The organism is Streptomyces sirii, from assembly GCF_045690365.1.
Taxonomy (GTDB): Bacteria; Actinomycetota; Actinomycetes; order Streptomycetales; family Streptomycetaceae; genus Streptomyces; species Streptomyces sirii.
Genome location: NZ_CP147982.1, coordinates 1,253,773 through 1,482,064, shown reverse-complemented (window position 1 = coordinate 1,482,064; position 228,292 = coordinate 1,253,773). Strand labels below are relative to the sequence as shown.

At 72.0% G+C, this 228,292-nt stretch carries 194 protein-coding genes, 3 rRNA genes, 2 pseudogenes and 2 riboswitches (1 of these 201 cut by a window edge); of the genes and pseudogenes, 119 read left to right on the top strand and 80 right to left on the bottom strand.

Features of this window, described 5'->3' with window-relative positions; genetic code table 11:
* Window positions 1-665 carry the 5' end (the start) of a phenylacetate--CoA ligase PaaK gene (paaK, locus tag WAB15_RS06880; protein WP_407285668.1) on the bottom strand. The gene continues 667 nt to the left of window position 1, outside the view, so only the first 665 of its 1,332 coding nucleotides appear in the window; its start codon is at window positions 663-665; its stop codon lies beyond the left edge, outside the window.
* Between the two features lie 300 nt (window positions 666-965).
* Between paaK and WAB15_RS06875 the strand changes: the two genes are divergently transcribed.
* Window positions 966-1,625, top strand: coding sequence for a chorismate mutase (locus WAB15_RS06875; RefSeq protein WP_407285667.1), 660 nt, complete (start codon window positions 966-968; stop codon window positions 1,623-1,625).
* A gap of 80 nt (window positions 1,626-1,705) precedes the next feature.
* Here the strand turns inward: WAB15_RS06875 and WAB15_RS06870 are convergent, their stop codons facing one another.
* A complete protein-coding gene (locus WAB15_RS06870; protein WP_399149029.1) occupies window positions 1,706-3,343 on the bottom strand; it encodes an acyl-CoA synthetase in 1,638 nt (545 codons plus the stop codon).
* Between the two features lie 186 nt (window positions 3,344-3,529).
* Between WAB15_RS06870 and WAB15_RS06865 the strand changes: the two genes are divergently transcribed.
* The 7 genes from WAB15_RS06865 (at window position 3,530) to WAB15_RS06835 (ending at window position 8,982) form a co-directional block, all read left to right on the top strand.
* Window positions 3,530-4,330, top strand: coding sequence for a crotonase/enoyl-CoA hydratase family protein (locus tag WAB15_RS06865; RefSeq protein WP_399149028.1), 801 nt, complete (start codon window positions 3,530-3,532; stop codon window positions 4,328-4,330).
* Between the two features lie 32 nt (window positions 4,331-4,362).
* Entirely contained in the window at window positions 4,363-5,319 is a 957-nt protein-coding gene (locus WAB15_RS06860) for a Zn-ribbon domain-containing OB-fold protein (RefSeq protein ID WP_399149027.1), read from the top strand.
* Complete coding sequence (locus tag WAB15_RS06855; RefSeq protein ID WP_407285666.1) at window positions 5,319-6,383, top strand: thiolase domain-containing protein; 1,065 nt, start codon at window positions 5,319-5,321, stop codon at window positions 6,381-6,383. The genes WAB15_RS06860 and WAB15_RS06855 overlap by 1 nt, the downstream gene beginning before the upstream one ends.
* The gene (locus WAB15_RS06850) at window positions 6,380-7,561 is read left to right on the top strand and encodes a thiolase domain-containing protein (RefSeq protein WP_407285665.1); all 1,182 of its coding nucleotides are present in this window, start codon (window positions 6,380-6,382) and stop codon (window positions 7,559-7,561) included. Before WAB15_RS06855 ends, WAB15_RS06850 begins: the two co-directional genes overlap by 4 nt.
* A 118-nt stretch (window positions 7,562-7,679) precedes the next feature.
* On the top strand, window positions 7,680-7,919 hold the full coding sequence (locus WAB15_RS06845; RefSeq protein ID WP_399149024.1) for a DUF397 domain-containing protein: 240 nt from the start codon (window positions 7,680-7,682) through the stop codon (window positions 7,917-7,919).
* Window positions 7,920-8,001: 82 nt separating this feature from the next.
* Window positions 8,002-8,397: an ACT domain-containing protein gene (locus WAB15_RS06840; protein ID WP_407285664.1), complete on the top strand. Its 396-nt coding sequence runs from the start codon at window positions 8,002-8,004 to the stop codon at window positions 8,395-8,397.
* A gap of 87 nt (window positions 8,398-8,484) precedes the next feature.
* Complete coding sequence (locus tag WAB15_RS06835; protein WP_393499621.1) at window positions 8,485-8,982, top strand: hypothetical protein; 498 nt, start codon at window positions 8,485-8,487, stop codon at window positions 8,980-8,982.
* A 97-nt stretch (window positions 8,983-9,079) separates the two neighbouring features.
* On the opposite strand, the gene WAB15_RS06830 is transcribed toward WAB15_RS06835, so the two are convergent.
* Both WAB15_RS06830 and WAB15_RS06825 read right to left on the bottom strand, forming a co-directional pair.
* Window positions 9,080-11,083, bottom strand: coding sequence for an N-acetylmuramoyl-L-alanine amidase (locus WAB15_RS06830; RefSeq protein WP_407285663.1), 2,004 nt, complete (start codon window positions 11,081-11,083; stop codon window positions 9,080-9,082).
* Between the two features lie 292 nt (window positions 11,084-11,375).
* On the bottom strand, window positions 11,376-12,509 hold the full coding sequence (locus tag WAB15_RS06825) for an aminoglycoside phosphotransferase family protein (RefSeq protein WP_399149021.1): 1,134 nt from the start codon (window positions 12,507-12,509) through the stop codon (window positions 11,376-11,378).
* Between the two features lie 285 nt (window positions 12,510-12,794).
* Here WAB15_RS06825 and WAB15_RS06820 point away from each other — a divergent pair, with 285 nt between their 5' ends.
* Window positions 12,795-14,330, top strand: coding sequence for a hypothetical protein (locus tag WAB15_RS06820; protein ID WP_407285662.1), 1,536 nt, complete (start codon window positions 12,795-12,797; stop codon window positions 14,328-14,330).
* Between the two features lie 202 nt (window positions 14,331-14,532).
* On the opposite strand, the gene WAB15_RS06815 is transcribed toward WAB15_RS06820, so the two are convergent.
* Entirely contained in the window at window positions 14,533-15,996 is a 1,464-nt protein-coding gene (locus tag WAB15_RS06815; RefSeq protein WP_407285661.1) for a PP2C family protein-serine/threonine phosphatase, read from the bottom strand.
* 322 nt (window positions 15,997-16,318) lie between these two features.
* Between WAB15_RS06815 and WAB15_RS06810 the strand changes: the two genes are divergently transcribed.
* The 5 genes from WAB15_RS06810 to WAB15_RS06790 all read left to right on the top strand — a co-directional run bounded on the left by WAB15_RS06810 (window position 16,319) and on the right by WAB15_RS06790 (window position 24,713).
* Window positions 16,319-17,734, top strand: coding sequence for a HEAT repeat domain-containing protein (locus WAB15_RS06810; protein ID WP_407285660.1), 1,416 nt, complete (start codon window positions 16,319-16,321; stop codon window positions 17,732-17,734).
* An 80-nt stretch (window positions 17,735-17,814) separates the two neighbouring features.
* Complete coding sequence (locus tag WAB15_RS06805) at window positions 17,815-18,942, top strand: glycosyltransferase family 4 protein (protein ID WP_407285659.1); 1,128 nt, start codon at window positions 17,815-17,817, stop codon at window positions 18,940-18,942.
* A complete protein-coding gene (locus tag WAB15_RS06800; RefSeq protein WP_407285658.1) occupies window positions 18,939-20,171 on the top strand; it encodes a glycosyltransferase in 1,233 nt (410 codons plus the stop codon). The genes WAB15_RS06805 and WAB15_RS06800 overlap by 4 nt, the downstream gene beginning before the upstream one ends.
* Window positions 20,172-20,173: 2 nt before the next feature.
* Window positions 20,174-21,085, top strand: coding sequence for an SGNH/GDSL hydrolase family protein (locus tag WAB15_RS06795; RefSeq protein ID WP_407285657.1), 912 nt, complete (start codon window positions 20,174-20,176; stop codon window positions 21,083-21,085).
* Between the two features lie 22 nt (window positions 21,086-21,107).
* Window positions 21,108-24,713, top strand: coding sequence for a hydantoinase B/oxoprolinase family protein (locus WAB15_RS06790; RefSeq protein ID WP_407285656.1), 3,606 nt, complete (start codon window positions 21,108-21,110; stop codon window positions 24,711-24,713).
* A gap of 70 nt (window positions 24,714-24,783) precedes the next feature.
* On the opposite strand, the gene WAB15_RS06785 is transcribed toward WAB15_RS06790, so the two are convergent.
* From WAB15_RS06785 to WAB15_RS06775, 3 genes are read right to left on the bottom strand one after another with little or no spacing between them, the layout of a single operon-like run.
* On the bottom strand, window positions 24,784-25,677 hold the full coding sequence (locus WAB15_RS06785) for a biotin-dependent carboxyltransferase family protein (protein ID WP_407285655.1): 894 nt from the start codon (window positions 25,675-25,677) through the stop codon (window positions 24,784-24,786).
* Window positions 25,674-26,306 (bottom strand): 5-oxoprolinase subunit PxpB, encoded by a 633-nt coding sequence (gene pxpB / locus WAB15_RS06780; RefSeq protein WP_407285654.1) that lies wholly within the window; start codon window positions 26,304-26,306, stop codon window positions 25,674-25,676. The genes WAB15_RS06785 and pxpB overlap by 4 nt, the downstream gene beginning before the upstream one ends.
* On the bottom strand, window positions 26,303-27,076 hold the full coding sequence (locus WAB15_RS06775; protein WP_407285653.1) for a LamB/YcsF family protein: 774 nt from the start codon (window positions 27,074-27,076) through the stop codon (window positions 26,303-26,305). The genes pxpB and WAB15_RS06775 overlap by 4 nt, the downstream gene beginning before the upstream one ends.
* Before the next feature lie 271 nt (window positions 27,077-27,347).
* Here WAB15_RS06775 and WAB15_RS06770 point away from each other — a divergent pair, with 271 nt between their 5' ends.
* From WAB15_RS06770 to WAB15_RS06740, 7 genes are all read left to right on the top strand, one after another.
* Window positions 27,348-28,091: a GntR family transcriptional regulator gene (locus tag WAB15_RS06770; protein ID WP_407285652.1), complete on the top strand. Its 744-nt coding sequence runs from the start codon at window positions 27,348-27,350 to the stop codon at window positions 28,089-28,091.
* A 124-nt stretch (window positions 28,092-28,215) separates the two neighbouring features.
* Window positions 28,216-28,926: a DUF969 domain-containing protein gene (locus WAB15_RS06765; protein ID WP_399149010.1), complete on the top strand. Its 711-nt coding sequence runs from the start codon at window positions 28,216-28,218 to the stop codon at window positions 28,924-28,926.
* Window positions 28,923-29,891, top strand: coding sequence for a DUF979 domain-containing protein (locus WAB15_RS06760; RefSeq protein WP_407285651.1), 969 nt, complete (start codon window positions 28,923-28,925; stop codon window positions 29,889-29,891). Before WAB15_RS06765 ends, WAB15_RS06760 begins: the two co-directional genes overlap by 4 nt.
* A gap of 65 nt (window positions 29,892-29,956) precedes the next feature.
* Entirely contained in the window at window positions 29,957-30,601 is a 645-nt protein-coding gene (gene pcp, locus WAB15_RS06755) for a pyroglutamyl-peptidase I (protein WP_407285650.1), read from the top strand.
* 156 nt (window positions 30,602-30,757) lie between these two features.
* Window positions 30,758-32,296, top strand: a complete 1,539-nt coding sequence (locus WAB15_RS06750; RefSeq protein ID WP_399149007.1) for a hypothetical protein — start codon at window positions 30,758-30,760, stop codon at window positions 32,294-32,296.
* A gap of 304 nt (window positions 32,297-32,600) precedes the next feature.
* Window positions 32,601-33,464 carry a hypothetical protein gene (locus WAB15_RS06745; RefSeq protein ID WP_399149142.1) on the top strand — a complete coding sequence of 288 codons (864 nt, stop codon included), beginning with the start codon at window positions 32,601-32,603 and terminating at the stop codon, window positions 33,462-33,464.
* A 52-nt stretch (window positions 33,465-33,516) separates the two neighbouring features.
* Complete coding sequence (locus WAB15_RS06740; RefSeq protein WP_407285649.1) at window positions 33,517-38,202, top strand: hypothetical protein; 4,686 nt, start codon at window positions 33,517-33,519, stop codon at window positions 38,200-38,202.
* A 31-nt stretch (window positions 38,203-38,233) separates the two neighbouring features.
* On the opposite strand, the gene WAB15_RS06735 is transcribed toward WAB15_RS06740, so the two are convergent.
* The gene (locus tag WAB15_RS06735) at window positions 38,234-39,319 is read right to left on the bottom strand and encodes an S-(hydroxymethyl)mycothiol dehydrogenase (RefSeq protein WP_399149005.1); all 1,086 of its coding nucleotides are present in this window, start codon (window positions 39,317-39,319) and stop codon (window positions 38,234-38,236) included.
* Between the two features lie 307 nt (window positions 39,320-39,626).
* The gene (locus WAB15_RS06730; protein WP_399149004.1) at window positions 39,627-40,433 is read right to left on the bottom strand and encodes an IclR family transcriptional regulator; all 807 of its coding nucleotides are present in this window, start codon (window positions 40,431-40,433) and stop codon (window positions 39,627-39,629) included.
* A gap of 161 nt (window positions 40,434-40,594) precedes the next feature.
* On the opposite strand from WAB15_RS06730, the gene WAB15_RS06725 reads away from it, so the two are divergent.
* Window positions 40,595-40,924, top strand: a complete 330-nt coding sequence (locus tag WAB15_RS06725) for a bifunctional 3-phenylpropionate/cinnamic acid dioxygenase ferredoxin subunit (protein WP_399149003.1) — start codon at window positions 40,595-40,597, stop codon at window positions 40,922-40,924.
* 61 nt (window positions 40,925-40,985) lie between these two features.
* On the opposite strand, the gene WAB15_RS06720 is transcribed toward WAB15_RS06725, so the two are convergent.
* Window positions 40,986-41,474 (bottom strand): hypothetical protein, encoded by a 489-nt coding sequence (locus tag WAB15_RS06720; RefSeq protein ID WP_399149141.1) that lies wholly within the window; start codon window positions 41,472-41,474, stop codon window positions 40,986-40,988.
* 268 nt (window positions 41,475-41,742) lie between these two features.
* On the opposite strand from WAB15_RS06720, the gene WAB15_RS06715 reads away from it, so the two are divergent.
* The 3 genes from WAB15_RS06715 to WAB15_RS06705 are packed head-to-tail and all read left to right on the top strand — an operon-like array spanning window position 41,743 to window position 45,414.
* Window positions 41,743-44,544: a nitrate- and nitrite sensing domain-containing protein gene (locus WAB15_RS06715; protein ID WP_407285648.1), complete on the top strand. Its 2,802-nt coding sequence runs from the start codon at window positions 41,743-41,745 to the stop codon at window positions 44,542-44,544.
* On the top strand, window positions 44,541-44,981 hold the full coding sequence (locus WAB15_RS06710) for a roadblock/LC7 domain-containing protein (protein ID WP_399149001.1): 441 nt from the start codon (window positions 44,541-44,543) through the stop codon (window positions 44,979-44,981). The genes WAB15_RS06715 and WAB15_RS06710 overlap by 4 nt, the downstream gene beginning before the upstream one ends.
* A 19-nt stretch (window positions 44,982-45,000) precedes the next feature.
* Window positions 45,001-45,414 (top strand): DUF742 domain-containing protein, encoded by a 414-nt coding sequence (locus WAB15_RS06705; protein WP_399149000.1) that lies wholly within the window; start codon window positions 45,001-45,003, stop codon window positions 45,412-45,414.
* 42 nt (window positions 45,415-45,456) lie between these two features.
* Here WAB15_RS06705 and WAB15_RS06700 read toward each other — a convergent pair whose 3' ends face one another.
* A complete protein-coding gene (locus tag WAB15_RS06700; RefSeq protein WP_407289179.1) occupies window positions 45,457-46,461 on the bottom strand; it encodes an MASE1 domain-containing protein in 1,005 nt (334 codons plus the stop codon).
* A 66-nt stretch (window positions 46,462-46,527) separates the two neighbouring features.
* Complete coding sequence (locus WAB15_RS06695) at window positions 46,528-47,352, bottom strand: PP2C family protein-serine/threonine phosphatase (protein WP_399148999.1); 825 nt, start codon at window positions 47,350-47,352, stop codon at window positions 46,528-46,530.
* A 140-nt stretch (window positions 47,353-47,492) separates the two neighbouring features.
* Between WAB15_RS06695 and WAB15_RS06690 the strand changes: the two genes are divergently transcribed.
* From WAB15_RS06690 to WAB15_RS06680, 3 genes are all read left to right on the top strand, one after another.
* A complete protein-coding gene (locus WAB15_RS06690; RefSeq protein WP_407285647.1) occupies window positions 47,493-48,362 on the top strand; it encodes an alpha/beta fold hydrolase in 870 nt (289 codons plus the stop codon).
* Between the two features lie 61 nt (window positions 48,363-48,423).
* Window positions 48,424-49,041 carry a TetR/AcrR family transcriptional regulator gene (locus tag WAB15_RS06685; RefSeq protein WP_407285646.1) on the top strand — a complete coding sequence of 206 codons (618 nt, stop codon included), beginning with the start codon at window positions 48,424-48,426 and terminating at the stop codon, window positions 49,039-49,041.
* Between the two features lie 146 nt (window positions 49,042-49,187).
* Window positions 49,188-49,799: a GTP-binding protein gene (locus tag WAB15_RS06680; RefSeq protein WP_407285645.1), complete on the top strand. Its 612-nt coding sequence runs from the start codon at window positions 49,188-49,190 to the stop codon at window positions 49,797-49,799.
* Window positions 49,800-49,918: 119 nt separating this feature from the next.
* Here the strand turns inward: WAB15_RS06680 and glpK are convergent, their stop codons facing one another.
* The 3 genes from glpK to WAB15_RS06665 all read right to left on the bottom strand — a co-directional run bounded on the left by glpK (window position 49,919) and on the right by WAB15_RS06665 (window position 54,141).
* The gene (gene glpK, locus WAB15_RS06675; RefSeq protein WP_407285644.1) at window positions 49,919-51,454 is read right to left on the bottom strand and encodes a glycerol kinase GlpK; all 1,536 of its coding nucleotides are present in this window, start codon (window positions 51,452-51,454) and stop codon (window positions 49,919-49,921) included.
* 52 nt (window positions 51,455-51,506) lie between these two features.
* On the bottom strand, window positions 51,507-52,274 hold the full coding sequence (locus WAB15_RS06670; RefSeq protein ID WP_399148994.1) for an MIP/aquaporin family protein: 768 nt from the start codon (window positions 52,272-52,274) through the stop codon (window positions 51,507-51,509).
* A 118-nt stretch (window positions 52,275-52,392) separates the two neighbouring features.
* Window positions 52,393-54,141 carry a GGDEF domain-containing protein gene (locus WAB15_RS06665; protein ID WP_407285643.1) on the bottom strand — a complete coding sequence of 583 codons (1,749 nt, stop codon included), beginning with the start codon at window positions 54,139-54,141 and terminating at the stop codon, window positions 52,393-52,395.
* 249 nt (window positions 54,142-54,390) lie between these two features.
* Here WAB15_RS06665 and WAB15_RS06660 point away from each other — a divergent pair, with 249 nt between their 5' ends.
* Window positions 54,391-55,308, top strand: coding sequence for an NUDIX hydrolase (locus tag WAB15_RS06660; protein WP_399148992.1), 918 nt, complete (start codon window positions 54,391-54,393; stop codon window positions 55,306-55,308).
* Between the two features lie 28 nt (window positions 55,309-55,336).
* Here WAB15_RS06660 and WAB15_RS06655 read toward each other — a convergent pair whose 3' ends face one another.
* Window positions 55,337-56,140 carry a M15 family metallopeptidase gene (locus WAB15_RS06655; protein ID WP_407285642.1) on the bottom strand — a complete coding sequence of 268 codons (804 nt, stop codon included), beginning with the start codon at window positions 56,138-56,140 and terminating at the stop codon, window positions 55,337-55,339.
* 60 nt (window positions 56,141-56,200) lie between these two features.
* Window positions 56,201-58,597, bottom strand: a complete 2,397-nt coding sequence (locus WAB15_RS06650; RefSeq protein WP_407285641.1) for a TIM-barrel domain-containing protein — start codon at window positions 58,595-58,597, stop codon at window positions 56,201-56,203.
* A 330-nt stretch (window positions 58,598-58,927) separates the two neighbouring features.
* Here WAB15_RS06650 and WAB15_RS06645 point away from each other — a divergent pair, with 330 nt between their 5' ends.
* Window positions 58,928-60,961, top strand: a complete 2,034-nt coding sequence (locus WAB15_RS06645; protein WP_407285640.1) for an acetoacetate--CoA ligase — start codon at window positions 58,928-58,930, stop codon at window positions 60,959-60,961.
* 154 nt (window positions 60,962-61,115) lie between these two features.
* Window positions 61,116-62,051 carry a hypothetical protein gene (locus WAB15_RS06640; protein WP_407285639.1) on the top strand — a complete coding sequence of 312 codons (936 nt, stop codon included), beginning with the start codon at window positions 61,116-61,118 and terminating at the stop codon, window positions 62,049-62,051.
* Between the two features lie 87 nt (window positions 62,052-62,138).
* Here WAB15_RS06640 and ptsP read toward each other — a convergent pair whose 3' ends face one another.
* Together ptsP and WAB15_RS06630 are read right to left on the bottom strand one after the other, a co-directional pair.
* Complete coding sequence (ptsP, locus tag WAB15_RS06635; RefSeq protein ID WP_399148987.1) at window positions 62,139-63,809, bottom strand: phosphoenolpyruvate--protein phosphotransferase; 1,671 nt, start codon at window positions 63,807-63,809, stop codon at window positions 62,139-62,141.
* A 75-nt stretch (window positions 63,810-63,884) separates the two neighbouring features.
* On the bottom strand, window positions 63,885-64,334 hold the full coding sequence (locus WAB15_RS06630; RefSeq protein ID WP_399148986.1) for a PTS glucose transporter subunit IIA: 450 nt from the start codon (window positions 64,332-64,334) through the stop codon (window positions 63,885-63,887).
* Between the two features lie 611 nt (window positions 64,335-64,945).
* Here WAB15_RS06630 and WAB15_RS06625 point away from each other — a divergent pair.
* The 13 genes from WAB15_RS06625 (at window position 64,946) to WAB15_RS06565 (ending at window position 80,354) form a co-directional block, all read left to right on the top strand.
* Window positions 64,946-66,474, top strand: a 16S ribosomal RNA gene (locus WAB15_RS06625).
* Between the two features lie 302 nt (window positions 66,475-66,776).
* Window positions 66,777-69,897, top strand: a 23S ribosomal RNA gene (locus WAB15_RS06620).
* A 76-nt stretch (window positions 69,898-69,973) separates the two neighbouring features.
* Window positions 69,974-70,090: ribosomal RNA gene (gene rrf / locus WAB15_RS06615) — 5S ribosomal RNA — on the top strand.
* Together the 16S, 23S and 5S rRNA genes form the textbook arrangement of a ribosomal RNA operon.
* Before the next feature lie 145 nt (window positions 70,091-70,235).
* On the top strand, window positions 70,236-70,844 hold the full coding sequence (locus WAB15_RS06610; RefSeq protein WP_399150720.1) for a CDP-alcohol phosphatidyltransferase family protein: 609 nt from the start codon (window positions 70,236-70,238) through the stop codon (window positions 70,842-70,844).
* A gap of 121 nt (window positions 70,845-70,965) precedes the next feature.
* A complete protein-coding gene (locus WAB15_RS06605; RefSeq protein ID WP_399150719.1) occupies window positions 70,966-73,461 on the top strand; it encodes a sugar phosphate nucleotidyltransferase in 2,496 nt (831 codons plus the stop codon).
* A gap of 84 nt (window positions 73,462-73,545) precedes the next feature.
* Window positions 73,546-74,469 carry a DUF881 domain-containing protein gene (locus WAB15_RS06600; RefSeq protein ID WP_399150718.1) on the top strand — a complete coding sequence of 308 codons (924 nt, stop codon included), beginning with the start codon at window positions 73,546-73,548 and terminating at the stop codon, window positions 74,467-74,469.
* Window positions 74,466-74,798, top strand: a complete 333-nt coding sequence (locus WAB15_RS06595) for a small basic family protein (protein ID WP_003984969.1) — start codon at window positions 74,466-74,468, stop codon at window positions 74,796-74,798. Before WAB15_RS06600 ends, WAB15_RS06595 begins: the two co-directional genes overlap by 4 nt.
* 5 nt (window positions 74,799-74,803) lie before the next feature.
* On the top strand, window positions 74,804-75,763 hold the full coding sequence (locus WAB15_RS06590; protein WP_407285638.1) for a DUF881 domain-containing protein: 960 nt from the start codon (window positions 74,804-74,806) through the stop codon (window positions 75,761-75,763).
* Between the two features lie 118 nt (window positions 75,764-75,881).
* Entirely contained in the window at window positions 75,882-76,727 is an 846-nt protein-coding gene (locus WAB15_RS06585) for an FHA domain-containing protein (protein ID WP_399150716.1), read from the top strand.
* Window positions 76,728-76,744: 17 nt separating this feature from the next.
* Window positions 76,745-77,494 carry a MerR family transcriptional regulator gene (locus WAB15_RS06580; RefSeq protein WP_399150715.1) on the top strand — a complete coding sequence of 250 codons (750 nt, stop codon included), beginning with the start codon at window positions 76,745-76,747 and terminating at the stop codon, window positions 77,492-77,494.
* Window positions 77,495-77,547: 53 nt separating this feature from the next.
* Window positions 77,548-78,021, top strand: a complete 474-nt coding sequence (locus WAB15_RS06575; RefSeq protein WP_006606439.1) for a bifunctional nuclease family protein — start codon at window positions 77,548-77,550, stop codon at window positions 78,019-78,021.
* A gap of 188 nt (window positions 78,022-78,209) precedes the next feature.
* Window positions 78,210-78,815 carry a MerR family transcriptional regulator gene (locus tag WAB15_RS06570; RefSeq protein ID WP_399150714.1) on the top strand — a complete coding sequence of 202 codons (606 nt, stop codon included), beginning with the start codon at window positions 78,210-78,212 and terminating at the stop codon, window positions 78,813-78,815.
* A gap of 66 nt (window positions 78,816-78,881) precedes the next feature.
* Window positions 78,882-80,354, top strand: coding sequence for a DNA polymerase IV (locus WAB15_RS06565; protein ID WP_407285637.1), 1,473 nt, complete (start codon window positions 78,882-78,884; stop codon window positions 80,352-80,354).
* Here WAB15_RS06565 and WAB15_RS06560 read toward each other — a convergent pair.
* Complete coding sequence (locus WAB15_RS06560) at window positions 80,243-80,647, bottom strand: PRC-barrel domain-containing protein (RefSeq protein WP_393494951.1); 405 nt, start codon at window positions 80,645-80,647, stop codon at window positions 80,243-80,245. The genes WAB15_RS06565 and WAB15_RS06560 overlap by 112 nt on opposite strands.
* Window positions 80,648-80,761: 114 nt before the next feature.
* Window positions 80,762-80,859: riboswitch (glycine riboswitch) on the top strand.
* Window positions 80,860-81,048: 189 nt separating this feature from the next.
* On the opposite strand from WAB15_RS06560, the gene gcvP reads away from it, so the two are divergent.
* Entirely contained in the window at window positions 81,049-83,934 is a 2,886-nt protein-coding gene (gene gcvP, locus WAB15_RS06555; RefSeq protein WP_407285636.1) for an aminomethyl-transferring glycine dehydrogenase, read from the top strand.
* 82 nt (window positions 83,935-84,016) lie between these two features.
* Here gcvP and WAB15_RS06550 read toward each other — a convergent pair whose 3' ends face one another.
* A complete protein-coding gene (locus WAB15_RS06550) occupies window positions 84,017-84,211 on the bottom strand; it encodes a DUF5999 family protein (RefSeq protein WP_393494957.1) in 195 nt (64 codons plus the stop codon).
* A gap of 332 nt (window positions 84,212-84,543) precedes the next feature.
* Window positions 84,544-85,131 carry a hypothetical protein gene (locus WAB15_RS06545; RefSeq protein ID WP_407285635.1) on the bottom strand — a complete coding sequence of 196 codons (588 nt, stop codon included), beginning with the start codon at window positions 85,129-85,131 and terminating at the stop codon, window positions 84,544-84,546.
* Window positions 85,132-85,761: 630 nt separating this feature from the next.
* On the opposite strand from WAB15_RS06545, the gene WAB15_RS06540 reads away from it, so the two are divergent.
* A complete protein-coding gene (locus WAB15_RS06540) occupies window positions 85,762-87,315 on the top strand; it encodes a glutamate-cysteine ligase family protein (protein ID WP_399150710.1) in 1,554 nt (517 codons plus the stop codon).
* A gap of 35 nt (window positions 87,316-87,350) precedes the next feature.
* On the opposite strand, the gene WAB15_RS06535 is transcribed toward WAB15_RS06540, so the two are convergent.
* A complete protein-coding gene (locus WAB15_RS06535; RefSeq protein ID WP_407285634.1) occupies window positions 87,351-89,138 on the bottom strand; it encodes a substrate-binding and VWA domain-containing protein in 1,788 nt (595 codons plus the stop codon).
* A gap of 193 nt (window positions 89,139-89,331) precedes the next feature.
* On the opposite strand from WAB15_RS06535, the gene WAB15_RS06530 reads away from it, so the two are divergent.
* Window positions 89,332-90,153, top strand: a complete 822-nt coding sequence (locus WAB15_RS06530) for a CPBP family intramembrane glutamic endopeptidase (RefSeq protein WP_399150708.1) — start codon at window positions 89,332-89,334, stop codon at window positions 90,151-90,153.
* 94 nt (window positions 90,154-90,247) lie between these two features.
* Here the strand turns inward: WAB15_RS06530 and WAB15_RS06525 are convergent, their stop codons facing one another.
* Window positions 90,248-91,072 (bottom strand): PhzF family phenazine biosynthesis protein, encoded by an 825-nt coding sequence (locus WAB15_RS06525; RefSeq protein WP_399150707.1) that lies wholly within the window; start codon window positions 91,070-91,072, stop codon window positions 90,248-90,250.
* 186 nt (window positions 91,073-91,258) lie between these two features.
* Here WAB15_RS06525 and WAB15_RS06520 point away from each other — a divergent pair, with 186 nt between their 5' ends.
* On the top strand, window positions 91,259-91,885 hold the full coding sequence (locus WAB15_RS06520; protein WP_399150706.1) for a PadR family transcriptional regulator: 627 nt from the start codon (window positions 91,259-91,261) through the stop codon (window positions 91,883-91,885).
* Window positions 91,886-91,954: 69 nt separating this feature from the next.
* Here the strand turns inward: WAB15_RS06520 and WAB15_RS06515 are convergent, their stop codons facing one another.
* Window positions 91,955-92,383, bottom strand: a complete 429-nt coding sequence (locus tag WAB15_RS06515; RefSeq protein ID WP_399150705.1) for an SRPBCC family protein — start codon at window positions 92,381-92,383, stop codon at window positions 91,955-91,957.
* Between the two features lie 330 nt (window positions 92,384-92,713).
* On the opposite strand from WAB15_RS06515, the gene WAB15_RS06510 reads away from it, so the two are divergent.
* The 3 genes from WAB15_RS06510 (at window position 92,714) to WAB15_RS06500 (ending at window position 95,616) form a co-directional block, all read left to right on the top strand.
* Window positions 92,714-93,244 carry a Clp protease N-terminal domain-containing protein gene (locus WAB15_RS06510; protein ID WP_399150704.1) on the top strand — a complete coding sequence of 177 codons (531 nt, stop codon included), beginning with the start codon at window positions 92,714-92,716 and terminating at the stop codon, window positions 93,242-93,244.
* 49 nt (window positions 93,245-93,293) lie between these two features.
* A complete protein-coding gene (locus tag WAB15_RS06505) occupies window positions 93,294-94,457 on the top strand; it encodes an EamA family transporter (RefSeq protein ID WP_399150703.1) in 1,164 nt (387 codons plus the stop codon).
* A gap of 178 nt (window positions 94,458-94,635) precedes the next feature.
* Window positions 94,636-95,616: a DMT family transporter gene (locus tag WAB15_RS06500; protein WP_399150702.1), complete on the top strand. Its 981-nt coding sequence runs from the start codon at window positions 94,636-94,638 to the stop codon at window positions 95,614-95,616.
* Between the two features lie 72 nt (window positions 95,617-95,688).
* Here the strand turns inward: WAB15_RS06500 and WAB15_RS06495 are convergent, their stop codons facing one another.
* The gene (locus WAB15_RS06495) at window positions 95,689-96,351 is read right to left on the bottom strand and encodes an FMN-binding negative transcriptional regulator (RefSeq protein WP_407285633.1); all 663 of its coding nucleotides are present in this window, start codon (window positions 96,349-96,351) and stop codon (window positions 95,689-95,691) included.
* 9 nt (window positions 96,352-96,360) lie between these two features.
* Window positions 96,361-97,026: a pyridoxamine 5'-phosphate oxidase family protein gene (locus WAB15_RS06490; protein ID WP_407285632.1), complete on the bottom strand. Its 666-nt coding sequence runs from the start codon at window positions 97,024-97,026 to the stop codon at window positions 96,361-96,363.
* Window positions 97,027-97,061: 35 nt separating this feature from the next.
* Between WAB15_RS06490 and WAB15_RS06485 the strand changes: the two genes are divergently transcribed.
* Window positions 97,062-98,393, top strand: a complete 1,332-nt coding sequence (locus tag WAB15_RS06485) for an aminotransferase class I/II-fold pyridoxal phosphate-dependent enzyme (protein ID WP_399150699.1) — start codon at window positions 97,062-97,064, stop codon at window positions 98,391-98,393.
* Between the two features lie 131 nt (window positions 98,394-98,524).
* On the opposite strand, the gene WAB15_RS06480 is transcribed toward WAB15_RS06485, so the two are convergent.
* On the bottom strand, window positions 98,525-99,607 hold the full coding sequence (locus tag WAB15_RS06480) for a DMT family transporter (protein WP_407285631.1): 1,083 nt from the start codon (window positions 99,605-99,607) through the stop codon (window positions 98,525-98,527).
* Between the two features lie 74 nt (window positions 99,608-99,681).
* On the opposite strand from WAB15_RS06480, the gene WAB15_RS06475 reads away from it, so the two are divergent.
* Window positions 99,682-100,590, top strand: a complete 909-nt coding sequence (locus tag WAB15_RS06475; protein ID WP_399150697.1) for a LysR family transcriptional regulator — start codon at window positions 99,682-99,684, stop codon at window positions 100,588-100,590.
* 99 nt (window positions 100,591-100,689) lie between these two features.
* On the opposite strand, the gene WAB15_RS06470 is transcribed toward WAB15_RS06475, so the two are convergent.
* The 3 genes from WAB15_RS06470 to WAB15_RS06460 all read right to left on the bottom strand — a co-directional run bounded on the left by WAB15_RS06470 (window position 100,690) and on the right by WAB15_RS06460 (window position 104,208).
* Window positions 100,690-102,093, bottom strand: a complete 1,404-nt coding sequence (locus WAB15_RS06470; protein ID WP_399150696.1) for a carboxyl transferase domain-containing protein — start codon at window positions 102,091-102,093, stop codon at window positions 100,690-100,692.
* Between the two features lie 22 nt (window positions 102,094-102,115).
* Complete coding sequence (locus tag WAB15_RS06465) at window positions 102,116-103,576, bottom strand: acyl-CoA synthetase (RefSeq protein ID WP_407285630.1); 1,461 nt, start codon at window positions 103,574-103,576, stop codon at window positions 102,116-102,118.
* Window positions 103,577-103,743: 167 nt separating this feature from the next.
* Window positions 103,744-104,208 (bottom strand): pyridoxamine 5'-phosphate oxidase family protein, encoded by a 465-nt coding sequence (locus tag WAB15_RS06460; protein ID WP_407285629.1) that lies wholly within the window; start codon window positions 104,206-104,208, stop codon window positions 103,744-103,746.
* 208 nt (window positions 104,209-104,416) lie between these two features.
* Between WAB15_RS06460 and WAB15_RS06455 the strand changes: the two genes are divergently transcribed.
* From WAB15_RS06455 to WAB15_RS06440, 4 genes are all read left to right on the top strand, one after another.
* Window positions 104,417-105,064 carry a cysteine hydrolase gene (locus WAB15_RS06455; protein WP_407285628.1) on the top strand — a complete coding sequence of 216 codons (648 nt, stop codon included), beginning with the start codon at window positions 104,417-104,419 and terminating at the stop codon, window positions 105,062-105,064.
* Between the two features lie 14 nt (window positions 105,065-105,078).
* On the top strand, window positions 105,079-105,780 hold the full coding sequence (locus WAB15_RS06450; RefSeq protein WP_407285627.1) for a hypothetical protein: 702 nt from the start codon (window positions 105,079-105,081) through the stop codon (window positions 105,778-105,780).
* Window positions 105,781-106,172: 392 nt separating this feature from the next.
* Window positions 106,173-106,673 (top strand): RICIN domain-containing protein, encoded by a 501-nt coding sequence (locus WAB15_RS06445; RefSeq protein ID WP_399150692.1) that lies wholly within the window; start codon window positions 106,173-106,175, stop codon window positions 106,671-106,673.
* A gap of 226 nt (window positions 106,674-106,899) precedes the next feature.
* Window positions 106,900-107,640, top strand: coding sequence for a class I SAM-dependent DNA methyltransferase (locus tag WAB15_RS06440; protein ID WP_407285626.1), 741 nt, complete (start codon window positions 106,900-106,902; stop codon window positions 107,638-107,640).
* Between the two features lie 54 nt (window positions 107,641-107,694).
* On the opposite strand, the gene WAB15_RS06435 is transcribed toward WAB15_RS06440, so the two are convergent.
* From WAB15_RS06435 to WAB15_RS06410, 6 genes are all read right to left on the bottom strand, one after another.
* Window positions 107,695-108,234, bottom strand: coding sequence for a Rieske (2Fe-2S) protein (locus tag WAB15_RS06435; protein ID WP_399150690.1), 540 nt, complete (start codon window positions 108,232-108,234; stop codon window positions 107,695-107,697).
* Between the two features lie 113 nt (window positions 108,235-108,347).
* Window positions 108,348-110,519: a prolyl oligopeptidase family serine peptidase gene (locus WAB15_RS06430; protein ID WP_407289178.1), complete on the bottom strand. Its 2,172-nt coding sequence runs from the start codon at window positions 110,517-110,519 to the stop codon at window positions 108,348-108,350.
* A 480-nt stretch (window positions 110,520-110,999) separates the two neighbouring features.
* Window positions 111,000-112,220 (bottom strand): acyltransferase family protein, encoded by a 1,221-nt coding sequence (locus WAB15_RS06425; RefSeq protein WP_399150689.1) that lies wholly within the window; start codon window positions 112,218-112,220, stop codon window positions 111,000-111,002.
* Between the two features lie 780 nt (window positions 112,221-113,000).
* Complete coding sequence (locus WAB15_RS06420; RefSeq protein WP_407285625.1) at window positions 113,001-114,290, bottom strand: sensor histidine kinase; 1,290 nt, start codon at window positions 114,288-114,290, stop codon at window positions 113,001-113,003.
* Complete coding sequence (locus WAB15_RS06415; RefSeq protein WP_407285624.1) at window positions 114,287-115,000, bottom strand: hypothetical protein; 714 nt, start codon at window positions 114,998-115,000, stop codon at window positions 114,287-114,289. Before WAB15_RS06415 ends, WAB15_RS06420 begins: the two co-directional genes overlap by 4 nt.
* 227 nt (window positions 115,001-115,227) lie before the next feature.
* Complete coding sequence (locus tag WAB15_RS06410) at window positions 115,228-115,794, bottom strand: TetR/AcrR family transcriptional regulator (protein ID WP_399150686.1); 567 nt, start codon at window positions 115,792-115,794, stop codon at window positions 115,228-115,230.
* 159 nt (window positions 115,795-115,953) lie between these two features.
* Between WAB15_RS06410 and WAB15_RS06405 the strand changes: the two genes are divergently transcribed.
* The 3 genes from WAB15_RS06405 (at window position 115,954) to WAB15_RS06395 (ending at window position 121,140) form a co-directional block, all read left to right on the top strand.
* Window positions 115,954-116,745: an SDR family NAD(P)-dependent oxidoreductase gene (locus WAB15_RS06405; protein WP_407285623.1), complete on the top strand. Its 792-nt coding sequence runs from the start codon at window positions 115,954-115,956 to the stop codon at window positions 116,743-116,745.
* 389 nt (window positions 116,746-117,134) lie between these two features.
* A complete protein-coding gene (locus tag WAB15_RS06400; RefSeq protein WP_407285622.1) occupies window positions 117,135-118,649 on the top strand; it encodes a flavin-containing monooxygenase in 1,515 nt (504 codons plus the stop codon).
* Window positions 118,650-118,890: 241 nt separating this feature from the next.
* Window positions 118,891-121,140: a serine/threonine-protein kinase gene (locus tag WAB15_RS06395; protein WP_407285621.1), complete on the top strand. Its 2,250-nt coding sequence runs from the start codon at window positions 118,891-118,893 to the stop codon at window positions 121,138-121,140.
* Between the two features lie 34 nt (window positions 121,141-121,174).
* Here WAB15_RS06395 and WAB15_RS06390 read toward each other — a convergent pair whose 3' ends face one another.
* Complete coding sequence (locus WAB15_RS06390; protein WP_407285620.1) at window positions 121,175-121,357, bottom strand: hypothetical protein; 183 nt, start codon at window positions 121,355-121,357, stop codon at window positions 121,175-121,177.
* A 256-nt stretch (window positions 121,358-121,613) separates the two neighbouring features.
* Here WAB15_RS06390 and WAB15_RS06385 point away from each other — a divergent pair, with 256 nt between their 5' ends.
* The 3 genes from WAB15_RS06385 (at window position 121,614) to WAB15_RS06375 (ending at window position 124,156) form a co-directional block, all read left to right on the top strand.
* Window positions 121,614-122,975, top strand: coding sequence for a (2,3-dihydroxybenzoyl)adenylate synthase (locus WAB15_RS06385; RefSeq protein ID WP_407285619.1), 1,362 nt, complete (start codon window positions 121,614-121,616; stop codon window positions 122,973-122,975).
* 21 nt (window positions 122,976-122,996) lie between these two features.
* Window positions 122,997-123,218 (top strand): hypothetical protein, encoded by a 222-nt coding sequence (locus WAB15_RS06380; protein WP_407285618.1) that lies wholly within the window; start codon window positions 122,997-122,999, stop codon window positions 123,216-123,218.
* Window positions 123,219-123,457: 239 nt separating this feature from the next.
* Complete coding sequence (locus WAB15_RS06375) at window positions 123,458-124,156, top strand: 2-phosphosulfolactate phosphatase (protein ID WP_407285617.1); 699 nt, start codon at window positions 123,458-123,460, stop codon at window positions 124,154-124,156.
* An 89-nt stretch (window positions 124,157-124,245) separates the two neighbouring features.
* Here WAB15_RS06375 and WAB15_RS06370 read toward each other — a convergent pair whose 3' ends face one another.
* Window positions 124,246-125,295, bottom strand: coding sequence for a questin oxidase family protein (locus tag WAB15_RS06370; protein WP_407285616.1), 1,050 nt, complete (start codon window positions 125,293-125,295; stop codon window positions 124,246-124,248).
* A gap of 260 nt (window positions 125,296-125,555) precedes the next feature.
* On the opposite strand from WAB15_RS06370, the gene WAB15_RS06365 reads away from it, so the two are divergent.
* From WAB15_RS06365 to WAB15_RS06335, 7 genes are all read left to right on the top strand, one after another.
* The gene (locus tag WAB15_RS06365) at window positions 125,556-126,380 is read left to right on the top strand and encodes a HipA family kinase (protein ID WP_399151085.1); all 825 of its coding nucleotides are present in this window, start codon (window positions 125,556-125,558) and stop codon (window positions 126,378-126,380) included.
* Window positions 126,377-126,772: a DUF3037 domain-containing protein gene (locus WAB15_RS06360; RefSeq protein ID WP_399151084.1), complete on the top strand. Its 396-nt coding sequence runs from the start codon at window positions 126,377-126,379 to the stop codon at window positions 126,770-126,772. The genes WAB15_RS06365 and WAB15_RS06360 overlap by 4 nt, the downstream gene beginning before the upstream one ends.
* Before the next feature lie 289 nt (window positions 126,773-127,061).
* A complete protein-coding gene (gene fabG / locus WAB15_RS06355; RefSeq protein WP_399151083.1) occupies window positions 127,062-127,823 on the top strand; it encodes a 3-oxoacyl-ACP reductase FabG in 762 nt (253 codons plus the stop codon).
* Between the two features lie 32 nt (window positions 127,824-127,855).
* Window positions 127,856-128,626 (top strand): SDR family oxidoreductase, encoded by a 771-nt coding sequence (locus WAB15_RS06350; RefSeq protein ID WP_399151082.1) that lies wholly within the window; start codon window positions 127,856-127,858, stop codon window positions 128,624-128,626.
* A gap of 121 nt (window positions 128,627-128,747) precedes the next feature.
* Window positions 128,748-129,713, top strand: a complete 966-nt coding sequence (locus tag WAB15_RS06345; RefSeq protein WP_407285615.1) for an aldo/keto reductase — start codon at window positions 128,748-128,750, stop codon at window positions 129,711-129,713.
* A gap of 124 nt (window positions 129,714-129,837) precedes the next feature.
* Window positions 129,838-130,506, top strand: a complete 669-nt coding sequence (locus WAB15_RS06340) for a uracil-DNA glycosylase (RefSeq protein WP_399151086.1) — start codon at window positions 129,838-129,840, stop codon at window positions 130,504-130,506.
* Between the two features lie 152 nt (window positions 130,507-130,658).
* On the top strand, window positions 130,659-131,198 hold the full coding sequence (locus WAB15_RS06335) for a hypothetical protein (protein ID WP_407285614.1): 540 nt from the start codon (window positions 130,659-130,661) through the stop codon (window positions 131,196-131,198).
* A 226-nt stretch (window positions 131,199-131,424) separates the two neighbouring features.
* Here the strand turns inward: WAB15_RS06335 and WAB15_RS06330 are convergent, their stop codons facing one another.
* Window positions 131,425-132,069 (bottom strand): TetR/AcrR family transcriptional regulator, encoded by a 645-nt coding sequence (locus tag WAB15_RS06330; RefSeq protein ID WP_399151079.1) that lies wholly within the window; start codon window positions 132,067-132,069, stop codon window positions 131,425-131,427.
* A 99-nt stretch (window positions 132,070-132,168) separates the two neighbouring features.
* Here WAB15_RS06330 and WAB15_RS06325 point away from each other — a divergent pair, with 99 nt between their 5' ends.
* Window positions 132,169-133,491, top strand: coding sequence for an FAD-dependent monooxygenase (locus tag WAB15_RS06325; RefSeq protein ID WP_407285613.1), 1,323 nt, complete (start codon window positions 132,169-132,171; stop codon window positions 133,489-133,491).
* Window positions 133,488-134,396, top strand: a complete 909-nt coding sequence (locus tag WAB15_RS06320; protein ID WP_399151077.1) for a Gfo/Idh/MocA family protein — start codon at window positions 133,488-133,490, stop codon at window positions 134,394-134,396. The genes WAB15_RS06325 and WAB15_RS06320 overlap by 4 nt, the downstream gene beginning before the upstream one ends.
* On the opposite strand, the gene lnt is transcribed toward WAB15_RS06320, so the two are convergent.
* The 4 genes from lnt to WAB15_RS06300 form a co-directional block, all read right to left on the bottom strand.
* Entirely contained in the window at window positions 134,365-135,948 is a 1,584-nt protein-coding gene (gene lnt / locus WAB15_RS06315; RefSeq protein ID WP_407285612.1) for an apolipoprotein N-acyltransferase, read from the bottom strand. The genes WAB15_RS06320 and lnt overlap by 32 nt on opposite strands.
* A gap of 123 nt (window positions 135,949-136,071) precedes the next feature.
* Window positions 136,072-136,554, bottom strand: coding sequence for a nuclear transport factor 2 family protein (locus WAB15_RS06310; RefSeq protein ID WP_399151075.1), 483 nt, complete (start codon window positions 136,552-136,554; stop codon window positions 136,072-136,074).
* Between the two features lie 62 nt (window positions 136,555-136,616).
* Complete coding sequence (locus WAB15_RS06305; protein WP_407285611.1) at window positions 136,617-138,569, bottom strand: ABC transporter ATP-binding protein; 1,953 nt, start codon at window positions 138,567-138,569, stop codon at window positions 136,617-136,619.
* A 177-nt stretch (window positions 138,570-138,746) separates the two neighbouring features.
* Complete coding sequence (locus WAB15_RS06300; protein WP_407285610.1) at window positions 138,747-140,321, bottom strand: GAF domain-containing protein; 1,575 nt, start codon at window positions 140,319-140,321, stop codon at window positions 138,747-138,749.
* Between the two features lie 462 nt (window positions 140,322-140,783).
* Here WAB15_RS06300 and WAB15_RS06295 point away from each other — a divergent pair, with 462 nt between their 5' ends.
* Window positions 140,784-141,215, top strand: coding sequence for an STAS domain-containing protein (locus WAB15_RS06295; protein WP_399151072.1), 432 nt, complete (start codon window positions 140,784-140,786; stop codon window positions 141,213-141,215).
* 13 nt (window positions 141,216-141,228) lie between these two features.
* Here the strand turns inward: WAB15_RS06295 and WAB15_RS06290 are convergent, their stop codons facing one another.
* Together WAB15_RS06290 and WAB15_RS06285 are read right to left on the bottom strand one after the other, a co-directional pair.
* On the bottom strand, window positions 141,229-141,717 hold the full coding sequence (locus WAB15_RS06290) for a glutathione peroxidase (RefSeq protein ID WP_399151071.1): 489 nt from the start codon (window positions 141,715-141,717) through the stop codon (window positions 141,229-141,231).
* 499 nt (window positions 141,718-142,216) lie between these two features.
* A complete protein-coding gene (locus WAB15_RS06285; protein ID WP_407285609.1) occupies window positions 142,217-143,851 on the bottom strand; it encodes an FAD-dependent oxidoreductase in 1,635 nt (544 codons plus the stop codon).
* Between the two features lie 249 nt (window positions 143,852-144,100).
* Between WAB15_RS06285 and WAB15_RS06280 the strand changes: the two genes are divergently transcribed.
* Genes WAB15_RS06280 through WAB15_RS06250 form a run of 7 tightly spaced genes read left to right on the top strand, consistent with a single transcriptional unit; the run spans window position 144,101 to window position 149,373 of the window.
* Window positions 144,101-145,219 (top strand): SchA/CurD-like domain-containing protein, encoded by a 1,119-nt coding sequence (locus tag WAB15_RS06280; RefSeq protein WP_407285608.1) that lies wholly within the window; start codon window positions 144,101-144,103, stop codon window positions 145,217-145,219.
* A gap of 58 nt (window positions 145,220-145,277) precedes the next feature.
* The gene (locus WAB15_RS06275; protein ID WP_407285607.1) at window positions 145,278-145,712 is read left to right on the top strand and encodes a cupin domain-containing protein; all 435 of its coding nucleotides are present in this window, start codon (window positions 145,278-145,280) and stop codon (window positions 145,710-145,712) included.
* Window positions 145,709-146,977: a beta-ketoacyl-[acyl-carrier-protein] synthase family protein gene (locus WAB15_RS06270; RefSeq protein ID WP_399151067.1), complete on the top strand. Its 1,269-nt coding sequence runs from the start codon at window positions 145,709-145,711 to the stop codon at window positions 146,975-146,977. The genes WAB15_RS06275 and WAB15_RS06270 overlap by 4 nt, the downstream gene beginning before the upstream one ends.
* Window positions 146,974-148,224, top strand: coding sequence for a ketosynthase chain-length factor (locus WAB15_RS06265; protein ID WP_399151066.1), 1,251 nt, complete (start codon window positions 146,974-146,976; stop codon window positions 148,222-148,224). Before WAB15_RS06270 ends, WAB15_RS06265 begins: the two co-directional genes overlap by 4 nt.
* A gap of 15 nt (window positions 148,225-148,239) precedes the next feature.
* Complete coding sequence (locus WAB15_RS06260; protein ID WP_399151065.1) at window positions 148,240-148,509, top strand: acyl carrier protein; 270 nt, start codon at window positions 148,240-148,242, stop codon at window positions 148,507-148,509.
* Between the two features lies 1 nt (window position 148,510).
* The gene (locus tag WAB15_RS06255) at window positions 148,511-148,984 is read left to right on the top strand and encodes an SRPBCC family protein (protein ID WP_399151064.1); all 474 of its coding nucleotides are present in this window, start codon (window positions 148,511-148,513) and stop codon (window positions 148,982-148,984) included.
* Window positions 148,985-149,040: 56 nt separating this feature from the next.
* Window positions 149,041-149,373 (top strand): TcmI family type II polyketide cyclase, encoded by a 333-nt coding sequence (locus WAB15_RS06250; RefSeq protein WP_399151063.1) that lies wholly within the window; start codon window positions 149,041-149,043, stop codon window positions 149,371-149,373.
* 130 nt (window positions 149,374-149,503) lie between these two features.
* Here WAB15_RS06250 and WAB15_RS06245 read toward each other — a convergent pair whose 3' ends face one another.
* The 3 genes and pseudogenes from WAB15_RS06245 to WAB15_RS06235 all read right to left on the bottom strand — a co-directional run.
* A complete protein-coding gene (locus WAB15_RS06245) occupies window positions 149,504-150,532 on the bottom strand; it encodes a methyltransferase (protein ID WP_399151062.1) in 1,029 nt (342 codons plus the stop codon).
* Between the two features lie 25 nt (window positions 150,533-150,557).
* Window positions 150,558-151,616 carry a nitrous oxide reductase family maturation protein NosD gene (locus WAB15_RS06240; protein WP_399151061.1) on the bottom strand — a complete coding sequence of 353 codons (1,059 nt, stop codon included), beginning with the start codon at window positions 151,614-151,616 and terminating at the stop codon, window positions 150,558-150,560.
* A 1,422-nt stretch (window positions 151,617-153,038) separates the two neighbouring features.
* Window positions 153,039-153,683 (bottom strand): annotated as a pseudogene (locus WAB15_RS06235) (CDP-alcohol phosphatidyltransferase family protein); the annotation flags it as partial.
* A 169-nt stretch (window positions 153,684-153,852) separates the two neighbouring features.
* Here WAB15_RS06235 and WAB15_RS06230 point away from each other — a divergent pair.
* From WAB15_RS06230 to WAB15_RS06210, 5 genes are all read left to right on the top strand, one after another.
* On the top strand, window positions 153,853-154,842 hold the full coding sequence (locus tag WAB15_RS06230) for a dehydrogenase (RefSeq protein ID WP_393493087.1): 990 nt from the start codon (window positions 153,853-153,855) through the stop codon (window positions 154,840-154,842).
* 88 nt (window positions 154,843-154,930) lie between these two features.
* Window positions 154,931-155,329 carry a 6-pyruvoyl trahydropterin synthase family protein gene (locus WAB15_RS06225; protein WP_399150677.1) on the top strand — a complete coding sequence of 133 codons (399 nt, stop codon included), beginning with the start codon at window positions 154,931-154,933 and terminating at the stop codon, window positions 155,327-155,329.
* The gene (locus WAB15_RS06220; protein ID WP_407285606.1) at window positions 155,326-156,447 is read left to right on the top strand and encodes a glycosyltransferase family 4 protein; all 1,122 of its coding nucleotides are present in this window, start codon (window positions 155,326-155,328) and stop codon (window positions 156,445-156,447) included. The genes WAB15_RS06225 and WAB15_RS06220 overlap by 4 nt, the downstream gene beginning before the upstream one ends.
* Complete coding sequence (locus tag WAB15_RS06215; RefSeq protein ID WP_407285605.1) at window positions 156,444-157,313, top strand: SAM-dependent methyltransferase; 870 nt, start codon at window positions 156,444-156,446, stop codon at window positions 157,311-157,313. Before WAB15_RS06220 ends, WAB15_RS06215 begins: the two co-directional genes overlap by 4 nt.
* Window positions 157,313-158,305, top strand: a complete 993-nt coding sequence (locus tag WAB15_RS06210; protein WP_407285604.1) for a lysylphosphatidylglycerol synthase transmembrane domain-containing protein — start codon at window positions 157,313-157,315, stop codon at window positions 158,303-158,305. The genes WAB15_RS06215 and WAB15_RS06210 overlap by 1 nt, the downstream gene beginning before the upstream one ends.
* A 102-nt stretch (window positions 158,306-158,407) precedes the next feature.
* Here the strand turns inward: WAB15_RS06210 and WAB15_RS06205 are convergent.
* Both WAB15_RS06205 and WAB15_RS06200 read right to left on the bottom strand, forming a co-directional pair.
* A pseudogene (locus tag WAB15_RS06205) lies at window positions 158,408-159,070 on the bottom strand (RibD family protein); the annotation flags it as partial.
* Window position 159,071: 1 nt separating this feature from the next.
* Window positions 159,072-159,827 carry a creatininase family protein gene (locus tag WAB15_RS06200; protein WP_399150673.1) on the bottom strand — a complete coding sequence of 252 codons (756 nt, stop codon included), beginning with the start codon at window positions 159,825-159,827 and terminating at the stop codon, window positions 159,072-159,074.
* 112 nt (window positions 159,828-159,939) lie between these two features.
* Between WAB15_RS06200 and ribA the strand changes: the two genes are divergently transcribed.
* Window positions 159,940-160,635: a GTP cyclohydrolase II gene (gene ribA / locus WAB15_RS06195; protein WP_399150672.1), complete on the top strand. Its 696-nt coding sequence runs from the start codon at window positions 159,940-159,942 to the stop codon at window positions 160,633-160,635.
* Window positions 160,636-160,721: 86 nt separating this feature from the next.
* Here the strand turns inward: ribA and WAB15_RS06190 are convergent, their stop codons facing one another.
* Entirely contained in the window at window positions 160,722-161,474 is a 753-nt protein-coding gene (locus tag WAB15_RS06190; protein WP_399150671.1) for a CbtA family protein, read from the bottom strand.
* Window positions 161,475-161,489: 15 nt separating this feature from the next.
* Window positions 161,490-161,708, bottom strand: a complete 219-nt coding sequence (locus WAB15_RS06185; RefSeq protein ID WP_407285603.1) for a CbtB-domain containing protein — start codon at window positions 161,706-161,708, stop codon at window positions 161,490-161,492.
* A 64-nt stretch (window positions 161,709-161,772) separates the two neighbouring features.
* Window positions 161,773-161,858: riboswitch (cobalamin riboswitch) on the bottom strand.
* 160 nt (window positions 161,859-162,018) lie between these two features.
* On the opposite strand from WAB15_RS06185, the gene WAB15_RS06180 reads away from it, so the two are divergent.
* The 5 genes from WAB15_RS06180 to WAB15_RS06160 all read left to right on the top strand — a co-directional run bounded on the left by WAB15_RS06180 (window position 162,019) and on the right by WAB15_RS06160 (window position 168,878).
* Complete coding sequence (locus WAB15_RS06180; RefSeq protein WP_407285602.1) at window positions 162,019-162,591, top strand: histidine phosphatase family protein; 573 nt, start codon at window positions 162,019-162,021, stop codon at window positions 162,589-162,591.
* Between the two features lie 137 nt (window positions 162,592-162,728).
* The gene (locus WAB15_RS06175; protein WP_399150669.1) at window positions 162,729-163,169 is read left to right on the top strand and encodes an SPW repeat protein; all 441 of its coding nucleotides are present in this window, start codon (window positions 162,729-162,731) and stop codon (window positions 163,167-163,169) included.
* A 552-nt stretch (window positions 163,170-163,721) separates the two neighbouring features.
* Entirely contained in the window at window positions 163,722-164,783 is a 1,062-nt protein-coding gene (locus WAB15_RS06170; protein WP_399150668.1) for a methyltransferase, read from the top strand.
* 142 nt (window positions 164,784-164,925) lie between these two features.
* Window positions 164,926-166,752, top strand: a complete 1,827-nt coding sequence (locus WAB15_RS06165; protein WP_407285601.1) for an alkyl/aryl-sulfatase — start codon at window positions 164,926-164,928, stop codon at window positions 166,750-166,752.
* 95 nt (window positions 166,753-166,847) lie between these two features.
* Window positions 166,848-168,878: an ATP-binding protein gene (locus WAB15_RS06160; protein ID WP_407285600.1), complete on the top strand. Its 2,031-nt coding sequence runs from the start codon at window positions 166,848-166,850 to the stop codon at window positions 168,876-168,878.
* Window positions 168,879-168,891: 13 nt separating this feature from the next.
* On the opposite strand, the gene WAB15_RS06155 is transcribed toward WAB15_RS06160, so the two are convergent.
* The 5 genes from WAB15_RS06155 to WAB15_RS06135 are packed head-to-tail and all read right to left on the bottom strand — an operon-like array spanning window position 168,892 to window position 172,725.
* Complete coding sequence (locus tag WAB15_RS06155) at window positions 168,892-169,929, bottom strand: serine hydrolase domain-containing protein (protein WP_407285599.1); 1,038 nt, start codon at window positions 169,927-169,929, stop codon at window positions 168,892-168,894.
* On the bottom strand, window positions 169,929-170,846 hold the full coding sequence (locus tag WAB15_RS06150; protein WP_399150665.1) for a DUF6895 family protein: 918 nt from the start codon (window positions 170,844-170,846) through the stop codon (window positions 169,929-169,931). The genes WAB15_RS06155 and WAB15_RS06150 overlap by 1 nt, the downstream gene beginning before the upstream one ends.
* Window positions 170,846-171,829, bottom strand: a complete 984-nt coding sequence (locus tag WAB15_RS06145) for a DUF6895 family protein (RefSeq protein WP_399150664.1) — start codon at window positions 171,827-171,829, stop codon at window positions 170,846-170,848. Before WAB15_RS06145 ends, WAB15_RS06150 begins: the two co-directional genes overlap by 1 nt.
* A complete protein-coding gene (locus tag WAB15_RS06140) occupies window positions 171,826-172,527 on the bottom strand; it encodes a hypothetical protein (protein WP_399150663.1) in 702 nt (233 codons plus the stop codon). The genes WAB15_RS06145 and WAB15_RS06140 overlap by 4 nt, the downstream gene beginning before the upstream one ends.
* A 12-nt stretch (window positions 172,528-172,539) precedes the next feature.
* Entirely contained in the window at window positions 172,540-172,725 is a 186-nt protein-coding gene (locus tag WAB15_RS06135) for a hypothetical protein (RefSeq protein WP_399150662.1), read from the bottom strand.
* Between the two features lie 397 nt (window positions 172,726-173,122).
* Here WAB15_RS06135 and WAB15_RS06130 point away from each other — a divergent pair, with 397 nt between their 5' ends.
* Together WAB15_RS06130 and WAB15_RS06125 are read left to right on the top strand one after the other, a co-directional pair.
* Window positions 173,123-173,866 (top strand): dienelactone hydrolase family protein, encoded by a 744-nt coding sequence (locus tag WAB15_RS06130; RefSeq protein WP_407285598.1) that lies wholly within the window; start codon window positions 173,123-173,125, stop codon window positions 173,864-173,866.
* Between the two features lie 133 nt (window positions 173,867-173,999).
* The gene (locus WAB15_RS06125; RefSeq protein ID WP_407285597.1) at window positions 174,000-174,407 is read left to right on the top strand and encodes a molybdopterin-binding protein; all 408 of its coding nucleotides are present in this window, start codon (window positions 174,000-174,002) and stop codon (window positions 174,405-174,407) included.
* A gap of 40 nt (window positions 174,408-174,447) precedes the next feature.
* Here WAB15_RS06125 and WAB15_RS06120 read toward each other — a convergent pair whose 3' ends face one another.
* Window positions 174,448-175,578 carry a PucR family transcriptional regulator gene (locus tag WAB15_RS06120; protein WP_407285596.1) on the bottom strand — a complete coding sequence of 377 codons (1,131 nt, stop codon included), beginning with the start codon at window positions 175,576-175,578 and terminating at the stop codon, window positions 174,448-174,450.
* 233 nt (window positions 175,579-175,811) lie between these two features.
* Between WAB15_RS06120 and WAB15_RS06115 the strand changes: the two genes are divergently transcribed.
* Entirely contained in the window at window positions 175,812-176,342 is a 531-nt protein-coding gene (locus WAB15_RS06115) for a molybdopterin-dependent oxidoreductase (protein ID WP_407285595.1), read from the top strand.
* 57 nt (window positions 176,343-176,399) lie between these two features.
* Here WAB15_RS06115 and WAB15_RS06110 read toward each other — a convergent pair whose 3' ends face one another.
* On the bottom strand, window positions 176,400-176,819 hold the full coding sequence (locus WAB15_RS06110; RefSeq protein ID WP_407285594.1) for a molybdopterin-binding protein: 420 nt from the start codon (window positions 176,817-176,819) through the stop codon (window positions 176,400-176,402).
* Window positions 176,820-177,175: 356 nt separating this feature from the next.
* On the opposite strand from WAB15_RS06110, the gene WAB15_RS06105 reads away from it, so the two are divergent.
* The 3 genes from WAB15_RS06105 to WAB15_RS06095 all read left to right on the top strand — a co-directional run bounded on the left by WAB15_RS06105 (window position 177,176) and on the right by WAB15_RS06095 (window position 180,629).
* Window positions 177,176-177,571: a molybdopterin-binding protein gene (locus tag WAB15_RS06105; RefSeq protein WP_393493021.1), complete on the top strand. Its 396-nt coding sequence runs from the start codon at window positions 177,176-177,178 to the stop codon at window positions 177,569-177,571.
* 159 nt (window positions 177,572-177,730) lie between these two features.
* Window positions 177,731-178,531 carry a molybdate ABC transporter substrate-binding protein gene (gene modA, locus WAB15_RS06100; RefSeq protein WP_407285593.1) on the top strand — a complete coding sequence of 267 codons (801 nt, stop codon included), beginning with the start codon at window positions 177,731-177,733 and terminating at the stop codon, window positions 178,529-178,531.
* Window positions 178,532-178,655: 124 nt separating this feature from the next.
* Window positions 178,656-180,629 (top strand): ABC transporter permease, encoded by a 1,974-nt coding sequence (locus WAB15_RS06095; RefSeq protein ID WP_407285592.1) that lies wholly within the window; start codon window positions 178,656-178,658, stop codon window positions 180,627-180,629.
* 3 nt (window positions 180,630-180,632) lie between these two features.
* Here WAB15_RS06095 and WAB15_RS06090 read toward each other — a convergent pair whose 3' ends face one another.
* A complete protein-coding gene (locus WAB15_RS06090; RefSeq protein WP_399150654.1) occupies window positions 180,633-181,082 on the bottom strand; it encodes a nitroreductase family deazaflavin-dependent oxidoreductase in 450 nt (149 codons plus the stop codon).
* A gap of 227 nt (window positions 181,083-181,309) precedes the next feature.
* Between WAB15_RS06090 and WAB15_RS06085 the strand changes: the two genes are divergently transcribed.
* Entirely contained in the window at window positions 181,310-181,528 is a 219-nt protein-coding gene (locus tag WAB15_RS06085) for a hypothetical protein (protein ID WP_407285591.1), read from the top strand.
* Between the two features lie 25 nt (window positions 181,529-181,553).
* On the opposite strand, the gene WAB15_RS06080 is transcribed toward WAB15_RS06085, so the two are convergent.
* From WAB15_RS06080 to WAB15_RS06050, 7 genes are all read right to left on the bottom strand, one after another.
* Window positions 181,554-183,008: a SulP family inorganic anion transporter gene (locus WAB15_RS06080; RefSeq protein ID WP_407285590.1), complete on the bottom strand. Its 1,455-nt coding sequence runs from the start codon at window positions 183,006-183,008 to the stop codon at window positions 181,554-181,556.
* A 17-nt stretch (window positions 183,009-183,025) separates the two neighbouring features.
* Complete coding sequence (locus tag WAB15_RS06075; protein ID WP_399150651.1) at window positions 183,026-183,628, bottom strand: carbonic anhydrase; 603 nt, start codon at window positions 183,626-183,628, stop codon at window positions 183,026-183,028.
* Window positions 183,629-183,720: 92 nt separating this feature from the next.
* Complete coding sequence (locus WAB15_RS06070) at window positions 183,721-184,137, bottom strand: hypothetical protein (protein ID WP_399150650.1); 417 nt, start codon at window positions 184,135-184,137, stop codon at window positions 183,721-183,723.
* A gap of 169 nt (window positions 184,138-184,306) precedes the next feature.
* Window positions 184,307-185,611 carry an MFS transporter gene (locus tag WAB15_RS06065; RefSeq protein ID WP_407285589.1) on the bottom strand — a complete coding sequence of 435 codons (1,305 nt, stop codon included), beginning with the start codon at window positions 185,609-185,611 and terminating at the stop codon, window positions 184,307-184,309.
* Between the two features lie 42 nt (window positions 185,612-185,653).
* On the bottom strand, window positions 185,654-186,166 hold the full coding sequence (locus WAB15_RS06060; protein WP_407285588.1) for a hypothetical protein: 513 nt from the start codon (window positions 186,164-186,166) through the stop codon (window positions 185,654-185,656).
* Between the two features lie 41 nt (window positions 186,167-186,207).
* Window positions 186,208-187,446 (bottom strand): hypothetical protein, encoded by a 1,239-nt coding sequence (locus WAB15_RS06055; protein ID WP_407285587.1) that lies wholly within the window; start codon window positions 187,444-187,446, stop codon window positions 186,208-186,210.
* Between the two features lie 124 nt (window positions 187,447-187,570).
* Complete coding sequence (locus tag WAB15_RS06050; protein ID WP_018091721.1) at window positions 187,571-187,726, bottom strand: hypothetical protein; 156 nt, start codon at window positions 187,724-187,726, stop codon at window positions 187,571-187,573.
* A 417-nt stretch (window positions 187,727-188,143) separates the two neighbouring features.
* On the opposite strand from WAB15_RS06050, the gene WAB15_RS06045 reads away from it, so the two are divergent.
* Entirely contained in the window at window positions 188,144-189,868 is a 1,725-nt protein-coding gene (locus WAB15_RS06045; protein ID WP_407285586.1) for a hydrogenase maturation protein, read from the top strand.
* Window positions 189,869-189,954: 86 nt separating this feature from the next.
* On the opposite strand, the gene WAB15_RS06040 is transcribed toward WAB15_RS06045, so the two are convergent.
* The gene (locus tag WAB15_RS06040; protein ID WP_399150645.1) at window positions 189,955-190,494 is read right to left on the bottom strand and encodes a winged helix-turn-helix domain-containing protein; all 540 of its coding nucleotides are present in this window, start codon (window positions 190,492-190,494) and stop codon (window positions 189,955-189,957) included.
* A 4-nt stretch (window positions 190,495-190,498) separates the two neighbouring features.
* Between WAB15_RS06040 and WAB15_RS06035 the strand changes: the two genes are divergently transcribed.
* The 4 genes from WAB15_RS06035 (at window position 190,499) to WAB15_RS06020 (ending at window position 195,135) form a co-directional block, all read left to right on the top strand.
* Entirely contained in the window at window positions 190,499-190,765 is a 267-nt protein-coding gene (locus tag WAB15_RS06035; protein ID WP_407285585.1) for a hypothetical protein, read from the top strand.
* Between the two features lie 763 nt (window positions 190,766-191,528).
* On the top strand, window positions 191,529-192,485 hold the full coding sequence (locus WAB15_RS06030; RefSeq protein ID WP_399150644.1) for a hypothetical protein: 957 nt from the start codon (window positions 191,529-191,531) through the stop codon (window positions 192,483-192,485).
* A gap of 254 nt (window positions 192,486-192,739) precedes the next feature.
* Window positions 192,740-194,191: an amino acid permease gene (locus WAB15_RS06025; protein ID WP_399150643.1), complete on the top strand. Its 1,452-nt coding sequence runs from the start codon at window positions 192,740-192,742 to the stop codon at window positions 194,189-194,191.
* A 53-nt stretch (window positions 194,192-194,244) separates the two neighbouring features.
* Window positions 194,245-195,135 carry a GNAT family N-acetyltransferase gene (locus WAB15_RS06020; RefSeq protein WP_407285584.1) on the top strand — a complete coding sequence of 297 codons (891 nt, stop codon included), beginning with the start codon at window positions 194,245-194,247 and terminating at the stop codon, window positions 195,133-195,135.
* A gap of 45 nt (window positions 195,136-195,180) precedes the next feature.
* Here WAB15_RS06020 and WAB15_RS06015 read toward each other — a convergent pair whose 3' ends face one another.
* From WAB15_RS06015 to WAB15_RS06005, 3 genes are all read right to left on the bottom strand, one after another.
* Complete coding sequence (locus WAB15_RS06015) at window positions 195,181-195,687, bottom strand: DinB family protein (protein ID WP_407285583.1); 507 nt, start codon at window positions 195,685-195,687, stop codon at window positions 195,181-195,183.
* A gap of 261 nt (window positions 195,688-195,948) precedes the next feature.
* Entirely contained in the window at window positions 195,949-196,140 is a 192-nt protein-coding gene (locus tag WAB15_RS06010) for a hypothetical protein (protein WP_399150640.1), read from the bottom strand.
* A gap of 83 nt (window positions 196,141-196,223) precedes the next feature.
* On the bottom strand, window positions 196,224-198,659 hold the full coding sequence (locus WAB15_RS06005) for a SpoIIE family protein phosphatase (protein ID WP_407285582.1): 2,436 nt from the start codon (window positions 198,657-198,659) through the stop codon (window positions 196,224-196,226).
* A gap of 149 nt (window positions 198,660-198,808) precedes the next feature.
* Between WAB15_RS06005 and WAB15_RS06000 the strand changes: the two genes are divergently transcribed.
* Window positions 198,809-199,588, top strand: a complete 780-nt coding sequence (locus WAB15_RS06000; RefSeq protein WP_407285581.1) for a VOC family protein — start codon at window positions 198,809-198,811, stop codon at window positions 199,586-199,588.
* A gap of 10 nt (window positions 199,589-199,598) precedes the next feature.
* Here the strand turns inward: WAB15_RS06000 and WAB15_RS05995 are convergent, their stop codons facing one another.
* Window positions 199,599-202,406 carry an ABC transporter substrate-binding protein gene (locus WAB15_RS05995; protein WP_407285580.1) on the bottom strand — a complete coding sequence of 936 codons (2,808 nt, stop codon included), beginning with the start codon at window positions 202,404-202,406 and terminating at the stop codon, window positions 199,599-199,601.
* A gap of 172 nt (window positions 202,407-202,578) precedes the next feature.
* The gene (locus WAB15_RS05990) at window positions 202,579-204,057 is read right to left on the bottom strand and encodes a S1 family peptidase (RefSeq protein ID WP_407285579.1); all 1,479 of its coding nucleotides are present in this window, start codon (window positions 204,055-204,057) and stop codon (window positions 202,579-202,581) included.
* 374 nt (window positions 204,058-204,431) lie between these two features.
* On the opposite strand from WAB15_RS05990, the gene tdh reads away from it, so the two are divergent.
* The 4 genes from tdh to WAB15_RS05970 all read left to right on the top strand — a co-directional run bounded on the left by tdh (window position 204,432) and on the right by WAB15_RS05970 (window position 209,138).
* The gene (gene tdh / locus WAB15_RS05985) at window positions 204,432-205,460 is read left to right on the top strand and encodes an L-threonine 3-dehydrogenase (RefSeq protein WP_399150635.1); all 1,029 of its coding nucleotides are present in this window, start codon (window positions 204,432-204,434) and stop codon (window positions 205,458-205,460) included.
* A gap of 62 nt (window positions 205,461-205,522) precedes the next feature.
* Complete coding sequence (locus WAB15_RS05980; protein ID WP_399150634.1) at window positions 205,523-206,740, top strand: glycine C-acetyltransferase; 1,218 nt, start codon at window positions 205,523-205,525, stop codon at window positions 206,738-206,740.
* A gap of 33 nt (window positions 206,741-206,773) precedes the next feature.
* On the top strand, window positions 206,774-207,682 hold the full coding sequence (locus WAB15_RS05975) for a LysR family transcriptional regulator (protein ID WP_399150633.1): 909 nt from the start codon (window positions 206,774-206,776) through the stop codon (window positions 207,680-207,682).
* Window positions 207,683-207,773: 91 nt separating this feature from the next.
* Window positions 207,774-209,138, top strand: coding sequence for a chloride channel protein (locus WAB15_RS05970; RefSeq protein ID WP_407285578.1), 1,365 nt, complete (start codon window positions 207,774-207,776; stop codon window positions 209,136-209,138).
* Window positions 209,139-209,150: 12 nt separating this feature from the next.
* On the opposite strand, the gene WAB15_RS05965 is transcribed toward WAB15_RS05970, so the two are convergent.
* Window positions 209,151-210,182, bottom strand: coding sequence for a PHP domain-containing protein (locus WAB15_RS05965; protein ID WP_399150631.1), 1,032 nt, complete (start codon window positions 210,180-210,182; stop codon window positions 209,151-209,153).
* A gap of 773 nt (window positions 210,183-210,955) precedes the next feature.
* Between WAB15_RS05965 and WAB15_RS05960 the strand changes: the two genes are divergently transcribed.
* From WAB15_RS05960 to WAB15_RS05940, 5 genes are all read left to right on the top strand, one after another.
* Window positions 210,956-211,171 (top strand): type A2 lantipeptide, encoded by a 216-nt coding sequence (locus WAB15_RS05960; protein WP_399150630.1) that lies wholly within the window; start codon window positions 210,956-210,958, stop codon window positions 211,169-211,171.
* A gap of 174 nt (window positions 211,172-211,345) precedes the next feature.
* Window positions 211,346-212,152 (top strand): HlyD family efflux transporter periplasmic adaptor subunit, encoded by an 807-nt coding sequence (locus WAB15_RS05955; protein WP_399147379.1) that lies wholly within the window; start codon window positions 211,346-211,348, stop codon window positions 212,150-212,152.
* On the top strand, window positions 212,149-214,440 hold the full coding sequence (locus WAB15_RS05950; RefSeq protein ID WP_399147380.1) for an NHLP family bacteriocin export ABC transporter peptidase/permease/ATPase subunit: 2,292 nt from the start codon (window positions 212,149-212,151) through the stop codon (window positions 214,438-214,440). The genes WAB15_RS05955 and WAB15_RS05950 overlap by 4 nt, the downstream gene beginning before the upstream one ends.
* A 10-nt stretch (window positions 214,441-214,450) precedes the next feature.
* The gene (locus tag WAB15_RS05945; RefSeq protein ID WP_407289177.1) at window positions 214,451-217,333 is read left to right on the top strand and encodes an NHLP bacteriocin export ABC transporter permease/ATPase subunit; all 2,883 of its coding nucleotides are present in this window, start codon (window positions 214,451-214,453) and stop codon (window positions 217,331-217,333) included.
* 109 nt (window positions 217,334-217,442) lie between these two features.
* Window positions 217,443-217,901 carry a cyclic nucleotide-binding domain-containing protein gene (locus WAB15_RS05940; RefSeq protein ID WP_399147381.1) on the top strand — a complete coding sequence of 153 codons (459 nt, stop codon included), beginning with the start codon at window positions 217,443-217,445 and terminating at the stop codon, window positions 217,899-217,901.
* Between the two features lie 91 nt (window positions 217,902-217,992).
* On the opposite strand, the gene WAB15_RS05935 is transcribed toward WAB15_RS05940, so the two are convergent.
* Window positions 217,993-220,380, bottom strand: coding sequence for an ATP-binding cassette domain-containing protein (locus tag WAB15_RS05935; RefSeq protein ID WP_407285577.1), 2,388 nt, complete (start codon window positions 220,378-220,380; stop codon window positions 217,993-217,995).
* A 226-nt stretch (window positions 220,381-220,606) separates the two neighbouring features.
* On the opposite strand from WAB15_RS05935, the gene WAB15_RS05930 reads away from it, so the two are divergent.
* Complete coding sequence (locus WAB15_RS05930; RefSeq protein WP_407285576.1) at window positions 220,607-221,035, top strand: helix-turn-helix transcriptional regulator; 429 nt, start codon at window positions 220,607-220,609, stop codon at window positions 221,033-221,035.
* Window positions 221,036-221,045: 10 nt separating this feature from the next.
* Window positions 221,046-221,462, top strand: coding sequence for a VOC family protein (locus WAB15_RS05925; RefSeq protein ID WP_407285575.1), 417 nt, complete (start codon window positions 221,046-221,048; stop codon window positions 221,460-221,462).
* Window positions 221,463-221,513: 51 nt separating this feature from the next.
* On the opposite strand, the gene WAB15_RS05920 is transcribed toward WAB15_RS05925, so the two are convergent.
* Window positions 221,514-222,179 carry a class I SAM-dependent methyltransferase gene (locus WAB15_RS05920; RefSeq protein WP_407285574.1) on the bottom strand — a complete coding sequence of 222 codons (666 nt, stop codon included), beginning with the start codon at window positions 222,177-222,179 and terminating at the stop codon, window positions 221,514-221,516.
* A 273-nt stretch (window positions 222,180-222,452) separates the two neighbouring features.
* Between WAB15_RS05920 and WAB15_RS05915 the strand changes: the two genes are divergently transcribed.
* Genes WAB15_RS05915 through WAB15_RS05905 form a run of 3 tightly spaced genes read left to right on the top strand, consistent with a single transcriptional unit; the run spans window position 222,453 to window position 225,378 of the window.
* Complete coding sequence (locus WAB15_RS05915; protein WP_407285573.1) at window positions 222,453-223,517, top strand: ABC transporter substrate-binding protein; 1,065 nt, start codon at window positions 222,453-222,455, stop codon at window positions 223,515-223,517.
* Between the two features lie 8 nt (window positions 223,518-223,525).
* Window positions 223,526-224,593 (top strand): FecCD family ABC transporter permease, encoded by a 1,068-nt coding sequence (locus WAB15_RS05910; RefSeq protein WP_407289176.1) that lies wholly within the window; start codon window positions 223,526-223,528, stop codon window positions 224,591-224,593.
* Entirely contained in the window at window positions 224,590-225,378 is a 789-nt protein-coding gene (locus tag WAB15_RS05905) for an ABC transporter ATP-binding protein (RefSeq protein WP_399147387.1), read from the top strand. The genes WAB15_RS05910 and WAB15_RS05905 overlap by 4 nt, the downstream gene beginning before the upstream one ends.
* Window positions 225,379-225,430: 52 nt before the next feature.
* Here the strand turns inward: WAB15_RS05905 and WAB15_RS05900 are convergent, their stop codons facing one another.
* Together WAB15_RS05900 and WAB15_RS05895 are read right to left on the bottom strand one after the other, a co-directional pair.
* Window positions 225,431-226,384 carry an L-tyrosine/L-tryptophan isonitrile synthase family protein gene (locus WAB15_RS05900; RefSeq protein WP_407285572.1) on the bottom strand — a complete coding sequence of 318 codons (954 nt, stop codon included), beginning with the start codon at window positions 226,382-226,384 and terminating at the stop codon, window positions 225,431-225,433.
* Complete coding sequence (locus tag WAB15_RS05895; RefSeq protein WP_407285571.1) at window positions 226,378-227,643, bottom strand: cytochrome P450; 1,266 nt, start codon at window positions 227,641-227,643, stop codon at window positions 226,378-226,380. Before WAB15_RS05895 ends, WAB15_RS05900 begins: the two co-directional genes overlap by 7 nt.
* A 279-nt stretch (window positions 227,644-227,922) precedes the next feature.
* Here WAB15_RS05895 and WAB15_RS05890 point away from each other — a divergent pair, with 279 nt between their 5' ends.
* Window positions 227,923-228,204, top strand: a complete 282-nt coding sequence (locus tag WAB15_RS05890) for a hypothetical protein (RefSeq protein ID WP_407285570.1) — start codon at window positions 227,923-227,925, stop codon at window positions 228,202-228,204.
* Window positions 228,205-228,292: the final 88 nt, after the last annotated feature.

The window sequence follows — 228,292 nt, the reverse complement described above, 5'->3', positions numbered from 1 at the left end:
CCGAAGACGCCCACCTTGAGGGAGGTCGCCCGGGGATCGACGCCCTGCCGCTCGAACTCGTCGAGCAGGGTGAGCATGTACGACGGCGTCACCATGATGATCTCGGGGCGGAAGTCCTGGATGATCTGCACCTGCCGGCTGGTCATCCCGCCGGACGCCGGGACGACCGTGCAGCCGAGCCGCTCCGCGCCGTAGTGGGCGCCCAGACCGCCGGTGAACAGGCCGTATCCGTAGGCGATATGGACGGTGTGACCGGGTCGGCCGCCGGCCGCGTACAGCGAGCGGGCGACGACGTCCGCCCAGTGCGACAGATCGCGCTCGGTGTAGCCGACGACCGTCGGACGGCCGGTGGTGCCGCTGGAGGCGTGGATGCGGCGCACCCGCTCCTTGGGGACGGCGAACATTCCGAAGGGGTACTGGGAGCGCAGATCGTCCTTGACGGTGAACGGGAAGCGGACGAGATCGCCGAGCGAGCGGCAGTCCTTGGGGTGCACCCCGACCCGGTCGAAGGACTCGCGATAGAAGGGGACATGGTCGTAGGCGTGCTGCAACGAGGCGCGCAGCCGGGTCAGCTGGAGTTCCCGCAAGGCCTCCGGGGAGAGCCGCTCCGCATCGTCGAACGTCTCACCGCCCGTCGCCCCGCCGCCCGTGGCTGCTTCCGGCATGTCCGGCATGGAGTGTCACCGCCTCGTCTCCCTACCGATCATTCGGTAGCTGAATGCGGTCCAAGTAATCAGCGCGCGGCGAGCACGTCAAGGGTCCTGGCGCAGGCGGTTCACGGGTGTCCCGCAGAGGAGCGACGTCCGCCAGGCGCGCAGGTGGGCGAGGTCCGGCCGGTGTGCCCGGGGGCGGGATGGACGGGACGCGGGTGGAGCGGCGGGAGGGTGCCGGCAGGCCGTAGGCTCGCGCCGTACGACCTCCCATGAACGACCCTCGGGAGGCCCGAAGTTCGAGAGAGGCCGACCGTGCAGCTGACCACCTCGATGCGCCGTGCGCTGGTCGCCGGCGCCGCCGCGACCGCCCTGCTCACCGGAGCCGGCGGGGCCTTCGCGGCCCCGGCCGCCCCGCCGGTCACCGCCCCGGCCGCCCCGTCCGTCGCCCCTTCGGTTGCCGCGCACTCCCCGTACGGACGGCTCCGGCCGCTCGCCGCGCTGTCCGCGGAGCGGTTGGCCAGCGGTGACCTGGTGGCCGCGGCGAAGTGGGGCACCGGCGCGCCGATCGACGACCCGGTCCGTGAGCGGCAGGTGCTGGACGCGGTGGCGGCGCAGGCCCGGCAGCTGGGCGCCGACCCCGCGGCGACGATGCGGATCTTCCGCGACCAGATCGAGGCCAGCAAGGTCGTACAGCGCGGACTGCACCGGCTGTGGGACGCCGACCCGTCCCAGGCGCCGGACGAGCGCCCCGACCTGGGCGAGATCCGCAAGGAGATCAACCGCGTCAACGGCGAGCTGGTGCGGGCCGTCGCCGCCTCCCCGGACGCCCGCTCCGCGCCGTCCTGCCGCCCGCTGCTGGCCGTGAACGCCGCGCATGTACGCCATGAGCGGCGGCTGGACGCGCTGCACACGGTGGCGCTGGCCCGCGCCCTCCGGTCGGTCTGCACCGCGTACGCGGCGCCGGCCGGCTGAGTGCTGCCACCTGAGCAACCCTCGTCAGGCGAACGCCGGCACGGACCCACGGCGTCCCGGGACGTCGAGGCCGACCCGCCTCACGCCTCCCGTTCTCCCGCCGCCACCGCCTTGGCCCAGCGGTAGTCCGCCTTGCCGCTGGGCGACCGCTGGATCCGGTCGGTGAAGACCACGGCGCGCGGAATCTTGTAGCCGGCCAGCCGGCTCCGGCAGTGCGCCTGGATGCCCTCCAGGTCCAGCGTGCCGGCTCCTTCGCGCAGTTGGACCACGGCCGCCACGCGGTTGCCCCACCGCTCGTCCGGTACGCCCGCCACCAGCGCGTCGTACACCTGAGGATGCGCCTTGAGCGCCTGCTCGACCTCCTCCGGATAGACCTTCTCGCCACCGGAGTTGATGCACTGCGACCCCCGACCGAGGACCGTGACGATGCCCTGCTCGTCCACGGTGGCCATGTCGCCCAGCAGCACCCACCGGTCGCCGTGCGCCTCGAAGAAGGTCTCGGCGGTCTTCGCCGGGTCGTTGTAGTAGCCCAGCGGTACGTGTCCGCGCAGCGCGAGCCGGCCCGTCCCGCCCGCCGACACCGGCGCGCGGGTCTCCGGATCCACCACCGCCGTACGGGAGTTGACGCGCAGCCGGAAGCCGCGCTCGGCGCCCGCGTCGTCGGTGGCCGTACCGTTGAACCCGGATTCCGAGGAGCCGAAGTTGTTCAGCAGCAGGGCGTTGGGCACCAGTGCGCCGAACTGGGCGCGCACGGTCTCGGAGAGGATCGCGCCGGAGCTGCTGACGCTGAAGAGCGAGGAGCAGTCCACGCCCTTCAGCGGGCCGCCGAGTGCGTCGACGAGCGGGCGCAGCATCGCATCGCCGACCAGCGAGACACTGGTGACCCGCTCCCGCTCGATGGTCCGCAGCACCTCTTCGGGCACGTACTTGCGGTGGATGACGACCTTCTGGCCGAAGTGGAAGGCGATGAACGCGGTGAGGGTGGAGGTGCCGTGCATCAGCGGGGGCGTGGGGAAGAACACGAGACCGGCTCCTCCGTCGCCGCCGGCCGCGACCCGCTCGGCCAGCTCCTGCGGCCGCTTCACCGGCTCACCGGTCGGCGCCCCGCCGCCCATTCCGGAGAAGAAGATGTCCTCGTGGCGCCACATCACGCCCTTGGGCAGTCCGGTGGTGCCCCCGGTGTAGATGACGATCTGGTCGTCGGCGGAGCGCGGTCCGAAGCCGCGGGCGGGTGAACCGGCGGCCTCGGCGTCCGCGAGTGCGACCGGCGCGATCGGGGGCTCGGGCGCGCCGGGGGGCGGGCTGCCGACCCGTACGAGATGCCGCAGCGCCGGGGCGTGCGGGAGGGCGGCGGCGACCCGGCCGGTGAACTCCGCTTCGAAGATCAGCGCCACCAGGTCCGCGTCCCGGTAGAGATAGGCCAACTCCTCTTCCACGTAGCGGTAGTTGACGTTCACCGGGACGGCGCGGATCTTCAGGCAGGCGTAGGCGGCCTGGAGGTACTCGATGCCGTTGTAGAGGTGGAGCCCCACGTGGTGGCCGGGGCCGATGCCGTGGTCGGCGAGGTGGTGGGCCAGCCGGTTGGCGGCGCGGTCCAGCTCCGCGTACGTCAGTCGGCGTTCGGCGCCGGTCCCCGGGTGGTCGACGTACACCAGCGCCTCGCGGTCGGGGACCGTGTCGACGATCGATTCGAAGAGGTCGGCAAGGTTGTACTCCATGTCTCCTCCAGACCGGGCGGGCGTCGGCCGGCCCGGTCTGCCGACCGGACCCAGTCGGTCATTAGAGCGCCGCCGGAGGGAGCAGGGAAGGGCCGCGACCAACAAATCTGACTACCTGTCAGAAAACTCTTGAACTCGCCGTGCGGCTACTGCAACCTGTTCTACGTCTTGAGACGGGAGGACGGCATGGGTGGTACGGAACATCTGACCGTGGAGCGCGTCGGCGCGACACTGGTGCTCACCCTCAACCGGCCGGAGGCGAAGAACGCGCTCTCGCTGCCGATGCTGGTGGGCCTGTACGACGGCTGGGTCGCCGCCGACGAGGACGACGAGATCCGCTCCATCGTCCTCACCGGCGCCGGCGGCACCTTCTGCGCCGGAATGGACCTCAAGGCGCTCGCCGGCGGCGGGATGGCCGGTGAGCAGTACCGCGACCGGCTGCGCGCCGACCCCGACCTGCACTGGAAGGCGATGCTGCGCCACCACCGCCCCCGCAAACCGGTGATCGCCGCCGTCGAGGGCCATTGCGTCGCCGGCGGTACGGAGATCCTCCAGGGCACCGACATCCGCGTCGCCGGCGAGAGCGCCACCTTCGGCCTCTTCGAGGTCGCCCGCGGACTGTTCCCCATCGGCGGCTCCACCGTCCGCCTCCCCCGCCAGATCCCCCGCACCCACGCCCTGGAGATGCTGCTCACCGGCCGGCCCTATCCGGCGCCCGAGGCGGCCCGCATCGGTCTGATCGGCCATGTCGTGCCCGACGGCGGTGCACGGGAGGCGGCCCTGGAGATCGCCGAGCGGATCAACGCCTGCGGCCCCCTCGCCGTCGAGGCCGTCAAGGCGTCCGTCTACGAGACCGCCGAGCTGACCGAGGCCGAGGGGCTCCGGGCCGAACTCACCCGGGGCTGGCCCGTCTTCGACACCGCCGACGCCAAGGAGGGCTCCCGTGCCTTCGCGGAGAAGCGTCCCCCCGTCTACCGGCGCGCCTGAGCCAACGAGCCCGAGCAGCCCAAGGAGCCTGCATGTCAGAGGTCCTCACCGCACCCCTCGTCGTGGAATTCCCCTTCACCCGCTCGCTCGGCCCGGTCCAGAGCGCCTTCCTCACCGGGTTGCGCGAGCGCACCGTCCTCGGCGTCCGCGCCGGCGACGGCCGGGTCGTCGTCCCGCCCACCGAGTACGATCCGGCCACCGCCGAGGAGATCCACCAGCTGGTCGAGGTCGGCGCGAGGGGCACCGTCACCACCTGGGCCTGGAACCCGGCCCCGCGCCGCGGCCAGCCGCTTCCCACCCCCTTCGCCTGGGTCCTGGTCCGGCTCGACGGCGCCGACACCGCGCTGCTGCACGCCCTGGACGCCCCCGGACCCGACGCCGTCCGCACCGGCATGCGGGTGCGGATCCGCTGGGCCGCCGAACGCACCGGCGCCATCACCGACATCGCCTGCTTCGAGCCGTCCGACGACCCGGAGGACGGTTCGCGGCCGGCCCCGCACAGCGGGGAGTTCACCGACCCGGTCACCGGGATCACCGCCCCCGCCCGGCTCGACTACACCTACTCGCCCGGCCGCGCCCAGTCCCGCTACCTCCAGGCGCTCGCCGGCCACCGGATCATCGGCGAGCGCTGCCCGACCTGCCGCAAGGTCTACGTCCCGCCCCGCGGCGCCTGCCCCACCTGCGGCGTCGCCACCGACACCCAGATCGAGGTCGGCCCCAAGGGCACCGTCACCACCTTCTGCATCGTCAACATCAAGGCTCGTCATACGGCGAATCTCGACATCGAAGTGCCCTACGTCTACGCGCACATCGCCCTGGACGGGGCCGATCTGGCCCTGCACGCCCGCATCGGGGGCATCCCCTACGACCAGGTCCGCATGGGGCTGCGGGTGGAACCCGTATGGACCGAGGGCGGGCGCTTCCCCGACCACTACCGCCCCACCGGCGAACCCGACGCCGACTACGACAGCTACAAGGAGCTGATCTGATGCGCGATCCGATACGCGAGGTCGCCATCGTCGCCTTCGGACAGAGCCGCCACGTCCGCGACAGCGCCGAGACCTCCGAGGTCGAGATGCTGATGCCGGTGCTCCACGACGTGCTGGCGCGGACCGGCCTGAAAGCCGGCGACATCGACTTCACCTGCTCCGGCTCCTCCGACTACCTCGCGGGCCGCGCCTTCTCCTTCACGATGGCCCTGGACGGCGTCGGCGCCTGGCCGCCGATCGCCGAATCCCATGTCGAGATGGACGGCGCCTGGGCGCTGTACGAGGCCTGGGTGAAGATCCTCACCGGTGAGGCGGAGACCGCGCTGGTCTACGCGTACGGCAAGTCCTCGCCCGGCGACGTCCGCGAGGTCCTCACCCGCCAGCTCGACCCGTACTACGTCGCCCCGCTGTGGCCCGACTCCGTCGCGCTCGCCGCCCTCCAGGCCCAGGCGCTGATCGACGCCGAGCTGACCGACGAGCGGGAGCTGGCCTCGATCGCGGTCCGCAGCCGCGCGGCCGCCGCGTCCCACCCGTCCGCCCAGCTGCGCGGCGCCGTGCCCGTCGGCGAGCCGCTCGTCGGCCCGCTGCGCACCGGCGACTGCCCGCCCATCGGCGACGGTGCGGCCGCCGTCGTCCTCGCCGCCGGCGACACCGCCCGCCGGCTGACCGACCGCCCCGCCTGGATCCGCGGGCTCGACCACCGCATCGAGGCCCACAGCCTGGGTGTCCGCGACCTCACCGACTCGCCCTCCACCCGGCTCGCCGCCGAACACGCCGGAGCCTTCGAACGGCCCGTCGACACCGCGGAGTTGCACGCCCCCTTCACCTCCCAGGAGGTCGTGCTGCGCCGCGCCCTGAAACTCGACGCGCCCGGCAGCACGGTGCGGATCAACCCGTCCGGCGGCGCGCTCGCCGCCAACCCCGTCATGGCCACCGGCCTGATCCGGCTCGGCGAGGCCGCCGCCCGCATCCAGCGCGGCGAGTCCGACCGCGCCCTCGCCCACGCCACGTCGGGGCCGTGCCTGCAGCAGAACCTGGTCGCCGTCCTGGAGGGGGAACGATGAGCAAAGCCGCCACATCCAAGGAGCCGGTGGCCGTCGTCGGCATCGGCCAGACCAAACACGTAGCCGCCCGCCGGGACGTCTCCATCGCCGGACTCGTCCGCGAGGCCGCCCGCCGGGCCCTGGAGGACGCCGGGTTGGGCTGGCCGGACGTCGACGCCGTGGTGATCGGCAAGGCCCCCGACTTCTTCGAGGGCGTCATGATGCCCGAGCTGTACCTCGCCGACGCGCTGGGCGCCGTCGGCAAACCGATGCTGCGGGTGCACACAGCGGGCTCGGTCGGCGGTTCCACCGCGCTGGTCGCCGCCAACCTGGTCGCCGCCCGGGTCCACCGCACCGTCCTCACCCTCGCCTTCGAGAAGCAGTCCGAATCCAACGCCATGTGGGGCCTGTCCCTGCCGATCCCCTTCCAGCAGCCCCTGCTGGCCGGCGCCGGCGGCTTCTTCGCCCCGCACGTCCGCGCGTACATGCGCCGCACCGGCGCCCCCGACACCGTCGGCTCCCTCGTCGCCTACAAGGATCGCCGCAACGCCCTGAAGAACCCCTACGCGCACCTCCACGAGCACGACCTCACCCTGGAGAAGGTCCAGGCCGCACCGATGCTCTGGGACCCGATCCGCTACTCGGAGACCTGTCCGTCCTCCGACGGGGCCTGCGCGATGATCCTCACCGACCGCGCCGGCGCCGCGCGCTCGCCCCACCCGCCCGCCTGGGTGCACGGCGGGGCGATGCGCAGCGAACCCACCCTCTTCGCCGGCAAGGACTTCGTCTCGCCGCAGGCCGGTAAGGACTGCGCGGCGGACGTCTATCGGCAGGCCGGGATCACCGACCCCCGCCGCGAGATCGACGCGGTCGAGATGTACGTCCCGTTCTCCTGGTACGAACCCATGTGGCTGGAGAACCTGGGCTTCGCCGAGGAGGGCGAGGGCTGGAAGCTCACCGAGTCCGGCGTCACCGAACTCGACGGCGACCTCCCGGTCAACCCCTCCGGCGGTGTGCTGTCCACCAACCCCATCGGCGCCTCCGGCATGATCCGCTTCGCCGAGGCCGCCCTTCAGGTCCGCGGCCGGGCCGGCGCGCATCAAGTCGACGGCGCTCGCCGGGCGTTGGGACACGCCTACGGCGGCGGGGCCCAGTTCTTCGCGATGTGGCTGGTCGGCGCGGAATCCCCGGCCGACTGAGGGACCGGGGCCCGCCTCCCCGGGCCCGCGCGCCGGCGCCGGGGCACGTCCCCTGTCCGTCCCCGGGCGCAGTGGTTAGGCTGCCCACGGACGACGCATCGCGAGGAAGCGAGGACACGTGGCCAACAGCACCATCGAGCAGCGGCTCACGGGCGGCCCCCGGCCCGCACTCGACCTGTCGCAGGCCGAGTGGCAGTCCAGCACCCAGGGCGTGGGCGACGTCCAGGTCGCCTTCGTGGAGGGCTATGTCGCGATGCGCAACCGCCGCAGCCCGGAGATCCCGGCGGTGATCTTCTCCCCGGCCGAGTGGCGCGCTTTCGTCCTGGACGCCCGCGACGGCGAGTTCGATCTCACCTAGGCCGGGTGCCCAGACGGCCCTGTTCCGACCGCAGTTCGCCGGTGCGGCCGGCGCCCGCCGGGCCGTTCGTAGGATGGGCGGTATGACGGGCGAACGTGATCTTGGATTGCTGCTGAGCGGGATGCGTCCCGAGCTGAACGAGGGCCGCTATGTCTTCACCAGCGTGCCCGGACCGGTCCCCGAGGGGGTGACGCCCCAGGTCACCGTCGCCGAACCCGAAGGGCTCACCCTCGTCCTCCGCCAGGAGGAAGCCGATCGCGCCGGCCTGCCGTACGACTATGTCGCCGGCTGGATCACCCTGCGGGTGCACTCCGCACTGGACGCCGTCGGACTGACCGCCGCCGTCGCCACCGCACTCGCCCGGGCCGGCCTCAGCTGCAACGTCGTCGCCGGCTTCCACCACGATCACCTCTTCGTGCCCCACGACGCGGCCCCCGAGGCGCTGCGCCTCCTCGGCGAGCTGTCCGCGGGGGGCTGACCGGCGGCACGGCGGGCCGCGGCGGCGCCCGCGCGCTTACCTCGACGTCAGCGCGGCGTGTCGGGCCGAGCCACGTACGATGGCGGCATGTCCTTCCTCCGCCGCCGTAGCGCCTCGCCCGCCGGTCCAGACTTCGACGTACTCGCCATGGATCCCGGGGACTGGCCGGGCAATCTCGGGGCCGGGCTGCTGCCCGCGCCCGACGGGAGCTGCCAGGGCGTCTTCCTGCGCTACGACCTGTTCGGTGGCCGCGGCCCCGCGATGATCATCGGCAATCTGCCGGAGGGCTCCCCGGCCCGCGAGCTGGAGGGCGACGAGGTGCCCTTCGAGGTGGCGCAGCTGCTCGCGGCGCTCGGCAACGACGAGCCGGTGACGGTCGTCGAGAGCGAGGACACCCCGGTGATGCACGACGACAACCTGCTGATCGTCAAGCGCATCAAGTGCTCCGAGAGCCGGATCTCGTGCGCCCAGTTCGACCGCAGCGACGGTGTCCTGGTCACCATCGCCAGCTGGGACCGCCCGATCACCGACGACCTCTACGCGCTGCTCAAGCCGCTGCCGGCGGAGCTCTTCCAACAGGGCTGACCCCGCAGCGCACACGGGAGCGGACACGCCTCGCGCCCGGTGGACGGCCTGACCTGCGCCGTCCACCGGGCGCGAGGCGCTCAAGCGGCGCCTGTATCTAGGAGCCCGAGCGCTGTACGTCGACGTCGGCCGCTCGCACATAGCCGACCCGGTGGCCGAGCTGGATCTCGTAGTAGACGTCCTTGCCGCGGACGATGCGGTGCTTGGTGGTGTCGAAGGTCGGGGCGTAGAAGTAGTCGCCCGCCATCCGGTCGCCGACGGCGTACTTCTGACCCGCGGTGATCTTGTACGGCAGCGCTGAGACGGCCTGGTACGGCACGCCGGCCGGGTACGCAGCCTTCTCCGGGTACGCGCGGCCGTAGACCGGGATCTCCGGCCGGCCGGCCTTCGGCGTGGCGATCAGGCCCTGGGTGTTCACCGCCGTCGGCGCGTCCTGCGGATTGCGGAACCACGCGAGCTGCCCGAGGTACCAGACCGCCGTCCAGTCGCCGGCCCGGCTCGCCACCGCGAACCGCTGTCCCGTCGTGACGCGGGCACCGGTGTCGTTGACGCCGTCCGTGGAGTCGCTGCCGTCCGGGTGCAGCCCGCCGTCCTTGACCAGCGGGGCGTTCTCGTCGGGCGCGATATGCAGCCGGACCGCGGTGGAGCCGTGCGGGGCGCAGAGGTCACCGGGCTTGGCGCAGCCGGTGTAGCGCGGAGAGTTCCTGGCGTAGTCGGGGCGGATGGTGACCAGCCCGCCGTTCGGGCCCGCGTTGGCGTGGAAGGGCCTGCCCAGCAGGGTGAAGTAGTGCGCCCAGTCCCAGTACGGGCCGGGGTCGGTGTGCATACCGGGGATCGTGGACGTGGTCGTGCCGGGCACGTTGTCGTGGCCCAGGATGTGCTGCCGGTCGAGCGGTACGTCGTACTTGCGGCTCAGATACTTCACCAGGTGGGCCGAGGCGCGGTACATCGCCTCCGTGTACCAGGCGTCCGGCGCGGCGAGGAAGCCCTCGTGCTCGACACCGATGGAGTGCGAGTTGATGTACCAGTTGCCCGCGTGCCAGGCGACGTCCTTGGTCGGCACATGCTGGGCGATCAGACCGTCCGAGGAGCGGATCGTGTAGTGCCAGGACACATACTTCGGGTCCTTGATCAGCTTCAGGGTGACATCCCACGACCCCTCGGTGTCGTGGATGACGATGGCGTTGACCTTCTGGTCCTTGGGGCGGTTCGCCAGGTCGTGGTTGCCGTAGTCCTTGTCGCCGAACTCCTCGTACGGCGCCGGGACCGACATGCAGGCGACGCTCCACGGGCACTCCAGCCCGCCGTCGCCGCCCGCCGCGGAGGCCTTGACGGCCGGCCTGCCGAGACGTTTCTGCTGGGCGGCGTCGGGGACCAGCCCCGGCGCGGCGGCCAGGGTGACCCGCTGTCCCGCGTCGTTCGTACGCGCCTGGCCCCGGCGCATGACCTGGTACACCTCGTCCGCGAAGGCCTTGCCGCCGCGCGCGTTGTCCTGGCCGCCGTAGCCCGCCACCGCCGCGTACCACCGGGCCGGATCACCGCCCGCCGGCAGCCCCAGCCGGCGCTGCTCGGCGGCGAGCAGCGCCGCACCGCCCAGGACGTTCGCCGCGGGGTCCGTACGCAGCTTCTCGGGGGACAGGCCGGTCAGCTTCGCCGCGGTAGCCAACGTCCGCAACCGTGCGGGGAGTTTCGCGGGCAGCAGGGCCCGTTGCATCGTGCTCTTCGGCACCCGCTTACGGGCGCGCGAGCCGTCACCGCGTGCGTCCTCGTCGCCCTCGCTGAACTCCGGCAGCCGGGACAGGGCCGTACGGGCGTCGGTCAGATGCATCGGGCCGTAGCCACCGGAGACGCTGGGCGCGCCGCGGTGGCCGTCCCAGCGGGACTCCAGATACGAGACGCCGAGCAGCACACCGCGGGGTACGTGGAAGCGGGCGGCGGCATCGGTGAAGGCCCGCTGCAGCCGGTCGGCCGGGGGCTGTCCGGCGCTCGCGGACGGCGCTCCCGAGAGCGGCAGCAGCAGGACCGCCGCCGCGACGGCGGTGGATCTGCGCAGGGCGGGGCGGTGGATTCTCCTTGCGTCTTCCGGGGCGGATCCTCGCAAAACGACCTCCTCGAGCCGGCCCGAGCCGGACGGTGTGACGGTTGGCGCGCAAACGGCCGTGCGGGGTGGGACCCGGGGGTAGATCCCCCGTCGGGCCTATAGCTATACGTCTGCCGACGGGCCGTCAATCACCGCGACGGGTCGGGATTTCGCATGTCAGGGCATCTCCCCAGGAGCCTTCCCGGACCGGCGCGGGGCCTGCGAGGCGTCAGTGGAACGGACCAATGAACGGGCACATGGGTGAGCGGCGCGCCCCGTACCCGGGCGCGCCGCTCACAGTCCCCCTCGGCGGTCAGCGGGTGCCGACCGCCGCCCGTACCGCACGGCGAGCCATCTGGCAGTCGTCGTGCAACCGGCGCAGGAGCAGCCGCTGCTCCTCGCCCGCCGCGGGCGTGCCGGGCTGTCCCGGGCCCGGTGTCCCCGTCGGTGCGGGCTCGCGCATGGTCCGCTGGACCGCGGTCTCATAGCGGCGGATCTCGCGGGTGAGAATCAGCATCAGATTCACCAGGAAGGCGTCCCGCGAGGCCGGGCCCGCGTTCTGGGCGAGCTGGCTGATCTGCCGGCGGGCCACCGGGGCGTCGCCGAGGACCGACCACAGCGTCGCCAGGTCGTAGCCCGGCAGGTACCAGCCCGCGTTGTCCCAGTCCAGCAGCACCGGACCGGTGGGCGAGAGCAGTACGTTGTTCAGCAGTGCGTCGCCGTGGCAGAACTGGCCCTGGACGTGCGACAGGCCGTGCATCAGCTTCTGCAGATCGCCCAGGTCGCGGTCGGTGAGCAGCCCCAGGTCGTGATAGCGGCCGATGCGGCCCGCGTAGTCCAGCGGGGCGTCGAACAGCCCGGCCGGCGGACGCCAGAGGTTGATCCGGCAGATCGCGCCGAGCGCGGCCCGCACGTCCGCGCGGGGGGGTGCCTCGGACGGGTGGCGGGTCATGGCGGCGACCCGGCCGGGCATCCGCTCGACGATCAGCGTGCAGTTGTCGGGGTCGGCCGCCACCAGCCGCGGCACCCGTACCGGCGGACGATGCCGGACGAATGCGCGGTATGCGCTTATTTCCTGCCGGAACCTTTCCGCCCATGCGGGGGAGTGGTCCAGTAAACACTTCGCGACCGCGGTCATGCGGCCTGTCGTGCCGACCAGGAGGACGGATTTGCCGCTCCGGCGCAGCACCTGGACCGGGTTGAACTCCGGACAGATGCGATGCACGGAGGCGACCGCGGCGCGCAACTGGGCGCCCTGGGGCCCGGACAAGTCAAGTCTCCCGCTGAGCGGTTGGGTGCCCGTCCCCTGCGCCCGCCGGGTCCGGCCACCGGAGAGACCGGGGACCGCCCCCGCGGATGAGGAGGGGGCGAGATACGGCCCGCTGCCCGCGGGGTGCGGACGGTACGGCCGGGCGGGGGCGGTCACGGCGGACGATGCTGCATACATGGGTGAAGAAAATCCCTTCGTGCGCCGACGAGTTGCGTGCGCTCCCCGGCCCGGTGGAGGGAACCCGTGAACGGGCCCCGTGCAGGAGGCCGATCCAGGGTCCCTGTGAAGGGCGCGCACCCTGGGGAATGCGGTCCCGCCACCAGGCCGGGGGCGGCACACCTACAGAACACGGGGCTGCGGGTGGCAGACCATCTGGCGCACCCTGGCGAACCCTGGCGAATGGTCACAGCGCACGTCACCGGCCGTTACTGTCAACTCAGTCGAGGAACCTGGGGGCTTGACGTGGACAGGCAGCCGAACACCCGTCTCGCGGACCTTTTCGGCCTGGCCGGCTGGTCCAAAGGAGAGCTGGCGAGACTAGTCAACCGGCAGGCGGCGGCCATGGGCCATCCGCAGCTGGCGACGGACACCTCGCGGGTTCGGCGCTGGATCGACATGGGGGAGACCCCACGGGATCCGGTGCCCAAGGTCCTGGCTTCCCTGTTCACCGAGCGCCTCGGCCGTGTCGTAACCATCGAGGACCTCGGGTTCGCAAGAACCGGTCGCTCGGGGAAGCGGCAGGCCATGGACGGTCTGCCGTGGGCTCCCGAACGGACCGCTGCGGTCCTCACGGAATTCACGGGAATGGACCTCATGCTCAACCGACGCGGCTTGGTGGGGGCGGGCGCGGCGCTCGCCGCGGGCTCCGCACTCACCGGCGCCATGCGCGACTGGCTGCACACCGATCCGGCCCCCGCCGGCGCCCCCCGCCACGACGACCCGTTCGCTTCCGACTCCCTCCACGACTTCGACCAGATCGGCTTCGACCGCTATGAGGCGGCCCCCGTGGGGTCGCAGGAGATCGACGCGCTGGAGCGCTCGGTCGAAGTCTTCCGCGCCTGGGACGCGGCCCGTGGCGGCGGGCTGCAACGCAAGGCCGTGGTCGGCCAGCTCAACGAGGTGGGCGGCATGCTCGCCTACCGCCACCCCGACCATCTGCAGCGCAGGTTGTGGGGGGTGGCCGCCAATCTGGCGGTGCTGGCCGGCTGGATGTCCCATGACGTCGGCCTGGAGCCCACCGCCCAGAAGTACTTCATCATCGCCGCCCATGCGGCACGCGAGGGCGGCGACCGCCCGCGCGCCGGGGAGGCGCTCTCCCGCGCCGCCCGCCAGATGGTCCATCTGGGCCGTCCCGACGACGCGCTGGATCTGATGAAGCTGGCCAAGTCCGGCTCCGGCGAGGAGACCCTGCCGCGCACCCGCGCCATGCTGCACACCATCGAGGCCTGGGCGCAGGCGTCCAAGGGCCATGGCCAGGCGATGCGGCGCACGCTGGGCGAGGCGGAGGAGCTCTTCGTCTCGGACAAGGGCGATGTGCCCCCGCCGTGCTGGATGCAGATGTTCGACGAGGCGGATCTGCACGGCATGCAGGCGCTGGCCTTCCGCACCCTCGCCGATCACGACCCCTCGGCCGCCAAGATCGCTCAGCATCACGCCAAACAGGCGCTGGAGCTGCGCGAGGGCGGCCGCCAGCGCTCGCAGATCTTCGACTACATCTCGATGGCGTCGGCCTGCTTCATCGGCGACGACCCCGAACAGGCAGACCGCTACGCCAGGTTGGCGCTGGTGTCCATCGGCGAGAACTCCTCGCACCGCACCTGGGACCGGCTCCGCGAAATGTTCCGGCTGACCGGGCAGTACACGAACTACGCCAAGATCCAGGATCTGCGCGAGGAGATCCAGCAGGTCCTGCCGAAGGCGAAGCCCAAGGCCAAGGGGTCGGGCCTGGGACCGGGGATCGGCTCCGGGGTCGGACCGGGACAGAACTTCTCGGTCTGAACCCGCTGGATTCCGGACCTGGTTGCACTGCGAGATGACCGAAACGGCAGAGGTGACGGAGCGTCACGCGCACCCGCGCGTGACGACGCGTCACACCCGGCAGGCATGCCGTTTCACCCGATAACCGCCCAACCCCCGTCCTACGCCTCAGGGCGGCCGGCTTCGGTTCCGTCGGTCCGCCCCTCAGCTGCCGCGATGTGTGTCAGCCGCCGACCCTGGCGATCAGCACACATGCGTCGTCCTCGCGCTCGGTGCTGCCGAACTCCTCGACGACGACGCGGACGCTGTCCTGCGCACTACGGGCTGCGGCGAACCGCGGTGCCAGGGCGAGGAGCCGCTCGGCACCCTCATGGGCGGCCTCCGCGCCATGCGTACGGCGTGGCGCGAGACCGTCGGTGTGCAGCACGAGCAGGTCTCCGGGCTCCAGTTGCTCGGTGTGCTGGGTGTACGCCGCGCCCGATGTCGCCCCGAGCAGTACGCCCTCCGGTGGGTCCAGCGCGCGCCCCGTGCCGCCGCGGAAGAGCAGCGGTGCGGGGTGGCCCGCCTGGGCCCACTCCAGCGTGCGCGTTTCGGGGTCGAACCGGCCGCACACCGCGCTGCCGAGCGCCGGCTGGGAGGCGGTGTCCAGTAGTTGGTTCAAAAAGCCCATCAGCGGCCCCGGCCGCTGTCCGGCGACCGCCATACCGCGCAGCGCGCCCAGCACCATCGCCATGCCCGAGGTGGCGGTGACGCCATGGCCGGTGAGGTCGCCGACGCTCAACAGTGTGGTGCCGTCCGGGAGTTGCAGGGCGTCGTACCAGTCGCCGCCGATCAGGGCGCTGGTGCCGGACGGCAGATAGCGCCCGGCGAGATCGAGGGCGACCGGGCCGCCCTGCGGGAACCGCAGGGAGCCGCGCCACGGCGGTAGCACGGCCTCCTGCAGTTCGACCGCAAGCCGGTGCTCGGTCTGCGCGATATGCCGCTCGCGGTGCAGCGAGTCACGGGTCTCGCGTACCGCCTGCTGGCTGCGGCGCAGCTCGCTGACGTCCCGCAGCACGGCCCACATGCAGGCGGTGCTGCCATCGGCGTCGAGCACCGGCTCGCCCACCATGTGCACCGTGCGCAGACTCGCGTCCGGCCGCACGATGCGGAACTCGCCGTCGATCGGCCGGCCGTCCACCAGGCAGTCGGTGACCATCGTGGCCAGCCCCTCCTGGTCCTCGGCGTGCACCAGGGACGGCAGCTCGTCCAGGGTCAGCGGGTCTTCGGAGGGGGACCGGCCGAACATCGCGAACAGTTCGTCGGACCAGCTGACCTCGTCGGTGAGCAGATTCCACTCGGCGCTGCCCACGCGGCGCAGCAGCGCGCCGCGCTCATGGGGCGCGGGCTCCGGCGGGGGCGCCGGCAGCTCGTCCTCGACCGCCCCCTCGTCGTCACTCTCGGTGGGCAGGCCCTCTCTCAGCTGGTCGAGATGGCCGCCGAGGTCGTCGAGGTGGTGCACGGCGAGGTCGCACAGCGCCCGCTGCCAGCGCAGCTGCGGGTCGGTGACGAGGTCGGTGTCCGCCGTGGACTCCCGTACGGCGTCGAGGCCGCCGCGCAGGCGGCGCGCCTGCGTGATGAGTGCCTCGACCGTGTCGCGCTCGGGGGGCCGGTCGGCTGGATGGTCCGCGAAGAGAGGGGACGGCATGACGTTCTCCGTGATCAGGCGGCGCCGGGCTAAAGGGCCGGTAACGACTGTTGCACAGGCAGCGACCGTCCGTAAGGGATTTGGCACTACCCGATACGGTGGTGCATCTGGCATATGCCGGCGGCCTCCCTGGGGCAACCTCGGGGCGAATCTGCGGAATGACAGCTTCCAGGCTAGGCTTCGGCCGCCGTACCGCAGGTGTTCTCGCCGATTCCACGGGGTTGACGAGCGATGCCGTGCATACGGTCCGCGGTCACCGGCAAGAATGCCGGTCAGCGGAAATCCCGTTGCCAGCCTGTCCCCCGCACCGGATGCTGACCTCATGTTCGATCCAGACATAGCGCCCAGTGGCACCCTGCTCGGCCTCCTGCAGCGAGGCCGCGGCGACGGGACCCTGCATGCCCTCGCGGCGCCGCGGGCCGAGGCGCTCGCAGCGCTCAACGACAGCGTGCTGCGCGACCCCCGCCGCGACTGGCAGGTCGAGAACCGCTCTCTGTACTACGCGCGCCTCTACATGCAGCTCGACGGCGGGCTGGAAGAGATCGAACGCCACCTCTTCCACCCCGACGACCTCGTCGACACGGACGAGGAGCGCACCGGCCTCGCCCTCGCCGTCCTCGGTCACCTCGCCGCGTACGGCAGGGACGCCGCCCGGCTGCTGCTGCGCAGCTATGCCGCGGCCGGCAGCAACTGGCGCTGGGCCCTGGACGAGCTCGCGCTGCGTGACGACGACGCCGGGCTGATGACCCTCGCCCCCGCCGTGCTCGCGCGCTTCCCCGAGACCGAGCAGGGTGCGGCCGAGCTGGCCGCGGCCGTCCGCGACGCCTTCGAGCCCCGGCCGTGGCGCCTGTGGGCCGAGGACCCCCGCTACGGCGCCCGCCTGGCGGTCGCCGGGGAGCAGGGCTCCTTCGACCGCTGGCAGCGGCAGCTGCGGCCCCGCGGGCCGCGCCCCGGCTGGAGCGTCACCGAGGTCCTGGCGTGGGCCCAGCAGGGCCTGGATCTGGAGCCCGCGGAGCACCGCCACCTCGCCGCCGCCCGCTGCCTGTCCGCGGTCGTCGGACCCGAGGACCGCCCCGAGCTGCTGCGCGCCGCGCGCAGCGGACCGGACGCGGCGCGCGCCGCCGTGCTCCACCACCTCGCCGAACGCGGCGATCCCGACGTCCTGGACCTGATCGAGGACGCGGCCACCTGCCCCTTCTCCAGCGAGCAGCTGATCTCGGCCGCGCTGACCTCCTTCGAACGGATGCGCAGTGTTGCCGCCGTCGAGCGAGCCCGCCTCTGGGCGCCGCGCGCCGACCGGCTGGGCGCGTCGGCCGCCGCGATGCTCGCCCGCCGCGGTGCGCAGCGCGACGCCGAGCTGGTGCTGGCCGCGCTGCGCCGGACCGTCCGGGAGGAGGGCCCGGACGCCGGCGGCCTGTGGGAGCTGGTCGACGGCACCGGCCGCCTCGGCGTCGTCTGCGCCGCCCCCGTCCTGCGGCACGTCTACCGCGAGACCTCCTCCTCCCACCTCCGCGGCCGGGCCGCCGCCGCGCTCGCCGCCACCGACCCGGGCTTCGCGGCCGGCTTCGCCGTCGAGTGCCTGTGGGACTGCGAGGAGACCACCCGGGAACTGGCCGCCCGGCATGCCGCCACGGGCGACGACCGGGTCGTCGAGCAACTCCGCCGCCTAGCCGCCGACCCGGCGGAGGAGGCCGAGGTCCAGACGGCGGTGCGCAGTAGGTTCGCGCCCGACGCGTAGCGAAGAACGCTCATAGGACGTTCTCCGGCTGGAAAGATCCACGTGGTCCCCTCCACGCACGGTGCGCCGACAACAGCGTTATGCGTGTCGTCCTCGTCACCGAATCCTTCCCGCCCGATGTCAACGGCGTCGCACACTGCGCCCTGGAAACCGCCCGGCACCTCGTACGGCGGGGGCACGAGCCGCTGGTCATCGCGCCGCTCGGTGGCGGCGCGACCGGCGCCCCGACGTACGAGAGCCCCTGCCCCGTCGTCCGGGTGCCCTCGATGCCGCTGCCCGGGTACCCGCAGGTGCGGATCGCGCTCCCCGGGCGCCGGCTGTCGGCCGCCCTCGGCGGGCACCGGCCCGATCTGGTGCACCTCGCCAGCCCCTTCGTCCTCGGTGCCCGCGCGATGGCGGCCGCCGCCCGCCGGCGGGTGCCCGCGATCGCCGTCTACCAGACCGACCTGGGGCGCTATGCCCGCACCTACCTCGGCGGCGGGGCGGCCACCGCTTGGCGGCGCATTCGGGCCGTGCACGCGGCCGCCGACCGCACCCTGGCGCCCTCCCGCGCGGCGCTGCTGGACCTGACCGAGCACGGCGTGCCGCGGGTCCACCTGTGGCCGCGGGGCGTCGACTCCCAGCGGTTCCACCCGGGGCGACGCGACGCGGTGCTGCGCAGCTCGCTGGCCGCGGGGCGGGAGTTGCTGGTGGGGTATGTGGGACGGCTCGCGCCGGAGAAGGACGTCCGGCTGCTGGCCGAGACCTCGCGGCTGCCGGGTGTCCGCACCGTCGTCATCGGCGAGGGCCCCAGTGCGGCCGGGCTGCGCGCCGCACTGCCGGAGGTCCGCTTCCTGGGTCGCCGCACCGGTGACGAACTGGCGCGCCTCTACGCCTCTTTGGACGTGTTCGTACACACCGGCCCGTATGAGACCTTCTGCCAGACCGTGCAGGAGGCGATGGCCTCCGGTGTCCCGGTGGTCGCACCGCGGGCGGGCGGTCCGGTCGACCTGGTCGACCACGGCCGTACGGGGCTGCTGGTGACGCCGGGTGACGGCGGCGCGTTCCGGGACGCGGTGCGCTTCCTCGGGGGCAGCGCCGAACTGCGCGTACGCTACGGCGCCGCGGCCCGCCGGGCCGTCGCCGACCGCACCTGGGAGGCGGTGGGCGATCAGCTCCTGAGCCACTACGAGGCCGTGCTCGCCGGCCGGACGGCGGTGGCGGCATGAACCGGCGGCGCGCGACGGGCACCGGGCTGCGGATCGTACGGATCGCCAACTTCGTCACCCCGGCCTCCGGCGGGCTGCGCACCGCACTGCGCGCGCTCGGCGAGGGCTACCGGGCCGCCGGGCACGAGCCGGTGCTCATCGTGCCCGGACCGTCGGAAGGGGACGGCCGGGCGGGCGGGGTGCGCGACGAACTCACCGGCCAGGGGCGGGTGATCACCCTGCCGGGGCCGGTGCTGCCCGGAAGCGGTGGCTATCGCCTGCTGACCGACCGCCACCGGCTGCAGCGCCTGCTGGCCGCGCTGGCCCCCGACCGCCTGGAGGTCTCCGACCGTACGACGCTGCGCTGGACGGGCGAGTGGGCGCGTCGGGCCCGGGTGCCCGCGGTGATGGTCTCGCACGAGAGCGTGGACGGGGTGCTGCGCACCTGGGGCGTGCCGCGGCCGCTCGCGCGGGCCGCCGCGGACCGGCTCAACCGCCGTACGGCGCACGCCTACAGCCGGGTGGTGTGCACCACGGACTGGGCGGCGGCGGAGTTCACCCGGGCCGGGGCGCGCAACGTGGTCCGCGCACCGCTCGGCGTCGATCTCGACGCCTGGCATCCGGACTGCCGCAGCGCGGAGCTTCGGCGCCGCTGCGCGGGCCGGGCCGAGTTCCTGCTGCTGATGTGCTCGCGGCTGTCGCAGGAGAAGCGGCCGGGGCGGGCTCTGGACGCGCTGGCGGAGCTGCGCCGGCGCGGGGTCGACGCGGGGCTGGTGGTGGTCGGCGACGGGCCGCTGCGGTCGCGGCTGGAGGCCCGGGCGCGGGCCGAGCGGCTGCCTGCGGCGTTCCTCGGCCATCTCGCCGACCGGTCCCGGCTCGCCGCGCTCCAGGCGAGCGCCGACCTCACCCTGGCGCCCGGGCCCGCCGAAACGTTCGGGCTGGCCGCCTTGGAGGCGCTCGCCTGTGGGACCCCGGTGGTCGCCAGTGCGGCGTCGGCGCTGGCCGGTCTCGTCGACGGCGGCGGTGACACGGCGCTCGACGACGGGCCCTCCTTCGCCGACGCGGTCCAGCGAGTACTGGCCCGGCCCGCGCCCGCCCGGCGCGCCGCCGCCCGCCGCCGGGCCGAGGGCTACGGCTGGCAGCCCGCCGTCGACGCCTTCCTGGCGGCGCACGACGCGCCGGCGGTGCTCGGCCGGCCGGTCGTCGCACCGGTAACGCCGTACCCGGCGGGCCCGCGGGGCGGGTGGTGATCATGGGACCGGAGGGGATAGCGGGCGCGCCGGTGGCACCGGCCGCCGGCCCGGGCCGGTTCGTCGCGCTCGGCGACTCGCTGACGGAGGGGCTGGGCGACCCGCTGCCGGGCGGCGGCTGGCGCGGCTGGGCCGCGCTGCTGGCCGCGGCGCTGGGCGAACGGCCGGGGAGCGTGCAGCTGGTGAACCTGGCCTTCAGCGGGGCGCTGGCGGCGGACGTGGCCGAGCGGCAGCTGCCCGCCGCGCAGGAGCTCAAGCCGCGGTTCGTGTCGCTGGTCGTCGGCGCGAACGACACCCTGCGGGCCGCCTTCACCATCGAGCGGGTGGCGGCCGCGCTGGACCGGACGCACGGCGTCCTGAGCGCGGGCGGGGCGGTGGTCCTGACGGCGTGTCTGCCCGATCCCGGCCGGATGCTGGGCCTGCCCGGGCCGCTGGCCCGTCCGCTGGCGCGGCGGATGCGCGCCGTCAACACCGTCGTCCATGCGGTGTCCACCCGCCACGGGGGAGTGCATCTGCACCTGGCCGACCACCCCTGGGTCGCCGAGCGCGCCTCCTGGAGCGTCGACCGGCTGCACCCCAGCGAGCGCGGTCACCGGCTGTTGGCCCGAGGGTTCCATACGGCGCTCGCCGATGCCGGTGTGCCCGTCGGACCGCCGCCCCCGCTCACCCTCGACGGCCGGCCGCCGACCCGTACCGCCTCCGCCCTGTGGATGGCGACCAAGGGGACGCGCTGGGTCGCCGACCGGTGCACGGATCTGCTGCCCGGCCTGCTCGCGCTGGCGGCCCAGGAGTGCCGGCACGCCCTGGCCGGATCCGGGCGGCTGCTGGACGCCGCGGCCGACCACGCCACCCGCAGCGCCCTCGCCGCGCTGGGGCCTGTGTCGGAACGCCGCCGAAAGACGCCGGTGCGGTGAAGGGCGCTGCGACAATGGCGGGATGACCGGACGCTGGGAGTTCTGGATCGACCGCGGTGGCACGTTCACGGACGTCGTCGGCAGGCGGCCGGACGGGCGGCTGGTCACCGGCAAGCTCCTCTCCCACCACCCCGAGCGCTATCGGGACGCCGCGGTGGCCGGCATCCGGATGATGCTGGGGCTCGGCCCGGACGAACCGGTGCCCGCCGAGCGGGTCGGCGTCGTCAAGATGGGCACCACCGTCGCCACCAACGCCCTCCTGGAGCGCACGGGCGAGCCGACGGTGCTGCTGACCACGGAGGGCTTCCGGGACGCGCTGCGGATCGCCTACCAGAACCGGCCGCGGATCTTCGACCGGCGGATCGTGCTGCCCGAGGCGCTCTACGACCGGGTGATCGAGGTGCCGGAGCGGATCGGCGCCCACGGCGAGCTGGTCCGGCCGCTGGACACCGACCGGGTCCGCGAGGCGCTGCTGCGGGCCCGTGCCGACGGGCTGCGCAGCGCCGCCGTCGTCCTGCTGCACGGCTACCGGCACGCCGACCACGAGAAGGTCGTCGCCGAGCTGGCCCGAGCGGCCGGCTTCGCCCAGGTCAGCTGCTCGCACGAGGTCAGCCCGCTGATGAAGCTGGTGCCGCGCGGCGACACCACCGTCGTCGACGCCTACCTCTCGCCGATCCTGGGCCGCTACGTCGACGAGGTCGCCGCCCAACTCCCCGGCATCCGGCTGATGTTCATGCAGTCCAACGGCGGGCTGCGGCAGGCGGAGCACTTCCGCGGCAAGGACGCGGTGCTGTCCGGACCCGCGGGCGGCGTGGTCGGCATGGTCCGTGCGGCCGCCGAGGCCGGCGACGGGCACGACCGGGTGATCGGCTTCGACATGGGAGGCACCTCCACCGACGTCTCGCACTACGCCGGCGAGTTCGAGCGGGTCTTCGGCAACGAGGTCGCCGGCGTACGGATGCGCGCCCCCATGATGAACATCCACACGGTCGCGGCCGGCGGCGGCTCCGTACTGCACTTCGACGGGCGCCGCTACCGCGTCGGCCCCGACTCGGCCGGCGCGGATCCGGGGCCGGCCTGCTACCGGCGCGGCGGGCCGCTCGCCGTCACCGACGCCAATGTGATGCTCGGCCGCATCCAGCCCGCCCACTTCCCCGCGGTGTTCGGACCGGACGGTGACCAGCCGCTGGACGCCGAGGTGGTCCGCACCCGCTTCGCGGAGCTGGCCGCGCGGATCGCCGCCGAGACCGGGGACGACCGCGGCCCCGAGGAGGTCGCGGCCGGCTTCCTGGACATCGCGGTGCTCAACATGGCCAACGCCGTCAAGAAGATCTCCGTCCAGCGCGGCCACGACATCACCCGCTACGCCCTGACCAGCTTCGGCGGCGCCGGCGGCCAGCACGCCTGTGCGGTCGCCGACGCGCTGGGTATCGCCACGGTCCTCGTCCCGCCGCTGGCCGGGGTGCTCTCCGCGTACGGCATCGGGGTCGCCGACGCCACCGCGATGCGCGAGCAGGCCGTCGAGGCGGAGTTCACCGACCCCGCGGCCCTCGACCGGGTCCGGGAGGTGTGCGAGGCGCTCGCCGGGCAGACCCGGCGCGAACTCCTCGACGACGGGGTGCCGGACGAGTCGATCACCACCCGTGCCCGGGTGCTCGTCCGCTACGCCGGAACCGACTCCACCATCGGCGTACCGCTCGCCGACGCCGACACCATGGCCGCGGAGTTCGTCCGCGCGCACCGCGAGCGCTACGCCTTCACCATGGACAAGCCGCTGGTGGCCGAGGCGGTCTCGGTCGAGGCGCTGGGGGAGGCCGGCGGCGCGCGCGGCTACGAGGCCGGGCCCGGCGGCCGGGAGGGGGAGCTGGCGCCCGCCGCGACGGTCCGGATGTACGCGGGCGGGCGCTGGCGGGACACCGGTCTCTACCGGCGCACCGACCTGCGCCCCGGTGACACCCTCACCGGCCCGGCGATCATCGCCGAGGAGGACGCGACCACGGTCGTCGACCCCGACTGGCAGGCGGCGATGGGCGACCGCGGACACCTGATGCTGACCCGGACCCGGCCGCGCACCGACCGGGTCGCGGTCGGCACCGAAGCCGACCCGGTGATGCTGGAGGTCTTCAACAGCCTCTTCATGGCCATCGCCGAGCAGATGGGGGTCCGCCTGGAGAACACCGCGCACTCCGTCAACATCAAGGAGCGCCTCGACTTCTCCTGTGCGCTGTTCGACGCCGAGGGCAATCTGATCGCCAACGCCCCGCACATTCCGGTGCACCTGGGCTCGATGGGGGAGTCCATCAAGGAGGTGCTCAAGCGGCGCGGCGGCGAGATGCGGCCGGGCGATGTGTACGCGATCAACGATCCGTACCACGGGGGCACCCACCTCCCGGACGTCACGGTCGTCACCCCCGTCTTCGCCCCGCACGGCGGTGAACTGCTGTTCCTCGTCGCCTCCCGCGGCCACCACGCCGAGATCGGCGGTATCACCCCGGGCTCGATGCCCGCCTTCAGCAGCACCATCCAGGAGGAGGGCATCCTCTTCGACAACTGGCTGCTGGTGCGCGACGGCCGGCTGCGCGAGCGCGAGACCCGCGAGCTGCTCGCCTCCGGGCCGTACCCCTCCCGCGCACCGGACGCCAACCTCGCCGACCTGCGCGCCCAGATCGCCGCCAACGAGAAGGGCATCCACGAACTCCACCGGATGACCGAGCAGTTCGGCCTGGACGTCGTACGCGCCTACATGGGCCACGTCCAGGACAACGCCGAGGAGTCCGTACGCCGGATCATCACGCGACTGGCGGACGGCAGCTGCCGCTACGAGACCGACGGCGGCGCGCGGATCCACGTCGCGCTGCGTGTCGACCGCGCCGCCCGCAGCGCCGTGCTCGACTTCGCCGGCACCTCACCCCAGCAGCCCGGCAACGCCAACGCGCCCACCTCGGTGGTGATGGCGGCCGTGCTCTACGTCTTCCGCACCCTGGTCGCCGAGGACATCCCGCTCAACAGCGGCTGCCTCAAGCCCGTCGAGGTCCGCATCCCGGAGGGCTCGATGCTCGCCCCCGTCTTCCCGGCGGCCACCGTCGCGGGGAACGTGGAGACCTCGCAGGCCGTCACCGGCGCGCTCTACGCGGCCCTCGGCGTCCAGGCGGAGGGCTCGGGCACGATGAACAACCTCACGTTCGGCAACGACCGGGTGCAGTACTACGAGACCGTCGCCAGCGGCTCGGGCGCCGGTGACGGCTTCGACGGCGCGGACGCGGTGCAGACCCATATGACCAACTCCCGGCTGACCGACCCCGAGGTGCTGGAGTGGCGCTACCCCGTCCGCGTCGACGGCTTCGCCATCCGCGCCGGCAGCGGCGGGGCGGGGCGCTGGCACGGCGGCTGCGGTGTCGAGCGCCGGCTGCGCTTCCTGGAGCCGATGACCATCGCCCTGCTCACCAACCACCGCAGGATCCCGCCGTACGGCATGGCGGGCGGCGCCCCGGGCGCGCTGGGCGTGAACCTCATCGAACGGGCGGACGGTTCGCACGAGGAGCTGAAGGGCTGCGACGCGGCGGAGGTCGGCACGGACGACGTACTGGTGATCCGCACGCCCGGGGGCGGTGGGTACGGGGAGGCGTAGCCGCCGCCCCCGGGCGCGGACCCGGTCGGTGCGCGACCGGGGTCGGGTTCGGCGCTACTCCTGGGAGGTGTCAGCCGGGGTGCGACGCCGGGGCCGGCCGCCGGCCGAGGGGCAGGAACCGCACCGGGGTGCCCGGCACCGCCTGCGCCGCGGCGGACAGGAAGCGTGCGGGCACGACGCCGACGACCGGGTAGCCGCCCGTGGTGGGGTGGTCGTGGAGGAAGAGGACCGGGAGGCCGTTCGGAGGGACCTGGAGGGCGCCCAACGGCATGCCCTCACTGGGGAGTTCGCCGGGACGGGCGCGTTCCAGGGGCGGGCCCTCGGTGCGCAGGCCGATGCGGTTGCTGGCCGGGGAGACCCGGAAGCGGCCGGTGGCGAGGGTGTGCAGGCCGGCCCGGGTGAACCAGGCGTCGCGGGGGCCGGGCAGGAACGGCAGGAGGAGTTCGGGCGCCGGGCCGGGGTGCGGGACGGCGTCGGCCGCCGCGGGCGGGCCGTGCGGGGCGCCGAGGGGGAGGACCGCGCCGTCGGTGAGTGGGTCGGGTCCCAGGCCGGAGAGCAGGTCGGTGGCGCGGCTGCCCAGGATCTCCTCGGTCTCGATGCCGCCGGCGAAGGCCAGATGGGACCGCAGTCCGTGGGTGGCGGCCCCGGCGTCCAGGACGGCGCCGGCCGGGACGCGGAACGGCGCGCCCCAGGGGGCGGGGCGGCCGTCGACGGTCACCGGGCAGGGGGCTCCGGTGACGGCGACGGTGGTGGCCGTGCGGACCCGTACGGCGCAGCCGGTGAGCGTGGTCTCCAGGGCGGCGGCCGATGCGGGGTTGCCGACCAGGCGGTTGGCGAGGCGGTGCGCGGGTTCGTCCAGGGCGCCGGCGCGCGGCACCCCGAGGTGGGCGTGGCCGGGCCGGCCGAGGTCCTGGACGGTGGTGAGCGCACCGGCTCGGACGACCGAGAAGGCGCGGTCGGTCATCGGGCGGTCTCCACGCTCTCCAGGGGGACGAAGCGGACCCGGGTGCCCGGGGTGAGCAGTGCGGCGGGCTCGCGCTGCGGGTCCCACAGCACGGTGTCGGTGGTGCCGATCAGCTGCCAGCCGCCGGGGGAGGAGCGCGGATAGACGCCGGTGTACGGGCCGGCGAGCGCTACCGAGCCGACCGGGACCTTCGTGCGCGGGGTGTCCCGGCGCGGTACGTGCAGCGGCTCGGGCAGACCGGTCAGATAGCCGAAGCCCGGGGCGAAGCCGCAGAAGGCGACGTGGAATTCGGTGCCGGAGTGCAGGCGGACGACCTCGTCGGGGGTGGTGCCCCACAGGGCGGCGACATCGGCGAGGTCGGGGCCGTCGTAGCGGACCGGGATGTCGACGGTGGGCCGGTCGGCGGCGGCGCGCGGCGGGATGACCCAGGTGGCCAGCTCGGCGAGGAAGCCACGGGGGTCGGCGAGGCCGTCGAGGAAGACCGTACGGGCGGCCGGCACGATCTCGGCGATCCGCGGCAGGGTGCCGTCGGCGGCCCGGCGCAGCAGCTCGGCGTGCAGCGCCTCGACCTCCTCCGCGCCGTCCAGCTCGATCAGCAGCCCGTGTTCGCCGACCGGCAGCGGCCTCATGTGAAGCTCCGGACGCGGACGCCGGCCGCGGTCAGCTCGGACCGTACGCGCCGGGCGAGGCCGGCGGCGCCCGGGGTGTCGCCGTGCAGGCACAGCGAGCGGGCGGCGACCGCGACGCGGCGGCCGTCGCGGGAGGTGACGGCGTGGTCGCGGGCCATGCCGACGGCGCGCTTGACGACCTCGTCCGGGTCGTGGATCACCGCACCCGGCTCGCGGCGGGGGACGAGGGTGCCCTCGGCGGTGTAGGCGCGGTCGGCGAACGCCTCGCCGACGACGGGGAGCTGGGCGAGCCGGGCGGCCTCGTGCAGCCGGGAGCCGGGCAGGCCGAGGACCGGCAGTCCGCCGCCGGCGGTGCGGACGCCCTCGACGACCGCGCCGGCCTGCTCCGCGTCGTGCACACAGCGGTTGTAGAGCGCGCCGTGCGGTTTGACGTAGGAGACGCGGGTGCCGGCGGCGCGGGCGAAGACCTCCAGCGCGCCGATCTGGTAGGCGATCTCGTCGGCCAGTTCGTCCGGCGGGACGTCCATCGCGCGGCGGCCGAAGCCGGCCAGGTCGCGGTAGGAGACCTGGGCGCCGATCACCACGCCGCGCGCGGCGGCCAGGTCGCACACCCGGCGCATCGTCGAGGGGTCCCCGGCGTGGAAGCCGCAGGCGACGTTGGCGCTGGTGACGACGGAGAGCAGGGCCTCGTCGTCGGTGAGCTGCCAGCGGCCGAAGCCCTCGCCGAGGTCGGCGTTGAGGTCGATGACACAGTCCACCGCGTCGCTCATGTGTGTCCGTTCCAAGGGTGCTGTCGGGCCGGCGGGCGGACGGGAGCGGTCCGGCCGGCCCGTATCCGTAGCGGCTCTCCCCCGAGGGCCGTCGAGCCGACCGGCGTGGGGAACAACGTAGAGGATCGTTGAACGATCCGACAAGAGGTGTGCGGCACCTGGTCCCGGCTCCGTTGTTTTGTCCCCTGGTCTGGGATTGACTGCCGCTCGACAGGACACCCGAGACCCGCTGCGGCCGCCGGGTGCGGATACGAGAGCGGGGAGCGGCGGCATGGCCGGCCAAGAGGCGAAGAACGATCAGGGGCGGCTCGCCGAGGTGGCGGGCCTGGAACGGGACCGTGCCCTGCTGGGACGCGCCAGCACGGCCGAGCGGGTCGCCGACATCCTGCGCGACCGGATCACCGAGGGCTACTTCCCGCCCGGTGCCCGGCTCTCCGAGGAGAGCATCGGCGGTGCGCTGGGCGTCTCGCGCAACACGCTCCGGGAGGCGTTCCGGCTGCTGACCCGCGAGCGGCTGCTGGTGCACGAGCTCAACCGCGGAGTCTTCGTGCGGGTGGTGACGGTCGAGGACCTGGACGACATCTACCGGGTGCGCACGCTCGTGGAGTGCGCGGCGGTACGGGGTCTGGGTCAGGGGCCCTACGACGCCCGCGTCAAGGACGCCGTCGCGGCGATCGAGGCCGCCGTACGGGCCGGCGAGGTCGCCTCCGGCGAGCGGGAGTGGCAGGACCTCTCGACCGCCAATATCCGCTTCCATCAGGGCATCGTGGCCCTGGCGGGCAGTCCGCGCACGGACGATCTGATGCGGGGAGTGCTGGCCGAACTCCGGCTGGTCTTCCACGTCATGGCCGATCCCCGGCGCTTCCACGCGCCCTATCTCACCCGCAACCGGCAGATCGTCGAGGCGCTCCAGGCCGGCGACGCCACCGAGGCCGAGCGGCTGCTGCACTCCTATCTGGAGGACTCACGCGTGCAGTTGTCGGGCGCCTACGCCCGGCACATCGCGGAGGAGTGAACGAAGTTTCGAGATTGCCGGCGCACACCCCTTGTCGGATCGTTGAACAATCGCCTAACGTCCGCTGCAATCTCGTAACCCCTCTTCACGGACCCGCGTGGTCCCGTACGCGGAAGGCGGATCCATGATCGTGCTCCTCGGGGTGCTCGTGGTCGTCGTCGGCTTCGCCACGAAACGCAATCCCCTGCTGGTCGTGGGCGTGGCCGGCATCGGCACCGGCCTGCTGGGCGGTCTGTCGCCCGCCAAGGTGCTCGCCGCCTTCGGCGAGGGCTTCGCCGGCAGCCGGGCGGTGACGATCTTCGCGATCACCCTCCCGGTCATCGGACTCCTGGAGCGCTACGGCCTCCAGGAGCAGGCCCGCAACCTCATCGCCCGGTTCGCCAAGCTCACCACCGGCCGCTTCCTCGCGCTCTACCTGGGCCTGCGGCAGATCGGCGCCGCGGTCGGGCTGACCAACGTCTTCGGGCACGCCCAGACCGTCCGCCCGCTCGCCGTGCCGATGGCCGAGGGCGCCGCCGAGCGCACATACGGCCGGCTCCCCGACCGGACCCGCGAGAAGGTCCGCTCGTTCTCCGCCAGCGCGGACAACGTCGGCCTGTTCTTCGGTGAGGACGTCTTCCTCGCCGTCGGCTCGATCCTGCTGATCACCGGATTCGTCAACACCACCTACGGCACCCACCTCGAACCGCTGCACCTCGCGCTGTGGGCCATCCCCACCGCCGTGTGCGCCTTCGTGGTCCACGGCTGGCGACTGCTGCGCCTGGACCGCCAGTTGGAGCGCGAACTGCTCACCGCCAACGTCCAGCCCAGCGCCGCAGTGGAGGCAGCCCAGTGATCAAGGCAGAGTGGTTCTACTGGCTGGTCGGCCTCAGCTTCCTGGTGATGGCCGCTCAGATGGTCACCGACCGCAGCAACCCCAAGCGCTACGGGACCGGCGCCTTCTGGGGCCTGATCGGCGCCGGCTTCGTCTACAGCAGCTGGGTCGTCACCAAGCAGGCGCCGGCCGAGCCGCTGGGCGTCGCCGTACTCGCCATGGCCGTGCTGGCCGGCTTCGGCTGCACCGGCCGTGGCACCCCGCGCACCACCACCCCCGAGCAGCGATCCGCCAGCGCGGCCAAGCTCGGCAACCGGCTGTTCGTCCCCGCGCTCACCATCCCGGTCGTCGCCATGGCCTGCGCCATCGGCGTCAAGCACCTCTCCTTCGGGGGCCGGCCGGTCCTTCAGGAGGGCAGCGAGACCATCCTGGGCCTCGGGATCGGAGCCGTCGTCGCCCTCGTCGTCGGCATGGTCATGCTGCGCGAGAAGCGGATATCGGTGCCTGTGCAGTCCGGCCGCTCCATGCTGGAGGCGATGGGCTGGGCCATGCTGCTGCCCCAGATGCTGGCCACGCTGGGCGCCATCTTCCAGGTCTCCGGCGTCGGCGACCAGGTGGGCAAGCTCGCCACCTCCGTACTGCCCAAGGACTCGCTCTACATCGCGGTGGTCGTCTACTGCGTGGGCATGTTCGCCTTCACCATCATCATGGGCAACGCCTTCGCCGCCTTCCCCGTGATGACCGCGGCCGTGGGCTGGCCGGTCCTGATCGGGCACTTCGACGGCAACCCCGCCGCCGTCCTGGCCATCGGCATGCTCGCCGGATTCTGCGGCACGCTCGTGACCCCCATGGCCGCCAACTTCAACATCGTCCCGGCAGCCCTGCTGGAGTTGAAGGACCAGTACGGGCCCATCAAGGCGCAGCTGCCCACAGCGGGCGTGCTGCTCGGCTGCAACATCGTGATCATGGCGCTGTTCGCCTTCTGAGCCGCCCGCCCGCCCCGGCCGCCCGCCCGCCCCGTCCACCTCCCAGCTCTGCCGAGGATGTCCGTATGACCCGGGTACTGCTCACCGGCTTCCAGCCCTTCGACGGTGAGGCCACCAACCCCTCCTGGCAGGCGGTCCGCGCCGCCGTGGCCGAACCGCCCGCCGGGATCGAGGCGTCCGCCGTCGAGCTGCCGTGCGTCTACGGGGCGTCGGTGGCCGTACTGCGCGCCGCCATAGAGGAGGCCCGACCCGAGGTCGTGGTCTGCGTCGGCCAGGCGGGCGGCCGCCCCGACATCACCGTCGAACGCGTCGCCATCAACGTCGACGACGCCCGGATACCCGACACCTCCGGAGCCGAACCGGTCGACGAGGCGATCGTGCCCGGCGGCCCGGCCGCGTACTTCTCCACCCTGCCGATCAAGGCGTGTGTGGCGGCCGTCCGCGCCGCCGGGCTGCCCGCCTCGGTCTCCAACACGGCCGGCACCTTCGTCTGCAACCACGTCTTCTACGGCCTCGCCCACCTCATCGCCACCGAACTCCCCGATCTGCGCGGCGGGTTCGTGCACGTCCCCTACGCGCCCGAGCAGGTCACCGACCGCGCCCAGCCGTCGCTGCCGGTCCCCGCGGTCGCCCGGGCCCTGCGGGAGATCGCCGCCACCGCGGCGCGCACCCGCACCGACATCCGCGTGGCGGGCGGGGCCACCCACTGACGCGGGGCGGCCCTGGCGTCCGGCCGCGACGGGCCGCACCGTAGACTGGCGCTTCGGCCCGCGAGCGGTCCGTCAACGGACCCACCGGCCCTTCCACCCATGAGCGGATCCGCGCCGTTTCGTCCGTTGTCAGTGCGAGCGCCTACTCTGTGCGACGTGACTTTTCCCGCCCCGGGGCCCGCTGCGCCCCAGCTCAACGGGGTCAACCGCCCCGCGCCGGGCCCGGCCGCCGACGAAGGCCTGGCCCGCCGGCTGCGCGCCCTCGCGTGCACCGCGCCGCTGCACGACCTCGACGTGCGCAAGGCCAACCTCGCGGGCGAGTACGGCTGCTACGCCATGGCGGAGGTGGCGCTGGCCGTCATCGACCTCGTCACCCTCAACATGGACTTCGACACCGGCGCCGACCACGAGGAGATAGTGGCGAAGGTGCTCCCCCGGGTGGCCGCCCAGACCCCCGGCCGGCCCGCGGGCGAGCACGAGCGGGTGGCCCGCTGGGTGCTGGAGAACCTGATCAACGTCGGCAGCGTGGACCGCGGCTTCCGCGCCGTCTACGGCACGTTCACCACCGAGGGCGCGTACATCCGGCGCGACTACGACTTCAAGCTCATCGAGGAGGTCCCCGGCGCCGGCGGCAACGTCTACCTCCGGGCCACCGACGAGGCGGTCAACGTCCTGGTCGGCGCGCTCGACACCGATGTCACCAGCGCCCAGATCGCCGCCGAGGTCAAGCTGGAGGTGCTGATCAACCGCGGCCGGCTGGCCGACGCCCAGCTCGCCGCCGAGCAGGCCCGCTACCGCACCGTCCAGTACGCCGAGACCCTGCGCCGGACGCTGGACGCCACCCGGCGCAACGTCCGCGCCGTCGACTGGCTTGAGACCGTGCCCGACATGATCAGCGAAGCCCTCGACCACGTCGCGGATCGCTACCGCCACGAGAACGCCATCCTGACCAACATCCGCAAGGCCCGCGACGAGACGGAGGCCGACAACCCGAAGACGGGCGAGCACAAGCGCCGCGCCGCCGAGCTCGTCGACATCGTCAAGGACTGCATCCGCCGGCACACCCAGCTCCAGTCCCGGCTGCTGGAGGCCGGCCCGCTCTTCCGCGCCGAGCAGGACCGGCAGGCCTTCGCCGCCCCCGCCGCCCGCTCCGGACTCGACCTGTACGGCCAGCTCGTCGCGCCCCTGCTGCCGCTCCCCGCCGAGCAGGCCATCCGCGTCACCGACGCCTACTTCGCGCACGGCACGGGCCTGCGCACGCCCTCGGCGGTGCGCGTCGGGGACCTCGTCGAGGTCCTGCTGACCCCGCCCCTGGAGCGCGAGCACCTCGGCGCCGAGATGCCCGAGCCCGACCTGGTGGCCACGCCCGACGACAGCCGCTTCAGCGAGGCCCAGCTCGACGCCGCGATGGCGCTGCTGGACCTGCCGGCCGACGCCCCCCGCCGGCTCTCCGGCCTGCTGGCCGAGGCCCGCCGCAGCGATCCCGAACTCCCCTACCTCGTCGCCCTGCTGGCGGTCCACGCCGCCAGCCCGCCGGTCGGCACGGCCTACCGCCAGGGCGAACCGCAGCTGCTCTTCGCGGTCGACGACGGCACGGAGCTGACCGACCCCGAGTTCGGCGGCGCCGACCTCATCGTCGGTAAGGCGCTCCTCGACGCCGCCGGCATGGCCGCCGACCGCTCGGAGGTGGCCTGATGCCCCGTGGCCAGAGCCTGCCGCCGATACCCACCAGGCCGCGCGCCGCCGTCCGCCGCCGGACCGCGCTGTACGGCCCTCCGCCCGCACCCCGGCCCGAGCCCTGCCGCCGGCAGCAGATGTCTGTGCCCGTCCCCCGCAAGGAGCCTGTCCCGTGACCCAGTACGACGCCGACGAGGTGGCGCAGCCGGACCCGGCGGCCGGTACCGGCGAGCCGGACCGGGGCGCGCCCGCCACCGACGCCGAACGGGCCGCGGCCGGGCCGTCCCCCAGGCTCTCGGCTCCCGCCCCGCTCGCGACTCTGATGGGGCGGGGGGACCTCCCCGAGCAGGGCAGGCCTCAGCCCCTCGTCCCGGCCGACGCCGCCGACGCCGCGCGGCTGGTCTCCTTCGGCCTCCAGCCCAAGCTGCTGCCGGCCCGCGACGCCGAGTACGGCGAGCTGCTGCGCCGCTATCGGGACGACCCCGCCTTCGCCCGGCTCGCCGACGCCGTCGCCACCGGCCTGGGCCTGGTCGTCCTGGAGGTCTCCACACGCGCCGGTATGGCCGTCACGGCCGCCGAGGACTCCGTCTTCGCGGTGCGGATGGGCGACTACGCCCGCCGGGCCTCCGCCGACTCCGCCGACCGCTTCCTGCACGGCCTGGCCCACCTCGCGGTCGCCGCGCTGGCCTTCCCGCGCCCCGAAGACCTCGCCGACGACGGCTATATCGGGCGGATCACCGTCAACGGCGTCGACGCCTTCGTCCGGCAGGCCTGCCGCCGCCTGGAGGAGCGCGCCGAGCAGGAGGGCGAGAACACCGACCCGGCCACCGACGCCCCCGGCCTGGAGTCCGCCTGGCGGATCTACGCCCGGCGCAGCGCGACCGGCGCCACCAAGGACGCCCGGCGACTGGCCGGCTCGACCACCGGCATCATCGCCAAGGCCGTCACGTTCCTCGTCGACTCCGGCTTCCTTCAGCGCACCGGCGACGACGCCGGCGGCGCCTACCGCACCACCGCCCGCTACCAACTCCAGGTCCGCGACATGGCCGGCAGCGCCGCCATGGCCGAGCTGCTCGACCTGGGCATCGTCCCCGTCGCCGACGGCAGCGCCTCGCTGCTGCCGGGCGAGGACACCGACGACCTCGACCTGGTCTCCGACGCCGGACTTCCCTTCCACTCCGCCTGACGAGCCCGCCCACCGACCGCCGCGTTTTCGCCCCACACCACGAGAGTCCGCCATGTACGAGCTGTCCCGGGTCCGCCTCTACTCCATCGGGCCTGCCGGTGCGCGCTATGCCGACACCGTGCTGGACCTGCGCGGAGTCGGCGCGCCGGTGCCCCGACCGGCCCCGGCGCAGGCGGACTTCTTCGAGGACGAGCCGGTCGGCCCGCCGCGCCGCCCGGCCCCCGCGGGCGTGCTCTTCCTGGAGAACGGCGGCGGCAAGTCCGTCCTGCTCAAGCTGATCTTCTCGGTGATGCTGCCCGGTCACCGCAACACCCTCGGCGGCGCCAGCTCCGGCGTACTGCGCAAGTTCCTGCTCGCCGACGACTGCGGCCATGTCGCCCTGGAGTGGCAGCACGTCCTGACGGGCGAGAGCGTCGTCGTCGGTAAGGTCAGCGAGTGGCGCGGCCGGCAGGTCTCCAACGACCCCCGGAAGTTCGCGGAGGCCTGGTACAGCTTCCGGCCCGGGCCCGGCATGAGCCTGGACTCGCTGCCCGTCGCCGAGGCCACCCTCGTCCGTCCCCGCCAGGAGGGCGGCGAGGGCACCTCCGGCGCCCAGGGCCGGCGCCGCACGATGAAGGGCTTCCGCGACGTTCTGACGGAGGCCGGGAAGAACTACCCCAATCTGGACGTCGTCTGGGAGGAGATCCACGAGCGCTGGAACGAGCACCTCGGCGAGCTGGGCCTGGACCCGGAGCTCTTCCGCTACCAGCGGGAGATGAACGCCGACGAGGGCGAGGCGGCCGGCCTGTTCGCGGTCAAGAACGACTCGGACTTCACCGACCTGCTGCTGCGCGCCGTCACGGACACCCGGGACACCGACGGTCTCGCCGACCTGGTCCACGGCTTCGCCCACAAGCTCGGCCGGCGCGCCGAGCTGACCGCCGAGCGGGACTTCACCGCCGGCTCGCTCGATCTGCTCTCGCGCATCGCCGACGCCGCCGAGCAGCGCGAACGCGCCCGCGAGGTGCATGCCGGCGCCGAGCGGCGCACCCGGGGCCTGGCCCAGCGGCTGCACGGCCGCGCCACCGAGGAGCGCGGCCGCGCCGCCGAGCTGGCCGAACAGGTCGCGGCCGCGGCCCACCGCGTCACCGACGCCGAGCACACCCGCGAGCGCCGCTCCCTGGTCTCCGCCGAACTCGCCTACCGACACGCCTCGTTGGCGCTGGCCGCCGCGGAGAAGGGCGCCGCCGCCCAGCGCCGCGAGCTGAACGACGCCCGGACGCTGCACAGCGCCTGGCAGGCCGCCGAGATCGCGCTGCGCCACCGCGCCGCGGCCGACCGCTCCGCCCGGGTCGCCGCCGCCATCCGCGAGGCCGAGCGGGACGCCGCCCCGGCGCTCGCCGCCCGCGCCACCGCCGCCGCCGACCTCGTACGGGCCCTGCACACGGCGGCCGAGGCGGGCGAGCGGGTCGCCAACGAGGAGGAGGAGCGCTCCGCCGCCCTCCAGGAGGCCGGTGAATCGGCGCACCGCGACGCGACCACCGCCGCCACCCACGCCCAGCGCGCCCGCAGCGAGGCCGATCACCTCAAGCAGCGGCTGGCCGAGGTCGCCGAGGAGACCGCCGAGGCCGTCCGGGCCGGCTGGCTGGACGACAGCGCCCCGGACGCCGACCCGGCCCGCGCCGCGCTCGCCGCCTCGGACGCCGAGAAGACCGCCGTCGAGGCCTGGGACCAGGCCCGGGAGGCGGCGCGGCAGGCCACCGACCGCGCCCGCGAGGCGACCGCCCGGCACTCCGCGGCGGAGCTGGCCGCGGCCCGCGCCGAGGACGCCGCGCAGGCCGCCGGGCGCGCCTACGACGCCGAGCGCCGCGCGGCCGAGTCGATCGGCGCCGAGCAGCGGCTCGCCGAGCTCCTCGGGCTGCCGCAGTCCGAGGCGAAGGCCGTCGGCGTGCCCGGTCCCCGTACGGCCGCCCCCGCTGCGGACCCGGGCGCCGCGCGCCGCGCTGCCACCGCCGGACCGCTGACGGCCGAGGAGCTGGACCGCAACGCCGACGCGCTGCGGGAGCTGCTGGAGGAGGGCGTCACCGCCGCCGAGCGGCAGCTGTTCGACCTGCGCACGGCCGCCGCCGACGACGCGCGGATCCTCGGCGCGCTGGGCGACGGCGGCCTGCTGCCGCCGGGACCCGACGTGCTGGCGGCCGTGGAGTATCTCGGTGAGCAGGGCGTCCCGGCGCTGCCGGGCTGGCGCTATCTCGCGCAGTCCGTCGACCCCGCCGACCACGCCCGGGTGCTGGCCGCCCGGCCCGAACTCGTCGACGGCGTGATCATCACCGACCCGGACACCCACGCCCGGGCCCGCGAGGTGCTGGCCCAGGCCGCGCTGCTGCCGCGCTCCGCCGTCGCCGTCGGCACCGCCGCCGCGCTGCTCGCGCCCACCCCCGCCCCCGACGAGCGGGACACCGGCGTGTTCCTCGTCCCGCCGAACCCGGCGATGCACGACGAGTCCGCCGCCGATGAGGAGCGCCGGGCGCTGCGGGCCCGCGCGACGGAGCGCGACGAGGAGATCCGGGCGCTGGCCGCCCGGCTCGCCGGGGACCGGGCGCTGGCCGCCCGGCTCGGCTCGTGGCGTGCGGGCTGCCCCGCCGACCGGCTCACGGAGCTGGCCGCCGCCGCGGACGAGACCCGTACCGCCGCCGACGAAGCAGCCGCCGGGCTCGCCGAGGCCCGTACGGCCCGCGCCGAGGCCGAGGAGATCGCGGCCGAGGCCACCGGGGTGCGCGACGAGCGGCAGGAGACCGCGCAGCGCGCCCGCCGCGCCGCCGACCTGCTCGCCGGGCTCGCCCACCGGCTGCGCGAGCGCTCCTCCTGGCAGTCCCGGATGCGTGAACTCGCCGATGAGGCGGCCGAGTTCGAGGCCCGTGCCGAGGAGTGCGTGGACCGCGCCCGGGCGGCCGACGAGGACCGCCGGGCCGCCCAGCGCGCCGCCGACGACGCACGCCGTACGGCCCGCGCGCTGCGCGCCGAGCGCGCCGAGATCGCCGGTGTGCCGGAGGACCTGGGCGAGGCCCCCGAAGGGGCGAGCACCTCGCTGCCGGCGCTGCGCGAGGCCTACCGCGCCGCTTCCCAGCTCTACGAGAAGGTCGGCGTCGGCGCCGATCTGCGTGCCGAGCAGGCCCGCGCCGAGGGCGAGGAGTCGGGCGCGCTGGCCGAGCTGAACCGCCTCACCAACAAGGTCCGCACCCGCGCCGAGGCCCTCCTGGAGAGCCCGGACGCCGCCGACGGCCCGTCCCGGCAGGCCGCGGCGGCCCGCGCCGAATCGTTGGTGCAGATGCTGGAGTCCCGCGCCTCGGCCGCCAGCGAGCAGCTCGGCCGGCTGCGCGGCGAGGCCGAGCGGCTGGCCCCGACGGACAAGGAGGCGCACACCGAGCTGCCCGAGCAGCTGGTGCCCGCGGACGCCGACCGCGCCAAGGAGCTGCTGCGCACCGCGTCCGGTGAACTGGCCACCGCCACCGAGGCGTTGGCGGCCGCGCGGGAGCGGCACGAGGAGCTGTTGCGCGGCCACCGCGCGGCCGAGGACGCGGCCGGCGGCTTCGACGAGACCGCGGCCATGCTGCGCGATCTGCTGCGCGACCACCAGGAGGCGGAGGAGGCGGCCGGTGAGCGGCCCGAGCCGTACGCCGGCTCCCTCGCCGAGGCCCGGCAGGCCGCCGCCGAGTCCCGCCGCTCGCTGCGCGGTTGCGCCGCCGACCTCTCCGCCGCCGAGTCCGCGGTCCGCGAGGCCTCCGACGTCCTGGTACGGCACGCCAACTCCACCCGCTACGAGCAGGTCCGCACCCCCGCCCGGCAGCAGATCCGCGAACTGCCCGCCGCGGCTCTGCCGGACCACGCCGCCAAGTGGGCGGAGGCCTTCGCACCCCGCCTGCGGGTGCTCACCGACGAGCTGGCGCAGCTGGAGCGCAACCGCGACTCCATCGTCGACCGGCTCCGCGGCCTGGTGGAGTCCTCGCTGACGACGCTGCGTTCGGCCCAGCGGCTGTCCCGGCTGCCCGAGGGGCTGGGGGAGTGGTCCGGCCAGGAGTTCCTGCGGATCCGCTTCGAGGACCCCGACCAGGCCACGCTCACCGAGCGGCTGGGCGAGGTCATCGACGAGGCCACCCGCTCGGCGGTGAAGAAGAACAGTGATCTGCGGCGGGACGGGATGTCCCTGCTGCTGCGCGGGGTCGGCGCGGCGCTGCAGCCGCGCGGCGTCGCCGTGGAGATCCTCAAGCCGGACGCGGTGCTGCGCGCCGAGCGGGTGCCGGTCGGGCAGATGGGCGACGTCTTCTCAGGCGGTCAGCTGCTGACCGCCGCCATCGCCCTGTACTGCACGATGGCGGCGCTGCGCAGCAACGACCGGGGCCGCGACAAGCAGCGGCACGCCGGCACGCTGTTCCTCGACAACCCCATCGGCCGGGCCAACGCGACGTACCTGCTGGAGCTGCAGCGCGCCGTCGCCGACGCGCTGGGCGTCCAGCTCCTGTACACCACCGGCCTGTTCGACACCACCGCGCTCGCCGAGTTCCCGCTGGTCATCCGGCTGCGCAATGACGCGGACCTGCGCGCGGGCCTGAAGTACATCAGTGTCGAGGAGCATCTGCGGCCCGGCCTGCCGCAGCCGGACCCGTCCGGCGAGGTGGTGCACGGCCAGATCACGGCCACCCGGATGTACCGCCGCCCGGAGGATGCCGCGCCCCGGGAGGCGGACGAAGCGGCCCGGTGACCCATGGGCGCGGGGAGCGGACCGCGGGCGGTCACAGCACCACGACCGACCGCAGCACCTCCCCGCGCTGCATCTTGGCGAAGGCCGCCTCCAGGCCGTCGAGTGCGATGGTCTCGCTGACGAAGCGCTCCAGATCGAGCTTGCCGCTCAGGAACAGGTCGATCAGGACGGGGAAGTCGCGGCTGGGCAGGCAGTCGCCGTACCAGGAGGACTTCAGCGCGCCACCGCGCGAGAAGAGGTCGATCAGCGGTAGCTCGATCCGTGCGTCCGGTGCGGGCACCCCGACCTGGACCAGCGTGCCGGCCAGATCGCGCATATAGAACGCCTGCCGGTAGGTCTCCGGACGGCCCACCGCGTCGATCACCACATCGGCGCCGTGCCCGGCGGTGAGCGCGCGGACGGCCTCGACGGGGTCCGTACCACGGGAGTTGACGGTGTCGGTGGCGCCGAACCGCTCGGCCGCGTCCAGCTTGCCGTCGTCGATGTCGATCGCGATGACCCGGCGCGCCCCGGCCCGGGAGGCGCCCGCGACGGCGGCGTTGCCGACGCCGCCGCAGCCGATGACGGCGACGGTGTCACCGCTGCCGACCGCCCCGGTGTGCACGGCGGCGCCGTACCCGGCCATCACCCCGCAGCCGATCAGGCCCGCGGCCTCCGGGCGCGCCGACGGATCGACCTTCACCGCCTGCCCGGCCGCGACCAGCGTCTTCTCGGCGAAGGCGCCGATGCCCAGAGCCGGTGTCAGCTCCGTGCCGTCCGGCAGGGTCATCGGCCGGACGGCGTTGCGGGAGTCGAAGCAGTACCAGGGGCGGGCGCGCCGGCAGGAGCGGCACTGCCCGCAGGGCGCCCGCCAGGCGAGCACCACATAGTCGCCCGGCGCCGGCTCCGCCACACCGGGGCCGACCGCCTCGACGACGCCCGCCGCCTCGTGGCCGAGCAGATAGGGGAAGTCGTCGCCGATCGCGCCGTCGCGATGGTGCAGATCGGTGTGGCACACCCCGCAGGCCTGTACGGACACGAGCACCTCGCCCGGACCGGGATCGGGCACGAGGATCGGCAGCACCTCGACGGGCGCGCCCTTCTTGAGGGCGACGACGGCGCGGGCTTCGTGCGGCATGTCTCACTCCTAATACAGCGCCTGCGGTGACGGCAGGGGCGGGTGACACAGGTGAGGTGGCACGGATGCCTGTGAGGGGTGGGAGTGGTGCGCTGCGCTGGGAACGGGGGCGGCGGTGGAGGGGCGCTCCACCACCGTCTCCGGTGTTGCCTATATCGCGCTAGGTTGCGCCATAGGAGACATGCTGGAAGTCCGTCAGGGATCCGTCAAGGGGCGATTTTCTGCTAGGCGGCGCCTGCCGTGGAGGGCGCGCCCCGGGGGAGGCGCCCCGGGCTCCCGGAGCGCCCCGGACGCCGTCGCGCGGTCCTCAACCCGCGTACCCCATACGGCGGGAGAGCTCGGCCGCGGCCTTCGCGGCGCGCTCCGCGAGCTCGGGGAGCAGCTGACGCTCCATCCGGTACGCCGGTCCCGAGACGCCGATGGCCCCGATCACCGCACCGTCGTGCGCCCGCACCGGCGCCGCCACCGCGTTCAGCCCGATCTCCAACTCCTCGCTGGTGCAGGCGAATCCGTCCGCCAGCGCGGCGGTCAGCTGCTCGCGCACACCGGCGGCCGTGGTCAGGGTGTGCTCGGTGAACCGCGCCAGCTTCCGGGTCACCAGGCTCTCCCGTCGCTGCGCCGGCAGATGGGCCAGCAGCACCTTGCCGCTGGCGGTGGCGTGCAGCGGGGTGCGCCGGCCGAGCCAGTTGTACGCGGTGACCGCGGCGGCGCCCCTGGCCTGCATGATGTTGACCGCCGCATCGCCGTCCAGCACCGCGATGTTGGCGGTCTCCCCGGTGTCGTCGGCGAGCGCCCGGCACACCGGCTGGCCCTCCTGTGAGATGTCCAGCCGGATCGCCGCGGCGCCGGCCAGCCGCAGCACCCCGGCCCCCAGGTAGTACTTCCCGCGCTCCTTCTCCTGCGCCACCAGCCCGCGGTTCTCCAGCACCCCGAGGATCCGGAACGCGGTCGACTTGTGGACGCCCAGCTCCTCGGCGATCTCGGTCACCCCGGCCTCGCTCAGCTTGGCCAGGATCTCCAGCACGCTCACCGCGCGGTCCACGGACTGGACGGATCCGGCCCCGCCGCGCCGCTCCTCGGACCGGTCGTCCGCCGTATCGCTCGTGTTCGCCATGGGTCTTTGCGTCACCACCCCGTCGCCCCCGACGGGCACGTCTGAGGGCATCTGCCGGAAAGCCCTTGACGGCCCGCTCCCCGACTTGGATTCTGTTGCGCATCGCGCTCTGCGATGCGTTATTCAGAACACATGATACCGACCAGCGCGAGGGGGGCCAGATGATTCCCGTCTGCCGCATCGAGGACCTGCCCGAGGGCGAGTCCGTACGGATCGAGATCGACGACGCCACACCGGCCATCGCGGTCTTCCACACCGAGGGCGGGTTCTACGCCGTCGACGACACCTGCAGCCACCAGGACGCCTCGCTCTCCGAAGGCTGGGTGGAGGGCTGCTTCGTCGAATGCCCGCTGCATGCGGCCCTGTTCGACCTGCGCACCGGCGCCCCGACCTGCCTGCCGGCCCGGCGCGCGGTACGCACCCACGAGGTCGGCGTCCTGGACGGGATGATCCATGTACGGCCCGCCGTGCGGGAAGAGGCCGTGGCCTAGGAGCCGGGGCCGGGCAGGTCTCAGTGCCTTCGGGGCGGTGCCGGGCCGCCGCCCCGATCGTTCACGCGGCCGCGCGATCCACCCCTGACCGGCCCTCCCGCGAGGCGCGCCGCTCCTGCCGGCGCGCCCGGCGCCGCTCGCGTCGCAACTCCCGGGCCGTACTGCTCGGCTGGGACTGCACGCCGTTGCGCTGCACCCAGACCTGGCGGGTCACCCAGACGTCGAGCACGCCCCACGTGGCGACCACGGTACTGGCGACGGTACTCAGCACCGCCGGGAAGGCGAACCAGGAACCCGCCAGGGTGCACAGGAACGCCACCATGGCTTGAATCAGCGTGATCGCCACGATGATGACGGCGCGCACCGCGGCCGTGCGCACCGGATCCGCCATCCTGGGCCGCGCCGCCGGCTCCTCCTGCCACAACGGCCGCCTGCCGGTGTCCATGAACGCGTCACACTCCCCGCACTCTCCCCGTGTGTCCGGCTCCTCGGTGGCTGCCCGGGTTTCGCCGGGTACATTCCCTGGGAGTCGCACACCGTCCACGTCCATGGTCACGCACCGAAGCGAGGATGGGTTACTCGGGGTAGGGAAAAACCGGCCAAGTGTCCCGACCTGCGGCCGAATACGGGTGAGACGTCCAGCCCCAGGAATACGGGCGCCTTGTCCGGGAATCAGCGGACAACGTAGGACGATCCTGCCGCGGGGGCCTCCGTGACCTCACAAGAGGCCTTCGGGTCCGTCCCCCGACAGTAGTAGGCTCGCGCCGTTTGTTGACGGAACACCGCCCCCGTGCGCCGGGGTTGACGTAGGGGAGGCCATGCGCTTTCGCGGGAAGTCGGTCCGCCGGAAGATCGTGGCGTTGCTGCTCGTGCCGCTGGTGTCCCTGACGTCCATGTGGGCGTTCATGACCTATGTCACCGGACGTGAGGCCAACCAGCTGCTGGACGTCGGTAACGTCGTACAGAACCTGGGCTATCCGGTCGAGGACGTCGTCCAGGCCCTCCAGCGCGAGCGCCGGCAGAGCCTGCTCTACCTGGCCGACCGGCGCGACGCCGACGCGGAGGGCGAACTCCACGCGCAGACCCGGGCCACCGACGAGGCGATCACCCGGCTGCGCGCCGACGCCGACGCCCGCGACGTACGCGAGGACCTGACCGGCGACGCCGGCGACCGGATGGACGGCGTCCTCAAGGGCCTGTCCGGCCTCGGCTCGCTGCGCACCCAGGTCGAGGACAACACCGTCACCCGCGACGAGGCCATGGAGAGCTACAACTCCCTGGTCGACCCCGGCTATGACTTCCTCGCCGCGCTCCACGCCCTGGAGAACGTGGAGATGGACAAGCAGGGCCGGGCGCTGGTCAACATCACCCGGGCCCGGGAGGCCGTCTCCCGCGAGGACGCCCTGATGTCCGCGGTGCTCGCCTCCGGCAGCATGAGCAAGCGCGATCTGCGCTCGCTGTCCGACCGGGTGGCCGAGCGCCGGGTCCTGTACGACACCAACCTCCCCGCCCTGCCGTCCACGGACCGCGGCCTCTACGAGGACTACTGGCGCTCCGCCAAGGCCGGCGAACTGACCTCCTACGAGGACCGGGTGATCGCCGCGGGCGCCCGGACCGGACCGCAGGTGGTCAACGCCGAGCGCTGGCACACCGCCGCGGAGAAGGTGCTCGACGACCTCGAACGGATGGGCAAGGACGCCGGCGACCGCTACCAGCAGCGGGTCGCCCCGGTCGCCTCGCACATCCTGCTCAAGGCCGCCGTCGCCGGCGTGCTCGGCTTCATCGCGCTGCTGGTCTCGATCATCGTCTCCTTCCGCATCGGCCGCCGCCACGTCCGGGACCTGACCCGGCTGCGCAAGACCGCCCACGAGGTCTCCGGCGTACGGCTGCCGAGCGTGATGCGCCGGCTCGCGGCCGGGGAGCAGGTCGACGTGGAGACCGAGGCGCCCCGGCTCGAATTCGGTCCGGACGAGACCGGCCAGGTCGGCCAGGCGCTCAACACCCTCCAGCGGGCCGCCATCGAGGCCGCCGTCAAGCAGGCGGACATGCGCCGCGGCGTCTCCGAGGTGTTCGTCAACCTCGCCCGCCGCAGCCAGGTCCTGCTGCACCGCCAGCTGACGCTGCTGGACGCCATGGAGCGGCGCACCGAGGACACCGACGAACTCGCCGACCTCTTCCGGGTCGACCACCTCACCACCCGTATGCGGCGGCACGCCGAGGGCCTGGTCATCCTCTCCGGCGCGGCCCCGTCGCGGCAGTGGCGCAAACCGATCCAGCTGATGGACGTGGTGCGCGCGGCGGTCGCCGAGGTCGAGGACTACGAGCGGATCGAGGTCCGCCGGCTGCCGCGGCTCGCGGTGGACGGCCCGGCGGTCTCGGACCTCACACACCTGATAGCCGAACTCCTGGAGAACGCCACCGTCTTCTCGCCGCCGCACACCGCCGTACAGGTGCTGGGCGAGCGGGTGGCCAACGGCTACACCCTGGAGATCCACGACCGCGGTCTGGGCATGGCCCCGGACCTGCTGCTCGAAGCCAACCTCCGGCTCGCCGAGACCCCCGAGTTCGAGCTGTCCGACACCGACCGCCTCGGCCTCTTCGTGGTCAGCCGGCTCGCCCTGCGCCAGCAGGTACGGGTCTCGCTGCAGCCCTCGCCGTACGGCGGCACCACCGCAGTGGTCTTCATCCCGGGCGAGATCCTCACCGAGACCTCCGACGGTGCCAGGGAGGTCGAGGGGCCGGTCGCCGACGTGCTGTCCGGCCCGCCGGGCAACGAACTGGAGCACGCCGCGGGGAAGTTGGCCGCGCTCTCGCACACGCCGCTGCCGCTTCCGGAGCGGCGGGCCCCGGGCATCCTCGACGGCCCGGTCGAACTGGAGGCGCCGCTGGGCCTGGACGGGCTGCGGCCGCACGAGGACGAGGAGGACCTCTTCCGGGGCCGGGAGCGGGACCGCGACGCCGGCCGCCGCGCAGCGGGCCCCGGGCCGCGCAGCATCGCGCCGGTGCCGCCGGTCCCCGACGGCGAGCAGCACCAGCAGACCCGTGACCAGGCGCCCGGCGGCGGACCGGCACCGCTGCCGCGCCGCCCCCGGCCTCCGGTGCTGGTCTCGGACCACGGCAGGACGGTCGACGGCCGCGACGGTGCGGACGAGCCGTCCGAACGCGAGCCGTCCGAACGCGAGCCGTCCGAACGCGAGCCGGTCGGCGAGCGCCCCTCCGGCGAGGACGTCGGCGACCCGGGCCCGCCCCCGAACCCGCCCACGCCGATCACGCCCACGGGGCTGCCCCGCCGCGTCCGGCAGGCCAGCCTCGCACCGCAGCTCAAGGCCGAGGCGGCCGGTCCGGCCGCGGCGGAGCCGCCCGCCGCACCGCCCGAGGACGACCGCGACGCCGCGGAGGTGCGGGCACGGATGGCCTCGCTCCAGCGGGGCTGGCAGCGCGCCCGCCGGGAGAGCGGCGAGGAACCGCGCCCCGGCTCGGCACCGGACCGGGACGCGCCGGCCGGGAACCCGCCGGCCGCGGACACCACAGACCCGGATGCCCCCGACCAGGCCGCACACCGCGGCGAGGACACGGGCACCGCAGCACCAGGAACCACATCGGGAGGGGACGGTCCATGACCGCACCGAAGGCAGCAGCTACCAACGCATCGTTCTCGGCGAAGGGGTCCGGAGAGCTGAACTGGCTCCTGGACGAGCTGGTGGATCGGGTCGGCTCCATCCGCAAGGCCCTGGTGCTCTCCAGCGACGGGCTGGCCACCGGCGCCTCGAAGGACCTGACCCGCGAGGACGGCGAGCATCTGGCCGCGGTCGCCTCCGGCTTCCACAGCCTGGCCAAGGGCGTCGGCCGGCACTTCGACGTCGGGCAGGTCCGCCAGACCATGGTCGAGCTGGACGACGCGTTCCTGTTCGTCGGCGCGGCCGGCGACGGCAGCTGCCTGGCCGTGCTCGCCGACGCGGACTCCGATGTCGGACTGATCGCCTACGAGATGACCCTGCTGGTCAAGCGCGTGGGCGCGCATCTGGGCACCGCGCCCAGGTCCGGCCTCTCCACCTGAGCACGACGACGGGGACGCCATGAGCGACAGGGACGGCCGGGCGGCGCGGGACCGGGAGGCGGCCCGCTGGTTCGACGACGAAGCGGGGCCCGTCGTCCGGCCGTACGCCATGACGCGCGGGCGCACCCGCACCGACGCCGAGGGGCGCCTCGACCTGATCGCGCAGGTGATCGCCGAGAGCCGGGCGGAGCGCACGATCGACGATCAGACGCTGTCGCCGGAGCAGGTCGAGATCGTCGAGCTGTGCCGGCAGGCGCCGCTGTCGGTCGCCGAGCTGGCGGCCGAGCTCGATCTGCCGGTCGGCGTCGTACGGGTCCTGATCGGCGATCTGCTGGACGCGGAACTGGTCCGGGTCAGCCGCCCGGTGCCGCCCGCCGAGCTGCCCGACGAGAAGGTGCTGCGCGAGGTGATCGACGGCCTGCGGGCCCTGTGAACGGCCCCTGGGGGCGCCTGTCCGGTCTCCGCGGGTCTCGGCCTAGCCGTCGTCGTCGCCGGACTTCCTCCGGCGCGGCGGCGGCCACTGGTCCGCGGACGGCTGGGAGTCCAGCTGGGTGACCGCCTCCGAGAGCTGGACGACGACCTGAAGGATCTGCCGCTGGGTGTTGCGCCGCTCGGTGATCACCGCGGCGAGCAGCAGCGCGGTGAGCGCGGTGATCCCGTTGAACGCCTGCAGAGTGACCATGTTGGTGAACAGGTCGTGCAGGGCGAACGGTCCCGAGCCCTGGGCGGCCGCCACGATCGCGACCGTCGAGACCAGCAGCGCACAGGGCGCCGCCCCGGCCCGCTCGAACCGGAACGCGGCCCACATCAGGCACGGCGAGACCAGGAAGAGCAGATTCATCGAGCTGCTCACGGCGAGCACGGTGACGGTGAACGTACAGCCGACCAGCAGTACCGCCTCCGCCCACCGCAAGAGGGGGACGCGGCTGGTGAGCGGCCACCGGGCGGTGCTCAGGAGCAGCAGCACCGGCGTGATCACCAGCACCCCCATCGCATCGCCGGTCCACCACACGGCCCAGGTGGGCCAGAAGCCCGACGCCGGCAGCGCGCCGGAGAGCACCAGGACGCCGCTGCCGGCCGTCGAGCTGACCAGCATCCCGGTCAGCGCGCCGAGCACCACCAGCGCCAGGGCGTCGCGCAGCCGGTCCAGCTCCTTATGGAACCCCACCCGGCCGAGCAACCGGTAGGACAGCACCGGGCCGACCGTGTTGCCCGCGACGATCGCGAGGACCACCAGCAGTGACGGCCCCAGCGAGACATTGACCAGGAACGCGCCGAGGGCGATCCCCGGCCACATCCGCACACCGAACAGCAGCAGTGCCGTCAGGGCGATGCCGGTGGGCGGCCACAGCGGGGTGACCTGGCCGCGGACGATCTCCTGCAGCAGGCCGAGCTGGGCGCTGCCGTAGTAGATTCCGGCGGTCGCCAGGATCTGCACGAGGGTGACCCGTTGCCGCCACACGGCGGTACGGAGCCGCACGGCGGTGCCGTCGTGCCCTCCACGCCGCTCGTCGTGCACCACACCGGCCTCCGCTCGTCGCCGCGCCTAGGCGTAGGGGCCGCCGTTGTGGCGGAGCACGAGGACGGCGGCGTCGTCGGTGTGCCCGGTCAGATCGGCCACCGCGATCACCTCGCCCGCCAGGTCCTCGGCGTCCTCGGCGTACCCCTTGCCCACCAGGTCCACCACCCGCGCCAGTCCCTTCTCGATCGGGTAGGACGGCCCCTCCACCACCCCGTCGGTGAGCAGCACGAACGCCCCCACCTCGGTCAGCCGGCGGTGGGTGACCGGATACCGCTGGTCGGGGAAGACCCCCAGCGGCAGCCCGCCCGGATCCATCAGCACCTCCGCGCCGGAGGCGGTGCCCCACACCGCCGGGACATGGCCGGCGCGGGCACCGGCCAGTTCGCCGCTGTCCGGCGCGAAGCGCAGGAAGGTGCAGGTCGCCAGGAGGTCGGAGCTCATCGACAGCAGCAGGTTGTTGGCCCGGTCCAGGACGTCGCCGGGGTCGGTGGTGGCGCCCGCGACGGCGCGCAGGCCGGTGCGCACCTGCCCCATGAAGGCGGCGGCCTCCACGTCATGGCCCTGGACGTCGCCGACGGCGAAGCCGAGCGAGCCGTCCGGCAGCAGGAACGCGTCGTACCAGTCGCCGCCGATGTCCAGGCCTGTCTGCGCCGGTACGTAGCGGGCCGCGGTCTGCAGTCCGGGCAGGCCCGGCAGCTCCGGCGGGAGCATGTGCCGCTGCAGTTCCACGGCCAGGGCCACCCGTGCCTGCTGCAGCTTGATCCGCTCCATGACCCGGCCGGTGAGCTGGCCGAGGAGCCGCAGCAGCTCCTCGGACGGCGGGCCGGAGGTCGGGCGGTGACCGTTCATTCAGCACCCCGCTCCGCATCGCCGATCCCGTAGGGACGAATCGCCGCTGAAGTCTCACATTACGCCCGGCTTGTTGAGCGCTGCTCAACAACGGGAGTAGGGTCTATTGAGCAACTGTCAACAGGAGGAGTACCGCCGCCATGCCCACGGACGCCACCCCGGCCCCCGTCGAGCGCCTGGAGATCCAGGTCGGTCCGCACACCTACGACGCACTGGCCTCGGGCCCCGCCGACGGGGAGCCGGTCCTGCTGCTGCACGGCTGGCCGGAGTTCGCCGACTCCTGGAGCGCGGTGCTCCCCGCCCTGGGCGCGGCCGGCTACCGCGCCCTCGCCGTCGACCAGCGCGGCTACTCCCCGCGCGCCCGCCCCGCCCGGATCGCCGACTACGCCGTGCCCGAACTCGTCGCCGACGCCCTCGCCTTCGCCGACTCCCAGGGCGCCGGCCGCTTCCACCTCGTCTCCCACGACTGGGGCGGCATGGTCGCCTGGGCGCTGGCCGGCGCCCACCCCGAGCGGCTGAAGTCCCTGACCGTGCTGGCCACCCCGCACCCGGACGCGCTCAACCGCGCCGCCGCCGAGGACCCCACCCAGCACCACCGCCTCGACTACGTCCGCTTCTTCCGCCGCGACGACGGCGCCGCGGAGGCCGCCCTGCTCGCCGACGACGCCGCCCGGCTGCGCGCCGCGTACGGCGGAAAGGTCCCCGACGCGCTCGTCGAGGGCAACATCCGGCGGCTGTCCGCACCGGGCGCGCTGACCGCCACCCTGAACTGGTACCGCGCCCCCGAGTCCGTCATCTCGGTGCCCGCGGGCCGGATCACGGTCCCCACCCTCTTCCTGTGGGGCAGCGAGGACATGGCGCTGGGCCGCGGCGCGGCCGAGTCGACGGGGGAGTGGGTGGACGGCCCGTACCGCTTCGAGGCGCTGGAGGGCGCCAGCCACTGGCTGCCCGAAGAGGTTCCCGACCTCGTCACCCCCACCATCCTCGACCACCTCGGGCAGTACGCCTGACGCCGCGGCGGGGGCCGGGGACAGCGCGAACGCGCCCGGCCCGCCGCCGTAAACTGCGGGCATGCCCGGCAAGCGAACCACCCGACTCACCCCCGACCAGCGCCGCGCGCAGCTGGTCGGCATCGGGCTGGAGATGCTCGCCGACCGCTCCCTGGACGAGCTGTCCACCGACGAAGTCGCCCGGCGGGCCGGTATCTCGCGCGGACTGCTCTTCCACTACTTCGACTCCAAGCGCGACTTCTACCGCGCCGTGGTCCGCGCCGAGTGCGACCGCTTCACCGCCGCGACCGAACCGGACGGCTCACTGGAGCCGGTCGCCTGGATGCGGGCGTTCATCGCGGGCTTCGTGGCCTACGTCCTGGAGCACCGGCAGACGTACCTCGCGCTGGTACGGGGCGCCGCCGGCAGCCACCCCGCGATCGAGGACATCATCGGTGAGACCCGCGAGACGATCGCCCGCCGGCTGCGCGACGGACAGCGGCGGCTCGGCATGCCGGACGCCCCGCGCCTGGAGCTGGCCTCCCGCGCCTGGATGGCGTTCGCCGAGGAGGCGGTCACGACCTGGCCGGAGTCGGACGACGCCGCGCGCGAGGAGCTGTGCGCCTTCATCGAGGCCAGCTTCGTGAGCCTGCTGGGACTGCTCGACCGGCCCGAGGCGCTCGGGGCCCGGCGGCCCTGACCTGCTGTGGCCCAAGCGTGACGCATCTCAAGTGGGCGCCGCGCGGCGTACGTTGTACCGTTCCCTTGCAGCCGCTGCCCTGTGCGCCGACGCGCGGGACGAGGTGAGCTCCGCCCGCACTCCCGGCAATTCAGGAGAAGAATCCCATGGCCTTCGGGCGTTCCGACCGCTCTCAACGGACCGCCCCCGCCGATCCCGTGACGCTCAAGATCCTTGTCGCGGGCGGCTTCGGGGTCGGCAAGACCACCCTGGTCGGTGCCGTCAGCGAGATCAAACCGCTGCGCACGGAGGAGCGGTTGACCGAGGCGGGCCGGCCGGTGGACGACCTCGACGGGGTGGCGGACAAGACCACCACCACCGTCGCGATGGACTTCGGACGGATCACCCTCAACGAGGAGCTGGTCCTCTACCTCTTCGGCACTCCGGGCCAGAACCGCTTCTGGTTCCTGTGGGACGAGCTGGCGCTCGGCGCGCTCGGCGCGGTGGTGCTCGCCGACACCCGCCGGCTCGCGGACAGCTTCTCCGCCATCGACTACTTCGAGCGGCGCGGTCTGCCGTTCACGGTCGCCGTCAACTGCTTCGACGGCGCCGACCGCTATCCGCCGGAGGCCGTACGCGAAGCCCTGGACCTCAACCCCGAGGTGCCGGTGATGCTGTGCGACGCCCGCCGCCGGGAGTCCGCCCGGGACGTGCTGGTCTCCGTCGTCCAGCACGCGCTGCACACGGACGCCCGGCGGCGGGAGCCCGCGCTGCCCTGACCGGGCGCCGAAGTGCGGCCCGCACCCCGCCGTCCGAGGCACGGGCCGCACGCCTGCAGGGGGTGTCCGCGAAGTCCCGCCTGGCCCGCGACGCCCGGCCGGGACTTCGCGGACGCCCCCTACGCCGCCGGGCCGCCCTCGGGCAGCCAGCCGAAGCTCCGCTCCACGGCCTTGCGCCAGCGGGCGAACTCGTCCTCGCGGGTCCGGTCGTCCATCCGTGGCTCCCACTGCCGGTCGCGCTTCCAGTGGCTGCGCAACTCGTCGAGGTCCTGCCAGACGCCGGTCGCCAGCCCGGCCGCGTACGCCGCGCCCAGACAGGTCGTCTCCGAGATCACCGGGCGGATCACGGGCACGCCGAGCACATCCGCCTGATGCTGCATCAGCAGGTTGTTGGCGGTCATCCCGCCGTCGACCTTGAGCCGGGTGATCCGTACGCCGGAGTCCTGGAACATGGCGTCCACGACCTCGCGGGTCTGCCAGCTGGTCGCCTCCAGTACGGCGCGGGCCAGATGTGCCTTGGTGACGAACCCGGTCAGGCCGGTGATCACGCCCCGGGCGTCGGAGCGCCAGTACGGCGCGAACAGGCCGGAGAACGCCGGCACCACATACGCCCCGCCGTTGTCCGGGACGCTCGCCGCCAGCGGCTCGATCTCCTCGGCCGACGCGATGATCCCCAGCTGGTCGCGGAACCACTGCACCAGCGCGCCCGTAATGGCGATGGAGCCCTCCAGGCAGTAGACGGGCGCCTCGCCGCCGAGCTGGTAGCCCATGGTCGTCAGCAGCCCGTTCTTGGACGGAACGGGGCGGTTGCCGGTGTTGAGCAGCAGGAACGAGCCGGTGCCGTAGGTGTTCTTGGCCTCGCCCACGCCGTAGCAGGTCTGGCCGAACACCGCGGCCTGCTGGTCGCCCAGCGCGGACGCCACCGGCACCCCGTGCAGCTGTCCCACCGCCGTGCCGTACACCTCGGCCGAGGACCGGATCTCCGGCAGTATCGCGGCCGGCACGTTCATCGCCGAAAGGATCTCCGGGTCCCACTGCAGGGTGCCGAGGTTCATCAGCATCGTGCGGCCCGCGTTGGTCACGTCGGTGACGTGCACCCCTCCGTCGGTGCCGCCGGTCAGATTCCAGATCAGCCAGGAGTCGATGGTGCCGAACGCGATCTCGCCGCGCTCGGCGCGGGCCCGCAGCCCCGGCACCTCGTCCAGCAGCCAGGCGGCCTTCGGCCCGGAGAAGTAGCTGGCCAGCGGCAGACCGGTGGCGTCCCGGAAGCGGTCCTGGCCGTCCTGGCCGCCGAGCTGCGCGCACAGCTGGGCGGTGCGGGTGTCCTGCCAGACGATCGCATGGTGCACCGGTCTGCCGGTGGCCCGGTCCCAAAGGACCGTGGTCTCCCGCTGGTTGGTGATGCCCAGTGCGCTGAGCTGGTCGGCGCGCAGCCCCGCCTTGGCGAGCGCGCCCGCCACCACGGCCTGCACCTTCGCCCAGATCTCGGTCGCGTCGTGCTCCACCCAGCCGGGCTTGGGGAAGATCTGCCGGTGCTCGCGCTGGTCGACGGCGACGATCGCCCCGCCGTGGTCGAAGATGATGCACCGGCTCGACGTGGTGCCCTGATCGATCGCGGCGACATACTTCTCGGTCTTCCCGGTTCGCTGGGTCATACCGTCACGCCTCCTGAGGTCCTGGCTCGAAGTGGGTGCGGGGCCTACCGGGTCAGAACACGCAGTTGTGGACCAGACCGGCCAGCACCGCGCCGATCAGCGGTCCGGCCACCGGGATCCAGGCGTAACTCCAGTCCGAGGAGCCCTTGTTGGGGATCGGCAGCAGCGCGTGCACCACGCGCGGGGCGAGGTCGCGGGCCGGGTTGATGGCATAGCCGGTGGGCCCGCCGAGCGACAGTCCGATGCCGACCACCAGCAGCGCGACCAGCAGCACATTGATCCCCGAGCCGTAGACCCCGGCCTGCGCGCCGGGCACCTGGCCGATGCCGATGCCCTTGTTCTGGCCGAAGAACAGCAGGGGCAGCACCAGGCCGACGGTGGCGATGATCTCGGTGACGAGGTTGGCGGCCGGTTTGCGGATCTCCGGAGCGGTGGAGAAGATCCCCAACGTCGGCTGGGCCTTGTCCCGCTCCGCGTTGGCGGCGAACTGCGCGTAGTACAGCGCCCAGGCCAGTACGGCGCCGATCCCCGCGCCGAGCATCTGCGCCAGGACGTACAGCGGCACCTTGGACCACTCCGTGCCGCCCGCGACCGCCGAGCCGACCGTCACCGCGGGGTTGAGGTGCCCGCCGGACAGCGGCGCCGCGGTGTAGGCACCGGCGAGTACGCCCATGCCCCAGCCGAACGCGATCACGACCCAGCCGGCGGCCCTGGCCTTGGAGTGGTGCAGGGTGACGGCGGCGCACACGCCGGCGCCGAAGAGAATCAGCATCGCGGTGCCGATCACTTCACCGACGAAGATGTCCCCGTTGGAATACATGGCGGCTCCTTGGCTCTCGCCCCGGGGACGGCCCCCGGTCCTCCGTAGGGTGCGTCCGGAAGTGTTCACCCGAGGTGATGGGCCGTCAAGGTCGCACACAACAAAGGATGTTGAGGAGTCAACCGACCGCTCGGCCGACCTGTCCGGGGGGCAGTGCACCGCTCTGGCCGGGCGGGGCGGGGAATCCGGGCCCGGCCGGACCGGGCACCCGGAGCGGCGATCCGCGCCGGATCTCGGTACGCTGCGAGCCCGGCCGGCCCAGCACCCAGCTCGCCCCCGGCAGCGCCTTCGCCGCCTTCTTCAGCGGCGCCAGGGCGGCCGCGGCCGCATGGTGCCCGCCGACGCCGCCGGGCGGGCACACCGCGGTCGCCAGCGACAGCGTGACCGGCCGCCCGCCCGCCGACCAGGCCACGTCCAGCAGCGCCGCGGCGAACGGCTCCAGGCCGTCCGGCTCGGTCAGCACCAGGAAGTCGTCGCCGCCGATGTGGCCGACCCGGCAGGCCGGTTCGCCCGCCGCGACCCCTGCCAGCGTCCGCCCCACCGAACGGATCAGCTCATCGCCGGCCGCGAACCCGGCGCCGTCGTTGACCTGCTTGAAACCGTCCACATCCAGCCAGCTCAGCGCGAACGCCCGGCCCTCGGCGATCCGCCGGTCCACCTCGCCGTTGACCTCGTCCGAACCGGGCAGCCGGGTCAGCGGGTTGAGCCGGGCCGCCTCCTCCACCCGGCTCTCGGCCAGCGCCCGCACGATGTCGGCGAGGTGCACCACCCCCATGCACCGGCCGCGCTCGTCCACCACCGCCACGTCGTCGCCCGTACGGTCGCGGTCGCCCTCGGCGATCACATCGAGCACCTGCCAGGCGGTGGCGTCCGCCCCGACCGTCCGCGGTCGGTCCGCGAGCCGCAGCGCCGGCCGGTCGGCGTACAGCGCATGGCCGTAGCGCCCGGACAGCGACAGCAGGAACCGGTCCCGGTCGATCGCCCGGACCGGCACCCCGTCGGTGTCCACCAGCAGCACCCCCGACACCTCGGGAAAACCGGTGAGATGGCTGCGCACCGCGCCCGCCGACGCGGACATCGGCAGCAGCGCGGCGGGCTGCAGGAACTGTGCGACCGGCGGCCCGGACGGCGGGCGGTAGGGCACCGCCGGCCCGTTCACCGCCCGCACGGCCGGCGGCGGCAGATAGATCTCGGTGGCCGGCCGTCGCGCGGGCGGCGCGAACAGGTGGCCCTGCGCCAGCTGCACCCCGGCCTCCCGCACCGCCGCGTACTGCCGCTCGCTCTCCACCCCCTCGATGGCCAGCAGCCCGCCGATCCGCTCGCACAGCTGCCGCATCGCGGCCACCGCGGCCTGCCGCCCCCGATCGGTGTCCAGCCGCGCGCACAGCGACGCGTCGAGCTTGACGAGGTCCGGCGCGAGCTCGCCGAGCAGCCGCAGCGACAGGTCGCCGTCCCCGACCCCGTCCGCGCAGATCCGGTAGCCCTCGTCGCGCAGCACCGCCACCGACTCCAGCAGTGCGGCGCGCGGGACATGGGTGAACGGGCCGACGAGATCGAGGGTGATCTCCCACGGCCGCCGGCCGATGTCGTGCACGGCCTTGCCCAGTGCCGCCAGTCGGGGCAGCTCGGCGACGGTCGTGGCGAAGACGTTGACGTGCAGCGGCAGCAGCGTCTCGTGGTGTGCCGCCGTCCGTACGGCGAGCGCCGCGAGTTCGGCGTCCAGGTCGGGACAGCGCCGAGCGGTGGCCAGAACGTCGACCTCGCCGGGCTCGGGGCGGGCGAGTATCTCCAGCGCCGCGACCGAACCGGTCGAGAGGTTCACGACGGGCTGGAAGGCGAATCGAAGCTGGTCCGTCCAGGCAGGCACGGAGGCAGCATGCCCCGCCCCCACCCTCAACAGGGTGTGATTAACGCACTGTTCACGCACCCTTCCGGAGCGTGCGGGCGGCTGCCCCTCGATGCACACAGGACGTTCGAGGGGTGGTGCGGGACCGCCCGCGCACCTGATGGTCCGTCAGTTCCCGCTGTCGCCTGGACGTCGGGCGCACCCCGCTGCTAAGTTGTTCTCGTTCCGAGAAAGACTCAGAGTGAGAATGAATCGCGAGGGGGCGCGGCCGTGGACACGGACCCGCAGGGCGGCAAGAGCGGTGGCGCCGACGACGGCGAGCGCGCCTTCCTCGCGGCCTACGACCCGCGAGACTTCCCGGCCATCGCCGTGACCGTCGACATCGTCACGCTGACCCTGCGCGCCGGGGTCCTGCACATCCTGCTCGTCGAGCGCGGCGGCCCGCCCTTCCAGGGCGCCTGGGCGCTGCCGGGCGGCTTCGTCCGCGCCGGGCGGGAGTCGCTCGACGAGGCCGCGGCTCGCGAACTGGCCGAGGAGACCGGGCTGGACGCCGGCCAGCTGGAGCGCGTCCACCTCGAACAGCTCGGCTCGTACGGCGACCCCGGCCGGGACCCGCGGATGCCCGTGGTCACCGTCGCCTACCTCGCCTTCGCGCCCGACCTCCCCGAGGCACGCGGCGGCGGCGACGCCAGGGCCGCGGCCTGGGTCCCGGTCGGCGCACTGGCGCTCGACGAACCGGACGCGGCCCGGCCGCGTCCCCCACAGCAGGGTCCGGGGCGCGGGATCGACGGGGGTGATTCCGCGCCCCGGACCCCGGCCGACCGGGCACCCGGCCAAGGCGTCGCCGAGGCCTCGCTCCCGCTCGCCTTCGACCACGCCCGCATCGTCGCGGACGGCCTCGACCGGGCCCGCGCCAAGATCGAGTACACCCCGCTGGCCACGGCCTTCCTCGGCGCGGAGTTCACCATCGTCGAACTCCGCGGCGTCTACGAATCCATCTGGGGCAGCCCGCTGCACGCCGGGAACTTCCATCGCAAGGTGCTCTCCGTCCCCGGCTTCGTCGAACCCACCGGGGCGACCGCGGCCCGCGGCGGAGCCCGCGGCGGACCGCGCGCCCGCCTCTACCGGGCGGGCGACGCCCGGCTGCTGCACCCGGCGCTGCTGCGCCCCGAGGAGGGCACACGGTGACCGCCACCGGCGGCGGTCACCGGCAAGGTCACTGGACGGGGAAGTCGAAGTAGGTGTCCGGGAAGGGTTCCGGCTTGAAGGTGTAGTGCCACCACTCCTCCGGCAGATTCACGAACCCGGCCCGCTCCAGCCCCTTCTTGAGCAGCAGGCGATGGGCCAACCGGCGCCCGTGGACGCGCGGGTCGAGGGTGTGTGCGAGGGTGTCGAAGCAGTCGAAGCCGGTTCCCATGTCGAGCGAGTTGTCCGGGAAGCGCCCGGCCTGCGGCCCGTAACAGGGCGCCAGCGGCTCACCCGGCACATACGGGCGGGTGGGCACGGCCGGCAACCGCACCAGCGTCACATCGAGCGTACTTCCCCTGCTGTGGCCCGACTTGGCCGCGATGTAGCCGTCGTCGAACAGCCTGGTCTTGTCCACCCGCGGATAGAACTCCGCCTTCATCCGCTGGTCGTCCAGGTCCTTGGCCCACCGGACGAAATGGTCCACCGCGCGCTGTGGCCGGTAGCAGTCGTACACCTTCAGCGAGAGCCCCCGCTTGAGGAAGGAGAGCTGCGCGCGGTGCAGCGCCCGCGCGGCGTCCCGGGTCAGCAGGCACGTCGGCCTGCGGTAGCCGTCCACCGGTACGCCCATGAAGTTGTGCGGGGTGACGTAGCGCATCTCCTGGATGATCGTGGGGTCCACCTCGCGTAGCGCGACGAACCCCTTCGGCGGCGCGGATGGGGGCGCCGTCTTGTGGGCGGCCCCCGCCGCCGTACCCGACGGCAGGGTGGCGACGGTCATCAGGGCGGCGGCGGCAACGGCCAGGCCGCGCAGCGCGGTTGCGAGTCTCGGCATGGCCCCTCGTCTACCAGGCGCGGCATGTGCGGGGGAAGAGCACCGCAGGGCGGGGCTCCGCTACGCGTCCACCAGCCCCCGCACCCGCACCGGATATCCCACCGCGCCGCCGTCCCGCCGCTCCACGACCACCCGGTCGCCCTCCCACCGCGAGGTGAAGCGCTCCACCGTCGGACGTTGCCAGCCGTCCCCGCCGTCCGGCACCACCAGACCACTGCCGCCGCGCCCGGCCTTCGGTGCCCACACCTCCAGCTCCGTCCCGCCGTCCTCGCCCGTCACCGGCAGCACCGCACCGGCCCGCGCCAGCACCGGAATCCGCGACAGCGGCGCGTCCACCCACACCTGCCCGGGGCCGTCGTGGGCCCGCCCGGTCGCGGTGTCGTACCACCGCCCGCGCGGCAGCTGCACCGGCCGCCGGGTCACGCCCGCCGCCAGCGCCGGCGCCACCAGCAGCGCGTCCCCCAGCAGGAAGGCGTCCTCGCAGTCCCGCAGCGACCGGTCCCGCGGCGCGCTCCACCACACCGGGCGGACGTACGGCGCTCCCGTCAGCCGCGCCAGCTGGCCCAGCGTCTCGAAGTACGGCAGCAGCCGCTGCCGCTCGCGCAGCGCCGTACGGGCGTGCTCCAGTACCTCCGGCCCGTACTCCCACGGCTCCCGTCGGCCCGCCCAGACCGCCGAGTGCGTACGGAACAGCGGCAGATACGCGCCCAGTTGGAACCAGCGCACATACAGCTCCCGGGAGGGCGTGTCGGAGTACCCGCCGACATCGGGACCGCTGTACGGCACCCCGCACAGCCCCAGCCCCAGCACCAGCGACAACGAGGACCGCAGCCCCGGCCAGCCGGTCGCCACATCCCCCGACCAGGTCCCCCCGTAGCGCTGCATCCCCGCCCAGCCCGAACGGGAGAACAGGAACGGCCGCTCGGCCGGGCGCAGTTCGCACAGCCCCTCGAAGCCGGCCTGCGCCATCGCCAGGGCGTAGACGTTGTGCGCCTCGCGGTGGTCGCCGCCCCGCCCCTCCAGCGCGTGCCGGGCCGAGCGCGGCAGCGTCTGCTCCCCGAAGGCGGCGAAGGAGACCGGCTCGTTCATGTCGTGCCAGAAGCCCGCGAAGCCCTGTGTCAGCCGCTCCGCGTACTGCGCACCCCACCACTTGCGCACCCGTACGTCGGTGAAGTCCGGGTACACCGACTCGCCGGGCCACACCACCCCGCGCACCTCCCGCCCCCGCGCGTCCCGTACGAAGGCATCGCACGCCGCGCCGCCCTCGTACACCGCGTCCCCCGGCTCCGCCTTCACCGCCGGATCCACGATCGACACCAGGCGCACCCCCTGCGCCCGCAACTCCCGGGCCAGACCCGGCAGATCCGGATAGCGCGCGCGATCGACGGTGAACACCCGGTGCCGGTCGAAATGGTCGATGTCCAAATGGACGGCGGACAACGGCAGTTCGCGCTCCTGATAGCCGGCCACCACCCGGCGCACCTCGTCCTGTCCGCCGAACCCCCAACGGGCGTGCTGGTAGCCCAGCGCCCACTGCGGCGGCAGCGCGGGCGCCCCGGTCAGCGCCGTCCAGACCTGCAGCACCCTGGCGGGGGTGCCGGCCAGCACCCAGTAGCGCAGCGGCCCGCCGTCCATCCGCAACTCGCAGCTGCCCGGGCGGTCGTGGCCCGAGCCCGCACCCTCCGCACCTTCCCGGAGCAGCACCCGGCCGTCCCAGGAGTTGTCGTGGAAGACCAGATGCGTCCCCGCGTCCGCCACCACCAGCTGCACCGGCATCGTCACCGACAGCGGATCGTCGCCCGGCTCGAACGCACCGCCCGGATCGGTGTTCCACAGCCGGTACACGCCGTCCCGCAGCCGCGGCCCGTGCGCCCGGCCGCCCAGCCCGAAGAACCGGGCATCGGCCGCCACCTCCGAGCGCTGTATCCACCGCGACGCACCGCCCGCCTCCGGCCGTCCGCCCGCCCCGGATGCGCCCGCCGCGTCCGTACGGTCCCACCAGCGCGGCGGCAGCTCCCGCCGCAGCACCGCGCCGCCCGGTGTACGCACCTCCACCGCGCCGTGCCGGGACACCGCGACCAGCACCCGCTCGGAGACCACCCGCCAGCCGCCCTCCGTATCGGGCTCCAGCACCGCCCGGGCGTCCACCTGGGGACACGCCCCGGCCAGCGCGTAGGACGGCTCCGGCTCCGCGCCGTCCCAGCCGCAGAAGACGGCACCGCCCGACGCCACCCGCACCCGCAGCGACGACCGCGCGAAGTGGATCACCCCGCCGCCCGGTAGCGCCTCCGCACCCCGCGCCGCCCCCGGCACCCGCGCCCGCTCCCCGCCGCCGCGCGGCAGCGCCCTCGCATCCGCCCTCCACGCCCGCCACGCCGAGCGCACGGACCGCAGCCCCTGCGCCGGCCCGACCGCCCTGACCACCCGTACCGACCGCACCAGATCACGCCCGTCCATGCCGGTCAGCCTGCCATTGACGTTCGGGCATCCGGGCAGCGTTCAACTGCCGTTCACCTGCACGAGGTCACGCTCGGCCACCTTAAGGCCCGAGGGCCGCCGCCCGGTGGCCGGATCCCGACGGCCCCTTCCCGGACCGGCCCGCCTTACATGGCGGCACCACACCCGCCACACCCCGAATATGGGGAGCCCACCCTGGTGCACAAGTCGATCACATGGCATCGTCCAGGCAAGCCGTGTCACGCGCACCCGTCGAGCCGGGGGACCCCCGCCGCGGTGCGCGCCCGACGCATACGACGCACACCACGCGTACCGACCGGGAGCCGCATCATGACCACCGCACCGCAGTCCGACCACCGGCCGGAGCCCCTCTGGCAGCCCGGCCCGGACCGTATCGCCGGCGCACAGGTCACCCGCTTCCACACCTGGGCCGCCGAGCGGCATGGCGCGCCCGCCGCCACCCCCGGCGACCCCGCCGCGAGCTACGCCGCCCTGCACCGGTGGTCCGTCGACGAACTGCCCGCCTTCTGGCAGGCCACCGCCGAATGGTTCGACGTCCGCTTCGCCACCCCCTACGACACCGTCCTCGCCGACCGCGCGATGCCCGGCGCCCGCTGGTTCCCCGGCGCCACCCTGAACTACGCCGAGCACGCCCTGCGCGCCGGCGAGGACCCGGCCCGCGCCGACGACCCCGCGCTGCTGTACGTCGACGAGACCCACGAGCCCACCCCCGTCACCTGGGCGGAGCTGCGCGCCCAGGTCGGATCGCTGGCCGACGCACTGCGCCAACTCGGCGTCCGCCCCGGAGACCGGGTCAGCGCCTATGTCCCCAACATCCCGCAGGCCGTCGTCGCCCTCCTGGCCACCGCCGCCGTCGGCGCCGTCTGGACCTCCTGCGCCCCCGACTTCGGCGCCCGCAGCGTCCTGGACCGCTTCCAGCAGATCGAACCGGTCGTCCTGTTCACCGTCGACGGCTACCGCTACGGCGGCAAGGAGCACGACCGCCGCGACACCGTCGGCGAACTCCGCGCCGAACTGCCCACCCTGCGCGCCGTCGTCCACATCCCGCTGCTCGGCACCCCCGCTCCCGAAGGCGCCGTGAACTGGTCGGACCTGACCTCGCAGGACACCGAACCGGTCTTCGAGCAGGTTCCGTTCGACCATCCGCTGTGGGTCCTGTACTCCTCCGGCACCACCGGACTGCCCAAGGCCATCGTCCAGTCCCAGGGCGGCATCCTGCTCGAACACCTCAAGCAGGCCGGGCTGCACTGCGACCTCGGCCCCGGCGACCGGTTCTTCTGGTACACCTCCACCGGCTGGATGATGTGGAACTTCCTCGTCGCCGGCCTGCTGGTGGGCTCCACCATCGTGCTCTACGACGGCAGCCCCGGCCACCCCGACATCACCGCCCAGTGGCGGGTCGCCGAAACCACCCGCGCCACCCTCTTCGGCACCTCCGCCGCCTACGTCATGGCCTGCCGCAAGGCCGGCATCCATCCCGCCCGCGACCTCGACCTCTCCGCCATCACCTGCGTGGCCACCACCGGCTCCCCGCTCCCGCCGGACGGCTTCCGCTGGCTGCACGACTCCTTCGCGGAGAGCGGCGCCGACCTGTGGACGGCCTCGGTCAGCGGCGGCACCGACGTCTGCAGCTGCTTCGCCGGCGCCGTGCCCACCCTCCCCGTCCACATCGGTGAACTCCAGGCCCCCTGCCTCGGCACCGACCTGCAGGCCTGGGACCCCCAGGGCAAGCCGGTCATCGACGAGGTCGGCGAACTCGTCGTCACCAACCCCATGCCGTCCATGCCCACCCGCTTCTGGAACGACCCCGACGGCGCCCGCTACCACGACAGCTACTTCGACATGTACCCCGGCGTGTGGCGGCACGGCGACTGGATCACGGTCACCTCCCGCGGCAGCGTCGTCATCCACGGCCGCTCCGACTCCACCCTCAACCGCCAGGGCGTCCGGATGGGCTCCGCCGACATCTACGAGGCCGTCGAACGGCTCCCCGAGATCCGCGAATCCCTCGTCATCGGCCTGGAACTCCCCGACGGCGGTTACTGGATGCCGCTCTTCGTCCACCTCGCCCCCGGCGCCACCCTCGACGACGACCTGCGCGACCGCATCAAGCGCACCCTGCGCGAACAGCTCTCGCCGCGGCACGTCCCCGACGACATCATCGAGGCACCCGGCGTCCCGCACACCCTCACCGGCAAGCGCATCGAGGTCCCCGTCAAACGCCTCCTCCAGGGCACCCCCCTCGACAAGGCCGTCAACCCCGGCTCCGTCGACAACATCGAACTGCTGAGCTTCTACGAGCGGGTGGCCCGCGACCGCGCGGCCGAAGGCCCCACGACGTAGGCAGCGGAACCGGCCGGCGCCGGACCGACAAGGCTCCCGCGGCCCGTCGGTCCGGCGCCGGCCGCGATTGTCAGACCCCCCGATTACTGTGAGTGACAAGTGACGTTCGGTCAGCGTCCCACTCGCAAGGGGCGCATCTCACCCAGGGGGAGTCATGACATCCGCATTCCGGCACACCAGCCGTTCCGCCGCCCACCGCACACTGCGCCGCGAAGTCCCCAGCACCGCCGCCGTCCTCGTCGACGAGCAGGACTTCACCGCCATGCGCCGCTACCGCACCTTCCCCTTCGACGACCACGGCAGCTACCTCCAGCAGATGGAGACCCTGCTGCGCACCCTCGCCGCCCAGGGCGTGCTCACGACCCTCAGCCTCTTCGACCCCGCCGCCTTCGAGCAGTACTGCACGGAGCAGGACCTCGACCCGGACCGCCCCGACAGCCGCACCCGCTACACCGCCGAAGCCGCCCGCACCGGCGCACGGGTGACGTACGAAGGCGAGCCGCTGAGGCAGCTGCTGCCGTTACTGGTCGAGGAAGCCGACCGCCAGTCGGCCTGGAACCACGCCGCCGCCCTCCTCGCCCGCGCCGGCAGCTGCGACGACTGCGGCGCCGACCTCGCCCACGCCGCCTTCGCCCGCGCCACCCAAGCCCTCCAGCAGCTGCTGACGTCCCTCGGCGGCGGCACCCACCACCTCGTCTGCTCCATCGCGGCGGGTGAACCGTCCCTCCTCGCGGTCCTGCACGTCACCGACGGCGCCGGCGACCGGCTCCGCCTCGCCGAATCCGAGACCCTCGTCTTCTGCACGGTCCTCGCCGCCGGCCTCGCCCTGCGCACCCCCGGCGGCATCGTCTCCCGCACGACCGCCGACCTCACGGACCCCGCCCATCACGGCGCCACCACCGGACCCCTCCGCGACACGGTCCGCGGCTGGTCCCTGCGCGATTCCTGGCTCCGCCCCCTCACCGGCGCCGAGGTCTTCACCGCCTACTGCACCGACGCCGACAGCGGAGAACCCATCCCGCCCGAGCCCGGCGTCGACTACGCCCCCGGCCTGCCCCTCGAACCCCCGCCCGACGCCCACGACCACTGAGCCGCCCGTACGGCCGCAGACACCAAACGGCCGCCCCGCCACAAGGGCGGGACGGCCGTCGGAACTCCTGCGACGTCTGTTACGACATCACTCGCCGGAGAGCACCGCCTGCGCGGCGGCCCGGGCGTCATCGGCGGTGTCCGCGGCCCGCGCCGCGGCCGCCGCACGCTCACACTGCGCCAGCGTGTGCTTGGCCAGCGTCGCCCGCACATAGGGAATCGACGCCGAACCCATCGACAGGCTGGTGACACCGAGCCCGGTCAGCACACACGCCAGCAGCGGATCGGAGGCCGCCTCACCACAGACACCGCAGCTCTTGCCCTCGGCCTTCGCGGCCTCGGCCGAAGCCGCCACGAGGTCCAGCAGCGCCGGCTGCCAGGGATCCTGCAACCGCGCGACCGCACCCACCTGGCGGTCGGCGGCGAAGGTGTACTGCGCCAGGTCGTTGGTCCCCAGCGAAAGGAACTCCACCTCTTGCAGAATCGAGCGGGCCCGCAGCGCAGCGGACGGAATCTCCACCATCGCGCCGAACTTCGCCCGCAGCCCGGCCTCCCGGCACGCGTCCGCGAACGCCTTGGCGTCGATCCGGTCCGCCACCATCGGGGCCATGACCTCGAGGTAGACCGGCAGCCCCTCGGCCGCCTTCGCCAGCGCCGTCAGCTGAGTACGCAGCACCTCGGGGTGGTCGAGCAGCGTGCGCAGACCCCGCACACCCAGCGCCGGGTTCGGTTCGTCCGCCGGCGTCAGGAAGTCCAGAGGCTTGTCGGCACCGGCGTCCAGCACGCGCACGACCACGCGGCCCTCCGGGAACGCCTCCAGCACCTTCCGGTACGCCTCGACCTGCTTCTCCTCGGACGGCGCCTGCTTGCTGTCGTCCAGGAACAGGAACTCGGTACGGAAGAGCCCGACACCCTCGGCCCCGGCCTCCACGGCAGCGGCCACATCACCGGGACCGCCGACGTTCGCCAGCAGCGGCACCTTGTGCCCGTCGGAGGTGGCACCGGGACCGGACGAGGCGGCCAGCGCCGCCTTCCGCTCCGCGGCGGCCCGCTCCAGCTCCGCCCGCTTCTCGGCGCTCGGCTCCACGAAGATCTCTCCGGTGCTGCCGTCGACGGCGATCACCGTGCCCTCGACCAGCTCACCCGCGCCCGGCAGCGCCACGACGGCCGGCACACCCAGCGCCCGCGCCAGAATCGCGCTGTGACTGGTCGGCCCGCCCTCCTCGGTGACGAACCCGAGCACCAGCGTCGGGTCGAGCAGCGCGGTGTCGGCCGGCGCCAGATCCCGCGCGATCAGCACATACGGCTCATCGCTGTCCGGCACACCCGGCATCGGCACACCCAGCAGCCGGGCGACGATACGGTTCCGCACATCGTCGAGGTCGGCGACCCGCCCCGCCAGGTACTCACCGGCACCGGCGAGCAGCGCCCGGTAGGCCGCGAACGCGTCGTACACACCGCGCTCGGCGGTGCTGCCGACGGCGATCCGCCGCTCGACGTCCGCCATCAGCTCGGGGTCCTGCGCCATCAGCGCCTGGGCCTCCAGAACGGCCTGCGCCTCGCCGCCCGCCAGGTTTCCACGCGCTATCAGGTCGGCGGCGACAGCCTCCACGGCCTGACGGGCACGCCCCTGTTCGCGCTCCGCCTCATCCGCCGGAATCTGCTTGGCCGGTGGTTCGAGAACCGCCGTGCCCATGTGCCGCACCTCGCCTATGGCCACACCGTGGCTCACGCCGACGCCTCGCAGCGTTGTCTCCATTGCACCCGTCTCCGGTTGATGCGACGGCCCGGCCGCCGCGGTGGATGTCGTCTCTGCCGTGGGGACGGCGCCCGGCTACTGCCAGGAGAAGAGCTCGTCGCCCGCCTTGATGTCGCCGTCCTCGCGCACCTGGCCGAGGGAGTCGGCGGTGGCCTCGAGCGCGACGACCGGGCAGACCGGCGACTTACCGGCCTCTTCGACCGCGGCGGGGTTCCAGCGCACGATCTCCTGGCCGCGGGTGACGGTGTCGCCCTTGTTCACGAGCAGCTCGAAGCCCTCGCCATTGAGCTGAACGGTGTCGATACCGAGGTGGGTGAGCACGCCGTGCCCCTCACCGTCGACGACGACGAACGCATGCGGGTGCAGCGAGACGAGCACGCCGTCCACGGGCGAGACGGCGGCAGATGGTTCACGAACGGGGTCGATGGCGGTACCGGGACCCACCATCGCGCCGGAGAACACCGGGTCGGGCACAGCCGCGAGTCCGATGGCGCGTCCTGCGAGCGGGGACGTCACGGTGGTCATGGGAAGCCTCCCAGGGGTGGAGATTCATCAGGTCGCCGTCACTACCTGTCCTGGACGGCGCACCGTTCAGAAGCGTAAGTCATAAGAACTGACGGTTCCGCATGACAGGCTCCGGTTGCACCCCGCGCGTCCCGCTGAATCGATTTGCCTCGCCCACAGCAGAGCTGTACTGTCTGAGACCTGCCCCGGACAACAGGACGCAATCACTGCGTCCGGTTGAGGTGGGCGGCACTCCCAGCGTCTTGATCGCGACTCAAGAATTGCGCTTCTGCATGTCTGCAGAAAAGCAGCGGTTCGAAAGCCGGAAAAGGCCTGATAGAGTGTGAAACACCGAAGGGAAGCGCCCGGAGGAAACCCGAGAGGGAATCCAAAGGAAGCGTCCGTTCCTTGAGAACTCAACAGCGTGCCAAAAGTCAACGCCAGATATGTTGATACCCCGTCGACCGGAAACATCCGGGAGATGAGGTTCCTTTGAAAGTCCTACCAGCACAATGTGCGGGTAGGCAACACACAGCGAGGACGCTGTGAACGAGCAGGCTCATTCCGCCTGCTTGTTCCGCTCAACGCGAGTGTCACCCGCCGTTTTTCATTAAACGCAGTCGGGTAAAGCATTCACGGAGAGTTTGATCCTGGCTCAGGACGAACGCTGGCGGCGTGCTTAACACATGCAAGTCGAACGATGAACCTCCTTCGGGAGGGGATTAGTGGCGAACGGGTGAGTAACACGTGGGCAATCTGCCCTTCACTCTGGGACAAGCCCTGGAAACGGGGTCTAATACCGGATATGACGCGCGACCGCATGGTCTGTGCGTGGAAAGCTCCGGCGGTGAAGGATGAGCCCGCGGCCTATCAGCTTGTTGGTGGGGTAATGGCCTACCAAGGCGACGACGGGTAGCCGGCCTGAGAGGGCGACCGGCCACACTGGGACTGAGACACGGCCCAGACTCCTACGGGAGGCAGCAGTGGGGAATATTGCACAATGGGCGAAAGCCTGATGCAGCGACGCCGCGTGAGGGATGACGGCCTTCGGGTTGTAAACCTCTTTCAGCAGGGAAGAAGCGAGAGTGACGGTACCTGCAGAAGAAGCGCCGGCTAACTACGTGCCAGCAGCCGCGGTAATACGTAGGGCGCAAGCGTTGTCCGGAATTATTGGGCGTAAAGAGCTCGTAGGCGGCTTGTCACGTCGGATGTGAAAGCCCGGGGCTTAACCCCGGGTCTGCATTCGATACGGGCAGGCTAGAGTTCGGTAGGGGAGATCGGAATTCCTGGTGTAGCGGTGAAATGCGCAGATATCAGGAGGAACACCGGTGGCGAAGGCGGATCTCTGGGCCGATACTGACGCTGAGGAGCGAAAGCGTGGGGAGCGAACAGGATTAGATACCCTGGTAGTCCACGCCGTAAACGTTGGGAACTAGGTGTGGGCGACATTCCACGTCGTCCGTGCCGCAGCTAACGCATTAAGTTCCCCGCCTGGGGAGTACGGCCGCAAGGCTAAAACTCAAAGGAATTGACGGGGGCCCGCACAAGCAGCGGAGCATGTGGCTTAATTCGACGCAACGCGAAGAACCTTACCAAGGCTTGACATACGCCGGAAAACCCTGGAGACAGGGTCCCCCTTGTGGTCGGTGTACAGGTGGTGCATGGCTGTCGTCAGCTCGTGTCGTGAGATGTTGGGTTAAGTCCCGCAACGAGCGCAACCCTTGTTCTGTGTTGCCAGCATGCCCTTCGGGGTGATGGGGACTCACAGGAGACTGCCGGGGTCAACTCGGAGGAAGGTGGGGACGACGTCAAGTCATCATGCCCCTTATGTCTTGGGCTGCACACGTGCTACAATGGCCGGTACAATGAGCTGCGATACCGCGAGGTGGAGCGAATCTCAAAAAGCCGGTCTCAGTTCGGATTGGGGTCTGCAACTCGACCCCATGAAGTCGGAGTTGCTAGTAATCGCAGATCAGCATTGCTGCGGTGAATACGTTCCCGGGCCTTGTACACACCGCCCGTCACGTCACGAAAGTCGGTAACACCCGAAGCCGGTGGCCCAACCCCTTGTGGGAGGGAATCGTCGAAGGTGGGACTGGCGATTGGGACGAAGTCGTAACAAGGTAGCCGTACCGGAAGGTGCGGCTGGATCACCTCCTTTCTAAGGAGCATCTAGGCAGCCGCAAGGTTGTCCAGAGCCACTACGTCGGCGAATGTTCGACGGTGGTTAGCTCATGGGTGGAACGTTGACTATTCGGCACGGTTTCTGAGGATTCATTAGTACTGCTTCGGCGTGGAACGTGGGTCTTGGGGGATCGTGTCGGGCACGTTGTTGGGTATCTGAGGGTACGGACTGTGAGTCTGGACCTTCGCGATGCCGGCCCCAGTGAACTCAGCCTTCGGGTTGGGGTGGTGGGTGGCTGGTCGTTGCTTGAGAACTGCACAGTGGACGCGAGCATCTGTGGCCAAGTTTTTAAGGGCGCACGGTGGATGCCTTGGCACCAGGAACCGATGAAGGACGTGGGAGGCCGCGATAGGCCCCGGGGAGCTGTCAACCGAGCTTTGATCCGGGGGTGTCCGAATGGGGAAACCCGGCAGTCGTCATGGGCTGTCACCCATACCTGAACACATAGGGTATGTGGAGGGAACGCGGGGAAGTGAAACATCTCAGTACCCGCAGGAAGAGAAAACAACCGTGATTCCGGGAGTAGTGGCGAGCGAAACCGGATGAGGCTAAACCGTATTGGTGTGATACCCGGCAGGGGTTGCCAGTGCGGGGTCGTGGGAGTTCTCTTTCATCGTCTGCCGGCGATGAGACGAGTCAGAAACCGTTGATGTAGGCGAAGGACATGCGAAAGGTCCGGCGTAGAGGGTAAGACCCCCGTAGCTGAAACATTGACGGCTCGTTTGAGAATCACCCAAGTAGCACGGGGCCCGAGAAATCCCGTGTGAATCTGGCGGGACCACCCGTTAAGCCTAAATATTCCCTGGTGACCGATAGCGGATAGTACCGTGAGGGAATGGTGAAAAGTACCGCGGGAGCGGAGTGAAATAGTACCTGAAACCGTGTGCCTACAAGCCGTGGGAGCGTCGCACAAGGACTTGTCCTTGTGTCGTGACTGCGTGCCTTTTGAAGAATGAGCCTGCGAGTTTGCGGTATGTTGCGAGGTTAACCCGTGTGGGGAAGCCGTAGCGAAAGCGAGTCCGAATAGGGCGTTGAGTAGCGTGCCCAAGACCCGAAGCGGAGTGATCTAGCCATGGGCAGGTTGAAGCGGAGGTAAGACTTCGTGGAGGACCGAACCCACCAGGGTTGAAAACCTGGGGGATGACCTGTGGTTAGGGGTGAAAGGCCAATCAAACTCCGTGATAGCTGGTTCTCCCCGAAATGCATTTAGGTGCAGCGTCGTGTGTTTCTTGCCGGAGGTAGAGCACTGGATAGGCGATGGGCCCTACCGGGTTACTGACCTTAGCCAAACTCCGAATGCCGGTAAGTGAGAGCGCGGCAGTGAGACTGTGGGGGATAAGCTCCATGGTCGAGAGGGAAACAGCCCAGAGCATCGACTAAGGCCCCTAAGCGTGTGCTAAGTGGGAAAGGATGTGGAGTCGCAGAGACAACCAGGAGGTTGGCTTAGAAGCAGCCACCCTTGAAAGAGTGCGTAATAGCTCACTGGTCAAGTGATTCCGCGCCGACAATGTAGCGGGGCTCAAGCACACCGCCGAAGTCGTGTCATTACAGCAATACTCCCAACGGAGGCTGTGATGGGTAGGGGAGCGTCGTGTGCCGGGTGAAGCAGCCGTGGAAACGAGTTGTGGACGGTTCACGAGTGAGAATGCAGGCATGAGTAGCGATACACACGTGGGAAACGTGTGCGCCGATTGACTAAGGGTTCCTGGGTCAAGCTGATCTGCCCAGGGTAAGTCGGGACCTAAGGCGAGGCCGACAGGCGTAGTCGATGGACAACCGGTTGATATTCCGGTACCCGCTTTGAAACGCCCAATATCGAATCCATTAATGCTAAGGCCGTGAAGCCGGCCTGGAGTCTTCGGACAAAGGGACGTGGTGGAGCCGCCGATCCAAGGTGGTAGTAGGTAAGCGATGGGGTGACGCAGGAAGGTAGTCCAGCCCGGGCGGTGGTTGTCCCGGGGTAAGGGTGTAGGACGCTGTCTAGGCAAATCCGGACAGCACATAAGTCTGAGACCTGATGCCGAGCCGATTGTGGTGAAGTGGATGATCCTATGCTGTCGAGAAAAGCCTCTAGCGAGTTTCATGGCGGCCCGTACCCTAAACCGACTCAGGTGGTCAGGTAGAGAATACCGAGGCGTTCGGGTGAACTATGGTTAAGGAACTCGGCAAAATGCCCCCGTAACTTCGGGAGAAGGGGGGCCATTTCCGGTGATGGGATTTACTTCCTGAGCTGGGGGTGGCCGCAGAGACCAGCGAGAAGCGACTGTTTACTAAAAACACAGGTCCGTGCGAAGCCGTAAGGCGATGTATACGGACTGACGCCTGCCCGGTGCTGGAACGTTAAGGGGACCGGTTAGTCACATTTCGGTGTGGCGAAGCTGAGAACTTAAGCGCCAGTAAACGGCGGTGGTAACTATAACCATCCTAAGGTAGCGAAATTCCTTGTCGGGTAAGTTCCGACCTGCACGAATGGCGTAACGACTTCTCGACTGTCTCAACCATAGGCCCGGTGAAATTGCATTACGAGTAAAGATGCTCGTTTCGCGCAGCAGGACGGAAAGACCCCGGGACCTTTACTATAGCTTGATATTGGTGTTCGGTTCGGCTTGTGTAGGATAGGTGGGAGACTTTGAAGCCGTGACGCCAGTCATGGTGGAGTCATTGTTGAAATACCACTCTGGTCGTGCTGGATGTCTAACCTGGGTCCGTGATCCGGATCAGGGACAGTGTCTGGTGGGTAGTTTAACTGGGGCGGTTGCCTCCTAAAGAGTAACGGAGGCGCCCAAAGGTTCCCTCAGCCTGGTTGGCAATCAGGTGTTGAGTGTAAGTGCACAAGGGAGCTTGACTGTGAGACTGACGGGTCGAGCAGGTACGAAAGTAGGGACTAGTGATCCGGCGGTGGCTTGTGGAAGCGCCGTCGCTCAACGGATAAAAGGTACCCCGGGGATAACAGGCTGATCTTCCCCAAGAGTCCATATCGACGGGATGGTTTGGCACCTCGATGTCGGCTCGTCGCATCCTGGGGCTGGAGTCGGTCCCAAGGGTTGGGCTGTTCGCCCATTAAAGCGGTACGCGAGCTGGGTTTAGAACGTCGTGAGACAGTTCGGTCCCTATCCGCTGTGCGCGTAGGAGTCTTGAGAAGGGCTGTCCCTAGTACGAGAGGACCGGGACGGACGAACCTCTGGTGTGCCAGTTGTCCTGCCAAGGGCATGGCTGGTTGGCTACGTTCGGAAAGGATAACCGCTGAAAGCATCTAAGCGGGAAGCCTGCTTCGAGATGAGGGCTCCCACCTCCTTGAGAGGGTAAGGCTCCCAGTAGACGACTGGGTTGATAGGCCAGATATGGAAGCCGGGTAACCGGTGGAGTTGACTGGTACTAATAGGCCGAGGGCTTGTCCTCAGTTGCTCGCGTCCACTGTGTAGGTTCTGAAGTAACGACCGTTGAGTCATGCTCCGGTTGGTTAACTTCATAGTGTTTCGGTGGTCATAGCGTTAGGGAAACGCCCGGTTACATTCCGAACCCGGAAGCTAAGCCTTTCAGCGCCGATGGTACTGCAGGGGGGACCCTGTGGGAGAGTAGGACGCCGCCGAACTTTCATTGTGGGAAAGCCCCGCACCGTTATGGTGCGGGGCTTTTCTGCGTTCTGGGGATCTTGGGGACCCGCGGTACGGCGTGGCTGGCGGGCCAGGTAGGGTCAGGGGGCATCATTGGCACATTTCCCACAGGAGGCCCCCGCGGTGGAGGTCCAGGAGACGCGGGTCCAGACGGATCGCGTCCTTACCATCCCGAATATCCTGAGCATGGCTCGCCTCGTCGGCGTGCCGGTGTTCCTGTGGTTGATCCTTTGGCCGGTATTCGGTGGTCCGAATGCTGATGGCTGGGCGCTGCTGGTCCTCGCGCTGAGTGGTGTCAGCGACTACCTGGACGGCAAGCTCGCCCGGCGCTGGAACCAGATCAGCAGCCTCGGGCGGATCCTGGACCCGGCGGCCGACCGCCTCTACATCCTGTCCACCCTCGTCGGCCTGACCTGGCGCGAGATCCTCCCGGTCTGGCTCACCGCGGCCCTGCTGGCGCGCGAACTGATGCTGCTGATCGCGGTGGGATTCCTCGGGCGTCACGGATATGGCCCTCCCCAGGTGAACTTCCTGGGGAAGGCGGCTACGTTCAACTTGATGTACGCCTTCCCGTTGCTCCTGCTGAGCGACGGAAGTGGCTGGCTTCACACGCTCGCTGCTATTTTCGGATGGGCGTTCGCAGGTTGGGGTACGGCGCTCTACTGGTGGGCAGGGATCCTGTACGTGGTCCAGGTCCGCCGACTCATCAGGGCGGACGCCACAGCCGACTGAGCTCTCCGAACCGGCAGATTGTGCAACGGCCGGCGCCCGTACGCGAGCACAGGAACAGTGGGCGATCTGGACAAGTGAAGTCGGCAAGACCGTCGTCTCTTATGAGGAGGACGCTTCCGACATGAAGGCCGTTGTGATGGCCGGCGGCGAGGGAACACGCCTTCGCCCCATGACGTCCAGCATGCCCAAACCCCTGCTTCCGGTCGCCAACAGGCCGATCATGGAGCATGTGCTGAGGCTGCTGAAACGGCATGGTCTCACTGAGACCGTTGTGACCGTGCAATTCCTTGCCTCGCTCGTCAAGAACTATTTCGGGGACGGGGAAGAGCTCGGAATGGAGCTCACCTACGCCAACGAGGAAAAGCCTCTCGGCACCGCGGGCAGCGTGAAGAATGCCGAGGAAGCCCTCAAGGACGACGCCTTCCTCGTCATCTCCGGTGACGCCCTCACCGATTTCGACCTCACCGATCTGATCCGGTTCCACAAGGAAAAGGGTGCCCTCGTCACCGTCTGCCTCACGAGGGTCCCCAATCCCCTAGAGTTCGGCATCACCATCGTCGACGAGGGCGGCAAGGTCGAACGCTTCCTGGAAAAGCCCACCTGGGGCCAGGTCTTCTCGGACACCGTCAACACCGGTATCTACGTGATGGAGCCGGAGGTCTTCGACTACTTCGAGCCCGATGTTCCGGTCGACTGGTCCGGTGATGTCTTCCCGCAGCTCATGAAGGAAGGCAAGCCGATCTACGGCTATGTCGCCGAGGGGTACTGGGAGGATGTCGGCACCCACGAGAGCTATGTGAAGGCCCAGGCCGATGTGCTCGAGGGCAAGGTCGATGTCGACATCGACGGCTTCGAGATCTCGCCCGGAGTATGGGTCGCCGAGGGCGCCGAGGTCCATGCCGACGCGGTGCTGCGCGGGCCGCTGTACATCGGCGACTACGCCAAGGTCGAAGCGGGCGTGGAGATTCGCGAGCACACCGTCGTCGGTTCGAATGTGGTCGTGAAGAGCGGCGCGTTCCTGCACCGTGCCGTGGTGCACGACAACGTCTATCTCGGTCAGCACACCAATCTGCGCGGGTGTGTGATCGGCAAGAACACCGACGTGATGCGGGCCGCCCGGATCGAGGACGGCGCGGTGATCGGCGACGAATGCCTCATCGGTGAGGAGTCGATCGTCCAGGGCAATGTGCGGGTCTATCCGTTCAAGACCATCGAGGCCGGCGCGTTCGTCAACACCTCGGTGATCTGGGAATCCCGAGGCCAGGCGCATCTGTTCGGCGCCCGCGGCGTGTCCGGCATCCTCAACGTCGAGATCACCCCGGAACTCGCCGTACGGCTCGCGGGGGCGTACGCCACCACGCTCAAGAAGGGCTCCACGGTCACCACCGCACGTGACCACTCCCGTGGTGCTCGGGCGCTCAAACGCGCGGTGATCTCCGCGTTGCAGGCCAGCGCCATCGACGTACGCGACCTGGAGAACGTCCCGCTGCCGGTCGCCCGTCAGCAGACCGCCCGCGGCAGCGCCGGCGGCATCATGGTCCGTACGACACCCGGTGTACCGGACTCCGTCGACATCATGTTCTTCGACGAGCGGGGCGCCGACCTCTCGCAGGGCGGGCAGCGCAAGCTCGACCGCGTCTACGCCCGTCAGGAGTACCGGCGTGCCTTCCCCGGCGAGATCGGTGACCTGATCTTCCCGGCGAGCGTCTTCGACTCGTACACCGGGTCGCTGCTGCGGGCCGTGGACACCACCGGGATCGCCGAGTCGGGACTGAAGGTCGTCGTGGACGCCTCCAACGGCAGCGCGGGCCTGGTCCTGCCCAGCCTCCTGGGGCGGCTCGGAGTCGACTCCCTGACCATCAACCCCGGGCTCAACGAGTCCCGGCCCACCGAGACCGCCGAGGCCCGGCGCTCCGGGCTCGTCCGGCTCGGGGAGATCGTGGCCTCGGCACGGGCCGCCTTCGGCGTGCGCTTCGACCCCGTGGGCGAACGGCTCTCGCTCGTGGACGAACGCGGCCGGATCATCGAGGACGACCGTGCGCTGCTGGTCATGTTGGACCTGGTCGCCGCCGAACGGCGCACCGGACGGGTGGCGCTGCCGGTGACCACCACCCGGATCGCCGAGCAGGTGGCGGCGTACCACGGCACACAGGTCGAGTGGACGACCACCTCACCGGACGATCTGACCCGGGTGGGGCGGGCGGACGGCACGGTCTTCGGCGGGGACGGCCTGGGCGGCTTCATCATCCCGGAGTTCAGTTCCGTCTTCGACGGTGCGGCCGCGTTCGTCCGGCTGATCGGTCTGGTGGCCCGCACCCAGCTCACGCTCAGCCAGATCGACGCGCGGATCCCGCGGGCGCATGTGCTGCGCCGCGATCTGGCGACCCCGTGGGCGGTCAAGGGCCTGGTCATGCGGCATGTCGTCGAGGCGGCCGGCGACCGGGAGGTGGACACTACGGACGGCGTACGTGTCGTGGAGGCCGACGGGCGCTGGATCCTGGTGCTGCCGGACCCGGCCGAGGCGGTCACCCACCTGTGGGCGGAAGGTCCGGACGACGACTCCGCCCAGCAACTGCTGGAGGAGTGGTCGGCCGTGGTCGACAGCGCGGGCCGCTGATCCGGACCCCACCGGCGGGCCGTCGATCGGCGCGCCGGTGGGGCCATTGGGAGACTGCGCGGCCGACGTGGGACGATGTGCGGCATGTCGCAGCAGCGCCCCGATCGGAGCACCCCGAAACCGCCGGCCGCGCGCCCCGATGCGTCCATGTCGCTGCTGACCAACGTGATGGATCACAGCCTCGACGACGGGTACGCCGAGGCGGCCGCGCGCAAGTCCGAGGCCGGCGTGCGCGGGCTGCCGCGCACCCTGCGGGCGAAGTTGGGCCTGGCGGCCGGTCTGGTGCTGGCCGCGCTCGTGGTGACCGTCGGGGCGGCGCAGGCGCGGATATCCGCACCGACGCTGGCCAAGGAGCGCGAAGAGCTGATCAACCGCATCCAGAAGGGGACCGGCGAGGCGGACAAGCTGCAGCAGCGGGTCGACGCGCTGCGGGGCGACGTCAGCAGGATGCAGCGTGAGGCCCTGAAGCAGCGCGGCGGCGGCAAGGCCGAACTGCTGGCCCTGTTGGCGGGCTCGACACGGGTCACCGGGCCCGGCGTGAAACTCGTCGTGGACGATGCCAAGGGCGCGGAGTCCGGTGGCGGCGGGCCGCGCGAGAGCAGTGGTTTCTCCGACACCGGGCGGGTACGCGACAGGGACATGCAGCGCGTCGTCAACGGCCTGTGGGAGTCCGGTGCGGAGGCCATCTCCGTCAATGGGCAGCGGCTTACGTCACTCTCGGCGATCAGAGCCGCGGGAGACGCCATACTGGTCGACAACAAGCCGCTGGTGCCGCCCTATACGGTGCTGGCGGTGGGGGACGGGCAGCGGCTGAGCACCGCGTTCCAGGACAGCGCCGATGGTCAGTACCTGCATGTGCTGCAGGAGAACTACGGCGTGCGCACCAGGATTTCCGCGGAGAGTGAGGTCACGCTGCCGCCCGCGCCCAGTTTGATCGTACGCACCGCAAAGCCGCAGGCCGGTGCCGCCAGGTCGGGCGGCACCGACACAGGGAAGGGCACATCGTGATCGCCGTACTGGGCCTCATCGTGGGAGTCGTGGTCGGACTCGTCGTCCGACCCGTGGTGCCGACGGTGGTCGAGCCCTACTTGCCGATCGCTGTCGTCGCGGCGCTGGACGCCGTGTTCGGCGGTCTGCGCGCGATGCTGGACGGCATCTTCGACGACAAGGTCTTCGTGGTCTCCTTCCTGTCGAACGTCGTCGTCGCCGCACTGATCGTCTTTCTCGGCGACAAGTTGGGCGTCGGTGCCCAACTCTCCACCGGCGTCGTGGTGGTGCTGGGCATCCGGATCTTCTCCAACGCCGCGGCGATCCGCCGGCACGTCTTCAGGGCGTGAGGCGGATGGCAACGGACGAGTCCCCGGAGCAGGGGAAGCAGCCGGAGCGACCGGAGCCCGAGCAGGAGCGCGGTCCGGCGGGGCGGCGGCCGATGCCGCCCGAGAGCCGAAGCACCCCTGAGCGGAGGGCTTCCGGGGACGAGGACGAAACCCGGGAAACGGACAGTACTGGACAGAAGTCGAGTAAAGCGGCAGACTCCTCGACTCCTGACGCGGTGAGCGGTGGCGGAGAGGGAGAGCGTCCGAAGACCGGCCGGGAGCGGCTCGTGGCGAGCGTGTGGCCGCCGCGGTTGACCCGGGCCCAACTGATCGTTGCGCTGCTCCTGTTCATTCTCGGCCTGGGTCTGGCGATTCAGGTACGTTCCACAAGTGACAGCAGTGCGCTGCGGGGCGCGCGCCAGGAGGACTTGGTGCGCATTCTGGACGAGCTGGACAATCGCTCCCAGCGGTTGACGGACGAACAGCGGCGCCTGGAAGGGCAGAAGACCGAGCTGGAGAACAGTTCGGACCAGGCCGAGGAGGCCCGTAAGCAGACCGTGGAGAAGGAACAGCAGCTGGGTGTGCTGGCCGGGACCGTCGCGGCGCAGGGGCCCGGCATCAACCTGACCATCGACGACCCGACGCACTCCGTCGAGGCGGACAAGCTGCTGGACACCATCCAGGAGCTGCGGGCGGCCGGGGCCGAGGCCATCCAGGTCAATTCGGTACGGGTCGTCGCGGACACCTACCTCTCGGACATCCGGGGTGGGGTGGAGATCGACGGCAAGCGCGTCACGCAGCCGTACCGCTTCAAGGTCATTGGTAAGCCGGAGGACCTGGAGCCGGCACTGAACATCCCCGGCGGAGTGGTTCAGACGCTGGAAAAGGAGCAGGCCAAGGTGTCTGTGACCCGTCGGGAGAAGATCATTGTGGATGCCTTGCGAGAGGCGAAGCGGCCTGACTACGCTCGGTCGTCATCGCAGTGAGGTGTGCAGGTATGTCGAGTGCCCGTCGAGGGCATGAGGTAGCGGGGGGTCGACGCACCGTGCGTGTGGTGTGTGGTGGAAACTGTCTGGAGGCCACGGACGTTCACAGGATGTCCGGATGGGCCGGTGTGTGCATCGAGGGTTCGTCCTGCCCCACGGGCGGGTCTGTTTCGTTCAAGGGGAATCGCCCGTGAAGTTGTTTGGAAAGCTGTTCGGCAAGAGCGCGCGCCAGGAGGGCGGCAGCGGATCCGCGCGGCATCGTGCTCCGCGCCAGCCCGAGAATGGTGAGGCGGCGGAGCGTCCGCTCTTCCGCGACGAGGTCGGCGGTCCGTCCGGGGGGCACGGCGCGGGTTCTGTTGACCCCTCCGGGGCCGGCCGCATAGGTTCCGAGGAATCATCGGCCTCACGCACGGGTGGAGGGTCGGCCATGCCGGTATGTACGAGGTGTGGACACCGGAACGCCGAGGCGAGCCGGTTCTGTTCCAACTGCGGTGCGCCGCTGCGCCCGGGAGCCCAGGCCGAGCGGGCGTCCGAGACGACGTCGACGATCTCCATTTCGGGGCTGGAGGCCTACGACTCGGAGACGACGGGCCAGAATCTGGTGCCGTCGCTGTCCCCCGAGGCCCAGGCCGCGGTCGAAGCCCTTCCGCTGGGTTCGGCGCTGTTGATCGTCCGCCGGGGTCCGAATTCGGGCAGCCGCTTCCTTCTGGACAGCGAGCTGACGACGGCGGGCCGGCATCCGCAGGGCGACATCTTCCTCGACGACGTGACGGTCTCGCGCCGGCATGTGGAGTTCCGCCGCGGTGCGGACGGCGTCTTCACGGTCGCTGACGTCGGCAGCCTGAACGGCACGTACGTCAATCGTGAGCCGATCGACTCGGTCGCGCTCGCCAACGGCGACGAGGTCCAGATCGGCAAGTACCGCATGGTCTTCTACGCGAGCCAGCGGGGCGCCGGGATCTGACCGGTCAGGGAAGGCATATGCGCGATACACCGAAGGGCGGTGCCGGTTCCATCGGCACCGCCTCCTCGGGCGCCAAGCCGGTGAGCATCGGCACGGTGCTCAATGCGCTGCGCGAGGAGTTTCCCGAGGTCACCATCTCCAAGATCCGCTTCTTGGAGGCCGAGGGGCTCGTCGAGCCGAAGCGCACGCCTTCCGGATACCGGAAATTCACGCCGGCCGACGTCGAGCGGCTGGCGAGCGTCCTGCGGATGCAGCGGGACCACTATCTGCCCCTGAAGGTCATCCGGGAGCATCTGGACGCCCTGGAGCGCGGTGAGCAGGTGCAGCTGCCGGCTCCGGCCGCGTCCCAGCGGGACCTGATCGAGGACGTGTCCTGCCAGGGCGAGGACCGTCCGACGGCTGCCCGGATCGGCCGGGCGGAGCTGCTGGCCGCCGCGGCGGTGGACGAGGCGGCGCTCGCCGACTGGGAGTCGTACGGACTCATCGTCCCCCATGCGGACGGTGGATACGACATCGAAGCCGTCACCGTGGCCAAACTCGTCGCGGACCTGGGGCGCTTCGGTCTTGAACCGCGGCATCTGCGTGCCGTGAAGGCGGCCGCCGAGCGCGAGGCCGGCCTGGTCGAACAGGTCGTTGCACCCCTTCGGCGGCACCGCAACCCACAGACCAGGGCCCATGCGGAGGCCACGGTCAGAGAGCTGGCGACGCTCTCCGTACGGCTCCATGCGGCGCTGGTGCAGAGCGCTCTTCGCGTCCGGTTGCCATGAGCAAAAGAGTGCTCGACTACCCAAACCTGCCGGGCACGTCCTAGGGTTGCTGTGTGAACGAGCTCGACGTCGTGGGTGTCCGGGTGGAAATGCCTTCCAGCCAACCGATCGTGCTCCTGCGGGAGGTGGGAGGCGACCGATACTTGCCCATTTGGATCGGGCCAGGGGAGGCCACCGCCATCGCCTTCGCCCAGCAGGGCATGGTCCCTGCCAGGCCGCTGACGCACGACCTTTTCAAGGACGTGCTCGAAGCGGTGGGCCAGGAGCTGACGCAGGTACGCATCACGGACCTGCGCGAGGGGGTTTTCTATGCCGAACTGGTCTTCGCCAGTGGGGTCGAGGTCAGTGCCCGCCCGTCCGACGCCATAGCGCTGGCGCTGCGTACCGGAACGCCGATCTTCGGCACGGACGGTGTGCTGGACGACGCGGGGATCGCCATCCCGGACGAGCAGGAGGACGAGGTGGAGAAGTTCCGCGAGTTCCTCGACCAGATCTCGCCCGAGGACTTCGGCACCAACAGCCAGTGACGCCGGCCGGGTGAAGGGGCTGATTCCGGCCAAACTATTTAGCCATTCCCCGCCCGAGGTCACGAGAAACCACTCGTAGGGTGATTATCACTCGGCGTGGCGAGCGCGGCGATCGTTGACGCACCCCGAGTGACTGCATACCGTCGATATGGCAGGTCCCGTCCGGGACGTGGAGGACGGAGGGCGGCGTGGCAATCACCGGCGACGGTATGGCGGCGGAAGGGGCGTTGCCGCTCCACTCGGGCGCGGCCGCGAACCATGCCCCGGCACCGGCCGCGGCGGTGTCGGGGGACTGCGAGGCGCAGAACATCGGCTATCGCGGCCCGACCGCATGCGCGGCAGCGGGCATCACCTACCGGCAGCTCGACTACTGGGCGCGTACGGGCCTGGTGGAGCCGAGTATCCGGCCCGCGTACGGCTCCGGCACCCAGCGGCTCTACAGCTTCCGGGACGTCGTCGTCCTGAAGATCGTCAAGCGGCTGCTGGACACCGGGGTGTCGCTGCAGAACATCCGCACCGCCGTGCAGCATCTGCGTGCGCGCGGGCTGGCGGACCTGACGCGGATGACGCTGATGAGCGATGGCGCGACGGTCTACGAGTGCACCTCGCCCGACCAGGTCGTCGATCTGCTCCAGGGCGGCCAGGGCGTCTTCGGCATCGCGGTGGGCGTGGTGTGGCGGGACGTGGAGGGTGCGCTGTCACAGCTCCACGGGGAGCGCGTGGACACCGGCGAGACGCTGATGGGGAAGAACCCGCACGACGAGCTGGCGCGGCGGCGCCACAGGGCCGGCTGAGCCCGGTCCAGCGGTCCCGGCCCGGCGTCGGGTCGAATGTCAGTGCCATGCGGCAGCATCGGACGTGTGAGACCCGCGCCGACGATTCTGCATCTGGACATGGATGCGTTCTACGCGGCCGCCGAGCAGGCGGCCAAGCCCAGCCTGCGCGGCAAGCCCGTGGTGGTCGGCGGGATCGGGCCGCGGGGCGTGGTCGCCACGGCGTCGTACGAAGCCCGGATCTTCGGGGTCCGCTCCGCGATGCCCACGGCCCAGGCGCGCCGGCTGTGCCCCAATGCCGCCTATCTCAGCCCTCGCTTCGCCCTGTACCGCCAAGTGAGTGACACGGTGATGGGGCTGCTGCACGAGCTGTCGCCGCTCGTCGAGCCGCTGAGCCTGGACGAGGCCTTCGTGGACCTGGAAGCGGGCGGGGTGCCGGCCGAGACCGCCGCTGTACGCGCCGTGGGGGAGCGACTGCGGCGCGACATCCGGGCCGCGACGGGTCTGACCGGCTCGGTGGGGCTCGCGGGCGCCAAGATGCTGGCGAAGATCGCGTCCGAGGCGGCGAAGCCGGACGGCCTGGTGGTGATCGAGCCCGGCACGGAGCGGGAGCTGCTGGGCCCCATGACGGTGCGGACGCTGCCCGGGGTGGGTCCGGCGACGGCCGAGACACTGCGCCGGGCCGGGATCCACACCGTCGCGGAGACCGCGGAGGCCGGCGAGGCCGAGCTGGTCCGGCTCCTGGGCAAGGCGCACGGCGCGGGGCTGTACGCGATGGCGCTGGGCCGGGACGACCGCCCCGTGGTGGCCGAGCGGGACGCCAAGTCGATTTCGGTCGAGGACACCTTCGAGGTCGATCTGACCGACCGGACGCGGGTGCGGAACGAGATGGTGCGGCTGGCCGACCGCTGCGTCCAGCGGCTGCGGGCGGCCGGACGCTCCGGGCGGACGGTGGTGATCAAGGTGCGGAACTACGACTTCTCGACGCTGACCCGCTCGGAGACGCTCCGCGGGCCCACCGACGACCCCTCGGTCGTACGGGAGGCCGCCGTGCGGCTGCTGGAGACGGTGGACACCACCGGCGGGGTGCGGCTGCTGGGCGTGGGGGTCAGCGGGCTGGCGGACTTCACCCAGGAGGATCTGTTCGCCCAGCTGGCGACGGAGCGGGAGGCCGGGGAGCTGGCGAAGGCGGCCGCGGAGTCGGCGGGGGAGGAGGCCGGCGCAGGGGAGCCGGAGGAGGAGCGGCCGCGGCGCTGGCATCCGGGGCTGGACGTGGTGCACGAGGAGTTCGGCGCCGGTTGGGTGCAGGGAAGCGGCGTGGGGAGGGTGACCGTACGCTTCGAGACGCCGTGGTCCGCACCGGGGAGGGTGCGGACCTTCGCCGTCGAGGACCCGGCGCTGCGGCCGGGTGAGCCGTTGCCGCTGGTGGGCGGCGGGCCGGAAGGAGGTCAGTCCTCCGAGCCGGCGATCTTGCCGAAGTCCTTGTCGGGGCCGTCGGAGCCGTCCTCCTTGCCGGAGGAAGCCGGACCGGGTTCCGGTGAGGAGATGTCCAACCGGTAGTGGTGGTAGAGCTGGAGCTCCTGCTCAGGGGAGAGGTGGCGGCCCACGCCGAAGTCCGGGGCGTCCTTGATCAGCTTGCGGTCGTAGGGGATGTGCAGGCCCTCGCCGACCATTTTGCTGGGTTCAAGGGGAACGAACGCGTCCCGGCTGAAGAGTCCGGTGCGCACGGCCGCCCACTCCGGTTCCCCCGTCGCGTCGTCGAGGTATACCTCGTCGATCGTGCCTATTTTCGCGCCGTTCCGGTCGAACGCTTTGCGGCCGATCAGGCTCCGGGGATCGATATCGGTTTGCACAACCCCTCCAATTGGTCGCAACTGCCCTATGACAACTACCAAACGGCACATTTCATGCCCTGGCCACTCGAAGGATCCTTCGAGTGGTGCGCTGGTAGGCTGGCCAATGGCCGCAGAACCCATGCGGGAGAGTCCTTTGTCGTTCGCGACCAGGGCGCCGAAGGAGCAAATCCTCCCCGGAATCTCTCAGGCACACGTACCGCATGGGCGAGGTCACTCTGGAAAGCAGGGCGGGCCGCGGACGAGTACAGCGCCGTAACCCCTCCTCACCGACGGTGAAAGCCGGGCCGCCTCGCGCGGGCCGGTGAAGCTCTCAGGTTGAGATGACAGAGGGGGAGGCCGTCCGGGCACCCGCGCCGTGGTGCCCCTCGTAGGTCGTATTGACCAGGAGGCCCCCGCAGATGACCACCAATCGCATCTCCCTGACCGAGCTTGAACAGGGCATTCCGTTCGAGCGTCGGCACATCGGCCCCGACCACGAGGCGCAGGCGAAGATGCTCGCGCACGTCGGCTTCGGGTCGTTGGACGAGCTGACGGCCACCGCCGTACCCGATGTGATCAAGAGCGCGGAGGCGCTGGGCCTGCCGCAGGGCCGCACCGAGGCCGAGGTCCTCCAGGAGCTGCGCGGCCTGGCGGAGCGCAACCAGGTGCTGGCCTCCATGATCGGCCTGGGCTACTACGGCACGTTCACCCCGCCGGTGATCCTGCGCAACGTCATGGAGAACCCGGCCTGGTACACGGCGTACACGCCCTACCAGCCGGAGATCTCGCAGGGCCGCCTGGAGGCGTTGCTGAACTTCCAGACCATGGTCGCGGAGCTGACCGGACTGCCCACCTCCGGTGCCTCCCTGCTGGACGAGGGCACCGCCGCCGCCGAGGCGATGGCGCTCTCCCGCCGCGTCGGCAAGGTCAAGCAGGGCGTCTTCCTGGTCGATGCCGACTGCCTGCCGCAGACCGTCGCCGTGATCCAGACCCGCGCCGAGCCCACCGGCGTCGAGGTCGTCGTCGCGGACCTGTCCGACGGCATCCCCGCAGAGATCGCCGAGCGGGGCGTCTTCGGCGTACTGCTGCAGTACCCCGGTGCCTCCGGCGCGGTGCGCGACCCCCGTGCCGTCATCGAGCAGGCCCACGGGCTCGGCGCGATCGTCACCGTGGCCGCCGATCTGCTCGCCCTGACGCTGCTGACCTCGCCCGGCGAGCTCGGCGCGGACATCGCGGTCGGCACCACCCAGCGCTTCGGCGTCCCGATGGGCTTCGGCGGACCGCACGCCGGCTTCATGGCCGTACGTGACCAGTTCGCCCGCAGCCTGCCCGGCCGCCTGGTGGGCGTCTCCGTCGACGCCGACGGCAACAAGGCCTACCGCCTCGCGCTGCAGACCCGCGAGCAGCACATCCGCCGTGAGAAGGCCACCAGCAACATCTGCACCGCGCAGGTGCTGCTCGCCGTCATGGCCGGGATGTACGCCGTCTACCACGGCCCCGAGGGCCTGCGCACCATCGCCCAGCGCACCCACCGCTACGCTGCCGTCCTCGCCGAGGGCCTGCGGGCGGGCGGTGTGGAGATCGTGCACGGTGCGTACTTCGACACCCTGACCGCGCGGGTGCCCGGCCGGGCCGCCGAGGTCGTCGCCGCCGCCCGCGAGGCCGGCGTCAACCTCCGCCAGGTCGACGCCGACCTGGTCGGCATCGCCTGCGACGAGACCACCGGACGCGCGCAGCTGGCCGGCGTCTGGGGCGCCTTCGGCGTGCAGGGCGACGTCGAGCAGCTGGACGCGGCGGCCGCCGAATCGCTGCCGCAGGAGCTGCTGCGCACGGACGACTACCTCGCCCACCCGGTCTTCCACCAGCACCGTTCCGAGACCGCGATGCTGCGCTACCTGCGCACCCTCGCCGACAAGGACTACGCGCTGGACCGCGGCATGATCCCGCTCGGCTCCTGCACGATGAAGCTGAACGCCACCACCGAGATGGAGCCGGTCACCTGGCCCGCGTTCGGTCAGCTGCACCCGTTCGCACCGGCCGAGCAGGCCGAGGGCTATCTGACGCTGATACAGGAGCTGGAGGAGCGGCTGGCGACGGTCACCGGCTACGACAAGGTCTCCATCCAGCCGAACGCCGGCTCGCAGGGCGAGCTGGCCGGCCTGCTGGCCGTCCGCGCCTACCACCGCGCCAACGGGGACGCGCAGCGCACGGTCTGCCTGATCCCGTCCTCGGCGCACGGCACCAACGCCGCCAGCGCCGTCATGGCGGGCATGAAGGTCGTCGTCGTCAAGACCGGCGAGGACGGCGAGGTCGACACCGACGATCTGCACGCCAAGATCGACAAGCACCGTGACGAGCTCGCGGTCCTGATGGTGACCTACCCCTCCACGCATGGCGTCTTCGAGGAGCACATCACCCAGATCTGCGCCACGGTGCACGACGCCGGCGGTCAGGTCTACGTCGACGGCGCCAACCTCAACGCGCTGGTCGGGCTCGCCGAGCCCGGCAAGTTCGGCGGCGACGTCTCGCACCTCAACCTGCACAAGACTTTCTGCATCCCGCACGGTGGCGGCGGCCCCGGTGTCGGCCCGGTCGCCGTGCGCGCCCACCTGGCGCCGTACCTGCCCAACCACCCGCTGCAGCCCACCGCGGGCCCCGAGACGGGCGTCGGGCCGATCTCCGCGGCTCCCTGGGGCTCGGCCGGCATCCTGCCGATCTCCTGGGCGTACGTCCGCCTCATGGGCGGCGAGGGCCTCAAGCGCGCCACCCAGGTGGCGGTCCTCAGCGCGAACTACATCGCCAAGCGCCTGGAGCCGCACTACCCGGTGCTCTACACCGGCCCCGGCGGCCTGGTGGCGCACGAGTGCATCATCGACGTCCGGCCGCTGACCAAGGCGACCGGCGTGAGCATCGACGACGTCGCCAAGCGGCTGATCGACTACGGCTTCCACGCACCGACGATGTCCTTCCCGGTGGCCGGCACGCTGATGATCGAGCCGACCGAGAGCGAGGACCTCGACGAGCTGGACCGCTTCTGCGACGCGATGATCGCCATCCGCGCCGAGATCGAGAAGGTCGGCTCGGGGGAGTGGGACAAGGACGACAACCCGCTGCGCAACGCCCCGCACACCGCGGCCGCGCTCGGCGGCGACTGGAACCACGCCTACAGCCGCGAGGAGGCCGTCTTCCCGGCGGGCGTCACGGCGGCGGAGAAGTACTGGCCGCCGGTGCGCCGTGTCGACGGTGCCTTCGGCGACCGCAACCTCGTCTGCTCCTGCCCCCCGCTGGACGAGTACGACAACTGATCGACACGGCCCGTCAGGGCAACATCAAGGGCCCTCGGCAGATCTGCCGGGGGCCCTGTTGTACGTGCCGGGTGTCCGCGGATCAGGCCGCTGCGGTGACCCGGGTGCGGTGCGGGGCGATGACCTGCCCGTCCGGCAGCAGCTCACCGGTGTCCTCGAAGAGCAGGACGCCGTTGCAGAGCAGGCTCCAGCCCTGCTCGGGGTGGTGCGCCACAAGGTGTGCGGCCTCCCGGTCGGTGGAGTCTGCTGACGGGCAAGGCGGTTGGTGCTGACACATGGAAGTTGTCTTTCGCTGCGGTGTGGTGAACGTCGTGCGGCTCGATGTGGTGGTCATGGCCGCTCCCCCGTTTCTCTCGGTCGGTTCCAGTGTTGCCCTACGGACGGGATTCCGCAGGGATTTCGCAGCAGCGGTACTCACTCGGTATCGACGCGTCACCCATGCGGGCGGTTGCTTCCAATTGCACTCCTCTCCAAGGGCGTTGGCAGTGGTATCGATGGACTAGCCCGCGCGGGTGAGTACGACAGCGCCCCGCGGCCGGGAAGGGCCGCGGGGCACGCTCTCGTCGGCCCGCGTGCATCGGGGCGCGGGGGCACGGCCGGTGCGCCGGATCAGGCGGGTTCGCGCAGCAGTGGGGCGGGCGTCAGGCGCCGGGTGAGCCGGGGCAGCAGATCGGCGACGTGGTGCGGACGGTGGGCGGCGATCCCCGGCGGGGCGGGTGCCAGCGGAACCAGCAGATCACCCGCTGCGGGCAGGCCCTCGGCGCCGTCGGCGGTGACGTCGTGGTGCAGCCACAGCGTCAGCATGTACAGCTCGGGGACGGACAGCAGCCGCGGCTGGTAGGGCGCGTTCAGCGACTCCGCCTGCACCAGCGCCCGCTCGGTCGAGGCGACATAGGGGCCGCCGCAGAAGCGTGCGAACATCCAGCCGTCCGCGGTGAGTATCGCCTCGGCCGTCGCCACGGCCCGCTCCCCGCCGCGGACCAGGAAGCTCCAGCCGGCCAGACGGGTCAGTGGTGTGCCGCCGGTCTTGCTGACGTCGTCCCATACGTGGAGCGGCAGCGGGTGGTCGGGGCAGAGCGGGCCCTGATGGGCGCGCAGCCCGGGGACGGGGGCCTCGCGGACGGCCGTGGGCGAGCCGAGGGCGGTGAGAACGCTGCGCAACGCGGACGCGGGGGCGGGGGGAACGTGCAGCGGCATGGTGGGTCGCCTCTCACTTCAGAGACACGGTGGAGCGTGGCGGGTGCAAACGGCGCTGTCTGCGTGCGGGGACAGAGCATGGCCGGCCCCGGGGACTGCGGCCGGGCGTGGGGTAGGGCGTGCCCGGTGGGTCGGCGCGGGATCGATCCGCGTAGACCCACCGGGCACGCCCTGGCCGCTGCGCCCCAGCACCGGCGAAATCACCACGACGCTGGGCGTCAACTCTCTGCCTCGTGAGCGGGAGTTTATACGACGTATGTTCTGAAAGTGTTTCGGCTACCTGCCTTGCGGATTTACGGCAAGGCAGAATCCAGACCCTCGCACGAGGCGTTTTTCACCGCTTTGTACGGTGCCTTTGCGATGTCACCTCGTAATTGCGCTCCGGTGCGGTAGGCCGGATCTCGTCGGTGAATTTCACGAGTGAAATGCGAACGGCGATGGCCACCTGGATATGCCCGGGGAAGATGCCGGACGCCGCACCACTTCGAGCCTATCGGTACCGGCACGCCCCTGAGGCGTTATCGATCAGATTGCCGGGGCATCATCGACCGTAGCGCGAGCCCCGGCGTGTCGGGGACGGCCCCAAGCGGCCCGTGGCGGCGGGCCGTTCAGTCAAGGAGGGACCCTTCGATGGGGGAGAAGGTCGCCGCGGGCGGGATCGACCTGGCGGACCGGGAGCGTTATCGAAGAAAGCTTCACGAGTGCCTTGAGAGCTTGCAGAGGCTGCTGGCGGAGAAGCGGTTCGATCGGCCCAGGAATCTCATGGGCCTGGAGATCGAGCTCAATCTGGCCGGCCCGGACGGCCTGCCCCGCATGATGAACTCCCAGGTTCTCGAGCGCATCGCCAGCCGCGATTTCCAGACCGAACTCGCGCAGTGCAACCTGGAAGTCAACATCCTGCCGCACCGCTTGTCTGGCCATGTCCTGGACCAGCTCGCCGAGGAACTCCGTACGGGCCTGGCCTACGCGGAAAGGAAAGCCCGCGAGGTCGCCGCCAGGATCGTGATGATCGGCATTCTGCCGACCCTGCACGCCGACGACCTCACGGCGGCCAGCCTCTCCGAGAACGACCGCTATGTGCTGCTCAACGAGCAGATGAGGGCGGCCCGTGGCGAGGACTTCGTACTCGACATCCAGGGCGTCGAGCACCTGGTCGCCCGCTCGCCCTCGATCGCGCCGGAGGCCGCCTGCACATCCGTCCAGTTGCACCTCCAGGTGACGCCCGGCCGCTTCGCCGCCGTCTGGAACGCGGCCCAGGCCATCGCCGCCGTTCAGGTGGCGGTCGGCGCCAACTCGCCGTTCCTCTTCGGCCGTGAACTGTGGCGCGAGTCGCGGCCGCCGGTCTTCCAGCAGGCCACCGACACCCGCGTGCCCGAGCTGACGGCCCAGGGCGTACGCCCCCGTACGTGGTTCGGTGAGCGCTGGATCAGCTCCGCATACGACCTCTTCGAGGAGAACCTGCGCTTCTTCCCGCCGCTGCTGCCCCTGTGCGGCCCGCAGGAGCCGCTGCGCGTCCTCGACGAGGGCGGGGTGCCGGACCTCGCCGAACTGGTGCTGCACAACGGCACGGTCTACCGCTGGAACCGGCCCGTCTACGCGGTCGCCGACGGTGTCGCCCACCTCAGGGTCGAGAACCGGGTGCTGCCGGCCGGCCCCACCGTCGCCGACGTGATCGCCAACACCGCCTTCTACTACGGCGTGGTGCGGGCGCTGGCCGAGGAACCGCGCCCCATATGGTCGCGCCTTCCGTTCGCCACCGCGGCCCGGAACTTCGACACCGCCTGCCGGCACGGCATCGACGCCACCCTGCTCTGGCCGCGTCCCGGGCGGGCCGGCACGCTCGCCGAGATCCCGGCCGTACGGCTCGTACGCCAGGAGCTGCTGCCGCTGGCGGCCCGCGGGCTGGACGCCTGGGGGGTGGAACCGGCCGACCGCGACCGCTATCTGGCCATCATCGAGGAGCGCTGCCGGCGCCGGGTGAACGGCGCGTCCTGGCAGGCCGCGGCTTTCCACCACGCCCGGCGGCAGGGCCTGGACCGGGACGCCGCGCTCGCCGCGATGACCCGGCGCTACAGCGAGCTGATGCACGCCGGCCGGCCGGTGCACACCTGGCCGGTGGCCTGGGCGCTCGGCGAGCGGTCGACGGTACCGGGACCGCGGCAGGCGGCGACCGGGGGCGCGTAGCGCGCGGCGGGCCCGCCCACGGGTGGCGGGCCCGCTCAGCGCCGTCCCGTGCCGCCCGCCGCCATGATCGCCTTGAGGATCACCCGGTGGATCTGGGACGGGTCGCTGACGCGGTGCGCCGAGCCGCCGGTGGGCGCCACGATGCGGTCCAGGGCGGACTCGTCGGCTTCCGGGCCGATCGCGAGGGCGATCAGCGGTACCGGACGGTCCGGGGAGGAGAGCTTCTCCAACTCGCCGACCAGGGCGCTGAGAGAGATGCCGGCGGCATCGTCGTTGGCGCCGTCGGTGACGACGACCACCGCGTTGAACTTCCCGCTCGCATACGTCGCACGGGCGCTGCGGTACGCGGCGAGCGTGGTGTCGTACAGACCGGTGGCGCCATGGGGGACCGGGGCCAGCGAGCCGAACGCGGCGGCGAGCGCGTCACGGTGGGTGGCGCCGTCCTCGTCCCGGTCGCCGAGGCGCCGGGTGGGCGACAGCTCCACGTAGTCCTTGCCGCCGTCCAGAAGGGTGGCGAACTTCCACAGCCCGATCTCGTCCTCGGGCGTGAACGTGGCCAGCGCCTGGAGGAGGGAGTTCCTGGCGAGGTCCATACGGGACCGGCCGTCCCGGCCCGGAACCGGACTGCCCATCGACGCCGAGGCGTCCACGACGGTCGAGATCCGGGCGCTCTGCACCGTGATCGTCCACATGCCCAGCAGCGCCCGTAGTTCCTTGGCCGTCGGCTGATCGGCGGGCGTGACGGAGTACGGCTGGGCGGCGCGCCCGCCGGCCGTGTCCGCCACCTTCGCGACCGCCGTGCCGTTGCCGGGCCGGAAGCCGTGCGCGCGCAGCGTGCGCTGCCCGCCGGGCTCGCCCAGCAGCGTCATGAAGCGGTTGGCGGCGCGGGTCTGCTCGGGACTGAGCGCGCCGTCGTCGACCAGCGTGTACGGGTAGGTGAGCTGGGCGGTGCCGCCCTTGGGGTAGAACAGCTTGAGTCCCGGGCCGCCGTCGTCGCGGGTGTTGTGGGCGTAGGCGGCCTGCTCGGACAGCAGCAGGGCCTGATTGCGGCGGGGATTGCCCTGCTCGGCGCCGGAGTCGTCGCCCGGCAGCGTGGCCAGTATCTGGCCGTCGCCGTCCGCGACCCGCTGGGCGAGGAGCTTCGCCGTGGCGGCGGTGCGGACCTCGGCCTCGTCGTCGTCCTTGGCCTCGGTGGTGTCGGCGGCGTGGATACGGGCCAGGGCGAGCAGCCCGGTGGCGCTGCGGGCGGGGTCGGCCACACCCAGGCGCAGCGCGTCGCCGGATGTCGCCTTCCGGGCCAGTTCGGTCCAGGTGTAGCTCTGCTTCGGCCAGCCCAGGGCCTTGGCGGTCTTCGGGACGGCGCCCAGCGCGATCGGCGACGAGGCGATGCCGTCGGCGGCGGTCAACGGGGTGCCGCCCTCCGCGTCGACCCGGTCCACCCACAGCTGCGAATCCGGTATCCATACCTGGAACTCGGGGTCGACCGGCCGCTGCGCGAAGGAGTCGGTTATCTCGTGGGAGGGGCGCGCGGTGACCTTGACGTCGAGGCATCGGCCGTCGGTGCGTGTCGCGTCCTCACGGGCCGTTTCGGCCACCGCCGACAGTGCCGGGGCGATGTCGGGCGAGGCGGCCACGTCGAGCCGCACCGAGGTGTCGCCGCACGGGTCGCCGAAGGGGAGCAGATCGCCGCGCAGGGCGACGACCGAGCCGGCGCCGACGGCGAGGGCCAGGCTGGTGGAGACGACCAGGGTGCGACGACGTGCACCGGGGCGGGACCCCGTGCGCCGCGGTGCGGAGCCGTCCGGCAAGCTGTGTCGTCCCATTGCGGTAGCGCCTCTCCTTCTCGGAGCTCGATCGGGTTCGATGAGAAGGGGGACCGCGCGCCACGTGGATGGCGCCCGTCCCCGGCCTGTCGCGCGCGATCTTCGTACCTGCTGTCGAGACCCTAGCGGGGCGGTGGTGGCGAAGAGGCGGTAATGCGGAAGTGGAGGAAGCGTGCAGTCGGATACAAGTCCCGTGGCCGATGCGGACGTTCCGGGGCGAGGGCCCGGTGCGGGGACAGCGGCGGGGACGGCCGAGGAGCCGTCCCGGCGCGTCCTGCGCAGCGAGACGCTGATCGTCCTGGCCCTCTCGCTGGGCGCCAGCGCGCTGTCGGCGCTCATCAGCTTCATCGGGTCGGTGACCAAGCCCGGTGGCCTCAAGGACCAGGCGGCGACGCTCAACGGCTCCCATGCGCCGGGCCGGCCGTGGCTGGATCTCGCCTGGCAGCTGTTCGGGATCGCGAGCGCGCTGGTGCCCGTGGCGCTGGTCGCGCATCTGCTGCTGCGTGAACGGGTCGGCGGACTGCGGGCGATCGGCTTCGACCGGCGGCGGCCCGGCTTCGACCTGAGCCGGGGCGTGGCGCTGGCGGCCGCCATAGGGGGCAGCGGTCTGCTGCTCTATCTGGGTGCGCGGGCGGCCGGATTCAATCTGACGGTGATCCCCGAGGCGCTGCCCGAGGTGTGGTGGAAGATCCCGGTGCTGATCGCCTCCGCGGTGCAGAACGCCGTCCTGGAGGAGGTCATCGTCGTCGGGTATCTGCTGCGCAGACTGGGGCAGTTGGAGTGGTCGCCGATGGCGGCGCTGGCGGCCAGCTCGGTGCTGCGCGGTTCCTACCACCTCTATCAGGGCATCGGTGGCCTCGTCGGCAACATGGTGATGGGCGTGATCTTCGTCCTGCTCTACCGGCGGTGGGGCCGGGTCGGCCCGCTGGTCGCCGCGCACGCCCTGATCGACATCGTGGCCTTCGTCGGGTTCGCCCTGCTGGCGGGCAAGGTGGGGTGGCTGCCTACGGGGTGAGGCGAGGGCGAGGGCCGATGCCCTCGCCCTCTTTGCCTTCCCTCAACCCTCGGCCGGCTGCTCTTCCCCCAGTTGCCGGCCGGCTGCTCTTCTGTCAGTCCTTGACCAGCAGTTCGCCGTCGATCACCGTGACGGCCGAGCCGGTGAGCAGCGTACGGTCGCCGCGCAGCTCGGTGCGGACATAGCCGGTACGGGCCGAGCCCTGCCGCCCGATCAGTGAGTCGCGCCCCATGCGGGCCGACCAGAAGGGGGCGAGCGCGGTGTGCGCGCTGCCCGTTACCGGGTCCTCGTCGATGCCCACCGCCGGGAAGAAGCAGCGCGAGACGAAGTCGTAGCCGCCGATGGGGTCTTCGGCGCGCGCGGTGGCGATCACCCCTCGGCCGCCGTGCCCGGCCAGCGCCCTGAGATCCGGCGACAGCGCCCGTACGGAGCTCTCGTCGGCCAGCTCGACCAGGAGGTCGCCGACATCGGGCCCGGTGTCGTGGGCAGACCGGATCTCGGTGCCCAGTGCGTCCGCGACGAGCGACGGTACCTCTACGGGTGTCAGCGGCGCGGTCGGGAAGTCCATGGTGATCGTGCCGTCGTCGCCGGCCGTCGTGGTCAGCACCCCGCTGCGGGTACGGAAGCGGACGGTGCCGGTGGTGGCCGCCCCGGTGGTGTGCAGAACGTGCGCGGTGGCCAAAGTGGCGTGCCCGCACATGTTCACCTCGGTGGCCGGGGTGAGCCAGCGCAGCGCCCAGTCGGCGTCCCCGCCCTCGGGCAGCGGGTGCGCGAAGGCGGTCTCGGAGAGGTTGACCTCGGTGGCGACCTGCTGGAGCCAGGCCGTATCGGGGAACGCGTCGGAGTCGAGGAGGACGACTCCCGCGGGGTTGCCGGTGAACGGACGCGCACTGAAGGCGTCGACGATACGAATCCTCATGGTCGCGAGCGTAGAGGTGCCACAAAGCCGCAGGCCAAGGCCAATTCCAGGAAATTGGCTATGGATGGTGGCCGGTCGACCGCATGCGGATGCAGTTCGGGGCCTTGCTTCGGCGAACAGTCCCGATATATCGTTGAGGCATCGCGACAGATTCGCGACAGCTCAACGATAGAGAAGGAGAACGACATGCGTTCCCAAGGACACGACCACGGGCACGAGCATCGCCACGACAACTGCGGACCCGGCCGCTCCGGCGGCCGTGGGGAATTCGGGGGTGGCTGGGAGCGGCGGCGTTCCGCTTTCGGCTCCTTCGGTCCGCCCTTCGGGGGTCCGCCTTTCGGTGGCGGCCGAGGGCGCGGCGGACCGCGCGGCCGGGCGCGCCGCGGTGATGTGCGCGCTTCGATACTGGCGCTGCTCAAGGACCGCCCGATGCACGGCTACGAAATGATCCAGGAGATCGCCGAGCGCAGCGGCGGGGCGTGGAAGCCGAGCCCCGGCTCGGTCTATCCGACCCTGCAGCTCCTGGAGGACGAGGGGCTGATCGCCAGCGCCAGCGAGGGCGGCAAGAAGCTGTTCTCGCTGACCGACGCCGGGCGCGCCGAGGCCGACAGCGGCTCCGACGCCCCCTGGGAGGACGCCGGCCGCGGCGTCGACTGGGAGGCGATGAACGAGATACGCAAGGCGGGCGGCGGCCTGGTCGAGGCGTTCCGTCAGGTGTGGGCCACCGGCAGCCCCGAGCAGCGGGAGAAGGCGATGGCGGTGGTCAACAAGGCCCGCAAGGAGCTGTATCTGATCCTCGCCGAAGAGGACTGAGCGAGGGCGGGACGGTGAGAGAAGTGGTCGGCCTCCGGGGGCCGGACGGAAGGGACGGCCCCCGGAGAGTCAGGAGACCAGGCCGGCGAGCTTGCGCAGCGACTCGTTCAGCGCGGCGCTCGCCGAGTCCTTGAGCTTGCCGGCCATCAGGGAGACCGCGGCGCCGGTGAACGTGCCGTCGATCCGTACGGTCGTCGCCTCGCCGTCCGGTGTGAGCGCATAGCGCATGCCCAGGCTGACACCCATCGGGCCCTTGCCCCTGACGTCGAGCAGTCGCCCCGGCTCCAGCTCCCGGACGGTCCAGGTGACCTCCGCGGGGAAGCCCATCAGCTTCATGTTCTCGTCGTAGGACGCGCCCGCCTCAAGCGTCTTCGGTCCGCCCTTGGGGAAGTCGGTGTGGGTGGCGTTCCACTCCCCGTACGCATCGAAGTCGGTGAGCCGGTCCCAGATCTTCCCGGCCGGCGCCTCGATACGGGTCTGGGCGGTGACTTCGGCCATGCGATCACCCCTTCGGTGACGGTCCTGGCTGGTGCCGCGGAACGTAGTCGTACGGGGGTGAAGGTTCAATAGCGAGGACGGCTCTGGCTGATGGCTCGTCAGATTCCGGGAGTGGCCCGCTTCGACGCCGGGATGGGGTGCGGCAGGGATCCACTGGACCGCAGGTGGGCGCCCCAAATGTCCGCCCTCCACGATTTCCCCGCACTTTCTCCGCGGGATATCTCCTCCCTAGGGAGGAGATCCGGCGTGGGCGTCCCCAACCAGCGTGGGATGCGCAAATGCTTCTGGCCGGGGATGTTCCCGGCTTCGGGGGCTGGTGGGGTGGGAGCTGTGCAAAACCGTACTGCGTACAGTGGCGGCGACGGCTCCGCCCGGGAGGACCTCGACAGTCAGCTCACCGTCGAGCTCGCGTCGGTGGTCTCCGCTGCCCGCAGGCGGGCCACGCGCGACGGTGACCGGCAGGTCGACACCGCGCATCTGCTGCACGGACTGCTGGAATCGGACCCCGCCGTACGCGCCGCCTTCGACGGCGGGCCGCAGGTGGCGCGGCTGCTCGGCTATCTGGTCCAGCGCAGTATCGGCTACGGGCTCCGATGGCACGGCACCGTCGAGGACTCCGGCGCGGTGCCCATGGTCACCGAAGGCGGCGTCCCCGGGTGGTCGCCGGCCGCGGCCGCCGCCATGGACGGCGCCCTTGACCGCGCGCACGCCCGCTACGCCCTCCGCGCCGGCTGCCTCGATCTGCTCGCCGCGCTGGTGGACGACCCCGAATCCCGGGCCGTGGAGGTTCTGCACCGGGCCTCCGTCGACACCGCCGCGCTCGCCGCTCGTCTGGACGGGGAGCGCCCGGGCCAGGAATGACAGGGGTATCGGGGGTGGCGCTCCTGACGGCGGCTGTCATGATGACCCGATGCACGCGTCTTCGGGAAGCCCGGCAGGTCCAGCGACCGGTCCGGGTCAGGCAACTCCAGGGTCCCCGGCTGCCGGGCAGCCGTCGTCCGGTTCCGCGCCGGGCCGCGACGGCGCGCCCCGGGGGCGTGGCGCGGGCCTGGGCCTCGCCCTGCTGTCCGCCCTCGCCTTCGGCGGTTCGGGCGTGGCCGCCAAGCCGCTGATCGAGGCCGGTCTCGAACCGCTGCATGTGACCTGGCTGCGGGTGGCCGGCGCCGCGCTGGTGATGCTGCCGATCGCCTGGCGCCACCGGGACCTGCCGCGCCGTCGGCCCGCCCTGCTCGCCGGCTTCGGCCTGCTCGCCGTGGCCGGCGTACAGGCCTGCTACTTCGCCGCGCTCTCCCGCATTCCCGTCGGCGTCGCGCTGCTCATCGAATACCTCGCCCCCGCCCTCGTCCTGGGCTGGGTCCGCTTCGTCCAGAAGCGCCCGGTCACCCGCGCCGCCGCGGTCGGCGTCGTGCTCGCCGTGGGCGGTCTGGCCTGCGTCGTCGAGGTCTGGTCCGGGCTGAGTTTCGACGTCATCGGTCTGGCCCTCGCGCTCGGCGCGGCCTGCTGCCAGGTCGGCTACTTCGTGCTCTCCGACCACGGCACCGACGACGAGGACTCCGCCGACCCGCTCGGTGTGGCCGCGTACGGCCTGCTCATCGGTGCCGTCGTCCTCACGGTGATCGCCCGCCCCTGGGGCATGGACTGGTCGGTGCTCGGCGGCAGCGCGGAGATGAACGGCGCCCGAGTGCCCGCCGTCGTGCTGCTCGCCTGGATCGTGCTGGTCGCGACGGTGGCCGCCTATCTCACCGGCGTGGTGTCGATCCGTCGGCTCTCGCCCCAGGTGGCTGGTGTGGTCGCGTGCCTGGAGGCGGTCATCGCGACGGTCCTGGCCTGGGTGCTGCTCGGTGAGCACCTCTCCGCGCCGCAGATCGCGGGCGGGGCGGTGGTGCTGTGCGGTGCCTTCATCGCGCAGTCGGCCAAGCCGAAGACGACGCGGTCGGTGGTGGTGGCGGGAGCCGGGGCGGAGAGCGGGGACCTAGCGGGGGCGGGTGCTCCGGCGGGCACCGCGGCGCCGGTGGCCGCAGCGCCTCCGGCCGGCTCCGAGGACGACTTGTCCGCCGGATCACGCGCCACGTAGGGTGGCGATCATGCATTCGACCGTGCTGCCCCCGCCCGCCGCGTAAGGCGGGCGGCGACCTCCGAGGAAACCCAGACCCGGGCAGGTGCCCGGGCTGTTCGTCGCTGCCTGCATACGGGACCACGCGACCGTTCCACGGCGCCTCGCGCCGTACTGGATTTCCCGGAGCACACCTCCCATGCATGCCACTTCTGCCGCCACCCTGCCCGTGGGCCGGGGGCTGCTGTACGTCACCTTCGCCGCGACCGCCTGGGGTACCGCGGGTGCGGCCGCGGCCCTGCTCTACCGGGGCAGCGGACTGGGCCCGATCGCCCTCACCTTCTGGCGCACCTTCGGCGGACTGCTTCTGCTGCTCGCCATACGGGCGCTGCTGCGCCGCCGTCGGTCCGGCGCCCCCGTCGCCCCCACTCCGTACGAGCCGATCCGCCGGCGCGTCCTGCGCATCGCCGTGACCGGTATCGCGCTCGCCGTCTTCCAGGCCGCCTACTTCGCCGCCGTCGAGGCCACGGGCCTGGCTGTGGGCACCGTCGTCACCATGGGGGCGGGCCCCGTCCTCATCGCCATCGGGGCGCGCGTGACGATGGGCGAACGGCTCGGTGCGGGCGGAGTGCCGGCCGTCGCCGGTGCGCTGACCGGGCTGCTGATCCTGGTCCTCGGCGGGGACGGCGCCGCGACCGTCCGTCCCGCCGGGGTCGGCTACGCCGTGCTGTCCGCGGCCGGCTGCGCCGCGATGACGCTGGCCACCCGGCGGCTGGGCAAGGGCGGCGGCAGTGATCCGTACGCCTCGACGCTCAGCGCGTTCGCGGTGGCCGCGCTGTGCCTGCTGCCGCTCGCGGTGGTGGAGGGGCTGTGGCCCCAGGTGCACGATCTGGGGCGCAGCCTGTGGCTGATGGGCTATATCGCGGCGGTGCCGACGGCGCTGGCCTATGGGCTGTACTTCGCGGGGCTGGCGGCTGTACGGGCCGCGACCGCCTCCGTGATCTCGCTGATCGAGCCGGTGTCGGCCGCGGCCATCGCGGTGGTCTTCCTGGGAGAGCGGCTCACCATGGCCACGGCCGTCGGAACCGGCGTGCTGCTGACGGCGGTCGCCGCGCTGGCGGTGACGGAGGCGCGCGGGGCGGTGGCGGCCGCCCGGTCCACGGCTCCGGCGGCGGGCTGAGGACGGGTGCCCGGCCGGTTGCCTCGGCCGGGCACCTCCGCCCACCGGGTGGCATCCGGAGCGCTTGGGCCCTCAGGGCGTGGGCGTCCCGACGGCAGTCGAGGCCGCTGCCAGACGGCGCTGCTGGTGGCTGCGGGCCGCGGCGTCCCCGGGGCCGCCGCGCTCGGCGAGGCGCTCCGAGACACGGTGCTGGACGGCCTCGCTCCGCTTGCCGCCGTACTTGAACTTGGCGCGAACCTCCCGCACTTCGAGGCGCATACCACGGATGCCGGACAGCAGCCGCCCGTACGGCTCCTCGCCCGCGGCGACCGGAGCCGAGCCGCCGTCCGGCTGGAAGTGGCCCATCTGGCGCTCCAGCAGCGCCGCCTTGGCCGCCGGGTCGTCCACGACATGGGCGGTGCAGGTCAGCTGGACCGCGGCGTAGAAGCTGGTGGGGACGCCGTGTTCGGGCGGCTGGTCCTCGGCCGCCTGCCAGGGGCCGGGAATGAAGGCGTAGTCGTCCACCACGCTCAACAGGACCGTCGGACGGTCGGTCAGCGCGCGCCAGAGGGGGTTGGGGCGGGCCAGATGCGTGACGGCCTCGCGCCGCTCCGGGTCGTAGGCGAAGTGCAACGGCTGCACCAGCGGTGGCTCGCCGGGCGGGCCGTTGGCGGCCAGCTGGCCGAAGTCGTGTGCCGCGAGCCAGTGTTGCCACTCGGCGTCGTCGCCGGGCGCGTCCCAGGGGTGGATCAGCACGGTGGCTCCTCAGAGGGCGGTGAGGTACGCCGGCTCGGGGACACCGGGCGCGAGGTCGTCGGACGGTATGGGGGCGCCGTACGCCGGTGCCACGGGAAGGACGCCGCTCCAGTACGGCAGGGCGAGGTCCTCGGGCTCGTCGTTGGGGCCGCCGGTGCGGATCTTGGCGGAGACCTCGCGCAGGTCGAGCCGGATCACGGAGGTGGCGGCCAGCTCCTTGGCGTTGCCGGGGCGGGAGTCCGCGGCGCGCCCGGGCAGCACATGGTCGACGAGCGCGTCGAGGGCGGCCGCCTTCTCCTCCGCGTCGGTCACCTGATACGCGGTGCCGTGGACGACGACGCAGCGGTAGTTGATGGAGTGGTGGAAGGCGGAGCGGGCCAGGACCAGGCCGTCGACATGGGTGACCGTGACGCAGACCGCGAGGCCGGGGTCGGGCGCCTCACCGGCCATCCGCAGCGGCCGGGAGCCCGTCGAGCCGTGCAGATAGAGGCGGTCGCCGACCCGGCCGTAGAGCGTCGGCAGCACGACCGGGGAGCCGTCGCGGACGAAGCCCAGGTGGCAGACGTACCCGGTGTCGAGGATGCCGTGCACCGTCTCGTGGTCGTATGCGGCGCGCGCGCGGGCGCGGGTGGGCGTCGTGCGGCCGGTCGGTTCGTACGTCGCTGCTTCGGGCATTGCGAACTCCATTGCACTAGTGCATAATCAAGTTTGTGCTAGGAGAGTATCGGATCGAAGGGCGGCGCGCATCGGAGATTGCCGCCAGTGTCGAGCGAGCCGTCGGTGCGGGCGAGCTCCAGCCGGGTGAAGTCCTGCCCCCGCTCCGGGAGTTGGCCGTCTATTTGGAGGTCAATCCGAATACGGTCGCTGCCGCGTATCGCACGCTCCGCGACCGGGGCGTGATCGAGACGGCGGGCCGCCGTGGCAGTCGGGTGCGCTCCCGTCCCGCGAGCACCCCGCGCGAGGCGCTGCGGGTGGAGGTGCCGCCGGGCGTCCGTGACGCCTCCGACGGCAACCCCGACCCGGCCCTGCTGCCTCCGCTCGAACGGGCCCTGGCCGAGGCCGCGGCGCGCAGCGCGCGACGCCCGGCGCTCTACGGCACACCGGCCGTCGACGAGGAGCTGGCGGCCATGGCCCGCTCGGCCTTCGCCGAGGACGGTGTGGCGGACGGCCCGATAGCCGTCACCAGCGGCTCATTGGATGCCATCGAGCGGGTGCTGGCCGCCCATCTGCGGCCCGGCGACACCGTGGCGGTGGAGGACCCGGGGTGGGGCAGCCTGCTGGATCTCATCCCGGCGCTCGGACTGCGCCCCGCGCCCGTCGGAGTGGACGACGACGGCCCGCTGCCCGAGCGGTTGGCGGGCGCCCTCCAGGACGGCGCCCGAGCGGTCGTCATCACCGACCGGGCGCAGAACCCGACGGGTGCCGCCGTCGGCCCATCGCGTGCCGGCGAGCTCCGCGCCCTCCTGGCCGACCACCCCGGAGTGCTGCTCATCGAGGACGACCACGGCCATGGCATCGTCGACCTCCCGCTCCATCCGCTCTCCGGCGTCACCGACCACTGGGCCCTGGTCCGCTCGACGGCCAAGTCCTACGGCCCCGACCTGCGCCTGGCGGTGCTCACCGGCGACGCCGTGACGGTGGACCGGGTGCGGGGCCGGCAGCGCCTGGGCCCCGGCTGGGTCAGCCATCTGCTGCAGGACACGGTGCTGCATCTGTGGCGGACGTCGGCGATCGACCCGAAGGCGGTGGCCGCGGCGTACGGCCGACGTCGGGACGCGCTGATACGCGCCCTGGCGGAGCGCGGAGTGCCCGCGCGGGGCCGCAGCGGGATGAACGTCTGGGTGCCCGTCCCGGACGAGACCGGTGCGGTGGCCCGGCTCCTGCACTCCGGCTGGGCGGTGGCTCCCGGCGCACGCTTCCGCCTGGACTCCCCGCCCGGCATCCGCATCACCGTCTCCGGCCTCGGTGACCACGACATCACCCCTGTGGCCGACGCGGTCGTCGCGGCCACAGGGGTGGGGGAGGCTCGGCGGTACGAGTGAGCGGGCGCCCGGCCGCTCGGCCCCTGGCCGGCGGCCGATGTCGCCTCGTCGACCGAGCCGGCCAGGCGCATGGTGCCGGGCGCCTGTCTCCCGGGCCGGGCGTCAGAGCCTCTCAGGCCCGGCGCCCATGGTCAGCCCCGGTCCGTGGCGGATGCGGTGGCCGTGGTGGGCGGCGTCGAGGTGCGGGGCCTGCTCTGGGTGAGAGCGGCGCCGAAGAGGATGATCAGGGCGCCGACGGGCGTGTGCCAGCTCAGCTGCTCGCCCAGGAGGACGACTCCGGCGGCGGTGGCGATCACGGGGACGAAGTAGGTGACCATCTGTGCCGTCGTGGGGCCGACCTCGGCGACCAGGCCGTACTGGAGGAGGAAGGCGAAGCCGGTGCCCAGGGCGCCGAGCGCGAAGACGGCGAGCAGCGGGACGATCGGGTAGCCGGTCGGCGCGGACGTGAACAGGGGGGTGACCACGGCGAGTTGGACGGTGGCGAGCAGCAGCTGGGCGCTGGACATGGAGAGGTGGGAGTGCCCGGCGCCGGCCAGGGTGCGGCGGACGTAGATCCAGCCGATGGGGTAGCTGAGCGAGGCGCCGAGTGCCATCGCGGTGCCCGTCAGATCCGTGCCGGCGAAGCCCTGCCAGGCGCCGAGCACGGTCAGTACGCCCAGAAAGCCGATGCCCAGGCCCGCGACCCGGCGCCGGGTGGGGCGGTCCTCGGACAGCGCGACGACCGACAGCGCCATGCCCCACAGCGGGGAGGTGGCGTTGCAGATGCCGGCGAGGGTGGAGGGGATGGTCAGTTCGGAGTAGGCGAAGAGCGAGAACGGCAGCGCGTTGAGGAAGAACGCGGCGACGGCGAGATGGCCCCAGGTGCGCGCGGAGCGCGGGAGCCGCTCGCGCTTGATCGCGAGGATGGTCAGCAGCACCAGCGCGCCGAACGCCACCCGGCCCAGCGTGACCTGCAGCGGTGCGAAGCCCTGCGTCCCCACCTTGATGAACAGGAAGCTGAAGCCCCAGATCAGGACGAGGACCGCGAAGCGGGCCTGCCACCCGAAGGCGCGAAGGCGGTGCGCGGACCGGTCGTCGGAGGCGGGGGAGACCGGGGCGGCGGAGGTTGCCGGGGAGGGGGCGCCGTCGGGCTGCGGGGCCGCGGGGTCGGTGTGGGGCGAGGGGGAGTTCGCGGTGCGGGCGGTGGCGGTGGGTGCGCCGGTGGCGGTGCTCATGGTGTCAACGATGGGGCGTACAAATTCGTAGCACAAGCGAAATTCCGTGGGGGGTATCGCTTAGCATTGCTTACATGTTGAACCTTGATCGCCTACGGACGCTGAGCGCGGTCGCCCGCCATGGCTCGGTGAGCGCGGCCGCCGAGGGACTGCATGTGACGACATCGGCCGTCTCGCAGCAGATCGCCAAGCTGGAACGGGAGACCGGTCAGCAGCTGCTGGCGAAGAACGGGCGGGGCGTGCGGCTGACCGACGCCGGCCGGCTGCTGGCCGATCATGCCGTGCGCATCCTCTCCCAGGTCGAGCTGGCGCAGGCGGAGCTGGAGGCGCATCGCGGTCAGGCGGTGGGCGAGCTGCGGATGGGCGCGTTCCCCACCGCGGCCCGGGGACTCTTCCCGTCCGCGCTCGCCGCCCTCCGCGCCGAGCACCCCCAGCTCCGCGCGGGGCTGACGGAGCTGGAACCGGACCTGTCGGTACGCCAGGTGGTGCGCGGTGATATCGATCTGGCCGTCGTCCTGGACTGGTACAACCGGCCGTTGTCCCTGCCCGAAGGGCTGGCGAAGGCCCCGCTCCTGGACGATCCGGCCGATGTGGCGATGCCCTCGACGCATCCGCTGGCCGGGCGCACGTCGGTGGAGCTGGAGGACTTCGCGGACGATGAGTGGATCTCCTGGCCGCAGGGCGAGTTCTGCAGCGAATGGCTGACGTTCACCCTGCGCAGCAAGGGCGTCGAGCCGCGCATCGCGCACATGGCGGAGGAGCACGGCACCCAGCTCGCCCTGATCGCGGCCGGGCTGGGTGTCGCGGTGGCGCCACGCCTCGGCCGCGGGCCGGTGCCGGACGGGGTGAGCGTGGTACCCGTACGCCATACGATGCGCCGCCATGTGTACGCCATCTGGCGCGCGGACGCGGATCGCAGGCCCTCGATCCGGGCCGCGGTGGCGGCGCTCCGCACGGCGGGGAAGGCCCTGGAGAGCTGCTGACGCGAGGACTGCCGCCGCGTCGGCAGCCCTAGGCCGTCTCTTCCGGATCTGCCTGACCCGTGGGGCTTAACCGGCAAGATCCGAAAGAGACGGCCTAGCTCACCCCCGGTCCGGCGCCGGTGGGACGATGGCGCGGATGACGCCCAGCTCCAGCAAGTCCTGCGGGCGGATGCGGAGTTGGTCGGCGGTCTCCCGCACCTGCCCTTCGTCGCGTTTGAGGATGGCGGCGGCCAGTTCCGGGGCGATCACGGAGAAGTAGCTGTCCGGTGTCGCCCAGAGCCGGTCCGGTGCGGCGAGCGCCAGTGCGCCGCCCGAACCGCCCTCGCCGATGAGCAAGGAGGTCACCGGTACCCGGGCGGTGGCGAGCGCCGCGAAGGTGTCGGCGATCGCCGCGCCGGCGCCGGCCCGCTCGGCTTCCGCGTCGTTCGCGGCGCCCGGAGTGTCCACCAGCGTCAGGACCGGGACGCCGAGCCGGTCGGCCAGCCGGACGAGGCGGGTGGCGGTACGGAACCCGGCCGGGCGGGTGGCCGTGCCGCACTGCGCGGCGAAGGCGATCGTGCGGCCGTCGCGATGACCGAAGCCGCAGCGTATGCCGGGGTCGACGCCACCGCAGCGGTCGCCGCCGATCTCCTCCCAGTCGTCGAAGTACGCACGCAGATAGGCCTCGGCGCGCGGCCGCCGGGCGTCGCGGGCACGCACCACCGCACCCCAGCCGGTCTCCGGCAGCCCCGGCGCGCCCAGCGCCTCCGGTGGTGGGGCCGGTTCGACGGCGCGGTCACCGGACTCCGCCGAGGGGCGCAGCAGCCGCAGCCACCGCTGGAGCGTGCCGCGCAGCAGGTCGGGTGGGACGACGGCATCGATCTGGCCGGACGCCAGCTGCCCCTCGGCGCAGTAGGCGTGGGGATCGGCGTCCGGGGGGCGTACCCGCGAGCCCGCGAAGCCGATCTGGGCTCCCGGGAGCGCGAGGATCACATCGGCGGCCGCCCCGAGCGTGGCCCAGCCGCCGCCGGTCGTCGGGTCGCGGAGCACGGCGATCTGCGCGAGTCCCGCGGCGCGGTTGTACGCCGACTGCCGGGACACCCGCTGGAGTTGGGACAGTGCACGCATTCCCTCCTGCATCCGGCTGCCGCCCGTGGCGATCAGCGACACGACCGGCAGGCGCCGCTCCCGGGCCTCGGCGTAGGCGGCCTCCAGGCGGTCACCGGTGCGCTCGCCCAGGGAACCGCCCAGATAGCGGAACTCGAAGGAGAGCACGATCGCTTCCGTGCCGCCGATCGTGGCCAGGGCCGTGACCACCGACTCGTCCTCGCCGGTCCGCTCGCGGGCGCGCGCCCGCGCGTCGTCGTAGCCGTGCCAGCCGAGCGGGCCGTCCGGTGCCCCGGGTGCTCGAGGCGGCGCCTCGTCCCGCGATCCGGGTGCGGTTCGCGATCCCCGGGAGCCGTCCGGCGCGGCCAGCTCGGTGTACGTATCCGTGACCGCCGCGAGGGCCTGACGAGCCGTCAATCTGCTGCAGGGCAGGGGGCCGTCACGCACGGAGCGCTCGTTTCATGATCTTGCCCATGTCGTTGCGCGGCAGCGCGTCCAGGAAGTGGACGGTGCGGGGGCGCTTGTGCGGCGCCAGCTGGCGGGCGACATGGTCGGCGAGCTCCTCGCCGGACGGCGGTGGGCCGGCGTCCGGACCGCTCTCCGCCACGATCCAGGCGACGATCCGCTCGCCGAGGTCCTCGTCGGGCTCACCCGTGACGGCCGCCTCGGCGACCGAGGGATGGGCCAGCAGCGCGTTCTCGATCTCGCCCGCGCCGATCTTGTAGCCGCCGCTCTTGATCAGATCGGTGGCCTTGCGGCCGACGATGCGGTAGTTCCCGGAGGCGTCGCGAAGGGCCATGTCACCCGTGCGGAACCATCCGCCGTCGAAGGCGGCGGCGGTGGCATCGGGGCGGTTGAGGTACTCCACGAAGAGGTTCGGACCGCGGACCTGGATCTCGCCGACCGTCTCGTCGTCGCCGGCCTCGACGGCCCGGCCCGCGTCGTCGACCAGCCGGACGTACACACCCGGCAGCGGCACTCCGACCGTGCCCGTGGCATCCGGGCCGTCCGCCCGCACGCTGGTGTTCATGAGGGTCTCCGTCATGCCGTACCGCTCGATCACCCGCCGGCCCGAGGCCGCCGCGATCCGCTCGTGATCGGTCAGCGGCAGCGCGGCCGAACCGGAGACCAGCAGCCGGGCGCGGGACAGCGCCTTGGCCAACTCGGGATGACGGCCGGCCTCGACGGCCAGGCGGTGGTACATCGTCGGCACGCCGAACAGCATCGTGCCGTCGGCCAGCAGCTCCCGGGCCACCGCGTCGGTGCTGAAGCGCCCGACGTGGTGGACGCTGCCGCCGCGCCGCAGCGGCCCGAGGATGCCGAGGATCAGGCCGTGGACATGGAACAGCGGCAGGGCGTGCACGAGCACGTCGTCGGCGGTCCACTGCCAGGCGTCCTCAAGGGCGTCGAGGGTGTGCGCGATGGCGCGGCGGGGGAGGACCACGCCCTTGGGCGGGCCCGTCGTGCCGGAGGTGTAGACGATCAGGGCCGGAGCCTCGTCGCCCGGTTCGAGCGGAAGGGGGGCCGGTCCGGTCTCCTCGGGGGGCTCGGCGGCCTCGATGTCGATACGGGGCAGCGCGGCGAGCGCATCCGGGAGGGCGGCGCCCGGCTCGGCCAGGACGAGTGACGGCGCGCTGTCCGCCACGATGTGCGCCAGCTCGCTCTCGCCGATCTTCGGATTCACCGGGACGGCGGCCACTCCGGCGAGCAGCGCGGCAACCACGCCCACCGAGGTCTCCAGCGTCGGCGTGGCCCAGATCGCGATCCGGGACCCGCCGGCGAGCCGCTCGGCGAGTGCGCCCGCCACCGACGCCAACTGGCGATAGCTGAGGGCGCGGTCGCCGAAGCGCAGCGCGGGTGCGGGCGAACCGTCGCGCAGTGCGGGGAAGAGCACGTTCACCGGATCTCCTTCGTCCTCGTCGGCGCCCGGCACCGAGCGGCCGGGCCGAGCCCGCTGCGGCACCTGCGCGGTGCGCGGCGGGCTGACCCACCCCACTCTCGCAGAGACCACCGACAACGCGATCACCGCGCGGCCCTCACGCGCGGTCCGTCGCCGCCCGCGCGCCCTCACCCGGGGATCTTGCGGAAGTCCCAGGACGCGACGGACTCCGGCGCCAGCCGCAGCCAGGCGTGCCGGCCGTCATGCGGCATCCGGTCGGCCCCGAAGTACTTCTGCGCGAACAGCCGCTCCGGAACGTCGAGTTCAGGGCAGCTCTCACCGGTGCGCGGCGCCTCGCCCACGAACCGGCCACGGCCCGCCAGCTCCGCGCCGCGCAGTTCGCCGTACTCCTGTCCGTCGTCGACGACCACCGCGATCCGCGGGTCCCGGCGCAGCTGGGCCCACCGCCTGCTGCGGGTGATCGAATACAGCCAGAGTGCCGACCCGTCCCAGACGAACCACAACGCCCCGACATGGGGCGCCCCGTCGCCGCCGACCGTCGCGACCCGGCAGGTGCGCTGCGCGGTGAGGAACGCGTCCAGTTCGCCCCGCGTCATCATGATCCGGCGCCCGCGCCGCTGTGTGTCGGTCATCCGTCATCGCCTCCGCTGCGTACCGCTTGCCTGCCCGATCCCGACGACTTGCCGCACCACCCGACTGCGCCGATCGCGACGACCGCCTGACGGTGTGTCAGGAATCATGGGTGCTCTTCCTGGAGGGCGCAATGCCCGGTACCCTCGCCCGCCTCGGACCGGCCCGCCGGCAGACCGGGCCCGCCAGGGACCGGCAGAGGGGAACGCGATGGCACCGGACACCGCACGGCTCAGCGAGCAACCGGACCCGGCCTCGACGGTGCTGCTCACCGTCGAGTGCCAGCGGGGTGTGGTCGGCCAGGACAGCGCACTGCCCGAACTCGCCGACGCGGTCCGCACCTCAGGGGCGCTCGCCAACATCGCCCGCCTGGTGGCGGCCGCGCACGACGCCGGCATCCAGGTGCTGCACGCGGTCGCCGAACGCCGTCCCGACGGCCGCGGCGCCAGCCGCAACGCCCGCCTCTTCAAGGCGGCCGAGCGGCTGCCCGTCCAGCAGATCATCGGGTCCACGGCGGTACGCATCGCCGAGCCGATCCCGGTCTCGGAGGCCGACCTGGTGGTGCGCAGACTGCACGGCCTCTCGCCGATCGCCGGCACCGACGTCGACGCGCTGCTGCGCAACCTGGGGTGCCGGACGCTCGTCGTCACCGGGGTGTCGGCGAACGTCGCGATCCCCAACGCGGTGTTCGACGCGGTCAACCTCGGCTACTCGGCCGTGGTGCCGGCGGACGCCATCGCCGGGGTGCCGGCCGACTACACCCCCGCGATGGTCCGCAACACCCTCGCCCTGGTCGCCACCGTCACCACCACCCAAGACGTCCTGGCCGGCTGGAGGCGGCCGCGCCGGGGCCGCTGACGGGAAGGGGTGGAATGTTCGGATTGATCTCGAAGCTGGCGGAGATCCTCTCCTCGCACTGGGGGAGGATTCTCAGCGGCAGGCAACTCGGCCGGGATGCGGATGTCGCCCGGCACTTGGTGCGCGTCGTGGAGGCGTTGCAGGACATCTGCGTGCGCGGGGAGCGGCTGCTGGTGCTGGCCGAGAAGCTGCTCGACGGCGGTCGGGGCCGAGGCCATGGCACGGCTCCGAAGGGCGGCAGCGGCAAGTCTCCGCCGAGGGCGGCCCAACCGCGCTCCCACCACGCCACGCTGTGCACCGGCCGCAGCCCGGCCAGCGTGGCCGCGACGATGAAGCACCGTACGAGCAACAGGGTGGCCGCTGCGCCGTTCAACTCGATCGGCCCCGGCCGTTCGCAGGTCAGGGCAGCCCCTTCGGCCGCGCGCCAGCTCGGTGTAGGCCACCAGGTGCGGGGCGTCGGCGATCCGGTACTCCAGGGCGGAGTCCAGCACGGCTCTGGTGTCCACCGGCCGATGGACCACGTCGTCAGGAGTGACGATCAGCGGCCACTCCGCCCCCTCGTCGCCCGTCACGAACTCCACGGCGGGGTCCCCGTTCGGCGTCCGGATGCGCTTGCACCGCCGCACTTCGGCGGCGTCGATTCGCACCGTGTCATCGATCGCCGGCACGTACACGCAGACCCGGCCCGCCGTCACGACCGCCCGGGGACCCCGTAACCCTTCCAGGACCTGGACGACATCCGCAGCCTCCATCGATGCCCCCCGGGTGTCGACACTCTTCGCCGCTGTCCATCCTGGCCCCTTCGCGGCCCGCGTGGGGGCCCGGCGTCCCTATCGGGGAGCTCGGCGTGCAGAGTTTGTGCCATGCCATTTATGGACACCGCATAAGTGGTCTCACGGCTCGCTTGACTGCGGCTCGATCCTGCGGGAATGCAAATTCCTTGAAAGTCGAAAACATCCGGGTCTGTGCAGCGTCCGGATTCCACCTTCCAGAGGGATATGGCCGGCCGTAGGTTGCTTTGCGAGGCACACGCCTCGGAGAAGTGCAACCACATTGCACAGTCAACTTCTTGTGTGACGTACAGGCGTCACAAAGCCAGGAGGAGATCGTGGCAACTCGCAAGGCCATCGCTGCCGTTCTGTCCGTATCGGCCCTGCTGGGCGCGGGGCTGCTGACCAGCGGCACCGCCCAGGCGGCGTCCCCCGCGACATTCCGTCCGGACGTGCGGTACACGTTCCAGAACGTCGGGAGCGACCGGAACCTCGACGCTTTTGGAAATGACACCGTCAAGGCCTGGTCGGCGGACGCCTCCGGAACTCAGGACTTCTATCTGCGAGTCGGGAGATTCCAGGGCTACCAGCTGGAGAGCGCGATTCACGCCGGCCGGTGTGTGACGGCCAAGGGCATAGGGCAGCAGGTGACGCTGGAGAACTGCAACACCGCTGTACAGGCGCAGTACTGGGACTACGCCAACAGGGACGAGGGTTCCACGTTCACCAGCCGTAAGTTCGCCCGGGGCTGCATTGCCGATGAAGGCGAACGCAACAGCGTGGCGCTCGCGCCGTGCACCGGGGCCGACGCTCAGCGGTGGATTCCGCTGATCGGTTAGGCGGCAGAGCCCGAGCGGCAAGTGGGCACCATCCGGGTCCACCGGCGGTGAACGCGCAGATCGGCAGCGGCAGTGGGTAGGGGCGGGCTCCGGGTCGGACGCGGCTCGGGGCCCGTCTCCGCGCCCGGCTCCCGGTTCGTGCGCGCGGAGCCGGTGGAGAAGGTAGGGCCCGGTGGGGAGTAATTCAGTCGACAGGGCCCCGGCACGCCCGGCAAGGTGGCGGGCCGTGACGAGCAGTGAGCTGTGGACACATGCGACCGCCGACCGCTACGACGCCGAAGAGACCGAGATGTCCTCGGCCCCCGTTCTCGAACCGACCCTCGCCTTCCTTGCCGAACTCGCCGGAGAAGGCCCGGCGCTGGAGTTCGCCATCGGCACCGGACGAGTGGGCATCCCGCTCCGGGAACGCGGTGTGCCGGTAGTGGGCATCGAACTGTCCGAGCACATGGCAGCGGTCCTGCGCCGCAAGATCGACGAGGATGCGCTCCCGGTCGCCATCGGGGACATGGCCACGACCACCGTTCCCGGCGAGTTCACCCTGGTCTATCTCGTCTACAACACCATCACGAACCTGCTCACGCAGGACGAGCAGGTCGAGTGCTTCCTCAACGCCGCACGTCACCTGGCGCCACGCGGCCGATTCGTCATCGAGCTGGGCGTGCCCCCGCTGCGGTTCCTGCCGCCCGGGCAGGTCGCGGTGCCCTTCGACGTCTCCGAACGGCATCTCGGCTTCGACACCTTCGACCTGGTCGAGCAGGTTCTCGTCTCGCACCACCTCACGCGCGACGGCGACGACGGCCGCTACCGTCGAGACGCCTCCCGGCACCGGTACGCATGGCCCGCGGAGCTCGACCTGATGGCACGCATCGCCGGGCTCGAACCGGAACGACGCGTCGCGGACTGGGACGGGGCGCCGTTCACCCAGGACTCCGCGAAGCACATCTCGGTGTGGCGCAAGCCGGTCTGAGGCGGCTCCCCCGTAGCGCGGCGGCGACCACCCGGATCTCGGTGCCTCGCCGCGTCATCCGAGGCTGACCGAACCGCCCTTGACGTTCACCTTGGCGGGCGCCAGGGGCTTGGTGGCGGGACCGTCCTTCACGCTGCCGTCGGTGATGTCGAACTTGCTGCCGTGGCACATGCAGTTGATGGTGCCGCCGGTGACCTCGCCGACGATGCAGCCCGCGTGGGTGCAGACCGCGGAGAAGGCCTTGATCTCGCCGTCCCGCGGCTGGGTGACGACGACCTTCTCGGCCTTGAAGATCTTGCCGCCACCCTTGGGGATCTCCGAGGTCTTGGCGAGCGCGCCGCCCGCGCCCGCCGTACCGCTGCCGCCCGCACCCTGGTCCGCGGGGTCGCCACCGCCGGCGCCCGGGTCCGCCATCCCGCTGCCGCTGCCGCAGGCCGCGAGCGCCGCCGTCAGCCCCGCCGCCCCGACCGCCGCGACAACGTTCCGCCGGGTCGCCCCGCGCCCCGTCGTCGCCTCGGTGGCCGGCGCCGCGCCCGCCTCCTCCGCCGTCACTGCTTCGGTCCGGCTCCGTCGTGATGCCGCCTGTCCAGCCATGGTGTGCCTCCGGTTCCTGGTGGGGCCTTCGGTGTGCGATGTGCTCCAAGGACGTTGCACAGAGACATACGGAGGGGCGGCCGCGGGCGTTCAACGGCGTATGCGATCTCTGCCTACGCGGGCTCTCCCGGGCGCCCGCGCAGCGCGTCGAGCAGGAAGTCCCGCTGGAAGTGGAGCAGCTGCTCATTGACCGTGTCGTCGGACGGAGCGTGGGTGGCGCCGGGCAGCGGCAGCACGCTGTGCGGCTTGCCCGCCGCGAGCAGTTCCGCCGAGAAGCGCAGGGTGTGCGCGGCCGCCACATTGTCGTCCGCGAGCCCGTGGACGAGCAGCAGCGGACGGCTCAGCAGATGGCCGTGGCCGGCCAGAGAGGAGCGCGCGTAGTTCTCGGGCCGCTCCTGTGGGTGGCCGAGGTACCGCTCCTTCCAGTGGGTGTCGTACAGCCGCTGATCGGTGGGCGGGGCGCCGGCGACCGCGGCATGGAAGACGTCCGGGCGGTGCAGCACGGCGGCCGCCGCCAGGAACCCGCCGAAGGACCAGCCGCGGATCGCCACCCGCGTCAGATCCAGGTCGGCGTACCGCGCCCCGGCCGCCTGAAGGGCGTCCACCTGGTCCTCCAGCGCCGGCGTGAGCTGGTCGCCGTGCACGGCCTTCTCCCAGGCCGGACCGCGCCCGGGCGTCCCGCGTCCGTCCACCACCAGCACCGCGAAGCCCTGTTCGGCGAACCACTGCGACACACAGGTGAACCACCCGCGGGCCCGCCCCACCTGCTGCACACCGGGCCCGCCGTACGGATCGAGCAACACCGGCAGCCGGCCCGTGCCCTCCTGGTGCCAGGACGGCAGGAACAGCGCACCGCGCAACTGCCGTTCGCCGAGCGTGAGATGGGCCGGTCGCGGGGTGAGGGCCGGTTCCTCCGCGAGCGAGGCGATCACCTCGTCCGGCGCGCCGTCGCCCGCACCCGCGACCGTGCCCGTCACCGGGTCCGCGTCCCGGACCACCCGCACCTCGTTGCCCTGCGGCGTCACACCCTCCAGGACGACCGTGCCGCCCCGCGCCACGCCCGAGTACCTGCCGGGTCCCCCGCTCAGCCGCCGGATGCCGCGGCCGGGACCGTAGCGCCACACATGGGTCTCCAACGGGTCCTCGCTCGCGGTGAACAACACCTGCTCGCCCTCGACCCCCAGGACCGCGCGCAACTGCAGCCCGTCCGGGGTGACCCGCCGACCGCCGACGGTCAGGAACCGGGTGCCGCCGTCGTCCTCGGGGAGCACCGGCGCGCCGGAGGCGGTGCGGGCGGGAGTGCCGGGCACCAGCTCCACCCATGCGGCATCGGTCCGCTCGTGCCGCACCTCGGTGGCACCGGTCGCCGGGTCGACCGCGAGCGTCCGCAGGGTGCGCTGGTCGCGGCTCTGGACGGCGACGAACGGGCCGTGTGCGTCCCAGCCCGCGTCGACGAGGTACTCGTACGCCCCGCGGTCCCACACCACGTCCACCCGCTCGCCCTCCAGGGAGAGCAGCTGCACGGTGACCTCCGCATTGGGGGTGCCCGCCGCGGGGTAGGCGATCGCCCGCGGCGGCTTCGCCGGATCGGCGGGATCGCCGAGGTAGCGCCGTGCCACCGGACCGGTGTCGACCCTGGCCACCAGGAGGCGGGCGCTGTCCGGCGACCACCAGTAGCCCCGCATCCGATGCATGGACTCGGCCGCGACGTATTCGGCCAGCCCGTAGGAGATGTCCGGCCCCTCCGCGCGGGCCAGTTGGCGGTCGCCACCGGACAGACCGACGACATGGAGGCAGCGGCCGCTCACATATGCGATGTGCCGGCCGTCGGGGGAGGGCCGGGGGTCGACCACCGGGCCTGCCGCGGCGACCGGGAACGGTGCACCGCCGTCCGTGCGCACCGCCCACAGGGCGCCGGACAGCGCGAACGCCACCAGGAGGGCGGCGTCGTCGGCCGCGTAGGACACCACCCCCACCGAGCGCTCCCTGGCCCGCTCCCGGCGCAGTCGCTCCTCTTCGGGCACCGCACCCGCCGCGGCTCCTATCAGGAGCCCCGGATCGGCCAACAGCCTTTCCGCACCGTCCTCGTACTGCCACAGCCGCCCCACCGGGTCGGTGCCCGAGCCCGTTCGGACGAACAGGACGCGGCGGCCATCGGGGGAGACGGTGAAGTGCCGGGGCACTCCCAGGGAGAAACGGCGGGTGCGGGCGAATTGGGCGGGAAATTCAGCGGAGTTGGCGTACTTCTGAGACGTCGGGGACTTCGGGGAGCCGGTGGTGTTCACGGTGGGTGCGGAGTTCACGGTGCTGTTGTCCAAGGTGCTGTCCTCCAAGGGAGTGTGATCCGGTTCTGCGGTGGTACCGGTACTGCGCTCCGACAGGCGCTCGCCCCGCGCTCGCCCGAGACAACGTAGGCACGGCGAAGATCCCTGGAAAAGGGGGACCCGGGATCCGCGCAGCACGGCGGGCCGGTACCGGACCGGGGCGGAAAAGGAGAAACGACCGACGGAAGGCCGCCGGGGCCTGCGGGGATGTCGACCGGAGCCATGGCGACCCGCTATGTCACGTCACGCCCTTGCATGCGGGCGGATCGCCCCGGGGATCGTCGCGATCGCTCCGGGGTCTTCGAGGTCGACGACCTCGGTACGTATATCACGCATCACGCGGCCGGCGAGAGGGGCGCCGCCCGAGCCGGGAACGCCGACCGGACTCGCCCGCTGAAACCACAGCGATGCTGTTTTCCGCGACCTCCGCAGGCCGTCCTGTCAGGTACGGGTGCCGACGCCGGCGTCCTTCCTCTCCGCGACGCCGGCGTCCGCCTTCTCCACGGCGCCGACCTGCCGATCTCCCCGTCGCCAGGATCGTGCTTCGCTCTGCTCCTTAGGGGAGCCGCGGCGCATCTCCTGCATTCCCTTTTCGATCCCGTTGCGCAGCCAGTTGCCGACGGGCCGTTCCACCAGTCGATTGACGGCATAGGAGAGCAGCAGCATGAGGGTGACGATCGCCGTGAGCAGAACCGGAGCGGGCATCCGATCCCGCATAAGGTCGATCAGTGTGAAACCGATGTACATATGCAGTAGGTAGAGCGGGTACGTCAGGGATCCGGCCGTGCTCAGCCAGCGCCAGCGCACCTTGTCGAACGCGCCGAGAGCGATGGCCGCCATGAGAGCGAAGGCGACGAGGACTCCCAGGCGCGCCGGCCAGGTGTCCGTTACCGCGGCCTTGTCGCCCAGGTTCATCACCATGCGCCCCCGCACGTAATGCTGGGCCAGAAGGAACTCCACCGCGACAATCGCCCACAACAGCAGGGTCGGCCGGAAGCGATGCATCAGGTAGAAGGCGATGCCCGCAATGAAGTAGGGGGAGTACGGGGCGACCGCCCACACGGACAAGAAGTTGTTTTCGGCCTTGAACGCGATGACGCCGGCGACGGTCCACAGGCCGCAGAAGAGGACGCATCTGCGATAGGTGACGCCCTTGTACACGACAAGCGCGAAGAGGAGATAGAACTTCAGCTCGACGAACAGCGACCAGTAGACATCGTCCACGTCGGACACTCCCACACCTTGCTGCAGCATGGTGAGGTTGGTCAGCACGGTCTCCAGGCTGTCCGCACTGCGCACGCGCGGCCACAATGTCAGGACGGTCGCCGTCATGAGAACGGCAACCCAGTACGCGGGATAGAGACGGGCGGCCCGCGACTTGACGAAATCCCCGAGGGGGCGTCCCCATGCGCTCATGCAGATGACGAATCCGCTGATCAGGAAGAAGACCTCGACGCCCAGCCAGCCGAACTGCGAAAGATGGTAGAGCTCCGGCGAGAAGGCCTTGGGATCTTGGCCCCAGCCGTCGCGAAGCGTTATGTAGTGGTAGCACAGAACCATCAGCGACGCCACGAAGCGCAACCCGTCGAGCACATAGAGTCTGGGCTGCCCCAGCGCCTTTTCCAGGGCTGCCGGAGAGTCGGGTGGCGCGACGAAGCGCATACTGCGATTCCTTGTTCGTTCTTAAAGGCGTCTTCAGCAGGAGGGGACGCGTGCCGATGTCGTGATAGCGGGTCACGACATGGCCGACGGGACGGGAACTCGCGCACGAGTCCCGCTTCATCCCCTGTGGCGGTCGGCTCGGTATTCGCTAATGTGGCGCTCTGTCACAGGCGTTGACGGCTTGTCGAATCGTCACGCCCAACCGGCTGAGTTGCACGATGCAGGCCGGCTTCGCCAACCAGCCGTTCCCATGCTGACAGGCATGGTGAATTCTTGACCCTACGGCATATCCCTGCGACTTGAGGTAGGCGGCGCAGGGTTTGGCGGCGGCTTCCGCCGGGCTGGCTACGAATATCGGCATCGCGGCGGCGAGTGTGGTGAGGACTGCGGCGACGCTCACACGTCGAAACGCTCGTTGCATCGGGCTACCTTTGGTGGGGGGTTCACGCGGGGTCATGTGGCACGGAACGTGGGGGAGTTCCCTCGCCGTGGGGGCGGTCGGGGAGTGCCGACAGGCGTACCCGCTGTGGTGCGCTGGAGACGTAGCTGCGGTTCGTCAGGTCAGGTGATTCATGGTTTCGGTTGCCGCGTGGGAAGACGGGAAGCCTAGGCGTTGGGTTCAGTCCGGGAGAGCTTTTTCGCTGCCGATCCGCGCGCCGCGTTCCTCGGATTGCCGGCTGAGCCGCGCCCGTAATCGTCAACTAAGGCCCCTCACTGGCGACTAGCGCTTCGCCGGGGGCCGGGGGCCGGGGGCCGGGGGCCGGGCCGTGGTGCCTCGCCCTACTCCTGCGGTTGCCGCTCGGCCGTCAGGTGGAGGGTGGCGACCGCACCGCCACCGGGGGCGTTGGAGAAGCAGAGGGTGGCGCCGAGGACCCGGGCCTGGCCGACGGCGATGGTGAGGCCCAGGCCGTGGCCGGACTTCCGGCTGCCGCCCGATTGGGTCTTGAACCGCTGGGGGCCGTGGTCGAGGAGGTCCTCCGGGTAGCCGTCGCCGTGGTCCCGCACGGTGATGACCGGGCCGTCGACGGTCAGGACCACCGGCGGGCGGCCGTGCTTGTGGGCGTTGGCGATCAGATTGCCCAGGACGCGTTCGAGCCGGCGCTGGTCGGTCTCCACGCGGGCGTCCCGGACGACGTCGACGTCCGCCGCCAGCCTCGTGGCCCGCACCGCGCGCTCGACCAGCGGACCCAGCTGGTGGATGTCGAGGTCGGCGCGTTCGACCTGGGCGTCGAGCCGGGAGATCTCCAGCAGGTCCTCGGTCAGCCGGCGCATGGTCTGGATGCGCTCCTGCACCATCTCCGTCGGGCGGCCGGGCGGGAGCAGCTCGGCGGCGGCGTGCAGTCCGGTGAGCGGGGTGCGCAGCTCGTGGGAGACATCGGCGGTGAAGCGCTGTTCGCTGTGCAGCTTGTTCTGCAGGGTTCCGGCCATCGCGTCGAGCGCGGCCGCCACCGCGGCGGCCTCGTCCTGGGCGAGGTCGGGCCGCAGGGCGCGGGGGTCGCCCACCCGGGCGTCGAGATCGCCGGTGCTGATCCGACGGGCGACCCGTGCGGTGCGGTGCAGTCGGCGGGTGATGCGGGAGACGCCGAACAGCCCGACGAGCAGGGTGACGCCGATCGCGGCGGCGGAGGAACCGATGATGGCCCGGTCCAGTCCGCGGATGGCGGCGGCCCGGTCGCCGTAGTCCAGGCGTACGGCCAGCGCCCGGCCGCCGTCGACGGGGGCGACGGCCCACATCGTCGGCCGGCCCTGGTGGTCCGCCAGCTGGGTGCCGCGCTCCTTGTGGTGCACGGCCATCTCGCGGAGGGGGTGGGGCAGGTCCGGCGGGTCCACCGCGGCATTGCGGCCGAGGGGCTCCCCGGCGACATAGGTGGCCACCGCGCCGTCCAGTTCGTCCAGGGCGGCGCCGCGGGCCTGTCTCTCGGTCTGCTGGCCGACCAGGACGTGTACCAGGATGCCGAGCAGCGCGGCGAGGGTGCAGCACATGACGGTGATGAAGAGGGCGAACTTCCAGTAGAGCGTCGCCGTCCAGGAGGGCAGCCCCAGTGCGGCCCGCCGTCGGGTGGTCCTCACGGCTTACGCCTCGGCGCGGGGGAGGAGACCGCCCGGTCGAACTCCATCGTCCGGATCTCCATGGTCTGCTGCTCGTCGTCCCAGGAGTGGACGGTGCGCATCTCGTATCCGGGTGAGGTGGTCGGCTCCCGCATGATCACGTCGCCGTCCGACACCTCCACCGACAGCGGTGAGCCGGCGGTGTCCAGGATCCGGTTCACCACCCCGCCCCGGATCATGTACGCCCAAATGGCGACCGTGTGGTCGCTCTGTTCGATGCCGACGATCAGTTCGTCCTTCCCGTCGTGCGTCAGGTCCTGGTACTCGGGGGCCCGCACGGGACAGCGCTTCGGCTCGGTGGCGCACCGGTCGATCCTGCGCTCGGTGGCCTTTTCGAAGGCCGGCGTCTGCTGGCGGGCGTCCTCGGCGTTCTGCGCCTTGATGACGTCGAGCGCGTCCAGCGTACGGATGTCGCCGGAGGGGACGTGGGGCAGCCCGGGGAGGGGCGACGGTTTGTCCTGGCCGCTCTTGTCGGGCGGCGGCGCGGGCGCGGGCGGCCGATCGGGCCACAGCTGTGCGGGAGCCGAGGCGATCGGGGTGTGCCCCGCGCTCTTCGGCTGTCCGGTCCCCGCACACCCCGCCACCAGCAGCGTCGCCACGCCCACCGCCGAAAGAGCGAACCGGGCCGGCCGCGCCCGGCGGGGGAACGGCAGGGGGCGGAGCAGGGGCACGGGACTTCCAGACAGCGCGGGGCGGCAGTGCACGGGGACGATGATGTTCCCTGCCCCGCGTTACGGCAATCCGGCGGTTGCGTAACGGTGGCCCGTAGATGGGCACACAGTGCCGTTGCCGATTCGGTCGCCCGTTCGGGTCGAGTGCCCCTGGGGTCGGAAGGGCCCGGGTGCACGGTGCGGGCGTTCGCTGGCCTGGCTGCCCGCCAGGGTCGCCGGTGCGGGGGTCAGGAGTGCTGCGCCCCGCGCGCCAGCAGCATGAGGGTGTCGACGAGTTCCTCGGCCGGCAGACCGGTGGCCAGGCTGCGCAGCTGCAGGCCGAAGATCAGCGCGACGGCGCTGCTCGCCAGCCGCTCGGCGTCGGGTACGCCGAGACCGGTGAGGACCCGGGCCGCCAACCGGTCGTACGCGGCGAAGGACTGGTCGGCCGCGGTGCGCAACCGCTCGTCGCGGCCGGCCTGGATATAGAGCTCGAAGGGTGCGATGTGCCTGCTGTCGAAGGGTGTCCCCCCGGCGACCTGGCCGACTGTGGCGGCGGCCCGATCGGCGTCCATCCCCTCGGTCTGGCACTGGGCGGCGAGCTCGGTGAGGCGCCGGGTCTCCTCCGCGACGAAGTGCAGCAGGCTTTCCCGCAGCATCTCGTGCTGGGTTGCGAAGTGGTAGGTGACCGACCCCAGGGAGACCTTGGCCTCCTTGGCGATCCGCCGGTTGGTGACCCCGGCGACTCCGTCCTCGCCGATGATGCGCAGGACGGCGTCGATGATGCTCTGCCGGGTTCCGGGGTGCTTGGACATAGCAGTCATTGTGCCAGCGGCGCCCTCCCGGCAAGGAGGAAGGGCCGGGCCTGCTCCGACCACTGCACATCGCGCGCAAGGGGAAATTCCGCCGTTGACACGACTGCCCGCCCTCCATACTGTTCGTTCGAACGAACAGTTTCTTGGGAAGGTCGTCGTATGCGCATCGCAGGATCAACCGTTCTCCTGACCGGGGCCACGGGCGGTATCGGTCAGGCCATCGCCCGCGATCTGACTGCCAGGGGGGCCAAGTTGGTCCTCTCCGGGCGCCGTGCCGATGCCCTGGAGTCGCTCGCCGACGAGCTCGGGGCCCGAGTGGTCGCCGCCGATCTCGCCGACCCGGACCAGGCCGAACACCTCGCCGCGGCATGCTCCGACACGGACATCCTGATCGCCAACGCCGCTCTGCCCTCCAGCGGCGATCTGCTCGACTACACGCCCGAGCAGATCGACCGCGCGCTGACCGTGAACCTGCGTGCCCCTGTCATGCTGGCGCGCACGCTCGCGCCCCGGATGGTCGAGGCGGGGCGGGGCCAGATCGTGCTCGTCGGCTCGATCTCCGGGAAGGCGGCCACCAAGCACTCCTCGCTTTACAACGCGACCAAGTTCGGGCTGCGCGGCTTCGCGCTCGCCTTCCGCCAGGACCTGCACGGTACGGGGGTGGGGGTCTCTCTCGTCCAACCCGGCGCCGTACGCGACGTAGGGATGTTCGCCGTCACGGGCGCGACCCCGCCGGCCGGTGTGCGCACGGTCTCCCCGGACCAGGTGGTGGCGGGGGTGGTTCGGGCCGTCGAGCGCGATCTGTGCGAAGTCAATGTCGCGCCGGTGGAGTTGAGGGCGCTGAGCGCCATCGCCGGACAGTTCCCCGGCTTCGCGGAGAAGGTGCAGCGCGGCTCCAGTGCCGAGCGCACCATCCGCGAGGTCGTGGCGGCCCAGCGGGACAGGCGGTAGCCGCCAGGCGGCGAGTTGCCGCCGCGGCCGGGTAGCTCCAGCCGGCGCGCGGCATCGACGTGTCGACGAACCGACGGGCCTCGAAGTGGTCCGCCGGCACTTCGCCGACCACATCACGGCCCTCCTCCGGAGCAGCCCACAATCCGTCGAGATCATTGATGCCACCCGGCAGGCGGTATGCACTCCGTCAACGGCTCGTGTCCATTTCGATGAGAGAAGGGCTCAAAAGCCGTGCGCCGGTGACCCGGCAGGGCCATATGAAAACCGACAGCTCCCGCTATTGGCCATGTACCGCTCGTAAGTCGACTGTCCTACGCTGGTATTCGTCCGGTGCTTTCCGGCGTGGTGAACATTCCAGCGGCTTCAGGGAACTGGGGAGAGGGCGCGCCATGGCGGAGCTGACGGGTGAGCACGCACGAGTGGCGGTGATCGGATCCGGATTCGGCGGCCTGGGCGCGGCCGTACGGCTCCGCCGCGAGGGCATCACCGACTTCGTGGTACTGGAGCGGTCCGGATCAGTCGGCGGCACCTGGCGGGACAACGCCTATCCCGGCTGCGCCTGCGATGTGCCCTCTCACCTGTATGCGTTCTCCTTCGCACCCAACCCCCGGTGGCCGCGCACCTTCTCCGGGCAGCGGCACATCCGTGCGTATCTGGAGCACGTCACCGACACCTTCGGGTTGCGCCCGCACATCCGCTTCGACTGCGAGGTCCGTGCCCTGCGCTGGGACCCCGGCGCACTGCACTGGGAGATCGACACCACCCGGGGGAGGCTGACCGCCGACATGGCCGTCTCCGCCACCGGCCCGCTGTCCGCACCCAAGGTCCCGGATATTCCAGGACTGGAAACCTTCCCCGGCAAGGTATTTCACTCCGCCCGCTGGGACCACGACTACGACCTGCGCGGCAAGCGCGTGGCGGTGATCGGCACCGGCGCCTCCGCCGTCCAGATCGTGCCGTCCATCCAGCCCCAGGTGCAGCGGCTCACGCTCTTCCAGCGCACCCCACCGTGGGTGCTGCCGCGTCTGGAGCGCAGGATCGGCGGTGTGGAGCAGTGGCTGCACGAGAAGGTCCCGGCGGCGGGGGCGTTGCGCCGGGCGGTGCTGTGGGGTGTACGGGAGCTCCAGGTCGGCGCGTTCACCAAGCGGCCGCGCGAACTGGGCATGATGGAGAAGGTCGCCCTGTGGCACCTGCACCGGGCCGTCAAGGACCCGGCGCTGCGGACCGTGCTGAGGCCCGGCTACCGCATCGGCTGCAAGCGCGTCCTGTTGTCCAACACCTACTATCCGGCGCTCGCCCGTCCCAACGTCGACATCGTCGCCTCAGGGCTGCGCGCGGTGCACGGCTCCACGCTCACCGCGGTCGACGGCAAGCGTGCCGAGGTCGACGCGATCGTCTTCGCCACCGGCTTTCACGTCACCGACACACCGATCGCTCGGCGCACCACCGGAGCCAGGGGCACCACGCTCGCGGAGGAGTGGCAGGACGGCATGGCCGCGCTGCGCGGTGCCAGCGCGGCGGGCTTCCCGAACTTCATGACGATCATCGGCCCCAACACCAACCTGGGCAACAGCTCGATGATTCTCATGATCGAGTCCCAGCTCAACTACCTGGCCGACTACGTCCGGCAGCTCGATCTGCACCACGACGGGCCAGGCGACGGGCGAGGGAAGGCCGCACTGGACGCCCGTCCTTCCGCGGTGCGCGCCTACAACGACCGGCTCCAGGAACGCCTGCGGCGCACCGTGTGGAACACCGGAGGCTGTGACAGCTGGTACCTGGACGCCGCAGGCCGCAACACAACGGTCTGGCCCGGCACCACCGGCGAGTTCCGCAAGGCCACCCGGCGGGTGAATCCAGCCGAGTACGAGGTGCTGCGCATACCGGCCCCGCCCGGCCCATGACGTGCGGGGCCGGCTCTTCGGTCAGGTGTCCGCTGACCAGACAGCCGACAGCCGACAGCCGACTGCGGACATCCGGTGCCGGTGCCACGAGCGGCTCTTCAGGTGCCTCCAGCCGCGCGGACTTCCCCAACTCCCTTCGCCCCGCCGCTGTTTGACCGCAGAATGGCACGGCCGCGTAGTTCGCACGTGGCGCATGCGGACAACAGCACAGACGGGGGACGCGCATGGGGAGTGACGCCGCATGGCCGGAATGAAGCTCTACTCGCTCGAATCCAACGAGCCACGGCGGCTCGGCCCCTATCGGCTGCTGCGGAGGATCGCCACCGGCGGCATGGGCCGCATCTACCTCGCCCGGCAGGAGGCGCCGGGCACACCCGCCAGCGCTGCCGGGCCCACCGGAACCGTGGTGGACCACGGGCTCGTCGCGGTCAAGACGCTCCTCGCCGAGGGGATCGTGAGCAGGCCGGACCGGGAGCGGTTCGCCCGCGAGGTGGAGCTGGCGGGGCGGGTCGACAGTGCGTACACCGCCACGGTGCTCGACGCCAACGCGAAGGCGGAGCGCCCATGGCTCGCCATCGAGTTCATACCGGCCCCCAACCTGGCCGAACTCGTCGTCAGTGCCGGGACGTTGCCCGTCGAGGCGGTGCGCCGGGTCGCGGTGGGAGCCGCCCGGGCGCTGGTCGAGCTGCACGGCCTGGGGGTCGTCCACCGGGACGTCAAACCCCTGAACATCCTGCTGCCCGTTGACGGCCCCCGCCTCATCGACTTCGGCATCTCGCACGCCCACGACCACACCAGCTCGACGACGACCATCGGCACCTTCGCCTTCACGTCGCCGGAGCAGGCGTGCGGCAAGAGGTCCACCGCCGCGTCCGACATGTACTCCCTGGGTGCCACGCTCTTCTTCCTCGCGGTCGGCCGCCCGCCGTACGAGCAGACCGACCGCTCCATCGGCGTCCTCGCCCTCGTCCAGCGCGGCGAGCTCGACACGAGCGGGCTGCCGCCGGAACTGGAACCGCTGATCCTGCCGCTGCTGGAGGTCGACCCCGGGAGGCGTCCCGCGCCGTCCGACCTGCTGCGGGACCTCCTGGCCGACCTCGACCGGGTGGCGGCGGTCGGGGGTGCCGAGCGGTGGCTGCCGGCGGCGTGGACCGCGCTGATCGAGGAGTACGCCGCGCAGGGGCGTCAACTGCGCGACGGGACCGTGGACTTCGACGCGTCCGAAGCGTCGACGGAGCTGAAGCCCGACGGCACGCCGGAGGGTTCGGACGAGGCGATCAGCGAGATGCGCGAGCAACTGGAGGCGCTGCGCAAGCAGCGGGACGCCTTGGTGCGGGCGCAGGCCGAGGAGCAGGCGGAGGTGGCGGCGCGGGAGCTGGCGCGCCGGGAAGAGGAGGAGCGGAGGCGCAGGGCACAAGCGCGGAGGGAAGAGGCAGAACGCAGGGAGCGGGAGCGCAAGGAACAAGAGAGGAAGAGAAAGGAGCAGCAGGAGCGGGAGCGGAAGGAAGAGGAACAGAAGGAACGCGAGCGGAAGGAACGTGAGCGGAAGGAGAGGCAGCGGAGGGAACGCGAGCGCTTGGCGCGCGAGAAGACCGCGACCTCCACCAAGAACAAGAGCACCGGCACGACGTCGACCCCCACGGCCCCGCCGAAGTCCGGAGCGACCAAGAATCCCGCCACGAAATCGAGTTCCTCGGAAGGCTGGGGCGGCGGCCTGCTCCTGGTCGTCCTCTTCATCGGCGTCCTGGTCTGGCAGCCCTGGGACAAGAAGAGCGACGACACCCCGACAAGCAGCCCCACCCCGCGGTTCACCCTCTCCAGCAGCGGCGGCAGCACCAGCGGCCTCGGTGGCAGCGACACGCTCGGTGACAGCGACACCGACAGCTCGTCCAGTTCCTCCAGCTCCTCCAGTTCGTCCAGCGGCGGCTCCGCCGGCACCGAGACCGAACCCGAGCCGGAACCGGAGAGCAGCTCCCCCGAGCCCGACCCCACCGAAGACGCCTTCAAGGCCGTCTCGGCCGGGGACTGCCTGGACGTCGTCGACACCGGGTACGGCGGTCTCAGCAGGTACGACTGGAGCGAGAAGGAACCGAACACGACGTCCTGCGGCTACGGGACGCGCGTGAAGGTCACCGGCACCACCGACAACTGCGCGTCCGGGGTGGGCAAGGCGACCTGGTCGTACTACTCCACCAGCAGCGGCGAGCGGACGGCGCTCTGCCTCACCGGCCAGTACCGTCAGGGCGACTGTCTGCTCGCCAAGCACGAAGGCAACTACGTCAGCAGCATCGCGATGCTGTCGTCCCCGAACTGCACGGACCGCAGGGTTCCCGCCGCGTACAACGAGATCCTTGTCGTCACGGACGTCTACCGGGCGACGGCGGGTACCGGCACCGAGGTCTGCCGACACGGGCAGTACGACCCCAACACGTACTGGTCCACGAAGGTCGACGACGGCGCGACGCTGCTGTGCCTGAAGGCGTACGACTGAGCGCCCGGCCCTCGGTCGCGTCCCACCGGCGCGGTCACTGCCGTTTCAGCGCGATTTCAATGGCTGTGTCCAGCGTCGACGCCGTTCGATGCGGGCACGTCTCAATCCAATCGTCCTCCTCGTCCCCGTCGTCGTAGGGGGCCTCGAAGATCGAGGGCAGTGTCGCGTCGACCGGCATGCCCGTCTCGTCCTCGTCGATCAGCAGGCGACGCAGCATGTTCAGCGGATACCACCCGCGGTCCGGCTCGTCGCACGGCCGAGTGGGCTTGAGCCCGACGATTCGTCCTGGTCAGAGGCGTTCATTGGACTTTCCGCTGAGGGAATTCAACGCCCGTGGTCGGGAAAGCGCATTGCGTGTGGGCGTGTTGAGAGATTGGCTTGTCAAGATCGAATTCACCGCTGTCCTCGCCCCGGCACCACGGAACACGACCCCGCACGGCTTCCGGGTCGGAAACTGGTACAGAAGGAAGTCCATGACCTCCATGCTCGACGGCTGCACGCCCTGGCCCGAGGAGTTCGTCGACCGCTACTGGGCGGCCGGGCACTGGCGCGGCAACACGCTGGACAACCTGCTGCGCGGCTGGGCCCTGCAGTACGGACCGCGGACCGCGCTCGTGCACGGCGGCACCCGCATCACGTACGCGAACCTGAACCGGCGCGTGGACCGCATGGCCGCCGGGTTCCGGCTGCGCGGCCTCCGGTCCGGGCAACGGGTCGTCGTCCAGCTGCCGAACGTTCCCGAGTTCGTCATCACCGCGTTCGCGCTGATGCGCGCCGGTACCGTCCCCGTGCTCTGTCCGGGCTCGTACCGCGCGTCCGAGGTATCGCACCTCGTGCGGGTCACCGAGGCGGTCGGCTACGTCGGTCCCTCGACGTACGAGGGCTTCGACCACACGGCGATGGCCGCGGACATCGCGGCCCGATGGCCCTTCCTGCGGCGGGTGTTCACCTATGAGGCGCCAGGCGCCTCGTCCCGGTACGGCGGCATAACGACCGACCCGGCAGGCTGCCAGTACTACCCGCTGGGCTCCGCCGACGCCCCGCCGGAGCCGGCGCTTGGGCGGAACGCCGGCCAGGTGGCGTTCTTCCTGCTCTCCGGCGGTGGCACCGCAGCGCCCAAGCTCATTCCTCGTACCCACAACGACTACGCCTACCAGGCGCGGGCCGCTGCCGAGCTGGTGTCGCTCTCCGAGAACGACGTGTATCTCGCCGCGCTGCCCGCCGAGTCCAACTTCGCCTTCGGCTGCCCCGGCATCGTCGGCACTCTCTCCGTCGGCGGCACGGTCGTCCTGGCCGCGACCCCGGGACCCGCCGAATGCCTTCCAGCCATTGGACGGGAGCGGGTCACCATCACATCGCTGGAGCCCGCCGCCGCTCAGCGCTGGCTCGACGCACTTCCCACGGTCCAGGTGGATTTGAGCAGTCTGCACCTCGTGCAGATCGGCGGCGCGCCCTTGCGCCGGGCGACCGCCGAACGGATAGGAACCGAATGGGGCTGTCGCCTGCAGCAGGTCTTCGGCACGGCTGAGGGGCTGCTCACTCTCACCCGTCCCGCCGATCCGGACGAGACCGTGCTCACCACGCAGGGCCGCCCGCTCTCGCCCGACGACGAGATCCGCATCGTCGACGCCGACGGCAAGGACGTGCCCGACGGGGAACCCGGCGAACTCCTCGCCCGCGGTCCGTACACCCCGCGAGGCTACTACCGGGCGCCCGACGACAACGCACGCACCTTCACCAGCGGCGGCTACTTCCGCACCGGCGACCTCGTGCGGCGCACCCCGGACGGCAACCTGGTGGTGACCGGCCGCCTTGAGGGGTCCGCGGCGGGCTGACCACGTAGATCCCACCGGCTCATGGCGAGCCACGGCGCGGGCGTCCGGCGCGAGCTCGATGCCGCCGTCCCCGCCCACGGCGAGCAGTGTGTCCTCGCCGGTCGCGCCTGCCGGCGGGCCGACCACTGCCGCAGCATCCGGCGGCACCTCTCGGCCCCTCTGACGGACGAGGAGGCGGCGGTGATCACCGAGGCGCTGCTCAAGGCCGCCCAGGGCGGCGGCACCGAGATCCACTGGGGCTGATTGGATCATCTGCTCCATGACGCCGACGGGCAGCGCCGGGTGCCTGGCCGCAGCCTGTGCGGTGTCGGTGTCACGCAGCAGCTCGACCAGCACCCGGGCCGGCAACTGCGGGTGCAGAGCCGCCGCACGGCGGATGGACTCGTGCGGGTCCTCGAGCATCCGCACGGCTGACCGTCATCCGACGGCAGCCGGACCCGTATCGTGCCCTTCGGATGATCCAGGGGCGTCAGAATGGTGCGATGGACCATCACTTCGTCGGCATCCCAGAGTTGAGCGGCGTTCCCCGCGTTGCAGTCGTCATCGACGTCATGCGCGCCTTCACCGTGGCTGCCTGGGCCTTCTCGCGCGGCGTCGAGAGGATCGTCCTGGCCTCGACGGAGAGTGAGGCACTTGCCCTGAAGGAGAGCCACTCGGGGTGGCTGGCCTTGAAGGACGGAGCTCCGGCAGCGGGCTTCGACGCGGTGAACTCACCCGGCTTGCTCAGGTCATGCGATTTCGCCGGTCGCACGCTGGTGCAGAAGACGACGGCAGGAACCGTGGGCGCGCTGGCCGTCGCGAACGCGCCGCTGGTCCTGTGCGCGAGCTTCGTGGTGGCCGGCCCGACCGCGCGGTTCCTGCAGACCCGGGATACCGGTCCGGTGACGTTCGTTGTCACCGGCGAGGGAGGGCAGGCCGACGAGGACCTGGCCTGCGCTGAATACATTGGTCAATGTATGGCCGGAGGCGATGTCGAGGCGGCCCCGTATCTTCACCGCGCGCGGACTTCTCGTGCCGCGGCAGACCTCGCCGGTGGGCTGCGGAGCGGATACCACCCGGACGATGTCGACCTCTGCTTGGAAATCGACAGGTTCTCCTTTGCGATGCTGGCTCGCCAGGAAGAGTCTCTCACGGTGCTCCGTCCCGTTGCGGGGCCTGACATCCCGTCCAGTCTCCGCTGACCTGCCGGAACTTTGGACCTTCAGGTGGCAGAGCTCGCCCCCGGCCGCGCGACCGGACGGCCGCGCCGAGGCGCGAACGCCGGTCCGCTTCAGTCGTCTTCGTCGATCAGCCGCACGGCGTTCAGCGCCGCCGACAGGGCGCGGGTGTCGCCGTCCTCGGAGGCCGCCGCCACGTCCAGTGCGGTGTCCGCGAACTTGATCGCATGCTCGTTGCCGTTGGCGACCGCTCGCTCGAAGACCTCTTCGGGGGTGAGTGAGGCGGCGTCGGGTGCCGGAAGCGGGGCGTCGGCGGCGTAGAGGGCGGTGATCGCCGACGTCGCCGCCCAGGCCGCGGCGAAGGATCCGGCCCACAGCTCCCGGGGGAGCGCGGGCAGCGTCCGCAGCACCGCGTTCGGCGCGGTGGCGGCGTGCACCAGCATGATGCCGTTGCCATGGCCGTGGTCGGCGTAGTTGAGGGAGGCGGCCCGTACGAGCGCGGCCAGCCGCCCGCGTACGGCCTCGGGGTCGTCGGGGACGTGCAGTGACGAGGTGGTGTCCAACCACCCGGGGGTATGCGGAAGTCGGGCGTAGCCCTGCACGGGTGTCAGCCCCCGGTCGGCGACGCGGGGGAGGGCGGCCAGCGCCTCTGCCGGAGTGGCGGTGCCGGCCGGCCGGACGGCGGTGGGCAGGAGCAGATGACGGGCGGCCCAGTAGCCGAGCGCGTGCGCCAACTCCGCGATGTGCACCTCGTCCTGACCCTCCGTCAGCAGACTGCGTACGGCGTGGCCCACGCGGATGACGGGGTGGGTGGCGGCGCCCGCGATGCCGGGCAGCAGTCGCGGCCACCACTCGGCGAGGATCTCGCGCCAGGGCCGCTCGGCGACCTGGCCGCCGAAGTACGCGGTCCAGTCCGTGACCCGGCCCGTATCCCCCAGCGCTTCGTGCCAGTCGGCGTCGGTGATGGGGGCGCGGGCACTGGGCACGTCCTCCAGTTTGTGCTCGTAGGTGTCGAGCCAGCGGTGGACGGTACGGGCCTGTCCGTTGCGCACCATGGCCTCGACGGCCATCGGGCCGTGATTGCTCAGAAAACCCTTGAATTCGGGACCGGAGGCGTGCAGTCGCTGCAGGGCTTCGCCGAGTGTTCCGCTCGTCGTATCCATGGCCAGAAGCTAGGTCGGTGAAACCGGGAGCGTAACGGGCCGGAGACCTAGGCAATTTGGCCTGCGTCACACGTTTTCGGCTTCCCGGCAGCGGGTGCGGCCCTCCACACTCCGCCCCCCTGCCACCCGAGCATTCCGTCAAACTCGACGACGGTGCGACCCCAGATCCCGGCCTCCGGCCTGAATGGGGCACAGTGACCGAGCGTGACCCGGACGAAAACCTTTGATGTCACACTTCAGACGCCCGGTAGCCTGGGCAAATGTTGACCGAAGTCATGGCGACCCGCTATGTCACGCCCTTGCGTGAGGGCGGATCGCTTCCGGGAATCGTCGAGGCCGACGATCTCGGTACCTACATCATGAAATTCACCGGTGCCGGGCAGGGCCGCAAGACCCTCGTCGCGGAGATCATCTGCGGGCAGCTGGGCCGTCGGCTCGGGCTGCGGGTGCCGGAGCTGGTGCAGATGCAGCTCGATCCCGTCATCGGGCTCGGCGAGCCCGATCAGGAGGTCCAGGAGCTGCTCAAGGCCAGCGGCGGGTTGAACCTGGGCATGGACTACCTTCCCGGGTCGCTGGGCTTCGATCCGCTCGCCTTCGAGGTCGGTTCCCGTGAGGCGGGGCGTGTGGTGTGGTTCGACGCGCTGATCAACAACGTCGACCGGTCCTGGCGGAACCCCAATCTGCTGGTCTGGCACGGCGAACTGTGGCTGATCGACCACGGTGCCGCCATGATCTGGCACCACAACTGGCCGAGCGCGGAGAAGGCCGCGAACCGGCCCTACAACGCCTCCGACCATGTGCTGGCCACCTTCGGTCCGGACATCGAGGCGGCGGCCGCCGAACTCGCGCCGCAGATCACCGAGGAGCTGCTGACCGAGATCGCGGCGGACGTCCCGGACGAATGGCTGACGGACGAGCCCGGCTTCGACTCGCCGGACGTGCTGCGCCAGGCGTACGTCAAGACGCTGCTGGCCCGTGCGCAGACGATCAGCGACCACATCACCATCGGGGAGCCCACCAAGGACAAGCCCTCGCAGGCCCCGGAATGGCTGGCCGGAAAGTTGCCGCGGAGGGCAGTGAAGTGACCGGTCTGCACAACGGACGCGATGTTTTCGAGTACGCCCTGCTGAAGGTCGTGCCCCGGGTGGAGCGCGGCGAGATGATCAATGCCGGGGTGGTGGTGTACTGCCACGCCCGGCGCTTCGTCGAGGCCAGGACCCATCTGGACGAGGCCCGGCTGCTGGCCCTGGACCCCACCGCCGACGTGGCCGGCGTACAGGCCGCGCTCTGCGCCGTCGAGGGCATCTGCGAGGGCGGCGAACGGGCCGGGCAGGCGGCCGGCGACGACGCGGGACGGCGTTTCCGCTGGCTGATCGCGCCGCGCAGCACCATCGTCCAGCCCGGACCGGTGCACACCGGCCTGACCGCCGACCCCGCGGCGGAGGCCGAGCGGCTGCTGGAGCTGCTGGTGCGCTGATGTGGCGGAGGGCGCGCCGATGTGGCGGACGCCTCAGTACGGGCGCCCGGTCTGCCGTATGGCGGGCCGGGCGCCCGCTATGTAGGGGCGAGAGCCCGTATGGATGGCGAGAACTCGCCGGGTCCGCTGCGCGTCGCAGGTGAGGTCGGCAACGGCGCGGTGGTGGGGCGTTGACAGCGCGTGGCGGGGCTTCTAGCGTCAGCCCTGCTCAGGGTACTAAGCGGTTGCTCACCTACGGGATCGGTGCGGCGGACCGCTTGTCGAGGTTTCGAGGGTGAGGAGAACCCGCATGTCCACCACCGAGCAGCGCGTCGCCATCGTGACGGGCGCGGCCCGCGGTATCGGCGCGGCCACCGCCGTACGCCTGGCCGCCGAGGGCCGGGCCGTCGCCGTACTGGACCTCGACGAGGCGGCCTGCAAGGACACCGTCGAGAAGATCACCGCGGCCGGCGGCAAGGCCATCGCGGTCGGCTGTGACGTCTCGGACGCGGAGCAGGTGGAGGCGGCGATCACCCGGGTCGCCTCCGAGCTCGGCGCGCCGACCGTCCTCGTCAACAACGCCGGTGTGCTCCGCGACAACCTGCTGTTCAAGATGAGCGAGACCGACTGGGACACGGTCATGAACGTGCATCTGCGGGGCGCGTTCCTGATGTCCCGCGCCTGCCAGAAGCACATGGTGGACGCCGGGTTCGGCCGGATCGTCAACCTCTCCTCCAGCTCGGCGCTCGGCAACCGCGGCCAGGTCAACTACTCGGCGGCCAAGGCCGGTCTGCAGGGCTTCACCAAGACGCTCGCCATCGAGCTCGGCAAGTTCGGCGTCACCGCCAACGCCGTCGCCCCCGGCTTCATCGTCACCGAGATGACCGCGGCCACCGCCGAGCGCGTCGGCATGGGCTTCGAGGACTTCCAGGCCGCGGCCGCCACCCAGATCCCGGTGCAGCGGGTCGGCCGGCCCGAGGACATCGCCAACGCGATCGCCTTCTTCACCGGTGACGCGGCCGGCTTCGTGTCCGGCCAGGTCATGTACGTCGCCGGCGGCCCGCTCAACTGACCGCCGCACCACCCACCTCAGGAGCACAGGACATGACCGAGCAGGACAGCGGGCTCCCCGAGCCCTCCGGCAAGGTGGCACTGGTCACCGGCGCCAGCCGCGGTATCGGCTACGGCATCGCCGAGGCCCTGGTGGCCCGCGGCGACCGGGTCGTCATCACCGGCCGCAACGAGGACGCCCTCAAGGAGGCCACCGAGAAGCTCGGCGCGGACCGGGTGATCGGTGTCGCCGGCAAGGCGCACGACGAGGCGCACCAGGCCGTCGCCGTCGAGCGCGCGATGGAGGCCTTCGGCCGGGTCGACTACCTCGTCAACAACGCGGGCACGAACCCGGTGTTCGGCCCGATCGCCGACCTCGACCTCAATGTCGCGCGCAAGGTCTTCGAGACCAATGTCGTCTCCGCGCTCGGCTTCGCCCAGCGCACCTGGCACGCCTGGCAGAAGGACAACGGCGGGGCGATCGTCAACATCGCCTCCATCGCCGGACTGAACGCCTCGCCGTTCATCGGCGCGTACGGCATCAGCAAGGCCGCGATGGTGAACCTCACGATGCAGCTCGCCCACGAGTTCGCGCCCGTGGTGCGGGTCAACTCCATCGCGCCGGCAGTGATCAAGACCAAGTTCGCGGCGGCGCTCTACGAGAACCGCGAGGAGGAGGCGGCGGCCGGCTACCCGATGGCGCGGCTGGGCGTCCCGGAGGACATCGGCGGGGCCGCGGCCTTCCTGCTGTCCCGCGACTCGGGCTGGATCACCGGCCAGACGCTGGTCGTCGACGGCGGTCTGTTCCTCAACGCCGGGGTCTGACGACCGGGCGGGCCGCGAGGCGGCCTTGCCTTGGTGTGCGCTCCAAGAGGCAGAGTCCGTGGTGCCGGTCCCATCGGGGCCGGCACCATCCGCGTCGGCGGACCTGCCAGGGAGGCATGCCATGCACTACCGCGCGCTCGGCGGCGCTCAAGGGCCCAGGATCAGCGCCGTCTGCCTGGGGACGCTGCCGTTCGGCACCACCGTCGACGAACCGACCGCCTTCGCGATCCTGGACCGCTTCGCGGCGGCCGGCGGTACCTTCGTCGACACCGCGAACCACTACGCCTGCTGGGTGCCGGGCGCCACCGGCGACGAGAGCGAGCTGCTGCTCGGCCGCTGGCTGCGCAGCCGTGGCGCGGCCGGCCGCACGGTCCTGGCCACCAAGGTCGGTGCCCGGCCCGATGCCGCCCGCGGCGCCCGGTGGCCCGCCAACGCGGAGGGCCTGTCCGCTGCGGCCGTACGCGCCGGCATCGAGGGCAGTCTGCGCAGGCTGGGCACCGACCGGGTGGACCTGTACTACGCGTACCCGGAGGACCGCGCGGTCCCTCTGGAGGAGACCGTCGAGGCGCTGGCCGGCCTCGTCCAGGACGGCAGGGTGGGCACCCTCGGCGCCGGCGGCCACCGGACCTGGCGGCTGGCCGCGGCCCGGCACGCCGCCGCCGGGCGCCACCTGCCCGGCTTCCGGGCCGTACAGCGGCGGCACACCTATCTGCGGCCGCGCCTGGGCCTACCTTCCGGCCACCATCTGGAGGCCGACGAGGAGCTGCTCGACTACGCGGCGGCGCACCCCGATCTGTCGCTCATCGGCTATGGGACCCTGATGGGAGGGGCGTACTCGCGCGCCGGCCGTCCGCTGCCGGAGGCCTACGACCACCCCGGTTCGGTGGCGCGGCTGCGGGTGCTGGCGGAGGTCGCGGCGGAGTGCGCGGCCACCGTGAACCAGGTGGTGCTGGCCTGGCTGATGGGCGGCGAGCTGCCGGTCGTGCCCGTACTGGGCGTGAGCTCGGTGGCGCAGCTGGACGAGGGTCTGGCGGCGCTCGACCTGCGGCTGGAGCCCGTCCAGCGGGCCCGGCTCGACACCGCCTGACGCGGGCCGGCCACCGGCCGCGGGCCCGGCACATCGGCCCGCGGACGGCGTTGTCAGTGGTCGCCGGTAGGTTCTGTGACGGAGAACGCAACGTACACCGGAGGTTGTTGACGTGGTGACCGACATGCTGCCCGAGTCCTGGCGCGGGGTACTCGGCGAGGAGTTGGAGAAGCCCTATTTCAAGGAGCTCACCGACTTCGTCGAGCAGGAGCGGGCCGACGGCCCGGTCTATCCGCCCCGCGAACAGGTCTTCGCGGCGCTGGAGGCGACGCCCTACGACCAGGTGAAGGTGCTCATCCTCGGGCAGGACCCGTACCACGGCGCGGGACAGGGCCACGGCCTGTGCTTCTCCGTGCAGCCCGGTGTCAGGACGCCGCCGTCGCTGCGGAACATCTACAAGGAGATGAAGGAGGAGCTGGGCCATCCGATCCCGGACAACGGCTATCTGATGCCCTGGGCCCAGCAGGGCGTACTGCTGCTGAACGCCGTTCTGACGGTCCGCGAGGCCGAGGCGAACTCCCACAAGGGCAAGGGGTGGGAAAAGGTGACCGACGCGGTGATCCGCGCGGTGGCCTCCCGGCCCGACCCGGCGGTCTTCGTGCTGTGGGGGAACTACGCCAAGAAGAAGCTGCCGCTGATCGACGAGGAACGGCATGCGGTGGTGCAGGGCGCGCACCCCTCCCCGCTGTCGGCGAAGAAGTTCTTCGGCTCCCGCCCCTTCACCCAGATCAACGCCGCGATCGCCGCGCAGGGGCACGCCCCGATCGACTGGCGGATCCCTGACCTGGGCTGAGTCCAGGCGGCCGCGCAGGGCCCGTCCGTGCGATCCGTCGGGCGGGCCCGGCCACCCGGTGCGTCGCGCACACCGCGCGAAGGTTTCCAGCGGCGGTTAGCGTCGAGGGAACAGCAGTGACGGTGGTGGGCGAACCCCGGGAGTGCGCGGTGATGAACAAGCGTCGGGAGGCGACGTCCGAGGACGGCGTGCTGACCCGGATCGGCCAGGCGATCATGCTGCATCGCGCGGGGGACCGGGAAGAGGCCCGCAACCGCCTCTCGGCGCTGTGGCACGAGATCGGGCCGCACGGAGACGCCTTCCACCGCTGCACCCTCGCCCACTACATGGCCGACACCCAGGACGACCCCAGGGACGAGCTGGACTGGGATCTGCGAGCCCTGGAGGCGGCCGAGGGCTTCGTCACCGAACGGCCCGACCGCGGCGGATCCGCTCCCGGGGAGTCGAGCGTCGCCGACGGGCCAGGCCCCCGGCACCCCCTCGTCGCGCTGCGCGCGTTCTTCCCCTCGCTGCATCTCAACATCGCGGCCGACTACGCCGCACTGGACCGGACGGCCGACGCCCGTGCCCAGTTGCTGCGCGCCCGGGCCTCGGCCAACGCCCTCGCCGACGGCGAGTACCGCCAGGGGCTCAGGGATGCGATCGACCGTCTGGAGCTGCGGATCGACCGCGCGGCCGGGCGAACGGCGTAGCGCTTGCCCCTTCGCCCTCCGTGGGCCCCGGCTAGGCCGTCTCTTTCGGATCTTGCCGGTTAAGCCCGTGGCGTCTGGCGCGGTGCATCGCAAGGCGGAGGGTCGCCCGCGTACTGGACGTACTCGGGCGACCCGACAACGATGGGGGTCCCCCCGCGCCGTTCAGGCGTGGGGGAGAGGTGCCGTGTCAGACGCCACGGGGCAGGCAAGATCCGAAAGAGACGGCCTAGCCCTCCCCCCGCAGCATCCCGTCGAGGAGCTCCGCGCACGAGGCGCGCAGCGCGGCGCGGGTGGGGACGGCGGCGTGGAACTGCCCCGCCGTGCAGGAGAAGAGCACCCCGTCGCACCAGGCGATCATGCTGAGCGCATGCCGTTCCGGTTCGCCGGAGCCGGCCGCCGCCAGCATCGCCACCATCGGCTCACGGAAGGCCCGGCCCGCCCGGTCGTAGATCTCCCGCAGTTCGGGCCTGCGGGTGGCCTCCAGGGCCAGTTCGTAGCGGGCGATGACCAGCTGCCGGTGCCGGGAGAGGTAGCGGTGCAGCGCCAGCGACAGGGCATCGGCGACCGGCTCCGCCCCCGCGCCGTAGCCACCCCCCTCCGGGGCCTTCGGCGCCTCGTCCAGTGCCAGTACCGCCGTCTCCCGCTCGGCCAGCCGGCGTACCGCCGCCTCCAGCAGGGCCGCCCGGGTGCGCGCGAGATTCGACGTCGAGCCCTGCGGCAGCCCGGCCGCCTCGTCCACGGCCCGATGGGTCAGCCCCCGCATACCGCGTTCGGCGAGCAGAGCGAGCGCCGCATCGGCGATCAGCTCATGGCGCGAGCCGGGGGAGCGGGCGGGGCGGGGAGCCGGGTCGGGGGAGCTGCGGGTGTTCATGGCAGGTCACCCTAGCGCTCCGACTACGGGTGTAGTCTCCTCTCGAGAGCGGCAACTACATCTGTAGTCACGCACTGTGGACCGGACCGGGGAGACGACATGCGGCAACCCACCGCGATCGTGATCGGCGGCGGTATCGGCGGGCTCACCGCCGCGGTGGCACTGGACCGCCGCGGCTGGTCGGTCACCGTCCTGGAGCGCGCCGCCGCGCCGGCCTCCGGGGTCGGCCACCCGGCGACGAGCGAAGGCGGCGCCCGGCGCGGTGGCGCGGGCATCGGCCTCGCCCCGAACGCCCTGCGCGCCCTGGACACCCTCGCCGCGGGCGACGCGGTACGCGCGCGGGCCGCCCGGCAGGCCACCGGTGAACTCCGCCTCCCAAGCGGCCGGCGGCTGGCCCGTACGGACGACGCCGCCGCCGTCCGGCGGTTCGGCGGGCCGGTCCTGGTCGCGCACCGCGCCGACCTGATCGCCCTGCTCGCCGCCCGGCTGCCCGACGGGGCGGTGCGCACCGCCTCCCCCGCCGCCCTCGTCGACCCGGGCGACCCGGCATCCGGCGCCCGCCCGGCACGCGTACGCGTCGCAGGAGGCGAGGGGGAGGAGCTGACCGCGGACCTCGTCGTCGCCGCCGACGGCATCCACTCCGCCGTCCGCCGGACGCTCTTCCCCGGCCACCCCGCGCCCCGCTACGCCGGCTTCACCGCCTGGCGGATGGTCGTCCCCGCCCTCGACAGCCCTTGGACCGCGCACGAGACCTGGGGGCCCGGCGGCCTGTGGGGCACCGTGCCGCTGCACGACGGGCGGGTCTACGCGTTCGCCACCGCGGCCGTCCCACCCGGCGGCCGGGCCGCCGACGACGAGCGGGCCGAACTGCTGCGCCGCTTCGGCGACTGGCACCACCCCGTCCCCGCCGTGCTCGCCGCCGTCGACCCGGCCGCCGTGCTCCGCAACGACGTCCACACGGTGGCGGCACCGCCGCCCGCCTTCCACCGCGGCCGGGTCGCCCTGCTCGGCGACGCCGTCCACCCCATGACCCCGAACCTCGGACAGGGCGGCTGCCAGGCCATCGAGGACGCCGTCGTGCTGGCGTACCAGGCCGCACCGGACGGTGATCTCGCCGCCGCGCTCGCCGCGTACACCCGGCAGCGGCTGCCGCGCACCATGGAGGTGGTGCGCCGGGCCGAGCGCATCGGGCGCCTCACCACCTGGCGCTCCCGCCCCGCCTGTGCGCTGCGCGCCGCCCTGATGGCCGCCACAGCCCTCCCCCGAGGACTCCGACGACTGCGTCCAGGGGGGACCCCCACCGCGCCGGATCTCGCGCTGCGGGCCCTGGACGGCATCGCCGACTGGACGCCGCCGACCGCCACGTATGCTGCCGAGGCGCGGGGCACCAGGACCGCGGAGCTACCCAAGGAGCACGAGTGAAGATCGGCTGCATCGGACTCGGCGACATCGCCCAGAAGGCGTACCTGCCCGTACTGGGCGTACAACCGGGCCTGGAGATACATCTGTGCACCCGCACCCCGGCCACCCTCCAACGGGTCGGCGCCGCCCACCGCCTGAGCGGTGAACAGCTCCACACGGACCTGGACTCGCTGCTCGCCACGGGCCTGGACGCGGCCTTCGTGCACGCGGCGACCGCCGCGCACCCGCAGATCGTGACCCGGCTGATCGAGGCGGGCGTCCCGACGTACGTCGACAAGCCGATCTCCTACGAACTGGCCGAGTCCCAGCGGATCGTCGCGCTCGCCGAGGACCGCGCGGTGGGCCTCACCGTCGGCTTCAACCGCCGCTTCGCGCCCGCCTACGCCCAGTGCCGCGAGCACGCCCGCGACCTGATCCTGATGCAGAAGAACCGCGTCGGGCTGCCGGAGGACCCGCGCACGCTGGTCCTGGACGACTTCATCCACGTCGTCGACACCCTGCGGTTCCTCGTGCCCGGCGAGGTCGACCACATCGACGTGCGGGCCAGGATCCGGGACGGGCTGATGCAGCACGTGGTGCTGCAGCTCTCGGGCGACGGCTTCACCGCCCTCGGCACCATGAACCGCCTCAGCGGCTCCGCCGAGGAGGTCCTCGACGTCTCCGGCCACGACACCAAGCGCCAGGTCGTCAATCTCGCCGAGGTCATCGACCACAAGGGCCAGCCGAGCATCCGGCGGCGCGGCGACTGGGTGCCGGTCGCCCGCCAGCGCGGCATCGAGCAGATCGTCCAGGCGTTCCTGGACGACGTACGGGCCGGCCGGACGCCGTCCGCCCAGGACGCGCTGCGCACCCACGAGCTGTGCGAACGAGTGGTCACCGACGCGCTCGCGCAGGCCGCCCGCTGACCGCGCGGACACCCGCGTACGCGCCGGCCAGCACCAGCGCGCCCACCGCCGTGTACACGGCCCAGTCGCCGTACCGGACATACGGGCTGGTGCCCTCCGCCAGTGGCAGGTTGTAGACCTCCGCCGCACTGCGGTCGGTGCCGAGCTGCTCGCCGATCCGCTCGCCCCGGGGGCCGTACACCGCGCTGACGCCGGTGAGCGTGGCGTGCACCATCGGCCGCCAGGTCTCGGCGGCGCGCAGCGCGCCGAGCGAGGCGTGCTGCCGGGGCGCCCAGCTGCCCTGGAACGTCGACGTCGAGGACTGGGCGACCAGTACCCGTGCACCGTCGCGCGCCAGATGGCTGCTCATGTCCGGGAAGGCGGTCTCGAAGCACACCAGCGGCCCGATCCGCAGCCCGTGCGCGGAGGCGACCGGAATCACCACCTGGTGGGTGCCGCGTATCCGGTCGGTCGTGGCCGCCTTGCCGACCTTCGTCGCCCAGCCCAGCACCGACCGCAGCGGTATGTACTCGCCGAACGGCACGAGCCGCATCTTGGCGTAGCGGTCCCCGGTCGGCCCGTCCGGTCCGATGAGCACCGCGCTCTTGTAGATCCCCGGCCCGCCGTTGCGCGGTGCGTCGGCGTTGACCAGCAACTCGGCGCCGGTCCGCCGGGACAACGCGGCGAGCCGCGCGGCGATGTCCGGGCGGTCCACCGGGTCGCGGTACAGGCTGCTCTCGCCCCAGACGACCAGCCGGACCCCGCGGCCCGCCAGCGAGCGGGTGAGCGCTTCGCTGCGCGCCAGCCGTTCGGTGGGGGTGCCGGTCAGGCCCGGCTGGACGATCGCGATCCGCACCGTGCCCGCGGGGCGGGGGACCGGCGCCCAGTACCAGGCCGCGGTGCCGGCCAGGGCGCACACCAGCAGGCCGACGACGGCGGGCAGTCGCGCCGCCGGGCGGGCGACCAACTCGGCCAGTGCGGTGTTCACCGCCACGATCAGCAGGCTGACCAGCCACACCCCGCCGATCGACGCCAGCCGCAGCGCGGGCGGCACCTGCCACTGGCTGGCGCCCAGCAGACCCCAGGGGCCGCCCAAGTACTCCCAGGAGCGGACCAGTTCGACCATCAGCCAGCCCGACGGCACCAGCACCAACGCGGCCGCGCGCCGCCCGCCCGTCGCCCGCCACCGCCCTTCGCCGGAAACGCTGCGCGCTGCCCCTCCTGATGCGGGCGCGCCGCCCAGCAGCGCCCGCACCAGGAGTCCCCAGGGCGCCCACAGCGCACCCAGCAGCAGGGCGAGCACGAGTATGAAGACATGCAGGCTCGGCAGCAGCCAGTGGTGCACGGCCAGTATGAAGCCGGCGCCGCCCAGCCAGCCGTCCAGCGCGGCCCGGCCGTACGTCGGCGCGGAGCGCACCAGCAGCAGCCAGGGCACCAGCGCGCCGTACGCCAGCCACCACCAGGACGGCGCGGGGAAGGCGAGGGCCGGCAGCGCCCCGGCGAGTGCCGCGGCCACCGCGCGCCCCCAAGGGGAACGCAGCCACCACGCCCGACGGCCGGGCGATCTGTCCATACGGCCTCCCTCGTGCGGGTTCGCGCCGGTCGGACGGCCAGTGTGCGCGGGCGGGCCGATCAAGGAAAGGGGGCGTGGCCAGGACGGCCGATTCACCACCGCACGGCGTCCGGCAGCCGGGCGTCAGCCGTCCTGGGCGCGTACCTCCCGCCACTTCTCGTGCACCACGACCCCGGTCAGCCGCCAGCCGTCCGTGGTGCGGCGGACGGTGAAGTCGTAGCGGCCGGCGCAGGTGTAATTGGGGGCGGTGGCGCCACCTCCGGTGTCCGTCGCGGATCCGGCGAGCCGCATCGGATTGAGGTAGTCGGCCCGGACGGTCGCGCTGTCGCCCGGCGCGCCGTCCGTTCTCGCCAGGGTGATACGGCGGTTGACGATCAGATGCTGCCGTATGGCGAAGTGCCGCAGCATCTCGGCGAGCCAGGCCGCGACCTCCTCGATGCCGCCCTCGATGCCGCCCGCGGAGCGGTAGTCGGCCCGGCCGTCCGGCGTGAAGAGGGCCAGATAGCCCGGCCAGTCGCCGTCGTCCACGGCGATCGCATAGCCCGTGACCAGCTCGTCGATGGCGAGACGGTCCATGACCGTGGAGTGTTCCGCGCGCTGCGTCATCTCCTCAGTTTTCGGCATGCCGAAGGCCCCCGCCAAGAGGTGGGGGCCTTCCGGTGCGGGGGTCAGTTCACCAGTGCCGACTCGGCGAAGGGGTCCCGGCCGGCATCCGTGCCCGCGACCTCCGGGGTCCGCGGCTCGGCCGCGCGCTCGGCGGTCGAGTCGGTGAACTGCGTCCGGTACAGCTCCGCATACCGTCCGTCCGCCGCCAGCAGCGTCGCGTGCGTACCGCGCTCGACGATCCGCCCGCCCTCGACGACCAGGATCAGGTCGGCGGCCCGTACGGTCGACAGCCGATGCGCGATGACCAGCGCCGTACGGCCTTCCAGCGCCTCGGTGAGGGCCTCTTGCACCGCCGCCTCGGAGGTGTTGTCCAGGTGGGCGGTGGCCTCGTCCAGGATCACCACCCTGGGGTGGGCCAGCAGCAGCCGGGCGATGGTCAGCCGCTGCCGCTCGCCGCCGGAGAGCCGGTAGCCGCGCTCGCCGACGACGGTGTCCAGGCCGTCGGGGAGCCCGGCGATCAGCTCCCGCAGCCGGGCCCGGCGCAGCGCGTCCCACAGCTCGTCCTCGGTGGCCTCGGGCCTGGCCAGCAGCAGGTTCTCGCGGATGGAGTCATGGAAGAGGTGCCCGTCCTGGGTGACCATGCCGAGGGTGTCGCGCAGCGAGGCGGCGGTCAGCTCGCGGACGTCCACCCCGGACAGCCGGACCGCGCCGGCATCGGTGTCGTACAGCCGCGGCAGGAGCTGGGCCACGGTCGACTTGCCGGCGCCCGAGGAGCCGACCAGGGCGACCATCTGGCCCGGTTCGGCGCGGAAGGAGATGTCGTGCAGGACCTCTTCGCCGCCGCGGGTGTCGAGGGTGGCGACCTCCTCCAGGGAGGCCAGCGAGACCTTGTCGGCGGACGGGTAGCCGAAGCGCACCGAGTCGAACTCCACCGATACCGGGCCCTCCGGCACCGGACGGGCGTCCGGCTGCTCGGTGATCAGCGGCTTGAGGTCGAGCACCTCGAAGACCCGCTCGAAGCTGACCAGCGCGCTCATCACCTCGATGTGGGCCCCGGAGAGCGCGGTCAGCGGGGCGTAGAGCCGGGTGAGCAGCAGGGCCAGGGAGACGATCGCGCCCGCCTCCAGCTGACCGCGCAGCGCCAGGAACCCGCCCAGGCCGTAGACGACGGCCAGCGCCAGCGCGGAGACCAGGGTGAGCGCGGTGACGAAGTACGTCTGGACCATGGCCGAGCGGACGCCGATGTCCCGCACTCGGCGGGCCCGGGTGGCGAACTCCGCGGACTCCTGGGACGGGCGGCCCATGAGCTTGACGAGCGTGGCGCCCGGCGCGGAGAACCGCTCGGTCATCTGCGTCCCCATCGCCGCGTTGTGGTCGGCGCCCTCCCGGCGCAGATCCGCCAGCCGCCGGCCGACCCGCCGGGCGGGCAGCACGAACACCGGCAGCAGCACCAGCGCGATCAGGGTGATCTGCCAGGACAGGGTGAGCATCACGGCGAGGGTGAGCAGCAGCGTCACGATGTTGCTGACGACCCCCGACAGGGTGTCGCTGAAGGCTCGCTGAGCCCCGATCACATCGTTGTTCAGCCGGCTGACCAGCGCACCGGTCCGGGTGCGGGTGAAGAAGGCGATGGGCATCCGCTGGACGTGGTCGTACACGGTCGTCCGCAGATCCAGGATCAGCCCCTCGCCGATGCTCGCCGACAGCCAGCGGGTCAGCAGCCCCAGGCCCGCCTCCGCGACGGCGATCACGGCGATCAGCCCGGACAGCCCGACGACCAGGGCGGAGGAGTCGCCGCCCACGATCGCGTCCACCACCCGGCCCGCCAGCAGCGGGGTGGCCACCGCGAGCATCGCGGTCACCGTGCTCAGTACGAGGAACCACAGCAGGTGCCGCCGGTGCGGCCGGGCGAACGCCGTGATCCGGCGCAGCGTCCCGCGCGAGAACCGGCGCCGGCCCTGCTGTGCGGTCATCGTGCTGTGCAGCGAATGCCAGGCGGTGACTTCCATGTCCATGGGTGGCCTCCAAGAGTGCCGGGGTCGTCGTCACGGGATCGCCGTGCGTGACCGGCGACAGAAAGAAACCTAGAACCTCAACCAAAATTGAGGTCAAGGGATTCCCCGCGGTTCACTCTTCACGTCCCCGGCGGAGCCCGAAAGTCGTCATCGGACCGGTCGCTCGGCGGCACGGCTCTAGAGGGGGCGCTCCCAGACCGTGGGCCCGTCGGCGGTGTCGGGGGCGGCCACCGTCAGGCGTACGGCGGCCCGGCCGTCGGGCAGGGTGGCGGCGGCATCCACGACGATCTCCAGCCGCGTCGGCCGGGCCGCCGTCAGGGTGGCGCGCAGCGCGGTCAGCAGCTCGCGGCCGCAGGCGTCGTCGACCCGGGCCTCGACCGGGCCCGTGAACTGCACGGACGGGCGGCTGCCGAGCGCTTCGGCCGCCGCGCCGGCCTCCCGCAGGATGCGGGTGCGCAGCCCCGGCGGCGCCTGGGACGGCCCCTGCTGCAGCGCGATGATCGCCGTACGGATCTCCTGGATCGTCGCGTCCAGCTCGTCGACCGCCTGGCCGACCCCCTCCCGCACCTCCGGCACCACGGCCTTGCGCTGGGCGCTCTCCAACAGCATCCCGGTGGCGAACAGCCGCTGGATCACCAGGTCGTGCAGATCGCGGGCGATACGGTCGCGGTCCTCGTAGACGGCGAGCCGTTCGCGGTCGCGGTGCCGGTCGGCGAGGACCAGCGCCAGCGCGGCCTGGGCGGCGAACTGGGTGCCCAGGGTGCGCTCGGTCTGGCTGAAGGGACGGTCGCCCGGCACCCGGCACAGCGCGAGGGCGCCCAGCACCCGTCCGTTGCTGCGCAGCGGCAGCAGCATCGTCGGGCCGTAGTGGCGCGACAGCGGGGAGATCGAACGGGGATCGGTGGCGAAGTCGTCGGCGAAGACCGCGAGCCCGGCGTCTATCCGGTGCACGACCGGGCTCTCCGGCGGGATCCTGCCGCGGTACGCCTCGGTCCGTACGGCGTCGGACAGCTCGGTGGAGATCGCCACGACCTCCATACCGCCCTCGGCGTGCGGCAGCAGCACCGCTCCGGTGGCCGCCTCGGCGAGCTCGCGGCCCTTCTCCGCGACGACGGTGAGGGCGTTCCCGGTCGTCGAGCGGGTCTCGGGGCCGGCCAGCAGGGCCGTGGTGACGGAGGCGGCGCCGTCGATCCAGCGGGTGCGCTGCCGGGCGGCGGCGTGCATCCGGGCGTTGCCCATCGCGATACCGGCCTCGGTGGCCAGCACCCGCACCAGGTGGAGGTCCGCGTCCGTGAACCCCGGGCCGCCCGGCGCGGCGGGTTCCGCGGGGCCCTCCCCGCTCTCGCCGTCGCGCCGGTCCGCGACGTACAGGGCGCCGAAGGTCTCGCCGTGGAAGGTGATGGGCACGCTGAGGACGTCATGGCCGGGCGGGCTGTCCGGGCCCTCAGGGGAGGGGGCGACGCCGTGGGTGATGAGGTCCTCGGTCGGTCCGTCGCCGTCCTTGTTGCGGATGCCGACGGCGGCGTAGCGCGCGCCGGTGAGGGCGGCGGCGGTCTCGGCGATGTGGGCCAGCGAGCGGTGCAGATCATGGTCGGCGCCGATCGCCGCCATCGCCTCCAGGAGCTGCGGAAGCCGGGAGATCGGCCCGCCGGCCAGCTCGCGCAGGCTCTGCGCGGTGCGGTCGGCGAGATCGGCTGCGGCATCGGCGGAACGGTCGGCCGCCGAGTCGGGCGACTTCAGGACACACCTCACTCTTCCGGGCGGTTTGGACAGTCTATTTGCCCTGAAGATGCTGATGCGAGCCGATGGGTTCCCTGTGTCGGCCTCGCCTGCTGTGACCACTGCGCCTGTAGTGGCGCGCGGGAGGCGGCCGGTGGCCGACGACCCGGGTGGTGCCGGGCCGGCTTCGCGCTCGCGCCGGGGCGTCGGACGCGGGTGACGTATCTCGGCCCCGCGCGCAAGGGGCGACTTTGAGACAACCTGCGGATGTGGCGTACGCCGGGACTTGAGGGCGGCGGTCGACGGGTAAGCCGTAGACAACCATGGGCGCAGCTGCAGAAACGTAGCGGCACCAGCGCTACGCCACCGCACCATCGACGACCCGGGAACGGGCCGACCCGCCCGGATCGTGCCGGGCGCCCCCACACCTTCCGTACAACTCCGCTGGGAGCGCGTGGTCACCCCGCGCCCCCGGCACGAAAGTGGGTCGGGCCGATGAACGATGCTCCGCACTACCCGAGACTTGTGGGCCCGCGCATCGCGGCGGGCGGCACGACCGTGCTCGAACTCCGCGGTGACCTGGACATCCTCGCCGTCTCCGTGCTGTCCGAGCGGCTGGACGGCATCACCCGCGGCGACGGCGTGGACCTCGTGGTCGATCTGCGCGGGGTGACCTTCATCGACTGCGCCGGGCTGTCGCTGCTCAGCCGCGCCCGCCACCGAACCCGGCAGCGGGGCGGCCGGCTGCGGCTGACCGGCGTCGTCGAGGGTGGCAGCGTCGCCCGGCTGCTGCGGATGACCGGGCTGACCGGCGACTTCGAGAGCGTCTCCGGCGAGGCGCTCGCGCAGGAGGCCGTGGCCTCCGAAGCCGCCGACCAGGACCCGGTCGCCGGATCCGCCGGGGCCACCGACATCGCCGTGGCCTGAGGGCCCGCCCGGCTCAGGCCGGCAGGGCCGCCTCGATGGCGGCGAGGAGCTCCTCGGCCTCCGGCTCCGTGCGCGGCCGGAAGCGGCCCGCCACTTCGCCCTCGGTGTCGATCAGGAACTTCTCGAAGTTCCACTGCACATCGCCCGCCGCCCCCTCGGCGTCCTCGGTGCCGGTCAGCGCCGCGTACAGCGGATGCCGGTCCGCGCCGTTGACGTCGGTCTTCTCGAACAGCGGGAAGCTGACGCCGTACGTCGCCGAGCAGAACGTGGCGATCTCCTCGGCGCTGCCCGGCTCCTGGCCGGCGAACTGGTTGCTGGGGAAGCCCAGCACGCTGAAGCCACGGTCCCCGAAGCGCTGCTGGAGCCGCTCCAGGCCCGAATACTGCGGGGTCAGCCCGCACTTGGACGCCACATTGACCACCAGCAGGGCCTTGCCCCGATAGTCGGCGAGCGAAGCGGGCTCACCGGTCAGGGTGCGCAGCGGGATGTCGTACAGGCTCACGGTTATGCTCCTCGTCGCGGTTCCGCGGATAGGGACGGCCATCATCGCTCCCAACAGCGGCGCCCGCCCTGATCTTCCCGGGATCGTCCGTCGGCCATGACACGACCGGACGCAGCGCGCCGGAGCGCCACTCCTTGAGGAGCTGGTCGAAGATCGGTGTCCCCTCCTCCGTGAGGCGCCGCGCCTGGGGAGCGGGCGGTGGCAGCGGCGGCATCTGGTGGGGGAGGGAGATGCGCTGAAAGGGGTGCGAGGAGGGCTTCTTGGCGTCCATGCCCGGACTCAACCGGAAATCGGCCACCGAGTTGCGGGACGCGGCCGGGGGTGTCCGCAGAAGCCCCTTCGGTGATGACGAACAGAAGATACGTTCCCGGCACCGAGGGGCCGGCGGAGATCCCGCCGGCCCCTCGGTCCTCACCCGTCCCGTGCGCCTCACGTCCCGGCCCGTGCCGCGCGTGCCGTGCCGTACGGACCGGGCCGGGCGCGCGGGCGGCCCGCGCGGTCAGTCCCTGCCGAGCAGCGACGCGAAGACCTGCGCCAGCGCCGCCTCGGGGTCGGCCACCCGACCCTCCGCGCGCCACGCCACGAAGCCGTCGGGGCGCACCAGCACCGCGCCCTCGGGTGTCGTGCCGTGCCTCTCTGCCCAGTCGACGCCCTCCTCCGGGGCCAGGTCGTCGTCCGGCTCGGTGCCGATCAGATAGCAGTCCAGCGCCACCGCGAAGCGCTGGACGGCGCCCTTGGCCGCGGTGCGCCACATGTCGCCGTCGGAGCCGGACAGCAGCACGAAGGACCGCTCGTAGAGGTCCAGGGTCGAGCGGCGCTCGCCGCCCGCGCGCAGCCACATGTGCGGGGCGCGGGTGCCCGGCTCGCCGGTCAGCCGCAGCTGCTCGGGAACCACCGGGAGCTCGGGGTCGGCGCCGACGACCGCGCCCTGGGGATAGCAGTAGCCGAGGGCGACGGTGAGCACGCCGCGCTGCCGGCCACCGCCCGCCCCGGGCGCCGGAACGTACCCGGGGTGGCTGTGCTCGGCGGACCGGGCCGAGGCGCGCGCGCTCGTCTCGCGGGCCACCGGCTGCCGCTCCGCCTCGTACGTCGCCAGCAGGTCGGGGCCCGCCGAGCCGCTCAGGACGGCCGCGAGCTTCCAGGCGAGGTTGTGGGCGTCCTGGATGCCGGTGTTGGAGCCGAACGCCCCGGTGGGGGACATCTCGTGGGCCGAGTCACCGGCGAGGAAGACCCGGCCGGCCGCATAGCGCTCGGCGACCCGCTCGGCGGCGTGCCAGGGGGCCTTGCCGGTGATCTCCACGTCCAGGTCCAGGGCGCCGGTCGCCCGGCGGATGTGGTCGATGCACCGCTCGTCGGTGAAGTCCTCCAGGGTTTCGCCCTGGTCGGGGTGCCAGGGGGCGTGGAAGACCCACTCCGCCCGGTTGTCCACCGGCAGCAGCGCCCCGTCGGCCTCGGGGTTGGTCAGGTAGCAGGCGATGAAGTGCCGGTCGCCCACCACGTCCGCCAGCGCCGGGGCGCGGAAGGTGATGCTCACGTTGTGGAACAGGTCGCCGGGCCCCGTCTGGCCGATGCCCAGCCGCTCGCGGACCGGGCTGCGCGGCCCGTCGGCCGCGATCAGGTAGTCCGCCTGCACGGTGCTCCGCTCGCCGGTCTCCCGGTTCCTCAGGACCGCGGTCACCCCCTGCGCGTCCTGCTCGAAGGAGACCAGCTCGGTGGAGAACCGCAGCGCTCCGCCGTGCTCGCGGGCGCAGCGCACCAGTACGGGTTCGAGGTCGTTCTGGCTGCACAGACACCAGGCGGACGGACTGAACCGGGCCAGCCCGCCGCCCGGGTCGATCTCCTTGAACAGCCACTCCTGCTCCTCGCCGGTGAGCGAAGGGGCCTGCAGGATGCCGTGGTTGGCGGCCAGGACCGACGCGGCCTCCCGGATCGGCTGCTCCGCTCCGGCGACCCGGTACAGCTCCATCGTGCGGACGTTGTTCCCCCGCCCGCGCGGGTGGCGTGAGGTGTCCGCGTGCTTCTCGACCAGCAGGTGCCGCACACCCAGGCGTCCCAGGAACAACGACGCGGACAGGCCCACCAGGGACCCGCCCACGATGAGTACCGGGACCCGGTCTTCAACGGTGGGGTTCATTCGTGCTCCAGCTCCATGGGCGCATTGAGGGCAGATGGAGCACGAATGCCCGGATGTGGCCGTGTTCGATCAGGATTCACCTGCATGGCTCACAGATCTCGCGCCACCGGACGCTCCCCGCCACGATCGAATCCGGGACGCCCCGGGCCACCCGGGCAGCCGCCCACCATCCGGCTCAGTCATCCGGATCGCACCGGAACTGACGACGCACCACAGGGGCCATCGGGCCCCGAAGGAGATGCGTAGACGATGACAACGCTCTCGGAACGAATATCCCAGTCGGCCTTCGACGGCTCCCGCCTCCGGGTCGTACTGCTCCTGGACCTCCACGAGGGAGCCCAGCAGCGCTTCCTGGAAGCCTACGAGCACCTGCGCAACCAGGTCGCGTCGGTCCCCGGGCACATGACCGACCAGCTGTGCCAGTCCATCGAGAACCCCTCGCAGTGGCTGATCACCAGTGAGTGGGAGAGCGCGGCGCCGTTCCTCACCTGGGTCAACAGCGAGGAACACGTCAAGATGGTCCAGCCGCTGCACAGCTGCGTCCGCGACACCCGCTCGCTGCGTTTCAGCGTCCTGCGCGAGACCTCCAACATCGCCACGCTCACCCCCGAGCCCCCCAAAGGCCGGCTGCAGGCCAACCCCCGCGTCGGCGACGGAGTGGTCCGGCACGCGCTGACCTTCACCGTGAAGCCCGGCAGCGAGGACAAGGTCGCCGAGATCCTCGCCGGCTACACCTCCCCGGAGGCCCGGGTCGACGACACCACCCGGCTGCGCCGCACCTCCCTGTTCATGCACGGCAACCGCGTCGTACGAGCCGTCGAGGTGCAGGGCGACCTCGTCGCGGCACTGCGCCACGTCTCCCGGCAGCCCGAGGTCCGGGCCGTCGAGGAGGCCATCAACCCGTACCTGGAGCAGGACCGCGACCTCAGCGACCCCAACTCCGCCCGGGTGTTCTTCACCCGCGCCGCGCTGCCCGCCGTGCACCACGTCGCGGCACACGGCAGCCGGCCCGAGGACGTACGACGCCATGCGCTGCTCTACCCCGCCAGGGAGGGGTGCGGCATGGTGCTGGCCAGGATGCTGGCCCGCCAGGACGAGCTGGCCGCCGACGACGCGGCGAGCCCGATCGCCGGCAGCACCATCTTCCAGCGCGACGACATCGTCGTCCGGCTGATCGACCTGCGGATCCCCATCGACAGCGACCCCGTGCTGTCGCTCGGCGTGCGCGGCCCCCGCAAGATCGCCGTGCTGCGGCGCCTCCTCGACACCGATGCGGCCGGGGGGCTGTCCGACGACCGTGAGCTCGCACGCTTCCTGACGCGCTCCGACATGGCACTGATCACCGATCGCCGGGCCCCGGACGCCTGACCGCAGCAGATCCCACCCCTCTCAACCGACGGCCTCACGCCCACTGGAGGAATCAGCCATGACCACGGACCGCCCACGCATCGTGGACCTCAGCGAGACCAAGCCCAACCGCCGGCGCGGAGGTGATCTGCGCGCCATGCTGACACCCAGCGCGGTGGGCGCCACGAGCGGCTTCATGGGCATGGCACTCGTCCAGCCCGGCGAGCGCATCGGCGAGCACTACCACCCGTACTCCGAGGAGTTCGTGTACGTCGTCCAGGGCGCCCTCGAAGTGGACCTGGACGGGGAGTCCTACTCGCTGCGCCCGGACCAGGGCCTGCTGATTCCCCCTTATATGCGGCACCGGTTCCGCAACGTGGGGGAAGTGGAGGCCCGGATGGTCTTCCACCTCGGCCCGCTGGCACCGCGCCCCGAGCTCGGCCACGTCGACACCGAGGCCGCGGAGGACAGCACGCCGGCCGTGCCACCCGAACGAACGGAGCCGGTGTCATGACCCGCCGTGTGGCGGTCACCGGCGTCGGCATCGTGGCCCCGGGCGGCGTGGGCATACCCGCCTTCTGGGACCTGCTGTCCGCCGGGCGTACGGCGACCCGGGGCATCACGCTCTTCGACCCGGAGGGCTTCCGCTCGCGCATCGCCGCCGAGTGCGACTTCGATCCCGAGGTCCACGGGCTGAGTGCGGATCAGATCGCCCGCTCGGACCGGTACATCCAGTTCGCGAGGGTCGCCGCCGCCGAGGCGCTGCGCGACGCCGGCCTGGACACCGAGAAGGAGGACCCCTGGCGCATCGGGGTGTCCCTGGGCACCGCGGTCGGCGGCACCACGCGCCTGGAGCACGACTATGTCGCCGTCAGCGAGCACGGGCAGCGGTGGGACGTCGACCACCGGCCGGCCGGCCGCTATCTGGAGCGGGCGTTCTCCCCCAGTTCGCTCGCCTCCGAAGTGGCCGAACAGGTCGGTGCGCACGGCCCGGTGCAGACCGTCTCCACCGGCTGCACCTCCGGCCTCGACGCGATCGGGTACGCCTTCCACTCCATCGAGGAGGGCCGGGTCGACGTGTGCATCGCCGGCGCGTCGGACTCGCCGATCTCCCCGATCACCGTGGCCTGCTTCGACGCCATCAAGGCGACCTCCGCCAACAACGACGACCCCGCCCACGCCTCACGGCCGTTCGACGCCCACCGCGACGGATTCGTCATGGGGGAGGGCGGCGCCGTACTCGTCCTGGAGGAGCTGGAACACGCCCGCGCCCGCGGTGCGACCATCCACTGCGAGATACGCGGCTACGCCACCTTCGGCAACGCGTACCACATGACCGGCCTCACCCAGGAGGGCCTGGAGATGGCCGAGGCCATCAACCGCGCGCTCGGTCACGCCAGGATCGACGCCACCCAGGTCGACTACGTCAACGCACACGGCTCCGGCACCCAGCAGAACGACCGGCACGAGACCGCCGCGGTCAAGCGGTCGCTGGGCAAGCACGCCTACAAGGTGCCGATGAGCTCCATCAAATCCATGGTGGGGCACTCGCTCGGCGCGATCGGCGCCATCGAGATCGTCGCCTGTGTGCTGGCACTGACCCACCAGGTCGTGCCGCCGACGGCCAACTACGAGACCCCGGACCCGGAGTGCGACCTCGACTATGTGCCCCGGACGGCGCGGGAGCTGCCGCTGCGTTCGGTGCTCTCGGTCGGCAGCGGCTTCGGCGGATTCCAGTCAGCGGTCGTACTGACCCGACAGGGCGGGAGGGCACGATGAGCTCCCCTAAGGAACGACGTTCCGTCGTCACCGGCATCGGCGTCATCGCCCCCAACGGGGTGAGCACCGAGGCCTTCTGGAAGGCGACCATCGAGGGCATCAGCGTCCTGGACCGGGTGACCCGCGAAGGGTGCGAGCACCTGCCGCTCAAGGTCGCCGGCGAGGTCCGCGGCTTCGACCCGGCGGAACTGATCGAGGAGCGCTACCTCGTCCAGACCGACCGGTTCACGCACTTCGCCATGGCGGCGGCCAACCTCGCGCTGGACGACGCCCGCCTCGGCCGCGCCGACTACCAGCACTCGCCGTTCGCGGTGGGGGTCGTCACGGCCGCCGGATCGGGCGGCGGCGAGTTCGGCCAACGGGAGCTGCAACGGCTCTGGGGCCAGGGCTCCCGGCACGTGGGCCCGTACCAGTCCATCGCCTGGTTCTACGCGGCCAGCACCGGACAGATCTCCATCCGCGGCGGCTTCAAGGGGCCCTGCGGAGTCGTGGCCAGCGACGAGGCGGGCGGCCTGGACGCCCTGGCGCACGCCTGCCGCACCATCCGGCGCGGCACCGACGCCGTCGTCGTGGGCGCCGCCGAGGCGCCGCTGGCCCCCTACTCGGTCGTCTGCCAGCTCGGCTACGACGATCTGAGCAGGCTCGACGACCCGGACCGCGCCTACCGCCCGTTCACCGACGGAGCCTGCGGATTCGTGCCCGCCGAGGGCGGCGCGATGCTGGTCATCGAGGAGGAGAGGGCCGCCGGGAGCCGCGGGGCGACCGTCCGGGCCGTGCTCTCCGGGCACGCCGCGACCTTCACCGGTGCCTCGCGGTGGGAGGAGTCCCGCGACGGGCTCGCCCACGCGATCCGCGGCGCACTGGAGGACGCGCGCTGCGCCCCGGAGGAGATCGACGTGGTGTTCGCGGACGCGCTCGGTGTCCCCTCGGCCGACCGGGCCGAGGCGCTGGCCCTCGCGGACGCCCTTGGCCGGCGTACCGGGCAGGTTCCGGTGACCGCGCCCAAGACCGGCATCGGGCGGGCGTACTGCGGGGCACCCGTCCTGGACATCGCGGCCGCGGTGCTCGCCATGGAGAACGGTGTGGTGCCGCCCACGCCCAACGTCGTCGACGTCTGCCACGACCTCGACGTGGTGATCGGCCGGGCCCGCCCCGCCGAGCTGCGGACGGCGCTGGTGCTGAGCCGGGGGCTGATGGGGTCGAACGCGGCGATGGTGCTGCGGCACGCCCCCACGTCCCCCTCGTGAGAAGGAGAACCCCACATGACCGCTCAACTGACCCTCGACGAGCTGGCATCGCTGATGAAGTCGGCCGCCGGCCTCACCGTCGACCCGAAGGACCTGGCCAGCCGCGCCGATCTGTCCTTCGCCGAGTTCGGCCTCGACTCGCTCGGCCTCCTCGGCATCGTGGGCGAACTGGAGAACCGGCACGGCCGGCCGATGCCGACCGACGCGGAGCGCTGCAAGACGCCGCGCGACTTCCTCGCCCTGGTCAACACCGACAAAGACAAAGTGTCTACGACAGGAGCCTGACATGCCCGGCCACACCGAGAACGACATCACCATCGCCGCGCCCCTCGACCTCGTCTGGGACATCACCAACGACATCGAGAACTGGCCCCAGCTGTTCAGCGAGTACGCCTCGGTCGAGGTGCTGTCCAGGGAGGGCGACAAGACCACCTTCCGGCTGACGATGCACCCGGACGACAACGGGACCATCTGGAGCTGGGTCTCCGAGCGGGTCATGGACCGCAGGGGCCGCAGCGTCCGCGCCCGCCGAGTGGAGACCGGCCCCTTCGAGCACATGGACATCCACTGGAAGTACTCCGAGATCCCGGGCGGTACGTCGATGCACTGGACCCAGGACTTCGCGATGAAGCCGCAGGCCCCGGTCGACGACAAGGGGATGACCGAGCTCATCAACCGCAACTCCCGGATCCAGCTGGAACTCATCCGGGACAAGATCGAGCAGCGGGACCGCGAGCTGCGTTCCACCGCCGTCAACTGACCGCCCGCCGGGCCGTGTCCGGACCGCCACCCGGCGGCAACGAAGGGATCTCCCCGATGCACCACGCTCTGATCGTCGCTCGTATGGCACCCGGTTCCGCTCCGGACATCGCCGAGGTCTTCGAGGCCTCCGACCGTACGGAGCTGCCCCACCTGGTCGGCGTCTCGCGGCGGACCCTCTTCCAGTTCGGTGAGGTGTATCTGCACCTCATCGAATCCGACCGGCCGCCCGGACCGGAGATCGCCAAGGTCACCGAGCACCCCGAGTTCCGTGCGGTGAGCGACAAGCTGTCGGCCTACGTCAGCGCGTACGACCCGGAGACCTGGCGCAGCCCCAAGGACGCGATGGCCCACGAGTTCTATCGCTGGGAGCGCGACGGCCGCGGCTGACGCGCAGGCGGAGCCGGGGCGATCCCCCGGTGCCCGCACCCGCCCGGGAACGGGCGGGGCCGCCCGGCGAGGAGGCTTCTCCTCGCCGGGCGGCCTGCCGTTCACGGGCTCGTTCATACCGCGGTCCGCGTCACGCGGGGACGGTGCACTCGAAGGCGTGCAGATAGGGGTTGACGGGCGTGATGTCGCCGACCTTCAGTCCGGCCGCCGACATCCGGCCGACCAGGCTCTCCTTGGTGTGCTTGGCACCGCCGACGTTCAGGAGCAGCAGCAGGTCCATGGCGGTGGTGAACTTCATCGAGGGGCTGTCGTCGACGAGGTTCTCGATGATCACCACACGGGCGCCGGGGCGGGCGGCGTCGACGACGTTGCGCAGCGTCCGGCGGGTGCTGTCGTCGTCCCACTCCAGGATGTTCTTGACGATGTAGACATCGGCCTGCACCGGGATGTCGTCGCGGCAGTCGCCGGGCACGATCCGTACCCGCGGGGCGAGCGCGCCGCCCTCCCGGAGCCGGGGGTCCGGGTTCGCCACCACCGTGGGCAGGTCCAGCAGCGTGCCCTGCATCGCGGGGTACTTCTCCAGCAGGCTGGCGAGCACATGCCCCTGGCCGCCGCCGATGTCCGCCACCGACGACGCCCCGGACAGGTCGAGCAGCGCCGCGAGGTCCTCGGCCGACTGCTTGCTGGAGGTGGTCATGGCCCGGTCGAAGACCTCGGCGGAGTCCGGCGCGTCCTCATGGAGGTAGTCGAAGAAGCCCTTGCCGTACAGGTCGCCGAAGACGCTGCCGCCCGAGCGCACCGCCTCGTCGAGCCGGGGCCAGGCGTCCCAGGTCCAGGGCTCGGTGCACCACAGGGAGATATAGCGCAGGCTGTTGGGGGTGTCCTCGCGCAGCAGCCGGGACATCTCGGTGTGGGCGTACGTCCCGTCCGCGGTCTCCTCGAAGATGCCGTAGCAGGTCAGTGTGCGCAGCAGCCGCTCCAGCGGCCGCGGCTCGGCCCGCACCGCGGTGGCCAGCTCCTGCGCCGTGGCGGGCCGCTCGCCGAGGGCGTCGGCGACGCCGAGCTTGGCCGCGGCCCGTACGGCCGCCGCGCACGCGGCTCCGAAGACCAGCTCGCGCAGCCGCATGGCCGGCTGGGGGGTGGGACTTACGGTGCTCATTCCGCCTCAATTCTCCCGTGTGAAGTCAGCACAGACGGGCCGGCTCCGAGGTCCGGCACTTGTTGCCGTGGAACTCGTTTCCCCGGCCTTCGGTGTCCCGGTTGGCCAGGTCCACCGGCTTGTTGCCCAGCACCTCGTTGTCGCCGATGACATTGCGCTCGTTGAGGGCCTTGACGAAGCTGTGGAAGAGCACGACGCCGCCGGAGAGCGGGGACTTGCCGGCGTTGTCCCGGATGAGGTTGTGGACCACCTTCGCCTCCTCGGTGCCGGTGAGGACGATGCCGGAGCCCTGGATGAACGGTAGGCGGGGGTTGGCGGGGCAGTACTTGTTGTTCTTGGTGATCTCGTTGTTCCGCACGGTCAGGGCACCCGCCCTGGGGCGTGACTCGTCGCCGACGATGAACGCTCCGCCGCAGTTCCCGGTCATCGTGTTGTGGCTGACCGTCAGGTTCCGCACGCGCCGGACGGTGACGCCGATCCGGTTGTCCGTCATGAGGTTCTGGAAGATGGCCGTGCCCCGGGTGTCGGTGGCCCCGCCCTCCTCCTTGACCGTGTTCGCGACGAAGATGCCGGAGTCGCCGTTGCCGATGACCTTGTTGTCCCTGATCAGGCTGGCGGTGGACTTCTCCGTGGCGATGCCCCACACGCGGTTCTTCCGCGAGGTCACGCCGGATACGGTCAGCCGTTCGGTGCCGGAGGCCCAGATGCCGTTCCGCTTGAAGTCGGCGACGGTCAGCGAACGGATGTGGACGTCGTGCAGCGGGTGGCCCTTGCTGCCGATGACGCAGATGCCGTTGCCCTCCTGCCCGCAGGCGTTCTCCGCGCGCTTCCCGCCCGGCTTGATCACCGTCTTCTCGCCCGCTCCGACGAGGCGCAGCCGGGACTTGTTGATCAGTACGCTCTCCTGGTAGATCCCGGGCTTGATGACGACGGTGTCACCCGGCCGTGCCCTGTCCACCGCCCGCTGGATCGAATCGCCCGGACGGACCACATGCCGCCCGCCGTCGCAGGGGGCGCCCGCGCCCAGTCCGCCGGCCATCACCGCTGCGACGCAGCCCATGTATTTCATCTGTCGAAGCGCCATGAAGCGAAGCTATGGGCGATCACCACCGCTCGCCACATGTGGTAACCCGATGGCCACGGTGTGTGCGCCGGCCGGCTTTCGACGCGCGGTCAACTCCGCTGCCCGGCCGCCCGCGCGGCGGCTCGTCAGGGCCGGTCAGGGTGCTTGCCGGAGTGCTCGCCGCCGCCGTCGGCCGCCCCGGAGCACGGAAGGCATTCGGTCGTCCCTGAATCAGCTGACCGGGTAGCGGGCGTCCCGTCGGCGCCGCCCTCTAACGGATCGCCGGATCCGGCGTCCGACGGCCCGTCAGTCTGCCCGTCCGGCCACACCTCGGTGAGGAACGCCACAAGGCTGGTCGGCAGAAACCACGGTCGGACGCGGAAGACGGTCATGGCAGTCCAACGCGCGGGGCCTGCCGGACGATACCGGGGGGCGGCTTGATCACCCATTCGCCGGTCCGCTGCGCTTTGGCCCGCCTCCCACGTTGTCGGCTGCGGCGCCGTGGTGGTTGCTCGCCGTTGCGCCTGCGGCGGGCCGGTTGCCGCTGCGCGGGGCGTTTTCGGCAGCGGGTGCGGCCCTCCGGACTTCGTCCTGCGGTCCGCCCCCTCCCGTGGGTGGGTGGGAAATGACCGGTGGGGGCGTGCGTAATTCGTCCACTGCCCGCGCGTACGGGACTACGCCCACCCCCACGGTCTTCTCCCACCCCCAACGGGAGGGGGCGGGCCGGAGGGGTAGGGGTGTGGGACGTAAAGCGCAGCAGTCCCACACCCCTACCCCTCCGGCCTGTCACCGGCAGCCGAACAGCCCCGCGCAGCGGACCCCGCCCGCCGCAGGCGTCACGGCGCGTAAGTCGAACACGTCGGCCGCAGCAAAGCGCAGCGGAGGGGCCCGCCGCAGGCGAACCACGCGAAACCCCACGGCGGGACAGCCGACAACGTGGGAGGCGAGCAAAGCGCAGCGACAAGCTAGAATTCCGCAATTCAACAGACGACGTGACGGCCGGCCGGTCGGAGCGCGGAGGTCATGCGTGGTGCCGAGGCGCAAGGGAACGCCGTCCTGGCGGGCGGTCCGGTCACGGACCTGCATACCCACGCGCTCCGGGCCCGGTGCCACGCCTCCTTGTCGGGGCCGTGCGCCGGGGCGCGGGCCGCTTCGTACGGCCCGTGGGCACGCCCGTAGTTGCCCGGAGCGCGTCGCCCGCCGCTACTCCTCGCCGCGCCGCGGGGTCCACCGCACCGCGGTGCGTCCCGGGGCCCGGCTCGCTCGGCCGTCCGGCACGGTGCTGGTGCACCGGCCGCCCCGGGACAGCCTCTGGCGCCGGGCGCTGATCTTCGTCGTCGTCACGAATCTCGTGCTGGTCTTCCTGGTGCTCGTCGTGTACCTGGGGCGGCACGCGGGGACGTAGTGCGCGGGAGGACGTCGGACCGGTCCGTCGGGGCGGACCCGCCACAGCCACCACACGTCCCGCCCGAACGACCACACGAGCAGTGCCAGCGCCACGGCCACCGCGGCCGCCGCCGACGCCCGCGGCATGATCCCGGCGCCCGCCACGACCAGCACGATTCCCTGGAGCGCCGCCACGGTCTTACGGGCCATGCTGTGCGGCAGGTCGCCGCCGAGCCACGGCATCGCCCAGGACGCCGCGACGAAGGCGTACCGCATCAGGCCGATGCTCAGCACCCAGGCGCCCAGCGGCACCGCGAGGTAGACGCAGAGGACCAGGATGAGGAAGGCGTCGACCTCCATGTCGAAGCGGGCTCCCAGCGGGGACGCCGTTCCGGTGCGCCGGGCGACCTGTCCGTCCACGGCGTCCAGCAGCAGCGCGACGGTGGCCAGCGCGATCAGCACCCTGACCGGTGCCCGTCCGTCGAAGGAGTCCGCGACCAGCGCCGTCACCCCGCCGACGAGGATGGTCCGGGCCAGGGTGACGCGGTTGGCGGGGCCGAACGACCCCGTCCATGACCGGCGCAGCGCCAGAGTGAGTACGGCCCAGCTGCCCACGGCGAAGACGGCACCCGTCAGCCACCCCGCGGTACCCAGGCCGACCGCCCGGCAGAGCACCACGAGCACCAGCAGCTGCAGCCCCATTCCGGCCGTGGTGTCCTGCTCCAACCGCCTTGTGCCGTGGCGCTCTTTCACAACAGCCACCATGCCTCCCGCGACTTGTGGCGCAGTCCATGGGCGCCGCGTATGGTGACGGCGTCCTCATGATCCCCAGCATCAACGACCCCACGACGGAGCGTCCAGGAGGATCCCGATGCCGCGCGTCGCTTGTGCGTTTTGGCTAAGCGCTCCGGGCCGGGGCGAGCTCCGGCCGGTGCCGTTGCCGGAGCCCGGTTCCGATGAAGTGCTCGTGCGGACCCTGTACTCCGGAGTGAGCCGCGGGACCGAGACCCTGGTCTTCCGCGGCGGCGTCCCCGAGAGCCAGTACGGCGCCATGCGCGCACCGTTCCAGGAAGGCGACTTCCCCGCACCGGTCAAGTATGGCTATCTCAACGTCGGCGTCGTCGAGGAGGGGCCGCCCGCGCTGCGCGGCCGTACGGTCTTCTGCCTCGCCCCGCACCAGACGCACTACGTCGTCCCGGCGCACGCCGTCACCCCCGTACCGGACGCCGTGCCCGCCGCCCGCGCCGTGCTGGCGGGCACCGTGGAGACCGCGGTGAACGCCCTGTGGGACGCCGCGCCGCTGGTCGGCGACCGGATCGCGGTGGTCGGCGCGGGCATGGTCGGGTGCAGCGTCGCCGCCCTGCTCGCCCGCTACCCGGCCGTCCGGCTGCAGTTGGTCGACGCCGACCCGGCGCGTGCCACCACCGCCGAAGCACTCGGTGTCGACTTCGCGCTGCCCGACGACGCGCTGGGCGACTGCGATCTCGTCGTGCACGCCAGCGCGAGCGAGGAGGGGCTGGCGCGCTCCCTCGAACTGCTCGCCCCGGAGGGCACCGTCATCGAGCTGAGCTGGTACGGCGACCGGCGGGTCAGCCTGCCCCTGGGGGAGGCCTTCCACTCCCGCCGGCTGGTCGTCCGCAGCAGCCAGGTGGGTGCCGTCTCCTCGGCGCGGCGCGCCCGTCGCACCTTCGCCGACCGGCTCGCCCTCGCCCTCGACCTGCTCGCCGACCCCGCCTTCGACGCACTGATCACCGGGGAGTCCGCCTTCGAGGAGCTGCCCTCGGTGCTGCCCCGGCTCGCCTCCGGCGACCTCGCGGCGCTGTGCCACCGCATCCGCTACGCGCCTCCGGGCGCCTCCTAGAGCACGGGCGCGGCACGCCGCGACCGCCCCGCGGCAGCACCGTCACCGCGGCCATCCATGAGACCGACATCACACCGGAGGAACGCCCGTGTTCAGCATCACCGTCCGCGATCACCTCATGGTCGCGCACAGCTTCCGCGGCGCGGTCTTCGGACCCGCCCAGCGTCTGCACGGCGCGACCTTCATCGTGGACGCCACCTTCCGCCGCGAGGCTCTCGACGCCGACAACATCGTCGTCGACATCGGCCTGGCCACCCAGGAACTCGGCCAGGTGGTCGCCGAGTTGAACTACCGAAACCTCGACGACGAACCCGCCTTCGCCGGGATCAACACCTCGACGGAGGCCCTGGCCAAGGTCATCGCCGACCGGCTCGCCGACCGTGTGCACGCCGGCAACCTCGGCGAGGGCGCCCGCGAGCTCGCCGGTATATCGGTCACCCTGCATGAATCGCATATCGCCTGGGCGACGTACGAGCGCACGCTGTGACGCGGACCGGCGCCGACGGGGCGTCGGAGCGGGTGGTGCACTTCGTCCTGCCCGGTGGCGTCGATGATCCGGCGAAGCCCAGCGGGGGCAACGTCTACGACCGGCGGGTGTGCCGCGACCTCCCGGCACAGGGGTGGCGGGTGCGCCCGTACGCCATGCCCGGCAGCTGGCCGCAGCCGGACGGGGCGGCCCGTGCGGGGCTGGCGGGCCGGCTGGCGGCCCTGCCGGACGGCGCCGTGGTCCTGCTCGACGGGCTGGTCGCCGGCGGCGTCCCCGAGGTCCTCGCCCCCGAGGCCGAACGGCTGCGGCTCTGTGTGCTGATGCATCTGCCGCTGGGGGACGAGACCGGACTCGACCCCGGCACGGCGGCCGAGCTGGAGGCCCGCGAACGCCGCACCCTGCGAGCCGCGGGGGCCGTGGTGGCCACCAGTGAGTGGGCCGCCCGCCGGCTCGTCGCGCACCACGGGCCGGCCGCGGCGCGGATCCACGTCGCCCGGCCGGGGGTCGATCCCGCGCCGCTCGCGCCCGGCACGGACGGGGCCGGCGCGCTGCTCTGCGTCGCCTCGCTCACCCCGCGCAAGGGACAGCGCCGGCTGCTCGACGCCCTCGCGGCCGTCTCCGACCTGCCCTGGAGCTGCGCGTTCGTCGGCGGGCCCGGCGGCGACCTCGACTACGCCCGGCAACTGCCCGGCAACGCCGAGGAGTTGGGCATCGCCGACCGGGTCGACTTCACCGGTCCACTGGCCGGAGCGGAGCTGGCCGCCCGCTATGCCGCCGCCGACCTGCTGGTGCTCACCTCGTACGCCGAGCCCTATGGCATGGTCGTCACCGAGGCGCTGGCCCGCGGCATTCCGGTGCTGGCCACGGCGGTCGACGGCGTACCGGAGGCCCTCGGGCGGGCCCCCGACGGCAGCCTGCCCGGCCTGCTCATACCGTCCAAAAGCCCGGTGGAACTCGCCGACGCGCTGCGCCGATGGCTCGGCGATCCGCGGCTGCGCCACCGGCTCAAGAGAGCGGCACGCGGCCGGCGTGCCATGCTGGAGGAGTGGGAGATGACGTCGCAGAGTCTGGCCGGAGCGCTGGAACGGCTTCGGCAGGAACCCCGGAGGGCGCGTTGAACGCCGTGGGAAGCGCCCGGTTCGCCGCCGACTGGCTGGAGTTGCGCGAACGCGCCGACGCCGTGTCCCGTGCGCCCGAGCTGCTGCGCCCGTTGCGTACGTGGCTCGCGCAGGCCGCGGCCGAGCGGCCGGGGCGCCCACCCGGCCTGGTGATCCGCGATCTCGGCTCCGGCACCGGCTCGATGGCGCGCTGGCTCGCCGTCCGGCTGCCCGGTCCGCAGCGGTGGACCCTGCACGACCACGACCCGGCGCTGCTCGCCCACGCCGGCTCGCGGATGCCCTCAACGGCCGCCGACGGAACACCCGTTCAGATCGCGACCGAGCACGGCGATCTGACCGCCCTCAGCGCCGCGGACCTCGCCGGTACGTCACTGGTCTCCGCCTCGGCGCTGCTCGATCTGCTCACCCTCGACGAGGTCGAGGCGCTCGCCGAGGCCTGCACGAGCGCCGGGTGCCCCGCACTGCTGGCGCTCTCCGTCGCCGGACGGGTCGAACTGACCCCGCAGGAGCCGCTCGACGCCGAGCTGGCCGCCGCCTTCAACGACCATCAGCGCCGCGCCGACCAGGGCCGTCGCCTGCTCGGTCCGGACGCGGTCGCGGCGGCGGTCGCCGCGTTCGAGCGACGGGGTGCGACGGTGGTGCTGCGGTCCAGTCCGTGGCGGCTGGGGAGCGCCGAGTGCACGCTGATCGCCGAATGGCTGCGCGGCTGGGTCGGTGCCGCGCAGGCCCAGCGGCCGTCGCTCGGGCCCCGGGCCGTCGAGTATCTGCGCCGGAGACTGGACCAGTGCGCGGCGGGGGAGTTGGGCGTCACGGTGCACCACACCGATCTGCTGGCGCTGCCCGGTCCGCCGTCCGGGGGCGTGTGATGCGGCGGTCCGGCTGGGTGTCGTGGCTGAGGCTGCTGGTGGGCGCGGGCGTGCTGGTGGCGCTGGTGTGGCATCTGGGCTCGGCCGCCTTCCTGGCCGGGCTGCGCCGGATCGACGCCGGCACCCTGCTGGCCGCCCTGGCCATCGGCCTGCTGACCACGGTCCTCAGCGCCTGGCGCTGGTGCCTGGTGGCCCGCGGCCTGGGCCTGCGGCTGCCGCTGGGCCGAGCCGTCGCGGACTACTACCGGGCACTGTTCCTCAACGCGGTGCTGCCCGGCGGTGTGCTGGGCGATGTCCACCGCGCCGTCGGGCACCGCGGCGGCGCGGGCGACCTCGGCCGCGGGGTGCGCGCGGTGATACTGGAACGCGCCGCGGGCCAGCTGGTGTTGCTCGTCTGCGGTGCCGCGGTGCTGCTCGTGCGGCCCTCGCCGGTCTCCTCCGCCCTCGCCCACGCCCTCGCCTCGCCCGGCGTCGCACTGCCCGCCGCCGCCCTGTGCGCGGTGGCCCTGGCGGCCGCCGGATGGTGGTGCCTGCGCCGGCGCACCGGGCACACCGAACGGGCCGAGGCGCGCCAGGGCCTGCCGTCCCGCGCGGTATGGCCCGGTGTCGCGCTGTCGTCGGTGGCGGTCCTCGCGGGCTACCTCACGATGTTCGTCCTGGCGGCCCGTGTCGCCGGGGTCGATGCCCCCACCGCCGAGCTGGTGCCGCTGGTGGTGCTAGCGCTGCTCGCGATGGCGCTGCCGGTCAACATCGGCGGCTGGGGCCCCCGAGAGGGCGCCGCCGCCTGGGCGTTCGGCGCCGCCGGACTGGGCGCCGCGCAGGGACTCACCGCCTCCGTGGTCTACGGAGTGCTCGCCTTCGCCGCGAGCCTGCCCGGCGCCCTGGTCCTGCTCGTGCGGTGGGCGGCCGGAGCGCGCGTCGGCCGCCGCCCGCAGTTCGAGCTCGAAGAGCGTGTCCTCGCCGAGCAGGGCGCGCCGCAGCGGCGGACGTAGCGCCTCGCGCATCACCGGCGTACCGGGGAACCGCAGACCGGGGACGCCGTCGCCGAGCAGGACCGGCGCGACGGTGAGGTACAGCCGGTCCAGCGCCCGCGCCCGCACGAAACGCGAGACGGTGACGCCGCCGCCCTCGATCAGCACCCGGCCCAGCCCACGCCGCGCCAGCACCGCCAGCAGCCGCTCCGGGCCGAAGGCGTCCGCGTCCGGCAGCCGAAGGACATCGACCCCGTCGCCCAGGGCTCCCCGGGCCGCGGGGCCGGCGCCCGGCCCGAGCAGCCACAGCGTCGGCGCCGCACCATCGGTGAACACCCCGCTGTGCACCGGCACCCGGCCCTTCGGGTCGAGCACCACCCGTACCGGATGCTCGCCCGCACAGGCGCGTACGGTCAGCCGCGGATCGTCCGCCACGGCCGTGCCCGCCCCCACCACCACCGCGTCGGCCAGTGCGCGCAGCCGGTGCAGATGGCGGCGGTCCTCCGCGCCGGTGACGTAGTCGGCGTCGCCGGTACGGGTCGCGATGAAGCCGTCCAGACTCTGTCCGAGCTGTGCGAACCCGATCCGCGGACCGGCCAGGCAGAGCGGCAGATAGCGATCGGCGAGCTCGACCGCCTCGGGCGAGGCCGGCGCCCCCCACCGCCACCCGTCGTCGCCGTCCGCCACCAGCCCGGCGGTCCGGGCATCGGCGGCCGTACGGATCCGCAGCAGCCGCTCCCATGCCGCCGTGGCGTCCAGCGCCTCGGACCTCCCCTCGGCCGCCATCTCACCGCCCGCCTTCCGCCGGTGCCCCCAAGAGCGCGGCGTATTCGCCGAATGCCTCGACCAGTCCGGTCAGCAATTCCCGGCCTTTGCGGGCCGAGGCGAGCGACGGGCGGCCGATGACTCCGGAGGCGGTATAGGCCGACATTCCGAGCGTCAGCAGATGCTTTCGGTCATCGGCGGTGCAATCCGCCGATTCATAGCCGTCCTTGACCAGTTCGGGGTGGGCGTGCAGGAGGATGGACGTCTCGACCTCTCCCGCATGCATATCGCTGTGCGCGGAGGTCCGCACCCCGGCCCGGGCGCGCGCCGCCTCCCAGTCGGCCGACTGGGGGAACAGCGCCATCCGCACCCCGCTCCCGGCGGATTCCTGAACCACATTGCGCAGTACGTAATTTCCGCCGTGCCCGTTGACCAGAATCAGGGTGCCGATGCCGGACCGGCGCAGGGATGCGGCGATGTCGGTGACGACCGCGTGCAGGGTCCGCGCGGAAATGCTGACGGTCCCCGGCCAGTCGGCGTGTTCGTGCGAACAGGACACCGTCAGCGGCGGCAGCAGCTGGACGGGGTGGGCGGCCGCCAGCTCCCCGGCGATGGTGCAGGCGACGACGGTGTCGGTGATCAGTGGCAGGTGGGCGCCGTGCTGTTCGAAACTGCCGACCGGCAGGACGGCCGTCGAGGGGCGCCGCGCCCGCACGTCCTCGGTGGTGTCCGCCGGCAACAGAGCCGTGACCGGGGACGGTTGTGGTGAAGCGGTCATGGGCACTGCCGCCTTTCGTCGCCGGCTGACCGGGGAGTCGGCCTCGCAGCATACTTGTCGCATGGGTGAGTAATCCCTGCCGCCCTATTCACCGCGCGGGTACCATCGCGCCATGACGGACCTCGACGATGATGTCGGTCCGGGCCTCGGCCCCGACCTCGGTATCGCTCTCGACAATGCCGGCCGTGAAATCGCGGGTGTGGAACGGGTGGTGGAGGTCCGGCTGCCCACCACCTATGGGGAATTCCGCGCGGTCGGCTATCTCGACCACCGCGGCGAAATCGAGCAGGTGGCGCTGGTCTACGGCGAGGCGGCGGGCGAACTGACGCTCACCCGGGTGCATTCGGAGTGCCTCACCGGCGATGTCTTCGGCTCCACACACTGCGAATGCGGCGACCAACTGGCCGCGGCGCTGCGCGCGATCGTGGCGGCCGGGCGCGGCGTTCTGGTCTATCTCCAGGGCCACGAGGGGCGGGGAATCGGCCTGCTGGCCAAACTCCGGGCGATGAAGCTGCAGGACGACGGGCTGGACACGGTCGAGGCGAACATCGCGCTCGGACTGCCCGTCGACGCCCGTGAGTACCGCGTCGCGGCGGAGATCCTGCGGGATCTCGACGTCCGGTCCGTGCGGCTGCTGTCGAACAACCCGCGCAAGCGGGCCGCGCTGCTGCGCCATGGCATCGCCGTCGCCGAACAGGTCCCGCTGCTGGTCGCACCCCGGGCGGAGAACATCCGCTATCTGCGCGCCAAACGCGAGCGCCTCGACCACGACCTGCCGCATCTCGACGGCATCCACGGCCTGTTCTGAAGCGGCAGGACAGGTGAACGGGAAGGGCCCGCGACACGTGGTCGCGGGCCCTTCCCGTGTGCGCTTGTCCGGCGGCGGACGCCGTGTCAGGAGGTGACGGGCGCCGCCGCGGGGGCGGCGGCCCGCTGCTGCGTGGGGACGACGCGCTCCGCGAGGTGGCCGAAGAGCAGCCCGAAGGCGGTCCACAGCACCAGTTGGATGGCGATCGTCGACAGCCGGAACTGCCACAGCAGGGTGCCGGGGAAGCCGTGCGGCACATTGTCGTAGGACGGCAGGAAGGCGTACGCGAGGGCGACGGCGACCACGAACGCGGCGCCGGCCGTCACCGTGGCGTACCAGTTGCCCAGCTTGGGAGCCAGGCGCCGGCCGAGGATCGTCGCGCCGACGGCCAGCAGGATGCCGAGCAGCATCATCAGGAAGTACAGGGCGGTGCGTTGGCCGATGGTGTCGGGGTTGCCGACGGCCGGTGGGTTCGCCGGGTACTTCAGGAACGGTACGAGGTAGACCAGCAGCGCGGCGCCGGACAGCAGGGCGGCGGTGGTCCGGGCGCCGAAGCGCCCGATCCGGCCCAGCAGGAAGCAGAAGACCAGTGCGGCGATGCCGCCCAGCGCCACGCCGTAGACCAGGACGCCGGTCGCCAGCCCCGCAGTGGACTGCATCCCGCGGCTGACGACCTCCATCTCGTGGCCGTGGTCGTGGCTGTGGGCGTCCTCGAACGCGATGGCGGCGTCCACCCGTGGTTCACCCAGCAGGTAGGCGACGACCAGGGCGACGACACCGGCTGCCAGACCGGCGAGCAGACCGCGCACCAGAAGGTTTCTGATGGTGAGCGAGTTCATGGGTGCCGGGTCCGATCAGTGGCAGGGGAAACCGAGGAGGTGGCGCCCGTCGTGGACCCACTCGTGCACGTCCGTTCCGGAGAACACCGAGGTGGCGCCCTGCTCGGCGCCGACGAAGTACAGCAGCACCATCATCAGGACGATGCCGAAGACCGCCCAGGGGGCGATCGCCTTGAGGGGGAGCGGGGCGGGGGCGACGGCGCCGGTGGCCGGGGGTGCGATGGTCTGAGCCATGGCAGAACCTCCTTTTAGGGGGAACTCGCGTCCCTAGTCAGTGGAGTGCGGGATGACATGCCGGGTCTGGCTCATCCGGTCCTGGCCCTTTTGGGCTGGTAAAAACCGGACATACAGTGGCGCGACCGCGCCGGGATCCCACCGGCTTCCGTCATGTCATCGTCAATACGATCGGGAAGGTACCGTGAACCGGCCACCGGGCCAAGGCCGTAGAGGGGGCGGAGTGGCGCAGGACGGGGCGCGTCCGCAGGACAACTGCCCAGTACGGAAGGTCCGTTGACGGCGGCGATGGGTAGCGGAAGGAGGAGGCGTGACGACTCGGGTGATGTTGGTCTCACCGGCCGCGGGCGATGCCCAGCGCGAGGTGCGCTTCGACGACGACGGCCCGCTGAGCGAGGCCGGGCTGCGCCGTGTGCGGGCCACGGCCGGATCGCTGCCGGCCGCCGACCGGATCTTCGCCTCGCCCTCCGTCCGGTGCCGGGGCACCGCCGCGGAGCTGGGGCTGTCGGCCCGCTCCGCGCCGGAACTGGCGGGCTGTGCGATGGGTGCCTGGCGCGGCCGGACCCTGGCCGAGGTCGCCGACGCCGAACCGGTCGCGGTCTCCAGTTGGCTGAGCGATCCGGACTTCGAGGGGCACGGCGGGGAGTCGCTGCGGGCGCTGTGCGACCGGATCGCGGGCTGGCTGACCCGGATGGCGCTCGACGACGGCCGGGTGGTGGCCGTCGTCGAACCGGACGTCGTACGGGCCGCGGCGGTGTGCGCACTGCGGGTGCCCGCGGACGCGTTCTGGCGGCTGGATGTCCCGCCGCTCACCGCGACCGAGCTGAGCGGCCGGGGTGGGCGCTGGAATCTGGGCCTGGGGCGGACGCTGGACCGCAGGTGAGTGGGCGGGTGGCCGAAATGCTTCAGGATTCACCTGTCGCTTCATCTACACATAAACGCGACATAAGCGCAGAATAAAGGTGCGCGGCCCGATGCCACGCGAAACGGCCAGGCTTGCGAGCGAAGGAGGCGAGTCGTATGGCCGACGTCTCACACACCAGGGGTGATCTCGCCGGTCACCCCGACGCTTCTGAGATGCGGGCTCGCTATGAGCGGGTGCTCGGCGGGCGTGATGTCGTACTCGTCGACGGTCCGGTCTTCTTGGTCGGCCTGTACTGCGCCGTCTCGCCGTGGGTCATCCACTTCGCCCTCGCGCAGCCTCCGCTGGTGGTGCACAACCTCATCCTCGGCATCGCGATCGCCCTGCTGGCGGTGGGTTTCACCGTGGCGCCCGAGCGGATGTACGGCCTGAGCGGTGCGATGTGCGCGATCGGCGTATGGATGATCATCTCGCCCTGGATCGTCGGCAGCAGCCCGGACGCCGGCGTCATCTGGAACAACCTCGTCATCGGTGTTCTGACGTTCCTGCTGGGCGCCATGTGTGTCGCCGTGGCATCGAGGAGCCGCAGCGTCACCTGACGTGCGCTCCCCATACGGGGGCGTGTGACAGGCCGCCGGTGCGCCTGCCTCCCTCGGGTGGCGGGCGGGCCGGCGGCTGCGTGTGCGGGCGCGGCGGCTACGGGCTATCGGCGCCGTGCGCGGCCCTCGGCCGACAGGTGCCCGGTCAGTCCGGCCAGTACCAGCCCGCTCGCGAGGAGCAGGCCGTGCGCCAGGGCGATTCCCAGGACCAGACCGGTGATCGCCGCGGCCTGTGCGAGCCATGCGGCGCCGCGCGGGTAGCCGCGCGAGCGCCCGGCTGACGGGGTGCGGGGGCGGGGGAGGGCTTCGTGTCGGAACGGCTCGGCGATCTCGCCGAAGGGGCGGTCGTCGTACGGGGACAGGGGCGTTTCTCCTCTCCCGGGTGGTGCGCAGGGCGGCGCCGTACGGGCGGGGTGCGGGCGAAGGGGACGTTGCCCCGTTGATCATTTCTAGTTAGGCTTGCCTAACTTGTTGCGGGGCGACAACGTCACCTGCGTGTTGTGCCCTGCCGGGCCCTGCCCGTAACGCCGTTGACCGGAGAGGTGTCGCACCATGTCGTACGAGAAGCAGCCATCGGATGAGGCCCGGGACGCGCTGGTCCGGATCGCCTACGGCGGCATGGCGGCACACACGCTGGGTGCCGCGGCCCGCATGGGGATCGTCGATCTGATCGGGGACGGGGAGCGCGGCGCGGACGAGCTGGCGAAGGAGTGCGCCGCCGAGCCCCAGGCCATGGGCCGGTTACTGCGGTCGCTGGCCGGACTCGGACTGCTCGTGGAGCGGTCTCCCGGAACGTTCGCCACCACCCCGGCCGGCGCCCTGCTGCACAGCGATCACCCCGAGTCGCTGCGGTCCTTCTCCCGGATGTTCACCGACCCCACCATCCTGCGGGCCTGGGAGCTGCTGGACGACAGCGTGCGTACCGGCCGGCCCTCCTTCGACACGGCCTTCGGCCAGGACTTCTTCGGCTACCTCGCCCAACAGCCGCAGCTCTCCGCCGACTTCAACGCCGCGATGGGCCAGGCCACCCGCGACACCGCCGCGCTGGTCCCGGCGGCCTACGACTTCGGCCGCTTCCGGACCGTCGCCGACATCGGCGGCGGCGACGGCACCCTGCTCGCCCCGATCCTCCAGGCGCACCCCGGGCTCCGCGGCATCCTCTTCGACAGCTCGGAGGGCCTCGCCCAGGCCGGTACGCGGCTGGCGGACGAGGGTCTGGACGGGCGCTGCTCCCTCGTCGCCGGGGACTTCTTCGCCACCGCTCCCGAGGGCGCCGACCTCTACCTCCTCAAGAGCGTGATCCACGACTGGAACGACGAGCAGTGCACCACGATCCTGCGGCACTGCCGGCAGGCGATACCCGACGACGGCCGGCTGCTGATCATCGAGCCGGTGCTGCCGCCCGTCGTCGCCCCCTCGGCCTCCGGTGTCGACCCCTCGGAGGCCGGCGTGCTCTACCTCAGCGATCTCAACATGCTGGTCAACGTCGAGGGCCGGGAGCGCACCCGGGACGACTTCGACCAGCTGTGCCGCGCCGCCGGCTTCGCCCTGCGCACCGTCATCCCGCTCCCCGAGCCCAACCGCTTCTGCCTCATCGAGGCCGAGCCGGTCTGATCCGGCGGTGATCCGGGCGGCGCGGCGCACCGGGGCGGGGCCGTCGGAGCCCCTCCGCACGCGTGCGGCCGCCGCCCGGACAGGGATAATCGGGGTAGGGGCCGATTGGCTCTGGGCGACCGCCCCGGAGAGGGGGCATCCCGTGACCGCTGTGCCCGTGGATGATCACGAAGACTTCGCCGACGCCGACCGCGGGTTCATCGCGGAGCTCGACCCGCCCGAGGTCACCATGGACGACGGCCGGGTGGTCTGGGACGCCGGGGCCTACGGATTCCTGGCCCAGAACTGCCCCGACACCGCCCACGAGGGCCTGTGGCGCCAGGGCCGGCTGGTGAGCCGCCAGGGTCTGTACGAGGTCACGGAGGGCATCTACCAGGCCCGCGGTCTGGACCTGTCCAATATGACGCTGGTCGAAGGCGATCACGGCGTGATCGTCATCGACCCGCTCCGCTCCGCCGAGACCGCCGCCGCGGCCCTGGAGCTCTACCGCAAGCACCGCGGAGACCGGCCGGTCACCGGCCTGATCTACACCCACTCGCACGGAGACCACTTCGGCGGCGCCCGCGGCGTACTCCCGCCCGGCCACCACCCCGTTCCGGTGCTCGCACCCGTCGGCTTCCTCACCCAAGCGGTCGGCGAGCAGGTCTACGCCGGGCCCGCGATGGCCCGGCGCGCCGTCTACATGTACGGCGCCGAGCTCACCAAGGCGCCGGACGCCCAGATCGGCTGCGGTCTGGGGGCCACCCACTCCACCGGCACCATGACCCTGGTCCCGCCGACCGTGGACATCACCAGCACCGGCCAGGAGGAGATCCTCGACGGTGTGCACCTCGCCTTCCAGCTCACCCCGGGCACCGAGGCGCCCGCCGAGATGAACTTCTGCTTCCCGGCACACCGGGCGCTCTGCCTGGCCGAGAACGCCACCCACACCCTGCACCACGTCCTGTCGCTGCGCGGCGGCGCCGTCCGCGACGCCCGGGCCTGGTCCCGCTACCTGGGCGAGGCGCTCGCCCTCTTCGGCGACCAGGCGGAGGTCGCCTTCGCCTCCCACCACTGGCCGACCTGGGGCAAGGACCGCGTCAGGACCCTGCTGGCCAACCAGCGCGACCTGTACGCCTATCTGCACGACCAGACCGTGCGGCTGCTCAACCAGGGGCTCACCGGCCCCGAGATCGCCGAGGAGATGCGGCTGCCGCCGGGCCTGGCGCGCGAATGGGCCCACCACGGCTACTACGGCTCGCTCAGCCACAACGTCAAGGCGATCTACCAGCGCTACCTGGGATGGTTCGACGGCAACCCCGCCCACCTGTGGGAGCACCCTCCGGTCGAGCAGGCCAAGCGCTATGTGGACACCATGGGCGGCGTCGAGGCGACCGTGGACGCGGGCAAGCGGTACGCCGCCGAGGGCGATCTGCGGTTCGCCGCCACCCTCCTCAACCACGCCGTCTTCGCCGACCCGAAGAACCTCCGCGCCCGCCGCGAACTGGCCCTGGTCTACGAACGGCTGGGCCACGGCTGCGAGAACGGCACCTGGCGCAACTTCTACCTCACCGGAGCGATGGAACTGCGCGGCACCCTCGCCGCGCCACGGCCCGCCACCGCCGTCCCCGAGATGGACCGGGCCCGCACCGTCGACCAGATCCTCGACGCGATCGCCATCCGCATCGACGGCCCGCGCGCCTGGTCCACCCCGCTCACCCTCGACCTCTACCTCCCCGACGAGGACCGGACCTGGCATCTGACGCTGTCCAACGGGGCCCTGACCCATCTCAGTTCGCCGGGCGCCCCCACCCCGTCCGACGACCGCGGCCCCGACCTGACCCTGACCCTCACCAAGCCCCAACTGCTCGACGTCCTCGCCGGACAAGGGCCACCCGAGGGGGACCGCGACGGCGGGACCGGAGCGCTCAACCAGCTCCTGGGCCTCCTCAGCCTCCCCGATCCCACCTTCCCCATCGTCACGCCCTGACCGCCACCGGCCCGCCCGCAGTCGTCAACTTCGCGCCGCGGAGCGCCCACGCCACCCTCCGCCACCCGACGCCGAAGCTGGGGCAAACTGGCCTGGTGGCGAGCAGCATTCCCGAAGAATCAAGCAGTTTCATCGGCCGGCGGGTCGAACTACGGCAGATCGGTCAGGAGTTGACGGACCACCGGTTGGTCACCCTGACCGGGCCCGGTGGCGTGGGCAAGACCCGCATCGCCATACGAGCCGCGCGCGCGGCGGCGCCACGGTTCCCCGACGGTGTCTGGTGGGCCGAACTATGGCCGTTACACAACGCGGGGCTGCTGCTGGCAACCGTCTGCGACGCCGTCGGCCTGGCCGACCATACGGCCCGCACCCCCGCGGCGGCGCTGTGCGAATGGCTCGCCGACAAACGGCTGCTGCTGGTCCTGGACTCCTGCGAACACCTCGTCGACGCCTGCCGCGATCTCCTCGGAGACCTGCTGACGGCCGCCCCCCACCTGACCGTGCTGGTCACCAGCCGGCAGCCGCTGGACCTCGTCGGCGAGCGGACCACCGAGATCGGCCCGCTGCCCTGCACCGGCGACAACGACGCGCTGGCCCTGTTCACCGAACGGGCCGGCGCCGCCGTACCCGGCCTGCGGCTCACCGACCCCCGGCACGCGGCCGCCGCAGACACCATCTGCCGGCGCCTCGAAGGCATTCCGCTGGCCCTGGAGCTGGCGGGCGCCCAGCTGGCCGGCAGCTCCGTGGAGCGCGTCGCCGAGCGGCTGACCTCCCGCTTCGACGCCCTAGACGGCGACCCGCCGCCGCGGTTCCCGCGACACCGGACGCTGCGCTGCGCCATCGGCTGGAGCCATGAGCTGTGCACCCCGCTGGAGCGGCTGCTGTGGGCCCGGCTGTCCGTCTTCCGGGGCACCTTCGACGAGGAGTCGGCGGCCTCGGTCTGCGCCGGCGGCCCGCTCACCGAGGAGTCGGTGCGCACCGTCCTCGCCGGACTGGCCGCCAAGTCGGTGCTCACCCGCGAGGGCCCGCGCTTCCGCATGCTCGACACGCTGCGCGAGTACGGCCGGCTGTGGCTCGGCGAGCTGGACGAGACGGCGGACCTGGCGGACCGGCACGCCGCGTACTTCGTGGCGTTCGGCCGCCGCGCCGAACAGGGCTGGCTGGGCCCCGAGCAGGTCGGCTGGTACGGCCGGGTCGCCGACGTCTATGTCGACCTGTGCACCGCCCTGGACCACCTCCTGGCCACCGACCCGGAGCGGGCCCAGGAACTCAGCGCCTCGATCGGCTTCTTCTGGAGCTGCTGCGGCCATCTGCACGAGGCCCGCGACTACACCGCCCGCGCCCTCGCCGCGCACCACGGACCGAGCCGGGCCCGCACCCGGGCGCTATGGGCGCTGGGCGTCGCCGTACTCCTCCAGGGTGATCTCTCGCTGGCCGACGCCCTGGGCGCGGAGTGCGCGGACGCGGCGCGGGCGGGCGACGACGAGGAGGAGGTGCTGGAGGCCGGCTACCTCATCGGCCTCACCCATCTGATGGCCGGCCGGCCGATGTCTGCGTACACCGTCGTCGAACAGGTCCTCGGAGCGCCGCCCACCAGCCCGTTCGACGCACCCGGACGGCTGCGTTGCCACCTCGTACGGATCTTCGCGCTCACCAACCTCGGCAGGCTCGACGAGGCCCGCGCCGCGGCCACCGCACTGCGCCGCGGCTGTGTGGAGCGCGGCGAACACTGGACCCGCTCCTACACCGACTACCAGCTCTCCCTGGTCGCGCTCTTCCAGGGCCAGCCCGCGGAGTCGGCAGGGCACGCCCGCGCCATGCTCGCCGCCAAGCAGGACATCGGCGACAGGTTCGGGATCGCCCTCGGTCTGGACCTGCTCGCGGCCGCCTTGGCGGCCCAGGGCGAGGGCGCCGCGGCCGCCCGGGTCTACGGATGCGGCCAGGCCATCTGGCGCACCGTCGGGCACCCCCAGCGAGGCACCCCCGAGCTGCGCGCGGTGCGCGAGGAGTGCGAGCGGCAGGCCCGCGCGGCGATCGGCGACGACGCCTACGCGGAGCTCTTCCACCGGGCCGGTGAGGAGCGCCCCGAGGCCGCGCTCGCCCGGATCCTGGCCGGCGACCTGTGACCGCCGCCCCGGTTCAGCCGGCGGGCTCGCCGGCCAGCGTGTACAGCAGCTCGTAAGCGGTGGGGATCATCTTGCAGCCGTGCCCGCGGCGGGTGGCCAGCGCCACCAGGCCGGTGTGCGACGCCGGGTGGTAGCCGAGGAACGCCTGCTGGCCGAAGGTCGCCCCGACGTGGAAGAGCAGCGGCCCGCGCGGGGCCGGGTGCTGGAACCACGTCAGGGTGTGGGTGTTGCGGCGCCGCCAGCCGCGGCGCAGCAACGGGACCTGGATGTCGCGCAGCGGCAGCGCCAGCGGTGTGTTCTCGGGGGAGAGGTGCGCTTCGAGGTAGCCGAGCAGATCCCCGGGGGTGGCGCGGACCGACCCGACGGCGGCGAAGGCGCCCATGTCGGTGCTGGGCACCGGCGTCACCCCGTTCGCCCGGTGGCCGATGGCGTCGGTGCCGGTGGCCCCCGGGCCCAGGGTGGTGTCCGCCAGCCCGAGCGGGCGCAGTACGCGGTCGGTGAGCAGGGCCGGGTAAGGGGCGCCCGCGGCCTCGGCCATGGCCGGGCCGAGCAGCGCCAGCCCGAAGTTGGAGTAGCGCCAGCGGGTGCCGGGGCGGTTCCGGGGCCGGGTCCGGGCGAAGGTGCGCAGCAACCGCTCGGTGTCGTAGGCCGCGTACCCGTTGACGGAGGGGTGCATCAGGGCGCCGGGGATCAGGTCGGTGGGGATCCGCGGCAGCCCCGAGGTGTGGGTGGCCAGATGCCGCAGGGTGATCCGCCGCGAGTACGGGTGCGGCAGCGACAGGCCCGGCAGATGCGCGGCGAGCGGATCGTCCAGCGTCAGCACCCCGGCCCTGGCCAGGTCGGCCAGCAGCAGCACGGTGAAGGTCTTCGACAGCGAGCCCACCTCGTAGCGCAGCGCATGGCGCGGGGTGGGCGGGGTGAGGGCCGTGCCGCCGGTGAGCACGGTGCGCAGGCCGCCCCGGGTGACCGCGAGCACCACGTCCGGGGCGTCGATCAGAGTGACCGCGTCCGCGAGGCGGTCGGCGAGCGCGGCGCCGCGTGCCGAGCCCATCAGACCGCGGACATCGCCCGGGAGGTGGCCATCGCGGAGGCGAACGCGGCGACCAGGGTGGGGTGGTGGACCTGGTCGAACACATACGCCGGGTCCCCCTCGGGCAGCTGGCGCCGGACGGGCATCGCGCCGGAGGCCGACTGCGCGGCGGCATAGCGCTCCCACAGCGCCGCGTCCAGCGAGGGCCGCGGCAGACAGGCGTCCACGACGAGGAGCTCGCCCAGCAGATCCCAGTGTTCGAGGTCCGCCCAGTCGTGCATCCAGGCCGGCAGGTACCGCGTGAGGTAGTCGGCGATGGCCGGCGGAATGCCCTCGGGGCTCTCGCCCCAGTTCGTGAGGTGGAAGACCGTGTGGGTGATGTCGTAGGCGATGTGCAGCTGCACCGTCCAGGGTTCGGCCAGCTGCCCCAGCCAGGTGCGGGCCACGGCCTGTCCGAAGTCGCTGCTGGGCACGAGACCCAGCTTGCGTTCCGCGTTGAGCACACCCAGCCGCCGGTTGGGCGACATCTCCAGCGCCGTCCAGGTCCCGGTGCGCCGGCAGACCTCCACCCGCCCCTCCAGACCCGGATGGCGGTGGCCCAGCTCGTGGAAGGGCGCGTAGACCTCCAGCGGCACGGGGGACAGCGGCTCGTCGCACTGGAGGCGGGCCAGTACGTTGCCGCCGTCCAGCAGCTCCCGCCAGGCGAAGTCCAGCAGCTGCCCGGCACGGGTCTTCTGCCGGGACCCGGCCACGCCCTCCCGGAACAGCACCTGCATGTTCATCGCCAGCTCCCCGATGGGCTTGAGCCGTTCGGCGACCGCGCCGTTGGTGGCGAAGTCCTCGGGGGCCAGCCGGAAGCGCTCACGGTGCTCGTCGAGCCAGGACAGGGCCCGGTCGCCGACACCGTGCAGCAGGGCGGGGGATGCGGCCGTCACCATCACGGGGCTGCCTCGCTTTCACAGAGGGTCCGCCCGCCCACCAGCGCCGGGCCGCCGGCCGACGGACCGGCCTCGGCCTCGTCGGCGGCGATCCGGGCGAGGGTGGCGGCGAACGCGGTCACCAGGGTGGAGTGGTAGCAGGCGAGGAAGGCCTCGCGCGGATCGCCCGAGGACGGGGCCGCGCCCATCTCCGGGACGCTGCCGTCGGCCGTCTGCGCCTCGGCCAACCGCTGCCAGGCCACCGAGTGGTAGGGAGCCGCGGGCAGGCAGGCCGTCACGGCCAGCAGCTCGCCCACCAGGTCCCACAGTTGCTCCTCCAGCCAGTTCTCCAGCCAGGAGGGCAGCCACAGCCGCAGATAGCCGGCGAGTTCGGGGGACAGCCGCTGCCGGTTGCGGCCCCAGTCGGTGAGGTGGAAGACGTCATGGGTCACGCCGTAGGCCGCCTTGCGGTCCAGTGCCCACGGCTCCGGCAGCCGGCCGAGGCCGGTCAGCGCCAGCACGGCGGCGAAGTCGGCGTGCGGCCGCAGTCCGATCCGCCGCTCCGTGTTGAGCACGCCGAGGGTACGGGTGTGGTCCTCGCGCGCCACCCGCCAGCCGCGCAGCCGCATGGTGGTCTGCAGCAGGTCGTCGGCCTCGGCATGGCGCAGCCCGGCCTGGGCGAAGATCCCGTAGAGCTCCGCCGGATAGGTGGCGAACGGCTCACCGCGGATCAGCTCGGCGAACAGCTCGCCGTCCCGGGTCTCGTTCCAGGCGAACGAGAACAGGCCGCGGGCCGTCTGGCGGATGTCGTCCCGCGGGTGCAGCACCCCGATCAGCTGGGTCAGTTCGGCCAGTTCACCGAGGGGTTTGAGGGTCAGGTTGGGATCGGCGTCGGTCGTCACGTCCGGAGGCAGGCGGAAGAGCCCGCGCGCCTCCTCCAGCCACCCCAGGCTGCCCTGGACCATCCGGTCCAGCAGCCCGGGGTCGCTGTCGGCGGCGGTCACCAGCCCCTCCCGTGGAAGCGCTGCGCGGCCGCGACGTGCAGCGCGACCCGCGGGTCGGCGCCACCCATCTGGCGGACGAACGCCAGCCCGCTGTCCAGCCCCAGGGTCTGCGGGACCTCGGGCAGCCGGGCCAGCCAGCGGCCCAGACCGGCCGCCTGCGGCCAGTCCCGCCGGCGCACCGCCCGGACGAAACCGCGGGACAGATCGTCGGTACGGGTGGCCAGTTGCTCGGCGAGCCCCGATGCCAGTTTGGGCAGTGCGAGCGATGCCAGCTGCGACACCCGGTGGGACAGCTTCGGCCAGGGGTCGAGCTCCACCCATTCGGTGTCGGCGTCGGGCGCCGGCGGCCAGTGCTGTGCGCCTCCGGGCAGAAACGCGTGCGAGGCCTCGACCAGGCCCCGATAGGTCCACACCGACACCTGCGAGGCATCGGCTCCCGGCGGATAGGCCGCGAGCGCCTGCCGGACCACCGCTTCGTCGTCCGCGCCGAAGGGCGCCGCCCGGTGCTCCGCGGCGTACGGCGCGAGCGCATCGGCGCCGAGCACCCGAACGGCGGCTGGGGTCAGCGCGTTCTCCTGCTGCAGAATGCCGGACAACGCATAGGGGTCGCCCTCACCCCGCAGGGCGAGGGCGACCTCTGTTGCGGCATCGGCAATCACAGCGCTCAGCGGGACTGCTCCCTGCGTCTGCTCAGCCAACGCTTTGTCCCCTCAGCGAGTGTCCGTCTTGGGCCGGGGGGTGGGAGGCGAGAGCAGGAGCAGCGCGGCCAGCAGCAGCGCACCTGCGCACTCGCGGGTGTCGCGGAAGACACCGTCGGACTCGGCGGGTTCCAGCAGTCCTTCGACCTCTGCGGCCAGCGAGGCCGTCTCGATGGGCGCTGTGCGGTCGGTAACCATGCGATCAACTCCTTTGGCGAATGGGATACCAGATTCACATCGCCCTTTATGGGCCGCAACGGGAAAAATCTGAACATTAGGCGGTTCGTGTGACTTCACGTCATACGTGCCGCACTTGTGCGTTCCAGCAACTCCCTTCAGGTCAAAGGGAGTTGGCGGACGGCCGGGTGATACGTGGCAGCTGCCCGGGTGACGGCCCTCAGGGTGAAGGTCGGCGGGTTCGCCCCTCCGGGCCGCGTCCTTCGGCGTGCGCGCCGGGTGGATCGGCCGGCCGGCTCCTGACCGGTAGCGCCTGCCGCACGACGCGCTCCCGGCGCTGGAAGATCTCTCGCAGGGGCCGGCACCGCCGCGCGGCCCGCCCCCTACCGCCACCGACCGAGGCAAGGGCAGGGACCCCATGTACGACGCACTCCTGGCAGAGACCGTCACCCTCACCGGCCACGGCGGCGACCTCATCGAGGCGTACGCCGCCCGGCCGCTCGTCCCTGGGCCGGTCGGGGGTGTGGTGGTCATCCACCACATGCCCGGCTACGACGCCGGCAGCAAGGAGATCACCCGCCGGTTCGCCGCCGAGGGCCTCCTGGCCGTCTGCCCCAACCTCTACAGCCGCGAGGCGCCCGGCGCCGACCCGGACGAGGCGGCCGCGGTGGCCCGCGCGCGCGGCGGGGTCCCCGACGCCCGCCTGGTCGGGGACGTCGCCGGGGCCGCCCGCTATCTGCGCGGACTGAGCTCCTCCAACCACCGGGTGGGGACCATCGGGTACTGCTCCGGCGGCCGTCAGTCCTTCCTCGCGGCCTGCAGCCTGGATCTGCAGGCCGCCGTCGACTGCTACGGAGGCTTCATCACCCGCCGCCCGCCCGAGGACTCCCCGCTCACCGTCGAACCGATCGTCCATCTGGCCAAGGACCTCGGCTGCCCGCTGCTCGGCCTCTTCGGCGCCGAGGACCAACACCCGTCCCCGGAGGAGACGGCGGAGCTGGAGAACGCGCTGCGCAAACACGGCAAGGTCCATGCGTTCCATACGTACGAGGGCGCCGGGCACGCCTTCTTCGCGGTGAACCGGCCCAGCTACCACCCGCAGGTCGCGCAGGAGGCCTGGCAGCGGGTGTGCGAGTTCTTCGGGCGGCATCTGAGCGGGTGAGCGGGTGAGGGGGTGAGGGGGAGCGGGGGAGGGGGCCTCTCCTCTACACCCGCCCACCCCCCGTAGGGGGGTGGGCGGAGGGGAAAAAGACCAGGCGGCGAGCTTTCGCCCCCCGCTGCCCTAGAGTGCCAAGGTGCCGACGTACAGCATTGGTCAGGCAGCCGGGCTGCTGGGAGTGAGTGCGGAGACCGTCCGCCGGTGGGCCGACGGCGGTCAGCTGCGGATGGACCGGGACGGCGCGGGGAACCGCATGATCGACGGGGTGAGCCTGGCGGCGTTCGCCAAGGAGCGCGCCGCCGGGATGCATCCGGTGCCCGGCGAGGTGCTGACGTCCGTACGGAACTCGTTCGCGGGGATCGTCACCAAGGTGACCGTGGACGATGTGATCGCCCAGGTCGAGATCCAGTCCGGGCCGCACCGGCTGGTGTCGGTCGTCAGCCGGGAGGCGGTCGAGGAGCTGGGCATCGAGGTCGGGGTGACCGCCACCGCCCGGGTGAAGTCCACCAATGTGCATATCGACCGGACGGGCGACCGGAGTTGAGCCGCGGGGAGGCCGGGCCCGGCCGTCCGGCCCGGCAGACTCAGCGGCACAGCAGCGCGGCCCGCAGGTCCAGTTTGTGGTCGAGCCGGGACAGGTCACGGCCGGTGAGCATCTCTATGCGCTGAATGCGGTAGTGCACCGTGTTCACATGCAGCCGGAGCTTCTCGGCGGTACGCGCCCATGACCCGTGCTGCGCGAGGAAGACCTCCAGGGTCTCCAGCAGCATCCGGTGCGAGGCGGAGCCGCCGCGCGCCAACGGGCCCAGCACCCGGCTGCTGAAGGCCCTGCGGACGTCGGCCGGGACCCCGGCGAACAGGGGACCCATCGTGGTGAGGTCGTCGACGCGGATCACCCGGGCACCGTCCGGCGCCTCGGAGCGGGCCACCGCCAGGGCGTAACGGGCCTGGTCCAGCGCGGAACCGAGGCCCTCGGCGGCGGGTGCCGGGGCGCTGACCCCCGCGTGCAGCGGCGCCTGCCGATGGTCGTGCACAGCCGGCCACACCTCGCCCAGCGGGGTGTGGCCGCCCGGTCCCTCGGCGTCCGGTGCCGTAGGGACGACGGCGACAGCCTCGCCACCCGGTAGCCCGCCGACCGCGAACGACTCACCGGGGGAGTGCCGCAGCGCCTCGGCCAGCGCGCCCACCGCCCCGTTGCCGTCCGCACCGCCGAGGGTGGCCACCATCACCCGGTACGGGCCGGTGGCGGGCAGCCCGCAGGCGCGCAGCGCGGCGTCGAGCGCCGCACCGTCGGCCGGGCGGGCGTCGACGAGTGCGACCAGCTCGTCGGCCGCCCGCTGCTCGTCCGTCCGCAGCGCCTCGGTGACGGTCCGGAAGGTGGTGTGCGCGGGCACCGCCACCAGCACCATCCCGTGCGCACGGCAGGAGTCGACGAGTGCCTCGGGGACCTCGCCGTGCGCCTTCTCGGCGGCCAGCAGCGCGACGGTCCCGGCCGAGCGCAGCGCCGAGACGAAGCGGTCGGCCTGCCCGCGGTCGCCGCCGGGCGCCCACCACCCCAGACCGCTCAGCACCAGCCCGCCCGGCCGCAGCGACCCCGCCGGGTCCGCGAGGTCGGTGGCGTCGACCCCGCGGATTTCCCGGTCGAGCAGGGGGCCCTCGCCCCACAGCAGGGTCAGATCGAGCGAATCGACCTGGAGGAGATCGTGGACGTGCATGTGCTGGCTCCTTGCGCGGCTGCCGGAGGCGAATTCCGGCACGCTCTCCTTCACGAGGCGAATGCGGGTCCCAGCATCGTAAACCTCGGATATGCCGCCCTCATGCCCCATTTCCCCTCACAACAGCGAAGCCGAAGCGCGTATGAAGGTGGCATGTGTGGTTCAAGTCCGGCTCGCTCGGGCATCACTGGGGGGCAGCCGCCGCTGTACGGATCGCCTCAAGGGGGACTCCAATGACGCGAACGAGCCGAATCGACCCGCCGTCCCGCACCACCGCCGTTCGTGCGGCGGCGCCCGAGGATGCCGTACGGGCCGATGCCCGGCGCCTGGTGATCCGTGGTCAGCTGCGCCGTCCGCTCGCGCTGACCGTCGCCGACCTGCGGGAGCGGTGGCGGCAGCACCGAGCCGCGGTGGTCTTCGACTGCGCCAAGAACGGACCGCGGCACCACACCTTCCACGGGCCGCTGCTGCGGGACGTCATCGACACGGCGGAGCCCACCTTCGACGCCCGGCGGCGCAAGGACCGTTCGCGCTATCTGCTGACCGTCACCGGCGGGGACGGGCACCACACGGTGCTGTCCTGGGCGGAGATCGACCCGGACTTCGGCGACGCGCCGATCCTGCTGGCCACGGCCATGGACGGCCGCGGGCTCGACGGTACGGGCAGTCAGCTCGTGGTGCCCTCCGACCGCTGCGGGGCGCGCTACATCAGCGCGATCAGCGGCATCTGGGTCGGCACCTGTGCCCCGCCGGAGCGGCCGTAGCGGCTGCGGGAACCCCGATGTCACCCGCCCGGCGGGGAACTTCGCCGGGCGGTGTGCTCAGGCGGCGGCGAGTGCGATCTCGGTGGACTTGATCAGCGCGGTGACCTCGGAACCGGCGGCCAGGCCCAGGTCCTCGACCGCGTCCCTGGTGATCGCGGCGGTCAGCTCGCCGCCCGCCACCGCGACCTTGACGCCGGCCATCGCGCCGCCGGTGGTGACATCGGTGACCGTGCCGGGGATCTGGTTGCGGATGCTGAGGCCGTCGACCGCGCCGGTGGCGAGGGCGACCTCGGTGGACTTGATCAGCGTGCGGACCTCGGAGCCCGTGGCGATGCCGAGTTCTTCGACGGCCTCCAGGGTGATCGCGGCGGTGATCTCCTGGCCGCCTTCCAGGCGGACCTTGACGGTGGCCATGACCTCGCCGGGAGAGAGGGTGAGGACGGTGCCGGACATCTGGTTGCGGATGCTCAGGCTCATGGAGGTACCTCGCGGGAGAAGGGGGTGGCGGGACTGTGTGGGGGAGGGGCGGGGGAGTTGGAGAGGGGAGGGAGGGTGCCGGAGAGGGGAGAGGGTGAAATGCCCGGATTGCGCTCTCGGTGATCGGCACTCTAGCCGTCAGTGCCGCGCTCGCGGCCCTCCCCGCGCCTGCCCCGTCCGCTGCACGCCCGCCGGACTGTCCCGCGCCCCCTCGCCCCCGCGCCCCCTCCCCGCGTCCGCCCGGGGCGCCGTACTTCGTCCGTTCCTCCAAGGCGCCCGGCGTTGGGCTGGCATCTGCCATATAGGTTTGCCCGGTGGATTGCAGATGCGAGCTTGAGCTGCATATCTTGTCGCACATGCAGTCCTACACGATTGGTCAGGCGGCGCGGCTGCTGGGCGTCAGCCCGGACACCGCGCGTCGCTGGGCCGATGCCGGCAAAGTCGCGACCCACCGCGACGACAGCGGCCGCCGCCTCATCGACGGCCGCGATCTGGCCGCCTTCTCCATCGAGGTGGCGCAGCACGGCACCGGTGAGGACGACGGCTCGTACACCTCCGCGCGCAACGCCTTCCCGGGCATCGTCACCGCCGTCACGCTCGGCGATGTCGCCGCCCAGGTCGAGATCCAGGCCGGTCCGCACCGCCTGGTGTCCCTGCTGACCCGGGAAGCGGTGGAGGAGCTCGGTCTGGAGGTCGGCATGCAGGCCACCGCCCGTGTGAAGTCCACCAGCGTGCACATCGACCGCACCTGACCGATCGCACCTGACCTACCGCGGCAGCACCACGGCCGAACCGTCCCCACCGTGCCGACGTCAGCCGCCCCACCCCAGCGGCGTCGCCCGTCCACGGCGCGGCTTTTCCCATCCGCTCGGGCGGCGTCCGCCGTCCCGCGTCACAAGGAGTCACGCCTCATGCCTCAGCTCATCACCGGGCGCCGCGCCGCCGCCGCGATCGTCACCGCCGCCCTGCTCGTTCCGCTCGCCGCCTGCGGGAAGGGAGCGGACAAGAAGAAGGACGACGGTGACGCGAAGTCCGGCGGCACCACCAAGGCGGAGCTGACCGTGCTGGCCGCCTCGTCGCTGACCGATGTCTTCCAGAAGGCCGGCGCGCTCTACGAGAAGGACCACCCGGGCACGAAGGTGAAGTTCTCCTTCGCCGGCTCCCAGGAGCTGGCCGCCCAGGTCAGGGAGGGCGTCCCCGCCGACGCCCTGGTCACCGCCGACACCAAGACCATGGACAGCCTGAAGGTCGACACCGGTGCCCCGACCGTCATCGCCAAGAACCGCCTGGTCATCGCGACCGGTGAGGGCAACCCGAAGAAGATCACCGCGCTCAAGGACCTCGCCAAGAGTGACCTGAAGGTCGTGCTCGCCGCCTCCGAGGTGCCGGTCGGCCGCTACAGCAAGCAGGTGCTGGACGCCCAGAAGCTCAAGGTCGAGCCGGTCTCCCAGGAGCCCAACGTCCGCGCCGTCCTCAGCAAGGTGGAGCTCGGCGAGGCCGACGCCGGCCTGGTCTACAAGACCGACGCCGCCACCGCGCCGAAGAAGGTCGACGCCGTCGACATCCCGGACGCGCAGAACGCCGTCGCCTCCTACCCGGCCGCGACGCTGAAGGCCTCGGAGCACTCGGCGGCCGCGGCGGCGTTCGTGAAGTGGCTGAGCACGCCGGCGGCGCAGAAGCTGCTGCGGCAGGCGGGCTTCCAGCAGCCGTAATGGTGTGCGGCGCGCACGGGTCTGTCCGGCTCGGGGGAGCGGACAGCCCCGTGCGCGCCGCCGTTCGAGGTGGCTCATGCCGTCCGATCAGCCCCGACTCCAGGAACCGTCCCAGGAACGCCCGATGACACGCCTTCGCATTTCGGCCGCGCGCCCGGCGGGCAGGCGCCGCGCGCCCGGCACCCGTACGCCCGTCGCGCTGGTGGTGCCCGCGCTCGTCGCCGTCGCGTTCCTGCTGATGCCGCTCGTCGGCATCCTCGCCCGGACCTCCTGGAGCGAGCTGGGCACCCATCTGACCAGCCCCGGCGTCACCGAAGCGCTCAGCCTCTCGCTGCTGGTCTCCTTCTGGGCGCTGGGGCTCTCGCTGCTGCTGGGCGTACCGCTGGCCTGGCTGCTGGCCCGGGTCGGCTTTCCCGGCAAGGCGCTGGTCCGCTCGCTGGTGCTGCTGCCGATGGTGCTGCCGCCGACCGTCGGCGGTGTCGCCCTGCTGCTCGGCTTCGGCCGCCGCGGAGTCCTCGGCCCCTGGCTGGAGGACACCTTCGGCATCGTGCTGCCGTTCCACACCTCGGGCGCCGTGGTCGCCGCCACCTTCGTCGCGATGCCGTTCCTCGTCATCAGCCTGGAGGGCACGCTCGCCGGGCTGCGCCCCCGTTACGAGGAGACCGCGGCCTCCCTCGGCGCCTCACCCGTCCGGGTCTTCTGCACGGTCACCTTGCCCATGGTCGCCCCCGGTCTCGCCGCCGGTGCCGCGCTGACCTGGGCCCGCGCGCTCGGCGAGTTCGGCGCCACGATCACCTTCGCCGGCAATCTGCCCGGCACCACCCAGACCCTGCCGCTCCAGGTCTATCTGCTGCTCCAGGGCTCCCCGGAGGCCGCCACCTCGGTCTCGCTGCTGCTGCTCGTCATCGCCATGGCCGTGCTGATCTGCCTGCGCGGCCGCTGGACCGGTGCCACCACCGACCGCCCGGCCCGCGACGTGCCGGCCGCCGAGGACACCGACCCCCCGGCCCCGTCCGCCCCCGTCGGCGAACCGCCCGCCATCCCCGCCGCCCCCGACGGGGAACGCTGGCCCCTGCACGCCGACGTCACCGGCTTCAACCGGCTGACCCTGGACGCCGAACCGGGCACCACCATCGCCGTCGTCGGCCCCAACGGTGCCGGCAAGACCACCCTGCTGCGCGCCCTGCTCGGCCTCACCCCGCGCGCCCACGCCGCGCTGCGCCTCGGCGACACCGACGTCACCGCGCTGCCCCCGCACCGTCGCGGCGTCGCCTGGGTCCCCCAGGACGGCGCGCTCTTCCCGCATCTGAGCGCCCTGAGCAACACGGCATACGGTCTGCGCGCCCACGGCGCCGCCCGCGGCGAGGCCCGCCGCGTCGCGCAGCAGTGGCTCGACCGGCTGGGCGTGGGCCATCTCGCGCACCGCAGGCCCGCCCAGCTCTCCGGCGGGCAGGCCCAACGCGTCGCACTGGCCAGGGCGCTGGCCGCCCGGCCCCGTCTGTTGCTGCTCGACGAGCCGCTCGCCGCCCTCGACCAGACCACCCGCGCCCATGTCCGCCACACCCTGCGCAGCCATCTCGCGGGCTTCGGCGGCGTCTGCCTGATCGTCACCCACGACCCGGTCGAGGCGGTCTCGCTCGCCGACCGCGTCCTCGTCCTCGACGACGGCCGAGCCCTCCAGGACGCCCCGCCCGCCGAGGTCACCCGCCATCCGCGCTCCCCCTGGGTCGCCCGGATGCTGGGCCGCAACGCCTGGCCGGGCGTCGCCACCGGCGACGGTCTCGGGCTCGCCGACGGCGGCCGTCTCGTCGTCGCCGACCCCCTTCCGGAGGGTTCCCGGGCGCTGGCGATCATCGCCCCGGAGGCGGTGTCGGTCCACCTCGACAAGCCCGCGGGCAGCCCCCGCAACATCTGGCCCGGGACCGTACGGGAGATCACCTCGGCGGGCAGCCGGCTGCGGGTACTGGTCACCTCGCAGCAGGCCCCGGATCTGGTGGCCGAAATCACCCCATCGGCCGCCCTCGAACTCGGCCTCGCCGACGGGGTGTCCGTATGGACCAGCGTCAAGGCCACCGAGGTCTTGCTCGTGACGCTCTGAGGGTCAGCCGTGCGGTGCGGCCGCCGGCTCCAGCACGAACACCGGGATCACCCGGTCCGTCTTCCGCTGGTAGTCGTCGTAGTCGGGGTACGCCTCGACCGCGCGCCGCCACCACAGGGCCTTCTCCTCGCCGGTCACCTCACGCGCCGTCATGTCCTGCCGCACCGGGCCGTCCTGGAGCTCCACCCGGGGGTCCGCCACGACGTTGTGGTACCAGACCGGGTGCTGGGGCGCGCCGCCCAGGGAGGCCACGACGGCGTAGGTGCCGTCGTGCTCCACCCGCATCAGCGGGCTCTTGCGGATCTTTCCGCTCTTCGCTCCCCGGGTGGTGAGGACGACGACGGGCATCCCGCGCATCGTGATGCCCTCCGTGCCGCCCGAGCGCTCGTACAGTTCGACCTGATCGCGCACCCACTGCGCCGGGCTCGGTTCGTACTCACCCTGAAGAGGCATGCTGTCCGTCCCATCTGCCAAGACACGAGTGGTGACCGGTGCCGTACCGACCGATCACCGTCGACCGGTTTGTGGTCACCGACGCGCGGTCGGCGCTCGTCGGTGATCGCCTGACCTTCGCTCAACAATCAAGGCGGGCGCAATCATCCCGGCCCCGCCGTCGTGTCCTGAACGCGCCGTCCGTCGCGCCCTTCCACGGGCCGTGCCGCCGCCCTACGGTCTCGCGTATGACCACCCAGCGGTTCACTCCCGGCTCCGCCGCACCGCCCGCCTCCCACACCACCCTCCAACGGAACGCCATCGGTACCGGTGACCTGGTCTTCTTCGTCGTGGCCGCGGCCGCCCCGCCGACCGTCATGGCCGGTGCGGCACCGGTGGCGATCGCGATGGCCGGCCGGGCGGCGCCGGCACGTTCCGCGCGGCCTCCCGGCCGCGCCGCACCCTGACGGCGCGGCGGGCCGGGACCCGTGGTCAGGACACCAGCTCCACCGTCTGACGGCTACGGCGGTGCTGCTCCTCCCAGTTCGTCAGCGCCGTGCCACAGGCGTGGTCGAGGTGGCGCAGTCCGCTCAGGTCGAGCCGCACATCGCGGTCGGCGGGCAGCGCGTCGAGCTGGTCGAGGATCTTCGGCAGCCGCAGGAACGTGGCGTTGCCGACGGCCCGCACCAGCACCGGCTCGTCCTCGTCGGCCGGGGCGTCGACCTCCAGATGGACATGGGAGGTCTCCCAGGCCGTCTTCACGACGGCCAACAGCAGACCGATCAGGACGCCCTCGAACATGTTCACCGTGACGATCGCGATGGCGGTGACCAGCAGCACGACCGCCTCACCGCGGTGTTCGCGCCACAGCGGCCGCAGCGAGCGCACCGGGATGAGCTTGCCGCCCGAGTACACCAGGACGCCCGCCAGCGCGGCCAGCGGCACCACGCCCAGCGCGGCCGGGAACGCCGCGGCGAACACCAGCAGCCAGACCCCGTGCAGCACACGGGAGGCCTTGGTCTTCGCGCCCGCATGGACGTTGGCGGCGCTGCGCACGATGACCGCGGTCATCGGCAGCGCACCGAGCACACCGCACACGGCGTTGCCCGCGCCCTGGGCCATCAGCTCCTTGTCGTAGTCGGTCTTCGGCCCGTCGTGGAGCCGGTCGACGGCGGCGGCGCTGAAGAGGGACTCGGCCGACGCGATCAACGCGAAGGCCAGCACCGTGCCGATCACCCCGATGTCGGCGAGCCTGCCCAGGTCGGCGAGGCCGGGAGGTTGGATCGCGTCCAGCAGCCCGCTGACCTCGACCCGGGCGACCGGCAGGTCCAGCGCCCAGACCGCGGTGGTGGCGAGCGCCACCGCGGCCAGCGGCGCCGGCAGGATCCGTGCCGCGCGCCGCCAGCGGGGCCACAGCACCAGGACGGCGATGGTGCCGGCGCCGACGGCGAGCGCACTCAGCGCGGTCTGGGACCGTACGGTGTCGGCGACCAGACCCGGCAGCGAGCCGATGTTGGCCAGTCCGCTGCCCGGCGCCTTGGCGTCGGTGAGGGCGTAGAGCTGTCCGGCGATCAGCACCAGGCCGATGCCGGCCAGCATGCCCTGGACGACGGCGACCGAGATCGCCCGGAACCAGCGCCCCAACTTGAGGGCGCCCATGGCCAGTTGCAGGGCACCGGCGGCCAGCACCAGCGCACCCAGCGCGCTGACGCCGTACGCCTTGACGGCTTCGAAGACCAGCACCGTCAGGCCCGCGGCCGGGCCGCTGACCTGCAGGCTGCTGCCGGGGAGCAGACCGGTGAGGAGTCCGCCGACGATACCGGTGACGAGTCCCAGCTCGGCCGGTACGCCGGACGCGACCGCCACGCCCACGCACAGCGGGACGGCCACCAGGAAGACGACGAGCGAGGCGGTGAAGTCCGCCCGGAGGGAAGTGAGTTGCTTCATGAGGGACACCTGCGCCTTCACAGCGGGAGGAACAGGTCGGTGGCCGGATGGTGGGCGGCCACCATGCCGGTGTGGACTTCGTAGAACCAGCCGTGCAGGTTCACCTCGCCGGCGGTCAGCCGCTCCTGGACACAGGGGTAGCCGCGCAGCCGGTCGAGCTGTTCGCGCACATGCTGCTGGACCGCCGCCGAGACGGTCGGCTCCGCGTCGTCGGGCAACTGGTCGGAGAGCTGCTGCGCCAGCCAGTCGCGGACCGCGGGAGCACCCGTCAGGTCCTCGCCGCGGGCCTTGGCGCCGACCGCGCCGCAGTGCGAGTGGCCGCACACCACGATGTCGGCCACCCGCAGCACGCGCATCGCGTACTCGATGGTGGCGGCCTCCGCGCAGGCCGCCATGCCCTCCTGGTAGGTGGGGACGGCGTTACCGGCCGTCCGCAGTTCGAACAGTTCGCCGGGCCGCGCGCCGGTGATCAGGGACGGCACGACACGGGAGTCGGAGCAGGTGATGAAGAGGGCGAGGGGCGACTGGCCGGCCGCGAGCCGGCCGTAGGTCTCCTGTTCCTCGCGCCGGTCGGCGATACGGGCCATCAGGCCCCGGGCATGCTGAATGAAGGTCTCCACTGGGAGGTCTCCTGCTGATGAGGGGTGCCACTGTGGGGTGGTGGCGGATACATGCGAGGTGCGGATGGTGCGGCAGACCGCCACGACCGCCCTCAGCAGCGGAAGACGCAGTGCAGGACGGGGAGTCTCTCCGGTCTCGACGCGGCCTTGGTCGAGCTGTGTGCGGGGGCGGGGTCGGTCTCCTCGGCGCCGTGGCGCAGCCGGTGGACGTCGCCGTGGGGCAGCGGTCGGCCGCCGTGCCGGGGGACCCCGACGGTGGTGTGCGCGGAGCCGCGGGCCTTGCCGCGCTCGTTCTCGCGCTTGGTCTTTTCCTCGTTGGTGTCGCCGGCCGGCTGGGCGGACTTGGTGCCCGCGGGCTGGCCGGCTTTTGCGATGGCAAGTGCGCTCGCGCTGGCGGCCGTTGACGCGCCACCGAGCAGGACGGCGAGGATCACGGCGAGGACGGCCAGCGGGAAGCGGCATGCGCGCAGCGCCGGTGTGCGGCGTATGCCGGTGCCCTTCCGTCGCATCGCTCCCCCGTGGATCGTCCACACGACTAAAACGTCCCCCAATAGTGCAGCACATAGGTTTCCCGCGTGCTAACAAGAAATGACGCCAAGTTTCAAGACATTCTTGGATGTTGTTGCAGGTGTCGGAAGTGACGCCCGAATGCCCGCCTGCCGTTGTTTTCAGCCGGACTCAGGCCCGTTCCGTCTCCGTACGCGGTGCCGCGGTGGCCGAAGCGGTGGCCGCGGGCCGTCTGGCGGCCCAGGCGACGAGGGGCACGACCGCCAGGGCGAGGATTCCGCCGGACAGCGCCAGCGTCGGGAACCCCCCGGCCACCACGATCAGCCCCGAGGACGCGCCGCCGGCCGCGCCGGCGACGGCTATGCCGACGTCCACCAGCCCCTGCGCCGCGGCCCGGTTGGCGGGTGGCAGTGCGTCGGTGACGATGGCGGTGCCGCTGACCAGGCCGAAGTTCCAGCCGAGGCCGAGCAGCATCAGCGCCGCGGCGAGCGCGGGCACGGAGTGCGGGGACGCCGTGGCCGCGAGGACGCCGGCCGCCAGCAGGGTCACCCCGGACGCGGCGGCGGTCCACAGCCGGCCGACCCGGTCGACGAGCAGCCCGGTCAGGGGCGACGGCAGGAACATCGCGCCGACATGGAGGGCGATGACGAACCCGGCCTCTTGGGTGCCGTGCCCGTGCGCGCGCATGTGCACGGGGGTCATCGTCATGATCGCGATCATGACGAGCTGGGTGAGGACCATGACCAGCGTGCCCATGACCACCCGCCCGCGCTGCGGGGGTTGGGCGGGCCGGTCCTCCGCCCCGAGAGCGCCATCGGCTGCCTGGGCCGCCTTCTCGGCCAACGCCTGGGCCAGTCGCAGCGGATCGGGGCGCAGCAGGATGGCGAGGACGATCGCGGCCGCGCCGAACGCCGCGGTGGCCAGTATGAACGGCCCGGCGAGGCGCGGGATGCCCCAGGAGTGGGCGAGTCGACCGGTCAGCGTGACCAGGTTGGGGCCGACCACCGCGCCGAGCGTGGTGGCGAAGAGCACCGTGCTCACCGCGCGGCCGCGGCGCGCGGGGGAGGCCAGATCCGCTCCCGCGTAGCGCGCCATCAGGTTCGTCGCGGTGCCCGCCCCGTATACCAGCAGGCCCAGGAAGAGCAGCGGAGCGCTGTCGACGGCGGCCGCCGCGACGACACCGAGGCTGCCGAGCGCCCCGGCGCCGTAGCCGAGCGCGAGCCCGGGGCGCCGGCCCCAGCGCCGGCAGATCCGGCCGATGGCCACGGCGCCGAGCGCGGACCCGGCGGTGAACAGCGCGCTGGGCAGGCCCGCCAGACCGGTCGAGCCGAGCATCTCCTCGGCGAGCAGTGCGCCGACGGTGATTCCCGCGGCGAGGCCCGCACCGCTGAGGATCTGGGAGAAGACCAGCACGGCCAGAATGCGCCGCTGTTCCGGTATGTCGCGTGTGGCCGGTGCGCCGTTCCTCGCCGTCATGGTTCCTTTCCGATCGAGAAGGTGTCCGCTACGGGACAGCCCTTAAGCGGTCGACACGGGTTCGAGCGCCGCGATGTCCGAGAGGGACAGGTTCATCTGCTGGTGGAGGAAGCGCACGATCGTCCAGTGTGGCAGTGCGCCCTCGTCGAAGGGGCCGAATTCCCGGCAGTACAAGGGGATCCAGCGCAGGGCCTCTTCGAGCGCCTGCTCCCGGCCCGGTTCCTGCTGGTAGTCCTCATAGGCGATGCTGCGGTGCTCGATGAAGAACCGCCCCGGCAGCCGCTCCTCGCACAGTGCACGGTATTCGCGGGTCTGCAGTATGAGGTAGTGCCATATCTCGTCGATTTCCTGCTCGACCGGCAGGAACAGTCCGCCGAGCCGGTCGCGGTGCCGGGAGACGAGGTAGAGGTACCGCAGGCATTCGGTGACCTGCCGCGTCACGAACTCGGGGGAGAGTTCCGGGTCCTTGGCGGTGAAATGGTCCACCACCTCGGTGTACAACGCGTCTGTGAGCAGGTCCCTCAGATCGTCGGCGGATATCCGCGGGCTGGTCATGACTCTCCTGTGCGAAGGTGGGGTCGGGCGTGGTGCGCGGATCAGGCGCCGTCGGCGAGCCAGGCGTACTTTCCCGACCGCCCGATGGGGATATGCGCGCGGTGCTCGATCCGGCAGCGCCGTCCGGTCAGTTCACCGACACCGTGCTCCAGCGCCGCCGCCTCGTCGTCGCCGAGGGGCGCGCCGTTGAACGTCGTATACGCCAGCAGCGCCTCGGCATCGCCGGTCAGCTGCAATTGGTGCACGAAGACATGCGAGGACGCCTCCCCGATGCACCGGTCGAGATCGCCCTGGGCGACGGGACCGCGCGGGGTGCTCAGCAATTCCTGCTGGCGGCCGCAGAATTGGGCGATCTTCGACGGGTCCGGTGTGCCGTCCAGCGTGCGTACGCAGTCGCCCGAGCGATAGCGGATCAAGGGCATGAAGGGGTTGCGCACACTGGAGACGATGAGCTCGTAGATCGTGCTTTCCGGTGCGACCGGGTGGAGTTCGACGCTCATCTTGTCGAGGTGCGGCCAGTAGGTGCCGCGTTGGTCGCTGTAGTAGAGATAGCCGAGCTCGGTGCTGCCGAACAGGTCGATGACCGGACAGGCGAAGTGCTGGTGCAGAAAGCGCCGGACGTTCACCGGGGTGTATTCGTAGGCGTGGATGATGCTGGCCGGCGGCGGGAAGTCGTCCCACAGCCCCCATTCGCTGACTTTGCGCACCAGATGCGCCAGGTGGTAGCCGGAGCAGTCGAGGTGGTACCAGCCGCGGGGGTGCGCCTGCCGGGCGGTGCGGATCTCGGCGAGCATCCGCACGACCTCGTCGCGCTCCCACAGCGCCGGGTCGAGCCGCAGGTTGAGATAGCAGGTGCGCTCGTCGAGCCACCGGTCGTCGAGGGTGGGCACCGGCCGGGGCGGTACGCCGCTGCGGGCGGCGTTGACCCGGGCCACATGCTCCGTCGCCAGCACCGTGGTCAGCGAGACCCGTCGGCAGCCCGACTCCCAGGTGTCGGCGATATCGGGGTGCTCGCGCCACAGCTGGTAGTAGGAGTGCAGCAGGAAGTACGGGGGCCGGATGATCTGCATCCGGGCGTGGTTGGTGCCCGTGGACAGTACGAACTCGGCCTCGCCGGCCTCCAGGGCCGCGGACAGTCGGGGCGTCATCCAGTTTTCGGGGAAGCCGCGGGCGATCTCCGGCTTGTCGAGTATGGGGAAGTGCCCCTTCGCCAGCGCATCGCGGTAGATGGGGATGTCGCGGATCTGCTCGATGACCTCGGCGGTCGGCTGACCATCCATGGATTCCTCGTCAAGGCTCGGAGAACGGTGCCCTCGGGGACGCATACGGGGCGCGGTGCCCGGAAGGGGCGGCGGCGAAGAACGCCGCCGGTGCCCCCTCCCGGGTCCCTCAGCGGATACGGCGTCAGGAGATACAGCCGGCCTTCGGCGTGGCGCTGATGCACCCGGCCTTGGGCGCCGCGCTGATGCAGCCGTTCTTCGCCGCCTGCTGTGCGGAGTTGGCGGCGAGCCAGTTCTGCCAGACGTTGTCCTGGGCCATCTTCTTGATGAGCTGTTCCATGGGAGACCTCCGGGAAGAGTGCGGAAGACATGTGGGGCATAGCGCTGACCTGCGCTGATGCCATAGCCATGAAGGTAAAAGTGTTGCCAAGTGAATGTCAATCAAAGGCAATGTCGACGCGGGTGGATGTGTGGCCGGCGCGCCAACTTTGGCGAGATTGTGACGAGTTGATCAATGGCGGGAACCGTATGGCCCGCGTTCGTGTCGGCGCCCGAATTCCCCTGGTTCGACTCACTGGGGGGCCATTACTCCCCTGATGTGTCTACGGCGATATTGCGCCGCATTGCGTGCGTATTGCGCCGCACGGCGGCCGCGATCGGGTGACCTGTCGTGCACGTCCGGAGGTCGGCGGTCACCGCGGTGGAACGATCACTACCGGTTACCCGCTCATCGGTCCCGGCCCCAGGGGAGTCTGCTGTGCGAATTCTGCTCATCGCCGGCGCGTTCAACAGCCTTACGCAGCGCGTCCACGCCGAACTCGGCGACGGCGGACACCAGGTGCGGGTGGAGCTGGTGACCCGCGAGACCCCGCTGCTGGAGGTCGTACGCCGCCATTCCCCCGAGCTGATCGTGGCGCCGATGCTCAAGACGGCCGTGCCCCGCGAGGTGTGGTCCGCATACACCTGCCTGATCGTGCACCCCGGTCCCGTCGGTGACCGCGGGCCGTCCTCGGTGGACTGGGCGGTGCACCTGGGCGCGGACCGCTGGGGCGTCACGGTCCTGCAGGCCAACGACGAGATGGACGCCGGCGACGTCTGGGCCGCGGTCGACTGCCTCGTCCCCCGGGTGGGCAAGAGCGACCTCTACCGCAACGAGATCGCCGACGCGGCGGTCGAGGCGGTGCTCAGGGCCGTCGACCGGGTGGCGTCCGGCAGCCATCGCCCGCAGCCCCAGGGCACCCTGCCCGACACCGCGAAGCCCGGCCGCCCCCGGCCGCCGCTGCGCCAGGACCAGCGCCGGATCGACTGGCACCGCGACCCCACCGACACCGTCGTACGCACCCTGCGCGCCGCCGACTCCCAGCCCGGCGTACGGGACGAACTGCTCGATGACACCTGGTTCTTGCACGGCGGCCACCCGGAGGACACCCTGACCGGCCGGCCGGGCGAACTGCTCGCCACCCGATGTGGCGCGATCTGCCGGGCGACGGCCGACGGGGCGGTGTGGATCCCGCAGCTGCGTCCGCCGCGCCGCCCGGGGGAGCCCGGCACCTTCGCACTGCCCGCCACGCTCGCGCTGGGCGACCGTCTGCCGCCGCTCCCCGAAATCCCGGCCCCGCTCGACCCCGGCGACGGCCCCCGCACCTGGAGCGACATCCGCTACCGCGAGGACGGCCCGGCCGGATTCCTGGAGTTCTCCTTCCCCGGCGGCGCCATGAGCACCGACCACTGCCGGCGCCTGCTGGCCGCCTATCGCCACGCCTGCACCCGGCCCACGTCCGTGCTGGTCCTAGGCGGCCGCCGGGACTTCTTCTCCAACGGCATCCATCTGAACGTCATCGAGGCCGCCGCCGACCCGGCCGAGGAGTCCTGGGCCAACATCAACGCCATGGACGACCTGGTGCACGCCGTCCTGACCACCACCGACCGGCTGGTGGTCGCCGCGCTGGGCGGCAACGCCGCGGCCGGCGGGGTGATGCTGGCACTCGCCGCCGACGAGGTGTGGTGCCGCTCGGCGGCGGTGCTCAACCCGCACTACCGGCTGATGGGCCTCTACGGTTCGGAGTACTGGACCTACACCCTGCCCGGCCGAGCGGGCTCCGAGGTGGCCGAGCAACTCACCGCACGCGCCCTGCCGATCACCGCCGCGGCCGGACAGCGGCTCGGGCTGGTGGACCGGATCATCGACAGCGGCCCCCAGGAATTCGCGCCCCGGACCGCCCACCTGGCGGCCCGGCTGGCGTCCTCGCCCGCGGTCCAGGCCCGGATCGCCGGCAAGAAGGCGGCGCGGGAGTGCGACGAGGCGGAACGTCCGCTGCACGCCTACCGCGACCATGAACTGTCCCGTATGCACCGCATCTTCTTCGATCCGGAGCAGCCCTACCACGCACTGCGGCGGGCCTTCGTACGCAAGGAGCCCCTGGCCGGCACGCCCTCGCACCTCGACGCTTCCCCGTCGGGGGCGGAGCCGCGGCTTCGCTGAGTCCGAAGGCCGGTGGCCGAGGTCCCCCTCCCGGCCACCGGCCCGTTGCGCGCACGAGCGGCGTCCGCCGCCCCGCCGACGCCGGGTTATGTGACGGGCAGGTACTTGTAGCCGATGCCGAAGACCGTGCTGATGGTGTCCCGCAGCCCGGGTCCCAGGCGCCGGCGCAGCCGGGCGATGTGGACATCGACGGTGCGCGTACTGGACTGGCAGCTGGGCCAGACCGCGGCCATCAGCTGCTCCCGGGTGAAGGCGCGCTGGGGGTGCAGTACCAGGTGGGCGAGCAGATCGAATTCCAGCCGCGGCAGGCAGACTTGGCGGCCTCTGATGAAGACGGTCCGGGCCGCGGTGTCGATCTGGATCGGTTCCGGCCGGGGCGCTCGGGCGGCCGGTGCCGGTTCCATGGCGCCCGGTGGCTCCTCACGCGCGGGTGCCAGAATGATGTGGACCTCGTCCGACGGCAGCCGGTGTACCGATACGGGTTCCAGGTCGTGCAGGGTCAGTTGCCACTTGCCGTCGGGGAGCCGGTCGACCGCCAGGGGTGGCCCTTCGCCGGGCCCGGCTACTACCGGGCGGCCGAAGCCGGTCTCCGGTCGCCACGCAAGCGGGGTCGTCGAGGAGTTCATAAACATGATCTGGGCCCATTCCTCTTGCAAAGCAGGCGTGTACGGACAGACATGGCGGTGCTCGACGTTCAAGGTGCTGAGATGCTTCGCGGCAGTCGCGACGCAGTCCGGTGTCGAGGCGATGGACGGCGAGCAGGCACTTCCGTCGCAGGTGCGCCCAGCGGCGGCGATCGCTCCGTTCGTGCCGTGGGAACGCTCGCGTCCACGCCCGTGGTCGGCCATGACGTGGTGCGATGCCGCGGCCTCCGGTGCAGTCGAACGCTACATGTGATCGAGTGGTTCCGGAAAGTAGCTTCCGCTAATTTCGGTTGCTCTTGAGCCGATTCCGTGTTTGCGCGGAGCCGCGTCGGGCGGCGGAGCGGCATGCCGCGTCCGGGCGGGCCGTTGTTTCCTTCCGTAAGCGCACGGGAAATTGAGGGAACGCTGTCAGATGGCGGCCGCCCGCCCTGGCTTCCATGCCGCGCCGCCCAGCCGTCCGGCATGGCTCAAAACCATCGGCCAACTGGTCGTGATCCATGGGTGGTTGTCGGGTGGTCTGTACCTGTGGGTGTGGTCGTGATGGGGTCGCGGCAGGTGTCCGACCGGCCGTCCGGCGCGCACTGTGTGGGGGGCGCCGTCCCGGCGGCCGCGTGTCGTCAGCGCGATCGTCAGCCTCGAGGGCTCATTCCGGCCTTCACCGGCCCCTGGTTCGCGCTCAAGTCGGCGTAAACGGAGGGGCGTTCGGTGATTGGTGTCCACTTGTGGAGCGCTTGTGAAGGTGTGAATATGCCAAAGAAATGACCTGCGGCGTCCCGGGGTCGCCGCGGGCGGCAAAGCGGAGGGCTTCGGGGGGTCGGCCGGAAAGTGGTTTCCTTTTCAATTTTCATCGCGGCGAAACGGTGCGGAACCAGATATTCCAGACGACTGTTTTCGCAATGAGTTGAGGGTGAGTAGGGTGTGCCCCGCTGTCACTTGACCGGTGGCGGGGTCCAGTTGAATTCGGCGCGACTGGAATGCGGTGTGGGGGATGACGCCTTCGTGACCGGGAGGGGACCATGGCGGCCGGCTCTTTCGAGGGGCAGTACGTATGGAGTCCGGCGGCCGACGATCGGGCGCTGGCGCGGGCGTGTATGGACGTCAGAGCCGGCCGGTACCTGAGTGCGCACGACGTACTGAAGGAGGCCCGGGAGGACTTCGAGGTGCGCGCCCACCGCTCGCTCGTCCTGGCGTCCGTGGCCGCCGACTCGGACCTGGCGGAGCGCTGGCTGGCCGAGGAGCCGGGGCCGGAGGCGGCGCTGCTGTGGGCGCGGGTGGCCATGCTGCGCGCCCTGCGCATGGCCGATGCCGGGGACCGTAGGCAGGGCGCGCTGGCCCGGATAGCGCAGACGGCGTGCGAGCGGGCGGCGAAGGAGCTGCCGGAGGACCCCACCCCCTGGGTCGCCCAGCTGGCACTGGCCCGGCTCGGCCGTCACCAGGACCCCGCGCCGCAGGGGCTGCTGACCGCGCCGACCGGTCCGTGGTACCTCTTCGCCCACATCCTCCGGCTCGATCCCTGGCACCGCGAGGCGCACCACCGCTTCCTGTCGGTCTTCTTCACCCGCCACGGCGGTTCGTCCGGCGCGAGCTGGGACGTCGCCGCGTTCCTGAGCCAGCGGGCCCCGGCCCACTCGCCGCTGCGGCTGCTGCCGCTGGTGGCGCTGGTCGAGGACTACAACCCGTCCGCCCTGCTCGCGGACCGCACATGGGAGCAGCCCCAGTGGATCAGCACCGCCATGGGCATCTACCGCAACTGGCTTCCGAGGGTCGCCGATTACCGCTTCACGCCGGTCCTGGACCTGGCGTACCTGGCGCATGCGCTGTTCATGGCGAAACGTGAATTCGAGGCACGGGAGGTCTTCACGGCGATGGGGCCCTATGCCTCACGCATGCCCTGGAGCGCGTTCGGCGACCCGGCCGAGCAATTGACCAAAGCCAGACGCTCCTGCGGACTGCCGGTACCGCATGATGCCTGAGTGGATGTGGCGGGTGTTGCCGTAGGCCGTTTTCCGAAGGGCGCCGCACATTTCCGTGGAAACGTTCTCGGGCGCCTCCGCACCCTCTCCGCATTCGCCACGAACGTTCGTTCCGCTCAACCCGATCAATTCTCCCCCACGAAGTCCCCAGAAAGGTTGCGGTTGTGTCCGAGCGTACCTCTCTCACTCGCTCGAAATCCCCCCACCATCCGTCGAGTCCGGCCACCCTCGATGACGACGCGACACTGCATGCCATGGGTTATCCGCGGAAACTGACCCGCAGATTCCGGGCGTTCGACAATTTCGCCATCTCCTTCACCATCATCAACATCATTTCCGGGATCTTCTCCTCCTTCGGTTTCGGGATGAACGCCGGCGGCCCGCGGATCCTGATCTTCGGCTGGGTCGCCGTATCGATCATGGTGCTGTTCGTCGGCGCCGCGATGGGCGAGATCGCCTCCGCCTACCCGACCAGCGGCGCGCTCTACTTCTCGGCCGGCAAGCTCGCCAAGCGGCATAAGGGCGCCTGGTCCTGGTACACGGGCTGGCTCAACTTCGTCGGCCAGGTCGGCGGCACGGCCGCCACCAACTTTGCCGCCGCCACCTTCATCCAGGCATTCATCGCCATGCAGTGGCCGTCCTACGAACCGACACCGCAGCAGACGGTCGGCATCACCGCGGCCATCCTTCTCGTCCAGGCGCTGGCGAACACCTATACGGTGCGGCTGGTCGCCTTGGTGAACCGGATTTCGGTGTGGTGGCTGCTGATCGGCCTGGTGGTGATCGTCGGCGCGCTGGCCCTGATTCCCGACCACCATCAGTCGCCTTCCTTCGTGACCCACTTCGTCAACAACACCGGCTTCACCCACGCGATGTACGGCGGAATGCTGGGTCTGCTCGTCACCAGCTGGACCTTCACCGGTTTCGACGGCAGCTTCCACATGTCCGAAGAGACGGTGAAGGCGACGGTCAACGCGCCCAGGGGCATCATGCGGGCCATCACCTGCTCCGCGATCACCGGGTTGATCCTGATGCTCGCCCTGGTGTACGCAATCCGCGACTACGGCCATGCCGCGACCGCCGAAGCGCCGCCGGTGCAGATTCTCATCGACGCGCTCGGGCAAAGCACCGCGAAGTTCCTGTTGTTGATCGTTATCGGCGCCATGCTGTTCTGCGGACTCGCCAACATGACCAGCAATACCCGGCAGATCTTCGCCTTCTCACGGGACGGCGCGATGCCCGGCTCGCGGTGGTGGCATTCGGTCTCCGCGCGCACCCGTACCCCCGTCAAGGCCGTCTGGCTCGCGGCGGTCTGCCCGCTGGTGCTGGTGCTGCCCGGTTGGTGGTCGCACACCGCCTTCACCGCGGTGGTGAGCGTCAACGTCGTCGGGCTGTTCCTCGCCTACGCCGTGCCCATCTTCCTGCGGCTGCGGCTGGACGACTTCCAGGCCGGACCGTGGAACCTCGGCCGCTACGGCAAGCCCGTCGCGGCGATCGCGGTGACCTGGATCCTGGTCAGCAACGTGCTGTTCATGCTGCCCCAGGCGTCCCCGATCACCCCCACCTCGTTCAACTACGCACCCATCGCGCTGGCGGTGGTGCTGGTCATCGCGACGGTGTGGTGGTTCGCCACCGCCCGGCGGCGCTTCCAGGGCCCGGTCAGCTACGGCCGCCCTGACGAGGTCGCGGCCATGGACCTCATCTAGGGGCTGGAGAACCACCCCGCCCCCCTGACCCCACCAGAAGGGACGACCCCGGCATGCCCCCGATAGGCGAAGCCCCGCACCCGCGGCCCACCACCGCCGGCGAACTCACCGTCGACACCGCCACGTCGGACGACTGGCACCAGGTGGTGCGATGGGCCGCCGACGAAGAGTGGAACCCCGGCCGCGACGACACCGCCTGCTTCCACCCCACCGACCCCGCCGGATTCTTCCTCGGCCGCCGCGCCGGCCGGGCCGTCTCCGCGGTCTCCGTCGTCAACTACTCCGACCGCTACGCCTTCCTGGGCTACTACCTGGTCCACCCCGACCTCCGCGGACAGGGCCTGGGGCTCGCCACCTGGCGCGCCGCCGTCCCGCACGCCGGCGCCCGGACCGTGGGCCTGGACGCGGTCCCCGCCCAACAACCGACGTACCGGCGCGCGGGGTTCACCCCCGCCTACGACACCATCCGCTACGGGGGCCGCCCCACCCGCCCCGACACGGTGCCGCCCCCGTATGTCGTCCCCGTCACCGGATCCCACCTCGACGCCCTGGCCGCCTACGACCGGCGCTGCTTCCCCGCCGACCGGCGGGCCTTCGTCGCCCGCTGGCTGACGGCTCCCGGCCACATCGCCCGCGCCTACGTCCGCGACGGCGCGATCGCCGGCTACGGAGTCATCCGCCCGGCCCACACCGGCCACCGCATAGGCCCGCTCTTCGCCGACACCCCCGAAGCCGCCGAGGCGCTCTTCGACGCCCTCACCGCCCGTGTCGACCCGTCCGCCGAGGTCTTCCTCGACGCCCCCGAACCCCGGCGCGCCGCCCACGACTTGGCCACCGGCCGCGGGCTGACCCCCCGCTCCCACACCGTCCGCATGTACACCGGAGTGGTCCCGCCCGCCGAGGGGCAGCGCACCTTCGGGGTGACGAGCCTGGAACTGGGCTGAGCCGCACCGCACGGACCCCGGGCGCCCTGGGACGCCCCCGGCGCGTCAGGCGCCGACGGTGCCGTCGATGCCCTCGCGGAGGAGGTCGGCGTGGCCGTTGTGGCGGGCGTACTCGTGGATCAGGTGGAGCATCACCAGGCGGAGGGAGACCTCTTCTCCCCACCGGGGCTGATAGCCCGTCACCTCTAGGGAGGCGGCCGCCTGCTCGATGCGGCGGGAGTGCGCCACCTCGGACTGCCAGGCGGCGAAGGCCTCCGAGCGGGTGGACCCGTCGGCGTCGTAGGCCGCCTGGTAGTCGCCGTCGGCCGACCAGACCAGCGGGACGTCCTCGCCGTTGATCACCCGGCGGAACCAGGTGCGCTCCACCTCGGCCATGTGCCGCACCAGGCCGAGCAGGGAGAGCGTGGAGGGCGGCATGGAGCGGCGGCGCAGCTCCTCGTCGGAGAGGCCGTCGGTCTTCATGGCGAGCGTGGCGCGGTGGAAGTCGAGATAGGCCCGCAGGGTCTCCCGCTCGCCGGCGCGTACGGGTGGGGAGGGGCGTTCGGTGGTCATGGCGGTGACGGGTTCCTTCAGGGAGGGAGGGCGCGTTCCGGGACGCGAGGTGCGGACCGTCCGCCGGGGGCCGGAACTCTCCGGCGCGTGCCGGGAGACGGCCGAGGCGATCTTCCCGGCCGGTGCGGCCCCTCGCAAGCGGATTTGTGTGCGGGCGGGCCCGCCGCAGCGTGCGGCATCGACGTGCCGGATGTCGGCACGTCGATGTCCCTCCGTATGGCTCCGCACCCCGCAGGCGGTACGGGCGCCGGACTCAGGGATTCACGGCAGATACCGCTCGATGGCGCCGGGCCCCTCCTCGGCGATGAGGCGCCTTGCCCATTCCAGACTCTGGGGGGTGGGCTCGCGTCCGGAGGCCTTGACCAGGTCCTCCGGGTCGTAGGGCCGCTCGCTACCGGTGTACAGCTGGGTCGGCCTGCGCTGGGCCGACTGCTCTCTGCCATTGGTCGTCACAGGTCCTCCTTCGTCCGCGCCCGCCGGGTCGCCGGGACCTCGCTTGGTTCCATCATGGGACCGGCTCGGCACCCCCGCACGCCCTACGCCGGTGCGGGCCCGGCCGACGGCCGCCGGGCCCCGGCGTAGTGCGGCGGAAACGCCTGCTCCGTCCAGATCGTCTTGCCGTACGGCGCGTAGCGGGTGCCCCAGCGCTGTACGAGCTGCGCGACGATGAACAGCCCCCGCCCGCCCTCGTCGTCGCTGGCGGCGTGCCGGAGGTGCGGGGAGGTGTGACCGGTGTCGGAGACCTCGGTCAGCAGGGTCAGATCGCGCAGCAGGCGCAGATGCAGCGGCCCCGCGGCGTGCCGTACGGCATTGGTGACCAGCTCGCTGACCACGAGTTCGGTGGTGTACGACAGCTCCTCCAGGCCCCACTGACGCAGCTGCCCGGTGGCCAGCTCCCGGGCCCGGCCCACCGCGGCCGGCTCGGCGGGCAGTTCCCAGGCCGCGACCTGCCGGGCGTCCAGCTCGCGGGTGCGCACCAGCAGCAGGGCGGAGTCGTCGGCGGCCGGACCGTCCGGCAGCAGCTCCGCGAGGGCCCGGTCGCACAGCTCGTCCAGCGGTCTGCGGTGGTCGGTCAGCACCCGGCCCAGCAACTCCAACCCCTCGTCGACATCCCGGTCGCGGGCCTCGACCAGCCCGTCCGTGAAGAGCGCGATCAGGCTGCCCACCGGCAGTTCGAGCTCCAGCGATTCGAACGGCAGACCCCCGAGGCCCAGTGGCGGGCCGGCCGGCAGATCCGGGAAGTCCAGCCGGCCGTCCGCGTCGACCACGGCCGGCGGCAGATGCCCGGCCCGCGCCATCGTGCAGTGCCGCGAGACCGGGTCGTAGACCGCGTACAGGCAGGTCACACCGGTGGCGACATCGTCCGGGGCGGCAGCGGGGCCGACCCGGTCCGCCCGGTCCTCGGCGGTCTGCCCCACCAGGTCGTCGAGCCGGCTCAGCAGCTCGTCGGGGGAGAGGTCGAGCCGGGCCAGGGCGCGTACGGTCGTCCTCAGCCGCCCCATGGTGGCGGCCGCCTCCAGGCCGTGGCCGACCACGTCGCCGACGACCAGCCCGACCCGGGTGCCGGAGAGCTCGATGACGTCGAACCAGTCGCCGCCGACGCCGGTCCGTTCGTCGCTGGGCAGATAGCGGTAGGCCAGATCGACCGCGGACTGCTCGGGCAGATGCTTCGGCAGCAGATTGCGCTGGAGGGTCAGCGCGGCGGTGTGCTCCCGGGCGAAGCGGCGGGCGTTGTCCAGGCACACCGCCGTCCGGGTGACCAGCTCGTCGGCCAGCTCGACCTCGCCCTTGTCGAAGAGTGACGGCAGCTCCCCGCGGCTGAAGGTCACCAGGCCCATCGGAGCCCCACCGGACCGCAGCGGCACGACCATGCTGCTCTCCCCGCGCACCATCCCGCCGGAGGACAGGCTGCGGTACGGCAGCGAACCGGGCGGGTACGCGACGCGGTACGGGCCGTGCGGCGGGGCGCCGGGCGGGTCGTCGGCGCAGCGCGTGGCGACCCGGATCAGCGGGGGCAGGGTGCCGTTGCCCGGATCCGGCTCCGCGCCCTCCAGCACGGACTGCACCAGATCGACGGCGACCAGCGCGGCGAAGTCCGGCACCGCCATCTCGGTCAGCTCCCGGGCGGTGACGGTCATGTCGAGCGTGGTGCCGATCCGGGTGCCGGCCGCCACCAGGAGGTTCAGCCGGCGCTGCGCCTGATAGCGCTCGGTGATGTCGAAGGCGTCCTCGCACACCCCGATCACCTGCCCGCGGGCGTCCTGCAGCCGGTAGTAGGAGCACGACCAGACGTGATCGGGGCCCGGGTCGGAGGGCTGCTGGCCGACGAAGTGCAGGTCGAGGATCGGTTCGCCGGTGTCGAGGACGTTGTTCATCACCTCGTCGAGGGTGCGCGGATACCCCTCGGTCACGAACTCGCCGTCGGGGTACAGCTCGTCGGCCCGGGCGCCCAGGAACTCCCGCAGCGGCTGCCCGATCTCCCGCACATACGCGGTGTTCGCCCAGGTCAGCCGCAGGTCGGTGGCGTAGATGCCCAGGCCCACCGGGGACTGGGTGGCGAGTCCGTGCAGCATCGACTGCTGGGAGTCCCACACCTGTTGTGCGTCCAGCGCGGCCGCCACCAGGATGCGGGTCGGGGCGGCACCCGCGTCGGCGGGGACGCTCAGCGAGCAGCTGGTGATCGCCACCGGCAGCAGCCGGCCGTCCCGGTGCCGCGCCGTACGGGGCTCGCTCCCGCTGAGCGACGCCTCGGGGGCACGTTCGGCCCACGCGGGACCGGCCGCCTCGGCGGCCGGCAGGAAGGTCTCCAAGGGGCGGCCGATGATCTCGCCCGGCGCGTACCCCAGGAGCCGCCGGGCCGCCGGACTCCAGCCGATGACCAGGTCCCGGGCATCCAGAACCACTGTGGCCGCCCTGGTGACGTCGAGGGGACCACGGAAGTCGGCGCTCTCGGCCGCGTTCCATGCGTTCATGGCATCAACCCAGACCGGTTCAGTACCTACAGCATCGAGCCTGATCAAGACCGGCACAACCGCGCTGCCCGACGGGACGCGCCCTTGGTGCGGCCCCGCGGTGTCGCTGGCACAGTGGGAGAGGGTGCGAGCGACAGGAGGCAGATGTCATGTCGGCCCATCGGCCCACGCCCCCGGTACGGGGCGCTCCGTGCTGGGTCAGCCTGCTGGCCCGTGATCTGGAGGCCGCGCAGGGTTTCTACTCCGCGGTCCTGGACTGGCGCTTCCGCCCGGCCAGCCTCGGCGAGGAGTTCTCCATCGCCCTCCTGGACGGTGAGCCGGTGGCCGGTATCGGCGCCCTCGCCCAGAGCCTCCAGATCGCCGTGGCCTGGACCGCGTACTTCGCGGTGGAGGACGCCGACGACACCGCGGGCCGGATCCGCGAGCGCGGTGCGACCGTCGCGGTCGGCCCGCTCAAGCTCGGCCCCGGGCGCGCCGCCCTCGCCGCCGACCGGGACGGCGCCACCTTCGGCTTCTGGGAGGGCCAGACGCTGGCCTGGTCGGTCGGGCAGGGCAATGCGCCCGCCTGTCTGGAACTGCGGACCCGGGACGCCTTCGAAGCGGCCATCTTCTACGCGGAGGTCTTCGGCTGGGCCTCGAAGGAGCCCGGCGGCTGCGATGTGACCTACGAACACGACCAGGTGATCGTCCGCGACGGTACGCACATCGTCGCCACCCTGCACGGCGGCGCCGTGGAGTCCGCCCCGGACCCGCGGGTGCGCCCCCGCTGGCACGTCCACTTCCCGGTCCGCGACATCGAGAAGGTGACGGCCGCCGCGGTCGCCGCCGGCGGCACCGCCACCCCCGTGGCCCCGGGAGTCGAGGGCGCGGGCCGGCAGGCGGTGATCCGCGACCCCGACGGCGGCATCTTCACCGTCACCGCGTCCTGACGCCCGTATCTCAGCGACCCTGCTCGGGCTCCAGCGGCGGGCACCACGCCGACTGCCGCTTCCCGCCGACCCGGCCGCAGAACCCGGCCTGGGTCGGCCGGCCCACGCCGTCGATGCGCTGCACCGACAGCAGCTTGTCCAACGGCACCTGGCGGTCCACATCGCCGCCGAAGCTGATGATCCCGCTCTCCCCGTCCAGCGCCGCGTCGCCGTGGACGCCGCTGATCGCATGCCACACCGCCGGCGGCGTCAGCGGCATCTGGGCGGCCTCCTCGCGCAGCTGCTTGACCGCGTTGACATACAGCTTGACGGCGTCGAAGCCGAGCGCCGCATGGCCGTCCAGGGAGGAGTTGGGGACCTTGGCGCACTCGTCGGGGAAGAGCCGGCTCAGCTCCGCGTACAGCTCGCTGGTGCCGTCGCAGTGCGCCGAGCCGAGGGTGAAGTCCAGGAAGTCGTAGGGGATTCCGGGGTAGTGCTCGCGCCGCTCCGCGTCGGCGGCCAGCCGCGCCACGTCGTCGCCGCCGATGAGCGTGGGCGGATCCGAGTTGCAGGACTCGTTGATTCCGCCGAGCAGCGCCTCGAAGTCCTCCGAGCGCCCCGCGTAGAACACCACACCCCGGTAGGAGCAGCTGCGCTGGCCCACCGCCCCGGGGCCGGGGGCGTCGGACGAGGGTTCCGCGCCCGGGGGCGGGGGCGGGGTGAACACCGTCTTCTCGACCTGGAATCCGCGGGCCCGGAAGCGCTTGGCGACATCGTCGCTGAGCGTCTTGCTGTACGTGTCGCTGGGATCGGCGGAGGCGATGATCCGCACCTGCCGGACCGGCTTGTCGGTGCCCGGCCCCACGAGGTGGTCGAGGTACGCGGCCGCGACCTCCGCCTCACGGGAGTTCTGCGGCGACACCTGGAAGTACATGGGGGACTGCCGCACCAGCGTGTCCGCGGACAGCGTGGTGGCCACCATCGGCAGCCCCACCGCGGTCAGCCGCCGAATCGTCCGGTTGGTCGCCTCCCGGCTCTGGTCGAGCCCGGTGACCCCGACGAGGGAGGGGTCCTGCTCCTTGAGCCGCTCCAGGATGTCCACCACCCGCGTGCCGAAGCGCATCCCCGATCCGGCGTTGGCGGGGAAGATCCGCAGGATCGGCTCGGTGGCGCCGGTGCTGCGCAGCTGCCGGGACTGGGCGCTCGCCGCGCCCTGGAGCGCCTCGCGCCCGTAGGCGAGCTGCCCGGAGGACTTGCCCGAGACGCTGAGCAGCGCGGACAGATGGACGAGGGTGACGAAGGGGCGTTCCGGCGCCGCCTTGTGCGCCTCCTCTGCGCGGGTGTTCTGGGCGTAGATGGTCTGCAGGGTCCGGTCGAGCGACGGGTCGGGGGAGTGGAAGGTGAAGCCGTGCCGGGCCACTCCGATGCACTCGCCGGTCTCCGCGGTGAGCAGGGTGTCGGCGTCGTCGTCGAACCGGCTCAGACCGCAGTGCGCCTCCCGGTAGCCGCTCTCGGTGCCCAGCACCAGCGCGCCCGTCCCCAGCAGCGCCAAGGCCGCCGAGCAGGCCGCCACCACGGAGACCACCCGGCGGGCCCACAGCGGTGGTTCGGGGATCCGCAGCCGGGCGTCCTGGGCGACCTCCAGCCGCCGCGTCAGCTCGTAGGCCTCCTCGGTGGGTGGCATCAGGCGCGGCACGCTGACCGGGAGGTACCAGGGTGCGCGGTTGCGGGCCCGGCCCTGGTGCAGAAAGGTGTCCCGCCAGCCGCCGTAGAGCCGGTCGGAGAGCCGCCACAGCTCGCTCCGGCCCCAGTCGGCGCGGACCCCGGTGCCCTCGGCGGGCGGCTCGGCGCCGCAGGCGACGACCAGCAGCGGGTCGAACGCGCCGGTCTCGTTGCGTACGTCGATGATCGTCCGGAGCAGCGTATAGCCGCAGTTGTCCGGGCCCAGGCCGTCCAGCAGTGCCACGCAGTACGCGGTGCGCCGGGCCGTCCCAGGCCGCCAGATGCGGCGGCGGAAGGCGCTGCGCAGATCCTCCAGGAACGCGTTGACCATCAACTTCCGGAGCTGTTCGGGATCTTCGACCTCGTTGTGGGGCGCGGTCAGCCGCTCGGCGAACCCGGTGAAGGTGCCCGGGTCGCGCGGTGCGAGATAGGGCTGGTTGAGCAGCCAGCGGTAGTCGCGGCCCAGCCCGCGGCGGATCCGGAACCAGGCGAGCGGTAGGACATGGACCGCGAACAGCCACACCCACCACGGCACCTTGCCGTCCACCGCCAGCTCGGTCTCCGGGGCGCGCAGCAGCCCGAACACCCGCCGGCGCCGGAACTCCCGCTCCCGCAGGCCCTGTAGCAGGGTGAGGTCGTTGCCCTCCACATCGCCCGGGTGGCTCCGGCCGCTGTCGGCGCCGACCTGGGCCAGCCAGTTGACCAGTCCGAACCGGCGGAAGCGGACCCGTCCGTCGCTGCCGTTGACGCTGAGGGCGAAGCCCTGCGCCAACCGCTCCAGGGTGCGGCGCACCGCGTCGACGGACTCCGGGTCGGCGGGCTGGGCGCCGGCTTGCAGATCGTGCAGTACGTGCGGTACCCGGCGGGGGTCGGCGTGGCCGAGGAAGTGGCTGATGCCCTTGGCGAGTTGGGCGTGGTCGTCGCCGCCGACCAGGCAGACCACGGGCAGGCCCTCGCGCCCTTGGGCCACTCCGCGGTGCCGTACGGGTTCCGGGCACTCCCGGCGGCGCGGCCTGCGCACCAGATCGGCTATCAGACGGAGCAGATGCCCGGCTCCGTGGAAGACCGGGATCACGGGGGTGACGGGGGTATGGGAATCGAGTTCGTTCGACGCCATGGTGCCCCTGAGGAAGGGTCGGAGTAGGGCCGGTCATTCTGGCACCGCTCCGTCGGCGGTCGCTATGGTTCCGCCTCGCCCAGGCGTCTCGTGGTACTCAGTGGCCCCGCCCACAGGGGATAAGGGGAGTGGGCGGGGCCGATGCGGAAGGCGAACCTCCGGGAGTGTGTGGTCAGTTCAGGGAATCACCACCGTTCATGCCGGGGTCGGCGCCGGGGTCGTCCATGCCCGCGCCGGGGTCTTCGGTGCCCGTTCCCGGGTCTTCGGTGGCCGTGCCCGGGTCTTGTGCACCGGTGCCGGTGCCCGGGTCCTCGGTGCCGGGGTCCTCCGTACCCGTGCCGGGGTCCTCCGTGCCGGTGCCCGGGTCCTGCGCTCCGGCGTCCGCGGCGCCTCCGTCGCCTCCGTCGCCGATCTCGGCCCCCGTGGCCTCCAGGGCGTCGGTGACCGGCTGGAAGAAGGTCTCGCCGCCCTGGGTGCAGTCGCCGCTGCCCCCGGAGGTCAGTCCGACGGCCGAGTCGCCGGCGAACATCGAGCCGCCGCTGTCGCCGGGCTCCGCGCAGACATCCGTCTGTATGAGGCCGTTGACGATGTCGCCGTTGCCGTAGTTCACCGTGGCGTCCAGACCGGTGACGGTGCCGTCGTGCAGCCCGGTCGTGGAGCCGGAGCGCTGCACCTTCATGCCGACGGCGGCCTCCGCGGCCTTGGTGATCTGCTGGGTGCTGCCGTTGCCCAGGTCGACCGCGCTCTGCGGCTGTGCGGCCGTGTCGTCGTAGGTGACCAGCGCGAAGTCGGTCTTGGGGAACTTGGAGTCGGCCACGGTGCCCAGCGGCTGGCCGCCGCCCTGGTCCGCCGACCAGGTCGGCGAGTCGTTGCCGCAGTGCCCCGCGGTGAGGAACGCCGGGGCGCCCTTGACCGTGACGTTGAAGCCCAGGGAGCAGCGGGCGTTGCCGCCGAAGATGGCGCTGCCGCCGACCGGCCCGGCGGCCGCCCCGCCGCCTCCGCCGTCCCCGCCGCCCGCGGCGCCACCGGCGTTCCCGCCACCCGCGTTCCCGCCACCCGCGTTCCCGCCGCTCGCGGCACCGCCCGCGTTCCCGCCTCCGTTCGCGCCCGCGCCGCCGCTTCCCGCGGCACCGCTCGCGCTCCCGCCGTCGTACCGCTGGAACTCGCCCTGGGACCGCTTGACGGTGACCAGCTCGCGCATTCCGCCGGCGGCCTTGGTCAGCTGGGCCATCTTCGCGCCGGTGACCGTTCTGTCGGCCAGCACCACGATCTTGTTCGTCTTCGGGTCGATCGACCACGCCGTGCCGGGCACCGAGGCGGTCTCGCGCAGGGTCCGCGTGCCGGACTTCAGGGCGGTCATGCTGTTGGCGACGACCTTGGCGACCGCGCCCTTGGCCCGGACGCTCTCGGCGTCGTCCTCCGACAGGACGTTCATGACCAGGTGGCCGTTCGCACCGTCCAGGTACCAGCCGGCGGCCTGGTCCCCGAGGTCCGCCTTGAGGGACGTCGCCAGCTGGGTGGCCGCGTGGGCGCCGAACGTCCGGGGGACCACTGGCCGGTCCGTGCTCGCATTGGCGTCGGGGAGCAGGATCGCCGCGGCCGCGATGGCGGCCGCGGCCGCCCCGGCGACGGCGCCCGTCCGCTTGTTCACATGTCGGTGGCTCAATTCACTGACCTCCAGGGACGCACAGGGACGAAGCACACGGGGGGCCGCGGTGCGTCGCGTCAGCACCCGTGCGAGTTGCTCACCCAGTCCTACGTAGCGCCGCCCACCCCGGTCTCACGGCCACTCAAGCTGTGATGAATTCCGCCGTTCGCGGTGGCGAACCCCTACACTCCCCGGGCTCCGCGACCGCCGGGAGCCCTGGGACCGCTGGGGCGTAAAGGGCAGCTGTGGCCACGCTTAAGAAAACCTCGATGGACCAGAAGCCCGGCATACGGAAGATTTCTAGATCGAGGCCGGGTGGCCGATATACGTCTCCCGGCAGGTCACAGCACTCTTACCTACCCACGGGAGCCGGCGCGGTGAAGGCACTGGTCAAGCAGAAGGCGGAGCCGGGACTGTGGCTCACGGAGGTCCCCGAGCCGGACTGTGGGCCGGGTGACGTACTGATCAAGGTCCTGCGCACCGGCATTTGCGGTACCGACCTGCACATCCGGGCCTGGGACGGCTGGGCGCAGCAGTCGATCGCCACCCCGCTGACCATCGGCCATGAGTTCGTCGGCGAGGTGGTGCAGACCGGCCGCGAGGTGGCCGACATCAAGCCCGGCGACCTGGTCAGCGGCGAGGGCCACCTCGTCTGCGGCAAGTGCCGCAACTGCCTGGCCGGCCGCCGCCATCTGTGCCGCGCCACCGTCGGCCTCGGCGTCGGCCGGGACGGCGCCTTCGCCGAGTACGTGGCGCTGCCCGCCGGCAACGTGTGGGTGCACCGCAGCCCCGTCGACCTCGATATCGCCGCCGTCTTCGACCCGTTCGGCAACGCCGTGCACACCGCGCTGTCGTTCCCGCTGGTCGGCGAGGACGTGCTGATCACCGGCGCCGGACCGATCGGCATCATGGCCGCGGCCGTCGCCCGGCACGCCGGCGCCCGCAATGTCATGATCACGGACGTCAGCGAGTCGCGCCTGGCACTGGCCCGCAAGGTCGGCGTCAGCCTCGCCCTCAACGTCGCCGACGCGACGATCGCGGAGGGGCAGCGCGTGCTGGGTCTGCGCGAGGGCTTCGACATCGGCCTGGAGATGTCCGGCCGCCCCGAGGCGATGCGCGACATGATCGCCAACATGACGCACGGCGGCCGGATCGCCGTACTCGGCCTGCCCGCCCAGGACTTCCCCGTCGACTGGGCCCGGATCGTCACCTCCATGATCACGATCAAGGGCATCTACGGCCGGGAGATGTTCGAGACCTGGTACGCGATGTCGGTGCTGCTGGAGGGCGGTCTCGACCTGGCGCCCGTGATCACCGGACGCTACCCCTATCAGGACTTCGACGCCGCCTTCGACGACGCCGCGAGCGGCCGCAGCGGCAAGATCATCCTCGACTGGACCGTCTGAACCTTCGGCTCGGCCCTGCGGCACGGCCCGCCGTTCCACCCCGACTCCTGGAGAAAACCCTGATGTTCGACTCCGTACGCGACGAACTGCGCGGCACCCTCGACGAGATCCGCGCCGCCGGACTGCACAAGCCCGAGCGCGTCATCGGCACCCCGCAGTCCGCCACCGTCGCGGTCACCGCGGGTGGCAACCCCGGCGAGGTCCTCAACTTCTGCGCCAACAACTACCTCGGTCTCGCCGACCACCCCGAGGTCGTCGCGGCCGCCCACGGAGCGCTCGACCGCTGGGGCTACGGCCTCGCCTCGGTCCGCTTCATCTGCGGCACCCAGGAGGTCCACAAGGAGCTGGAGCAGCGGATCGCCGGCTTCCTCGGCCAGGAGGACACCATCTTGTACTCCTCCTGCTTCGACGCCAACGGCGGCGTCTTCGAGACCCTGCTCGGCCCGGACGACGCGGTCATCTCCGACGCCCTCAACCACGCCTCCATCATCGACGGCATCCGGCTGTGCAAGGCCCGCCGCTTCCGCTACGTCAACCGCGACATGGCCGACCTGGAGCGCCAGCTGAAGGAGGCCGAGGGCGCCGGGCGCAAGCTGATCGTCACCGACGGTGTGTTCTCCATGGACGGTTATGTCGCGCCGCTGCGCGAGATCTGCGACCTGGCCGACCGCTACGGCGCCATGGTGATGGTCGACGACTCGCACGCGGTCGGCTTCGTGGGCCCCGGCGGCCGCGGCACCCCCGAACTCCACGACGTGATGGACCGCGTCGACATCATCACCGGCACCCTCGGCAAGGCCCTGGGCGGTGCCTCCGGCGGCTATGTCGCGGCCCGCGCCGAGATCGTCGCGCTGCTGCGCCAGCGCTCCCGCCCGTACCTCTTCTCCAACTCGCTCGCCCCGGTCATCGCCGCCGCCTCGCTCAAGGTCCTCGACCTGCTGGAGTCGGCCGGCGACCTGCGCGAACGGCTGCACGCGAACACCGCGCTGTTCCGCTCGCGGATGACCGAGGAGGGCTTCGACGTCCTCCCCGGCGACCACGCCATCGCGCCCGTCATGATCGGTGACGCGGCCGAGGCGGCCCGACTGGCGGAGCTGCTCCTGGAGCGCGGGGTGTACGTCATCGGCTTCTCCTACCCCGTGGTCCCGCAGGGCCAGGCGCGCATCCGCGTACAGCTGTCGGCCGCCCACTCCACCGAGGACGTCCACCGCGCCGTGGACGCCTTCGTGGCGGCGCGGTCCGACCTGGCGGCCGAGGCGGAGCCCGCCTCCGGCGTGTGAAGACCAGGGGGCGCGGCCTGCGAAAATAGCCCCATGATCGAAGCACGACGGCTGCACATCCTGCGGGCGGTGGCCGACCACCGCACGGTCACCGCCGCGGCCGCCGCGCTCTATCTCACGCCCTCGGCGGTCTCCCAGCAGCTGGCCGCCCTGGAGCAGGAGACCGGCCACCGCCTGGTGGAGCGCAGCGCCCGCGGCGTACGGCTGACCGCCGCGGGCGACATTCTGCTCGCCCACGCCAACGCGGTCCTGGCCCAGCTGGAGCGCGCCGAGTCCGAGCTGGCCGCCTACGGCTCGGGCGCGGCGGGCACGGTGACCGTCGCGGCCTTCGCCACCGGCATCGGCCTGGTCGTCGCGCCCGCGCTCACCGCGCTCGCCCGCTCCGCGCCCGGAATACAGGTCCGCGTCCAGGACGCCGAGGGCGACGCCAGCCTGCGGATGGTCCTCGATCGGCAGGTCGATGTGGCGGTGGCCGTCGAGTACCGGGGCGCGCCCCGCGCGGACGATCCACGGCTGACCCGCCTGCCGCTGTACGCCGAGCCGTTCGACGCCGTACTGCCGACCGGCCATCGCCTCGCACAGGCCGAACAGGTGGCGGTCGCCGACCTCGCCGAGGACCGCTGGATCGGCCCGTACCAGGGCAACCCCTGCCATGACGTGGTCGTCCTGGCCTGCGAGTACGCCGGATTCCAGCCGCGCCTGGAGCACTCCTCCGACGACTTCCGGGCGGTGGTCGCCCTCGCCTCCGCCGCGGCCGGCGTGGCCCTCGTCCCCCGCTCGGCCCTGCGCGACGTGGACCTGACGGGGGTGGTGGTCCGGCCGGTCGACGGGGTGGTGCCCACCCGCCGGGTCTTCGCCGCGGTACGCCGTGGAGCGGAGGAGCACCCACTGTTCCGCCCGGTCCTGGCCGCCCTCCAGGAGGCGGCGGCCGCACAGGGGTGACATCGCGGCGTTCGGGTGTCCCGCCCCGCGTAATGCGTGGTCAGGGGTGCCGGCCGTGGCAGGCTCGTCGCGGCGGCGAGGAGGCGAGGCGATGTCGATCGGCCCCACCGGCCCGGTCGGCGAGGCGCCGGCCACGGTGCCGCAGGATCCCTACGCGCTGGTGCGCACCCGCGGATATCTGAAGCTTCTGCTGGTGGCGGCGGTGATCGGCGTCCCGGTGTGCGCCGCCGCCTTCGGTTTTCTGGCGCTGATCCATGCGCTGGAGCCGCTGATCGAGCACGATCTGCCGCGGGCGCTGGGCTTCGCCGGGACACCGCTGTGGTGGCCGGTGCCGATGCTCGCGGTGGCCGGTCTGCTGGTCGGGCTGACCATCCGCTACCTCCCCGGCAACGGCGGCCATGAGCCGGCCGACGGACTGGCGCTCGGCGGCGCGCCGCCGCCCTCCGCCCTGCCCGGCATCGTGCTCGCCGCCCTGGCGTCCCTCAGCTTCGGCGTGGTGCTCGGCCCGGAGGCGCCGCTGATCGCCCTCGGCGGCGGGCTGGCCATGTGCGCCGTACCGCTGATGAACCCGGGCCTGCCGAAGCGGGCGCTGCCCGTCGTGGGCGCGGCCGGTAGTTTCGCGGCGATCAGCGCCCTGCTCGGCTCCCCGCTCCTGGGCGCCTTCCTGCTGATGGAGGTGGTGGGGCTGGGCGGTCCGATGCTGGGGATGGTGCTGCTGCCCGGCCTGCTCGCGTCCGGCCTGGGAGCGCTGATCTTCACCGGGCTGGGGGACTGGACCGGCCTCGGCACGTATTCGCTCACGCTGGACGACGTCCCCACGGCCGCGGAGCCGATGGTCGGGGAGTTCGGCTGGGCCGTGGTCATCGGGCTGGCGGCCGCGCTCCTGGCGACCGGCGTACGGCGGCTCGCGCAGCTGCTGAAGGCACGCGTCGCGCGGCACCGGGTGCCCGCCACGGTGTTGGCCGGCCTGGTGGTCGGCGCGCTCGCGGTCGGATTCGCGGCGGCCAGCGGCAAGCCCGCCACCGAGGTGCTCTATTCGGGGCAGTCGGCGCTGGGGTCGCTGGTGCACGGCGGCGCCGGCTATTCGGCGGCGGCGCTGGTGCTGCTCGTGCTGTGCAAGAGCCTGGCGTACTGCGCCTCGCTCAGCGCCTTCCGGGGAGGCCCGATCTTTCCGGCGCTGTTCATCGGGGAGGCGGGCGGGGTGGCGCTGTCGCATCTGCCGGGCCTGTCGCTCACCCCGGCGTTCGCGATGGGGATCGGGGCGATGGCGGTGTCGATGCTCCGGCTTCCGATGAGCTCGGTGCTGCTGGCCACGCTGCTGATGGGCAGCAACGGGCTCACGGTCATGCCGCTGGTGATCGTCGCGGTGGTCGTGGCGTACGTCGTGGTGCTGCGGCTCACCCCGGTCCCGTCTGCCGCGTCCACCGCGCCCGCCGCCGCGCCGTCGAGCGCCTGACCGGCCGTCGGCTCACCGGCGCGGTGTGCGGCCGGTTGTGGTCCAGGTGGCCAACTGGCGCTGTGTCCAGGTGTTGATGACCCGGTCCGCCGGGACGCCGCACTCCTCGGCGCGGGCGCAGCCGTAGATCTGCCAGTCCAGTTGGCCCGGCGCGTGCGCGTCGCTGTCGACGGCGAACAGGGTCCCGGCCGCCAGCGCCTGGCGGAGCAGCCGGCGCGGGGGATCGAAGCGGTCGGGACGGCAGTTGATCTCCACGGCCGTGTGGTGCTCGGCGCAGGCCGCGAACACCGCCTCGGCGTCGAACTGCGACTCCGGGCGCAGCTTGCCGGTGATCTGCCGCCCGGTGCAGTGGCCGAGGACGTCCACCAGCGGATTGCGGACCGCGGCCAGCAGCCGCCGGGTCATCGGTGCCTTGTCCATGCGCAGCTTGGAGTGCACCGAGGCGACCACCACATCGAGCCGGGCCAGCAGCTCCGGCTCCTGGTCGAGGGTGCCGTCGTCGAGGATGTCGCACTCGATCCCGGTCAGCAGCCGGAACGGCGCCAGCCGCTCGTTGACCTCCGCCACCAGCGCCAGTTGCCGGCGCAGCCGCTCGGCGGTCAGCCCGTGGGCGACGGTGAGCCGGGGGGAGTGGTCGGTCAGCGCACACCACTCGTGGCCGAGGTCGCGGGCGGCCCTGGCCATCGCCTCGACCGGGCTGCCCCCGTCCGACCAGTCCGAATGCAGATGGCAGTCGCCGCGCAGCGCCTGCCGCAGCCGCTGTCCCCCTTCCCCCTCGACCAGCGGGCCGCCCACTTCGTCCTCCAGGCGGGCGAGGTATTCGGGCCGCACGCCCACGAGGGCCTCTTCGACCACCCGGGTGGTTTTGGGCCCGAGCCCCTTCAGGCGTCCCAGCGAGTGGTGGTCCGCGCGGGTGCGCACCTCGTCGTCCGGCAGGGCGGCGATCGCCGTGGCGGCCGTGCGGAAGGCCTGTACGCGGTAGGTCGCCGCCCCCTGGCGCTCCAGGAGGAAGGCGATGCGCTCCAGCGCCTCGACGGGCTCCACGTATGCCGCTCCTTCCCGGGGTGCCCGGCCCTTTCAGGTCCCAGTTGCCGGGTCCCCTTCACGGTGCCCCACCCCGAGGCGGGCTGCCACCGCGGGTGATACCGGCGGTAAATCGCCCTTTTCCGCCGAGTCGGAAGCCGTGCCGTTATGCGGCTATGTCCGTTCTCGGTGTGGTCGATCCGATTGCTTCGGAATGACACACGGATAGTGCTGATGATTCCGTTCAATACGTTCTGCAGCCTCAATACCGGCCCGAGAAATCTGGGTGAATCGGGCGCAGTTAAAGCTCTTGCAACATTCGGCGGGGTTCGTTGGGGGGTGTGCTGTGGAGTTCTGGATCTGTCGGGTGGTCAAGTGCCGTAAAAATTGACCGCCTTCAAGGAATCTGCACACCGAATGTGCAGTCGGCACACGGACTCCGGTGCCGGATACCCGCGCTGACCTGCGCATCATCGGTTTGGTGCGGGAATGTCCCGTTCGTCGAACACGGTCCCGACGGATCTCCGGAGAGGAAACCGCAGGACTTGTGAAGAAGCTGCCACCGATTCATGGATGCGCGTGCACGACACGTAATTTGGCGGAGCTTCGACGTCCGGTTCGGCAGCCGTCGGATTAGCCGCACAACGCGCCTGCATGCTTTGATCCTTCGCACTGCGGGAGTCACACCAACGGTTCCCGATTTCGGGCCCCGGACTCCTGCTGCCGTGGTCGGACCCGCCCACCGGACGGTTCGGCCGCAGCTTTTTCGAGATATTCATCCGAAGGGAAACATCATGAACTCCACCCCCCAGGTTCAGACCCAGGAAATCTCCGACGCCGACCTGGACAACGTGTCCGGTGGCCTCGTCGGCGGCGTGGTCGGTTCCGTGACCGGCACCGTTGACTCCGTTGCCCCGGTCTCCCCCCTCGTCGGCGAGGTCACCGGCCTGGTCGGCGGCACCACCGGCGTGAACACCGGCGCCGTCACGGGCCTCGTCTCCGGTCTCTGAGCCCCCTGTGCCGCCGAGCGGCACGGCCGGCTTTGAACGGTGACAACGGCAGGTCGGCGCCCCCTCCTTGCCGACCTGCCGGGCCGTGTGCCCCGGATCCGCCCGGCTCGCCGGGCCCCGGGGCACCCGGCCGCCATCCGTCTGACAGCACACCGCAGTTGAGGGAAGAGTGTCGTGCAGTTCCGCCAACAGGCCCTTTCCAAGCTGCAGTCGCCCGAGGAAATCGATCTGCCGGTGCGCTTCGCCCGGCCCCAGGGCTGGCTGGTGCTGATCGTCACGGTCCTCGTCGTGATCGCCGCGGCCGTCTGGGCGGTGACCGGAACCGTCTCCGCCACCCTCAACGCATCCGGGATCCTCACCTACGGCCAGGGCAGCTACATCCTGCAGAGCCCCGTCGCGGGCCAGGTCACCGCCGTGTTCGCCGAAGAAGGCCGGCGGGTGGCCGCCGGCAGCCCCGTCCTGAAGGTCCGTACCGCGCAGGGCACCACCGTCGTACGTTCCCTCGCCGCCGGACGGCTGACCACGATGGTCGCCGCGATCGGCTCGGTCGTCACCACCGGAGCGGACGTGGCCTCCGTGGAACGCGTCGCGCACACCGACGACCCCCTGACGGCGACGCTGTACGTCTCGGCCGAAAGCGGCGCCACCGTCCCCGTCGGCGCCCCGGTGGACCTCACCGTGCAGTCCGTGCCCAACCAGCGGTACGGCGTACTGCGCGGCCGGGTCAAGGCCGTCGGCCGGATGGCCCAGACCCGCCAGCGGATCGGCGCCTACCTGGGCAGCAGCCAGCTCGGAGAGCAGTTCTCGAAAGCCGGCCCGCCCGTCGCGGTCCTGGTGCAGCTCGACGCCGCCCCGCAGAACAGGTCCGGCTACGCCTGGTCGACCTCCGACGGCCCGCCCTACGCCGTCGACTCCATGACGCTGGCCAACGGAGCGGTCCACCTCGCCGCGCAGCACCCGATCGATTGGCTGCTGCCATGACCGCACCCCACGACTCCGCGCCCGCCCCGCAGCAGCAACTCCCGCCGCCCGGCCGCGGCCGGCACCGCCCCGAGGCCGCGCCCGGCGCCCGCCGGACCCGCCGTGCCGCGCCGCCCGCACCGAAGACCAAGAAGCCCGGGTCCGTCCGCACGCCCACCGTCCTGCAGATGGAGGCCGTGGAGTGCGGCGCCGCCTCCCTGGCCATGGTCCTCGCCCACTACGGAAAGCACGTCCCGCTCGAAGAGCTGCGGATCGCCTGCGGCGTCTCCCGCGACGGCTCCCGCGCCAGCAACCTGCTCAAGGCGGCCCGCTCCTACGGCCTGACGGCCAAGGGCATGCAGATGGAACCGGCCGCCCTCGCCGAGGTCACGGCACCGGCCATCCTCTTCTGGGAGTTCAACCACTACGTCGTCTACGACGGCGCGGGCCGCCGCTTCGGTCGCCGCGGCGTGCACATCAACGACCCCGACAAGGGCCGCCGCTTCGTGGCGACGGAGGACTTCGACACCAGCTTCACCGGCGTCGCCCTGGTCTTCGAGCCGTCCGAGTCCTTCCGCAAGGGTGGCCGCAAACCCGGCGTCCTGAGCGCCGTGCCCGCCCGGTTGCGCGGCACCACCGGCACCCTGCTGGCCGCGCTGCTCGCCAGCCTGCTGCTGGTCGCGGTCGGCGCCGCGGTGCCCGCGCTGAGCCGTACGTACATCGACATGTTCCTGATCGGCAACCAGACCTCGCTGCTGGGGCCGCTGTTCGCGTCGATGGCGGCGATGGTGGTGCTGACCGCCGTACTGACCGGGCTGCAACAGGCGAACCTGCTGCGCGGCCGGATCATCTCCTCCACCCTCACCAGCGCCCGCTTCCTGCGCCATCTGCTCAGGCTGCCGGTCACCTTCTTCGCCCAGCGCAGCCCCGCCGACCTGGTCCAGCGGCTGCAGTCCAACGACGCGGTCGCCGAGACCCTGGCCCGCGACCTCGCCGCCGCCGGCGTGGACGGCATCGTCGTCGTCCTCTACGCGGTCCTGCTGTGGAGCTACGACCCCCAGCTGACCGTCATCGGCATCGGGATCGCGCTGCTCAACGTCGTCGCGATGCGGATCGTCGTCCGGCTGCGCGCCACCCACACCCAGAAGCTGCGCGCCGACACCGCCCGGCTCACCAACACCTCCTACACCGGCCTTCAGCTCATCGAGACGATGAAGGCCACCGGCGGGGAGAACGGCTACTTCCGCCGCTGGGCCGGCCAGCACGCCGCCACGCTGGAGGTACAGCAGCGGCTCGGGGTGCCGAGCGCCTGGCTGGCCGTCGTCGCCCCCACCCTCGCCACCCTCAACAGCGCGCTGATCCTGTGGATCGGCGGACTGCGGGCCGTCGAGGGCCACATCTCCATCGGCCTGCTGGTCGCCTTCCAGGCGCTGGTCACCCGCTTCACCGCGCCCATCACCCGGCTCAACGGGGTCGCCGGCCGGATCCAGGACTTCGCCGCCGACGTGGCCCGCCTCAAGGACGTCGAGTCCTTCCCCGCCGACACCCTCTACTCGCGCCCGGGCACGGCGGGCGGCACCCGTCGGCTCACCGGCCACGTGGAGCTGGAGGACATCACCTTCGGCTACAGCCCGCTGGACAAACCGCTGCTCACCGGCTTCTCCCTCGCGGTGGGCCCCGGCCGGCAGGTCGCCCTCGTCGGTGGCTCGGGCAGTGGCAAGTCCACCGTCTCCCGGCTGATCTCCGGCCTCTACAGCCCCTGGGAAGGCACCATCCGCATCGACGGACAGCGCCTGGAGGACCTCTCCCGCAGCGCGCTGGCCGCCTCCGTCTCCTTCGTCGACCAGGACGTCTTCCTCTTCGAGGGCACCGTCCGCGACAACGTGGCGCTGTGGGACCCCTCCATCCCGGACGACGCGGTCATCACCGCCCTGAAGGACGCCGCCCTCTACGACGACGTCATCGCCCGGCGCCCCGACGGCATATACAGCCGCGTCGAGCAGGACGGCCGCAACTTCTCCGGCGGGCAGCGCCAGCGGCTGGAGATCGCCCGCGCCCTGGTCCGGCGCCCGAGCATCCTGGTCCTCGACGAGGTCACCAGCGCCCTGGACGCCCGGACCGAGCAGATCATCATGGACAACCTGCGACGCCGCGGCTGCGCCTGCGTCGTCATCGCCCACCGGCTGAGCACCGTCCGCGACAGCGACGAGATCGTGGTCCTCGACCACGGCGTGGTCGTCGAACGAGGCCGGCACGAGGACCTGGTCGCCGCCGGGGGCGCGTACGCCGAGCTGGTCAAGGAGCACTGACGTGTCAGCCATGCCCCCGCCCGTCTCCACGTCCGCGGCCGCGGACCCGGGCGCGACCGACGCGGTGACCCAGGCGCTGGGCGGCCTCGGCGCGCCCGTCGACTGCACCGGCCTGCGCAGCGTTCCGCTCGAAGGGCCGCAGGTGCTGTGGCTGGTCACCGGCGGTGCGCTGGACCTCTTCGCGGTCGACGCCGCCGCGGCCGGGCACTGGCACTTCCTCGGCCGGCTCGAAGCCGGCACCCTGCTGCTCGGCCCCGTCGCGGGCCCCCAGCACACCCTGCTGGGCCGGCCCTCGCAGGACTGCTCGCTGCGCCGGATCCCGCTGCGCGAACTGCCGCGGTACGACCACGCGGCGTACGGCGAGTACCAGGACACCGGGGCCTTCGCGCAGTACGGCGCGCAAGGAGGGTACGGCCACGAGGCGCCCTCCCCGCTGGAGCACGCCTTCGCGCTGGGCACGGCCCGCAGCTCGGGTGTGCTCTTCGAGGCACCGCTCGACGGCCGGCCCGGCGACGACGCGGTGGCCGACGACGACGTCCTGTGGATGCCGGTGCCGCCCGGCAGCGTGCAGTACGGCGCCTCCTACAGCGCGGAGGCGGCCGGCGATCTGCTGGTGGACCCCGAGCTGTGGCAGCAGATGGTCAACCAGCAGTACCGGTTGCTGTCCGCCGTCGACCGCTGGATCGAGCAGCTGGAGCGCGCCCACGAGGACCGCACCGCGGCCGGCATCAAGGCCGGTGAGGCCGTCCGCGAGCGGGCCGACCAGGCGCTGCTGGCCTCCATCGGCCGGCCGGAGCGCTCCGGGCGGGGCGCCGACGGACCGGGACGGGCCGGCGACGACGCCACCTTCGCGGTGTGTCGGACGGTCGCCGAGGCGGCCGGCATCACGTTGACCGAGCCCCCCAAGGGCGGCCCGGTCAACGACCGCGTCTCCCCGGTGGAGCGGATCGCGGTCGCCTCCCGGATCCGCACCCGGGCGGTCAAGCTCGCCGGGAGCTGGTGGCGGACGAACACCGGCCCGCTGGTGGGCCGGCGCGCCAAGTCCGGTGCCCCGGTGGCGCTGCTGTGGCGCCGCGGCCGCTACGAGGCCGTCAACCCGGCCTCCGGACTGCTGCTGCGCATCGGCAAGGACAACGCCGGGGAGTTCGAGCCGCGCGCCGTGATGTTCTACCGCCCGCTGCCGGAGCGGCCGCTGACGATGTGGCGGCTGATGCGCTTCAGCCTGCGCGGGACCCGGATGGACGTCCGCAACCTCGCCCTCAGCGGACTGGTGACGGTCGGCCTCGGCGCGCTCGTCCCCCTCGCGACCGGCCAGGTGCTCGGGGTGTACGTCCCCGCCGCGGAGCGCAGCCTGATCGTGCAGGTTGCCCTGGCGGTCGTCGTCACCAGCGTCGTCTCGGCCGCCTTCATGCTGCTGCAGAACCTCACCGTGCTGCGGCTGGAGGGCCGCATCGAGAGTGCGCTGCAGCCGGCGGTCTGGGACCGGCTGCTGCGGCTGCCGACGAAGTTCTTCACCGAGCGCTCCACCGGCGAGCTGGCCAGTGCCGCGATGGGTATCAGCGCCGTTCGGCGGGTGCTGTCCGGCGTCGGGCCGGTGGCGGTGCAGTCCACCACGGTCGGCGTGATGAACCTGGTCCTGCTGCTGGTCTACAGCGTGCCGCTGGCGCTCGCCGCGATCGGCATGCTCCTGGTCATCGCGGCGGTCTTCCTCGCCATGGGCCTGTGGGAGCTGCGCTGGCAGCGGCGGCTGGTCAAGCTCGGCAACAAGCTCAACAACCAGGCGTTCCAGACCCTGCGCGGGCTGCCCAAGCTGCGGGTCGCGGCGGCCGAGAGCTTCGCGTACGCGGCCTGGGCGCGGGAGTTCGCCCGCTCCCGGGAGCTCCAGCAGAAGGCCGGCCGGATCAAGAACCTGACCACCGTCCTGAACGCGGTCTATCTGCCGCTGTGCTCGCTGACCCTGTTCATGCTGCTGGCCGGACCGGCCCGCGGCACCATGTCCGCCGCCTCGTTCCTCACCTTCAACACCGCGGTGACCATGCTGCTGACCTCCGTCACCCAGATCACCGGCGCGTTCGTCGCGGCCGCCGCCGCGCTGCCGATGTTCGAGCAGATCAAGCCGGTGCTGGACGAGGCGCCCGAGGTCCGCGGCGCCAGCGCCCAGCCCGGCACGCTCTCCGGCGGCATCGAGGCCAAGAAGCTCTCCTTCCGCTACACCGACGACGGTCCGCTCGTCCTCGACGACATCTCGCTCCAGGTCCGGCCCGGCGAGTTCGTCGCGGTGGTGGGGCCCAGCGGATGCGGCAAGTCGACCCTGCTGCGGCTCCTGATCGGCTTCGACAAGCCCTCCTCGGGCAGCGTCCTGTACGACGGGCAGGACCTCGCCGCCCTGGACCAGGCCGCGGTCCGCCGCCAGTGCGGGGTCGTCCTGCAGAACGCCCAGCCGCTGACCGGCTCCATCCTGGACTGCATCTGCGGTGCGGAGGCCTTCACCCAGGAGGAGGCCTGGGCGGCCGCCGAGATGGCGGGCCTGGCCGAGGACATCAAGCGGATGCCGATGGGTCTGCACACCATGATCTCCGGCGGTGGCGCGATCTCCGGGGGCCAGCGCCAGCGCCTGATGATCGCGCAGGCGCTGGTCCGCCGCCCGAGGATCCTCTTCTTCGACGAGGCCACCAGCGCCCTGGACAACGAGACCCAGCGCATCGTCATCGACAGCACCCGTAAGCTCAGCGCCAGCCGGCTGGTGATCGCCCACCGGCTGACCACGGTCATGGACGCGGACCGCGTGATCGTGATGGAGGACGGCCGGATCGTCGAACAGGGCGCCCCGGCCCAGCTGCTCGCCGACACCGGCGGCCGGCTGCACGACCTGGTGCGCCGCCAGCTGGCCTGAGCCGCCGGCCGGCCGCGTCCCGGAGGGACGGACGGCCCCGCCCGGCCGAGCCTTCCCCGATTCCCCGCAGAACACCGCATATCGTGCAGTGCAGCGGACGGAGGATGACATGGCCACAGCGCGCAGCCTGTTCGAGGCGCTGCCACCGGACCGGCGCCGGCGGCTGACCGACGTCGCACGGGAGGTGTCGCTGCCGCGCGCCACCCGGCTGTTCGAGGAGGGCCACCGGGCGGACCGGTTCTGGATCATCCGCAGCGGACAGGTCGTGCTCGACCAGCGCGTCCCCGGACGCCGGGCGGCGGTCGTCGAAACCCTCGGCCGCGATGAACTGCTCGGCTGGTCCTGGCTGTTCCCGCCCTACCTGTGGCATCTGGGAGCGGAGACCGTCGGCCCGGTGGAGGCGGTGGAGTTCGACGCGAGCGTGGTCCGCGCCCTGTGCGAGTCCGATCCGATCCTCGGCCGGGAGATGTACCACTACGTCGCCGAGACGGTCGCCGACCGGCTGCACGGCACCCGCACCCGGCTGCTCGACCTCTACGGCCCCCAGGGCAGCCGACCGGACCCATGAGCCGGCGGCGGCCACCGGGTCGTCGTGACCGGTGACCGCCGCTTGTGTACCGGATGGCGGAACCCGTCCCACGGGCGCCGCACGGGCCCGGTCAGGCGCCGACGTAGGCCGCGAGGTGCTCGCCGGTGAGGGTGGAGCGGGCGGCGACGAGGTCGGCCGGGGTGCCCTCGAAGACGACCGTGCCGCCGTCGTGGCCGGCGCCGGGGCCGAGGTCGATGATCCAGTCGGCGTGCGCCATGACCGCCTGGTGGTGCTCGATGACGATGACCGACTTGCCGGCGTCGACGAGCCCGTCGAGCAGCCCGAGGAGCTGCTCGACATCGGCGAGGTGCAGCCCGGCGGTCGGTTCGTCGAGGACGTAGACGCCGCCCTTCTCGGCCATGTGGGTGGCCAGCTTGAGCCGCTGCCGCTCGCCGCCGGACAGCGTGGTCAGCGGCTGGCCGATGGTGAGGTAGCCGAGCCCGACGTCGGCCAGCCGCCGCAGGATCCGGTGGGCGGCCGGCGTGTGCGCCTCGCCGTCGCCGAAGAACGCCTCTGCCTCGGTCACCGACATCGCCAGCACCTCGCTGATGTCGCGGCCGCCGAGGTGGTAGTCGAGCACCGACGCCTGGAACCGCTTGCCCTCGCAGTCCTCGCAGGGGCTGGCGACGCCGGCCATCATCGCCAGGTCGGTGTAGACCACGCCGGCGCCGTTGCAGGTGGGGCAGGCACCCTCGGAGTTGGCGCTGAACAGCGCCGGCTTCACGCCGTTGGCCTTCGCGAACGCCTTGCGGATCGGGTCGAGGAGTCCGGTGTAGGTCGCCGGGTTGCTGCGCCGGGAGCCGCGGATCGGGGCCTGGTCGACCGACACCACACCGCCGTCGGCCGGGATCGACCCGTGCATGAGCGAGCTCTTGCCGGAGCCGGCGACACCGGTGACGACGGCGAGCACCCCGAGCGGGATGTCGACGTCGACGTCGCGCAGGTTGTTCGCCGTCGCGCCGCGGATCCGCAGGGCGCCGGTGGGCTTGCGCACCGACTCCTTGAGGGCGGCCCGGTCGTCGAAGTGGCGGCCGGTGACCGTGCCGCCGGCCCGCAGCCCCTCGACGGTGCCCTCGAAGCAGACGGTGCCGCCCGCCGCGCCGGCGCCGGGGCCGAGGTCGACGATGTGATCGGCGATCGCGATCACCTCGGGCTTGTGCTCCACGACGAGCACCGTGTTGCCCTTGTCCCGCAGCCTGCGCAGCAGGTCGTTCATCCGCTGGATGTCATGGGGGTGCAGACCCGAAGTGGGCTCGTCGAAGACGTAGGTGACGTCGGTGAGCGAGGAGCCGAGGTGGCGGATCATCTTGACGCGCTGCGCCTCGCCGCCCGACAGCGTGCCCGCGGGCCGGTCGAGCGCGAGGTAGCCGAGCCCGATCTCCACGAACGAGTCGAGGGTCTGCTGGAGCGCGGTGAGCAGCGGTGCCACCGAGGGCTCCTTGAGGCCGCGGACCCATTCGGCCAGGTCCCTGATCTCCATCGCGCAGGCGTCCGCGATGCTGACGCGCTTGATCTTCGACGACCGGGCCCCCTCGCTGAGCCGGGTGCCGTCGCAGTCGGGGCAGGTGGTGAAGGTGACCGCCCGGTCGACGAACTCCCGGATGTGCGGCTGCATCGCCTCCCTGTCCTTGGACAGCATCGACTTCTGGACCCGGGGGATCAGTCCTTCGTAGGTCATGTTGATGCCCGCGATCTTCATCCTGGTCGGCTCGCGGTGCAGGAGGTCGTGCAGTTCCTTCTTGGTGAACTTGCGGATCGGCTTGTCCGGGTCGAAGAAGCCCGACTCGATGTAGAGCCGGGAGTTCCAGCCGCCCCCGGTGTAGCCGGGGATCGTGAACGCGCCCTCGTTGAGCGACTTGCCGTCGTCGTACAGCTGCGCCAGGTCGATGTCGGTGACCGAGCCCCGGCCCTCGCAGCGCGTGCACATCCCGCCGGTGCGCTCGTAGGTCGCCTTCACCGCCTTCTTGGCGCCGCGCTCGACGGTGATCGCACCGCTCGCCCGGACCGAGGCGGTGTTGAAGGAGTACGCGCTGGGCGGACCGATGTGCGGCTTGCCGAGCCGGCTGAAGAGGATGCGCAGCATCGCGTTGGCGTCGGTGGCGGTACCGACCGTCGAGCGGGGGTCGCCGCCCATCCGCTGCTGATCGACGGAGATCGCGGTCGTCAGCCCGTCGAGGACGTCCACCTCGGGCCGCGCCGTGGTCGGCATGAAGCCCTGCACGAAGGCGCTGTAGGTCTCGTTGATCAGCCGCTGCGACTCCGCGGCGATCGTGTCGAACACCAGTGAGCTCTTGCCCGAGCCGGAGACACCGGTGAACACCGTCAGCCGGCGCTTGGGGATCTCGATGCTGACGTCCTTGAGGTTGTTCTCGCGGGCACCGTGCACGCGGATCATCTCGTGGCTGTCGGCGACATGCGGCGCGGGCGACCCGGTGTCCGTCCTCTTGGCCATGCTCATCGTCTCTCTCTGTCGTGGGCGGTCGGTGGAGCTCTTACGACCCGGCCACGCGGCGCGCACGGCCATGACGGTCAGGCTAAGCGCGGCTGTGTGGCCGGCGCTTCTCGATTCCTGATCGGTCCGGCCGGGATCGGTCCCCGTGCCTGCTCGCGACGGACGGCGGCGGCTCCGCGGCGCCGTCCGCGCTCGCGACCGCCGGCCCGGGGCGCTGTGGGAAAATCAGCAGATGAAACGGCAGGACCTCGACGACCTCGTCCGACTGCGGCGGGCCCGTGACCGGATGGACCGCGACTACGCCGAGCCGCTCGACGTCCCGGCGCTGGCGCGCGGCGCCCTGATGTCGGCGGGCCACTTCTCCCGCAGCTTCCGCGCCGCCTTCGGCGAGACGCCCTACAGCTACCTGATGACCCGCCGCATCGAGCGGGCCAAGGCGCTGCTGCGGCGCGGCGACCTCACGGTGACCGAGGTCTGCTTCGCGGTCGGCTGTACGTCGCTGGGGTCGTTCAGCTCCCGCTTCACCCAGCTGGTCGGGGAGAGCCCGAGCGCCTACCGGGCCCGGAGTCATGATCACGGCGCCGCCATCCCGGCCTGTATCGCCAAGATCCACACGAGACCGGTCAGGAACGGAGAAGCGTCTCCCGAGGCCGGGCCGTAGCGTGAGCGGCATGGACATCACCCTTTCCCAGTGCTTCATCGCCGTCGACGACCATGACAAGGCGATCTCCTTCTACCGCGATGTGCTCGGCCTTGAGGTACGCAACGACGTCGGGTTCGAGGGGATGCGCTGGGTGACCGTCGGGGCGCCCGCGCAGCCGGACGTGAACATCGTCCTGGAACCGCCGCTCGCCGACCCGAACGCCTCGGCGGCCGACAAGCAGGCCATGGCGGAGCTGATGGCCAAGGGCCTGCTGCGCGGCGTCATCTTCGCGACGCAGGACTGCGACGCCACCTTCGAGCGGATCAGCGCCGCGGGCGGCGAGGTGCTGCAGGAGCCGGTGGACCAGCCCTACGGCGTCCGCGACTGCGCCTTCCGCGACCCCGCCGGCAACCTCCTGCGCTTCACCCAGCCGTTGCGGAAGTGAGCCCCCGGCGGACCCCGCGGGGAAGGCCGCGCGCCCGACGCCGGGCGCCGGTCACCGGGGCCGGGCCTGGGTGACCCGCCACAGGCGGCGGGGCAGATCGCCCTCGTCGAAGGCGTGGACCTCTTCCAGGGCCCAGTCCTCGGCGAGGGCGTCGACGAGGTCCCGGTCGAAGAAGTGCACGGCGAAGCCGCCGTGCTCGTAGACGCCGTCGCCGTGGGCGGTGCCGGCGCCGTAGTGGGCGTCGCCGGTGTGGCGGACGGTGTAGACGAAGACGCCGCCGGGCCGCAGCACCCGGCGGACCTCGTCGACCAGGCCGTGGATCTCCTCGGTGGTCAGCGCCATGCACAGCAGCATGTGCGCGAAGACCGCGTCGACGGTGGCGTCCGGCAGCGGCAGCGGCTCGCGCACGTCGTGGACCGCGGTGGTCACCCGCTCGTCGACGTGCTGTGCGCGGGCGGCGGCCCGGAGCTGCTCCAGGCCGTGCGCGCTGAAGTCGGTGGCCTGGACGGTGAAGCCCTCGCGGGCGAGGAAGAGGGCGTCGCGGCCCTGCCCGGCCCCCAGCTCCAGCACATCGCGCGCACCGGCCGCGCGGAACACCGCGGCGGCGTGGACGGCGGGCGCGGAGGGCTGCTCGCCGTACATGCCGGGGCGGGCGGTGTAGGTGCTCTGCCAGTGTCGGAGCTGCCCGGCGGCCAGCTCCTGCCCGTTGTCGCTCACGTCGGTACGCCTTCCTCGTTCCCGGCCGGTTCCGGACTCGCCGGACAGCCTAGGGTCCGCCCGGCAGGGCGTCGGCGAGGCAGGCCGGGCGAGGTCGGGGACCGGCGCCGCGCGAGCGGGAGGTGCCGGTCAAAAGGACGCCGCCGCTGGGGAACCGTCCCCCTACCCCCGCCGACTACCTGTGCCGGGTCGTGCCTGCGACCCGTCGGCCGGTACCTGCGGCCGGGCGGACGGCCGGGGGAACCGGCTGGTGACGGGTAGGGGAGAAACACCATGCGTCGTGGGAAGCTGTGCGGTCTGGCGGTGGTCGTCGCGATGGTCGCCACCGCGTGCGGCGGCGAGGGCGCGGACACCGGCGGGGAGGCAACCGGACGCGGCGGCCCGGGTTTTCCGGTGCGGATCGCCGACTGCAAGGGCGCGACGACCACCTTCGCGTCCGCACCGCGCAAGATCGTCACCAGTAACGCCGCCGCCCTGGAGATACTGCTGCGCCTCGGCGCGGGCGACCGGGTCGTCGGGACCGGATTCCCGCCCGGCAAGGGCGCCCTGCCCGGCGAACTCGGGGCGCAGGCCCGGAAGGTGCCGGTGCTGGGCAAGCACGTCATTCCCAAGGAGAAGCTGCTCGGGTCGGGCGCCGACCTCTATGTCGACGCCTTCGCCTCGATGAACAACATGGGCGGGGCGGGCGACGCGCCGAGCGCCGAGGAGTTCCGGGCGGCGGGGATCAAGCACATCTACCTCGCCTCCACCGCCTGCGCCCCGATGTCCGGGAAGCCGCAGCGGGATCTGTCGGGGGTGGAGGGCGACATCAAGCGGCTGGGCGCGGTGACCGGCAGGTCCCAGCGGGCCGACGACCTCGTGCGCGGCATGCGGGCGAAGCTCGCCGCGGTCCACAAGGCCGTGGGCGACCTCGCGCCCGGCAAGCGGCCGACGTACTTCTTCTTCGACTTCGACGCCGGCACCAAGCAGCCGATGGCGGTCTGCCGCAACCAGGTCGCCAACGCGGTGATCGGCCAGGCCGGTGCGCGCAACGTCTTCGACGGCTGCGACGGGGACTTCAAGCCGGTCTCCTGGGAGGACGTGGTCGCCAAGAACCCGGACTTCATCCAGCTCGGGGTCCGCAACCGCGGCGACGCGGCGGCCACCGAGAAGGCGTTCGACCAGGCCGAGGCGTTCTTGAAGAGCTTCCCCGCCACCAAGGGGCTCGCGGCCGTGCGCAACGGGCATCTGCTGCGGATCGGCTCGGAGCGTACGACGATCGCCGGCGTCGGCAACGCGGACACCGTCGAGGAGATCGCGCACACCGTCCACCCGGCACGGTTCAAGGCGGAGCGGTAGTGGCAGCCGTGCTCGACGACCCGCCCGGACGGCGGCAGTCGCCCGGGCGGCGCGCCCCGCGCGCCGGGCTGCTCGCCCTGGCGCTGGGCCTGGCGCTGGCGGCGGCGCTGACCGCCGCGGTCTCGCTCGGCGCCACCGACATCGCGCCGGGACACGTCTGGTCCGTGGTGCTGCGCCGGCTGGGCGGCGCGTCGCCCCGGCCGGGCACCGACGACCTGATCGTGTGGCAACTGCGCGTCCCCCGCGCCCTGTTGGCGGCACTGGTGGGTGCCGGACTGGGCCTGGTGGGGACGGCGACCCAGGCGCTGGTGCGCAATCCGCTGGCGGACCCGTATCTGCTGGGCATCTCCAACGGCGCGTCGCTCGGCGCGGTCGCCGCGATCGTGCTGGGGGCGAGCGCCGGCGGGGTGCTGGGGCTGGGGCTGTCGGCGGCCGCGTTCGCCGGTGCGCTGGGCGCCTTCGCGCTGGTGTGGTGGATGGCGCGGCGCGGTGGCGGGTTCTCCCCGCTGCGGCTGGTGCTGGCCGGAGTGGGGATCGGGCAGTTCCTGTCCGGGTTCACCAGCTATCTGGTGCTGCAGGCCGGCGATGAGCAGCAGACCCGCAGCGTGCTGTTCTGGCTGATGGGAAGCCTGAGCGGGGCCACCTGGAGTGTGCTGTGGCCGCCGGTGCTGGCGGTCACCGCCGGGCTGCTGGCGCTCCAGGCCCGGGCCCGCCCGATGAACGCGCTGGTCATGGGCGACGAGACCGCGGCCGGGGTGGGCGTGGACGTCACCCGGCTGCGCCGGGAACTGTTCGTGGTGACCAGCTTGTTGACCGGCGTCCTGGTCGCGGTCTCCGGGGCGATCGCCTTCGTGGGGCTGATGGTGCCGCATCTGTGCCGGATGGTCGTCGGCGGCGACCACCGCCGGCTGCTGCCGCTGTCCGCGCTCACCGGGGCCCTGTTGCTGGTGGTCGTCGACATCGTGTGCCGTACGGCCATGGACACCCAGGAGCTGCCGGTGGGCGTGGTGACGGCGATGATCGGCGCGCCCGCGCTGCTGTTCATCCTGGACCGGCGGATGGCGGTGGGCCGGTGAACGTCGAGATCGAGGATCTGCACGTCGGCTACGCCGGCCGCGACGTGGTCGCCGGGGTGCGTCTGATGGCCGCGGCCGGGGAGATCGCCGGGCTGGTCGGTCCCAACGGCAGCGGCAAGTCCACCGTACTGCGGACCGTCTACCGCCATCTGCGGCCCACCGCGGGGCGGGTACTGCTGGCGGGGACGGACCTCGGCGCGCTGACACCCGGGCGGACCGCGCGGCATGTCGCCGCGCTGCCGCAGGAGCGCGGCAGCGACTTCGAGCTGACCGTGCGCGAAGTGGTGGCGATGGGCCGGACGCCCTACAAGCGGGCGTTCGCGGGCGAGGACCACACCGACCGGGAGACCGTGGCGGCCGCCCTGGCCGCCGTGGGCCTGGCCGGGCAGGGCGCCCGCCGGTTCTCCGCACTGTCCGGCGGGGAGCGCCAACGCGCCCTGCTGGCCAGGGCGTTCGCCCAGGACCCGGACGTACTGGTGCTGGACGAACCCACCAACCACCTCGACGTCCGGCACCAGGTCGAACTGCTCGCGCTGCTGCGCGCACAGCGCCGTACGACGCTGATCTCGCTGCACGATCTGAACGCCGCGGCGTCCCTGTGCGACCGGCTGCATGTGCTGCACGGCGGGCGGGTGGTGGCCTCCGGCACGCCCCGCGAGGTGCTGACGCCGGGGCTGCTGGCCGAGGTGTTCGGGGTGCGCGCCGCGGTGGCCGAACACCCGCTCACCGGCGACCCGTTGATCGCCTTCGACCACCGTGAGCCGCTGCCCGCCGGCGACGGATGAGGGGCGCCGGGCGGGCTCGGTTGCGGGTGCGGGGTTCTGGGGCCCCGCACCCTCACCCCGCCAGGTAGTGGCTCGGCCGCCCCTCGCGCAGCACCAGCCGGCCGAGCCGCTCGGCCTCCGCCCGGTGCATCAACTCCCGTCGGCCGTCGGCGTGTTCGAGCACGCAGGAGTGCCACGGCGTCAGCCACACATCGGGCGCTTCGAGCAGCCGGATCCCGAACTTGGCCGAGCCCCGCGGCTGCGGATGGATCGAGAGCCGGAAGGCCTCCGGGTGGTGTACGGCGACCAGCTCGCCCCAGGCGCGGCTGCGCCGCATCACGCCGTACGCGCGCCGGCGGCAGTCGCGCTGCAGCGCCGACCGGGTACCGGGGAAACCGGCGGTGTCCTCGAACAGGAACCGGGTGATGCCCTGGTACAGCCGCCGGGCCGGCTCGTCGCCGCGGGTCAGCGACCGCAACTCCGCCAGGGACGGGGCGTGCTGCTCCTCGACCAGCAGGCGCTTGTCGTCGTGCGTGAGCCCCTCCCCGTACACCTGGCGCAGGTCGAAGACGTCCAGCCGGGTCAGGCCCTCGGCTCGGACCAGGGCGCGCAGCGCGTCGTTGTAGGCGTCGATGTCGCGGTCCGGCACCCCGATGAGATCGCTGAAGACATGCCCGTCCGAGCAGATGGCCACCCGCGCGCCGGGCGGATACACGGCCTCGATGCGCCCGCACAGCGCGTCCAGGAAGCGCAGCGCCAGCCGTTCGCCCTCGTCGGGAAGGTGGCCCAGGACCTTGGCGGGGTTGGGGGACTTGCAGGGGAAGCCCGGCAGGGTGAACAGGATCGGCTCGCCCGCCGCCACCGGAGCGGCCAACTGCCGCAGCTGGGCGGGGAAGCCGTCGGGGGAGTCGCCGTGGGTGGCGTCCAGCGTGCGCCGGTACGGCAGCAGCGTGGCGAGCACCGCGGCGCAGACGGCCTGCCGGTCGGCGGGCGCGCCGGTGTGCGGTCGGGTGGGGCTGGTCAGCACGCGGAGACCGCCCCGCCGGACACCGGACAGCCGCCGGCCGCGCCGTAGGCGACCGGCAGCCGGTCGACCCCGCGCGCCAGCACCGCGGGTATCCACCGCAGTTCGCCGTCCGCGACGGCCGGTCGGAGGTCCGGCAGCCGCCTCAGCAGTGCGCCCAGGGCGATCTGGAGTTCGAGCCGGGCGAGCGCGGCACCGGGGCAGAAGTGGATGCCGTGGCCGAAGGCGAGGTGCGGGTTGGGGGAGCGGTCGAAGTCCAGGGTGTCCGCGTCGGCGAACCGCTCGGGGTCGCGGTTGGCCGCGCACAACGACACGATCACCGAGTCGCCCGCCGGGATCCGGGTTCCGTGCAGCTCGGCGTCCTCGGCGAAGAACCGCCAGGTCGTCAGCTCGAAGGCGCTGTCGTACCGCAGGAGTTCCTCGACGGCGCGGGGCAGCAGCTCCGGGCGGCCGGCCAGCTCGGCGAGGCGCTCGGGGTGGCGCAGCAGGGCGACCAGGGCCGTGCTGATCTGGTGGGTGACCGGCTCCTGGCCCGCGACCAGCAGCTGGAAGATCATCGAGTCCAGCTCCTCCTGGCCGATCCCGCCGGCATCGCGGGCGGCCACCAGCCGGGAGAGCAGGTCCTCGCCGGGCTCACGGCGCTTGTGGACCACCAGATCGGCGATGTACTGCTGCAGTCCGCGCAGCCGCGCCTCGTAGGCGGGACGGCCCGGATCCTTCGGCCCCACGGGCTGCACCACCTTCCCCCAGTCCCGGTCGAAGCGGCCGGAGAACTGCTCGGGCAGGCCGATGACATGGGCGAGCACCTGGAAGGGGAAGTGCGCGGCGAAGGCCTCGACGAGATCGGCCTCGCCGCGCTCCGGAAGCCGGTCGAGCAGCGCCTCGGCCATCGCCCGGAAGCGGGGTTCGAGCGCCGCCACCCGCTGCGGGGCGAAGGCGTCGGTGATCAGCCGGCGCAGCGCGGTGTGCCGGGGCGGGTCCTGATGGAGCAGATGCACCTGCAACTGGGAGTGCTGGGGCTCGGGCATGATCGAGGCGCGGGCCCGCCAGGCCGCGTTGCCGCGCGAGTGGTGCTTGCCCAGCCGGGCGTCGGTCAGTGCCTGGTGCGCGGCCTCGTAGCCGGTGACGAGCCAGGCGCACACCCCGCTGGGGAAGCGCACCCGGTGGACCGGACCGCGCGCCCGCAGCTCGGCGTACAGGGGATAGGGGTCTCGGGTGTACTCCGCTCCGTACAGCGGGACGGGATCGGGCAACGTGGACATGGCGTCCTCCTCAACGGCGCTGGTCTGCGACAACCGCACCCGCACGGCACGGCGTTGGAGAGGTCGGGCGCAGGGTGCCCCGAGTTCCCGCCATCCGCCGGGAATTCGGCGGATGGCGGACGGAAGGCGAACTACGGGCGGTGAAGCGGCGTGCCGGCCAAACCCAGTTAGTCGGCCCGCCGCACCCGCGGGTTCCGGCCGGCGAACGGGACAAACCTCACGCACCGACGGGCCCCCGAACGGCCGCTTCGCACCGCTCGCGCCTGCCACCATGACGCGATGTCCACCTCTCCGGCCGACCGCAGTCGGCCCGCACTCCCCTCGGCCATGGGGCGGCTGCTGCCCGCACGGCCGGTCATCGGATTCATCGCCCTGCTGGCGGTGCTCTTCGCGCTGTCGTACGCCGCCGGCGCCCTCGCCGGCCCGGTGGCACCGGGCCTGCACCCGGCCGGCGGCACCCGCCCGCCCGGTACCGCGCCCGCCGACGACGGGGACATGGGCGGGATGCACGGCATGGGCGCCGGGGCACCCCGCCCGGTGTCGGTGGGAGTGGTCCGATGACGGCGCGGCCGGCGCGGCCGGCGCGGCCCGCACCCCGGTCGGCCGGCGACCGGACACCGCCCGGCACGGGCACCGGCGGCCGACTGCC

What these genes read in the sequence shown, in the direction of transcription:
- WAB15_RS06870 (WP_399149029.1), bottom strand. Translation starts at nt 3,343, where the DNA reads ATGGAGTACAACCTTGCCGACCTCTTCGAATCGATCGTCGACACGGTC.
- WAB15_RS06865 (WP_399149028.1), top strand. Translation starts at nt 3,530, where the DNA reads ATGGGTGGTACGGAACATCTGACCGTGGAGCGCGTCGGCGCGACACTG.
- WAB15_RS06860 (WP_399149027.1), top strand. Translation starts at nt 4,363, where the DNA reads ATGTCAGAGGTCCTCACCGCACCCCTCGTCGTGGAATTCCCCTTCACC.
- WAB15_RS06855 (WP_407285666.1), top strand. Translation starts at nt 5,319, where the DNA reads ATGCGCGATCCGATACGCGAGGTCGCCATCGTCGCCTTCGGACAGAGC.
- WAB15_RS06850 (WP_407285665.1), top strand. Translation starts at nt 6,380, where the DNA reads ATGAGCAAAGCCGCCACATCCAAGGAGCCGGTGGCCGTCGTCGGCATC.
- WAB15_RS06840 (WP_407285664.1), top strand. Translation starts at nt 8,002, where the DNA reads ATGACGGGCGAACGTGATCTTGGATTGCTGCTGAGCGGGATGCGTCCC.
- WAB15_RS06835 (WP_393499621.1), top strand. Translation starts at nt 8,485, where the DNA reads ATGTCCTTCCTCCGCCGCCGTAGCGCCTCGCCCGCCGGTCCAGACTTC.
- WAB15_RS06825 (WP_399149021.1), bottom strand. Translation starts at nt 12,509, where the DNA reads ATGTATGCAGCATCGTCCGCCGTGACCGCCCCCGCCCGGCCGTACCGT.
- WAB15_RS06815 (WP_407285661.1), bottom strand. Translation starts at nt 15,996, where the DNA reads ATGCCGTCCCCTCTCTTCGCGGACCATCCAGCCGACCGGCCCCCCGAG.
- WAB15_RS06810 (WP_407285660.1), top strand. Translation starts at nt 16,319, where the DNA reads ATGTTCGATCCAGACATAGCGCCCAGTGGCACCCTGCTCGGCCTCCTG.
- WAB15_RS06805 (WP_407285659.1), top strand. Translation starts at nt 17,815, where the DNA reads ATGCGTGTCGTCCTCGTCACCGAATCCTTCCCGCCCGATGTCAACGGC.
- WAB15_RS06800 (WP_407285658.1), top strand. Translation starts at nt 18,939, where the DNA reads ATGAACCGGCGGCGCGCGACGGGCACCGGGCTGCGGATCGTACGGATC.
- WAB15_RS06795 (WP_407285657.1), top strand. Translation starts at nt 20,174, where the DNA reads ATGGGACCGGAGGGGATAGCGGGCGCGCCGGTGGCACCGGCCGCCGGC.
- WAB15_RS06790 (WP_407285656.1), top strand. Translation starts at nt 21,108, where the DNA reads ATGACCGGACGCTGGGAGTTCTGGATCGACCGCGGTGGCACGTTCACG.
- WAB15_RS06785 (WP_407285655.1), bottom strand. Translation starts at nt 25,677, where the DNA reads ATGACCGACCGCGCCTTCTCGGTCGTCCGAGCCGGTGCGCTCACCACC.
- pxpB (WP_407285654.1), bottom strand. Translation starts at nt 26,306, where the DNA reads ATGAGGCCGCTGCCGGTCGGCGAACACGGGCTGCTGATCGAGCTGGAC.
- WAB15_RS06775 (WP_407285653.1), bottom strand. Translation starts at nt 27,076, where the DNA reads ATGAGCGACGCGGTGGACTGTGTCATCGACCTCAACGCCGACCTCGGC.
- WAB15_RS06770 (WP_407285652.1), top strand. Translation starts at nt 27,348, where the DNA reads ATGGCCGGCCAAGAGGCGAAGAACGATCAGGGGCGGCTCGCCGAGGTG.
- WAB15_RS06765 (WP_399149010.1), top strand. Translation starts at nt 28,216, where the DNA reads ATGATCGTGCTCCTCGGGGTGCTCGTGGTCGTCGTCGGCTTCGCCACG.
- pcp (WP_407285650.1), top strand. Translation starts at nt 29,957, where the DNA reads ATGACCCGGGTACTGCTCACCGGCTTCCAGCCCTTCGACGGTGAGGCC.
- WAB15_RS06745 (WP_399149142.1), top strand. Translation starts at nt 32,601, where the DNA reads ATGGGGCGGGGGGACCTCCCCGAGCAGGGCAGGCCTCAGCCCCTCGTC.
- WAB15_RS06740 (WP_407285649.1), top strand. Translation starts at nt 33,517, where the DNA reads ATGTACGAGCTGTCCCGGGTCCGCCTCTACTCCATCGGGCCTGCCGGT.
- WAB15_RS06735 (WP_399149005.1), bottom strand. Translation starts at nt 39,319, where the DNA reads ATGCCGCACGAAGCCCGCGCCGTCGTCGCCCTCAAGAAGGGCGCGCCC.
- WAB15_RS06730 (WP_399149004.1), bottom strand. Translation starts at nt 40,433, where the DNA reads ATGGCGAACACGAGCGATACGGCGGACGACCGGTCCGAGGAGCGGCGC.
- WAB15_RS06725 (WP_399149003.1), top strand. Translation starts at nt 40,595, where the DNA reads ATGATTCCCGTCTGCCGCATCGAGGACCTGCCCGAGGGCGAGTCCGTA.
- WAB15_RS06720 (WP_399149141.1), bottom strand. Translation starts at nt 41,474, where the DNA reads ATGGACGTGGACGGTGTGCGACTCCCAGGGAATGTACCCGGCGAAACC.
- WAB15_RS06715 (WP_407285648.1), top strand. Translation starts at nt 41,743, where the DNA reads ATGCGCTTTCGCGGGAAGTCGGTCCGCCGGAAGATCGTGGCGTTGCTG.
- WAB15_RS06710 (WP_399149001.1), top strand. Translation starts at nt 44,541, where the DNA reads ATGACCGCACCGAAGGCAGCAGCTACCAACGCATCGTTCTCGGCGAAG.
- WAB15_RS06705 (WP_399149000.1), top strand. Translation starts at nt 45,001, where the DNA reads ATGAGCGACAGGGACGGCCGGGCGGCGCGGGACCGGGAGGCGGCCCGC.
- WAB15_RS06695 (WP_399148999.1), bottom strand. Translation starts at nt 47,352, where the DNA reads ATGAACGGTCACCGCCCGACCTCCGGCCCGCCGTCCGAGGAGCTGCTG.
- WAB15_RS06690 (WP_407285647.1), top strand. Translation starts at nt 47,493, where the DNA reads ATGCCCACGGACGCCACCCCGGCCCCCGTCGAGCGCCTGGAGATCCAG.
- WAB15_RS06685 (WP_407285646.1), top strand. Translation starts at nt 48,424, where the DNA reads ATGCCCGGCAAGCGAACCACCCGACTCACCCCCGACCAGCGCCGCGCG.
- WAB15_RS06680 (WP_407285645.1), top strand. Translation starts at nt 49,188, where the DNA reads ATGGCCTTCGGGCGTTCCGACCGCTCTCAACGGACCGCCCCCGCCGAT.
- glpK (WP_407285644.1), bottom strand. Translation starts at nt 51,454, where the DNA reads ATGACCCAGCGAACCGGGAAGACCGAGAAGTATGTCGCCGCGATCGAT.
- WAB15_RS06670 (WP_399148994.1), bottom strand. Translation starts at nt 52,274, where the DNA reads ATGTATTCCAACGGGGACATCTTCGTCGGTGAAGTGATCGGCACCGCG.
- WAB15_RS06655 (WP_407285642.1), bottom strand. Translation starts at nt 56,140, where the DNA reads ATGCCGAGACTCGCAACCGCGCTGCGCGGCCTGGCCGTTGCCGCCGCC.
- WAB15_RS06650 (WP_407285641.1), bottom strand. Translation starts at nt 58,597, where the DNA reads ATGGACGGGCGTGATCTGGTGCGGTCGGTACGGGTGGTCAGGGCGGTC.
- WAB15_RS06645 (WP_407285640.1), top strand. Translation starts at nt 58,928, where the DNA reads ATGACCACCGCACCGCAGTCCGACCACCGGCCGGAGCCCCTCTGGCAG.
- WAB15_RS06640 (WP_407285639.1), top strand. Translation starts at nt 61,116, where the DNA reads ATGACATCCGCATTCCGGCACACCAGCCGTTCCGCCGCCCACCGCACA.
- ptsP (WP_399148987.1), bottom strand. Translation starts at nt 63,809, where the DNA reads ATGGAGACAACGCTGCGAGGCGTCGGCGTGAGCCACGGTGTGGCCATA.
- WAB15_RS06630 (WP_399148986.1), bottom strand. Translation starts at nt 64,334, where the DNA reads ATGACCACCGTGACGTCCCCGCTCGCAGGACGCGCCATCGGACTCGCG.
- WAB15_RS06605 (WP_399150719.1), top strand. Translation starts at nt 70,966, where the DNA reads ATGAAGGCCGTTGTGATGGCCGGCGGCGAGGGAACACGCCTTCGCCCC.
- WAB15_RS06600 (WP_399150718.1), top strand. Translation starts at nt 73,546, where the DNA reads ATGTCGCAGCAGCGCCCCGATCGGAGCACCCCGAAACCGCCGGCCGCG.
- WAB15_RS06590 (WP_407285638.1), top strand. Translation starts at nt 74,804, where the DNA reads ATGGCAACGGACGAGTCCCCGGAGCAGGGGAAGCAGCCGGAGCGACCG.
- WAB15_RS06585 (WP_399150716.1), top strand. Translation starts at nt 75,882, where the DNA reads ATGGGCCGGTGTGTGCATCGAGGGTTCGTCCTGCCCCACGGGCGGGTC.
- WAB15_RS06580 (WP_399150715.1), top strand. Translation starts at nt 76,745, where the DNA reads ATGCGCGATACACCGAAGGGCGGTGCCGGTTCCATCGGCACCGCCTCC.
- gcvP (WP_407285636.1), top strand. Translation starts at nt 81,049, where the DNA reads ATGACCACCAATCGCATCTCCCTGACCGAGCTTGAACAGGGCATTCCG.
- WAB15_RS06550 (WP_393494957.1), bottom strand. Translation starts at nt 84,211, where the DNA reads ATGTGTCAGCACCAACCGCCTTGCCCGTCAGCAGACTCCACCGACCGG.
- WAB15_RS06545 (WP_407285635.1), bottom strand. Translation starts at nt 85,131, where the DNA reads ATGCCGCTGCACGTTCCCCCCGCCCCCGCGTCCGCGTTGCGCAGCGTT.
- WAB15_RS06540 (WP_399150710.1), top strand. Translation starts at nt 85,762, where the DNA reads ATGGGGGAGAAGGTCGCCGCGGGCGGGATCGACCTGGCGGACCGGGAG.
- WAB15_RS06535 (WP_407285634.1), bottom strand. Translation starts at nt 89,138, where the DNA reads ATGGGACGACACAGCTTGCCGGACGGCTCCGCACCGCGGCGCACGGGG.
- WAB15_RS06525 (WP_399150707.1), bottom strand. Translation starts at nt 91,072, where the DNA reads ATGAGGATTCGTATCGTCGACGCCTTCAGTGCGCGTCCGTTCACCGGC.
- WAB15_RS06520 (WP_399150706.1), top strand. Translation starts at nt 91,259, where the DNA reads ATGCGTTCCCAAGGACACGACCACGGGCACGAGCATCGCCACGACAAC.
- WAB15_RS06515 (WP_399150705.1), bottom strand. Translation starts at nt 92,383, where the DNA reads ATGGCCGAAGTCACCGCCCAGACCCGTATCGAGGCGCCGGCCGGGAAG.
- WAB15_RS06505 (WP_399150703.1), top strand. Translation starts at nt 93,294, where the DNA reads ATGCACGCGTCTTCGGGAAGCCCGGCAGGTCCAGCGACCGGTCCGGGT.
- WAB15_RS06500 (WP_399150702.1), top strand. Translation starts at nt 94,636, where the DNA reads ATGCATGCCACTTCTGCCGCCACCCTGCCCGTGGGCCGGGGGCTGCTG.
- WAB15_RS06490 (WP_407285632.1), bottom strand. Translation starts at nt 97,026, where the DNA reads ATGCCCGAAGCAGCGACGTACGAACCGACCGGCCGCACGACGCCCACC.
- WAB15_RS06480 (WP_407285631.1), bottom strand. Translation starts at nt 99,607, where the DNA reads ATGAGCACCGCCACCGGCGCACCCACCGCCACCGCCCGCACCGCGAAC.
- WAB15_RS06475 (WP_399150697.1), top strand. Translation starts at nt 99,682, where the DNA reads ATGTTGAACCTTGATCGCCTACGGACGCTGAGCGCGGTCGCCCGCCAT.
- WAB15_RS06460 (WP_407285629.1), bottom strand. Translation starts at nt 104,208, where the DNA reads ATGACCGACACACAGCGGCGCGGGCGCCGGATCATGATGACGCGGGGC.
- WAB15_RS06455 (WP_407285628.1), top strand. Translation starts at nt 104,417, where the DNA reads ATGGCACCGGACACCGCACGGCTCAGCGAGCAACCGGACCCGGCCTCG.
- WAB15_RS06450 (WP_407285627.1), top strand. Translation starts at nt 105,079, where the DNA reads ATGTTCGGATTGATCTCGAAGCTGGCGGAGATCCTCTCCTCGCACTGG.
- WAB15_RS06435 (WP_399150690.1), bottom strand. Translation starts at nt 108,234, where the DNA reads ATGGCTGGACAGGCGGCATCACGACGGAGCCGGACCGAAGCAGTGACG.
- WAB15_RS06425 (WP_399150689.1), bottom strand. Translation starts at nt 112,220, where the DNA reads ATGCGCTTCGTCGCGCCACCCGACTCTCCGGCAGCCCTGGAAAAGGCG.
- WAB15_RS06410 (WP_399150686.1), bottom strand. Translation starts at nt 115,794, where the DNA reads ATGTCCAAGCACCCCGGAACCCGGCAGAGCATCATCGACGCCGTCCTG.
- WAB15_RS06405 (WP_407285623.1), top strand. Translation starts at nt 115,954, where the DNA reads ATGCGCATCGCAGGATCAACCGTTCTCCTGACCGGGGCCACGGGCGGT.
- WAB15_RS06400 (WP_407285622.1), top strand. Translation starts at nt 117,135, where the DNA reads ATGGCGGAGCTGACGGGTGAGCACGCACGAGTGGCGGTGATCGGATCC.
- WAB15_RS06395 (WP_407285621.1), top strand. Translation starts at nt 118,891, where the DNA reads ATGGCCGGAATGAAGCTCTACTCGCTCGAATCCAACGAGCCACGGCGG.
- WAB15_RS06390 (WP_407285620.1), bottom strand. Translation starts at nt 121,357, where the DNA reads ATGCTGCGTCGCCTGCTGATCGACGAGGACGAGACGGGCATGCCGGTC.
- WAB15_RS06385 (WP_407285619.1), top strand. Translation starts at nt 121,614, where the DNA reads ATGACCTCCATGCTCGACGGCTGCACGCCCTGGCCCGAGGAGTTCGTC.
- WAB15_RS06380 (WP_407285618.1), top strand. Translation starts at nt 122,997, where the DNA reads ATGGCGAGCCACGGCGCGGGCGTCCGGCGCGAGCTCGATGCCGCCGTC.
- WAB15_RS06375 (WP_407285617.1), top strand. Translation starts at nt 123,458, where the DNA reads ATGGACCATCACTTCGTCGGCATCCCAGAGTTGAGCGGCGTTCCCCGC.
- WAB15_RS06370 (WP_407285616.1), bottom strand. Translation starts at nt 125,295, where the DNA reads ATGGATACGACGAGCGGAACACTCGGCGAAGCCCTGCAGCGACTGCAC.
- WAB15_RS06365 (WP_399151085.1), top strand. Translation starts at nt 125,556, where the DNA reads ATGTTGACCGAAGTCATGGCGACCCGCTATGTCACGCCCTTGCGTGAG.
- fabG (WP_399151083.1), top strand. Translation starts at nt 127,062, where the DNA reads ATGTCCACCACCGAGCAGCGCGTCGCCATCGTGACGGGCGCGGCCCGC.
- WAB15_RS06350 (WP_399151082.1), top strand. Translation starts at nt 127,856, where the DNA reads ATGACCGAGCAGGACAGCGGGCTCCCCGAGCCCTCCGGCAAGGTGGCA.
- WAB15_RS06345 (WP_407285615.1), top strand. Translation starts at nt 128,748, where the DNA reads ATGCACTACCGCGCGCTCGGCGGCGCTCAAGGGCCCAGGATCAGCGCC.
- WAB15_RS06340 (WP_399151086.1), top strand. Translation starts at nt 129,838, where the DNA reads ATGCTGCCCGAGTCCTGGCGCGGGGTACTCGGCGAGGAGTTGGAGAAG.
- WAB15_RS06335 (WP_407285614.1), top strand. Translation starts at nt 130,659, where the DNA reads ATGAACAAGCGTCGGGAGGCGACGTCCGAGGACGGCGTGCTGACCCGG.
- WAB15_RS06330 (WP_399151079.1), bottom strand. Translation starts at nt 132,069, where the DNA reads ATGAACACCCGCAGCTCCCCCGACCCGGCTCCCCGCCCCGCCCGCTCC.
- WAB15_RS06325 (WP_407285613.1), top strand. Translation starts at nt 132,169, where the DNA reads ATGCGGCAACCCACCGCGATCGTGATCGGCGGCGGTATCGGCGGGCTC.
- lnt (WP_407285612.1), bottom strand. Translation starts at nt 135,948, where the DNA reads ATGGACAGATCGCCCGGCCGTCGGGCGTGGTGGCTGCGTTCCCCTTGG.
- WAB15_RS06310 (WP_399151075.1), bottom strand. Translation starts at nt 136,554, where the DNA reads ATGACGCAGCGCGCGGAACACTCCACGGTCATGGACCGTCTCGCCATC.
- WAB15_RS06305 (WP_407285611.1), bottom strand. Translation starts at nt 138,569, where the DNA reads ATGGACATGGAAGTCACCGCCTGGCATTCGCTGCACAGCACGATGACC.
- WAB15_RS06295 (WP_399151072.1), top strand. Translation starts at nt 140,784, where the DNA reads ATGAACGATGCTCCGCACTACCCGAGACTTGTGGGCCCGCGCATCGCG.
- WAB15_RS06285 (WP_407285609.1), bottom strand. Translation starts at nt 143,851, where the DNA reads ATGAACCCCACCGTTGAAGACCGGGTCCCGGTACTCATCGTGGGCGGG.
- WAB15_RS06280 (WP_407285608.1), top strand. Translation starts at nt 144,101, where the DNA reads ATGACAACGCTCTCGGAACGAATATCCCAGTCGGCCTTCGACGGCTCC.
- WAB15_RS06275 (WP_407285607.1), top strand. Translation starts at nt 145,278, where the DNA reads ATGACCACGGACCGCCCACGCATCGTGGACCTCAGCGAGACCAAGCCC.
- WAB15_RS06270 (WP_399151067.1), top strand. Translation starts at nt 145,709, where the DNA reads ATGACCCGCCGTGTGGCGGTCACCGGCGTCGGCATCGTGGCCCCGGGC.
- WAB15_RS06265 (WP_399151066.1), top strand. Translation starts at nt 146,974, where the DNA reads ATGAGCTCCCCTAAGGAACGACGTTCCGTCGTCACCGGCATCGGCGTC.
- WAB15_RS06260 (WP_399151065.1), top strand. Translation starts at nt 148,240, where the DNA reads ATGACCGCTCAACTGACCCTCGACGAGCTGGCATCGCTGATGAAGTCG.
- WAB15_RS06255 (WP_399151064.1), top strand. Translation starts at nt 148,511, where the DNA reads ATGCCCGGCCACACCGAGAACGACATCACCATCGCCGCGCCCCTCGAC.
- WAB15_RS06250 (WP_399151063.1), top strand. Translation starts at nt 149,041, where the DNA reads ATGCACCACGCTCTGATCGTCGCTCGTATGGCACCCGGTTCCGCTCCG.
- WAB15_RS06245 (WP_399151062.1), bottom strand. Translation starts at nt 150,532, where the DNA reads ATGAGCACCGTAAGTCCCACCCCCCAGCCGGCCATGCGGCTGCGCGAG.
- WAB15_RS06240 (WP_399151061.1), bottom strand. Translation starts at nt 151,616, where the DNA reads ATGGCGCTTCGACAGATGAAATACATGGGCTGCGTCGCAGCGGTGATG.
- WAB15_RS06230 (WP_393493087.1), top strand. Translation starts at nt 153,853, where the DNA reads ATGCCGCGCGTCGCTTGTGCGTTTTGGCTAAGCGCTCCGGGCCGGGGC.
- WAB15_RS06210 (WP_407285604.1), top strand. Translation starts at nt 157,313, where the DNA reads ATGCGGCGGTCCGGCTGGGTGTCGTGGCTGAGGCTGCTGGTGGGCGCG.
- WAB15_RS06200 (WP_399150673.1), bottom strand. Translation starts at nt 159,827, where the DNA reads ATGACCGCTTCACCACAACCGTCCCCGGTCACGGCTCTGTTGCCGGCG.
- ribA (WP_399150672.1), top strand. Translation starts at nt 159,940, where the DNA reads ATGACGGACCTCGACGATGATGTCGGTCCGGGCCTCGGCCCCGACCTC.
- WAB15_RS06190 (WP_399150671.1), bottom strand. Translation starts at nt 161,474, where the DNA reads ATGAACTCGCTCACCATCAGAAACCTTCTGGTGCGCGGTCTGCTCGCC.
- WAB15_RS06185 (WP_407285603.1), bottom strand. Translation starts at nt 161,708, where the DNA reads ATGGCTCAGACCATCGCACCCCCGGCCACCGGCGCCGTCGCCCCCGCC.
- WAB15_RS06175 (WP_399150669.1), top strand. Translation starts at nt 162,729, where the DNA reads ATGGCCGACGTCTCACACACCAGGGGTGATCTCGCCGGTCACCCCGAC.
- WAB15_RS06170 (WP_399150668.1), top strand. Translation starts at nt 163,722, where the DNA reads ATGTCGTACGAGAAGCAGCCATCGGATGAGGCCCGGGACGCGCTGGTC.
- WAB15_RS06155 (WP_407285599.1), bottom strand. Translation starts at nt 169,929, where the DNA reads ATGGGCTCGGCACGCGGCGCCGCGCTCGCCGACCGCCTCGCGGACGCG.
- WAB15_RS06150 (WP_399150665.1), bottom strand. Translation starts at nt 170,846, where the DNA reads ATGGTGACGGCCGCATCCCCCGCCCTGCTGCACGGTGTCGGCGACCGG.
- WAB15_RS06135 (WP_399150662.1), bottom strand. Translation starts at nt 172,725, where the DNA reads ATGGTTACCGACCGCACAGCGCCCATCGAGACGGCCTCGCTGGCCGCA.
- WAB15_RS06130 (WP_407285598.1), top strand. Translation starts at nt 173,123, where the DNA reads ATGTACGACGCACTCCTGGCAGAGACCGTCACCCTCACCGGCCACGGC.
- WAB15_RS06120 (WP_407285596.1), bottom strand. Translation starts at nt 175,578, where the DNA reads ATGCACGTCCACGATCTCCTCCAGGTCGATTCGCTCGATCTGACCCTG.
- WAB15_RS06115 (WP_407285595.1), top strand. Translation starts at nt 175,812, where the DNA reads ATGACGCGAACGAGCCGAATCGACCCGCCGTCCCGCACCACCGCCGTT.
- WAB15_RS06110 (WP_407285594.1), bottom strand. Translation starts at nt 176,819, where the DNA reads ATGAGCCTGAGCATCCGCAACCAGATGTCCGGCACCGTCCTCACCCTC.
- WAB15_RS06105 (WP_393493021.1), top strand. Translation starts at nt 177,176, where the DNA reads ATGCAGTCCTACACGATTGGTCAGGCGGCGCGGCTGCTGGGCGTCAGC.
- modA (WP_407285593.1), top strand. Translation starts at nt 177,731, where the DNA reads ATGCCTCAGCTCATCACCGGGCGCCGCGCCGCCGCCGCGATCGTCACC.
- WAB15_RS06095 (WP_407285592.1), top strand. Translation starts at nt 178,656, where the DNA reads ATGACACGCCTTCGCATTTCGGCCGCGCGCCCGGCGGGCAGGCGCCGC.
- WAB15_RS06090 (WP_399150654.1), bottom strand. Translation starts at nt 181,082, where the DNA reads ATGCCTCTTCAGGGTGAGTACGAACCGAGCCCGGCGCAGTGGGTGCGC.
- WAB15_RS06085 (WP_407285591.1), top strand. Translation starts at nt 181,310, where the DNA reads ATGACCACCCAGCGGTTCACTCCCGGCTCCGCCGCACCGCCCGCCTCC.
- WAB15_RS06080 (WP_407285590.1), bottom strand. Translation starts at nt 183,008, where the DNA reads ATGAAGCAACTCACTTCCCTCCGGGCGGACTTCACCGCCTCGCTCGTC.
- WAB15_RS06070 (WP_399150650.1), bottom strand. Translation starts at nt 184,137, where the DNA reads ATGCGACGGAAGGGCACCGGCATACGCCGCACACCGGCGCTGCGCGCA.
- WAB15_RS06065 (WP_407285589.1), bottom strand. Translation starts at nt 185,611, where the DNA reads ATGACGGCGAGGAACGGCGCACCGGCCACACGCGACATACCGGAACAG.
- WAB15_RS06060 (WP_407285588.1), bottom strand. Translation starts at nt 186,166, where the DNA reads ATGACCAGCCCGCGGATATCCGCCGACGATCTGAGGGACCTGCTCACA.
- WAB15_RS06055 (WP_407285587.1), bottom strand. Translation starts at nt 187,446, where the DNA reads ATGGATGGTCAGCCGACCGCCGAGGTCATCGAGCAGATCCGCGACATC.
- WAB15_RS06050 (WP_018091721.1), bottom strand. Translation starts at nt 187,726, where the DNA reads ATGGAACAGCTCATCAAGAAGATGGCCCAGGACAACGTCTGGCAGAAC.
- WAB15_RS06040 (WP_399150645.1), bottom strand. Translation starts at nt 190,494, where the DNA reads ATGAACTCCTCGACGACCCCGCTTGCGTGGCGACCGGAGACCGGCTTC.
- WAB15_RS06035 (WP_407285585.1), top strand. Translation starts at nt 190,499, where the DNA reads ATGATCTGGGCCCATTCCTCTTGCAAAGCAGGCGTGTACGGACAGACA.
- WAB15_RS06030 (WP_399150644.1), top strand. Translation starts at nt 191,529, where the DNA reads ATGGCGGCCGGCTCTTTCGAGGGGCAGTACGTATGGAGTCCGGCGGCC.
- WAB15_RS06025 (WP_399150643.1), top strand. Translation starts at nt 192,740, where the DNA reads ATGGGTTATCCGCGGAAACTGACCCGCAGATTCCGGGCGTTCGACAAT.
- WAB15_RS06020 (WP_407285584.1), top strand. Translation starts at nt 194,245, where the DNA reads ATGCCCCCGATAGGCGAAGCCCCGCACCCGCGGCCCACCACCGCCGGC.
- WAB15_RS06015 (WP_407285583.1), bottom strand. Translation starts at nt 195,687, where the DNA reads ATGACCACCGAACGCCCCTCCCCACCCGTACGCGCCGGCGAGCGGGAG.
- WAB15_RS06005 (WP_407285582.1), bottom strand. Translation starts at nt 198,659, where the DNA reads ATGAACGCATGGAACGCGGCCGAGAGCGCCGACTTCCGTGGTCCCCTC.
- WAB15_RS06000 (WP_407285581.1), top strand. Translation starts at nt 198,809, where the DNA reads ATGTCGGCCCATCGGCCCACGCCCCCGGTACGGGGCGCTCCGTGCTGG.
- WAB15_RS05995 (WP_407285580.1), bottom strand. Translation starts at nt 202,406, where the DNA reads ATGGCGTCGAACGAACTCGATTCCCATACCCCCGTCACCCCCGTGATC.
- WAB15_RS05980 (WP_399150634.1), top strand. Translation starts at nt 205,523, where the DNA reads ATGTTCGACTCCGTACGCGACGAACTGCGCGGCACCCTCGACGAGATC.
- WAB15_RS05975 (WP_399150633.1), top strand. Translation starts at nt 206,774, where the DNA reads ATGATCGAAGCACGACGGCTGCACATCCTGCGGGCGGTGGCCGACCAC.
- WAB15_RS05970 (WP_407285578.1), top strand. Translation starts at nt 207,774, where the DNA reads ATGTCGATCGGCCCCACCGGCCCGGTCGGCGAGGCGCCGGCCACGGTG.
- WAB15_RS05960 (WP_399150630.1), top strand. Translation starts at nt 210,956, where the DNA reads ATGAACTCCACCCCCCAGGTTCAGACCCAGGAAATCTCCGACGCCGAC.
- WAB15_RS05950 (WP_399147380.1), top strand. Translation starts at nt 212,149, where the DNA reads ATGACCGCACCCCACGACTCCGCGCCCGCCCCGCAGCAGCAACTCCCG.
- WAB15_RS05945 (WP_407289177.1), top strand. Translation starts at nt 214,451, where the DNA reads ATGCCCCCGCCCGTCTCCACGTCCGCGGCCGCGGACCCGGGCGCGACC.
- WAB15_RS05940 (WP_399147381.1), top strand. Translation starts at nt 217,443, where the DNA reads ATGGCCACAGCGCGCAGCCTGTTCGAGGCGCTGCCACCGGACCGGCGC.
- WAB15_RS05935 (WP_407285577.1), bottom strand. Translation starts at nt 220,380, where the DNA reads ATGAGCATGGCCAAGAGGACGGACACCGGGTCGCCCGCGCCGCATGTC.
- WAB15_RS05930 (WP_407285576.1), top strand. Translation starts at nt 220,607, where the DNA reads ATGAAACGGCAGGACCTCGACGACCTCGTCCGACTGCGGCGGGCCCGT.
- WAB15_RS05925 (WP_407285575.1), top strand. Translation starts at nt 221,046, where the DNA reads ATGGACATCACCCTTTCCCAGTGCTTCATCGCCGTCGACGACCATGAC.
- WAB15_RS05915 (WP_407285573.1), top strand. Translation starts at nt 222,453, where the DNA reads ATGCGTCGTGGGAAGCTGTGCGGTCTGGCGGTGGTCGTCGCGATGGTC.
- WAB15_RS05895 (WP_407285571.1), bottom strand. Translation starts at nt 227,643, where the DNA reads ATGTCCACGTTGCCCGATCCCGTCCCGCTGTACGGAGCGGAGTACACC.
- WAB15_RS05890 (WP_407285570.1), top strand. Translation starts at nt 227,923, where the DNA reads ATGTCCACCTCTCCGGCCGACCGCAGTCGGCCCGCACTCCCCTCGGCC.